Here is a 230,686-nt window from a genome sequence, read left to right as displayed (position 1 = left end):
TGCTCCTGAAACCATTAAGATTGGAGATCTTATTCTCATTCGTCCGGGCGAAAAAGTACCCTTGGATGGAAAAGTAGTGGAAGGTACTTCGGCGATGGACACTTCTGCTTTAACAGGCGAATCCGTTCCAAGGAGCGTAAAGCCAGAAGACTCTATTTTGAGCGGATTTATTAACAAAAACGGCTTGCTAAAAGTAGTTGTAGAAAAGCCCTTTGCAGAGTCGACTGTGAAGAAAATTTTAGATTTGGTCCAAAATGCTAGCGGACGGAAAGCACCTACAGAACAATTCATTACCAAATTTGCTCGCTACTATACTCCTATTGTGGTTATAGCTGCTGCATTATTGGCAATTGTTCCTCCATTGTTAATACCAGGAGCTACATTTAATGAATGGATATACAGGGCAAGTATCTTTTTGGTCATTTCATGCCCTTGTGCTTTAGTCGTTTCGATTCCAGTTGGTTTCTTTGGTGGGATTGGTTCTGCTTCCCGCAAAGGGATTTTAGTAAAAGGTAGCAATTTCCTCGAAGGTCTGAACGATCTTAAATACGTGGTGATGGACAAAACGGGTACATTGACAAAAGGAAAATTTGAATTAACAACTATTGAACCAAAGAATGGAGTCAATTCTGAGCAACTGCTTGAATTAGCGGCTTACGCCGAAGCTCATTCTACTCACCCTATTGCGGATTCCATTAAAGAGCGATATGGAAGAGATATTAAAGAAGAAAGAATTACCGCTTATAACGAAATTTCTGGTCATGGAATTCAAGCCACCATCGGTGGAAAAGAAGTGTTAGCAGGAAATGCCCGTCTAATGGATAAATTTTCTGTTGGTTTTACGGAAGTACAAGAAATTGGAACGGTTGTTTACTTAGCTGTAGATAAGGTTTACACCGGACATTTGCTTATTTCAGACGCGATTAAAGATGACGCAATTGAAAGTATTGCTGAAATGAAGAAATTAGGAATCAAGAACATTATCATGCTAACCGGAGATTCGAAAAAAGTTGGGGAAGCAGTAGCGAATAAATTAGGTATTACAGAAGTTTATAGCGAGTTACTTCCTCAAGATAAAGTAGCAAAATTTGAAGAAATTTTATCTCGGAAAGAAAAAAACGAAAAAGTTGCTTTCGTAGGGGATGGAATTAACGACACGCCTGTGCTAGCACGCTCAGATATTGGGATTGCTATGGGAGGTTTAGGATCAGACGCAGCGATAGAAGCTGCAGATATAGTTCTTATGGATGACAGACCTTCTAAAATTGTCACTGCCATGCAAGTCGCTAAGAACACCCGTCGCATTGTTTGGCAAAATATTTTCTTTGCACTTGGAGTGAAAGGCTTATTCTTAGTCCTAGGAGCCTTTGGAATTGCCACTATGTGGGAAGCTGTATTTGCGGATGTGGGGGTAACAGTAATAGCGGTATTAAATTCAATGAGAATATTAAATAAGTAAGACTTTTAATTCATTCTTATAGTGGCATATATTTTATCAGTTCAAGTTAACAAAAAAGGGTAGGACAAAACCTCCCGGTAATTTAAAAAAGGTAATTGCATTTGTGCAATTACCTTTTTTGTCTATTTCAAATAGTTAAATAGATATTCAAAACACTCGCCTTTATTTTACTATTGAAACAGCAACATATGTCCTAAAATGTTTTCAATCTGAATAAGATACAATTATTTCCAAATATTTGCTTACAAAAAGAGTCCACTTTAAAAAAGTAACTGGGGAGAATGCTCAAGTGTTTTTTTTACACATGAGTATCCACTCCAGCTCATAATAATTATTTGTTCTGTTCCCTTCTGTAGTGACAGATTATTCAGTTGGTTCAGGAACTGTTTCATAATCCGCGATTCCATCATTAGTTTTATCGGCTAACTCAGGAGCATTGGTCTCATACAATGGAACAGTTGATTGTCGTCCGTTTCGAGAATACAAACTCGTTGCTTCTTCGCCGAGCTGTTCGTTAATTTGTTTTAGCTTTTCAAGTTGGTTTTGATAATCATAATCAGCTATGTCATCTTGCAATAATCCTTCAGGAGTATAGAAACGCAATAAATCGCTCTGCAGGATACTGTCAGAAGTGCTTAACTGTTGATTGGCATTGGCTTTTAATTGTTCCACTTCATCTAGTACTTCTTGAGAAGGTTCTAAAATTTGTTCACCGGTTTTTGTATCGTAAATAACTGAACCATTTACAGTATATTTCGGTGATACAATGTCTCCATTTCTAAAAGCAACCGTTTCATCATGTTCTTCTGAGAACAAGTCTGTTCCCATTAAGACATTATCAGTGGTTTCAATGCCTAACAAGTGAAGAAGAGTAGGGAGCATATCTACTTGTCCACCATAGGTATCAAAGACTTCACCATTGCCTGCACCTGGGACATGGAAGATAGCTGGAACTTCTTGCATGACTGCATTGTTGTAGCCGTTCCATTCCTCAGGATCTTCTCCAAGCAAAGGAGCTAAAGATTCATTACGGGCATTAGAAATACCATAATGATCTCCGTATAGGACAATAATCGAATCTTCATATAATCCTGAAGCTTTGAGATAATTAAAGAATTCTTCCACTGCTTGGTCCAAATAATGGGCAGTAACGAAGTAGTTATCAATGGTATTATCACCAGTTGTGGCTGCAGGGAAATCAACATTTGCCTCATCTAAAGGATAAGGGAAGTGATTTGAAACGGTAATGAATTTTGAATAAAACGGTTGTGGCAATTGTTCTAAATATTGAATGGATTCTTGGAAGAAAATTTTATCTTTCATACCATACTCAAGTTTGTTTTCTTCAGTAAACGTGTAATACTCATCATCGAAGAAGTAATCAATACCGAATGATTTGTACGTGTTATCACGGTTCCAGAATGAACCTACATTTCCATGGAACATTGCTGAAGTATATCCAGCTTCGGAACGTAAAATTTGAGAAGCGGATTGGAAAGTATTCGCAGTACCGTATTGGGTGAAGGCTCCACCTTGAGAACTACCAAATAAAGAATTTTCTACTAACATCTCTGAATCAGCTGTTTTTCCTTGTCCGACTTGATTGTAGAAATTTTCAAAACTGTAACTGTCTTGGTTATCGTAAAGGCTGTTGATGAAAGGTGTGACTTCATGAAGTTCGCCATTTTCATCTTCTAACTGATAATCGATTAAAAATTGCTGGAAGCTTTCCAATTGAAGATAAATCACGTTTTTGCCTTCAGCGACACCATAATAATCGGTGTTTGGTTCAGCATGATGATCTTGAACGTAACTCAATACATTTTCCATATCGGATTCATCAGCGCTAGCTTTCATTTGGTTGTTTTGAGCCGTTTGGTAACCGTCAAAGGCAGTAAAAAAGTTGACGCCTAAATATTTCACAATATAATTACGGTCGAAAGTACGTGCCAATAATTGCGGTCGATTGCTTTCCGCTAAAGCCAAGTTGGCTGCAAATAAAGTCATGCCTAAAGTGGTTGCTGCAACTGCATAACGCTTCAACATTGGACGTGGGTCCATTTTGATAGGAGATTTTTTGCTGTATGCCATAAACAACAGTAGAAAGAAATCAGACCAGTAAAGAATATCTTGTGGACGCAATAAAGCAAAAGCACTAGCGCCGATACCGTTTGATACTTTACCGGCACCAAGTATAGTTGAAATTGTTAGAAAGTCACTAAACTCACGGTAGTAAAGTACATTTGAGTAGATGAGCAAACTCGTTAAGAAATAAACAACGAACAATGCTCCATACGCTTTTTTAGACTTCGTAAAGTAAAGAGCGATAGAGAATAAGAATACGGTAGTTGCAATGGGGTTGATAAATAAGATGAACTCTTGGAATAATCCTTCAACACCAAGTTCAAATTCAACTTGATAGACTAAATACGATTTTAACCAAAACAGAATCACTGCAAAGGTAAAAAAGCCAAGTCGTTTAGAAAGAACATGTTTTAGTTGTGACACAGATATTGCCTCCTTTTTGAACACACACAAACTAGTACGTGCCATTTTAAATAAACAGCGATATTGTAAAAATATAGATCTTATTTTGTATATTTTTTGTATGTTTATTGTAATTTTCTACCATATTTCATTTTACAATTAATCAATAGGGTAGTCAATAAAACTAGAGTACAGGAGTCTTCAATGTAGGTACGAAGAATGGATTGAGATTTTTTATTAAACACTTCTTTTAAGAAAAATTTTTCTGCAAGAAGTTAATTCTCTTCATTATTTATGTACGTTATTTATTTTTTGAAAGAAATGAGATAGTGCCGGTTAGATTTATAGGGAGCGTCAATAATTTTGTGTAAATAATTCGTCCTTCTGCAAAATAATGGGTTACTCAGTAAACATTGAAGCTAATGTATCCGTCACTTGTTGGAAGCCTTTATGGCTTCTATTTAAGAATTTTTGATTGTATGTATCAAAGATGGATACTAGGAAACGCTCTAGTGATTCTTCATTTTGAAACTGCTCTTTTCTGCGGCTGTATTTCTTGATTTGTTTATGGAAAGATTCGATTAAATTAGTTGAGTAAATGCTTCGGCGGATACCAGGCGGAAACTCATATAAAGTCAATAAATCTTGGTTTTCTATGAGTGACTGCGTCACTTTAGGATAGGTTTTCTGCCACTTCTCAATCATACTGAATAAGAAGGTATTCGCTTCTTCCTTTGAACTAGCTTGATAAACAGCCTTAAAATCATCACAGATTTCTTTTCGGTCTTTGACGCGTACTTTATGATCAATATTACGGGACACGTGAACGCAGCAATGTTGGTATTTAGCATGGGGATAAATCCGGTGAATCGTATCTTTCATGTCTTTTAAGCCATCCGTAATAAAAAGCAAGACATCTTGAACTCCTCTGGAGTAAATATCCTGTAGCAGCTCATTCCAAACGTAGGTCGATTCACAGTCGGAGCAATCGCATAGCTTAGTACTTCTTTAGTGCCGTCTTCTCGTATACCAATGGCAATATAGATTGCTTCTTTGGAGACGGTTTGACGTTTTAAAGGAATATAAGTAGCATCCATGAAAATAGCGACATACTTATCGTTTAGGGCTCTAACTTTAAATGCATTTACTTCTTCAATCAGCACTTTAGTCATGTTCGATACTGTCTATGGGGTATAATGGTGACCATACATTTTTTCAATCAAATCAGCAATTTCAGACATCGTAACGCCTTTTTCAAACAGATGGATAATCGTAGACTCCAGTGTGTCATTGGTTCGCTTGTAGGCTGGTAATGTTCGTTGTTTGAACTCTCCGTTGCGATTCCTAGGAATCTCCAACGTTAATTCGCCATATTCTGTTTTAATCTTTCGATGATAGCTTCCGTTTCTGGAATTGCCAGAGTTGAATCCAACTCGATCATACTTGTCGTACTCTAAGAAAGCTGTTAATTCAATCCGAAGGAGTGTATTAAGGGCTTTTTCTAAGTGGAACCGAAAGAATTCATTCAAATCGCCTTTGGCGACTAGAGTTTGTAAGATATCTGTAGTAAAATCATTCATAGGGAAGTCCTCTTTTCTGTGAATTGGTTGTCGTAAACTTAATTCTACAGAAGGGACTTCCTTTTTTGTATGGATTTTATTCATTTACACAAAATATTTTACACTCTCGATTTATAGCCAAAAAGAGATTGGGATATAACTTCAAAGTTATGTCCCAATCTCTTTTTGTTTGTAAAGCGGTTGTCAGTAGCTCTTTAAAATTACCTTAAGTAATACGGGAGTATCCTTTTTCGAATTCTTCCTTACTTATAGCTATTTCTATCGTGAGATGTTTTTTTACATCAGATTCATACGCAATCTCAGCTATTTCTTTTTTGATTTTTCGTGCCCTATTTACGTCTGTCGAGTCTATAAGGACACTAACAATAAGAGCATTTTCATCCCCGTCTAATGACCAAATGTGAAGATGGGAGAAATCTTTTACACCGGAAACGTTATTGATGGAATCAGCAAGTTTATTTACGTTTACATTGTTAGGGGAACCATTCAATAAAATTCTCATGGTATTGAAAAATTCCGGCAAGGTTTTATACAGAATGTAGAGCGCAATTAAAATCGATAGAACAGGGTCCAAACGATAAGCCTCGGTAAAATTCATTACAATACTTACAACCAAGACTCCAATCCATCCTAATACATCTTCCAACATATGGAGGTTCAACACACTCTCATTTTTAGAGCTCCCCTTGCTTAGAATCCAAGCCGCATATCCATTTAAAGCAATGGCCACGATAGCCAACCAGAACATGCCATTATAATTCACAGGTTGAGGTTCAATCAGACGTGGAATACTCCGATAAATCATGAAGAATGATCCACCTATCAATACCACTGCTGTTATCAACGCCCCTAACAGGGAAAAGCGCTTATAACCGAAAGTGAACCTTTCATCTTTCTTTTTCTCTGAGTATTCTTGAAAAAACCAAGCAAATCCAATGGAAATGGAGTCTCCCAAATCATGGATAGCATCCGACATAATCGATACACTGTTAAAAAGAAAACCAAATACAAATTCACTTATAGAGAAAATAAAATTAACAAAAAAAGCAATTTTTATATTTTTTTTAGGTTGATTCTGATGAGCGTCGTCATGATTTTTGTCTGTTTTTGACATTCGAAAATCCTCCTTCACTTATACTATGATTACCGCCAGCCATTAATTTTCTTGTTCTTTAATATGAGTTAAAACTTGTTCGAGAAGGCTGAAAACATGGTGATCATCGAGGCTATAGATCATGCTTTTACCTGCTCTTTTTGATTTCACTAAACGTGAATCTTTTAATGTTTTTAGTTGATGAGAAACAGCAGATTGTTCCATATCTAAAGAGAGGGCAATATTTCCTACACTAAGTTCTTCATGATGCAGCAGAAAAAGAATTGAAAGTCGTGTGGGGTCACTGATGATTTTAAAAAGCTTACTTACTTCTTGTGTAGATGCTTTATCTACTTGATATGGTTGTGGGGTGTTCATAAATAATCTCAATCCCTTCATATGATTGTTTGCTCATTCTTTAGGATATCACATACCATATAGAAAGCAAAGATTTTGTTTATGAGACTAAGAAAGTTACCTTCCTGCTTTTTTGGTAGTAAATAGAAATAAGAATAAAGAGAAATACTTTGACAGAGTTCAATTTCTGATATATAATGAGCACACAAACATATGAATGACTACTCATTTATAGTTCGTAATCATTACGATTTTAGAGCAAAGGTAATTATATCTGTTTAGAAAGGTGAGAGAAAATGAAAAATATTCAAAAACAAAAATCCCATGAAAGTCATGATCATAGTCATGAACATGGTCACAATCACGACCATGATCACGGAAAGATGCCCATTATTTTGTACTTTATTGGTTTAGCATTAGCCATAATTGCGTTATTTCTAGATGGAGAAAATAGTTTATTACAAAATAGTTTGTTTTCAATTGCTTCGATTAGTGCGGGCTACCATGTTATTCTTCTTGAAGGAATTGGAGAAACGATTGAGAATACAAAATCTAAAAAGAGATTTACGCCTAACTCCCATATCTTAATGGGATTAGCTGCATTGGGGGCCTCACTGATCGGTAATTTCTGGGAAGGAACATTGCTGATTCTCATTTTCTCTGGGGCGCATTTTTTAGAAGATTATGCTGAAGGTAGAAGCAAACGAGAAATCACAAAATTACTTGAAATGAATCCGACGACTGCAAGATTAATCATGTCTGACGGAAATACAAAGATTGTTGATGTCAATGAACTAAAAGTAGGGGACCAACTCCAGGTACTGAACGGAGATCAAGTACCTATTGACGGAGTCATTTTAACTGGGAATACCTCCATTGACGAATCTTCTATCAATGGAGAAAGTATCCCTAAAGAAAAATCTAAAGGAGACGGGGTTTTTGGGAGTACGATTAATGGAACGGGTAGTTTCACAATGGAAGTCACAAAAGAAAATAAAGATACTGTCTTTTCAAAGATTTTACAATTAGTTAATCAAAATCAAAATAATCAAACGAAAGCTGCCAGTATTATCCAAAAGTTTGAACCGAAATATGTGACAGTTGTTTTAATTGCGATTCCACTCTTCATATTACTCACACCTTTGATGTTAGATTGGACTTGGTCACAAAGTATTTATAGAGGATTAGTTCTTTTAGTCGCAGCTTCTCCATGTGCTTTAGCAGCAGCTACCGTATCTGTAACATTATCAGCAACCTCTAATCTAGCCAAAAGAGGCGTGCTTTCAAAAGGAAGTTCTTATTTGTCGCAATTAGCCGATATTCAAGCCATTGCCTTTGATAAGACGGGAACCTTAACGAAAGGAAAACCAGAAGTAACCAATTATTATTTTGCTGATAGCGTAAACGAAGAAAAGATGATTGATATCGTAGTGGCTCTTGAAAAAGAATCTAATCATCCCTTAGCAGATGCCATTCTAAGAAAATTTGAACAAAAAAATAAATTAGATATGGAAGTAGAAAATCAAATTGGTAAAGGATTGACAGGAGATTACAAAGGTAAAAACTATCGTATAGGTAAGCCAACTTCTTTTTCAAATGTTGCAGATAAATACATTCGCCTAAATGATGAGTGGGCTTCAGAAGGTAAGACAGTCGTATACGTATCAGAAGAGGAAAAAGTTGTAGGACTTATTGCCCTTATGGACATTCCTAGTGAAAATGCAAAAGAAACGATTGAGTACTTCAAAAAACAAGGTATACACACTACCCTAATTACTGGAGACTCAGAAATGACGGGAAAAGCAGTTGCTAAACAATTAGGAATAGATGAAGTAATTGCGAATGTCATGCCGGAAGACAAATCACGTATTATAGACGAGCAAAAAGAAAAATATGGTGTAACAGCAATGGTGGGCGATGGTGTAAACGATGCACCCGCGCTTGTGAATGCTGATGTGGGAATCGCTATGGGTGACGGAACCGACGTTGCGGTAGAGGTATCTGACCTGGTTTTAATGAAAAATGATTTATTAAAATTAGTCCAATCCCATAATATTTCTTCTAAAATGAATCGTGTCATTTGGCAAAACATTATTTTTTCTATGGCTGTTGTCGCCTTTTTAGTTATAGCTAGTTTATTGGGTTTAACCGATATAGCGATTAGTGTCATTATCCACGAAGGAAGTACTTTGGTTGTTATACTAAACGGACTTCGATTGCTACGGTCTACCTAATCAACTGATAGTTAATATTAATGGGTATAAGAAAAAATCGATTAAATAATGAAGGTAGGGGATAAACGTGAAAAGAGTTGTCTTTGTGCGCCATGGTCAAAGCGAATGGAACGCGTTGAATCAATTTACTGGTTGGGTGGACGTTGATCTTACGAAGTTAGGGCTGAAAGAAGCTCACGAAGCGGGACTTAAAATCAAAAGAGCTGGATTAGAGTTTGATTTAGCCTTTACTTCTGTTTTGAAACGAGCCATTAAAACTTGTCACATTATCTTAGAGGATTCCGATCAACTCTGGGTACCTGAAATCAAAACCTGGCGTTTGAACGAGCGCCATTATGGAGCTTTGCAAGGACTCAACAAGGAAGCGACTGCTGAGAAATTTGGTATTCAGCAAGTTCAGATTTGGCGTCGATCCTACGATACGCTGCCTCCACTAGCAAAACCAGAGGATCCTAATTCTGCTTTAAATGATCGACGTTATGCCCATTTACAAAAACGGAGTATCCCAATGGGTGAGAACTTGAAAATTACGTTGGCCAGGGTTATTCCCTTTTGGGAAGATGAAATTGCACCGGCAATTCTAGATCAGAAAACCGTCTTAGTAGTTGCCCATGGTAATTCCATTCGAGCGTTAGCGAAATATATGGAAAATATACCTGAGGATAAAATCATGGAACTAGAGATACCGACAGGACAACCACTTGTTTATGAATTAAATGAGGGATTAGAAGTTATTAGAAAATATTATCTTTAAGTCAGAGAGCTCGTCATAGGAAGAAATTTCTTATGTACGAGTTTTTCGTATATTAATGTAAACTAGAGAGATCCTGTATCTCTCAATTTGCTAGTTAGGAACTATACTTCCTTGGTTCCTGTTGTATATAATAAATAGTGGTTGTATCACTGAAAAGAGAGGTTATTTATGATTTTATATTACCTACTGGCAGCTGTTTTGATTGCCATAGACCAAATGGTCAAATGGAAAATTGTCCAGAATTTTTCCTTATACGATGAGCTGGAAGTTATTCCAGAATTTTTTTCCCTGTACTACATTCAGAATCGTGGAGCCGCTTGGGGAATATTGCCAGGGAGGATGGGTTTTTTTTCATCATCACCATCCTGATAGTAGGGTACCTGATCTACACATTCCATAACTTGCCACAGAAGAGTATTTTATCTGGTATCAGCTTTTCTTTCATCCTGGCGGGTGCTTTAGGCAATTTCATTGATCGTATGCGCTTAGGCTATGTTATAGACATGTTTCGATTCGATTTCATTGATTTTCCGATATTCAATGTAGCAGATGTTTTCCTTACCATCGGAGTGGGTACCCTGATGGTCTACCTCCTCTTTTTCGAAAAAGAGGAGGGCATTGCATCCAAAAAGGGATTAGGGAAATGAGACGAGCGATAGAAAGGGCCAATATAGTATTCGATCCAAAGCAATTAAAAAGAGTCAGGGAGTTTATCTTAGAAGCTGATTCCAGTATTACGCCGGAATTAGCTTTTTCTTCAATTTGAACTTTTGATTACTGCCTTTCTCATAAAAATGTGGAAAAATCATCAACCGCCTAAATAAATAGTTTCCACTAGCTTGTGTTGAAATTCGTTTTATATCTCTTTATTTTTGTTTCGATCTCCGTCAATCTTATATAAGTTAATTTTAGGTAACTAAAGATGATAAAAATATTTCTTGAAAATCAATCATACCCTTTATTCGCTTGTCACTTTTGCAGCGATTTTACTCTCGTAACTAACTAGATTTATGAACAATAATATAATTGTACAGCCAGTATAATCTCTTCTTTAAATGTATAATCTGGCTTCATTTTAATAGAATTTTACTGCTTTATTATTTAAACAAAATTCATTTAACTAATTTTCCATAATTCTCCCTACAGGTTGACTTCTTTTGTACTCAATTCTATAATTCATTATAGGGTATAGGGGTATGCCCTATACCCTATAATGAATTATAGGAGGAATTTTATGGCACACCATCCAGATCATAGCAAAGAGAATATAGTTAAACGTCTTAACCGCATTGAAGGTCAGATTGGTGGGATAAAAAACATGATTATGGACGATCGTCCTTATGATGAGGTTATTGTCCAATTGAACTCTTCAAGATCTGCACTACAAAAAATTAGTCAAATTTTATTGGAAGCTCATGCGGATCATACTTTTATGGATGCTGTTTCAAGTGGTCAAACTGAAAAAGAATTAGAAAGTTTACGTCGTGCTATTAAACAATACAGCAAGATGATTTAGGAAGGTCAATCATTCATGAAAAAATTAAAAGAAAACAAAATTCTTTCTTTAGCCATTCCAGCCACTATTGAAAATATTTTACAGACACTCGTTGGTTTTATCGATACGATGATGATTTCTAGAATTGGATTGCTAGCGGTAACAGCTGTTGGTGTTGCTAACACTATATTAAATGTCTACGTCGCGGTGTTTATCGCACTAGGGGTAGGTGCATCTGCTTTAATTGCTCAATATTTAGGAGCAAATAAAGCAAAAGAATCCCAAAAAATTACAAATCAATCGGTGGTCTTAGCTCTTGTTGTAGGCCTTATTTTCTCTATTGTCTCTCTGTTGTTTGGAAAACCGTTGTTAGCCACTATGGGAGCTTCAGATGAAGTTTTAGTTTATTCGACACAATTCTTCTATATTGTCGGAGGGACATCTGTCTTTATCTCCCTTATGACTGTTTTAGGAAGTATATTAAGGGCAACTGGCGACACAAAAACACCAATGAAAGTTACCGCAATCGTAAACATAGGAAATATCGTGTTAGATTATATATTGATTTTTGGTTTAGGACCTATACCTGCATTAGGCGTTATTGGAACTGCAATTGGTACGGCCGTTTCACGATTAATAGGCACGATTTTATTATTAAATAAAGTTCAAAAATCGACTAGTCCCATAGATTTCTCAACTTTATTTAAAAAATCGAATTATAAGTTCTTAATTAACCTGACTATTCCAGCTACTCTAGAACGTTTAGTCATGCGTTTGGGCCAAGTTCTTTATTTTGGTTTAATCGTCAGTATTGGCGCAAAAACTTTTGCAGCGCACTCTATTGCTGGAAACATTGAAAGCTTCACTTATATGCCTGCATATGGACTAGCTACAGCTTCAGCTACTTTAGTTGGAAATAGTATTGGAGCAAAGGATTTATCCAAAGCTAGCCATTATGCTTACTCGGCAGCTAAATATGGAGTGATATCTATGTCCATATTAGGTGTCATTTTATTTTTCGGATCACCACTATTTGCTACACTATTTACCAATGATTCTGAAGCAATTAACCAAATTGTAACAGCTCTTAGAATCGATTCATTCGCACAACCCGTATTAGCGATTAGTTTGATTACCACTGGTTCATTGCAAGGTATGGGGGATACAAAATCACCTTTGTACAGTACGGCCTTTGGTATGTGGGTGATTCGAGTGGTTGGAGTCATTGTATTATCAAAAATATTTAATCTAGGTATAGCCGGTGTGTGGTTGTCAATTGCTATAGACTTATCTTTGCGTTCTCTCTTTTTAGTCTATAGATTTAAAAAGAATATTAAGACCTTGGATATTGAATATCAAAACTCATAGTCCAAGTTTAAGCTAGCTATTTGTTAAAGAAGTATTTTATGTGAAAATTAAAGAACCTAATTCATTTTGTGAGGTATGATAATAAACTGAGGCATCACAAGTTTATCGACTACCTATCTACGGCCATCTTCTTAGCTCTCAAGTTATGTCGGAGGAGACTCGTTGTCAAACCTTAACGGTTTAAGCGGCTTGCTGTTCTAATCGGAGTGGGTTCACAAAACATTCATGTGGGGCCCTATAATCCCATGTTTTCTGGGACAATCATTCATTCATTGTTGAATTACCACGTTAAAATTAATTTAGAAATGTTTTTCGCCTAAATAAAGGGATATAAATTGAAATTAAGTGCTGATTAGGTTGAGATAATGAGTATCTAGTGAATGATTTAGAAACAAGCGATTTATTTCGTAGGGAAGATGGCTTGTTAAAAAGAATAGATACTACTAGTTCAATTTGTATGTATTAAAGAATAAAAGGAGAAGCTGCTTACAGATGAAAGTAACAGATATACTAAAAATGGGTGATTTAAACTACAGCGAAACTTTTGATCAATCACGAAACGTAAAAGGGATTACTGATAATTCAAATGAAGTCAGCCCTGGCTATATATTCATTGCAATCAAAGGATACAAGGAAGATGGGAACCTCTACATCCAGCAAGCCATTGTCAATGGGGCAATCCTTATTATTGGAGAAAATGATCTCACTGATTTAACAGTTCCTTATTTGAAAGTAAAAAATGCTCGAAAGACATTAGGTCAAGTAGCAAAGGAATTTTACAAAGATCCCTCAAAAAATAAAATTATGATCGGCATTACTGGAACAAATGGCAAAACAACAATTGGTTTCTTTGTTAAACAGCTATTAGAAAAACAGGGTTACAGTGTTTCCTCGATTGGAACCATCTACAATGAAATCAACGGGAAAAGGCTCCAATCGGTCAATACGACGCCAAATGCTAAAATAATCAATCAATTACTAACGGCATCCAACGACCAAGTTGTGGTCATGGAAGTATCTTCTCAAGGGTTAGAACAAGATCGTTTGGAAGGAATCAAGTTTGATTATGCTTTGTTTAATAATTTACAGCATGATCATTTAGATTACCACGGCACAATGGAAGAATACTTTGAATGCAAAGCCTTATTGTTCGAAAAACTTAAACTGGATGGTACAGCTATAATCAATTATGATGACAGCTGGGGCAAAAAACTGAGCGAGCGTTTGACCGCACAAGAAAAAAAAGTCATAATTGTTGGCGAAGAACCGACTAATGAAGTTCAAATTTTAGCTAAAGAGCTAGACAACGTTTCAGTAAGGTATAAAAATAAGGAGTATAACTTGCGCACACCCTTACCTGGAGTGCATAATTTGGACAATTTAACGATGTCTAGTTGTGTTGCTCACGAACTGGGAGTACCTTATGAACAGGTTACACCTTATATGGCGCAGTTTTCTGGCATTGTAGGACGTTTTGAAATTTTCGACTTAGCCAATAAGGTAACGGTCGTCGTTGATTACGCTCATACGCCAGATGCTCTAGCTACTTCAATCAATGCAGCCATCAGCAATGGTGCAAAACGAGTCATAACCGTATTCGGGTTTGCGGGCAACCGTGATAAATCCAAGCGAAAAGCGATGCTAGAAAATGTTTGCCGATTAAGCACGTATGCTATTTTAACGGTAACCGAACTTTTTGGTTCAACAATCGACAACCTATATGCCGATTATGTATCCATCCAAAAAGAGTGTCATGTAGCAGATAAAACGAGTATCATCATGGACCGAACATTGGCTATCCAAAAAGCGATTGGAGAAGCTGAAGCAGGTGACTGGGTGTTGTTATTAGGCAAAGGGCATGAGCAGTACAAAGAAAATTATGCTTTAAAGACCAAAACAGATCAAGAGACGGTACAATATTTGCAAGAACAATTAAATTGATGATGGGCCTTAATGAAAAAGAAAAGAAAATTTTAGAAATCATCCGTGAGAATCCTTTTATACCAAAATAAGAATTGGCGGATGATATTTGATTATCCCGTTAAGCTACAGCAAATCTCATTTCAAGACTTGTCAAAAAAGATTATTTGTTATCTCTGGTGGCTAACTTCACTATATAATCCACCTATTGGAAAAGCGTATTGAAGTTGGCTATTTTTTACCGTGTAAGGTAGCAGTTTATGAAAAAGAAGACGATGTGTATATTGGACTATTAAACCCGACAGTATTAATCGAATCACTCAAAGATGATCATTTGACAATGATTGCTAGAGAAGTTGAATCAACATTAAAAGAAGTAGTGGATGCTGCTAAATAAAGATAAAAAAAGTCTTTGTCAGACAGCGACCCCCAAAGTTAGAGTGAAATCTTAACTTTTGGGGGTTATTTTTTTAAAGAAATATCTTGCTGCTTTTTAATAGTGTCGGTAAAGATATTAAATATTATAGAACCTAATCAGTACTAAAAATGTAAAAACTAGTTGTGAAATTAATTTAGCTCCAGGAATATTCGAACAAACTGTGTCATATTTAGTAGTGCTTTTTATAAAACAACGAAATTAAGTTTACTAAATTTCGAATCTGTGGATGGTTAAGTGTTAAAGATATAGAAAACTGATAAAAAAAAGGCATTATATAGCAAAAATAAAACCAATAAAGGCCTAAACTAAAGTTGCTATATAAAATTTCGTTTGTTAAAAAATATGGAAATAGTTTTGTAATGTTGACTGTTGTTTGTTACACAATTGATATCTTTTAAGAATTTAAGATGTGATATATTTTATAAGTAAATAAAACAGTATTTTACTAAATAAAAACACTATTGAATTTAAAAAGAAGTTTTTCTGGAGGATTGAATTTGAAGAAGAAATTTATTACAGGTTTGCTTGCAGCAACTATGTTCGTCAGCCCTTTTATTGCACCAGTTACAGCTAGCGCTAATAAGTTAGAAGAAATGCAGCAAGAGAAAGAACGCTTAGATAAAGAAAACCAAAACATTAAAGGCAATATAAATGTTAAGGAAGAAAAATTACAATCCTTAGCAGAAGAAAAATCTTCATTAGAAGCAAACGTCGTTCAACTACAAAAAGAAATTGATCAAGTTGTTCGCGAATTGAAAGAACAAGAAGATAAATTAGCCGCAGCAGAAGAAAAAGTCATTCAACTACATAAAGAAATCGAAGCACTTAAAGACTTAATTGAACAACGCAAAGGAAAAATCGAAAATCAAGCAAGAGCCGTTCAAACAGATGGGAACAGTGCGAACTTATTAGATATTGTGATTTCTGCAGAAAATTTGACCGATTTATTAGGGCGTATTAGTCTTGTGAATCAATTAGTAGATGCTAACGAAGAAATTGTTCTAGCACAAATTGAAGATCAAAAGACGTTAGAGAATAAACAAGCAGAAGCAAAAGCTAAAAAAGAAGCTATTGAAACGTTAAAAGCTGAAATCGAGATGAACCGCAATAACTTAGTGGCTCAAAAAGATGAATTGGATAAAACCATTATCGCAGTAGCAACCAACTACGATATGACAGAAGAAGAGAAAAATGCATTTGTAAAAGAGCAAGAAGTGATTGCAGCAAAAACAAGCACTTTATCAGCAGATATGCAAGCTGAACAACAACGCATCATCACTGAACAAAAAGCTAGAGAAGCAGCTGAACAAAAAGAATTAGAAGAAAGAGAACACCAAGCAGCTGAAGCTCAAGTAGCTGCTGAAAAAGAAACGGCTAATCAAAAAGTAGCCGCTACCCAAAGTGCGAACCCAAGTAGTTCTTTAAATAGCGGTTCAAGTTCTGCTCCGTCTTCAAAGAGTAGTTCAAGTTCTACTCCTTCCTCATCTAGCAATTCAGGTTCTACTAAATCAAGTTCAGGTTTCATTCGCCCTTCTGGAGGATATACAACTTCTCCATTCGGCTATCGTGTTCACCCAATTAGTGGTGTGAAGAAATTACATGGTGGAATGGACTTTGGCGGGGGTGGCCCAATCGTTGCTGCACAAGGCGGAACTGTAACAATCGCACAATACCACAGCACATGGGGTTGGTATGTGAAAATTGATCACGGAAACGGCTTGTCTACATTATATGCTCATATGGCACAAGGTAGCTTACGTGTAAGTTCTGGACAACAAGTTTCTCAAGGTCAGCAAATAGGAACAATGGGAACAACCGGTGCTTCAACCGGGGTTCATTTACATTTTGAAGTCTACCAAAATGGTGTTCGTGTAAATCCAGCTTCATATCTTGGAATGTAAAAAATAGCAAAAAAGGTGCGGAACAAAAGTTCGCACCTTTTTTGTGTTGTGCGCCCAGCATGGGCGATAACTTGGTGGTGAAAGTCCACTACAGGCTTGGCAGTAACAACTGTTAGCTGAAGTGAAGGCAAGGGTGTCCACGGTGTGAGGTGGAAGCTGAAAGCAAACCTCACACTGACGAACAGAAAGCTCATATGAAGACTGTATTGGGACGGACGAGCTTGCAACACAAAGCAAAGTCTAATACTGTAAGAATCCCATTCAGTAAATGAGGCAGTTATATTAGTGGAAGGTTATTGCACCTTACCTGGGAAGGTCTGTTTTACTTAAGTCGTTTCTTTTGTCGTTTTTCACGCTCCTCTCGTGCTGTTCTAATTTTTTTACTAGTTCAAGATTCCCCTCTAGATAGGCTATACGGGCATTTGCTTTGTCTAGCGCCTCTTGTAACGATAATTGTTCTCTTGGTCCATAGGGACCATTATTTTTTGAACCACGAGTCTCTTGTAACAATACATCTTCTCCGTGATCTTTATATAATCTTTTCCAACGTGATAGTGATTGATCGGATTTTCCTTTTCCGATTAAATGAGAAGGAAGTCCAGCAAGTTCAAATATCTGAGTGGATTTCATGCCTTGTTTGCTTTGTTTAATGGCCTTTATTTTGAATTCTGATGAATAGGTAATACTTTTCTCTGTCACACTTTTCACATTAGGATTGTTTCTTAAAGCTTGAATCTCAGCTTGGCTATATATCTTTTTACTCATCCTGTCCACTCCCTTCTGTATAACTCAAATAGAGTATACCGAAAATTTTGCATAAAAATAACCCGAAAACTTACAACACTCTTTTTTTGAGTGTTCAGTTTTTGGGTAGAGATTCAGTACTTGTTTACAACAGTTTCTCTTTTTTATTTGTCTAGCTTAATTTTACAATTGGCGCTTGTATTCGTAGGGTACCACGCTTATAAGGATTACCATAAATATAATGAGTTAACAAGAACTATTGAAGATATATTTATGCTACCAGTGTCTGAAGAAATGTTAACAGAGAAAGATAGAGTACAAGGAAAAATGTATTCAACAAAATAATAAAGCTTTTTAAACCTGAATAATTCATACTTTTTATAAACTACCAAATTTTATAATTATCTGTTTAGTTTTATGCTCAATGGTTCTTTTTCTCAAAAATATTTTTCTAAAGGGTTTAATTTATTTTTGCTAACTGATTAAGTTCAAGAAAGACCTCATTTTGGGCGCACTCATCCTATCGGATGGTTAACGAAATTTTTTGAATGGCGCAATAAACGCAACTAACACTGCAGTACCTGAATGTTTTGTAGAATCCGATAAAATAGCTTCTGGTAAACATGTTAACTACTTAATTTCAAGTATTGTCTTCTTCCGGAATGAACTATCTTTCCAGCAATTTTAAAGAGAAATAAGCGAATAGTAGAAACCTGATACCCTTTCGTTTCATTGGTAAAACATAATGTTCGCATGAAGTTCACGATATTGTAAGCCAATAGGCTTACGATCATACGAGCATGATTTTCTATAAAACGTGGGCTATCTGTTTTATCCAAGTAAAAGCCGTTTTTTGCTTCCTTAATGTAATTTTCCATCGTTCCTCTTTTTGAATACGTTTGGAAAACCATTTCTGGAGAGACGTCTTTTGAAAAATTGGTAATGATGAATTCATGTCTAAAAAGCAATTCACTAGCTTCTCTGGTTGATTTTATGCAGATCCTTCTGGATTTTCCCCACGACTTTGCTTGATAAGTGGCGTTATAGTAATGAACTTCTTTCTTACTCCAATCGTGATGATCCTTAATGGTAACGAATTGCTCAGCGATTCTGTACAGATTACGATTGGATTTCAAACGGATAGTATACAAACTATCGTACTCTTCACAAAGTTCATACAAATCAGGCATTGCGAATCCACTATCTGCACGTACCATAATAGTGCTTACTGGTGTCACAGAGTGATAATGCTCAAATAATGGACGAGTAAATGCTGCGACGCCTTTTGAGGTGTAGACATTTCCAGAACGAAGTTCTGCTTTAAGAACGTCTCCGGTAAGACCATCAAAGGCAACGAGTGGATGATAACCGGTTGTCTGGTAATGCGCATTATAATCGGTCATTTCTTGGTTTCCAAAGGTATCACTGTGAGTAGAATCTAAATCAAAAATCATTTCGTTCGTATTTCGAATCGTACGTGCTTTATCAATCAAAATCTGGTTAACCTTTTGTAGCTGGACGATATTTTCTGTTGACATCCGATCCCAAAAGCGAGAAATGGATGACTGTGAAGCCAACCGCTTTTTGCTTAAAACAGCTTGAAAGATAGGATCCGTTACTAATATATTGGCTGAAGAATCTGTAGGATAGCCTGCAATCAACTGCAAGATGATTTGTTCCAGAATAGATTCATTTTCATGAACATGATACAGTCGGTCATCTTGAATCTGGATGTTTTTACATAAGATTTGGCTAAACTCAAATTTGTTCATGAACTCTTTTGCTAATATTAAGCCGGAATCTGAGGACAAATTTCCACCAGAGTGAGATACTGTAACATTTGAATTGAAAAGTAGACGATTTTCGTGTAAAGTTGCCATTGAGAGAACCCCTTTCTTTGGTTAGGTTTAGTCACTTTAACCATAGCAGATTGGGGTTCTTTTTTTACACCCAAAGGGTGCGAATAAACGAAACAAAATAGACTGTTATAACAAGGTTTTTGAAGCGTTTTTGAAAAACTATGAATTATTCAGGTTTCTGTAAAATTATTTAAAAGGACATTAATTTTTGTCAGTTATTCAAAAATTAATACATGAGATTGCTTAGAATCATGTATTGCAAAATAAGAGATTAATTTGACAAACCGTCATAAAAATAAAAACCAGTCAAAACTAATAATAATATAGGTATTCCATAAGCTAAAACTCCTATTAATCGATCTACTAAAAATAAATAAAAAAATTCTTTTCAATTTTTATGGTATGACATAAATAAAGTGAAGTTATTCGTCTAGGTTAATCTTATTAATACTCTTTCTCACTAGTGTTGCATGCAACACTAGTGAGAAAGAGTATTAAATATACTGCAAGGTAAGACATTTGGTAATTGAAGAATAACAAGCAAAAAAATAGCAGTCAGGTCTCTTGACAAAGTATAGTTGCTATTCTTTTTTTAGGCCCTACTTTAATGAAATTTTTGTTTGGAGGGAACGACTTCATTCCTTTGATTATTTCAGTTGAATTTAATAGAGAAGCCTGGCGTCTATTAAGAAATACTTTTCTTGATGAGCGTCAATTTTTTTAACGGAAATCTATCCTATACTAAATTCAGTAAAGGAAAAGGAGGAATCAAAGGAAGCTGTTTTAAACAAACCAAAATTATAGGAGGAATAGATCATGACTGAAAATAAAGCGTCTCAAGAAAGAACACCCCAAGAAAGATTGCAAGAAGAACAAGAACACAAGGAACATGTCCATCATACAAAAATTAATGCAGCGGCCATTTCGGATCATCTTTTAGGGAACATGCATACTTTACATGTGAAATTGCACCAATATCACTGGTATGTAAATGGCGCTAATTTCTTCACCCTGCATGAAAAATTTGAAGAATTGTATAATCAAAACGAAGAATGGTTCGACAAACTAGCAGAACGCTTGATTATTTCCGGTCATAAACCGGCTTCAACCACCGCTGAATTTGAAAAATATTCCATGCTTTCAGAAGATGCCATCAATAAATACGCTAAAGCAGAAGACATGGTTGAAAATATTATCGAAGATTTCAGAAGTACCCGTGAATTAACGATTCGTGCTATTCGTTTAGTACAAGATGAGGGTGACGATGCTTTAGAAGATACACTGATTGCTTTTAAAAATGACTTAGATAAAAACATTTGGATGCTGCAAGCGTTCATTGGCAAAGAGGCATTGGAAGACGACGATGCGTTTGATGAGGATGAAGATTAGGTTTTTCGTAAACATACATTTAAAAATTAAAGATTTTGGGGTTGGGACTCTTTCCAGCTCCTATTTTTTTGCCGTTAAAAAGACTTTTCTTGATGAGCGTCAATTTTTTTGAGGTAGGGGGCCTTTATACTAAATATAGGAAAGTTAAAAAAAGGACAATAAACTGATAAAGGGGAAGAACGAATTGACTCAATACACCCAACCACATGCAGCAGGAGACCACTCAGCTTGTATCCGCTTAGTCCCGATATTCAATCATTTGGAGGAAAGCGCGATGGATCGCATCGCTGGAAAAGCTCACACGAAGCACTATCAAAAAGGGGCGTTTCTGTTTCGCTCGCAAGAAAAAGATGATGCCTTGTATATTGTGAATCGCGGAAAAGTCCGTATCTATCGCTTGTCTGATTCTGGCAAAGAGCAACTAGTTCGTATTTTGAATCCGGGTGACTTTACGGGAGAATGGACGTTGTTCAATCCTGATGCTGTGCACGAGGAATACGCAGAAGCTACTCGAGATACGTCTGTCTGCATGATTCAACAACATGATGTACAAGAGTTTCTAAAAGAGTATCCTGCAATTTCGTTAAAGCTGCTAGGAGAGATGTCGCAGCGGTTAGAAAGCTCCGAACGTCAAACCGCACAAGTAGCCGTGGAGAGTGTCATTACCCGTTTAGTTTTGTTTTTGGCAGAAAATGTGGAACCTGAAATGGGCAACTCTCCCACCATCACCCTGCCGATGGCAAAAAAGGACATTGCTTCCTATTTAGGAACGACACCTGAGACCATCAGTCGCAAATTTGGAGAATTGGAGGACGAGGGATTGATTCAACAGCTGTCTGGGAAAAGGATTAAGATTCAGGATTTAGATGATTTATTGCTTTACAGCGAATAATCGGACACACTTTTTTGTACACGTTGGTGTTCTGTCGCTCTTCATTAACAATGGGACAGTACTCAGTGGGTCGGTTCTTCATTGAAGGTATGCGAACGGACAGTTTATGGATTGGCGAGTGGATCCGCGTTTCGCAAGCCTTGTCTCTGGCCCTGTTTATTGGCGCGATTGTAGTATGGTTTATACGCAGACAAGACTATCCACCAATTTCTTATTATTCTGATGGCAATAAGGGGCAGAAAAAGACTATTAAGATGGTGAATTGAGCAAAAAGATAAAAAGAAGTGCAAAACTTGATATGCGTCAATTTTCGTTTGCTAAAAGTGAGCTATACTACAGTTGTAAAGAGGAAAAGGCAGTGTTCATTAATCTGCTGCCGATAAAATAAAAACACATAAAGGAGATAGGAATTATGGAAAAAGCTATATTGCAATTAGAAACGTTGTCTTGTCCAAGTTGTATGCAAAAAATTGAAGGTGCCTTGAAATCAGTTAACGGTATTGATAAAGACAGCATTAAAGTATTATTCAACTCCAGCAAAGTCAAAACCAATTTTGATTCAGCTGTCACTTCGATTGAAGAGATTCAAAAAGCTATCGAAAACGTAGGCTATCCGGTCCTTAAAACAAAAGTCAAGGCCGCTTAACAGAATATGTTTCTCGATTAAATAAATAATTAAAAAATATGCATAAGGAGAAGATAAATCATGAGTAATACAACTGGGCAATGGTTAGGATGGATTGGAATTCTTGTAGGGATAATCGCTTTCTTTTGGCAACCGGTATGGATGGGAGTAGCTGCAGTCGTTCTAGGAATCATCGGGCTATTTTCCCCACAGAAAGGACTCAACTGGACAGCGATTATTATTGGGGCAATTGCGTTAGTCCTGCCACTTTTATAATCAGAAAATGTAATAACAGCGATAATAGGCAAAGAAGACCTGTTATGATGAAAATTTTTAATAAACTAATTAGTGAAGGATAACTATAAAGAATAAAGACGGCTTTATCGCGGCACTTGATCAAAGCGGTGGTAGTACACCAAAAGCTCTGAATGCTTATGGGGTCAGTGAAGACCAGTATTCAAATGCCGATAAAATAAAAACACATAAAGGAGATAGGAATTATGGAAAAAGCTATATTGCAATTAGAAACGTTGTCTTGTCCAAGTTGTATGCAAAAAATTGAAGGTGCCTTGAAATCAGTTAACGGTATTGATAAAGACAGCATTAAAGTATTATTCAACTCCAGCAAAGTCAAAACCAATTTTGATTCAGCTGTCACTTCGATTGAAGAGATTCAAAAAGCTATCGAAAACGTAGGCTATCCGGTCCTTAAAGCAAAAGTCAAGGCCGCTTAACAGATTAAATGAACTAGGCAATTCTGGAAGAAAAGCTATTTTTTCAGGATTGCTTTTTTGTTGCAATCCGATTCGAGGTGCTTAGAAACGATAAAAGAGAACTTTCTAAACTTGATAGCCGTAAATTTTTATTCGATAAAAAGAGGGTATCGTTATAACTGTAGAGAGGAATAAGTGTCATTGAGGCTGTTTGATCAAAAAATAGTGAAAAGGGACACGTATTTTTTCAAAACTTGATGTCAGTCAATTAATTACTTAGGCAATTATCTTATACTGTGTTTATCAATAAAAGAGAAATTAAATATGGAGGGAAAAAGCATGCAACAATATATATTAAGCAAGAAAAATGTTATCACCGTCATCAGTGGATTGTTAATCGCACTCGGTTTCTTCAGTCACTTTGTTTTAGAAAACGTAGGACTTTCAGAGTGGTCTTTGATCATCGCCTCTGTCTTTGGGATTACGCCAATTGCCATTCAAGCGTTTCAAGCAATGAAAGTCAAAGTCATCAGTATTGATGTCTTAGTCAGTATTGCAGCGATTGGTGCGCTTTTTATTCAAAATTATGAAGAATCGGCTATTGTCACGTTCTTATTCTTATTCGGACACTACTTGGAACAACGAACATTGAACCAAACGCGATCTGCTATCAAAGAATTGACTGAAATGGCACCCGAAAGCGCCTTGAAACAAATGGATAATGGCGAATTTGAAGAAGTAGAAGTGGATGATGTAGATGAAGGGGATATCTTGCTCGTTAAAACGGGTGCGAAAGTTCCAGTGGATGGCACAGTCCTTACGGGTGAAGGGCATATCAATGAAGCTAGCATTACAGGGGAAGCTGTTCCGGTCAACAAGCTAGCTGATGCAGAAGTTTTTGCAGGAACCATTTTAGAAAACGGAACGATTCAAATCAGAGCTGACCGAGTTGGTGAGGACACCACATTTGGAAAAATTATTGAACTCGTGGAAGAAGCACAAGATTCTAAATCCGAAGCGGAACGGTTCATTGATCGCTTTTCTAAATACTACACACCAGCTGTCTTGGTTCTGGCAATTGTTGTATGGGCGTTCAGTCAAAATATTGAGTTAGCAATCACCATCTTGGTTCTAGGTTGCCCAGGCGCATTAGTTATCGGAGTGCCTGTCTCAAACGTTGCCGGTATTGGGAATGGTGCTCGTAACGGTGTTCTTTTAAAAGGGAGTGAAGTCATTCAAGACTTCAGCAATGTGGATACAATTGTATTTGATAAGACAGGTACGTTAACTGTCGGAAACCCAACCGTTGCAGCGACTGAACTGTATGAAAAAGATTCTGCTGAAACGCTTGGCTATCTGGCCAGTGTGGAACGGGAATCAGATCATCCATTAGCAAAAGCTGTCTTACAGCAAATTGGCGAAACAAAATTTTCTCCGGTTGAAGGAACAGAGGTCGTGAAAGGCGGCGGGATCGTTGCGAGTGTAGCTGGACATAGAGTGGCTGTTGGGAATGTAGCCTTGATGGAAAAAGAAAAAGTCACGCTCAGCAAAAAAGCTCAAAAAGATGTCAAACGGTTTGAACAACAAGGAAATTCTCTTGTTTTGACAGCGGTCGACGGCGAATTGAAAGTACTGATGGGCATTCGCGACCAAGTCCGTCCGGGAGTAAAAGCTAATTTGCAAGAATTGAAGGATTTAGGTGTTAAAAACCTGGTCGTTCTTTCAGGAGACAATCAAGGAACCGTCGATGTCGTAGCGAGTGAACTGGGATTGACCGAAGCACACGGACATATGTTGCCGGAAGACAAATCGGCTTACATCGGAAAACTTCAACAACGTGGTCAAATTGTAGCCTTTGTTGGAGATGGCGTTAACGATAGTCCGTCCTTAGCTTTAGCAGACATTGGCATCGCAATGGGAAGCGGAACGGACGTAGCGATTGAAACATCCAATGTCGTTTTAATGAACTCGAACTTCAGCAACTTGCCTCACGCATTAGGATTAGTAAAAGCCACCGCAAATAATATGAAACAAAATATCGTGATTTCAGTTGGAGTAGTGTTGCTCTTGTTGACCAGCGTTTTCTTCAGCGAATGGATGAATATGTCTATCGGAATGTTGGTTCATGAAGGTAGTATCTTGGTGGTAATTTTCAATGCCATGAGATTAATGAAGTATAAGTTGAAAGGTCGAAAAGAACAAAAAGAAGTATCAGCACCTGCAGAGAAAGTAAAAATATCTTAAGAATAAATTAGAAGAGGCTGAGACAATAGTCCATCCTTGAAATGACAAAAGCGGAAACTCAGATTTTTAAATCTGGGATTTTCCGCTTTTTTGAGTTCTTGAAAAAAAAAATAAAAGTATAGAGTATGCTCTTTATAAAATTAATTTTCTGTAAATTTCAAGTTTAAGTTAGCCACTTGATATTAATTAATTCCTTGTGAAATTGTTAGTCGTTTCGCCTAGATAGTGAGGGCTTGATAATGAGCTGAGACATGATAGTCTTTTGACAAGCTGGCCTAGTCCAGCTTTCCAGCATTCAAGTCATGTCGAAGGAGGCTCGTTGTCAAGCCCTCACGGGATAAGCCGCTTGCCGTTCTGACCTTAGCGCATGAACGAAACAGTCATATGGTGTTCTGTAGCCTAGTATTTTTCTTGAATAATCGTTCATCCATTGTTGTATACGTAAGCACTGAACGTCCGCGATTTGGCTGATGGGCTTCCCTTTAGGAATGAACCGTCGAATAAATTTGTGTTGATTCTCACTCGTGCCTCGTTCAAATGAGGCATAGGGGTGACTGAAATAGACATCCAGCGAGTCCTTCAGAGCGTCATGAAGCCCCGCAAACTCTGAACCATTGTCAGACGTTATCGTCTTAAATAAAGTAGAAAAGGCATCACCTGAGCGTGTTTGAAGAGACTGTAACGCCTGATTAACAGACGCTTGATCTTTACCGTTCACCTTCAAAATGATTTCAAAACGTGTCTGTCGTTCAACCAATGTAAGCAACACGGCGTCCGATTTTTCTTTATTTCCTACGACAGTATCGATTTCCCAATGCCCAAAGGTTTGGCGGCTGTCAACCTCAGCTGGGCGCTTATCAATCGACTGGCCAAGAACGCGTTTATGTGATCGTTTAACTTGTGTGGAAACCTTCGATTTGCGAGACAGTTTTTCTAACAAGTCCATATTCTTTGTACGCATGATTCCTCTGTCTATCCAACCATAAAGGGTGGTTGTACAAGGAATAATAGAGGGATCGAACAAGTCATGTTTTTTAGCAAATCCGACAACCACATCCGGTGACCATTTATCGTTTAGCATTTTCTCATCAGCCCAGTCGATAAATGCACTCGTATCCGCCCATTTTGGCCGACGGCCAGAGTTCAATCGGTGTCTATCATACGCTGCTTGTCCGGCATCGGCATCATATCGTTCAATATAGTAATCGTACGTCTTGCCCTTTTGTTTTTGACGCTTAAGTTGAGTGATGGTTCCGCGATGTATTTCATTATTGATTGTTTGAGGAACGCAACCAATCACTTTGGCAATTTGTCTATTGGAGTAGTTTTCTTTCTTCAAAATAGCAATTTGAGCCCGTTCTGAATAAGATAAGTGTTTTCCCTTTCGTCTTAATGTGTTATCGTTAGAGTGCGTCATGTGAATTCATCCTGTCTATTGAGAGTTAGTGGTAACTTCAATATACAGGATGAATTCACATGGCGTTTTTTTATGTTAGCTTAAGTGGCTAACTTTATTATAAAATCCAGTTTTATAAAAAGTATGAATTATTCAGGTAATAAACAGTTATTAGATTTTGTAGTATATCACCGTATTTTAAAAAAGCTTCTCTCTCAAAATAAAAAAGGTTTTTGCTAATTAATGACAAAATAATGAACGTTCTCTAATTTCGGAAAGTGGCTTTAGAATAAGCTTTTGAGACGTAAAAAATACTAACTATCATTTTCATGTAAGATAACATTACATAAATATTGCATATTTTAATTGATTTCTAATCTAAACATCATTATAATTTTAATTTGTACTAGAGGATAGTGCATGAATACTTCAAAATAATGAAATGTTCATATTTTTTTGCAAAAGGAGATGAGGCAACGTTGATTAAACTGCAAAATGTAAATAAATATTTTGGAGACCACCATGTACTGAAAGATATCAATCTAGAGGTGGCGGAAGGGGAGAAAATCGTTATTATCGGGCCTTCGGGTTCTGGTAAAAGTACGACTGTACGATGTATGAACTTCCTTGAGGAACCGACATCAGGAGAAGTTTTTATTGAAGGCAAACAAGTGACTGCAAAAAACAAATTAGAAGTTGTACGCAATTCTTCTGCAATGGTTTTTCAACAGTTCAACCTCTATCCGCATATGACGGTGTTGGAAAATCTGACGATTGGTCCAATAAAGCTGCAAAAAAAATCTAAAAAAGAAGCAGAAGAAACAGCCTATAAGTATTTAGATATCGTAGGGCTGAGAGAGAAAGCCAATGTTTATCCGTCCACTTTATCAGGTGGACAACAGCAAAGGGTCGCTATCGCGAGATCTCTTTGTTCAGAAACGAAAATCATTTTATTCGATGAACCGACATCAGCTTTGGATCCGGAAACGGTGCAAGAAGTACTGGACGTTATGATCCAACTATCGAGTATGAATATTACGATGGTCGTCGTGACACACGAAATGGGCTTTGCAAGGCAAGTAGCAGACCGAGTTATTTTTATGGATGAAGGAACGATTTTGGAAGTAGGGACTCCGGAACATTTCTTCGATAATCCGACTCATGAACGAACGAAAGAATTTTTAAGCAAAATTTTACGATAAAAAGGGATAATTAGGGGGAAAAAGAGATGAAAAAAAGAAATCTATTCGCTGCATTGATGTTGTCCAGTTTATTGTTTTTAGGGGCTTGTTCGTCAGATGAAGGGTCAGCGACTGAGCCGACAAGCGGTGCGGATCAAGTTACTATTGAATCTATCAAAGATGCAGGCGTATTGAAAGTGGGTGTCAAAGAAGATGTTCCGAACTTCGGTTTGAAAAATACCGAGACCGGCGAAATCGAAGGTTTTGAAATCGATATTGCGAAGAAATTAGCCGAAGATATTTTAGGCGACCCAGACGCTATCGAATTGACGCCAGTTACAGCAAAAACACGTGGACCATTATTGGATAACGGCGAAGTTGATATGATCATCGCTACCTTTACCGTAACCGATGAACGAAAAGAAACGTATAACTTTACAGAAGCTTATTATGAAGATGCAGTTGGTTTGCTGGTGAAAAAAGATAAGAATTATGAAGGCTTGAAAGATATGGATGGAGCAACTATCGGAGTATCGCAAAGTTCAACAACAGCCGATGCTATTAAAGCAGAAGCTAAACAATACGACATCACGATGGACTTTTCTGAGTACGCAACTTATCCAGAAATCAAAGCGGCTTTGGATTCTGGTCGTGTAGATGCATTCAGTGTGGACAGATCGATCTTGGCTGGTTATTTGGATGATTCTACAGTGATCTTACCAGATCGTTTTGCGACTCAAGATTATGGAATCGCAACGAAGAAATCTAATACAGAATTAGCAGAGCACGTAAATGAGTTGATCACTACATGGGGAGAAGATGGCACTCTTGATGGATTGGTTTCAGAGTGGGGACTGAATGAATAATGAACAGTACAAATCCGTTCGCTCTTTGGAGATGGGAGGCTCTGTTTCAAAACTTTGACAGTATTGGGACTGGTTTTTTAAGGACACTTCAAATCGCTGTCTTAGCCTTGCTGTTGTCTTTGGTGATAGGGGTATTCATTGGGATTCTCTCCACAGCTCAAAGCTGGCTGCCGCGTTCTATCGCGCGGGTGTACGTGGAGATTTTCCAAAACATCCCGCTGGTCATTCAGATTTTCTTCATGTACAACGGGTTGGCTATGGCTGGTTTAGTGTTAAGTGAATTCACGATTGGGGTAGTCGGTGTTGGGCTGTATCATGGAGCGTATGTCGGAGAAGTCGTGCGTGCCGGGATTTTGTCTATGCCTAAAGGTCAGCACGAGGCCGCTTATTCTCAAGGATTCAACTATGCGCAAACCATGCGCTATATCATCTTGCCGCAAATGGTGAAGAGTATTTTGCCGCCATTAACGAACCAGGCGGTCAATTTGATCAAAAACACATCTGTATTGGCGATCATCGCTGGAGCAGACTTGATGTATGCAGCTGACTCTTACGCTTCTTATTCGTTAAATTACGGACCGGCTTATGTTATAGCGGGGCTGCTGTATTTCTTATTGTGCTTCCCGCTGGCTACTTTCTCGCGGAAATATGAAGAGAAATTGAAGAAAAATGATTCCGTAGTAGTGGATATTCCGGAGGTGATGGAATGATCGAGTCTCTAAAAACCGTTTTTACTCAGCCTAATGTTCTTTTTCTATTGGACGGTCTAAAAACGTCTTTACTGATTTCTTTAGGAGTGGTCATTCTTTCCATCCTATTCGGAACTCTTTTAGGATTAGTGCGGAACTATGAAAGAAAAATCTTCGGCAAATTAGCCGGATTTTATATCGAGTTGTTTCGTAATACACCGTTGCTGTTATGGATGTTGGCATGCGGATTCTTGATTCCAGGAAGTACGATCTTATTGAAAGGGTCGTTTGCTTTATTCCTATATACTGCTGCAGTAGTAGCTGAAATCGTTCGCGGGGGATTAAACGCGATTCCAAAAGGACAATTTGAAGCGGCTCACTCTCAAGGATTCTCATTCTTCCAAACTTTGTGGTACATTATTTTGCCGCAAACGTTCAAAAAAATCATTCCGTCTTTGTTGTCGCAAGTGATTACGACCATCAAAGATACCTCATTCCTTGCAGGGTTGGGAATCATGGAGTTCACTCGAAGCGGACAAGTGATTTTAGGGAAAGTCACTAAAACCTCAGAAGTTTTTATGATCTATGCTTTCTTAGCTGTAGTGTATTTCTTGATTTGTTTTACCTTGTCTGTTTTAGTCAGAACTTGGCATAGCAGAAATTCAGAAAATGTGTGATGGATCTACCATGAATAAAAATAGTGCATATCCTTAGTGAAAAAGGGTATGTGCTGTTTTTTTGTGTGTTTTAATTGAAAAAGAGATTAGATGAGGAAAGTACGTACATAATGATTTGTTTTTATAATATCGTTCGTTAGTTTGGTTAATGAATTATAAGTTTTTTATAAACATTTTATAGTATATACCAATATATAAAAGTGTTTAGTTTATAATTTATAAAGACTATTTATAAAAGGTTTTTTATTAATTTTTATATCGAAATACAAATATATACCATATTTGATGTTAGGTGTTCTGACATGCAAAGTAAGCTTTAGGAAATTATTTTGATAAATTGAATGAAATGTGTTGCAACCTTCGTTATTTGATGTTAGTTTTTATAACATGTTATAAAAATAGCTGGTCAAAAGGAGGAGTTAAAGATGTTTGAAGCAACAGATACACTTTGGGTTTTAGTAGGGACGGTATTGGTATTTTTTATGCAGGCGGGATTCGCAATGGTAGAGACAGGGTTTACTCGGGCAAAAAATGCCGGGAATATCATTATGAAAAACTTATTGGATTTTGTATTGGGGTCTTTGATGTATTGGGTCATTGGATTTGGAATTATGTTTGGACCAAGTATTGCAGGCTTTATCGGAGCTCCTGATTTATTTGTGCAAGGGAATTACGATTCAACGATTCCTGGAAATGTGTTTTTGATGTTTCAAACAGTCTTTGCTGCAACTGCGGCTACGATTGTTTCAGGGGCAATGGCTGAGCGGACAAAGTTCAGTTCTTACTTGATTTATACGTTGATCATTTCAACTATTGTTTACCCCGTATCAGGTCACTGGATCTGGGGCGGAGGATGGTTGTCTGAATTAGGATTTATAGATTTTGCCGGTTCAACGGCAGTTCATATGGTAGGTGGCGTTTCAGCTTTGATTGGAGCTAAAATACTTGGTGCTCGTATTGGAAAATATGACAAAGATGGAAAAGCACGTGCCATTCCTGGTCATAGTTTAACACTGGGAGCTTTGGGAGTGTTCATTCTCTGGTTTGCTTGGTTTGGCTTTAATGGAGCGTCAACGGTATCAGCTACAGGAGATGAAACGTTGACGTTGATCGGAACCATCTTTTTAAATACAAACCTTTCTGCAACAACAGCAACTTTAGTAGCTATGACGATCACTTGGATGAAGTACGGTAAGCCAGACATCTCGATGACGTTAAACGGCTCGCTTGCTGGACTTGTAGGAATCACTGCTGGTTGTACAGTCGTCTCGCCAATTGGAGCAGTTGCAATCGGGGCGCTCTCTTCTATGGCTTTAGTATACGGTCTGGAATTTATAGAACATAAAGCAAAAATCGATGATCCGGTTGGAGCTTTTGGAGTCCATGGAATAGCGGGATCTTTAGGAACGATTTTAGTAGGCGTATTCGCTGTCGATGGCGGAATTTTATATGGCGGAAGCTTTGAATTGCTTAGCGTACAAATACTTGGAGTTGCGGCAGTAGCGTTGTGGGTGGCTGTGACAATGACTGCTACGTTCCTTGTAATTGATAAAACGGTTGGGCTGCGAGTCAGTAAAGAAGAGGAAATTGCCGGAATGGATATCTCAGAACATGGCTTAAAATCAAGTTACGGAGATTTTGTTACTGTACCTTTTGGCCAAGTTCCTGTATTTAGAGGAATCAATAAGCAACCAAATGATGTAGAGCTGGCATTTGCTGGAATGGGCTTGGGGGATGTAGACTTTGATACGGAAGATACGATCCCAGAAACAAAAACGGAATTGCCAAAATTGGGACGGCCCCTTTCAGGAGAAGAAAAAATATCAAAAGTCGACATTATTGCTAACGAAGATCGATTTGAAGAACTAAAAGATGAGCTGAACAAAATCGGTGTTACTGGAATGACAGTAACAAATGTTTACGGTTATGGGATACAAAAGGGACACACCACTTATTACCGTGGAGCAGAAGTGGATGCCAACCTGCTGCCTAAAACACGCATAGAAATCATTGTGAGCAGTGTTCCGGTAGAAAGAGTAGTTGAAGCGGCACGCAAGGTTCTTTATACGGGCCATGTTGGAGATGGGAAGATTTTTGTATATGAGGTGGAAAATGTGATCCGCATCAGTACGGGTGATTCTGGTTCTTCAGCTTTGGATTACTCTGATAGTGCAGAAACGGTTGTTTAATAATTGAAAGATTTTAGAGACAGTACCTTGATTTCGTATAGAGAATACAAGGTACTGTTTTGTTGTGAGAGCGTCTATCTTTTTTAATGCGTACAATTGGAAATTCTCCTTCATAAGCGTTACCATAAAAGTAGATTCAAATAAAGAAGGAGGAAATATTCATGTCAATAAAAGTAGCGATTAATGGATTTGGACGTATCGGACGTTTGGCGTTGCGCCGGATGTTGGAAATGGACACAGAGTTAGAGGTAGTTGCGATCAATGACTTGACGGATAATGACGACTTAGTTTATTTGCTAAAATACGATACTGCTCAAGGACGCTTCCCTTATGAGGTAGAAGTAGGGAACGACGCGATTATTGTGGATGGAAAAGAAATCAAAGCATACGAAGAAAAAGATGCGAGCCAATTGCCTTGGGGCGACTTAGGTATCGACATCGTTCTAGAATGTACTGGTTTCTATACTTCAGCGAAAAAATCCCAAGCTCACTTGGATGCAGGAGCCAAACGTGTATTGATCTCTGCGCCAGTTAAAGCTGCCGGAGCAGAAGTAGACAACACGAAAACCATTGTTTATGGAGTTAACCATGATTCGTTGGATGCAGATGATCAAATCGTTTCTGCAGCGTCTTGTACAACGAACTGCTTGGCACCGATGGCAAATGTGTTGAACAAAAAATACGGTATCAATAGTGCATTGATGTCAACGGTTCATGCCTATACCGCAACACAAGCGCTTCAAGATTCACCAGGCGGACGTAAAAATCGTGCCGGAGCGCAAAATGCGATTCCAGCTTCAACAGGTGCTGCTAAAGCAGTAGGGAAAGTTATCCCTGAATTGGAAGGTAAAATCGACGGTACAGCTGTCCGTATCCCAACCGTTACAGGTTCGATGACAGAATTGTATTCAGTATTGAATACAAAAGTAACCGTAGATGAAGTCAACGCAGCAATGAAAGAAGCTGCAACGGATGCATTCTTATACAATGAAGATGACATCGTATCTTCAGACGTTATCGGAGTGCCGGCTGGTTCTATCTTTGACGCAACTCAAACGAAAGTTATGGATGGCGAAAGCGGCCAATTGGTCAAAACAGTTGCTTGGTACGACAACGAGTACGGTTTTGTAGCCAACATGGTCGGAACATTAGAACACTTTGCAAATATTAAATAAATAGGTTTGATTTAGCGGGGAGCATCAGCTTCCCGCTTTTGTGCGTGTTAAATGATGCAAAAACTCGAGGCTTATAAAATAGCCTCGAGTTTTTGATAGGTTAATATGTTGTTTGAATGAGTATTGTCAAATTTCTGTAATAGAGTTGAATATTTCTGTATAAACTGCTTCTATATTTTCATCTGTTTTTTCGTCATCGTATAAATAAAATTCCCAAGCTGTTGTTGATCTAGTGGCAGTGTCAAAATAGAATCCACTGGCATAACTCGTTCCAGGGGTCCATTCCCAATTTTCCCATGAATCATCGTCAAAATCTAACTCTGCTTCTGTAAATGGAATATGGCTGTTAGCACCTATGAAAAAGAATGGAATAGGAGAATCTGAGTAAATTTTTGCATACGGAATTTCACTGGCTTGCGATAAGTTTTGGGGCATGATAAAAATCGCATCATAGGAATCGAAATCATTATTCATGACATCATCAAAAGTAATCTCCTCAAAACTGACTTGTTCTTCTTTGATCTCTGGAACCTGTCCTACAACAGCGATAGTTAACGGTCTACCTTCGTATTTTACAGACCTTAGATGTAGTAAGTAAACTGATAGTAAAACAATTAAAGCTGAAACTAAAAGCAAGAAAATCCATTTAAGACTTATTTTTCTTTTCATCCTGCATCTCCTCAAATATAACAGTTACGAAGCAATTTAATTGAGCTAAGTGTACCATAACATTTGATTAAATAAATGATGTTTTTAAAAATGTTTCTATTTGTTGCTGTAGCTATGGAAGCTCTTTTTCAGAGAATTGTACTTGTACTTTTAAAGTGCCATAATGGAACTAAGATCTATTCGAAGAAGAGGAGTGTGACTGTATGGCTGAACCGAAAATGAAAGAAAATGATAATAGTGTGATCGACTTTATCGAAAGTGTAGAGAGCGAAAAGAAAAAAGCTGATGCTTATCAGTTGTTGGACATTTTTGAAGAAGTAACGGGTTATAAAGCGAAAATGTGGGGTCCGAGCATTATTGGTTTTGGCAGTTATCACTACTATAAGTATGCTTCAGGACATGAAGGGGACGCGCCTTTAGCCGGATTCTCGCCAAGAAAAGCGAAGATCAGTCTTTATTTAGCTTATGAAAGTGAAGAAATAGAAAAAATGCTGGAAAACTTTGGCAAACATACGACAGGAAAGGCTTGTATCTATGTCAATAAACTAGCGGATATCGACACTCAAGTTTTAAAAAAATTGATCGAACAGTCAGTAGAAACGTATCAAAATCTTTACCCGAATGAATAAAGCTAGTGACTTCAATCTTTCAATACAATAAGACCTCCGCTGAATTCAGCAGAGGTCTTATTTAGTATGATCAAAAAAATCTATCTAATAAACGATTTTACTGATTAAATGCTAAAATCATTTCTTTGTACAAATCAATGAATTTCAAGTAAACATCTTTGTGCACGTACTCATCAATTTTGTGAGCCATTTTAGTTAAGCCGGGTCCAAACATCATTAACGGGAACTCGTCGCCTTTAGAGCGCAGGAAGTTGGATCCGTCAGTTACTCCTGGAGAACCAATCGTTCCAGGTTTTTCACCGAAATACTTCTCGCCTAAATCTTGAGCGATTTCTACCAGTTCAGATTTTCCATCCGTGAACACACTCGGCAGAGCCATTGTGACTTCTACATGAATCTTAGCATCTTTTTGCTTGTTGATTTCTTCAGCAATCTCATTGAATTTGGCAATGACTTCTTCCGTATCGTATTCAGGAATCGTCCGCACGTTGAATTCTGCAGCAGCAACCTCAGGAATCGAGTTGACTTGCTGTCCGCCTTGTACGATCGTGCAGTTCATAATCAATTCGCCCAGCGTTTCATTTGAGCGGCTCGGGTCGCGTACTTCTGAGTTCACTCGAGTGATGAATTCAGCTAGTGGATCGATCGCGTTGTAACCTAAATGCGGCATAGCACTGTGCGCTTCTTGTCCTTTTGAAGTGACTTTGAAGTTCAAGGAACCTTTATGCGAATAAACGATCACGTCTTGAGAGGGTTCTGCGACGATCAAAGCATCGACATCGTCCATGTAGCCTTCTTCATATAATTTCTTCGAGCCAGCTCCGCCGACTTCTTCACCAGTCGTTGCCATGAAGCGGACAGAACCTTTCAATCATAGCGATGGCTAAAGCAGCCAGTCCTGATTTCATGTCGTTAGCGCCGCGTCCATAAAGCTTGCCGTCTTTTTCGGTCAGCACAAATGGGTCTGTCGACCAGTTGGAGACATCCCCCGGTGAGACGACATCCATATGTCCTGAGATCCCAAATACCGGCGATCCTGAACCGATTTCCGCTACCAAATTGACCCTGGTTTCTGTAACGGGAACGATCGTGGAGTCGATACCGTACTCTGCGAACAATTTCTTCAGGTATTCCGCTACTTCGATCTCGTTTTCGTTGACGCTATTAATAGCTACAAGATCTTCTAAAATAGTTAATTTTTGCTGCTCTGTAAAAACACTCATCCTAATTAGCTCCTTCTTGTTTTTATCCTAAAACTTGCCGTACTCTCTACATCAATCTTACATGAAGCAAATGAAAGCTTCAAATAAGGGGCTAAAATGCTAAAAAAGGGTTGTCTCTGAAGAGTGAAAAATGATAGGCTACACTGAGGTACTCATTCAATTGGAGGTATTCTGATGAATATCAAATGGAAAAATAAAACGTTTATAACCTATGGATTGATTTTACTCAGTATGGTGTTATCCATCTTATTTGTACAAAACAACTTTTACCTATACGACAAGCCGATAGCAGAAGTGATAGAAACTACGGTGACGGATGAAGAAGAAACGGCAGATTCGCTGAGCAATACAGATCAAGTATTTGATCAAACGGTGATCGGTGAAATCAAAAACGGCGACCGTAAAGGGCAACGTATTCTAATGAAAAACCAATACTCCGCATCCGGTGCGGCGGACCACGAATATCAAATGGGAGATAAAATCTTCGTGAGTATTCAAAACGATGAGGGAACGCATTTGACAGGAAATATCGAAGGGGCTAAACGAGATACGTTTATTGTAGTTGCTGCTTGGTTGTTTATCGTGACGGTCCTATGGGTTGGGAAAAAGAGCGGTTTGTACTCATTGATCAGTTTAGTCGTCAATGTTTTGGTATTGATGCTGGCGATGAATTACTACACTGAGGGAGAAGACGTAAATTTATTCTGGATCTGCAGCGGACTGGTGCTTTTCTTTACAGTCTTTTCATTGTTGTTGGTGAGCGGAAACAACAAAAAGACCCATGCGGCTATTTTAGCCACTGTGGCAGGGACATTCTCGTCGTTGCTGATTGCTTATGCGGTCATTAAATTGACAGCTGGAGAAGGACTGCGGTACGAAGAGATGGCTTTTATCACCAGAAATCCGCAGTCGGTATTTTTAGCCAGCCTTTTAGTCGGTTCTCTAGGAGCGGCAATGGACATTGCCATCACGATCACTTCCTCGCTGTATGAGCTGACGGAGAAAAATCAGGCGATCGCATTGAAAGACTTGAAGACATCCGGCAGAGAAATCGGCAGAGTCATTATGGGCACCATGTCTAATGTGCTGTTCTTTGCGTATGTAAGCGGCAGTATTCCGATGATCTTGTTGTATTTGAAAAACGGTATGGCAGTGAATTATACATTGTCGATGAATTTGTCGTTAGAGTTGACGAGGGCGCTAGTAGGAAGCATCGGGATCGTCTTAACGATTCCCATCAGCATCTATACAGCGATTTACTTCATTCGTAAGGGGAGGGTGGTCAAATGAATGCATTGATTTGGTTGGCGCTGATTTTATTTTTCCTCATGAAAGTGATTGGCGGTGAAAAAGGAACGCGCTCTTTTCTGGCCTTGTTTTTCAACTTCGGGATCATGCTGATCACTATTATCCTTATGACAGACCAAGCAATCAATCCGATTCTTCTAACGATCATTGCTTGTATATTGATCAGCTGCATTAATTTATTTTACATCAATCAGTTTAATTTTAAGTCTCTTACGGCCTTTGTTTCAACGATTCTTACGTTGATTTTGTTGATTTTCGCTGTTTTTGTATTGGTAGAGAAGTCTAAAATCCAAGGGTTTGGGATAGAAGAAATTGAAGAGCTGCTGTCGTTCTCATTTTATGTCGGGATTGATTTTGGCGACATCATCATCTGTACGATCATCATGGGAACGATCGGAGCAATAACAGATACAGCTATCTCGATTTCTTCTGCGATGAGCGAAATCTACTTTCACAATCCGACTTTAGATCGGTACCAATTATTCAAGTCCGGGATGACAGTTGGAAAAGATATTCTTGGGACAACGACAAACACGTTATTCTTTGCTTTCATCGGCGGTTATCTGGCTCTGATTATTTGGTTTAAGGATTTAGGCTACTCTTTAGGCGAGGTTTTAAATTCGAAAGTGTTCGCGTCTGAAGCCATCTCGATTTTTTATACAGGAACGGGTGCTATTTTGATCATCCCGATTACAGCATGGCTTTCAGCGTATAGTATGGTCAAATACAAAGACAAGGTTCGTTCCGGAGAGGCAGAATAACAGTAGAGAAATATTTGATAGGTCAAAAAATCGTGCAGACTTTCAGCATGATTTTTTTGTGACGTCTTTCAGTGCTGATAGAAGAAAACCAGGTACGTTGAGGCGATTGACAAAAGGATAATTCAAGAGATATACTTCATTCAAATGAAAGTTTGAATGAGAGGTGAAGAAAATGAGTATAGAAGTTTGTAAAGCGAATATCGTACATAAAGAAAAAGTAGAAAATGTAAAAAATAGATTGGACGAAAACGACTTTTCACGTTTACTTGCATTAGGGAGATGCTTTGGAGACATATCTAGGATTAAGATATTTTATGCTTTAGAAACGTATAAGGAAATGTGTGTTTGTGATCTGGCGGCTGTATTAGATGCAAGTATAGCTACAACGTCACACCACTTACGATTTTTAAAAAAGCAGGGAATGACAAAAGCGCGGCAAGATGGAAAAATGGTTTATTATTCTATAGCGAATGAAGAAGTGCATTCGACTATTCGTGCTTTTTTCAAGATGTCAGAAACAAAATGATGAAATTTTAGTTTGGAGGAAACAAGTTTGTTGCAAAGTATTTTTACAGCTATAGCTGTTTATATTTCCACGAGTATTGATTATCTATTTATCCTATTGATTATTTTTTCGCAAAGTTATACCAAAAAAGGTGTCCGTCAAATCTATTGGGGACAATATCTCGGCACAGGAATCTTAGTGGCAGTAAGTTTATTTGCTGCATATGTATTGAACTTTATTCCTCAAGATTGGGTGATCGGGCTTCTGGGGCTGATTCCGATTTATTTAGGGGTGCGAGTTGCCTTAGTGGGTGAGGAGGAAGAAGAAGAAGATGAAGTAGTTGAAAAGCTGGAGTCTCGAGGAACAAGTCGCTTGTTCTGGACTGTTGCCTTAATAACGATTGCATCGGGCGGCGATAATCTAGGTATTTACATTCCTTACTTTACCGCTCTGTCAGCTCTAGAAATTGGAGTAGCTCTAGTTGTATTTGCTATTTCGATTGCACTTCTTTGTTATATCAGTTATCGACTGGCAAAAGTCTCTTTTGTCTCTGAAACGCTTGAAAAGTATGAACGGATCATTGTCCCGGTTGTCTTTATCGGATTGGGACTATATATTATGGCAGAGAGTGGAACTTTTCAAGCACTGCTCAACTTGTTTGCCTGATTCAAAAAATGTGAAACGGCCTCACCAGACAGATCTGGGAGGTCGTTTCTTTATTTTAGGAAAACTATCAAAACTTGATAAGGATCAAGTTTTGATTCAACCAAATTGGCTATACTGCAGATGTAAGGAAGAGAAATCCTCTTCTGCAAATAAAACGATAAAGGAGAAATGCATCATGACAAAAGCTGTTTTGACTTTAGAAACCTTATCTTGTCCAAGCTGCCTGCAAAAAATCGAGAGTGCTGTAAAAGGATTGAAGGGGATCGACAAAGAAAGCGTCAAAGTTCTATTTAATTCCAGTAAAGTAAAAACGGAATTTGACGAACAGATCCTTTCTATCAATGAAATCGAAAAAGCGATTGTAGACTTGGGTTATCCAGTCCTTAAAACAACCGTTAAATCTGCTTAAAACTATTATTCAAGAAAGAAGGAACCTTATTATGACAGCATTTAAGGAAGTCGCAAACAACCATTTTAAACAATTAGATTTGTTCACGTCAGCAATCACTCGTGCACATGGAAAGAACCATCCTGAAGCATTTGAAGTGCGGGAATTGTTTAGTAAGATAAAGGAAAAAACACAAGCAGCAGGGATTGCGAGTCCCAATTTGGATACAGAGTTTTCAAAATTACGCGAGGTCACAAATCAGTACGCTGTTCCTGACGATGTGTGTGAAACGTATGCAGCAGTGTACAACATGCTTTCGGAGATGGATCGAGCTTATCAGGCGTGATCCATCTTGTGGATTCCAGAAAGTTTTCTGGAATCTTTTTTATGCTAAAAGGCAATAAGGTTCTTAAACTTGATGGCAGTCAATTTTTAAGTTGAAGAAGTCTTTTATACTAGGTTTAACCATAAAATAGTAGGGGAAACTCATGCAACAGTATGTATTAAGTAAGAAAAGTAAGATTACTTGGATCAGTGGAATGTTGATCATCATTGGATTCTTCAGCCACTTTGTGTTAAAAAATGTGTGGGTTTCTGAAGGAGCATTGATCGTGGCATCTATTCTAGGAGTTGCGCCGATTGCTATTCAAGCCGTTCAAGCGTTGAAAGTGAAAGTGGTCAGCATAGATGTTTTGGTCACTATTGCGGTCGTTGGTGCTTTCTTGATCCAAAACTATGAAGAATCAGCTATAGTGACCTTTTTATTTTTGTTCGGGCATTTTTTAGAACAGCGAACATTGAATCAAACTCGTTCGGCGATCAAAGAGCTGACGGAAATGGCACCAGAAAGTGCTTTGCGCCAAATGGATGATGGAGCATTTGAAGAAGTAGAGGTAGATGCCGTTGATGAAGGAGATATTCTGCTTGTCAAAACGGGGGCGAAAGTTCCAGTAGATGGCACCGTTTTGTCAGGAGAAGGCCACATCAATGAAGCTAGTATCACAGGCGAATCGGTGCCGGTGAACAAGGTGGCGGATGCTGAAGTGTATGCTGGAACGATTTTAGAGAACGGCACTTTACAAATTCGCGCCGATCGAGTGGGCGAGGATACGACATTTGGGAAAATCATTGAGCTGGTAGAAGAAGCACAAGATTCCAAGTCGGAAGCGGAACGGTTTATCGATCGCTTTTCCAAATACTATACGCCGGCGGTATTGGTGCTCTCTTTTGCAGTGTGGCTGTTCAGCCAAGATATCGAATTGGCGATCACGATCTTGGTACTAGGCTGTCCTGGTGCTTTAGTCATTGGGGTGCCTGTTTCTAACGTTGCAGGCATCGGAAATGGTGCGCGCAATGGAGTGCTTCTCAAAGGAAGTGAAGTCATCCATGATTTCAGCCGAGTGGATACGATTGTATTTGATAAGACCGGGACGTTGACACAAGGGAACCCCGCTGTGGCAGAAATGGAATTTTACGATGGGCAGGCAGATGAAGTTCTTGGGTATTTAGCCAGTGTAGAACGGGAATCCGATCATCCGCTCGCAAAAGCCGTTCTGCAAGAAATAGGAGAAACGACTTTTTCGATAGTAGAAGATACAAGAGTTGTTAAAGGCGGCGGTATCACAGCTCAAGTGAACGGTCACCGAGTAGCGGTTGGGAATGCAGCATTGATGGAACAAGAACACGTGCTGCTGAATCAAAAAGCACAAGCAGATATCAGGCGATTTGAACAAAACGGCAATTCGTTGGTGTTGACAGCGGTCGATGGCGAATTGAAGATTCTGATGGGGATTCGCGATCAAGTTCGCATAGGAGTCAAAAGTGATTTAGAAGAGTTGAAGCAGCTAGGCGTGAAAAATCTAATCGTTCTTTCAGGAGACAACCAAGGAACAGTGGATGTAGTAGCTCGCGAGTTGGAGTTGACCGAAGCGCATGGAAATATGCTGCCGGAAGATAAAGCAGCTTACATTGCGGAATTGCAGCAGCAAGGGCAAATCGTCGCGTTTGTCGGTGACGGGGTCAACGATAGTCCATCTTTAGCTTTAGCCGATATCGGAATTGCGATGGGGAACGGGACAGATGTAGCGATTGAAACGTCGGATGTAGTCTTAATGAACTCTGACTTCAGCCGCTTGCCTCATGCGTTGGGGTTGACGAAAGCTACTGCGCGGAATATGAAACAAAACATCATTATCGCAGTTGGAGTGGTCGCAGTCTTAATGGCCAGCGTCTTTTTCAGTGAATGGATGAATATGTCGATCGGAATGTTGGTGCACGAGGGCAGTATCTTAGTCGTTATCTTTAACGGCATGCGATTGTTGAGATATCAACTGAACGGCAATAGAAGACGGTCTGGTTACACCACTTCCAGCTCAAATGAATTAGTAAAAACCCCTTTGCGTACCCTTTAATGATATTTGACGCTTAAAAAGACACGCAAATTGTGTTTGCGTGTCTTTTTCGGAGTGAACTCACCATTAAGGGAACGTAATTTGAATTTGCGTTCCCTTTTTTCAAATAATCTAGGAAATAGGGAACGCAAAGGAGCGGGCAGAAAACGAAAGTGACCAATAGAAATAAGTTCAATCTTAAGATTAAACAGGAGTCGGTTATTTTAAGATAAAGAAAGTATAATTTTGTAAATATTAAGCACAACAACTATTTTTGAAAACGATTTCTCATATAAGTTTTATGTGCTATATTATTGTAGTAGCTAGAAAAATCAAACCTATAGTAGCAAACTAAACGAATAAAAAGAGTTAGCTGGTTTTTAAGTATGGAAAAATATATGTATTACATTGTGGCTCCAATAAATCTTATCATTCTTCTTTGTTACCCTTATTTCGTTCCTAGATATTTTACTTTAAATAGTTTTTTGATTACTTGGTTGGTTTATGTCGCAGTGTCGTCATTAATCATCAAAGTTGTTTTGAATCATTTGAAGAAACACAAAAATAAAAAGATGTTGTAAAAATACACCTAAAAGTAGAATAATTACTTTTAGGTGTATTTTTACGTTTAAAGAATGATGTATAGGCTGTGAAACGTCTTCCCCTTTGTAAAGAACAGTTATAAAATGTAGGAAAATGACAATGTAAAATTGTTGGTTTTCCTACATTTTTTATATACTCTTCTTATCCCCTATAGAATTGGAGTGGAATAGGAATGAGAAGAGATATCAGAGAAGGAGTGAAAAAACATATGATTGATGGCATAAAGCCCAATTATACTGCGTTAGCGGAACAATACGGATGTGACTATCGTACGGTTAAAGCAGCGTATGAAGAAGCGTTACAAGGTAATAAACCTAAAACAAGGAGGACATATCCGAGTAAATTAGATTCATTCAAACAAATCATAGATATTAAGTTAGAAGATCAATGTACCGCTAAAAGTATCTTCAAATTCATACAAAAGAAAGGGTTCGATGGGAGTTACAGTCTTGTTAGAGACTATTGCCGAGAAGTGAAAAAAGAACGGATACAGAAAGCAACGGTACGCGTCGAATATACGCCTGGTCTTTCAGCACAAATCGATTGGAAAGAAGAAATGCGACTGATAAGCAGTCAGGGAGAAGTCTTCCGCTTTAATATTTTCCTTTATATATTGCCCTACTCAAAGAAGAAATTTATTACGCTTACCTTTGATCGTAAACAAGATACATTGTTTGAGTGCATGAATGATGCCTTTTATCACACCGGTGGTGTTCCAGAAGAAATATGGTTCGATAATATGAAAACTGTCGTCGACCGGTCACGAACTCAATTCTCTCAGGTTCATTTAAACGATCGCTTCTATTCTTTTAGTAAAGATGCAGGGTTCAGAACAATGGTCTGTCGTCCTTTTCGCCCCCAAACAAAAGGCAGCGTAGAAGCTCTCGCCAGAACAATGGACCGGTTACGGGTTTACAATCATGAATTTTATGATTCGACAGACCTCATTCGAATCGTTGACGAACTTTGTGATGAATTAAATTCGGAAGTGTCTCAAGCAACGGACGAGATTCCTGATATACTTTGGAAAATTAATGAAAAAGAGCACCTCCATAAGCTAAAAGATGACTTGTTAAATCCTTATTTTGAAGACTCTATTCGCCGTAAAGTCACAAAGGAAGCAATGGTCATTTTCCGCAAATGTAGGTACTCTGTAGACCCTCGTTATATCGGAAAAGAAGTTGACTTGGATCTTTCCGAAAACGAAGAGTACGTGCACATTTATTATAACGGAGAACAGATTCGTTCGCACCCACTTACCACAAAAAAATTGAACTATAACCAAGAAGATTTGGTTCAGATACTTAAATCAGATGTCATGAGCCACAAAGAAGAAGATGACATCCAAGAACATATTAAACGAAGTTTAAAGCAATATGATTTACTGGAGGTGCCTTCGAATGAGCAGTAACTATCAAAAGCTATTAAATAATCTAGAGGCCTTGAATTTAAAACATATGAGAGAATATGTGCCAAACTATATTGAAATTGCCAATCGGGATGAGCTTTCTTTAACAGAAGCTCTTCTAGAATTAACTAATCAAGAATTAGACTTTCAAACGAATCAGACTGTGGAACGTGTCATCCAGCGCGCACACTTTCCCAAACGGACATCACTTGAAGAATTTGATTTCAACTTTCAACCAAGCGTTAACAAAAAAGAGATTCTAGACTTGAAACATATGGCTTTTATGGAGAAAAAAGAAAACTTAGTTTTCATTGGAAACCCTGGTGTAGGGAAAACACACCTTGTCATTGCATTAGGCATTGAAGCATGTCATCAAGGCTACCGTACGCTGTTTATCAGTTGTCATGAATTACTTTTACGTCTTCGTTCTGCCTTTGAAAAAGGGACCGTCGATCGTGTTCTGAAACGATATGCCAAATATGATCTTTTGATCATTGATGAAATAGGTTATTTACCAATTCAAAAAGTTGAAGCTAACCTCTTCTTTCAACTATTAACGATGCGTTACGAAAAAAAATCAACAATGATTACGACAAATATTATCTTATCTCGATGGGGGGAGCTATTTCAGAATTCTGAAATAGCCGCCGCCATTCTTGATCGTCTGGTTCACCATGTTAAAGTCTTCAAGATTACTGGAAAATCATATCGTATGAAAGGGAAAATATAAATGGACTTCTAAATTAGACTGTCAAAAACCTACATTTTTATTCTGTCATAAACCTACAATTTTATACTGTCCTTGACACCCTTAACCTTCGTGTAAAGACACCATAAAGAAATCCCTGAAAGATTAACACTATCTTTATAGCTTTTTAGATAAGATGAAAAACGTAAAGGAGATGGAAAAATGGCAAGAACATTGTTACATGAGAGATATATTATTTTCTAAAACACGGCAAATAAGTAAGCGTTTTATCATTGATAAGGTTATACTGATAATAGGATAGAAAACTATTCTGCATATCTAAGCAATTAGGCTTTAAAAGGAGGAGACAAATGGGATTTAGAGAAGATTTTTTATGGGGCGGAGCAACCGCTGCGAACCAAACAGAAGGCGGGTATAATGAGGGTGGAAGAGGGTTGGCCAATGTCGATGTCATTCCGCATGGAGAAGATCGTTTTCCTGTGATGAAAGGACATATGAAAATGTTCGATTTCGACGAGGACCATTTTTATCCAGCGAAAGAGGCTATCGACCACTATCACCGTTACGAAGAAGACGTTGCTTTATTTGCGGAGATGGGTTTCAAAACGTACCGCTTATCGATTGCTTGGTCGCGTATTTTTCCAAAAGGCGATGAAGCTGAGCCAAATGAAGAAGGCTTGAAATTCTACGAGAACATTTTTAAAGAATGTAAAAAATACGGCATTGAGCCGCTTGTGACCATTACACATTTTGACATCCCAATGCACTTAGTAAAAGAGTATGGCGGTTGGAGAAATAGAAAAATGATTGGATTTTATGAGAACTTGTGCAACGCTATTTTCCGTCGTTACAAAGGTCTGGTCAAATATTGGCTGACGTTCAATGAAATCAATGTGATCATGCACTTGCCGTTTATGGGAGCGGGGCTTTATTTTGAAGAAGGCGAAAATGAAGAGCAAGTCCAATACCAAGCGATTCACCATGAATTGATAGCCAGTGCAGTGGCTACGAAAATCGCGCATGAGGTGGATCCGGAAAACCAAGTCGGCTGTATGCTTGCAGCTGGGAAGTTTTACCCGTATACGCCAAATCCAAAAGACGTTTTAGCTGCACAACAAGCTGATCGCGAGAATTACTTCTTTATCGACGTTCAATCTCGCGGAGAATATCCAGCGTATGCGTTGAAGAAATTTGAACAAAAAGGAATCGATATTCAAATGGAAGAAGGAGACTTAGAGCTTCTTAAACAATATACAGTCGACTTTATTTCGTTTTCTTATTATTCTTCCAGAGTCGTTGTTACGGATCCGGAAGTCGATGAAGTAGGCGGAAATATTATGTCGTCCGTTAAAAATCCATATTTGGAAGCCAGCGAATGGGGATGGCAAATTGACCCACTAGGACTACGGATCACCATGAACGAAATCTATGATCGCTACCAAAAACCGTTGTTTATTGTAGAAAACGGATTAGGTGCCGTGGATACACCAGATGAGAACGGATATGTAGCAGATGATTACCGTATCGATTATCTGGCACAACACATCCAAGCCATGAAAGATGCAGTAGAGATTGATGGAGTTGATTTACTGGGATATACCACTTGGGGACCAATCGATATCGTCAGCGCAAGTACCGGAGAAATGAAAAAACGTTATGGGTTTATCTATGTAGACCGCGACAACGAAGGAAACGGAACGCTGAAACGTTCCAAGAAAAAATCGTTTGACTGGTACAAAAAAGTCATTGCAACTAATGGAGAAGACCTATCATACTAAGGTCGTTTAGAACAATCCGTTTGCACAAATGGTTGATGAAGTATCGAAACTTAGTTTACGTGCCTATTAATTAAAGATTAGGACAAAACGGAACGCAAATTGGATTTGCATTCCTTTTTTATTTAGAGATGGAGTTTTCATCAGGCAAATAAGGATTGTTTCGGCCATGGTGCTCAAGAAAAAGGATCTCATGGCCGAAAAGAGGGGTTACATAAGCCATGAGTACTGTATTTTGGCTCCTCATGGCTGAATAGTGAAACAAAGACGGCCATGAGAGAGAAAAAATAGTTGCTCATGGCCGAAAATAATAAACTGAGACAAATTTCTCCAAAGTGGACATGAAATTAGGAATACGAATACAAAAAAATGAGAGATTAGTAGAGCTCTTATGGAAGATTTTTTGCTGGCACACCAGCTCGAATCATTAAAGAGATCAACTAATGGAAAAATAAAAAGACACGTGCTATGCTGAACTCAGTTGATTAACTACTGAAAGGGGATTTCAAATGAAAGTATTTGTTGTAGGTGCCAATGGAAAAGTAGCTCGTCATTTTGCGGACTTTGTGAAAGAAGACAGTGCAATTGATGAAACAGCTATGATACGTAAAGCAGAACAAGCAGGTTTCTTCGAAGAAAGAGGAATAGACACAGTTCTTTTGGACTTGGTCAAAAACTCAATAGATGAATTAGCTGAAGCGATGAAAGGTTCCGATGTAGTCATTTTCAGTGCAGGAGCTGGCGGAAGCGGGCTGGATAAAACGATCTTGATTGACCTAGATGGAGCTGTAAAAGCTATGACAGCTGCAGAACAAGCAGGCGTGAAACGCTTTGTTATGGTGAGTACCTTCCGTACAGGTCGCGAAGCCATGTCACAAGAACACGATCTGCAAATTTACACCATTGCAAAAAATTATGCGGATGAATGGTTGAAAAACCGTACGCAATTGGACTGGACGATCGTGCATCCAGGGATGTTAGTCGATACAGATGGTACGGATCAAATCAAAGTAGGCATGGGGCAAGAAATCAATGAAGTTCCTCGTCAAGATGTGGCACGCACGTTGATTTCTGTACTCAAAAATGACAATACCATTCGTAAAGAGTTTGAAGTTCTGGCTGGAGACAAGACGGTTGAAGAAGCAGTCAGCGAATTGTAATCTGAAGTGAATATTTCATCAATCAATGAACTCCTCCAAAAGATCAGTTGATCTTTTGGAGGAGTTTTATGTGTTAAAAGCCAGCAGTCAATCCTCAAGTAAAAGGCCGTTGTCATTCCACTGACCATACTGTTTGTTGTTTCTTGTATTCTCAATGAATTTATCTAACCGTTTGTTGAAAAGTTGCGGATCATGTTTGTAACTTTGGATGGTGTCGATTCGGATTCTTCGATACAATTCTGGAAAAGCCAAAAAGTTCTGATATACATGTTCGTCTTCTTTCAACCGTTTTTCAATCTCTTTATCAATGATGAAAGATTCAATACGCATATCAGGCAAGACTTTCAATCCCTCTTCCGTCATCAAACCCAAACCCTTTTGGAGGTGGAATGCGTTTCAAGCCAGGTTCTCAGTTCTTGTCGCGTTTGTATCTTTACCACGTTTTCCATATCCATTTCTGAGCAGCTCCTTTCTAATCGCGTTTAGATTTTTGAAATGGAGCTCTAAGTTTCCTTTGCAGAGCTTGATAAGCCTTGAGTTGGCGGCGTGATCGCTCGATTCTTTTATACCGTTCAGGATTCTTTTGATAGAACTGCTGATGGTAGTTTTCTGCCGGCCAAAATGCAGTTGCAGGTTCAATAGAGGTAACGATCGGTTTCGTGTATTTGCCTGAATCAGCTAATCGTTGTTTGGAAGCCTCAGCGATTCGACGCTGCTGCTCGTCTTTTACAAAAATGATGGGGTGATACTGATTGCCTCGATCTTGAAACTGACCAGATGCATCAGTCGGATCGGTCAATTGCCAGTAAAGCTCCACTAAATCAGCGTATTGAATGATCCGTGTATCAAATATGATCTCAACAGCTTCTACGTGACCTGTATACTGACCGCTCACTTGGTCATAAGTCGGATGGTCTACCTTTCCGCCAGTGTAGCCGGATAGAACTGAAAGGATTCCATTCCGGTTTTCAAATGGTTCCACCATACACCAAAAACAACCGCCAGCAAATATCGCAGAGTCTTGATAAACTGGATCATCAAGAGAGTGCTTGTTGAAATCAAATGGAGTATCAGAAGTTGGCTGATTTGTAATGTGATGATAAAAATCGGTCACGTCAGGTGTTAAATTATTTCTGAGAGCCAATGGACGCAAGTCAGCTTCCAATTTCGAAAGCTGAGTATCAAAATTCGCACCGTTCTCTAAGGCATTTCTGGCTTCCAAGAGTAAAGACCGCTCCCAGTTTCGAGTTCCAGGATTAAGGATCAGGTTATAAATAGCATTGAGTATTTCGTCTTGCGTTAGCTTCATCTCAAGAACCATCCTTAGGTTTATTTTTTAGGAACTGTTTTTTCTATTATACCGCAGCAGGTAGGGCCAAAGAACTATTGGAACTCAAAAAAAACTTATTAAGATTTTTAGTTATACAAATGATTTGTTATGTTATTATTCAGTATAAGGATAATTTGAAAACGCTTAACAAAAGAGGTGGCAGAATGTTTTATTTCTTAACTTGGGTACCAGTGTTCATGATTTTGATTCATTATGGCTCAGCTATTGTAAATGTGCTGAACAATATTCAAAAATTATTGGAAGATAAAAAGGATGAAGAATAAGTCGAAAGGAGACTGTATGACCAAAACGACAAACTATGAGCTAATGAAACCAATAGACGCCTTTTATTTGAAAAAGAATTTTAGGAAACTTCTTAAGTTGATCGCAATGAATAGTTTAATTGGTGTTGTGGAATATTATCCATCAGAAGGCTTCATTCCAGAAGTTAAAAAAATATGGCTGGAAAGTTGGTAAAAACAGAATACAATAAGAAGTGGCCAGGAACAGTCAGTTCTAAAAAGGCCAAGATTGATTACTACTGGATACCGAAAGATAAAAAAGACATTATTAAACTTTTGGATGACATTCTTAATTATTATGGTGAAAATGATGCCGACGCTACAATAGATTTTTTTATAGAAGAAGATAATGAGATCATTTTGTTTATTACTGCTCACGAAGAAATGATTGAATTACATAGAAAGTTTTATAACGCTTTTGGTAGTAGTTAAGTAAAAAAATTGGTAGAGACATCCATTATATATGGATATTGCTACCAATCTTTCTATTTCTATTAATCTGAAGATAGTGTTATTTTCCTGTGATCTCGCTTATTTTTTCAAGTGTTTTATCGATCAGTTCTTGGTGTGTATCTTGGTAAGTTGAAAGGTAATTTAGGATTGCTTGTCTTTCATCTTCGGACCAACTTGAGTCACTTTCAGCAAGATTACCATTGCGGTCAACGGTTACGTAAAATTGCTTACTGACAGTCTGATCATTTTCGGGTGAAATGCTCACACCGATTTCATTTTCATAAGAAACATCTACTACGAAATCATCTTTTGTAGTGATTACTGAAATATTCTGTTCTGGCAATGGAAAACCAATTGAATCTTCTGCAGTCAGAAGATGACTCTTATAAGTAATATCATTTTCTGCTAATTCGTAAGCATTGCTTTCATCTTTCGATTGAGCAGGAGAAGAAGATTGAATGTTTTCCCACCCGTATTCTTCTAAGTTGCTTCTATAAGTATGTTCATCTAATCGTAACTTTGCATTGTAGCCAAAATATAGCAGAACAATTATGCTCAATGCTATTAAAGCATATTTATATAATTGGCCTCTTTTTAATTTTTTTGTCGTATCTTTCGCCATTTGTTTATCCTCCCTAAGTAATCTGTCTAGAGAGATACCAAATAAATCGCTGATTGCAACAATTGTTTCTAAATCTGGGTAATTCCTAGCTACTTCCCAGCTTGAAACAGTTGAACGAGACACATTTAATAATTGGGCTAGTTGTTCTTGAGTCCACTCCTTTCTTAATCTTTCTTCTTTAATCTTGTCTCCAATTTTCATCGTATCACCTCTGTAATTATTATCAGGATAATTGTAAGAAAACGATAGCCACTATAAGTGTCATTGATCAAATAAAGACGACACGTTTCGTATCATGTTGATATAGCACCTTTCTTGCAAGCTTAATTAAAATAGAAATCGCTTTACTTATTATATCAAAATTCATTATTTGTAATAGACATATCTGAAAACAGCTGATAAAAATATGATATATTGAAAGAAAAGAATCAAAGAAAGGAATACTTATGCTGACAAAAGAAGCTGCCCAACATGTGATTTATGAGATTATGAAACTTTATCCTGATGCTGTTCCAACGATGCGTTACCAGAATCCGTTTCAACTGTTGATGGTTGTCATATTGAGTGCTCAAGCAACCGATGAGTCAGTCGCAAAAGTAACAGATCGATTATTTGAGCGCTATCCAAGTCCACGAGCTGTTATAGAATCTTCGCCTGAAGAAATTGAGTCGTACATCAAAACGGTTGGACTTTTCCGAAATAAAGCTAAATATATTTATAAAAGCAGCCAGGAGCTGCTTGAGAAATTTGACGGAGAAGTTCCACATACGCGCAAAGAACTGCAATCATTAACCGGAATCGGACCTAAATCTGCCAACATTTTATTGAGTGTTGCTTTTGATCAAGAGGCATTTGCGGTGGATACGCACGTCTCACGTGTCTGCAAACACCATAAAATAGTAGAAGAAGATGCTACGCCTAAGCAAATCGAGGAGCGTGTGACAGAAATTATCCCGGCAAAATACTGGGGCAGAGCGCATCAATCTATGATTTCATTTGGAAAAGAGATCTGTACGTCTAGAATAAAAAGATGCCATGAGTTTCCTCAGTTGTATGAGAACATGGAAGAAATCAAAAAATAACGTAAATAAAAACTTCCTTTGTACGGAGCAGTAAAAGCTCAGACAAAGGAAGTTTTTTTAGAATAAGTTCTTTATTTTTTCGATGTTTTTGATCATAACGGATGTGGTACCGTCTGGATTGTTGATGAACTCGACAACTTCAGGATCCTTGTACAAATCGATCGGGATACTGATCTCAATGCCGTTGTCTAAACGAAATTTTTGTTTAGAATACTTAGGTCCGGCAACCGCTACTTCAGCAGGAGCGCGATCTACGTAGCCCATCTCTTGGACTTCTTCAAAGAATTTTTCTTTTTTAGCATAGTTGTCGCCGTAAAGGGTTTCGGCAATCATTTGGTTATCGATGACATTTTCTTCCGTCATACTGTGAACGATGGCGTCTTTCGTATCGGCGAGAACTTGGAATTCTTCCTCGTTAAAAGCTTTACTGGTTTTTTGAACAGCTTTTTTGATGATGGCAATATTTTCTTTCAAGCTAGGTTGAGGCTTGTCTTCTAAAAACATTTCTGTGAAATAAAAGACTTTTTCCCCTAATTCATCGATCAAATGTTTTTTCTCAATCACATGGTATTCCATGTTGTTCAAATTTAAGACCAAACCTTCTTGGATAGCTTGGCGAGCACTAGGCAAGATTGAGCGGTTGATCATCAATTGGTTGCTGAGTTGTTCTGTTTCATAAGACACATAGTGAGTTACACTGTCCGAATAATTTAATTTGAAAAGCCCTAAACAAGGTACTTCGTCCAAAGTGAAATAGACGCACAATAAATCAGCAGGCGGTATCTCTGGATTAAGTTTTGTGATGGAAAAGAACTTTTCCGCTAATGCTTTTGTAGTCTCCACAAAGTTATCTTGAAGAGTAGAAAAAGCGGGGATCAAAGGGGTGTTTTCTGTTAAAACCCCTTTTTTCATGTTGTCTGAATCTTCTACCTTTTCAATCATGGCATGGATGTAGTCCATGGTGAATTTTTCCGAAATATCCAAGCCAGCAAATGAAAAGATAGGCTCGTTGCTGTTCACATCAAAAATATGTAAAATAGCTTCTTTTATATAAATCATGTTGTTCCCTCCATTATCAGTCACGCTTAGTAGTATCTCACAAATTTGAAAGTCGCAAAAGAGATTTCTCGGGAAATGGGGTAAAAGTTTTCCCACAGCTTGTTTATAAGACGAGACTATTTTACACTCTCCCGTTGATACTTCAATTAATAAATGGTATTATAAGTGTATACAAATCTAATTTAACTTGCTCTTCTTTCTTATCGTTAATGTAAGAATGAGAGCCAATTAAATCTGAACAGGCGGTGAACTCTTAGAGGTTCATGCAGCCGGATCACACATGTGTGATAGCAGAGTAGTGCCAAAAAGGCACACCTGTGGGACAGTACTACTGTCCTATAGGTGTGCCTTTTTTATTTTTACTTTTTATTAAGGAGGGAAAATCTAACCACTAACTTAAAAAAAAATTAAAGAAAGGAAGAGGGAAATGTGGAAGTTTTTAAGCAATACGCGTTCAGGACAGTTTTTAGTCATTGGAGTCTTTTTTACAATTATTGGATTTATTTTAAATACGATGGGAGGTTTTTATAGTTCACTTTCTTTTTATGTGGCCATTTTCTTTTTAGGGTTCTTTTCAGCTAAAAAAGCGGTGACAGAAACAATTCATTCTAAAGCTCCAAATGTTGATTTGCTAATGGTTTTAGCCGCATTAGGTGCATGTTTGATTCATTATGAATCAGAAGGAGCTGTATTACTGCTTATTTTTGCTGGCTCAGAAGCTCTAGAATCCTATGCAACCAATAAATCCAAAAGTGCTATTTCTGAGTTGCTATCTCATGTGCCTTCTACAGCGCAATTGCTAAAAGAAAATGATGAAGTGAGTGAAGTACCTACTGAATCGTTAAAAGTTGGTGACATTGTAGTCGTTTCAAAAGGAGCACAGATACCTATTGATGGGTATTCTGACCGAAAAACACAAATCAATGAATCCAGCCTTACTGGAGAATCAATGCCTGTTGAAAAAGAAAAGGGAGCCGAAGTATTTTCTGGGACTTTCAATGAAGGAAATGCCTTTCATCTTGAAGTGAATAAAACGAGTGACCAAACCGTCTTCTCAAATATTATACGAATGGTAGAAGAAGCACAGAAAAGCCCTTCGAAAATTTCTAAAATTATTGACCGTTTTGAAACGAAATACGTACTAGTTGTTTTAATTATGGTCCCATTGTTCATTGCGAGTCTTTATTATTTCAACGAGTATAGCTTTGAGGACGCTTTTTATAGAGGGATGGTTTTATTAACCGTTGCTAGCCCATGTGCTTTGGTTGCTTCTGCTACACCAGCAACATTAAGTGCTATCAGTAATGGAGCAAAAAATGGGGTGTTAGTTAAAGGCGGAGCAGCAATGGAGTCTTTGAATACGATGGATATTTTATATAGTGATAAAACGGGGACACTGACATTTGGTGATTTCAGAGTATTAAATTATGAAGTTCCAGAAGACGTTTTGAATGAAGTGGTTTATATGGAACAACAATCTAACCATCCAATAGCCAATGCTATTGTGGCAGCTTTTGAAAACAGAAACTTTACAGACATTGATACTTCAGAACCTGTGGAGGAAATAGCTGGACAAGGTGTTAGAAAAGGAGCAATTGAAATAGGGAAACCAAGTACATTTAGTGGGTACCCTGATAAAAATTATTATCTTGGTAAAGCAGTTGAAGAAAATACGACGATTTTTGTGGCGAAAAGCAATGAAATTGTTGGGTACATTTCTCTTTCTGATGAAATTCGGGATGAGGCAATCGAAGCAGTAGCTGGTTTTCAAAAAGAAGGTATTCAAGTTGTACTTTTGACTGGAGACAATGAAATGGTAGCTTCGAAAGTTGCTAAGAAAGTCAAAGTAAATGATTATGTAGCCAATTGTCTTCCAGAAGATAAGATTAAACATATCTTGAAAAGTCAGCGAAATAAAAAGGTGGTAGGCATGGTTGGAGATGGAATTAATGATGCACCCGCGTTAGCGAATGCGGATATCGGTATTGCTATGGGGAGCGGGTCATCGGTGGCGATAGAGTCAGCGGATGTGGTGATTGTAAAAAATGATTTAGCTAAATTGCTTTATAGTTATCACTTAAGCAAACGATTGAACCGAATTATTAAACAAAATATTTTCTTCTCTATCAGTGTGATCATCCTATTGATGATTTTAAACCTTTTAGGTTATTTAGATTTGCCGGTAGGAGTTGTCTTCCATGAAGGATCGACGATTTTAGTTATTTTGAATGGATTGCGTTTGTTGCGTTAATAAAAAATATAAAAGTGTGTGAGCCTATTGGGATTTCCGATAGGCTCACACACTTTTATTGGTTTAATCTTTTAGTTTTTTCCTAGCTGTATAAAATTCTTTATACAGCGAGGCTTTTTTTAGTGTTCATTAGGATCATTTTCTGCATCTTCATGAGTTGGGTGAATAGTTCCTTCAACATGATCAGGACCCGCATAAATGGTATATAATCTTAATGGTTTGTCACCAGTATTTTTAATATTGTGCCACATATCTGCTGGAACCAATACGGCTTCATCTTCAGAAACAACTTGTTCAAAATTTAAGTCATCTTCAGAAGGTCCCATTTGGCATAGCCCTTGTCCTTCTTCGATGCGAATAAATTGATCAATTCCATGATGAACTTCTAGGCCAATATCATCGTTTGGTTGAATAGTCATGACGGTTACTTGTAATTTAGCACCTGTCCATATCGTTGTACGGTAGTTATCATTTTGCACTGTAGCATCTTCAATATTTACAACATAAGGTTTTTTGCCATGATCTTTAAAATCAATACTCATTATCCTAATCACTCCATTTCATAATAGTTGTTTAATTGTATTAATTACAATATAACTATAGCAAATTATCATTTGGAAAACAAGTATCAGTGCCTTAAAGTTAGTAAACGTTCACTAAATAATATAGAATCAAGTTATAAAGGAGTGGTTGGATTTGGTGCAAGTATTAACTAAGTTGAAAGATCAAACGAACTTTACAAATACAGAAATGAGGATAGCCGATTATGTTATACAGAATATCACCAAAATTCCGACGATATATATTGAGGATCTGGCAAAACTAACGTACACTTCTCATTCGACGATTATCCGTCTCTGCAAAAAAATGGGTTATGATGGGTTTAGAAGTTTTAAGAATGCCATCTCAGGTGTTGTCTACAGTCAGCTACATTTACCTAATGAAGTGGATGCTAACTTTCCTTTTAAACAAGAAGATTTAACCATGGATATTGCTAAGAATATCGCCAATTTAACAATGGATACCATAAAAAAAACATTGAATCAATTAGATGAAGAGTTGCTGCAATCAGTGGCAGAGATTCTGTTCAAATCTAAGCATATTTTTCTGTTTTCACGTGGTGATTCACAAATACGAGCGAGAAGCTTTCAAAATAAATTAGTAAAAATCAATAAATTTGCAATTATCTCTGAAGAATATGCAGACGAGGCATGGAATGCTTCTAACCTTACTGCAAAGGACTGTGCTCTGTTTTTATCTTATAGTGGAACTAGTCCGCAATATAAGCGTATGTTACAACATTTTTCCAACAAAAATATCCCTACTATTTTAATAACCGGAAATACAGAATCTGATTTGATTCCATTAGCTGCTGAAACAATAGTGATAGTTCAGGAAGAATATGATTTTGTAAAGGTGGGAACTTTCGCCTCACAAGTTGCCTTTCAATATGTATTAGATACTTTATATTCTATTTTATATGCAAAAGAATATAGAAGTAATGTGGAAAATTTAAAAGAAAAACAGTTACTAATTCAAAATGGAATTTTGTCAGAAGAACTATGACGATCCACATATTGAAAAAGTGCCTGTTTTCTACTGTGAAAATTTACCCTAAGGATATACCAGCAGTTTCTAATCCTTTATCTACAATAGACATAACCATTTCGCTGTGATCAAGGTGTTTCATCATAGCTTCAACGTCTGATTCTCTTATGATTCGTTCAAATTCAATGAATTCCTCATACATCCGATGCGTATGCACTTTAAAATCAACGGTTTCACTCTTATTTTGATGGTCTATTACAGTAAATCGGTCGATAGTACTTGTAGGACCTTCAATAATGACAGCTCCTTTATCGCCTTGGATAATGGTTCGTATCGGAGCTGTAGAATCTTTAGCACCTATACAGACTGCTTTTTTATCCCCATAATCAAGACTAAGGATGCCGGAAGTATCAATTCCTTTTTCCACATTTGCCAAGTAACTGACTTTTTGGGGCTCCCCAAAAATACCCGTTACAAAGTGAATGTTGTAAATGTTAATATCCATTAAAGCTCCGCCACCCATTTTAGGATTGAACGCCGGTAAGACATCTCCTTTTTTGAAGGCATCATACCTTGATGAATATTGTGAATAATTACATTCAATAATTTTAATAGCTCCAATAGTACTTATGGCTTCTTTTATCCTTTTATAATTGGTTAAATATTGATTGGTTATAGCTTCTAATAACATGACGTTGTTTGCCAAAGCCAGTTCTCTCAGCTCTTTCATTTCGGCTAAGTTTAAGGTAAAGGGTTTCTCGCAAATCACATTTCTTTTATTCAGTATGGCTTGTTTAGCAAAAGAAAAATGCAGATGATTGGGTAGTGCGATATAAACGGTATCGATACGTTGATCATTTAAACAATCTTCGTAACTAGTGGAGACTTGGCGAATGCCGTATGTGTCTTTTAAAAGCTGCATTTTATCGCTGCTTCTATTCGTTCCTACAATCATCTCTAACTGAATCTCTGGAATATCAAGGGCCATAGTTAAAAAATCATGTACGATCATGCCAGAACCTATAATGGCGAGTTTCATAACAAACCTTCTTTCTTAGTTGAGGGTTCCTTATTTTTTAACTGCATGGATAAGTTAGTATGTGATACTTTGAATGCCTTCTTCGAGTATCTCTAGTTGACGAATCGTTTCTTCATCTTTCACTGTTTTATCTTTTCCATTGATAATAGCCTCATACAATCCTTCATAAACACGACTGTAATCCCCAATTTCTGAAACGACTTTTTCTTCATGGTAAAGGCCATCAGTATCCATATAAGTCACCGTACCGTAATGTTCTGGGGTATCCACACCAAAATCAGCGTGAGTCGGCATATAGAATAATTTTAGGTGTTCTTCCTGTCTATCTTTATCGTGCTTGATAAACATGCCTTTCTTACCATACAGAACAAAGCTTGATCGCTGTTTTATTCTGAAGTAGCTTGATTTAACAGAAACCTTTATTTTTGAATAGTAAAAGTCCAAGTCAAAATAATCATTCATTCGATCAGGACCCAATAATTGTCTTACATCATAATGGATGGAATCTGGATCTCCGAAGTAGGAAAGAACTTGATCGATCGTATGGCACCCATGTCCATATAAATAGCTGGAAGATGCTGAAAATTCGGTGCTGTTTTCTGGAACTTCTGGTCTGAAATAATCATAATGCATTTCGACTTCCAGTAATTCACCTATCACGCCGCTTTCGATGACTTTTTGAGCCGTCAGGAAATCTGAATCGTAGCGTCTATTTTGGTAGCATTGAACGAGTAAATTTTTTGATTTTGCCAACTCAAATAATTCTCTTGCTTCTTCAGCAGTTTCAGTAAACGGTTTTTCAACCAGCGTATGTTTCCCTTTTTCCAGTGATAATTTTGCAAATTCAAAATGCAATGAACCTGGAAGGCAAATCGCAACCAGTTGAATTTCCGGATCATTCCAAATATCTTCTAAATTCGTTGTGTAGTGGACTCCAGGAACTTTATCCCAAGAGCTGTTTTCATGACGAGAATAGATTGTTTTCACTTTAACGTTCTTTGTTTTTAAGGAAAAAGGCAGATGATAGCGATTCGTACTTTTTCCGTTACCGATATAAGCGACTGTTAACATAAAAAAACCTCCTATAATATCTAATAGTTAGATTATATAGGAAAATGCATGAGATAAGCGGCTGCTTATCCATTCAGGTTCTCATGTTCCTTTTTTTAAAAAATAAAGTCATGCCTACTGAACATTATGTTCATACGTTTTTTACAAGGATAGTAGAAAACATCAGAAAAGCCAAACGACGTCGGTGATTCAATCTAGATCAAATGCAAAGAAACCATCAGCTTTGAAGAATAGGAGCGTCGTTTACAGCAGAAAATCGCAGTGTTTCCTTGATCCGATGATTGATTTCAGCAGAAGAATTAGGGTGATTACGTCTGCTGAAAAGGAGATTGTTGCTCATGTCCGTAATTAGGAAACCAAACAGGATAAGCATCGTGACACTAGTAATGTTTCAACTGATGTAGTGTGTTAAAATGAAACCAAATTCAGTAAGAGGAGGAAAAAGAATGACTATTCAAATGAGGGTAGCAGAATTAGCCAATATGATAGACCAGACTTTACTAAAAGCGGATGCACAAAAAGCAGGATTTGAGAAATTATGCCAAGAAGCCGACGAATATGGGTTTAAAATGGTAGCGATCAATTCAGCGCCAGTGGCTCTTTGTAAAGAGTTGTTGAAAGATAGTCCTGTCCATGTTGGTGCAGCTATTGGCTTTCCATTAGGACAAACGTCGATTGCGGTGAAAGTTTTTGAAGTCAAAGATGCCATCGCAAACGGAGCCGATGAAATTGACTATGTCATCAATGTCCGAGAATTAAAAGATGGAAAGCTGGATTACATCGAGAAGGAAATGACTGAAATCGTAGGCGTTTGTCGAGAACATGGTATTTTGAGTAAAGTGATTTTAGAGAATTGCTACCTGACCAATGAAGAAAAAGCCGCTGTGTGTCAAATAGCTAAAAAAGTTCAACCGGATTTCGTAAAAACGTCTACTGGTTTTGGAACGAGCGGCGCCACTGTGGAAGATGTAAAACTTATGAAAGACATTGTCGGTTCTGACGTCAAAGTGAAAGCAGCAGGAGGTATTCGAGACATTGCTGCTGCTAGAGCCATGATAGAAGCTGGTGCGGAACGTTTGGGAACGAGTGCTGGGATACAGATTGTAGAAGAGTATAAGGCAATGAGTAAAGAATTATGATTTTGATATGAGAAGAAAGAGAGAGGATGAAGTCCTCGCTCTTTTAATGCTTTTAGGTCATTTATGTACTCTGAAATGGAATGGAAGTTACTCTAATAGTCAAGTGAAGGTTGGAATTATTGCCACTTGATCAATAGAAGTGATCTATTAATCAAGTGAGGGATTTGGCAGTGGTCACTTGATAAATAGAAGCGATCTATTAATCAAGTGAAGGAGTGAATATTCTCCACTTGACTATTAGAACCAATTTGCTCACCAAACTAGAGTAAAAAAGACTCGGTTAATTATTTTCTGGAGATTCTACTATTAAATGTCCCAGCAAAAAGGTTAAGTATTTATGGGCTTCTTCAAGGGAGATAGGTTGTTTTTTCAAGAAAACAGCCTCTAAGATCAGCATAACAGTGTTGCTGAAGTGATCAACGACTAATTCTAACGGTATATCTTTACTGCTGAAGTCTAAGTATTCATGGAAAATATTTTGGATGACACGTTTTAAGTAACTACTGAAGTGATTGATCAAAGAACTGTTGCTGGGATTGTTCTTTAGAATATCGTTCAATAGTTCATTATGCGAGGATAGTAAATAATACGTCCGATCAAACAATGTACTGAGTATTTTATCGGAAGCAACATTGGATGGTTCGTTAAGATAGATCTGGTTGCTCAATAAGTGCCAACAGTAATTCAATAAATCGTATTTGTCGTCAAAATAATTGTAAAAAGTAGCTCGAGGGAAATTGCTGATCTCGCAGATTTCATTCACGCTGATCGATTCAAAAGACTTTTTAGCTAACAGATTGAACATGGTTTTTGAGAAAGCTTCGAGCGTTCGTTGAGCGCCGCGAGTCGGTTTTTTGGACAAGTCATACTTCATTTTACTACCCCTCTTTTATTTGCAGATTTTTGATTTTGTCTAAATTTAAACACAGGACTTAATCTGTATCTTGCCTTCGTTTCAAATAGAATCTATCATGACTTTATGAGTTTTACAAGTGTCTAAAAATGATCTGTTGAAAATAATTTAGGCATAGGTTAGGACAAAAGAAAGAGGGAAATAGTGTCATGATAAAAAAAGAATGGAAATTTATCGCACAACATAAATTTCTTATCATTGTATTGAGTGTTATAGCCCTGATACCGGCTTTATATAATTTGATTTTCTTGGGTGCTCTATGGGATCCCTATGGACATGTCGATCAGTTACCTGTAGCGGTAGTCAATAAAGATAAGGTAGTAGAGTTTCAAGGAAAAACGTTGGAAATCGGAGATCAGCTGGTAGATAACTTGAAAGAGAGTAAAAGCTTAGATTTTCATTTTGTGTCGGAAAAAGAAGCGAATGAGGGACTCTCTGATGGAGATTACTACTTAAAAATCACTGTTCCAGAGGACTTTTCGCAGAATGCTACCACATTGTTGTCCGACCATCCAAAGCAAATGGTCGTGGATTACCAGACAACACAAGGAAGAAATTTGACAGCTTATAAAATGGCGGCTTCAGCGATCACCGAATTGAAAAACCAAGTCTCCAATCAAGTCACAGAAATGTACACAGCGACTATATTAGAACAATTTGGCAATGTAGGATCAGGGATGGAAGAAGCGTCAGAAGGTAGTCAAAAGCTTAAAAACGGAACGACTCAATTAGCGGACGCCAGCGCGTTGATCCAAACCAATTTGGAAACATTAGCTTCCAGCTCACTGGAATTTGCAGAAGGCAGCCAAACGTTGAGTATCGGATTGAAAGACTACGTGGCCGGCGTCGCTCAAATCGACAATGGAGCGGGTCAATTGTCAACAGGGATCGATGCTTTGTCAGGGAAATTACCTACTTTAACAACGGGTATCAATGAGTTGAACAGTGGTGGGACTACTTTGGCAAATGGAGTCCTGCAATATACAAACGGTGTAGGTTCTTTATCTGCTGGTGTGGCACAGCTGAATAACGGACTTCTTGGGCTTTCAGGACAGCTGCCGATGCTGACAACGGGAATTAGTGATCTGGATACTGGAGCATCCAGTTTAAAAAATGGTATCCAACAATACACATCTGGCGTGAGTGCGGTCAACGAGGGTGCTGAACAGCTGAACGGTGGGTTGACCCAAGTGGTTGATCAGACAAAAAATCTGCCCACACAAGTCCAACAATTAAATGATGGGGCGAACCAGTTAGCCAACAGCTTAACGGGAGTAAATTTAACAGAAGAAAATAAAAACCAATTGCAACGATATTTGACTGGTGTACAATCGTATGTTAAACAAGTTTCACAAGTGTTAGGAGCTTCAAATTCTTCGGTTGATACAGATCCTATCGAAGCGAGTTACGAAGCAGATTTAGCAGTGAATGCTGATGCAGTCATACAAGCTTTAACAGATAGCGGAGTGGATTTGACCGAAGAACAGCAAGCGTTGGTTTTAATAACTATGCAAAAGCAAAATAGCCAAACGTTGACAGCGGCAGAAAATCTGTTGCCCAATAGTCAAGCAGAACAAGATCTGAAAACAGCTACAGAGCAACTAGTGAGAGTGACAGATGCACAAACGCAAGCTTTGACAGCAATCGTAGGTAATGTGTCGGCTCTTTCCCAAAAAGCTGCTCCCGTTGCTCAGAGTATTGCTGCAGCTACGGAACAGTTGAATCAATCATTGCCTGTATTGACTGCTTCCTTGCAACAACTGCAAGAAGGCAGCCAGACGATTTTAGAAGGTACGAATGAACTAACAGAAAAAAATGACACGTTAAACAACGGAGCAGCACAAATTTCTAATGGCTTAACGACTTTGAATGAGAAAACAGGAGCTTTAGTGACAGGTGTGGATCAATTAGTTGAAGGTTCTAGTCAAATCGCTGACGGAGCTGATCAATTGGACCGAAATTCCGCTGGTTTGATAAGCGGAGCAAATGACCTAGCAAATGGGCTTTCGACAGTAGCAGAAAAAATCCCGACATTAAGCAATGGAGTAACGGATTTACAGTCTGGAGCACAAACATTGGCAAATGGGACCTCTCAATTGACAGCTAACAGCAGTAAATTAGTAGAGGGCTCTGACCAACTATCCGATGGGGCTCAACAAATCTCTTCTGGAAGCGGACAATTAGCAGAAGGTGAAGCCAAAGTTGCAGGATCTTTGAAGGAAGTTGATGCCGGCTTAGCAACATTGTCAGATAGTTTGACTGATGGAGCAGCTCAGATCAGAGAAGTGAATACGACAGAATCTGCAGCAGCAGCGGTTTCGGATCCTGTTACGACCCATCATACAGATAAAGATAAGCTAGCCAACAACGGAACATCCATGGCACCGTATATGATGTCTGTGGCATTATTTGTAGGGACTTTGACAGCGAATATGATGTTTGATGCTTACAAACCAAAAATGCAGCCGACTTCTGGGGTCTCTTGGTGGGCCAGTAAAATGTCGATTCTTGGCTTAGTGAGTGTCTTGCAGGCTCTTATTGTCTTTGCCGTGCTGATCTATGTATTGGGGATGGACCCGATCTCTCCAGGAAAAGTTTTAGGTTTCTTGATACTTGAATCAATGGCTTTTATGTCATTGGTGACGTTGTTCAATGTTGTATTAGGCAAAGTAGGTGCTTTCTTGATGCTGATTTTCATGATCTTGCAGTTGGCAAGTTCTGGAGGGACCTATCCCATTATTCTATCAAATGGTTTTTACCAAAGTATTTATCCGTACTTACCGATGACTTATGCGATCGAGGCTTTAAGAAACGCGATCTCGATCGGCGGATCGATGACGACAGCAGTGTGGTTGTTTGCAGCATTATTGCTAGTGAGCAATGGGTTGATGATAATATACTTTGGAATCAAAAAGAAGAGCTACTCATTTGATAACGAAGAAGTGACAGAAAGATAGATCGGTTACCATGTTAAAAATCCCTTACTGCAGACAAGTGCTGCAGTAAGGGATTTTATTGTATTCTAAAGAGCAGAAATAAAGAATCGTCCAGCTGCAGTTATTTTTCCTCTTCTAATAAAGAATAAATTTGCAATAAGTCATTTATAGTATAAGTTGCAGCTGATGACGATAAGATTTGTTCTGGGTCATAAAGAACGCTATCGATCTCGACGTTTTGAGCACCTAAAATATCGGAAGATAAGCTGTCTCCAATCATTAAACAGGACTCTTTATCTGTAATCTGCAACGAATCAAATAGAGTATCAAAAAAACGAGGATCAGGTTTTTCATAACCGATTTCTTCTGAAATAAACAGGTCGTCAAAATAATGCAGCAGACCAGAATCTGTTAATCGTTTTCTTTGAGTAACTCCCATGCCGTTGGTACCCGCATAGATCCGGTAGTTTCGTTTCTTTAGCTTGCTCAAAAGTATCTCGGCATTTTCAACCGTCTTGCAGCCGTCATTCAAAAATCCACGGTATAGTTTTTCTGCTTTTATCCCATCAACATCCAAGTTGTATTCCTTAAAAAACAAGGCAAATCGAGTTTTGAAAATATCTTCTCTAGCGATTGTTCCTTTTTCTAAAGAAGACCATAAGCCTTTATTGATTGATTTGTATGTATCAAAGGATTCTGCAGTTTCTGGAACGTTGAATGTTTTAAATACATTCTTAAGAGCTTGTTCTTCTGTATCATTAAAGTCCAGCAACGTATTGTCTAAATCAAAAATTAAGTGTTTGTACTTTTTCATTTTTTCACCTCTCTACTAATTTACGCTCAAATAAGGGAGATTAAAAGAGTAAATACTACAAATAAACTATTCTTTTTATTAAAGCAGTCAAGGCTTTATTAGTTGTAAAAATAACGATGAGACAGCTGTTCATTTGTTAATCGCTCATCATACCTTTATAATTGAAATAGAAAACACTTGGATAATGAAGTATCAAAAGGTATTCGGAAGGGGAAAATTATGGGATTATTAGTAGATGGAAAGTGGCACGACCAGTGGTATGATACGGAAGGAAACGGAGGGCGTTTTATTCGTACGGAAGCCCAGTACCGTAATTGGATTACTCCAGACGGCAGTCCCGGTCCAACCGGTGAAGGCGGGTTCAAAGCAGAACCGAATCGGTACCATTTATATGTAGCCATGGCTTGTCCATGGGCGAACCGAACTTTGATCATGCGCAAATTAAAAAAATTGGAAGACATGATTTCCGTATCCGTTGTTAATCCATTGATGGCAGAAAACGGGTGGACATTTGAGCCGGCAGTGGGCGTTATCCCGGATCCTGTAATCAACGCGACTTACTTGCATGAATTGTACACTCATGTGGACCCTAATTATAGTGGGCGAGTCACAGTACCGATATTGTATGATTTGAAGCAAAATAAAATCGTAAACAATGAATCTTCTGAGATCATGCGCATGCTGAATACAGCTTTTTATGGTGTAGGAGCCAAGGAAGGCGATTATTACCCGAAAGAGCTGCAGGAAGAAATCGACGCGGTCAACGAACTCGTTTACCATAACGTCAATAATGGTGTGTACAAAGCAGGTTTTGCGACTAATGAAGGAGTCTACCAAGAAGAAGTAGGCAGGTTATTCAAAACGTTGGACCAATTAGAAGCTCGCTTAGAAAATCAGCGCTACTTAGTTGGCGATCAGATCACGGAAGCAGACTGGCGCTTATTTACTACACTGATCCGCTTTGACAGCGTGTATTACAGTCATTTCAAATGTAACATCCGACAAATCCGCGACTATAAAAATCTGTGGCGTTACACGAGAGAATTGTACAATTGGCCTGGAATCGCTGAGACGGTGAACTTCAAGCATATCAAAGAACATTACTATCGCAGTCACAAAAACATCAACCCGACAGGAATCGTCCCAGTCGGACCGATATTGGATTTTAGCTTGGACTAAACAACTTAGAATACGCCCTTATTGGAAACTACCATGGTTTCCAAGAGGGCTTTTTGTAGTATAAGAAGAGCTATTAATCAAGTACGGCTCGAAATATTGTTCACTTGACTAATAGAATAGGTCTATTGATCAAGTGAGACGATAATTGATGTTCATTTGATCAATAGAAAAAATCAACATTTCTAAAACGTATTTTAATGATGAACCTATTGATTACTAAGCAAAAAGGCGGTACAATAACTGTTCGCTATAAAACAGACAGGGGGCAACACAGATGGTCGACACCGAGTTTAAGAAAGAACAAGAGTACCTTCAGTTTGTGTACGAAAGACTTGAGGCAACTGAGCAGACGCTTAGGGATTCGATAGAGCAAAATAAGACAGAGGGCATCGCGGCATTGAAAAATATGTCTGGAGATTCCAGCTTGAATTTTGATAGTACATTGGACAACTTGGATACTTTTTTAGGGCTGGAAATGAAGAGCCGTGAGATTGACCAAATGAACATCAAACTAAAGGCAGCTCTTGTGTTATTGGAAAAAGTGGAACGTTTATTGCAATCGCCTTATTTTGGCAAAGTAACGGTCGATTTCTTGGATGACGAGCCAAATGAAGGATTTTATATCGGTATCAATGGATTTGCGGATGAAGAAGGAGACAACTTGATTTATGACTGGCGTTCGCCGATTGCGGAGTTGTTTTACAACAACACTCTTGGAAACTCCTCGTATGAGGTGAACCAACATACGATAGACGTCGAGATCAAGAGCCGCCGACAATTGATTGTCGAAGCCAATCGTCTGCTGAATTATTTTGATACGACAGTGGCTATCCAAGATGACGTGCTGCTGGAAGCCTTGGAACAAGATACTACTGAGCAAATGAAAGACATCACGGCGACCATTCAAAACGAGCAGAATGTGATTATTCGAGACACTAAGCATCCAATTTTGTTAGTGAATGGAGTTGCTGGAAGCGGGAAAACCTCTACCGTCATGCAGCGTATTGCTTATTTGCTCTATTCTTTACGTAAAGAAATCACTTCGGATAATGTATTGATTTTGTCCCCTAACAATCAATTTATCAATTACATTTCAAATGTACTGCCGTCTTTAGGAGAGAAGAATCCATTGAACATGACGCTGCTGCAATTCGTTGGGCAACAGGTCAACTGGAAAATGGAAACGGAAGAAGAATACTTCTCGCGCATCAGTCAACCAACTGTCGACAAGCAAACGGCAGTATTGAGAAGTCTTGAATTTGTAGATTTCATCAAGCAAGCTAATGAAGTCGTGGCTGCGGAAGGTGATCTGTTCAGAGATTTGATGCACAAAGGGAAAATCATCATTTCAAAAGAAAAAATGATGGATATTTACCAAACGACACCAGAATCCAGTCCCATGATAGACAGAATCCAAGCAACAAAAAGCCGTCTGGCGAGCTATTGGGAAAGACGCTTGATTGCTCAATCGAAGACTCACGCGATACAAGATCAGATCTTGGAAATGTCTGAAAAAATGCAGATGAAGCATTTTGGAGAATTGATCACAGAAGACAACGAAGAGAAAGTGATCGAATATGGGGAGCAGTTGCTGCGGAAGAAATACCGAGGCGTTACGAAAGGGATCGAACAAAATAAATGGGTCGATCTCACACGTATTTTTGATGCTTTGTACCTTCACTATCAAAAAGAATCGTATGTTCATTCCAGAGAAGTGCTAACTGTAGATGAAGCTGTGATCTATTTGCTGATCATGAATACTTTTGTCGAGAGAATCTCGTTTCCGTTGATGCGATTTGTGCTGATCGACGAAGTGCAAGATTACACTCCAGCGCAAATGAGCTTAATGTCTGACCTCTTTACGAAGAGTGACTTTACGATGGTAGGAGATGAAAATCAAGCGATCTTCAATTCTTCGATCACGTTTGCTGAAATCGCCGGAATTATTGAAAATAAACAAAAAACGGTCCAACGTTATGACTTGGTGAACAGCTACCGTTCTAGTGGAGCAATTACGGAAGTCTTCAGCCGTTTGATCTCAGGGCATCAGCAAATCGAAATCATACCAGTACGCCCATATGGAAATGAGCCGGAATGGTTTAAAGTATCGGATAATGTGGATTTGAAAGCTGTTTTTGATCAGCTTTTACTGGAGTTGGATGGAAGAGCTTTGACGGTCATTACGAAAACCGAGGAAGAAGCTAAACAACTGACAGATTACTTGAAAGCAGAATTTCCATTTGCCTACACGATCAATGTGTTGCCAATCAGCTTATCTAAAGGCTTGGAATTCGATAATGTCTTAGTGTACGATGTGTCAGAGTACAACTATGTGGACGAGCGCGACCAGCGTATTCTTTATACCGCTGTCTCTCGTGGGATGCAAAACTTGTTTATGACTTACAAAGGAAATAAAAGCCGTTTTTTAGCTAAATAAAACAGGATGAGCTGGTGCGATTTCAGATAATGACTGAAACCGCACCAGCTCATATTTGTTTAGGTATGTTGTGGATCGAAAAACATACTCATTCCTATGGAGGTGTCTTCGACTACGATATTTTTTGGTGCTCTGATCAATAAAAGTATGTAATAAAAATCACCCACACAAGCACCCGCATGAATGCTAGCCAACGAGATGTACATAAACGGCGTAATCCATTCCAAATAGAACAATAAGGTCAGAAGCAGCGTAAGAAAGACAAAAGGCGCTAATATAATAATGGCGTACTTCATCTTTGAATAATAATTTCCCACACTGGCAGCATACGCCATCCCATTTTTGAATCCAAAGGTCACTTTTCCCTCTGGAGTAAACAATTTGAAAAACAACCCGTGAATCAATTCGTGAACTATGATCAAAATAAAAAATCCGATAGATAAAATAAACATCTCCGCAATCTCTAGTTTACCAGATAACGATAAATCGGGATGACCAAAAGATGCTAGTTGAGCAAATAAAACCCAAAACCCTACGACTAAAACCAACGAAAGTATATTCAACCAAATAATCATTTTTTTATTGTGAAGAATGTCTACCTCTTTATATGCCCGCATAATCTGCTCCTCTCAAAATAAAGATATTCTTAGTATAGCAAAGATGATGAGCAGGTATATAGCTTATTTGGATTTGATAGGGTCTTACAACGATGAAAATCGAGTCTATTAGTCAAGTGAAGACTATCTGACTGTCCACTTGATCAAAAAAGAGCTTTTTCCTTATATAAGTGTATGTGTAAAATAGTTCTCGAGAGCCAATAATTTTACTGGAAAAAAGAAAGAAGGCACTTTATCATAAATGTATGCTTTGCAGGGCAAATACATAAATGAAAGAGGCCTTCTTATGGATAAGATTATATCAAAGGTTTATCAAATAATAAAGGATTCAAGCAACTTAATAGAAACAGAAGAAGCGATTCAAGGCTATATGTATGATGTGTTCGCTCAGTTAATGGGTCAGATTTTGTCGAACTTCAACGAAGTGATCAAAGAGGAAAAACAACGTGAAGGTTGGAAAGTAAAACGAGCAGATTGGAAAACGGTTCAATTTATCTTCGGTCCCGTTCGGTACCGGCGTACGCTAATGGTGGATACTAATAATCAGAACCATTATCCACTAGATGAATGGTTAGGCATTCGAAAATATCAACGCCATAGCCCACTAGTAGAAGTAAAAGTGTCAGAGTTGGTGAGTAAAGCTACTTATCGAGATACCGCAGCTATTCTAAACGAATGGACGGCCATTACGCTGAGTCATCAAACAGTCGGCAGTCTTCTTAAACGCGTTGGAGCAGCACAATCACGTGAGGATGAAGAAAATGTATTGGAACTAGAAGAAGCCACGGAGTTGCCCGAAGGAAAAAAGGTGGACTATTTTTACGCCGAAGCGGATGGGGTTTTTGTACGTGGGACAGAAAAGAAAAAAAGCTTAGAAGTTCGTCATGCCATCCTTTACGAAGGCTGGGAGAAAAACGGAAAGCGCGTTTCTTTAAAAGAACCTAAAGCCATCATGACGACTAAAAAAACCGCTGGTTTTTGGGCAGAAGTTCAAGCCTTTACAGCGAGCCGTTATTCGTTGCAGCAAGCTCAAATCATTACCAATAGTGACGGTGGACAAGGGTATACCGCAGACAAATTCCAAGAAGCTTTTTCTCAATCGAACTATCCTGTTTTAAATCAACTAGACTCTTATCATGTCTTCCAAGGCTTAAACCGCGCGTTTGGATCGCAAACTAACGTTTTTAAACAGCATGTCCGTCAAGCATTAAAAACGTATGATTTAGATGAATTAACTATTTGGTTGGATACGTATGAAAGTACATTAGACGAGACACCGGCAGTGGAAAAATTGAATACGTTCAGAACATACGTATTACGGAATTGGGATCGGATTTTCGACTGGCGTGAAAAAGCAGAACAAGTGCCGAAGGACGCAAGAGGTTTAGGCGCAATGGAGTCGAATCAACGGCATATTTCTTTTCGAATGAAAAAACGTGGGATGCATTGGAGCGCAGAAGGCTGTGAAGCTATGGTAAAAGTAAAACAAGGCATGTTCAATCACACCTTACGCGAAGCCTATCTTCATCAGCAAAATAGAAGTACTCGGCAACAACGCAAGTTGAAACAAACGGTTCGTTTATCGTCGTTATTGCATGAGAAAACACGGCAATCAGTTGGTGCAAAGAATGGGACGATTCCATTATATGCCTCTCATTCATCGGCAATAGGACAATTAATCAAAAGTTTTCGTTAATTCCTGTCTTTTGGGAGAAGGTTCCTGGTTTTAGGAACGTTCTTCCAAAAGATGGGCTAGCAAGCGGCGGAGCCGTGCGGTAGCTGACAAGTGTACAAAAATAGAGTGCCTAAACTAGCGGAGTAATAGGACGCTCGAGAAAAACTTGACACAAACTATATAAGTAAGGAAGTTGTTGCCAAAAGATAAGCATGTTATATTTGATGCAGGCATTTAGAGGAAACTAAGCATGTAACAAGCATCTATTCCTCAGATTTAAATGAAAATTGAACACATAAAAGGAGCTCAACAACATGAAATCACGCGCAGCAGTTGCATTTGGACCAGGTCAACCCCTTGAAATCGTAGAGATCGATGTAGACGGACCTAAAAAAGGGGAAGTATTAGTAAAAATCACAGATACAGCTGTGTGCCATACGGATGCGTATACGTTATCCGGGACAGATCCAGAAGGTGTTTTCCCAGCAATATTGGGACATGAAGGCGGCGGTATCGTTGTCGAAATCGGAGAAGGAGTTACTTCGGTTCAACCAGGCGATCACGTTATTCCTTTGTACACACCAGAATGCGGCAAATGCGAGTATTGTACATCAGGCAAAACGAACTTGTGCCAAGCCATTCGTGAAACACAAGGTAAAGGGTTGATGCCGGACGGAACGACTCGTTTTTCTTACAAAGGAGAGCCGATTTACCACTACATGGGAACTAGTACGTTCAGTGAGTATACAGTGCTTTCTGAAATATCAGTAGCGAAGGTCAATCAAGAAGCTCCTTTAGAAAAGGTTTGTTTACTAGGTTGCGGAGTGACAACAGGAATTGGTGCTGTCAGCAACGCAGCGAAAGTAGCAGAAGGCGACACGATTGCTGTTTTCGGGTTAGGTGCGATTGGATTAGCGGTCATTCAAGGAGCAGTCCAAGCAAAAGCAGGACGCATCATTGCGATCGACACGAATCCTGACAAATTTGCATTGGCGAAAGAAATGGGCGCTACAGATTTCTTAAACCCTAAAGAATACGACCGTCCGATCCAAGAAGTGATCGTCGAGATAACAAATGGCGGAGTAGAGTACAGTTTTGAATGTATTGGAAATGTAGACGTTATGCGTTCAGCTTTAGAATGCTGTCATAAAGGATGGGGAGAAAGCGTCGTTATCGGTGTTGCCGGAGCTGGAGAAGAAATCAGCACACGCCCATTCCAATTGGTTACCGGTCGTGTTTGGCGCGGTTCAGCATTTGGAGGAGTCAAAGGACGTACTGAATTACCAGGTATGGTAGAAAAAGCGATGACTGGCGAGATTCAACTTGACCCGTTCATCACACACACATTGCCATTTGAACAAATCAACGAAGCATTTGACTTGCTGCACGAAGGAAAATCAATTCGTACGGTACTTTCTTACTAATTATTTTCCAATTTAATTTCACATGAGGAGGATATGGATGTCTCAATTAGAATTACTTGAAGAGCACCTTGTTTTTGGCGGTACACAATACAAATACCGTCACGATTCGACCGTTTTAGGTTGTCCGATGACGTTCAGTTTGTTTTTGCCGAATAAAGAAACGTTCTCCAACCCGCCTTTATTTTGGTGGTTGTCTGGACTAACGTGTACTGATGATAACTTTACGCATAAAGCTGGGGCACAAAAAGCAGCTGCTCGTTTAGGAGTGGCTATGATCATGCCGGACACCAGCCCTCGCGGCGAAGAGATAGCCGATTCAGAGGATTGGGATCTAGGCCAAGGAGCCGGATTTTACCTCAACGCGACGGAAAAACCATGGGCACCTCATTATCAAATGTATGATTACATCACTAAAGAGTTATCCGCTATCGCTCATGACCACTTTCAATTGAACGGTCCAGAATTCATATCCGGTCATTCAATGGGTGGACATGGTGCTTTAGTAATCGGATTGCGTAACAGTGATCGATTCCGTTCGATTTCTGCATTTGCGCCGATCGTTAACCCGATCGAAGTGCCTTGGGGAGTAAAAGCCTTCACTGAGTATCTAGGCGATGATCAAGAAACATGGAAAGAATGGGATGCAACGGAATTGCTGAAGCAGCATACTGGCAAAGAAATCCCTGTCCTGATCGACCAAGGAGATGCGGATTCTTTTTATGAAAAGCAATTACAACCCTCTAAAATTGCAACAGTGGCAGATGAGAAAGATTATCCGTTAACCGTTCGTATGCAAAAAGGGCATGACCACAGTTATTACACGATCGCGACATTTATTGAAGAACACTTGGAATTCCATTTGTCTCAATTAAAAAAATAGTCAATAGATCATTTTCCAGTAAACTAGTTAGTGTCAAAAAGTAGCCCGTAAACAATCAAAAGACCACTATTCCACTACAGAAAATCCGTAGTGGAATGGTGGTCTTTTGTTTTCTTTTTATTTAACTGCTGCTTCTAAAGCTACGTTGATCATGTCATTGAAACTTGTTTGACGTTCATCGGCAGTTGTTTGTTCACCTGTCAGTAAGTGGTCGCTAACTGTTAAAATGCTTAAGGCACGTACATGGAATTTAGAAGCTAAGTAGTAAAGACCAGCAGTCTCCATATCCACTCCTAATACATCCATTTTAGCCATATTTTTCATGATGTCTTCGTTGTCATCGTAGAAAGAATCGGAAGAGTAAACATTCCCAACATGAACATTCATATCTTTTTCTTTTCCGATAGTGTAAGAATTGCTGATCAATTCGTAGTTTCCGATTGGCGGGAAGTAAATAGGTGCCATCTCTTTATAGATAAGAGAAGAATCCGTCGCAGCAGCTTGTGCAACGATCACATCGCGAATGTGGACGTCTTGTTGAAGAGCTCCACAAGTTCCTACACGAATCAATGTCTTAACGCCGTAATCATTGATCAACTCATGGATGTATAAAACTGCTGATGGCATACCCATTCCTGTACCTTGTACGGATATTCTTTTGCCCTTATATGTTCCTGTATAGCCTAGCATGTTTCTTACAGTGTTGTAACAAACTGCATCTTCTAAAAATGTTTCAGCAATGTATTTTGCTCGTAAGGGATCTCCTGGTAATAAAACGATGTCAGCAATCTGACCTTTTTCTGCATTAATGTGAAAACTCATGTTCATTTCCTCCTCTATTTGGTGTTAGTACCCATGATAAAGGAGAAAAAACAAAAACGTTATGAAGGCGTTATCATATTTTTAGTAATCATGTTCACAGTAAAGTTGTTAGTTGGTTCATTGTGAGAAAACGCTTTCTTTATTAAGATAAACATAGACATTAGAAGTCTAATAGTTGTTAGCGTAATCTTGCAGCTTCTCTAAGTTGAGAATTTGAATCAACTTGGGTTTCAAAGAAAGAATCTTTTCATCTTGCAGATCTTTGAAAACTTTTGAGACAGATTCACGCGTTACGCCAACCATGCTGGCGATCATACTTTGATTGACATTTGTTATAGTCCATTCAGTTGGATTTTCGACTTTTTTGTCTTCAAGGAATTCGAGCAGCAAACGGCAGACACGTGTGTGTGCACTATAGAAAGTTAAATTTCGGATAGATTCATTCAACGTTTCAAAACGATGATGATGAATACGAAAAATGTTTTCTAAGATCGTCTTATTTTCATAGATCAACGCAATAAAATCTGATTGGGAAAGGTGATAAATCTCAGCATCTTTAATGACTTCTACAGAAGAGAGAGCAGGACTTTTAGAAAACAGCTCTACTTCACCCAGTACTTCATACTCTTTAACTAGATCAAGAATAATTTCTTTATCTTCATAAGTACGATAGATTTTTAAGATCCCGGTTTTTACGATGTAGACTCTATCAATGGGATCATCTTCAAAAATCAAGATATGATTTTTTTTATATTTCTTAGATGGGACGGTAGACAAGATGTTTGTAACTTGTTCATCTGACAAACCATCGAATAATTGAACACTTCTACTCATGCTTTCACCTCGTTAAAAATTTAAGAACAATACCATTATAGCATCAAATAGGAGGAAATGGACTATGAACTGTAATCGGATACACATGATTGTTTTAGATTCAGTCGGAATTGGAGAGGCAGCTGATGCTGCAGCGTTTAATGACACAGGAGCTCACACGCTGGGACATATTGCGGAAGGAATGGAATTAAAATTACCGAATTTGGAAAAAATGGGTCTAGGAAATATCGCAGACATCAAAGGCATTAAAAAAGTAGAGACCAGCCAAGCTTACTGGACAAAATTAGCTGAAAAAAGTGTTGGAAAAGATACTATGACAGGCCATTGGGAAATAGCTGGCTTACAAGTGGATACGCCGTTCAGAGTTTTTCCAGAAGGTTTTCCAGCAGAACTGCTGGATAAAATTTCAGCTTATTCTGGCAGAAAGATCATTGGAAACAAACCCGCTTCAGGAACAGGTATTCTAGATGAACTAGGTGAAGAACAAATGGAAACAGGAGCTTTGATTGTTTATACTTCTGCAGACCCTGTTCTTCAAATTGCAGCACACGAAGAAATCATTCCTTTAGAAGAATTGTATGACATTTGCGAATATGTCCGAGACATCACTAAAGACGATCCTTATATGATCGGACGCATTATTGCACGTCCTTATGTAGGACAACCAGGAGCGTTCAAGAGAACAGCTAACCGACACGATTATGCTTTGAGTCCATTCGGGCCAACGGTATTGGACAAATTAAAGGAACACGAAAAAGACGTGATCGCAGTAGGGAAAATCAGCGATATCTTTAACGGCCACGGTATCACACAAGCGGTTCGAACAAAAAGTAATATGGACGGTGTAGATCAGTTATTGAAAGTGATGGAAAAACCTTTTGAAGGACTTTCCTTTACAAACCTGGTAGATTTCGATGCTTTATACGGACACAGAAGAGATACGGTAGGATACGGAAATGCATTGATGGCATTTGATGAACGACTACCAGAGATTATTGAATTATTGGAAGAAGATGATATGCTGATCATTACGGCAGATCATGGAAATGATCCGACAGCTCCAGGAACGGATCACACTCGTGAATATGTGCCTTTACTGGTCTTCTCAAAACAATTCCAACAAGCAGGAGAACTGAAGACAGCTCAACACTTTGCAGATATCAGCGCAACAATAGCAGATAACTTCAACATACCGAAAATGGAAAACGGATCAAGTTTCTTAGCGGAATTAAACTAACCTATAAAAATACAGGAGTGATAAAAAATGAAACATACAACTATCAAAACTATCGGAGCGGCTTTACTTTCAATGACATTGCTGTCAGCTTGCGGAGGCGGAAATGAGGCTTCAAGTGCTGGTGAAAGTGATTTTAACATCGGAATGGTCACAGACTTAGGAAGCGTGAACGATAAATCTTTCAACCAAAGTGCGTGGGAAGGATTGCAACAACTGCAAGAAGATGAAGGATACAAAGTGAAATACTTAGAACCGACAGCAGATTCAGAAGTGGAGCCGAGTTTGCTTCAATTTGTCAACAGCAATACAGATCTGACTTGGGCAACAGCTGCTACATTAGCAGATGCCGTTACAACGATTGCCAACAACAATCCTAAAGCACAATTGGGGATTGTAGATGCTGAAATCGAAGGAATCGAAAACATTGTTTCTGTGTCATTCAAAGAAAATGAAGGCGCCTTCTTAGCAGGTGTAGTTGCAGCAAGCATGAGTGAAACAGATAAGGTTGGATTCATCGGCGGGATGGAAATTCCAGTTATCCAACGTTTCCATGCTGGATTTGAAGCAGGAGTTCTGGCTGTCAATCCAGATGCGACAGTAGTAGCCAACTACACAGGGGTCTTCAACCGTGTAGATATGGGTAAATCAGCAGCAGGCACAATGTATAACGATGGAGTAGACATTATTTTCCATGCTGCAGGAGGTACAGGAAACGGAGTCTTCAACGAAGCGCAAGAGCGTTTCAATAATGGAGAAAAAGTATGGGTTATCGGAGTAGATAAAGATCAGTCATTAGAATTCGGGGATGACATCACATTAACTTCTATGATGAAAAATGTTGATAAAGCTGTTTATGACATTTCATTAGAGACAGCAAATGGAAACTTCCCAGGTGGAGAAGTGGTTCGTTTAGGATTGGCGGAAGATGCGGTTGGACTAGCAGATACTTCTGAGAAAAACGTGCCGCAAGAAGTGTTAGACACTGTAGAACAATACAAAGAACAGATTATTTCTGGAGAAATCACCGTTCCTGATAAACCATAAGGGAGAGAAAAAGGATGAAACAAACACGAGTCGAAAAAGTGTTAGAGTTGAAAAATATTACAAAAAAATTCGGCGATTTTGTTGCTAATGATGATATTTCGCTAACCATAAGACGTGGAGAAATCCACGCCTTACTGGGCGAAAATGGCGCAGGAAAATCAACGTTAATGAATGTCGTATTTGGTATGTACCAGCCTGAGGGCGGCAGTATTTCGGTTTACGAAAACGAAACAAAAATCGAAAACCCCAACCATGCTATTCACTTAGGAATCGGAATGGTTCATCAACATTTTAAATTGATCGATAATTTTACGGTCACTGAAAATATCATTATCGGTATGGAACCAAAAAACGGCATGCGTTTAAATATGAAAGCAGCTGTAAAAGAAGTCCGCAACATTTCTGAAAAGTACGGGTTGAAAGTAGATCCGAACAGCAAAATAGAAGACTTGCCTGTTGGAATGCAGCAAAAAGTTGAGATCTTAAAATGTTTGTACCGCGGGGCTAACCTGCTGATTTTTGACGAGCCGACAGCGGTATTGACGCCGGATGAGATCAACGAACTACTTGAAGTCATGCAGCTGTTGGTTGCTGAAGGCAAATCGATCATTTTGATCACCCACAAATTGAATGAAATCATGAAAGTAGCGGATAAATGTACGGTCATTCGCAAGGGGAAATACATTTCTACTGTAGATATTGAAGAGACCAACAAAGAAGAGCTGGCTGAAATGATGATCGGAAAGAATATTTCGCGTGAAATCATGAAAGAAGCTTACAATCCAAAACAAAACGTATTGGAAATCAAAAACCTGACAATGTTCGGTCCGAACAAAAAGAAAGTGTTGAACAACATCAATTTATCGGTGGCTGCAGGAGAAGTTGTAGGGATTGCCGGAGTGGATGGCAACGGACAAACAGAGTTATCAGAAGCCATCGTCAAAATGCGTGCATTTGATGAAGGAGATATTCTCATCAACGGAGTTTCTCAAAAAGAGAAAACGACTCGTGAGATTTATGAGTCAGGTGTGAGTTATGTACCGGCCGACAGACACAAACATGGATTGGTACTGGACAACAATATTGCTGAGAACTTGATTTTGATTGAGTATTACAAAGGAAAATACAATCAAGGGATCAAATTAAACAAAGCATTGATGTATGAGGAAGCAAAAGAAGCTATGCGCAATTACGATATTCGTGCTGAAAATGAAAATACGATCGTACGCGGAATGTCTGGTGGGAACCAGCAAAAAATCATTCTCTCCAGAGAGATTAACCGAAACCCTGATCTGTTGATCATTGTGCAACCGACAAGAGGGTTAGACGTTGGTGCGATCGACTTCATCCATCGTCAGATTATTCGTTTGCGCGATCAGGGGGTAGCCATATTATTGGTTTCCTTTGAGCTGGAAGAAATTCTGACCTTATCAGATAGAATAGACGTTATCTTTGATGGACAAATCATCGGTCAAACCAATCCTAAAGAAACAAACGATAGAGAACTAGGATTGATGATGGCTGGTAAAGGATCGGGTGAGGGGTGAGGACATGGAAAAAATAAGACAAAATACTAAAAATAATTTCGTGATGATTCCAATAATTGCCATTTTTATCGCGCTTTTTATCGGAGCAGCAGTCATGCTGATCGGCGGATACAGCCCATTAGTGGCGTATGAATCATTGATTTTTAAAGTTGTCGGCTCAGTGTACGATATGGGTGAAACGATCCGTGCGATCATTCCTCTGATTTTAAGTGGATTTGCCGTCGCCGTAGCCAGTAAAGCGGGTATTTTCAACATCGGGGTCGATGGACAGATCATCATCGGAAGCGTCAGTTCTCTTTTAGTGGGAACGCTTGTGGATCTGCCTCCAATCATTCACGGAATCGTGGCAATCATGGCCGGTGTCGTTGCTGGTGGAGTATGGGGCGTATTGATTGCTAGCTTTAAAACGAAATTTGGCATCAATGAAGTTATCAGTTCTATTATGTTGAATTATATCGCTTTATACTTAAGCCATATTTTGATCAAAGCTTTTGCAGCACAAGAGGGAACACAACGTTCTGCCATGATCAAAGAATCGGCAGGAATCAACTTCCCATCATTGAATGAGATGTTCAATGGCGCTCGTATCCATTGGGGATTCATCATTGTACCATTCATTATTTTTGGATTTTACTACTATTTTGAAAAAACACGTTGGGGTTACGAAACAAAAACAGTTGGATTGAATGCCAATGCTTCTGACTATTCCGGGATGAAAGTGAATAACATCTTAACTCGTACCATGTTTATTTCAGGTGCATTAGGCGGATTGATTGGTGCATTGGATACTTTAGGAGTTTACGGATATGTAGCGATCGTTTCTTCTACCAGCGGTATCGGGTTTGATGGAGTAGCTATTGCATTATTAGGAGGCAATTCTACGTTAGGAACGACTTTATCCGGAATTTTGATCGGAGCATTGAATTATGGATCTCAAGGGATGCAATTTGGAGCAGGTGTACCAAGCGAAATCATCGGAATCGTTGTTTCGTTGATCATCTTCTTTGTAGCAGCTCCTGGAATCGTGAAAGCCATACTGCCTAAAAAAGCATTACTGAAAAAGGAGGTAAAATAAATGACAGCCAATATTATAAGCGGAAGTTTGATTTTTGCCACAGCATTGTTGTTTGGTGCTTTGGGCGGGATGCTTAGTGAGAAAGCTGGAGTCATCAACCTAGGGGTAGAAGGGTTTATGGTTTCCGGTGCGTTCTTTTCTGCCGTAGGAGCTTACTTTGCTGAAACAGCTGGTATGGGCAAGTTCAGTCCTTTCATTGGTTTATTAGCAGCGTTTGTCTTTACTTCGATATTTTCAGGTATGCATGCTTTAGCCACATTGAAATACAAAGCGAACCACGTTATCAGCGGGGTAGTCATCAATTTGCTGGCTTCAAACGTGACATTCTTTCTCGTCAAATTGTTATTTGATGGAGTAGCTGAAACGCCGCGTTTGAAAAATATGTTTTTGAAAGCATCTATTCCTGTATTGTCTGATATTCCGGTTATTGGGAAAGCGTTATTCCAATCTTATCCAACAACCTATCTGGCATTTGCTGTCGTATTGCTTTTAACTTACCTTTTCTTCCGCACATCTTTAGGATTGCGTTTAAGAGGTGTTGGGGAAAACCCTGGGGCTATCGATACAGCAGGGATCAATGTTATGAAGATCAAGTTTTGGGCGGTTATGTTGAGCGGATCAATCGCTTCTCTAGGGGGCGCTACGATCGTATTGACGACTAACGGAAACTTCTCATTCAACACGATTGCAGGACAAGGGTATATCGCAATTGCTGCCGTTATTTTAGGACGCTGGAACCCAGGCGGCGTTTTATTAGGAGCATTATTATTCGGATTTGCACAATCCATCAAAGACCAGATCCAGATTCTAGACTTTGCAAATGCGATCCCTACAGAAGTATTCTACATGCTGCCGTACTTAGTAACTTTACTGGCACTAATCTTTACTGGAAGAAAAACACGTGGACCGAAAGCTTTGGGAACCCACTATGATGCGAGTGTGAGATGATGACTGGGATTCAACAATTTTTTCAGATACAAGAAAAAGGAAGTAATCTAAAAACAGAGATCGAAGCAAGCGTCACCTCTTTTGTCTCTGTCGTGTATATCGTTGCTGTAAATGCGCTGATTTTATCTCAAACCGGCATGAGTTACAATTCCGTGATGATCGCTACGATCTTAACGACTGCTTTAAGCAACATGTTGATGGGATTATATGCCAAATCGCCATTGATCTTAGCGCCAGGTATGAGTGATAATGCCTTCTTTACGTACATTTTAGTGGGTGCCTTTGCCTTTACATGGCAAGAAAGCTTATCGATCGTCTTGATCGTCGGAATATTGTTTTTTTTATTGACGTACTTTAATATCACCGGCAAATTGCTGTTGGCTATACCGGGGACCATGATCAAAGGAATGAGTGCCGGAGTAGGGTTTTTCTTGATTTTTCTAGGATTGAAAAACAGTGAAATCATTGTATCTTCTCCAGAAACGATCGTAGCCTTGAACAATATCTTCCAGCCGGTTCCATTGACGATGTTATTGACCTTATTGATCGGGTTAGTGTTGTTTATCCGAAATGTCAGAGGGAATTTCTTGCTGACGATTATTTTCGGAGTGATCATTTCAATCGTTTTAGGTGTAACAGACATTGGTTCATTCTCTTATTCATTGATTGACACAAACTCACTTGAACCGTTCTTGTTCCAGTTCGATTTTTCAAATGTGTTTACCGTCAATTACTGGATAGCAGTCTTCTCACTGTTGATATTAGTGGTCTTTCAAAATCTTGGAACGCAAATCAGTTTCTTGAACTCTGAGGATCCAACAATATTGAAAAAAACATTGGAATCCAATGCTTTATCTGTTGTATTAGCTAGTGTACTGGGCTGCAGCTCTACCTGTACAAGTGCTGAAGGAGCGACAGGAATCACAGTCGGAGGGAAAAGCGGATTAACATCCTTTTTAGTAGGAATCTACTTCTTATTCACGATCTTGTTGATTCCGTTTATTGCGTTGATTCCATTGGCGGTCATTTCTGCACTGCTTGTCATTGTCGGTGCTTTACTGATTGCAGGCAACTTAAAAGATATCGATTTTACAGACTTTACCGAGTATTTCCCAGCTGTAATCATGGTCTTGATGATGGTCTTGACGTTCAACATTGCAGATGGAATCGGATGGGGGTTTACGTTTTACACATTCCTTAAAGTGTGTTCAGGAAAACATGCTGCTGTTTCTAAAATCATGTATGTTTTATCCGGCGTTTTTGTAGCGTATTTTGTATTGAAATTTATTTAACAAAGAAACCTGTCTGTGTGTTCTGCGGACAGGTTTTTTCGGTTATAATGAGTAAAGATCCTTTAAAATAAGTTAAGGAGCAAATTAAATGATCAGAAAATTGCAACCAGATGAAGCGCCACCTATGGATTTATTGCTGCTGGCAGATCCTTCACGAAAAATCATTGAAGCTTATTTAACAAGAGCGGAGTGCTTTGTGATGGAAAACCAGAATCAACTCATTGGAGCCTACATATTATTGCCGACACGACCTGAAACGATTGAGCTGGTCAATATAGCCGTACAAGAAAATTTTCAAAACAAAGGCATTGGCAAACAACTGATCAGACATGCTTTGGAACGAGCAAAAGAAGAAGGGTTTCAAACGATAGAAGTTGGAACTGGAAACTCCAGTATTGCACAGTTGGCGTTTTATCAAAAATGCGGTTTTAGAATAACTGGTGTGGACAAAGACTTTTTCATTGAACATTATGAAGAAGAGCTGATGGAAAATGGGATACCGTGCCGCGACATGATCAGGCTGTCAAAATCACTAAGATAAGAACGCATTATTTTTAAGAAAAATTATAGAGGAGGAATAAAGTGGATTATCCATTATTACCAAAACAAATGCCTGAGCGAATCAAAAAAGTGTGGAAAAAAAGCAATTTGGTAGGAACAGGAATTTTTCTAATTATCGGAATCGGAGTGACTGCTTTTTTAAATTGGTTGGATGTATTAGACGGAATATGGGTTTGGAGCATGGGGATTTATTTTGCTATTGTTCTTATCTGGTCTGTGATTGCAATGTTGTTGATTCCATATCGCTACCAATTCCATCGGTACGAGATAACCCCAGAAGATTTATCTTTTCAAGATGGTTATATTTTTAGAAGCATTACTCATGTACCTATTAATCGAATCCAACACATCGAAACAGAGCAAGGACCCTTTTTACGCAAAGAAAAATTAATGGAAATCGTCATACATACAGCAGCGTCGAGTCACAATATATCTGGATTAGATGTAGAAGAAGCCGTCCAATTGCGCCAGCAGATCATTAAATTGGTAAAGGTGGCGAAAGAGGATGTCTGAACGAAAAAGATTTCATCCCCTGGCGGTGTTCATTTATTTATTTAAGGGATTGAAGAGTTGGTCATTTGCAGTTCTTTTATTAGTTTTCAATGGAGAATTGATGACCCTTTTTGGATTGATCGCTTTGTCTGCGATAGTTTTATTGTCGCTGATTCAAGCTCTGTGGAAATATTTTTCTCAAACTTACCAGATTTCTTCTGAAAAAATCATCCTCTACCGAGGTGTTTTTCGCAAGAGAGAAACTGACATTCCTTATGAACGCATCCAAACAATTAAGCAACGCCAATGGTTTTTCTTCAAACCATTTGGTGTGATCCAACTCTTGATCGAAACTGCCGGGGGAGAAAGCACGCAAGCAGAAGCCTCTATGCCTGCAGTAAACATTGAGGTATGGGAATGGATTGAAAAGTATCGCCAAGGAGACCAGCCGGAAAGTGAAATTCATTCAGCAGGTCTGGAGATGCAAAAAGAATCAAGCTCTGCAGACTACACAGTCACCAACAGTCAGATTGTCTTATTTGCCCTGACAGATTTGAGTATCATTGCCACATTGATCGCTGTTATTATCTTCATTTCTGAATTTATTCCGGAAAATTGGATAACTACCACTACCTCAATGGCAGAAAGCTTGCTGCGAGCAGGATGGTTGGCGTCATTATCGATTTTATTCGTTAGTTTGGTTTTCGTGATGCTGTTATCTCTTCTAAGGACATTTATCCAGTACTATAACTTTCAAGTCAATCGTACAAATCAGACGTTAACAATTGAAAGTGGATTGTTCGAACGCAAAATCCAAAAGATTCCTGTAGAAAAAATCCAAGGTCTGAAGATCAGGCAGCAACCGGTTCGAAAATTACTAGGGATCTCTACTGTTGAGTTGCTTTTGGCAGGCGGGCAAGAAGCAGAAGGGGAAAGCGGAATCGTCAAAAAGCTTTATATCTTGCCGATCATTTCTGACCATCAGCTCTATGAGACATTGTCGGAATTACTGCCGGAATGGAACTTCACTCGTCCTGAAATAAAGTTCGTATCCCGTAAAAAATTGTGGTACTTCTGGAGATGGAAATTGCTCTTTATTCCGATCGCTGCAGGATTGGCATTTCTGAATTATTGGCTGGCATTAGCGGCTGTAGCAGTGATGTTCATATTGCTGCTGAATTCTTGGCTTGAAGAACAACACCAAGGTTATCAGATTCAGACCGCTCATCGAATATGTATCCAAAACATAGAATGGTTCTCAAAAGTTCAAACCTTTGTCGAACGTCAAAAAGTCCAATCCTTTTCTGAACAAACAACGAGATGGCTGTTCCCTAAACAAATTGGACACATCAATCTGTTTATAAAAACTGGTGATGATCTGGAGACGCTTGGCTTAAATTTCATAGACGAAACCGACATTTATAAACTAAGCAGGTTCTATCGGAATAAAAATTAAAAAATACTATTTGCTTAAATATATTCGCTGCTCAATAAGTGTATAGAAAGTAAGACTACGTTAGAAAAAAACTTCCAGTCCATAAAAAAGTCGCATCAGTCCTATGAGCTGATGCGACTTTTTTTAGTATCAAGATAATGGTTGACCGCAGTTTGGGCAAAAATTGGACTGTTGCAGATTTGGATGTCCGCAATTGGGGCATTTTGAAGTATAGGCTCCTTGTGACAACATTTGCGTCAAATCGCTTTCCTCGATATGCACCGATTGGTTCTTCTGGATTGCTTTGCCTGTTTGCTTGTCTAACTCGTACCAAGAATTACAGCAAGTCGTATGAACTAAGTATTTTTTCCCAAAAGTGAATAGTGGAATGAAAAACAACCGGAATCTACTGCCTGTGACAAAAACTTCGTAACGACCGAAATGACCGCAATGAGGGCAAGTCATAGGTTGATTGAAATCCAGTTGCTGATTGAATGAACGGATATCAAACATAATGAACATGTAAGCTGCTCCTTTCGTAATGAATGCTACTATTAGGCCTAAAAAGATGAGATAAGACAGTTCTCATTGTAAATCAATTCGTCAAAAAAATCATTTTTTAGAGCAACAAGAAATTGATTATTTATGTTGCAAATGCAACATAAATAATTTACTATAAAACTAATAAACGAAGCAGAATGGAGAAAACAAATGACGGAGATTTTAAGAGATATCGGAATGATTGCCAGAGCACTAGATTCCATTGCAAATATTGAATTTAAGGAGTACGATCTGACTCGCGGACAGTATCTCTATTTGGTACGCATCTATGAACAACCCGGCATCATCCAAGAAAAGCTGGCTGAAATGATCAAAGTAGATCGAACAACAGCAGCTAGAGCCGTCAAGAAGTTGGAAGATAATGGCTTTATCGAACGGAAAGATGATGAAGAGAATAAAAAAATCAAACGGCTGTTTCCAATCAATAAAGGGAAAGAAGTAGCTCCATACATTTTAGCTGAAAATACTTATTCTAATGCAGTTGCATTGAACGGATTATCAAAAGAAGAAGCTGAAGTCCTTTCTGATTTGCTGGAAAAAGTGAGAGAGAATATAGAAGTTGACTGGAATGCCGTAAAGAAAGGGCAGAAAAGGAATTATTAACAGAAAAAGGAGAATGGATAATGTCGATTGAAGTCAAAAAATGTACTGTAGAGTTTGTGTCAAGTTTTTCTCGAGCGTCCTATTACTCCGCTAGTTTAGGCACTCTATTTTTGTACACTTGTCAGCTACCGCACGGCTCCACCGTTTGCTGGCCCATCTTATGGAAGAACGTTCCTAAAACCAGGAACCTTCTCCCATAAGACAGGAATTAACGAAAACTTTTAATTAATTGTCCTATTGGTGATGAACGAGAGGCATATAATGGAATCGTCCCATTCTTTGCACCAACTGATTGCCGTGTTTTCTCATGCAATAACGACGATAAACGAACCGTTTGTTTCAACTTGCGTTGTTGCCGAGTACTTCTATTTTGCTGATGAAGATAGGCTTCGCGTAAGGTGTGATTGAACATGCCTTGTTTTACTTTTACCATAGCTTCACAGCCTTCTGCGCTCCAATGCATCCCACGTTTTTTCATTCGAAAAGAAATATGCCGTTGATTCGACTCCATTGCGCCTAAACCTCTTGCGTCCTTCGGCACTTGTTCTGCTTTTTCACGCCAGTCGAAAATCCGATCCCAATTCCGTAATACGTATGTTCTGAACGTATTCAATTTTTCCACTGCCGGTGTCTCGTCTAATGTACTTTCATACGTATCCAACCAAATAGTTAATTCATCTAAATCATGCGTTTTTAATGCTTGACGGACATGCTGTTTAAAAACGTTAGTTTGCGATCCAAACGCGCGGTTTAAGCCTTGGAAGACATGATAAGAGTCTAGTTGATTTAAAACAGGATAGTTCGATTGAGAAAAAGCTTCTTGGAATTTGTCTGCGGTATACCCTTGTCCACCGTCACTATTGGTAATGATTTGAGCTTGCTGCAACGAATAACGGCTCGCTGTAAAGGCTTGAACTTCTGCCCAAAAACCAGCGGTTTTTTTAGTCGTCATGATGGCTTTGGGTTCTTTTAAAGAGACGCGCTTTCCGTTTTTCTCCCAGCCTTCGTAAAGGATGGCATGACGAACTTCTAAGCTTTTTTTCTTTTCTGTCCCACGTACAAAAACCCCATCCGCTTCGGCGTAAAAATAGTCCACCTTTTTTCCTTCGGGCAACTCCGTGGCTTCTTCTAGTTCCAATACATTTTCTTCATCCTCACGTGATTGTGCTGCTCCAACGCGTTTAAGAAGACTGCCGACTGTTTGATGACTCAGCGTAATGGCCGTCCATTCGTTTAGAATAGCTGCGGTATCTCGATAAGTAGCTTTACTCACCAACTCTGCCACTTTTACTTCTACTAGTGGGCTATGGCGTTGATATTTTCGAATGCCTAACCATTCATCTAGTGGATAATGGTTCTGATTTTTAGTATCCACCATTAGCGTACGCCGGTACCGAACGGGACCGAAGATAAATTGAACCGTTTTCCAATCGTCTCGTTTCACTTTCCAGCCTTCCTGTTGTTTTTCCTCTTTGATCACTTGATTAATGTTGGTGAAAATCTGACTCATTAATTGAGCGAACACATCATACATGTAGACTTGAATAGCTTCCTCTGTATCTATTAAATTGCTTGAATCCTTTATTATTTGATAAACCTTTGATATAATCTTATCCATAAGAAGGCCTCTTTCATTTATGTATTTGCCGTGCAAAGCATACATTTATGATAAAGTGCCTTCTTTCTTTTTTCCAGTAAAATTATTGGCTCTCGAGAACTATTTTACACATACACTGTAGAAGATTTGCAGATATTGCAAAAAGTGAGTGTCGAGACGTTTCGAGATACTTTTCAAGATCAAAATACCGAAGAAGATTTGTACAACTACTTAGAAAAAGCCTATAATACAGAACAACTTACATCGGAATTACTGAATCAACAGTCAGAATTCTATTTTGTATTCAATGGTAACGATTTGGCAGGATACTTAAAAATCAATATCAATGAAGCCCAATCGGAAACAAACGGCGAAGAGGCCTTAGAAATAGAACGGATCTATGTTCTGCCTGAGTTCAAAGGGAAAGGGTTAGGCAAAATACTGATTCAACAAGCTGTAGAACGGGCGCAGTTTCATCAAAAAACAAACATTTGGCTAGGCGTTTGGGAACATAACCAGGCTGCTTTGGCTTTTTATAAAAAATTAGGATTCGTTCAAACTGGTGCCCATTCGTTTTTCATGGGTGAAGACGAGCAGACAGATTTGATCTTAACGAAAAAACTAACGAAAGAGTAGGAGTGAAAGGGATGAAACAGTTTAGAGTTGAAGAGGCTTTTTGGGAGTTGTTCCCTGAAGCACAGCTTCATCTAGTAGTAGTGAAAGGAATCAATAATCAAAAATTACAAGATGAGCGTTATTTGATCGACTTATTGAAAGATGGGAAAGAAGCCGCCAAAGGATACTTAACAGAAGAAGTTTTCAGCCAAAACAGCGTCATTAAAGAGTGGAGAGAAGCCTTCAGCACCTTTAAAACCAAAAAAGGAGCCCGTTCTTCTATTGAAGCACTGTTAAAACGTGTTGATCAGGACAGAGATTTTCAACCAATCAATCCGTTGGTAGATATTTATAACAGTATTTCTTTAACATATGCTTTGCCATGCGGAGGAGAAGACCTCCAGTCTATTGAAGGTGATTTGTATCTTGGTATAGCAGCGGGAGGAGAGAGCTTTTTACCTTTAGGGACGGAGTCAGATGCACCGGCCTTACCTGGAGAGATTATTTATGGAGATGAAAAGGGAGCTGTTTGTCGTTGCTGGAACTGGCGGGAAGCACAGCGAACGATGCTGACGGAAGAAACTACCGATGCCGTATTGGTTATCGAATCCATCAACCCAGAACAACATCAGCGCGCAGATAAAGCTGTAAAAGAACTGAAACGATTGGTAGATGTTTATTTTGATACGAAAAGCCATATAGAAAAGATAGCCCAACCTAGCACTAGTGTCTCACTATAACAACGAAAAAACTGATGAGTACTCAGAACAATCTCGAATACTCATCAGTTTATTTTTTTACCAAACGGTTGAAGCCGGATCTGTTTTGTCAGTTTCTATGAATAATTCAGGAATATTCCTTTGTTGGAATTGATTGATGCGTTCATCAATGATTTTGCCTTTATCGATAATCAAGGCATCTTTTAAGATGGGGTTTGTGCTTCCTTCAATCAAATCATCTATATATTTAGCTGTTTCAGTTGAGATAGCACTTGAAGAAGTGCGGTAAAAAAGAGTAGGGGTAGTATGATCAACTGCATAGTGGATCACGTGGTCGATCTCATAAATAGGATCACTTAAAGTAGTCGGTACCGTAGTTTCAATAGCGCCGTTCTCATCGCAACTCACATCGATGATCATAGTGCCTGGTTTTAGTCGTTTTAAATCTGTTTTATAGACTAAATGATCTGTACGAGCAGTATCCCATAAGACTGCATTGACGATCACATCAAATTCGGACATTTCTTTTCGGAACAGCTTTTCTTGGTGACGGTTATAAACACGAATCTCAGCCCCTAAGCTGGTCAAAATACGCTGTGCACCCCGAGCTGTATTTCCGCGGCCTAAGATAGCTACTTTTGTTTCATAAGGCATCGATCCATTTAGTTGATAAGCATGCATCACAGCTGCTTCACCCGCCAGCTCATTATTGCGCCAATAAGAATGACGATTGTCTTCATACATATCTTCCCAAGCATAGGCAGATAATTCATTAGCGACTAAGATATCTGTCACCTCTTTACTCTGGACGGCGTGGACCCAGCCAAACAAGGTCTGTCCTAATTGCAGCTCAGTTAAATAATCTGCATCACCGATCTTAGGATCGCAAATGATATCTTGTGCTAAAGCCACTTCTTTCGATACGATTTGGCAGCCTAGATCCGTATACTCTGTATCCGAAATGTTTAAATTAGCTCCATAACCTTCTTCAAAAAATAAGTTTTCTCTATGCTCTATTTGGACGATATCCTTAGGCAGCAAGGCTATCCTTTTTTCTCCCATTTTAGAACTGTTGACAAATCCAACAGTTTTTAATTGTTCTAAATTCATTGTCCTGACCCCCTAATGTATAGTTATCAACTTATGAAAGTCGATTATCTTCATTATCTCACTACAAGGAAGCGTTTTCAAATATAGATAGGTTTAATAGAGCAGAATAAGAAATTAATGACTGAATGAAGACAAAAGAATCACTTGTCTTGTAGTAAACAAATGATTCTTAGGTAAAACTAGTTTAATAAAAATGATGCAGAATCTAGCAGAACTCTGCGTAAGAATCAGCGATCCAAGCATCAAAATCTTCTTGTTTTTCATATTGCATTACGTCATACATCTCTGGAGAAACAACTTGGAACTGTTTTTTAAATACAGCTAAATCAAGCTCTTCCATTTGTGTATCACGTTTTACACGGTTGAAAATTTTCGCGTAAGCTTTCTTAGTATAGCCTATTTTTTTTCTTGGTGTTGGCAATTGCTCGCCTTTTTCAGTAACGCCCATAAAACGAGCGGCATAAAAAGCAGCTTCTTTAACAGCGAAAACGCGGTCGCTAGTAGCCAGTTTAGTTAAGATGTATCTAGATTTTTGACAGTCATACTTAGCTAATTCTTTTACAGCTTCCATTCTGACTTTCCAATCATCTTTTGTGTTGGCTTTGATTTTCAATTCTTCTATATTAGCGGGTTCTTCTTTAATGATCTTCATGTATTATTGGCCTCTTCCTCTTTTTGGTCTCATCGTTCATACTATAGAGTTCAAACCAGTTTTACAAGAAAATTTTAACCATACCGTAAATCAGCAAAAGAAATGTTGTAATATATGTCATAAGCAATAATAAAGATAGTGAAGAATTTGTGCTTAAAAATATAATTATAAAACAAAAATAGTTGACATAGATACCAGTGGTATGTATTATATAATTACATACCACTGGTATTCAAAGAGAGGTGATTTCATGGCAAGGAATAAGTATCCAGAGGAAACTAGGAAAAAAATTCTGGAAGTAGCAGAAAAGTTATTCTTAGAAAAAGGATACGATGGAACCTCGATACAAGATATTGTTGATGGTTTAGGAAACATGACTAAAGGGGTTATTTATCACCATTTTAAATCGAAGTTTGCTATTTTAGAGACGCTGATGGACGAAACAGGCGAACAGCCTATGTTGAATGATTTAAAAGGGGATAATGGTTTTGAAAAATTGCAAAATACACTCAGAGACGCTTTTCATGCTTACCGGCAACAATCAATCGGTTATTCGGCTGCTGTAACTTTACGAAGTCCACGAATATTGGGAGAGCAGTATTTGCAAGTCTTTGAAGAATTGGTTCCAGAAGTAGAGAAAATCGTTCAAGAGGGTATTGATGATGGATCGATTCAAACGGAATATCCAAAGGAAATTTCTGAATTGCTGATGTTGACATTGAATTTGTGGATTGGCTTTCAAATCAGTGTATTGTCATTGGAAGAATTAAAACGGAAAACTAAGTTTATCCAGAAGATGTTTGAGGGGTTAGGCGTTCCACTATTGTCAGACGAATTAGTCGAAGATGCTTTCCATTTATTTTCGATGCTAAAAAAAGAATAGCTTTCAAACAGCTATTTTTTTTAAATTGAAACATACCAGTGGTATCTATGTTGAAATGAACAGCTACTCCTATAAAAGAGAGGAAGATAGAAATGATGAATGTAGTGGAAGTGCAAAATGTAGAGAAGAATTACGGAGCAAAAGAAGTATTGAAAAACTTTAGTTTGACCGTCCAAAAAGGCGAAATTTACGTGCTGCTTGGACGGAATGGTGCTGGCAAGTCTACGTTGTTCAAATTGTTAACAGGATTATCAAAAGCAACAAATGGAGAAGTTCGTATTTTCAATGAAACGAAAGATATTGAAAAAGTGAAAACCAAAATCGGCTCCAATATAAATGAACCAGTTTTTTATGAACATTTGAGTGCTATAGAAAATCTATCCATCCACTGCGATTACATGAAAGCTTCTAAAAATAGAATTCAAGAATGGCTGGAAGTCGTAGGCTTGAGTGTCGATAATGATCGACCGGTCAAGGAATACTCTTTAGGAATGCGCCAACGGTTAGTTTTAGCTCGTTGTTTAGTTCATGACCCCGAACTGCTGGTGATTGATGAACCATTGAATGGTTTAGATCCTAGAGGAATCAAACTATTTAGAGAGCTGCTGGAAGAAATTTCTTTATTAGGAAAAACGATCATCATGTCGAGTCACATTTTGACAGAAGTTGAATTGGTCGCGACCCGCATTGGAGTGATAGATGACGGACATCTGGTGCTGAATGACCAAAAAACGGCACTCGTGGCTGCCCATCAGAACCAGTTGGAAGACTTTTTGATCAGCAAAATGGAAGGGGAGTATTAACATGAATTTAATCAAACTAGAAATGAAAAAAATAGCCCTCAGCCCTTATTTCTTAGCAGCCGTCGTTATTCCGGTAGCAGCTTTAGCAATGGTAGAACTGATGGCCTATGCTCCTAAAATAGATCCGAGTTTCTCCGCAGCCGACTCTGAAATGATGACGTATGAGTTTTTATATTTCACATCTTTCATTGTCAATGTAGCTGGGTTTGCATGTTTAGGGACCGCACTGCTAGGAAAAGTGATCATGGAGTCGTACAACGACAACTATATTTATCTGACATTGAGTTATCCAGTGTCCAGAAAGAAAATCTTATTCGCTAAAATCATTTTTTGCGTCGTGTTCTCGGGACTAGGTGTTTTTATCGGGCTCTTTCTAACCAATGGATTGTTCTTTATTTCTGAATCTATTTTTCCGTTGGTTCAAGATACGTTGTCCTTTAGCCAACTCATCAGCCAATTGCCGCTCCTAGTGATCGCTGGAGTTTTGGTCAGCAGCGTAAGCTTGATTTCCTTAACGATCGGCTGGTGGAAAAAGTCATTGCCTTTAGCTATCGTAGCCGCAGTTGTATTGTGCAGTATCCTCAGCAACTTAGTGATGGCTGGCGGACAAGGTATTGTGATAGTAACCTCGCTGTTTTTATTGGTCATCAGTCTTTTAGTGACAGTCACTATGACAAGAAAAGTTGCGCGATTAGAAGCTTAATCGATAAAAACCAAGTATCAGACGGATTCAGTCTGATGCTTGGTTTTTTGCTTATACTCTAAAACTGGATTTTTTTCTGGATGACTTGGAATAACTGCAAATAAATAAAAAGTGATGCCGGCCGTTAGAATCGTCAATCCTACTTTTACTGGGAGTAAAGGTGCGAAATAAATAGAAAAGCTCATCATCAAATAAATGTTGAACAAAATCTTCCATTTGCGCTTTGTAGGGATCATCCGATTTTCCATATAGTCGGCAATATAGATTCGATAAAGTTTAGTTTGCTTAAGCCAAATGTCAAATCGTTTTGAGCTTCTAGCAAAACAATAAGCACTCAACAACAAAAAGGGTGTTGTAGGCAAAACTGGAAGAAGTACCCCGATTGAGCCAAATCCAAAAGATATCAAACCTATCGCTAATAATAGCATTCGCTTCATTCCATCTGCTCCTTCCAAATCAACTTTGAAAAAATTATCCGAGTATAAGCTATGTATGATAGAGGGGCCTTAATGCTCAGTTTTGAGCTTAAAGATAGACAAAGAAAGGATTTTTTAAGGATAAAACAGTTCTTTATCTCTCTAATACAATGATATCTTAACACATAATTGATTGTGAATAAAGAAACTTGTGTACAGGTAAGGTCTTTTTTTAAAAAATGTCATATAACTTTCATAAAATGAATTAAAGGATTAATCCTTTGAAAATGATTTGAATGAACCGTTAACAATGAGAAGAAAAGAGGTAATTGCTTTAAATGAAGGAATTAGCCTTGAAAAAATTCGTGAAGTAGCTGACAATAGAAGAAGTATTGAAATGTTACTAGCTGGTTTTGGAGAAATGATTTCGTTGCTAATGACATTTTACAAACAGCTGTCAGTAAAACAGATACGTTTTGTTTACCGGTTTCTAAAAGATTGGTTGATGTTGATCTGCTATCTAATCAACACGATCCTTTTGAGCTGAATAACAATAGACAGCATTGAAAAAAACGAAAGTAGGAGAATATATGTTTAAATTTATGAATAGGATTCCAGCAGGAACGTTTTTAGTTCCCATGTTGCTAAGTGCGGTATTTTACACGATATGGCCGAATTTATTTAGCGGAATTGGCGGAATCACAAATGCTTTACTAGGAGGAAGCGGAACAAGTTTCATTATCGGTCTGATTTGTTTTTGTTCTGGAATAGGTATTAATGTCAAAACGTTAGGCAAGTTGTTCAAACGTCATGGTGTATTATTAGTGGTAAAATTGGTCTTAACGGTTGGATTTGGTTTACTGTTTATTTCTTTATTTGGGCAAGAAGGCATATTTGGTATCAGTGCCTTGGCTTTTGTAGTGGCTATGTGCAGTATGAACCCTGCTTTGTATGTTTCATTAGCTAACGATTTTGGTGATGATGTAGACAAAGCTGCTATTGGGTTAGTAGGATTGTTCGGGATCCCAGCTGTGCCGATGTTTATTTATGCGATATCTGGTCAAGGCGAGATTGATTGGATGCCAATCATCTCGACGATTCTTCCTCTTATTTTGGGTATGATATTAGGGAATCTAGATAAAGATTTCTCGAAAATCTTTGGAACTGGGATCACAGTACTTCTTCCGTTATTAGGATGGAATATTGGTCAAGGCATGAACTTAATTGAAGGCTTGCAATCAGGAGTCTACGGTATCGTTCTTGTGCTTGTTTTTTACTTGTTAATGAGCCCGATTGTTTTAGTCGATCAAAAATTGCTTAAAAACGATGGGGTAGCAGCTATGTCAATGAATGCCGTGGCAGGTGTGTCCGCATCGTTTCCTGCGATCATTGCTCAAGTGAATCCTGGAGTAGCAACTTATGTGACAAGTGCAACAACTCAAATCGTTACTTTAGCCATCATTACGATTGTCGTAACACCTATATTGGTTCGGAAATTGTATGGAAAAACGCATCCAATAGAAACGAAATAAAACAATAAACAGGAGGGCCGATACGTGATCGGTCCTCCTGTTTTGCTGTATATTATTCAAATTCTTCTTTTAAAATGTCCATTCGGTCTTCAAAGCTGACTTCACGATGAATTTCATGCAGCATCCAGACGTATCCAAAAGGATCTAAAAATTGTGCATTTGAAATACCGAATTCTTCCATACGCGTGATGCCTTGAATTTCTGTACAACCATTCTCCATGGCTGATTGATACGTTTTCTCAATGTCATTTACCATAACATTGAACCAAAAAGATTGCGGATGTCCTTTTACAGGAGCGACCAAGTAATATTCCGGATTTTCATCCAACATGTGGAAACGGGTGCCATAAATGTTGAAGACTGCTTCATTTGCTCCAGTCTTAAAATCGGTCACTTCCACACGTTGAACGGGGAAAATCTTCTCATACAGCTCCAACGCTTGTAAACTATCTTTTACCACAAAATCAAATTCTACTGCTTCCATTGTATACCACCTCTTTTTATTTTTAGTATAACAGAAATCCAGAAGACATCGATATTATTGGATGCAACTGGTGTGAATCTAGTACCAAGATATGCAGTAGAGGTGTTCTACTTGATAAGTTGAGGCAAATCTAGAGTCAATATGTGAAGTAGAAGTGTTCTACTTGATAAGTTGAAGCAAATCTAGTGCCAAGATATGAAGTAGAGGTGTTCTACTTGATAAGTTGAGGCAAATCTAGTGTCAAGATGTGAAGTAGAAGGGTTCTACTTGATAAGTTGAGGCAAATCTAGTGCCAAGATGTGAAGTAGAAGGGTTCTATTTGATAAGTTGAGGCAAATCTAGTGCCAAGATGTGAAGTAGAAGTGTTCTACTTGATAAGTTGAGGCAAATCTGGTGCCAAGATATGTAGTAGAAGTGTTCTACTTGATAAGTTGAGGTGAATCTGGTGTCAAGGTATGAAGTAGAAGGGTTCTATTTGATAAGTTGAGGCAAATCTGGTGCTAAGGTATGAAGTAGAAGAGTTCTACTAAACAAGCCAAGGCAAATATAACAACAAATTGTCGTATAGAACCAACACAAAATCCAACTAGACAAAAAAGCACATTGAGTCCACGCTCAATGTGCTTTTTGCTAATGTTCTTCTCAATTGGGTTATCCTTCTTTTGTATACGCCAACGTTTTGTTCAGGAAAAACGGCGTGTAGAAAGCCACTGTATCGCTCAAAGGCAACACGTCATCAGACAACTCTATCTTGATGACATTCTTGATGTAGTTTCGTCTCGTTTCGATTCGGTTCCATACGTCAGGGTAGCTTTCTTTCAATTCGGCTTGCAAAGCTTCATCTGCAATAGCAACAGGTTCTTCACAACTTGCGCCTGAATAGCCTGGAACGCTCGGGATGATGTCGACTTGGAACATTTGCCCGCTTTTCACCACAGCGTTAGAGCCTTTGAAGAATGGTGATGACATCCATTCGTCGTCTCCGGTGTAGTGGCCTGGATTCAGTGTCCACCCGTAAACATCAGACGGAAAGACTTCTTGGATCATAGAATAAAATTCATCTCCCACAGTACCGACTTTGATGTTTTCCAACCAAGCCGTGTAAGCAGTAAAGTAAGGAATACCGACTTTTTCCAAATAGTCCGATTGATTTTCAGGCAGATCATCTTTAGAAGCTGCCACGAATCCAGCTCGACTGCTCAATCCGCCTTTGTAGCCGACGGTCATAGAATAATTGTCGCCTAACGAAGCTTTATTGTCTCTTGGATACAGAGTCGCGTGTGTAAAGCGCTGACCGGCTGCACTGATAGTGGTTACAGTATTTGGCTGACCTTCTTGAGCAAGAAAAGCTCCGATTTCTTTTTCTGTTTTGCCGACTTCTGCAGCTTGGATGGCTTCGAACATCCCTTTTCCAGCCAAGGTAGCTCCGTACTCAAAATGAGCGATTTCATTGGCATTATGCGTCGTACGCAAACCGCCTTCTGGAGAAATCAAAGCTGAAGCAAAGTTTTGCAATTGTTTGCGATCTGAAACATATTGAATCAAACTGTCTACAACGTAGAACGGCAAATCGAATAATCCGCCGTTATCATAGTGAGAAGAAGTGAACAGTTTCCAGCCGATAACGCCTATAGTTGCATCAGGAGAAATGTGACACTCTTTGAAATGATCTGCAAGAGTTTTTTCGCCAGTCATCGGTTGATTCGGCAAAGAAAAGTAAGGAACGTGAACAGCTTTTGCCGGAATGCGAGAGTGTGCAGCTAATTTTAAGTTTTCGTTTCCAAGCATCAAATAGCTGTCTCCATTGGAATGGATGACTAAACAAGCTTCTTCAAAACGGGGGATAAACCCGGTAAGGTATTCAAAATTGGCGCCATGTTCGCGATCGGCATAAATGATTGCCGTATCAATAGATTGTTGTTTCATTTTCGCTAAAAAGTTTTCTTTTCGAGCAGTCATTGTTTCATTTGATAAAATGACGGATTCAAGATTCGTGTGGATAGTAGGTAAAGCGACTTCATTTAAGTTGATGGTCATGATTAGTTTCCCCCTGTTTGGTTGATAAAATAGTGGTTAAAGATTCTAGTTCTTTAAAAGTTTGTTGTTGCGGTTCTAAATCCGTTACGATCAAATCAAAATCTTCCGCATTGCCGATTTTATAAAAATAAGAAAGATCGAATTTCTTATGATCTGCGACTAAGATTGTTTTCTTCGATTGATCCATTACAGCCTTTTTCGTAAAAGCATCTTCTTCATTCAAAAGAGTGATGCCATCTTCTGCACTGATTCCTTCGGCGCCGAGAAAAGCGATATCGAAGTTGAATTGTCTGATGAAATCAGCTGTTTCCAACCCTAAAAAACCTTTAGACAATTCACGGTACTTTCCAGGGACGGCGTGCAAATCGATCCCTTCATACTGAGACAAAGAATTCAGGACCAATAGCGAATTGGTATAGAATCGGCATCCTTCAATGTTGAAAATCTCTCTGGCTACAGCTAAAGCCGTTGTACCTGTTTCAATAAAAACGGTACTTCCAGGCTTGACCAAGTTTCTGCAAAACTTGCCGATTTGTCTTTTCTCTTGGACACTGACTTCTTCTTTGATAGAAATAGGATTTTCGACAACTTGCTCACCTCGATAAACAGCTCCGCCATGAACGAGTTGAACATTTCCCCATGTGGAGATTTCTTTTAAATCACGGTTGATCGTCATCGTTGAGACGCTTAGTTCAGCGGCCAATTCAGTTGAAGATACTTCACCATTTACTTTCAGCAAATCAAAGATCATTTCTTGCCTCTTTAACTGATTCAATAAAACACCCCCAAGAACTTTCTTCTGCATTTATCTTACCATCTTGTTAAAATAAAGCAACACAAAACAACATTTTACCAAAATTTAGTTACTTCGTGTTAAATAACTGACTTTAAATAAAAAAATATCTTCTTTACAAAACATACCATATGGGGTATTATGTAAATACGGCAGGGGGTATAAAATGAAAAAAGTAATTTTAACAGGAATTAAGGGTTATCAAAAAGGAATTTCTCCTTTATTTTCACCTAGTTGCCGCTACTATCCTACTTGTTCTCATTATGCGGTTGAAGCGATTGAAATTCATGGAGCAGTTAAAGGATCTTTGATGGCGACGTCACGTATTTTAAGGTGTCATCCCTTTGTAAAAGGCGGTTATGATCCAGTACCCAAAGTATTTTCATTAAAAAGAACAATCACTCAAAAAGAAAAATAGAGAGGAAAGATAATATGACAGTAAAAGTAACAGATTCAACTTTAGCTTCAGAGGTGCAGCAAGGTATCACTTTAGTAGATTTTTGGGCTCCTTGGTGCGGTCCTTGTAAAATGTTGGGACCAGTACTAGAAGAATTAGAAGAAGAATTTTCACCTGAAATCAAAATTGCGAAATTAAACATAGATGAAAACAATGAGGTTGCTGGTCAATTAGGGATCATGAGTATTCCTACAATGGTTTTATACAAAGACGGCCAACCAATTGAAAAAATCGTCGGTTATCAACCAAAGGAAGTTTTACAAGAGTATTTAGCAGAAAAAATAACGTCATATTAAATAAGAATAAGGAGGAAAAAAATGTTTTTCAAAAAAATGCCCACTATTTCAACAACTGATTTGGAAAATAAATTAGTTGAGAAACCACAAATCATAGATGTAAGAGAACCACATGAATTTAAAAACGGACATATTCCCGGTGCTAAAAATGTTCCTCTAGGAAAAGTCGCTCAATATACCCCGTCAGGTAAAACATATGTGATTTGCCAATCGGGAATGAGAAGCAAACAAGCGACTAAACTCTTATTCAAACAAGGTCATGATGTCGTCAATGTGCGTGGAGGAATGATGTCGTGGACAGGTACTAAAAAGGGAGGGAAAAATTAATGAGAATTGTCATCATTGGTGGTGTAGCAGGCGGGATGTCTGCGGCAACGCGTTTAAGACGTTTAAATGAAAAGGCTGAAATCATTGTATTAGAAAAAGGACCTTATGTGTCATTTGCGAATTGTGGTCTGCCTTATTATGTGGCAGGCGAGATTGAAGAACGCAGTGACTTATTGGTACAAACTCCGGAGTCCTTGCAGACACGCTTTAGATTAGATGTGCGACCAAATAGTGAAGCTACAGCTATAAATGCTGTCCAAAAAGAAGTGACCGTCCGGACTGCAGAAAAAGAATACACACTGGCTTATGATAAGTTGATCCTTTCTCCTGGAGCAAAACCGTTTGTTCCTCCTACAAAAGGGTTAGAAGAAGCGGAGAATATCTTTACATTGCGTTCTGTTCCTGACGTAGATGCTATTTCAGCATTCATTGAGAAAGAACAGCCTAAAAAAGCTGTCGTCATCGGTGCTGGATTTATTGGGTTGGAGATGGCTGAAAGTCTTGTTCATCGCGGATTGGAAGTAACGATCATCGAAAAAGCACCACATGTCTTGCCGCCTTTAGATGAAGAAATGGCAGCTTATGTCACTAAAGAATTGACAGCAAACGGAGTCAAGCTGTATACAGGATTGGCAGCCGAGTCATTTGAAGAAAAAGGAAAAGTAGTGGTACTGGAAAATGGCGAGCGGCTGGAAAGCGACATCACATTGATGTCTGTCGGCGTTAAACCTGAGACTTCATTAGCACAAACTGCCTCTATTAAAACCGGCATACGCGGTGGTATACTGGTCAATGAACAATATGAAACCAGCCAAAAAGATATTTATGCTGTTGGGGATGCGATTGTGGTTAAACAGCAAATCAATGGAGAAGATACGATGATTGCTTTGGCGTCGCCTGCTAATCGTCAAGGACGTCAAGTAGCTGATGTGATCAGCGGAATAGACCGCAAGAATAAAGGCAGCATTGGGACAGCGATCGTACGAGTGTTTAACCTTGCTGCTGCATCAACAGGATTGAGCGAACGGCAGCTGCAACAAGCAAACGAAACCTATGAAAGCATTCATATCCAAGGGAAAAGCCACGCAGGCTATTACCCAGATGCAAAAACGATCGTATTGAAATTGTTGTTTCATCCAACAACAGGTAAAATCTATGGTGCTCAAGCTGTGGGAGAAGATGGTGTCGACAAGCGTATCGATATCCTTGCAACAGCGATCAAAGCTGGGATGACCGTGGAAGATCTGCCTGAATTAGAATTTACGTATGCTCCTCCATTCGGCTCTGCAAAAGATCCGGTTAATATGGCTGGCTATGCAGCATTGAATATTATTGAAGGCATCAGTGAGTCGGTCCAATGGTATGAATTGGAAGATAAACAAGCTGCGGGGCACCAATTATTGGATGTTCGCAACGCAACAGAATTGGAAACGAACGGGCGCTTAAAGGGGGCGGTAAATATTCCTTTAGACAATTTGCGAGACCGCATGGAAGAATTACCTAAAGACCAGCCTCTTATTGTGAGTTGTCACAGCGGGTTGCGCAGTTATATAGCAGAACGGATCTTAAAACAAAGTGGTTACCAAGTGAAAAATTTAGATGGAGCGTTTGCTCTATACTCAACAGTAAAACCAGAAAAGGTGGAAAAATAATGTATAACTCAATATCAATGCCGGAATTTGAACAAAAGTGGAAAAAAGAAAAGCTTCCTTTAGTAGACGTTAGAGAAATGAACGAATGGGAAAATGGTCATTTGGATGGAGCTGTTCATATACCTTTAAGCGACCTTTCAGCGGCAAAAGAAAAATTGGATAAAAACCAAGAATATTATGTCATGTGTCACTCAGGAGCTCGTTCTTCAATGGCGTGTCAAGAGTTGTCAAAAGAGGGCTACAAAGTAACCAATGTCATGGGTGGAATTTCTGCTTGGAGAGGAGAAGTTGTTTAATGGAATACAATGCCAAGATCGTCAACCGATTGAAACGTTCTGATGGTCAATTGCATGGAGTATTGAACATGATAGAAGAAGGGAAAGAATGTTCAGATATCGTGACACAATTGTCAGCTGTTCGTTCCAGTATTGATCGTGCGATCAGCTTGATCGTGGCTGAAAACTTGGTTGAATGTGTGCAAGAAAACATCAAAGAAGGCAGCACGGGAGAAGAAAGTATCCAACAAGCGATCCAGTTATTGATGAAGAGCAGATAGGAAACTTGCTTGTTATTGACTAAACAGAAACTGCCATCCAGAAATATCTGGATTCAATAGACTCTCTATAAGCTTCCATTATTTTGTTTTAGACAAGATAATGGAAGCTTTTTTGAATAGTGAATTTAATATAGGAGAGATATAATTTTGATCTCTTTAGACCAAAAGTTCCTTTAATAACGTTGAAATGCTACCGATATATGAACAAAAAATGATATTTCCTTGAGGCTGTTGAACGAAGTATTAGAATAGTTTACACTAGGTAAGACAGAGTTTAGAATGAATGAAATTCTAAAGGAGGCTTACAATGCAAGATTATAAAGAACAAACGAAAGAAGAGCTCCTGGTAAAAATAGAAGCTTTAAATCGCTTGAATAGAGAGTTATTGAAAACCTTCCAAGAAACAGAACGGCTTGAGTTTGGGTGGTCAGGAAATTTAGGTCAATGGTTTTGGGATTTCACAACTAATGAAGTGACGTTTAATCCCTTAAAAGCTGAAGCTATTGGGTATATGAAAGAAGACTTGCCAGAAAAAGTACCGTATGAATTTTTTACAGATAAAGTTCACCCTGACGATAAAGATATGGTCATGAATTCGATGATGGATCATCTTTATGGAAAAATTCCTGTATGGGAAGTGAAATACCGTATCCAAGCAAAAGACGGGTCATGGAAAGTCTACAAGGATCGCGGAAAGGTTACAGAACGTACTGAAGATGGAAAACCACTATTTCTTAAAGGAATCGTTTTTGATGTTACGGAAGAGGAAAAAGAACGTGAAGATTTGATGGTCAAAAACAAAACGTTGAAAAATCAAATGAAACAAGATGTGATCACTTCTTTATACAACCGTTCGGCTATTTTATTGGAATTTGCCAAGTACGCCAACAGAGCTAAAAAACAGGATCAACCGTTGTCTATGATCGTTATGAACATTGACAAGTATCCATTATTGGAGGAAGAGTACGGGATAATCCTCAGCGAGGAAGTCTTGAAAGAAACTGGTAAAATCATTAAAACAGCTATCCAAGATAAATACTCTGCAGGACGATACAGAGAAGCTGTATTCTTGATATTATTAGAAAATACAGATACAGAAGAAGCTTACGATCTTGCTGAAACGATCAGACAAATGGTCTCAGATACATTTTTTGCCATTCCAAGACGAATCAGTGTAAGTTCCGGAGTTTCTTTATACAAATCAACTGAAACTGTCAGTGAATTTATTCAAAAAACGACTCAAAAATTGTATGCTGCTCAAACAAATGGCGGGAACCAAACCATTTTATAAAGTGTAATGTACATAAAAAATCTGCTAAAGACCAATCCAGCGATTGTCTTCAGCAGATTTTTTTTATTTGGTTACAATAAATTGGGCACTGTAGAAGTTGTAGTGGTGAACAGAGAAAGAATATTCAAAAGCTCGTCCGTTATCTATTAGTGTACTGAACTCTATGGATATCATACACTAATGAATCAATATCTGAATCAGCATGGATGATATTAAACTTCAAATTTTAGTCCAGTCTTGTAAATTGACAGTGAAACAAAGCCAGAGTAAAGTATTTGGTGAAGCATCGTTTATTCCTTCGATAATCAACTCCTCTGATAAAAAATTCCGTGTGATGTATTCAGTTGTACACTCTCGTTGTCTATGAAGTTATCCTCTTGATTCTGCCAAGCGAAGCAGCAAAAAATCTTATTATACTGCAAATGCAAATAGTGCAACTAATAATGATGTTGAACTAAGGAGAGATTTGTATGATGACGACTAAGGCTGAAAAACAAGGGAATGCCATGATTATTACCCTTCCAGAGTTTTTAGAGGTTAAAGATGGAGAAGAGTTCTTTATTGTCAAAAAAGAAAATGGAATCATTGTATTGGTTCCTAAACTTGAAGATCCTTTTGAATACGCTGAAAATGGGAAGCTTTATATTTCCAATGAGAGCATGGATCATTTTCCAGTTGCCCATAAATTTGATTAGCTTCATATCATTAAAATCTACTAATTGAACAAAAATGAGAAACCTTGCTGGAAGAACATTCCGGTGAGGTTTTTTCTTAGGAACAAATATTTAAAACTGAAAGATTTTGGAAGAAATTTCTTGAATATAGAGTAGTTATTTTTAGTTTGAAATATTCTGTTTTCTAAATTGTGAAGGGGATATAGTAAACTATTAAGAAAATCCAATAATTCATTCTATCAACCAATTCTAGATGTTATAATAGAAATAATGATTTTATCAAGGAATGAGAGAAACCATGGCGACTAAAAAGTATACTACAACATTAAACACCCGCCCTTTTATGTATAACGAAACAAAAGAAATAGCTGGATTGGTAAGACAAGGAATAGCACCGGAAGACATCAAAAAAATGGTTCTCCAACAGAATATCTTTCAACTAGCTAGCAATGACAGAGCAGTAAGTTTTTTTAATGAAATTCTTAGACGACTGAAAGAATTGGATTCTTTTTTAATGGAGCAGTTTATTGAGTCAGATACTTCTACCAGTAAAGCCATCTTGCTTTATGCACTTTTGAAAAAGGACCAATTATTCTATGAATGGGTGCGTGAAGTAGTTTGGGATAAGTTAATTATTATGGAATGGCATCTTACCCCAAAGGAAACGATGTCTTTTTTTGAAACAAAGAGAGAACAGAATGAGGCTATAAGAGGATGGGGCGAAAATACCAAAAAGCGCTTAGTGAGTGCATATCATAAAACACTTGTTGATGCTGAACTGGCAGTATTTACTAATGAGGGTTTGCAATTGCAGCCACTTATTATCAGCTCAGACGTTCGAAATTATTTGAAAGAAAACAAAGAAAAAAATACCGTAGAAATTTTGTTAGGAGAGTCTTTAGGATGAGACCAATAAATGTACGACTGGACGAACTAAAAGATAAACTTGTGGATCCGAAGTTATTGAGTAATAAGGGCCTAGGAAATGAAGTTGGATTTTACGTTTTTGATTACGAACCAGAGCAAGAGTTAGTTGTACGAGAAGCGATACCAGATATCAAAAAGTATATCGAACGGGAAAATTCAGAAGCTAAGATACAAGTATTTGACTTGTATGATATTGTATTGGAATTTTTTGAACAAAAAGGTTACATGGAAAAGAATTTTAAAATGGAAGATAAAAAAGGCAGCGAATTTTTATTTGATAAGATGAAAAAAGCTATGCGAATTGCTACTGAAAGAGATTGGATTGTCCAATATATTACGGAGCACTTGGATGAAGAAGCCATGATATTTATTACAGGAGTCGGAAAAGCTTTCCCATTGATTCGTTCGCATACCGTATTGAACAATCTGCAAACGGTCGTAGAGAAAAAACCATTGATTTTGTTTTATCCTGGGAAATATGAAGATGGAAGCCTGAAGTTGTTTTCTCGGTTTTTAGATGATCATTATTACCGAGCATTCAAACTTGTTGAAAACTAATTATAAGAGAGTAATGGAGGGAATAGAATGAAAATCCAAGAGTTATTTAAAAAAGATATCAACCGTGAGATTCAAGGGGTTATCAAAATTGGACAAAAAGAAAAAGAAAACATTCGTCAAGAATTAGAAGAATATGTTGTAACGGATGAATTAGCCAACCATTTTGAAACATTCTTCAATGCATACATGCGATCGTATAATAAACCGACGGATAAAGTAGGGGTCTGGATTTCCGGATTCTTTGGTTCTGGTAAATCGCACTTCTTAAAAATACTATCTTACTTATTAAACTCTAACGTAGAGTTAGACGGTAAAAAAGCTGTTTCTTATTTTGAAGATAAAATACATAATCCAACTGTTTTAGAAAATATGAAACGCGTGTCTGAATCGCCTAGTGAAGTTGTGTTATTCAATATTGATTCAAAAGCAGAATCAGATACCAAACAAAATAAAACAGCTATCGTAAAAGTTTTTAATAAAGTTTTTGACGAAATGCGTGGATTTTCAGCAAGTATTCCTTGGTTAGCACAATTGGAAGAAACGTTAGAAAAAAATGGAACGTACGCAGACTTCCAACGTCACTTTGAAGAAGAAACGGGGTTCACTTGGTCTGAAGGACGAGATGAGCTGTACTATAACATGGATGAGACTATCACAGCTTTATCTAAAGCTACCAATATGTCAGAGGAAAGTGCTCGAAGCTGGATTGAAAATGGTGAAAATAACTATTCCATTTCAGTAGACAGTTTTGCGCAAAGATTGAAAGAATACGTTGATACAAAAGAAGATGATTTCCGATTGATCTTTGCTGCAGACGAAGTGGGTCAATTTATTTCGGGAAGTACACAATTGATGTTAAATCTGCAAACTGTAGTAGAAGATCTAGGGAAATATTGCCACGGAAAAGTTTGGGTATTAGTCACTTCACAACAAGATATCGATAGTTTGAGAGAAGACTTATCGTCCACTGATTTTTCTAAAATCCAAGGTCGTTTTAACACGCGTGTCAGTTTAAGTAGTGCCAATGCGGATGAAGTCATCAAGATTCGTTTGCTGGACAAAAGAGAAGCTGCATTTGATTCTCTAACTCTAACGTATGATGAACATGAAGCGGCGCTAAAAAACAAAATGGAGTTTGAAAATACTGCTACTATGCGTTTCTACAAAGATAGGGAAGATTTCGCGCGAGTTTATCCATTTGTACCTTACCAATTTAATTTGCTGCAAAAAGTCTTTACAGGTATTCGTGAACACGGGTCGGCTGGAAAACACTTGTCTGATGGAGAGAGAAACTTGTTGGAGTCTGTTCAACAAGCTACTATCCAATACCAAGAAGAGAACATCGGAAAATTGATTCCATTTTATACTTTTTATGAAAATATTGATCAGGCGCTGGAACATTCTGTGCGTTCAACTATTATTAAAGCGAATCAAAATGAATCGTTGGAAAGCTTTGATGTGAATGTATTAAAATTACTTTTCTTAATCCGGTATGTAGATGAAATGCCTGGAACCATCAAAAACCTGACAACTTTAATGATTTCGGAATTGGAAGAAGACACACTAGAACTAGGAAAACGTATCAATAAGTCATTGAATTTATTGGAAAGAGAATTTTTAATTCAACGAATTGGAAACAAATACCTCTTCTTGACTAATGAGGAACAAGACGTGAATCGAGAAATCAGTCGAATTCAGATTCCTACTTCTGAATTAGTCAATGATGCGGGGAAAATGTTGGTAGATGAAATATTGAACCTTAAACGATACACATATAAACCGTTCCAAGATCGCCCTAATATTCAATATTTGATGGAGGTTTCTCAGTGGATTGATGACCGTGCGTTACGTAACCCATCAATTGATTTGGGAATTCGTTTTGTGACTATTCATTCAGAATATATAGAAGAACCTGAAGTGGTCGCTTTATCTCAACGCGAAACCAAAGTAGTTATCCAGTTGCCGCAAGATGAGAACTTTAAAGATTTAGAGTATTACTTAAAAATTAATCAATATTTACGGAATCAATCCGCAAAAACGAAAACGCCTATTGTTCAAGAAATTAATACTCGCAAAGCCAATGAACGTGGGCAAATTCAACAAGTATTCAAATCGAAATTGCAGTCGGCGGTAGAAGAAGCAGCTATTTATGTCAATGGATACAAAGTAGAAACCACAGGGTCACCAATGAAACGTGTGGAAGAAGGACTTCGTGTCTTGGTGGAGTCTACTTATCCGAAAATGAATTATATGGAAAAAGCTTACACCAAAGAAATGATTGAGAAATTAATTGAAGACCGTGAAATGGGCTTGCTGGACGATCAATATGATGACGAAAACAGCATGGCTACTCAAGAAATGGAGCGTTATTTGGATATTCAAAAAGACCGCAATATGGTTATTACTTTGCGTGAATTGATGGTACGCTACCAAAATGAACCTTATGGATGGAACGACATGGATATCTATGCCAGCTTGGTTCGATTAATACGGGAAGAAAAAGTCGTTTTCACTTTAAATAGTCGAAAAATGGATATTCAAGAGCCAGACTTTTTAAAGCAAATTCAAAAGAAAGATACCCAAGAGCGAATTGTGGTCACAAAAAGAAAAGTATTGGATTCACGAATTGTTGACAAAGTAAAACGTCTCATAAAAGACTTGTTCAGTATTACCTCTATCGGTGAAAAAGAAGAAGACATGTATGCCTCTATTACGAAACGTTTCAGCAAGGAACAAAAAGATCTGGACCTTTTAAAAGAACGGTACCGTTATAATGCGTTTCCTGATCAAAGATTAGTGGAACGAGGTTTGAAAGAAATCAGTACGATTTTAAACATTAAAGATTCTAGTGAATTCTTAACCTATTTAGCAGATCATGATCAAGATATACTGGATACGTTTGATGACTTGCACGATGTGAAAGACTTTTTCAATACCAATAAAAAAGACATCTTTATTAAGGCTAAAGAGAAATATATGCTGTATGAAGAAGACCGTAATTATTTGAATAACGAAGAAATTGATCACATTATGAAACAAGTGAACGATATTCTTAAAATGGCACGACCGTATGGCAAAATACGACAGTTAAATGATCTAATTGATCAGTTTAATAATGAATTGAGTCAGCATTTGGAAAATGTAGCTGCTCCTATTCAAGAAGTGATCGAGCAAGATCAACAAGACATTGAACGGGAATTAACTCAATTAAACGGTTTTGCAGAATACGATAAAATTCAACGCAACTACCAATTCAAATTAGATGATTTACACCAAAAGGTAACCAATGCCAATACGGTTGGAAAATTGCGTTCTTATAAAGGCGAAAGCAAAGAAATTAAATTGATAATTATGCGTCAAATTGAGGATGCTAAACAAGCCATTGCTACAAGACAAGAAGTAGAGCGCCAAAAAAGAGAAGCAGCAGAAAGAAAAGCTAGAGAGAATGAACGAACAGGTAATGAACATTCTGGAACGCAACCGGAGATTAAAATCATTGATCCTATTCCTCCAGTACAAGAGAAAGTGATCAAACAAGAAAAAGCCTTGGTGATGGGAAAAGAAGAAATATTGCCGCGCCGAATGGTTGAGTTGCGCACGGAAGAAGACATTGAACACTATCTTAAAGCCGTTAAACAAAGCTTAGTGGAACAGCTTGGTGAAGTAGATGTTATCAAGTTAACATAAAGGGGATCAACATGGACAAAACAGCATTACGAAAATTTGCAGTACAGTCAAGGAAGAAACTAGTGGATGCCGTTAAGCAGAAGGCTTATACATTCGGCATAACTGAAAAAGGAACAACTTCTATTCAAGAACTTCAAGATGGCTTGATTATCAATGGAACTGTTTTAGGGGAGACAGAACTGAAACAATATACACATTTAAAAAACCGTATTGTTTCAGAAGGCTACAATGCTGTGATGGAGGAAGCTGCTTACACTTGGTTCAACCGTTTTGTGGCGCTTCGGTATATGGAAGTGAATGACTTCTTACCGATCCATATGCGTATCCTATCTTCAGAACAACCTGGTAAAACGGAACCGGATGCACTGACCAATGTTCTTGAGTTGGCAGAGGAATTAAATTTAGACCGTGAACGCATTTATCAACTGCAAGATGACAATAAAACCAATAATTTATACCAATATTTGCTGGTCAAGCAAAGCAATAAATTAGGGGAAATCATCCCTAATGTATTCGAGCCGATTTCAGATGATATAGCCCTTCTTTTACCCGACTATTTATTAAATGAAAATAGTATTATCCGAGATATTGTGACGATGATTGATGAAGAAGATTGGAAAAACGTTGAAATTGTAGGATGGCTGTATCAATTTTATATTTCGGAGCAAAAAGATGAAGTCTTCTCCAACTTGAAAAAGAACAAAAAAATCGGTAAAGAAGATATCGGCCCAGCTACTCAATTATTCACTCCGCGTTGGATAGTGGAATATATGGTGGACAATTCTTTAGGACGTTTGTGGTTGGAATCTCATCCAGATGAAGACTTACAAGCATCCCTTGAGTATTATTTGGAAGATGCAGAACAAACAGAAGAAGTGAAAGCAGAATTAGACCGCTTAAAAGATCCCAATTTAGATGTAGAAGCCATCAAATTTTTAGATCCAAGTTGTGGTTCTGGTCATATTCTGGTGTATGCTTTTGATTTGTTCTACAAGTTGTATCTATCAAGAGGGTATTTGGAACGCGAGATTCCTCAATTGATTTTAGAAAACAACTTGTATGGATTGGATATTGATAAAAGAGCTGCTCAATTGGCCACATTCGCTGTGGTCATGAAAGCTCGTGAATATGATCGCCGCTTATTTAGTCGAGAGTATACGGTCCATGTTCATAGTATTGAAGAAAGCAACAGCATCACTCAAGAAGACATTCATTTATTTGCTAGAGAAAATGAAGAGATTAAAGAAGCAGCCGGAATCTTAATTGAGACTTTCGATGATGCCAAGCTATATGGGTCTATTATTCAAGTTCCAGAAATAAATGTAGACAGCATTGAAAAACAAATGGCTTTTATTCGTAATGAAGCAGACCTAGATATCTTTACGACTGAATTGGTGGAATATACTTTCCCTTTGTTGGAAGATTTAATTCATCAATATAGAATACTTGCTAGCCAATATGAGGTAGTGGTGACAAACCCACCTTATATGGGACAAAAAGGAATGGATCCGAAGCTTTCTAAGTATGTGAAAAAGTTCTATCCAGAAGAAAAAAGCGATTTATTTGCGGTGTTTATGGAAGTAACAAGAAATCTTACAAAAGAAAATCATTTTACTGCGACTATTAACCAACATGCATGGATGTTTATATCATCTTTTGAAAAAGTAAGAATTAAATTGTTTGAATCGATGACTATAATAAACATGCTGCATTTAGGTACTCGTACATTTGAAGAAATTGGAGGAGAAGTTGTTCAAAATACGTCTTTTGTAGTAAGAAATATTCCATTACTAAATTACAACGCCTTATATATGAGAATGACAGATATTAAGAATGCTGAAAAGAAAAAAAATGCATTTCATCAAGTTACTCTACGTTATAAAGCGAGGCAAGGAAATTTCAGTAAGATTCCTGGAAGTCCAATTGCGTATTGGGCAAGTGAAAAAGTAGTAGAAGCTTTTTCTAAGGAGAACAAAATAGAAAATGTTGGAAGTGCACGAGTTGGACTGCAAACAGGAGATAATGATAAGTTTTTGCGCTTTTGGCATGAGGTTTCGTATCATAATATAGCTCAAACTTCTTTAGAAAATGAAGTTAATAAAAAAGAAAATTACTCATACAAATGGTATCCCTACAAAAAAGGTGGAAGTTTTCGAAAGTGGTATGGAAATGACGAATATATTGTAAACTGGGAAGACGGTGGTATAGAAATACGTAACTTTAAAGATAGTAAAGGAAAGTTAAGGTCTCGTCCTCAAAACATTGGGTACTATTTTAGAGAACATCTAGCATGGTCTGATGTTACGAGTGGAAAATTTAGTGCTAGGTATACTCCACCGGGATACATTTTTGACTCATCAGGCCCTGGATTATTTTTTGAACAAAAATATAAATGGCAACTAACTGCATATATTAATAGCAATGTTTTTGATTATTTTAGTAATTTCACAATGAGTACAATACATTTTAATAGTGGAGTTGTATCAAAACAACCCTTTATTTATGCTGATATTTTAGATGAATCATTACCAAAAGAAAATATTGAAATATCCAAAAGTGAATGGGATGATTTTGAAAACTCTTGGAATTTTGAATACCATCCTTTTATAGCTTATAAAGATAAAAAATTCTGTATTAGTGAGAGCTATAGTAATTGGGAAAAACTTTCTAATAATAGATTCTACCGACTGAAAGCAAATGAAGAAGAATTGAACCGTATCTTTATTAATATATATGGTCTTCAAGACGAATTAACACCAGAAATAGAAGACAGAGACATAACAGTTCGTAAAGCAGACAAACAACGTGATATAAAGAGTTTCTTATCCTACTTAGTAGGTTTAATGTTTGGACGTTACTCTCTAGATAAAAAAGGATTAGCTTATGCTGGCGGAGAATGGGATAGTTCTGTTTATACTCAGTATCAACCAGATGCAGATAATATTCTGACAGTTACGGAAGAGTCTATCTTTGAAGATGATATTGTTAGAAAAGTAGAAGAATTGGTTGCTTTAATTTATAGTGAAGAAACTTTGGAAGAAAACTTATTGTTTATTGCGGAAGCTTTGAATAAGAAAGATAATGAAAGTTCAAGAGAACGGATTCGTCGTTATTTCCGTAAAGAATTCTATAAAGATCACTTGCAAATTTACCAAAAACGACCGATTTATTGGCAATTCTCAAGCGGCAAACGTGGAGCTTTCCAAGGATTGATGTATTTGCATCGCTATAATCGAGACACAATAGCGCGTTTGCGGACGGATTATGTATTGAAAGAAAGCAAAGTCATCGATAATCTCATTACTTTAGAGCAGCATGTCATGGATGACGAGTCCAGTTCTAAATCTCAAAAAGCACAAGCGCAAAAAGCGGTTGAAAACTATTTGAAAGATAAAGAAGAAATTGTTCAATATGCAGAATTATTAGATCACGTCGCTAAGCAACGGATTGAATTGGATCTAGATGACGGTGTGAAAGTAAATTATGAGAAATTCCAAAATATTGAAGCTGTTCAAGATAAAACGGGTAAAGTAGTGAAACGGAATATTTTTGAAAAACTGAAATAGAAAGGAGGGCGTATCTGATGTCAAAAGATATTGAACAACGGATCAAGAGTTATTTCCAATCTCCTCTAAAAGAAGGAGAACAGCGGAAGATTCTTTATCTATTTGATGAAGAACAGACTTATTTGGAGACGATCAATGAATTGAGTAGAGAAACGGATCTATTCAAAGTGTTAGAAGTCTATCCAACGAATTATTTTTATGTCCAATATCAAGTTGAGCGAAAATTGACGGATGATCATCTCTTTTTATATTACTCAATGGCAGAACCTACTATCCAAGAAAATCCTTTGCTGGACATTTTATTGTATAGCGAAGAATTAAAAGTGGACCAGGAAAGCCAACTTTATTTAACAATCGGCATCAATCCAGACGAAGCTGAGCTGAAAGAAGTAGTCGAAGCTTATCCTGTATTCTTTCGTTCAAAAGAAAGAATTCAGCGGTTTAAGCGTATCTTTCATTTAACTCCGTTTCGGACAAAAGAAACAGTAGAATACAGTATATTGGCAGCTTTAGTGAGAGCTGGTGCGCCTGATTGGATGGCTGTTCTGATCGAGTTGTTTGAGGAAGAAGTCAATAGTAAAGAGACCAAGTGGGATGCTGTAGTGAAATTTGGGAATGAAGAGCGTTTCTGGGAGTTAGTCGAGAGTCTTGTTGGTTACAGCCAAGAAACGAGCGCCTCAGGTCGTCGGTCTATTAAAGAGTTGATGCACCAAGTGTTTTTGACTCATTTAGATATAGAGTTAGAAGGAGACAGCCCTAGTGCTGTGAAAAAATACTTGCTGCCGAAAGCTAATCCCGTCATGGTATTTTTAAACCAATGGATGAATGCGCGTGATAAGGAAGAGTCTTACGTAAAAGTGGCTAACGCGATCCAAGATAATTTTGTGATGGAAGAATTATTTGAAGGAACACCTAGTACTGTATTGGCTCAACCAGAAACGTTTCAATGGTTTGACCAAGCGTTTATTCGTCAAATGATTTCTTCTGTCAGCAGTGGCGTGATGGATACCGAACGACAATCTCAATTGCTGTCAAAAAGGCGAAATACTTTTTGGTATCCGCGTTTTAGAGAAATGTATCATTTCTTACATTGGGCAATTCGATTGGTACATTATATAGAGCAGTTTACAGAATCTTTTACCCGATTAACTCAAGTAGAAGAAGTATGGAATCAATACTACCAGCAAATGTACCACATTGACCAAGCTTACAGGAAACTGTATACCTATTACGATCAGTTAGATAACGAGTGGAAAGAAGCCGCGTCTGATTTACATTCGCAAATGGAACGATTGTATACCCAACAATTTCTGGCTGTCTTTTCTGAAAAATGGGATCGGCTGTACACAAATAGCCAGTCTTTTGCCGATCAAAAATTACAAAACAATTTCTTCTCGGCAGAAGTACAAGCATTTGTAGAAAATGATCGAAGAGTCTTTGTGATTATTTCAGACGGTCTAAGATATGAAGCTGGGAAAGAACTCTTTTTGAATTTGACAAAAGAAAAACGATTCAATGGAGAAATCGATTGGATGCAGACGGAGCTGCCTTCTATTACAGCAGTCGGAATGGCCAGCTTGTTACCGCACAAGAAAGTTCAGTTAATGGAAAATGGGGAAGTTTTGGTGGACGGCAGATCGACTAGCGGAATAGCAAACAGAGAAGCTATTCTTAAAGAAAACGGACATCCAGACTCTATTGCCGTTCAAGCAGACCAATTAAACCAAATGAACCAAGCAGAATTGAGAAATCTAGTAGCAGGAAAAAAGGTTATGTATATTTACCATAACCGAGTGGATGCTATCGGAGATCACCGACCAACTGAACATGGAGTTTTTCAAGCGACTGAAGAATCCATTGAACAAATCAAGCGTCTCATGAGTCGATTGACAGTTGAAGTCAGTGCTAGCCAATTTTTAGTAACAGCAGATCATGGGTATTTGTATACGCGAAGTTCAGTGCAACCGACTGAAAAAGTAGTCGTAGAAAAAGACATAGATGCTTGGATAAAAAATAAACGATTTATCTTATCTGAAAAATCTGTAGAAGAATACAGCAGTTTGAGCTTTCAGTTGTCTGAACGATTAGAAACGGAAGGATATGTAACAGTTCCTAGAGGTATGAATCGATTTGCGTTACAAGGCGGCGGCTACCAGTATGTTCACGGAGGTCATTTGCCGCAAGAAATGATGGTTCCCTTGTTGCGGATCAAGACGGAACGAGGACGGAATGAAATTCCAGAAGTTGGAGTAGCGTTAGTAAGCCAAACGCGTACTATTACCAATTCAGTGGTTTGGTTGAACTTTTTACAATTAGAACCAATCAGTGAAGCAAAAAAAGAAAAACGATTAAATCTGTACTTTGAAGACAGTAAAGGAAGGAAAATTTCCAATGAAGTCACACTGATCGCTGACAGCGAAAACGGGTCAAGTGAGGATCGGGTATTTAACGAAAAATTTGTGCTGCTAAGCAACCATTATCAAGCTGCTCAAAACTATTATTTTGTTATGGAAAATGCAAATGATAAAACAGAGATCACTAAAGAGACATTCAAAATTGATATTGTATAACAGCAGAAAAGGCACGGTCTCCTAATTTATTGGGAGGCCGTGCCTTTTGAAGCGATTTTATTATTTAGTTAGTTGATGAGGGCTTTTATCTACAAAAGTAAGTTCTAAATTTAAGGAGTTTGCAATTTTAACTACTGTTTCAATCGAAGGAGTATGGGCTAGTGTTTCAGCTTTAGCGATTTGTACTTGAGAAAGTTGAGCTTTTTCAGCTACGTCTTGTTGAGTCATATGTTTAGATTTACGTATGCTTGCTAGTGAAGCCATTAGTTCTATCACATTTTTTTCATCTTCAGAGATGCTCTGGATATCCTTTTTTACTTCTGTCCATCTCATTTCACTCATTCCTTTTCCTTTTTATCCAATCATCGTATTCACGTAAGAAATAAACTTCCATACCAAAAGTTGAGAGAGTACCAAAATAACACCACTACTGTTTAATTTAAATTGCATATTCCTTCATACCAAAAGTTGAGAGAGTACCAAAATTTCATTCATCTTGTCTCTTAATTTAGTGAATTCCTTCATACCAAAAGTTGAGAGAGTACCAAAATTAGCTCCTTGCTTCATGAACCCGTCTGTGGATTCCTTCATACCAAAATTTGCGAGGCGTGCCGTACTTACAATGAAGTATTCCTTCATACCAAAAGTTGAGAGAGTACCAAAATTGTAGTCACTGAATCGGAATTAAAAACCGATTCCTTCATACCAAAAGTTGAGAGAGTACCAAAATACTTCGTTATACCATCCAGCCACTTCATAATTCCTTCATACCAAAAGTTGAGAGAGTACCAAAATAATACCATATATCTCTTTTGACGGATCTAAGTTCCTTCATACCAAAAGTTGAGAGAGTACCAAAATGAGGTAGCGGGATGGTTTAACGAGGTACAAGTTCCTTCATACCAAAAGTTGAGAGAGTACCAAAATTATATGGCGAATTTATTTTTAGAGTAGACGGTTCCTTCATACCAAAAGTTGAGAGAGTACCAAAATTCTCTCCTGGTACTGAAGTCAAAGTTAGTAGTTCCTTCATACCAAAAGTTGAGAGAGTACCAAAATTATTGAATAGTATTCGAGCAACAGCAAGTTGTTCCTTCATACCAAAAGTTGAGAGAGTACCAAAATTTGGTTTTTGGTTGGTGGCACTGAACAATGTTCCTTCATACCAAAAGTTGAGAGAGTACCAAAATTTTGTACGTTTGCTTAGCGATAGATAATTGGTTCCTTCATACCAAAAGTTGAGAGAGTACCAAAATTATAGGTATGCTGCATAGTGTTCGTCAGCAGTTCCTTCATACCAAAAGTTGAGAGAGTACCAAAATGCCAATTTCATTATACCTTATCAGCTAGTAAGGTATCAAAGTAATTGATAAAAGATGTTGGAACACCTGTCAAATCAACAATTACAGGAGTGTCAGTTAATAAAAATAATGAATAAACATAAATAAATTGTTCTAAGTTATCCACAGTTTGAAGACTCAGAACAACCGTTTTTTCTTGGATGTTATCCACAAGATTGATATACCAATTACAAGCTTGAGAGAAGAGGCGATCTTCCCAATGAATAGGAAGAATATCTTGTAGTTTATCTTTTTGGAGTACACAAGAATGTATATTTATAATTCTATTTTTATAAAGAATGTTTTGAGCAGCATTAAAATGATAGTTTGATAAAATAAAATATTGAGAACTACTGGAAGTTAATTGTAAATAATCGTCTAACTGTTGTAATTCAGTAATGGTCAGCTGATTTTCAGGATAAATTAAACAAAAAATCGTTCGTTTAGTTACTCGTTCCATCACTTTTAGTTTTACTAACAATTGATCGAGAGCAGATAAATTGGCCTGTTTCGCACTGTCTAAAGATAAAGACTTTTTAACTATATCATTACTGAAAGATTGCAAACTAAAAGGCAAAGGAGAAAATGTAAGGTCGTTACTTATTAATTGAACTTCTTCCGCTAATTCCTCCCAACTATCCACTAGTTGTTTGTAAAAAGGGGATAGTTGCAACAACCCAAAGAATTCTGTTTGGATTTGAGTAATGACTTTTTCAAAATCCTTAGAAACAATCTGTTGACTAAAAGAGAGAAGATAGAATTGATAATCTTGTTTTGGAAGCAGTGTTTGATTTTCTTTTACTTCTATTTTTGAAGACTTATTACTAAAATAGATAGACAAAGTTTCGATAATATTTTCCCAATTCTCCAAGTTTCCTTTTAATGAAGTTATTTTATCTACTAAAAGTGTATCTGTTTGGTTGGAAGTAATAATATGCCATTCTTTCATAAAATCACCATAGGATTGTCAGTTAACGTTTCTTCTACAAGTGTTTTATTTCCAACTAATAAAAACATATTATTGTATTGTTTTTCAGTCACAGCCATGGCACGAACTGAGCCATGTGCAGGTAAGTTATTCCGCAGACTCATCATATATGTATCTAAGCTTGAGCGATTTGGAAAAATTTTAGCGTATACAGAAAATTGAACCATAGTAAAGCCGTTGTTGATCAAATATTTTCTGAAACGAGCATACGTTCTTCTTTCGGGTTTAGTATTCATTGGCAAGTCAAAAAATAACATTAAACGCATAAATTTATAAGGCGATGCCATTGGCGGGGTAAACCAACAGATCTGGATTTTCTTCATTCATGCTTTTAATAAAGCTTTGAACAAGAATGTCAATTGCATTAAGAATAGTTTGTTTTTGATTGCCAATCAAAATTTTATTGGTGCTAATAAGGTGAACCAATTTATGTTTAGTTTTTCTATCAAGGTAATCTTCCTTATTCATTAAGATATAAATCCATAAATCAACTATTGGACGAAACGATTCAATAATATCATCTGCTAAATTAAACGCATTATACTGATTGTGATGTCCGATCCCAAATGCTGGATGAAGTCCATGTGCTACTATGCTTCGTGCAACGGTAGATCGAAGAACAATATATCCGTAATTTAATCCAGAATTGATGCCATCCCAGCTTTCTCTTTCCCGAATAAAATCTGTTCCAAACAAAGTTTTAAAATAAAGTTTAGCAGCATGTCCTTCCCTGTTGGTTTTGTCTCCTTCTGTAACTTCTTCAGCCAAAGCATATAAAGTATGTATAATTGCAGGATCTTTTTTGAAGTGGGCTAGAACAGAAGCTTGATTATAAATTTTTATTTGGATAAATCGCTGCCACATAACAGCTTTAGCTGCTGCTGACCAATTAACCTGACGATTTAAAACAAGAGAAGACTGATGATGACTATGAGGGGCAAGAGAGTAAATGTTAGGGAGATGTTTTTCATCACAGAAAATCAATAAAATATGGTAATCGGCCAACTTGTTTATCAAACGGCCAGTCACTACTGTTTGTTGATTGTCCACAATAATAGTATGTATATCAGAAAGAGGAATCAAGATTTCGGCATCTTCACGCACAACTTTTAAATTGTCTAAGTAAACTTTTAAATAATCAGATTGTTCAATATAAACAATACGCCAACTCATGTTCTCACCTCATTTTAGGATAGTTAGATATAAAAAAAGCCCCAATAAAGGGGCGATTTCGGCATAAAGCCTTTTTTTGGTAGGTTCTCTCAAACCTTTGGTATGAAGGTGTCTTCCGTCGAAGACAATTATAGTATAACGCCTATTTCATCTTTTGTAAAGCACTTTCATGGCCTAAAGTAATAGAATCCAATCCTTCTTTAAAAGGTTCAGAGAAGATAGAATATTCATTTCCTAGGACGTCAACGTTATATTTCACAATATTTTGAAGAGGACCGATTCCTTGCATTTGTTGTTTTTTACTCTTGAAAGAGATGTCTTCAACTTCGATTCTATTTTCGCGTGGACTACTGTCTCCTCTAAATAATTTATTGTAATGAAATATTTGTTTCATCTTTTCGCCAGTCTCAGGATCTTCAATCTTTTCTTGTTTATCATAAGAGATACGATCATTTTTATATAGGCTAAATTGGAAACGATAACTATCATCAATTTGTTTATAGGGAGCTTGACGGCCATCTGAACCATTATATTTTTTCATATCTAATACATACTGATCGCCTTGTTTTTTTAACCAGTTATATGGAACTCCAAGATATTTATATTTTCCATCCTCATTCTTGTAGATATCTACGCGGATACTTTTACGACTAAGGAGAACAACATCTTTTTTAGCTCCAGGGTATTTATTAGTAATGTCTACATGTATCCCTAATTTACTATCCAAGTATTTCAAGCTTTTTACAGGTACTTTTCCATCTTTTAAAATATACCCATGTTCTTTGTAAAAGTCTTGGAATGGGTTATCTGCATGAGCATGTTCTTCCATCACTTTTAAAACTAATTCCCACGTTTTTGGATCATGTTGAGCCATAAGAAAAGCATCAGGATTCTTATCAATTTTTTTCTTTAGGCCTTCAAAACCTTTTTTATCTAGTTCATAAATATTTTTTACTTTTCCGACAGTGTATGTTTCGCCGTCTTTTTCACGTGTCGAATAAAGTGTTTGGTTGGTCATAGTTCGATTTGGCTTGCGATCTACTTTATGAGAATATTTGATTCTACTTTCATAGTTGCGCAGTCCACTTAAAAACTTGATTGTTGGACTATTAAACAGTTCGCCTTCTTCAAGAATTTCTCCAGTTTCTTTATCTACTACGATACCTTCTTGATTCATTTCAATACTTTTGAATTGTTCTAATAAAGGCATTCTGCCGATAGCCGCTACGATCAAAGCATCCAATGCATGATGAGCATGACCTGCATCGCGATCTTTGTTTAATTTAGCGCGTCTTCTCAAAGCGGCTGTAAAGCTGCCTCGGATGGATAACACTTTAGTAGGGATGTCATTGTTTTTGTAAAAAGTACGTAATGAAGAAGAGAAACTACGCATAGCGTACTGTGTATCTACCAGATTACGATTAATAAAATTCTTTTGAATTTCTTCGTCATGTTGAATGTCACGTTGCTCTAGTAAATAACCCAATTTTTTCTTACTGATTTTTCTGGATTGGAACAAGCTTAAGCAAGCAACCCTGAATTCATCGAAAGTCCGCTTAGCTTTTCCGCTTTGGAAGTATTGGAAAGGTGTTAATTGTCCTTTATCCTGATTTTCCATTCGATAACACAAAACCTTGTTTTGTTGGCTGTCATCAAATGAATAAGAAAGAGGGATAATGTGATCAATCTCAAACTTCGTATGGTCATGTACAATATCCGTGATTGCAATTCCTTTACCAGTGTAAATACATTTTCCATCTTGAGCATCCCATAGTTTTAAGGCTAAATGTTGTTTACTATTTAGGTATAGATCTTTTAGGTTATCCACTTCAAGCAATTCAGCCATTCTTTTTTCGAATTTGCCTTGGTTTTTCTGCATATCATTGTAATTTTTCTTTTGCTCATCGCTATTTTTTTCGCGAGCCATTTCTACGACTACATAAGCTAATTCGCCATATCTTTCGCGCACCGCATTCGTGATTTTAATAGCCTCTCGATGAGCCCTTTTCGCTACAGTGCTTAAAATAGCTTCATCATCGAATTGGATTTTGGTTCCAGATTGAAGTCTTTCGAGACGACTTTTACCAAGACCGTGTTCAGTAAACAGCTGCATTTGATTTTTGTTGGTTTCCCATAGTTCAGGCAGAATTAAGTTAATCGCTTTTTTAGATAAAGAATGGTATTCCTTGAAAGAAGTATCCTGGATCAAGCGAGAGGTTACTTCTTGTAATGGATCTTTATAATAGGTGGCAAACAAATGATTCAATTGTTCTTCACGTCGGGTTAAACTTTTTTCAGCCGTTAAAATCTCAGCAACCTCATCTAACAAGTCTCTATTTTCTAAGAAATCTTCAGGAAGAGGAGTATCTGCCAAAAGTTTTTTCAATTTATTGTAACCAGTAAATTCTGTAAATAAAGGCTTATCTGTTTTTAAATCTAAACGTGCTCCTTTGATTTCTTCTTCGTTGGGAATACTTTTAAGTTTAGCAATATTTTTCAACGTGATTTTTTTGCCTTTTTTGGCATAGGTTTCTATCAAATATTGTTTGTCTTCAGGAGTTAATGATTCCATCTTGCCAGTTTCGTCGCTTGGGAACTTAAGATTATTTAAATCATTCAATAAGTTAAATAAGTCTGTGGTATATGCTCCTTTAGGAATTCGAAGCTGATCAGGAAAGTAAGTATCTCTACCACGCATTTTATTGATCATAGTCTCATGTTGAAGTTTACCTTTTTCATCAATGAACCATTGACCATATGGAGTAGGCGATTTAGCAGATCCTGGTCCATCATAATATTCTCGACGATTATTGATCAATTCAATATATTGTTCAATGAAGTCATTAGTAATTTCTGTATGGAATGCTTTTTGGTAGTCTAAAAGAGCACGCGCTTCTTTTTCATAATCAGAAGTTTTAAATCGGTTTGTGTGGTTACGAACAACTTCTTTGCGTTGTAATTTTTCATATTGGATATCAATTATGTACTTTTCTTTTAATTTTTCAGCGTTTCTTTTCAGTTGTTCTTTAGTAGATAATTCACTTCCACTAGTTTTTTCATCTTCTTCAGGCGTGTCTATAGTGGTACCTCTGCGTTTGACCAGGTGGTAAAGAGCTGCTGCTAATTCTTCTTTAGATAACGCTTCTCTAAGTCCTTTGTATCGAGCTTCATAAGGATCTGATTCTTGAATAGTGCCGCAAGGAATATTATAAGATTCAAGAAATTCTTTAGTCCGTTCTAATCTATGTTTACGTCTTCGTTTTAATCGACGTGCACCACGAAAAGAACGACGATCTTCATTTGCATTTCGTGTGGCTTCTTCAAATAAACGGACACCTGCATCTACAACTTCCCCTGTAGTCTCATCGATAATTCCCCATCCAACACTTGAAATACCGATATCTAATCCTAAAACTAAATTTGACATAATAATCCTCCTCTGTGACTGGTCATTGGTATAACACAATTTTAACATGAAAGGGAATTCAAAATATAGAGCAAAAAGAAAATAACCTTGAGATTGCAGTAAAAGAATCGTATTTTGATAGAAAGTCTCAGATTAACATGCTTGGTTGAAAATTTAGAGTCTGATTATACGATTGAGAATGGTATAGATTCTATTAGGGTGGAAATCAGATAAAGAAACCGTTGTACTTACTCCACTGATTACTGCATAATATAAGAAAAGTCTCGTTAGGTGAGGAGGATTACATTGCGTTATTTAAAAGCTGTGACTTTTCCAGATCAAGAAGTGGAGTTTGATTTCTTTATGGCTATCAAGCGGACGGTGTATGATACATACTATCCTTTTCAAATTTTGAGCAAGAAACAGGTAGAACAGTTGGATTTTGAACCGATCACGATTTTGTATGGCGGAAACGGTTCTGGAAAAACGACTGTGCTCAATATTATTGCCGAAAAGCTCGAACTGGAAAGAGATTCACTGTTCAATAAATCTAATTTTTTCACAGATTATTTATGGTACTGCGGAGTTGAATTGGAGCAGACAGTTCCTTCTCATAGCCGAATCATTACGAGTGACGATGTATTTGATTACATTTTGAATGTCCGAACGCTCAATGAAGGAATCGATTTGAAACGGGAAGAGTTGTTTGAAGAATACTTAGATGCTAAGTATTCTCAATTCCAAATGAAATCCTTAGAAGATTACGAACAATTGAAAAAAGTTACGGATGCAAGAAGGAAGACGCAGTCTCGGTATGTCAGACAAGAATTGATGGACAATGTGATAGAGCAGTCGAATGGCGAGAGTGCTTTTCGCTATTTCACGGAGAAAATTGAAGAGAATGGGTTGTATTTGTTGGATGAGCCAGAGAATAGTCTTTCACCTAAACGCCAACTGGAATTGATGAAATTTATAGAAGATTCTGCCCGTTTTTTTGGATGTCAGTTTATTATTTCTACGCATTCCCCTTTTTTATTATCGTTGAAAGAAGCTAAAATTTACGATTTGGACAGCGAACCAGTAAAAGTAAAAAAATGGACACAGCTGGAAAATGTCCGCACTTTTTATGATTTTTTCAAGCAACATGAAGATAAATTCTAGTAAGTTGCAGGAGGGTTAAGGATGGATGAAGTAGTAAAAGCAGTCATAGATGCAGTCAATAACGCAGAAAGAAGGCTCGTTATAGCCATTTCTGGACATGGAGCAGCTGGGAAAACAACTTTTTCGAATCAGCTCCTCAAAGCTTTTGGAAAAGAAAACGTTTCTTACCTCAATACAGATGCGTATATTATTTCATCAGCTTTACGTAAATACACCACCATAGAATATGCATATGAAAATACGATCCACCGGTCTAAATTGACCGCCTGTCATCCATCCGCGCATCATGTTCTTTCTTTGGAACGAGATATCAAAATGCTGCGAGAAGGGATGGAATTATATACAATCGATATGCCGTATGCCAAAAGTGAATTACTTACCCCTAAACCGATCACGATCGTCGAGGGAATGAGCGCAGCTTTTGCAGACCCTGCTTTGTTTGATTTGAGCATTTATTTTTATACGGATGATGAGACTGAACTGGTCAGAAGATACGGTCGGGACATCACAGAAAGAGGAGCAGACAGAAATTATCTGCGCCGTTCACACGAAGAGCGGAGAATCCAATACCGATTGTTCATGCATTCTTACAGCTGCAACTTTGATATTGTCGTCAAAAGTACAAATGAAGCCGTAAAAATAGAAAAGAATACTCTGACAGAGATGGCCGTAACCAAAATCCAGGATGAAATTGGCCCAGTTGACTAAAAAAATACTAAAACAGAAACTGCTTCCGTTCAAGAATAAGGTCTACATATTTTGTACAAAAATAGCGAAAATACAAGGATTTCTTTCTTGTTATACTTTCAATTAGTAAGTAATGGGAGTATAATAGATACCTAAACTAAAGAAAAAGGTAGGGAATGTATACATGGCCAAGAAATCAAAAATTGCTAAGTTCAAAAAACAACAACAACTTGTCGAACAATATGCAGAAGTCCGTCGCGAATTAAAAGCAGCAGGAGACTACGAAGCATTAGCCGCCTTGCCAAAAGATTCCAATCCTGTCCGTTTAAACAACCGCGATCTTACTGATGGTCGTCCTAGAGGTTACATGCGCAAATTTGGGATGTCCCGTATCCATTTTAGAGAATTGGCACACAAAGGAGAAATTCCTGGAGTGAAAAAAGCCAGCTGGTAAAACAAAATTTATTGGAAAACAAAATATAACATAAAAGACACTCTCTTTTTTTAGAGGGTGTCTTTTTTCGGTATACGCCTGTTTGTTAAAAAGAAGTGGACTCCAACTTAGAGTCCACTTCTTTATTTTTATATAGTAGTTTAGTCGCTGTAACTTGTTTTTCCATTATTCAACCAAGAGTAATTCAATCCCATGATCAATCCGCCGCCGACATAGTTGCCTAGTGTTGCCAGAACGATATTGATGACCACTGCAGCTATTGTCATTCCAGGAACGTTTCCGCCGCTGGCAAAGTAAGCTAGAGAGAAAGAAGAGAAGTTGGCAATAACGTGTTCAAAACCAAGAAAAGCAAAAATGAAGATCAGAAACACGATGGAAATGACTTTTCCAGCATCATCTTTCATGCGCATAGTCACGAAGAAAGCGATGTTGACGACCATGTTGGCAAAAATAGCTTCTACAAATATTTGTAATGGAGCTTTCGCTAATTTCCCGGCTACTGCTGTCACTAAAAAGTGGTCCGCAGCTACATCATGAAAAGCGCCCGTATAAGATAAAAGCCAGCTGATCACGAAAGCACCAATAGCATTAAAAAGAATACACGTCATTAAAATGGCCAAAGCTTTTTTCCAAGATAAAATTTTCCGATGAACAGCTGTTGTCATGTACATCATATTCGATGTACCCAATTCAGCGTTCAAATAAATAATCATAACTAAAGACCAAGTGAACATGAAAGCATAACCGAATTTGCCCCAGCCTGGAGCTAAGTGTTCCAACGAGTTACCTGTTCCGACAGCAATCGCTGTTCCTAAAGTCAAATAAAAACAGGCTAACATAGCACGCATAATGTAACGCCCAATACTATTATCAAATAAGTCCGCTTTTTTTAAGATACTTTTTTCAATATTTCCCATCATTCCTGTTGAGAAACCTTCTACCATATTTTTACCATTACCAGCAATCGTTTTATTCAGCTTTTGCGGCACTTTTTTCATCTCCATTTATCAAATGATTTACTTCACAAAATATATACTACATCATTTAAAATGAAAAAGGAATTGTTTACTTTCAGAAAATTTACTGAAAAAAAAATTGTCACAAAACTGCCTAAGATGATGAGATAGCCGGAAAAAGTGAATCTTAAAAGGTTAGACTTATTTACAAATCAGCTGGCTGTTTTCTGGATTGTTTTTTAATGCACATATTCATTGTATACTGTATAAAAATAAAGATTTATAACTATAAAATGAATATTTTGTGAGAATAAGGGTTGACTTCCTCATGTAACTTTCGTACAATACTCACAACTTATAAAACCGAATACAGAAAAAATCAAGGATGAAGAGAGTAGATCAGAAATTTTTCTTACAGCGAGTTGGGATAGAGTGTAAGCCCATTAGAAAAAATCAGATTGAAGCGCACTTCATCGATGAAGAGGTGAACAATTAGTAGCTTCTTCCGCAGATCATGCGTTATTAAATTGAGGTGGATATGCCTATGAGCATGTCAACTAGAGTGGTACCGCGGATTAATGAACTTTGACCCGTCTCTTGCATATATGCAAGGGACGGTTTTTTTGTGCTTATTTCTCAAAAAATTCCCTTGCAACAAACAAAAAAACTGATTGGAAAAGGGGAAATATCAAATGACAAAAGAAAAAATCGTATTAGCTTATTCAGGCGGACTAGACACCTCAATCACAATTCCATGGTTAAAAGAAAATTACGATAGTGAGATCATTGCTGTTTGTGTAGATGTTGGACAAGTAGAAGATTGGGAAGAAGTAGAGAAAAAAGCGCTGCTTTCAGGAGCAAGCAAGTTTTATTGTCCTCATGCAGCAGATGAATTTGCCAAAGAGTACATTTTCCCAGCTGTTTCAGCTCATGCGAAATACCAAGGAACTTATTTATTGGGAACGGCTCTTGCTCGGCCATTGATTGCGAAAAAATTGATCGAGATCGCTCACTTAGAAAATGCGGTAGCGATTTGTCATGGGTGTACGGGAAAAGGCAATGACCAAGTGCGTTTTGAAATGGGGATCGCGGCTTTTGATTCTGAAATCAAGGTCATTGCTCCATGGCGCCAGTGGGACATCAAATCGCGGGAAGACGCTATTGATTATGCAATCCAAAAAGGCATTCCCATCACTTCTACAAAAGAAAAAATCTATTCTGAAGATGAAAACTTGATGCATATCAGCCATGAAGGCGGCGATATCGAAAGTCCAGCCAATTTCGTCAACTACGAATCAATTCTTAAAATCACGAACGCGTTGGAAAACACTCCCGATGAAGCTGAATTTGTATCGATCACATTTGAAAAAGGGCTGGCTGTTGCTGTGGATGGATTGAAGATGGAGCCATCTGAAGTGTTGAGTACGCTGAATCATTTGAGCGGAAAACATGGAATCGGGGTATTGGACTGGATCGAAGACCGGGCAATTGGGATGAAATCGCGTGGAATCTACGAAACGCCGGGCGGAGCTCTGCTGATGGAAGCTCATGCGCGTCTAGAAAGTTTGACACTGACGAAAGAAACGATCAAATTGAAACAGATGATTAGTACGGAATATGCAGAATTGGTTTACAACGGGCAATGGTATTCACAAGCTAATCTGGCTATTAAAGCTTTTATGGATAAAACGCAAGAATGTGTCAACGGAGAAGTCCAACTGAAACTCTATAAAGGAAACATGCTTCCTTACAGCGTTACCAGCCCGAATCAATTGTTTGATGAAGATGTTTCTGGATTTGGAGAAGATGACTTGTTCAGTCACCATGACGCACGAGGTTATATCAATGTCATGACGCTGCCGACGAAAATCCAACAAAGAAAAGGAATGATTTAAATGGGAACATTATGGGGAGGCCGTTTTCAAGAAGAGGCTTCAGAATTGATGCAGTCGTTTAACGAATCGTTTTCGTTGGATAAGCGTCTATGGTATGAAGACATCACCGCCAGCATCGCACATATAACAATGTTAGGAGATTGCGAGATCATCTCGAAAGAAGAAAGTGAACTGCTGCAGCAAGAGCTGACCAAATTGTGTGAGGCTATTGGGCAAGACCCAAGTCTGTTGACCGGAAACTACGAAGATATCCATAGTTTTGTAGAAGCTAAAATGATTGAAGCTTGTGGAGATGCCGGGAAGAAAATGCATACTGCCAGAAGCCGAAATGACCAAGTAGCCGTGGATATGAAGTTGTATGTAAAGAAAAGCCTGACAGAATTGAGCGAATTGGCGCAGCAAATGATTAAGGTGTTTGGTGCAAAAGGGGAAGAAATGGCAGATGTGTTGATGCCGGCTTACACTCATTTGCAGCGGGCACAGATCGTTCCGTTCTCTTATGTGCTGGATGCTTATGCAGCGATGTTCAAGCGCGATGTGAAAAAAATCGACCAAGCGATCGAGTTGATGGATGAAAGTCCTTTAGGCGCGGGAGCTTTAGCGGGGACGACTTATGAAATCAATCGTCAGCAAACAGCGATTCTATTGGGATTTGCTGGAGTGCAGCAGAATACATTGGATAGTGTCAGCAATCGAGATTTTATCATTGATGCATTGCATTGCTGTTCTAGTTTGATGATGCATATGAGTCGGTTTGCAGAAGATTTCATTATCTATTCAAGCCAAGAGTTTAATTTTGTAGAGTTATCCGACCACTTTTCCACAGGAAGCAGCATGATGCCGCAGAAGAAAAATCCAGATGCATTGGAATTGATTCGCGGTAAGGCTGCTAAAGTGATCAGCTTACTAAATGCAATGTACGGAACGATGAAAGGTTTGCCGTTGAGTTACAACAAAGACATGCAAGAAGATAAAGCCATTTACTTTGAAGCGCTCGATACTACGACAGCTTGCGTCAAAATATTGACTGCAGTGACGGTAGAATTGAAGGTCAACGAAGACCGATTGAAAGAAACGATTCACGAAGGATTTTTGAATGCGACCGAATTAGCAGATTACCTTGTCCGCAAAGGATTGCCGTTTAGAGAAGCACATGAAATAGTAGGAGAAATGGTTGTCTACGCGTTGGATAAAAAAACACAACTCCACGAATTGAAGCTGGAAGAGATGAAGCAGTTTTCAGCGGCTATTCAAGAAGACGTTTATACAGCCCTGCATCCAGATACGATTTTGCAGCAAGGGATCAAAAAAGATATGCTTCATTCTCATGTGAAATCTGTATAAACAGATCACACTTTTAAAGTCAAATAAGGTATGATTTTTGTAGAAGAACTTATTTTTCTTTGAAGGAGAGGAATGCAAGAGATGACCGATCAACTAGTTATTCGCCCAGTTGAACGAAGCGATTTGTTTCGATTGTGGGAATTGAGTTTTAAAGAAGAGTCACCGGAGTGGAAAAAATGGGATGCCCCTTATTTCCCTCATCGAGCTATGGATTATGAAACTTTTTTGCCCAAAGGAGAAAAATGGATCCACCAAGACGATTTTTGGGTCGTTGAAATGGAAGGTGAAGTCATTGGAATCGTTTCTTACTACTGGGAAGATAAAACGTCGCTGTGGTTGGAGATGGGGATTGTCTTGTATTCAGGAGATCGTTGGGGCAAAGGAATAGGGACAGATGTCTTAAGAGCTTGGATGAACCACCTGTTCACAACGATGCCGCTGGTCCGTGTCGGATTTACCACATGGTCCGGAAATAAACGCATGATCCGAGTAGGAGAAAAATTAGGGATGCAACTGGAAGCCCGCATTCGAAAAGTCCGCTACTATAACGGAGAATACTACGATTCCATCCGAATGGGTATTTTGCGTGAAGAATGGGAAGAATTCACGAATAAAGCGTAAAGACTGCTCCTTGAGCAGTCTTTTTTGTGTAGGTTTTAATAGAGTCATGGGATTTTAAGGTTTTTCTGCCATGAGCGGTGTAAATTCGAGGCTCATGGCCGAATCAGAGAGGGTGCTCGGCCATGAAGCGATAGATTTCTACGCTCATGGATTTTTCAAGTTCTAATTTGGCCATGACAATGATAATTAGTGTACTCATGGCTGATATGAGAAAAGACTAAGCCGATTTTACAAAGCCAGCAACAGGACTATGACAAAAAAGAACAAAAACAAAGATAAATATTTGCCTGATGTAGCTCCTAAATCATTTTTGAACTTATACCCTAGGATCATAGCTGGTATGTAGAAAACAATAGAATAAATGATTGTATAATGGATGCCCGTACTACCGCTTGACCATGGATCCAGACCTATAAAGTTTAATATAGTATCTCCAATAGCCGCTCGATTATCAAATGAAAAAGAGAATAATACACCAGCTAAGACCAGCGCTAAAGAAAGTGAACCAATCCCAATTTGTTTATATCTTTTGACCAAATGACTTCCTCCTTAATGAAGAATTGTTCTACAAATAAATAACGCGTTATTTATTTGTAGTTTAACACATTTATTTTGCTGAATTGACATCGTGAAAAAATAAATTCGGCCATGAGTGGTGTAAATTCGAGGCTCATGGCCGAATCAGAGAGGGTGCTCGGCCATGAAGCGATAGATTTCTTTGCTCATGGCTTTTTTGAACTCCTGATCCGGCCATGACGATGACAAATCCCCGGCTCATGGCCGAAAATCCCCCAAGAAACTAAATTCATAGTAAGCAAGATTCATTTGTAAAGACCTTTACTCAACTTTCACAGGGAGTTTGCAGGAAATATACATTCATTGTATAAAATGAATGCATAAGCCCAACTGATGGGGGCTTAATGGAATTTTAGTTTGGGAGGAAAGATAATGACGACAAATAGAAAGTACAAAAAGTTTTCTACGCCAAAAATCGCTGCAATGGTGTTGTTGGCACCAATGGTATTGTTTGGATGCGAGGCAAACTCAGGTTCAGAAGCCGACGAAGCGACTGCAACTGCCCAAGAGTCAACTGCATCAAATATGGAGTTGCTGGACACAAAACCAGAAGTAGCTGAGGTGGAAGTAAACAATGTACCCAATAGGATCATTACCACGATCAATGGAGATACCCAAACTCAAATGGGGTTCAATTGGTACACAACCAACCAATTTGATGACGCAAAAGTATGGGTCAGTACTGCTGAAGACCTGAGTGATGCACTCATTTTTGAAGCAGAAAATACAGAAGTGACGAACCGATACGCTGAAAGAACTGAAGACGGATTTTATATTTATGCAGACGTGGAAAAAGATGAAGACGGAAATGGCGAACCTGTTGTGAACGGCTATTATACGGATGAGAATCAAAGCGGACCTGAATGGACAAGCGGAGATGCAGTGGGGTCGCTTGACCTGATCGATGTGACGGAATATTCCTATAAAGCTTTAGCAACGGAATTGGAACCCAATACGACTTATTATTATCAAGTAGGGAGTGAAACTGGCGAAAAGAGTGAAATTGGAACTTTCAACACAGCTGGAGAAGCTGGGGATGAGTTTACTTTCATCCAATACACTGATACTCAAAACGCTTATTGGAACGAGAACGTACAAAATGAAGCCGCTTATGGAGCTGACACTCTGGAGCAAGCCTTAGAAGTGTCAGAAGCAGATTTTGTTCTACATACAGGTGATGTGGTTGAAACAGCTGAAGTGGAAGACGAATGGGTGGATATTTTTTCTCAATCGCAAGAATCATGGATGCAGCAGCCGCTAGCAGTAGCTCCAGGAAATCATGACGAGTATGCGTTGGAATATGGCGATCCTCAATTGACAGAGAAATTCAATGAACACATTAATGTCCCTGTAACCAATGATCAAGTAAACGGCGGTTCGTATTACTCATTTGACTACAACGGGGTTCACTTTGTAGTTGCCAATACCAATGACAATAAAGAATCCGAGGACAATCCAGAAGGAAAAGCAATTGGAGAAGAACAGTTGGCTTGGATTGAAGAAGATATCAAACAAGCTCGTGAAGACGGGGCGAAATGGGTCATCTTAACGTATCACAAGCCGTTGTACTCTAAATCGTACCATTCTTTACAAGATGAAGATGTTCAAAAAGTCAGAGAAGAATTTATGCAAATGATTGATGAATTAGATGTCGACTTGGCGTTACAAGGACATGACCACGTCGTGTCTCGAACGAAATCATTGAATTTTGTGGCTACGGAAGAAAACTTCTCGAATGCAACGATCGATCAAGCAGAAGTGGTGTTGGATGAGAATAACGTAGAATACTATAAAAATCCTTCAGGGACAGTGTTCGTCTTGCCGAATACGGGTGGAACAAAAGCTTATGACGATATTTACAATAAACCATTAGAACACATCCATGAAGTCAGACCAGATCTAAATTGGATGACACAAGAAAACGTCGATTACTACAACAATTTATTTGCTTATGGAAATCAACCTCAAAAAGAAGGGGTATTTGCAAATTCCCATTCCAACAACCGGGATTCTACTATCCAAAACTTTGCGGTTTACAATGTAGAAGAAAATGAATTGAAAGTCGAAATCTATCAAGTATTTGGCGACTTGGAAGAAGATGAAGAACGCGCAATCGAAAAAGTGCATGAATTTGGGATCATGAAAGAATAAAATAGAAAAGGTTTTAAAAAAACAAGATAGTGTATATCTATCTTGTTTTTTTTTTGCTCAAAAGTGAGGTTTAATAAATAGTTCTCACCTGTTGTCTGTGCAAATAAATGGTATACTGACATTAGACAATTCTAAGAGAAGAGTGAGGATATGGCGGCTAAAAAGTACTTAACCACGTTGAATACACGATCATTTTTATATGAAGAGACCAAACAAGTAGCTTCCCTTTTGCATCAAGGGAAAAGACATGATGAAATAGCTGAAATCATTTGGGAAAAGAACCTTTTTCAATTAACCAGTGAAGATAGAGCGAACCGATTTTACAGTGAGATCCAGAAACGATTGGAAGGATTGGACATTTACTTATTTAATCAATTTTTAGCAACAGATATACCAACCAGCAAAGCGATTTTGTTTTATGCCTTACTGAAAAAAGATCAACTGTTTTACGAATGGATGCGTGAAGTGGTGTGGGTCAAATTTTTAGTGCTGGATTGGCAAATCAATAGAGAAGAAACGGAAGCTTTTTTTGAATTGAAAGCGATGCAAAATAAAACCGTAGCTAGTTGGACTCCAGAAACTAAAAGTCTTCTGATCGATTCTTACCATCGTGTGCTGCATGAAGTCGACATGGCAAATGTAATGGATGATGTTCTTCAATTGCAGCGATTGGCAATCAACGAAGACATCCGTACTTATTTGATTGAGAGAAAAGAAATCGAAATAGTAGAAGTGATGCTGGGAGAACTGATAGGATAGGACTCGAACAGTAAGGAGGGGAAACATGGCAATATCTGAAGAAAACAGAACAGAAGTAGATGACTACATTCAGACATTCCCTGAGGATGTGCAGAAAATTCTGTACCACATCCGTTCGATCATAAAAGAGGAAGCTCCAGAAGCGCAAGAAAAGATGAGTTACAGTATGGTCACTTATATTTTGAATGGGTTTATATTAGTTCATTTTGCAGGCTTTAAACATCATGTTGGCTTTTATCCGACACCTACGACAATTACACATTTTAAAGACAAAATCCAAGGGTACAAATACAGCAAAAACACGATTCAATTTCCTTTCCAACAGCCGATCCCTTACGACTTGATTCGGGAGATCGTCAGATACCGCGTCGAACAAAATGCAAAAAGTACAGAAGGAGAAGAAATGGAGTGAAATTTCTTTTTCAATAGACAAAAACGGACTGTTATATGACAGTCCGTTTTTGTCTATTCATTCAGTCGTTACTGTTCAGGTCTCCACAACACAACTTCTCCCGTTTCAATCGATTCCGGAACAGCGATGATTCGTTGATTGGAACTGCCGCGAAAAGCCAGCGTCAAATCTTTTAGTCCCAATTCAAAGCGGCCATCGACGACTACATCTAAATACTGCAGCAATTCTTTTTTATCTGCTGTGCCTTCCATCAATTCGTCCCATGTATAACCGGTCCAACTCCAAATGTCTTTTTGATGTTGAAATTCTTCTCGAACTCTGCGGCATAAAGATAGAGTGACCTCGGTATTTAAAAAGGGTTCCCCACCTAATAAGGTCAAACCTTGGCAATATTCAGCACGCAAGTCTTCAATGATTTGATCTTCCAGTTCCTTTGTATACGGTCTTCCGTAAGTAAACGACTGGGCTACTTTGTTATAGCAACCTTTGCAAGCAAATAAGCACCCGCTGACGTATAAGCTGCAACGTACTCCTTCACCATCGACAAAATTGTATGGTTTATAGTCGGCAATGAAGTTCCGGCTGTAAGCAGCAGACGTCCATTCGATCGGGTTAGGCATTTTCGTCACGACCTTTCAAGTGTTTGACCCGTGACCGGATTTCTTTATGGCGTCCTGCTACCATAGGACGTTGTTGCGGATTACCCAGGTAACCGCATGTCCGTTTGACGACATCGCATTCAGCCGGATCGTGATTGCCACAAACAGGGCATTTAAAGCCAACTTCTGTAGGTTCAAATTCGCCTTTGAAATCACATTTGTAGCAATGATCAATCGGAGTGTTGGTGCCAAGGTAGCCTACTCGATCATAGGCATAATCCCATACTGCTTCCAGAGCTTTTGGATTGGTATCCAGTTTCGGGTATTCGCAGTAATGGATAAAGCCTCCAGAACAAAACTGCGGATAGTCTTTTTCAAAATCCAGCTTTTCAAAAGGAGTAGGATTTTTCCGGACGTCATAATGGAAACTATTCGTATAATAACCTTTAGCGGTAATGTCTGGGACCTCACCGAATTTTTCGGTATCCAGACGACAAAAACGATCCGTCAAACTTTCACTAGGAGTAGAATATACACTGAAGTGATAGCCGTATTCGTCACCCCATTGATCAGCAGCATTTTTCAATTGTTTAACGATCTCCAGAGTAAATTCTTTTGCTTCAAGGTTCGCTTCCCAATCATTCCCGTAAAAAGAAGCTGCAACTTCATATAATCCGATATAACCGAGTGAAACAGTTGCTCGTTTGTGAGCAAATAAAGACGCTACAGATTCTCCGGGAGCGAGCCGCTGTCCAAATGCTCCATGTTGGTAAAGGATCGGCGCATTTTCAGGAAGAGCCTCTTCTACCCGCTTAGCTTTATAAACGAGTGCTTCTTTGGCTACAGCCAATCGAGAACGGAAAATGGTCCAAAAAAGAGAGAAGTCTCCATTTGCTTCTAAAGCCATTCGAGGCAAGTTCAGTGTCACTACGCCCAAATTCATACGGCCAGCTGTAATGTCTTGTCCTTGTTCATTCTTCCATCCTTGTAAGAATGATCGGCAACCCATAGGCGCTTTGAAGCTTCCAGTCAACTCCACAATTTTGTCGTAACTCAAAACATCCGGATACATTCGTTGAGTAGAACATTCTATGGCTAACTGTTTGATATCATAATTAGGGTCGCTCGGGCTTAAGTTCAATCCGCGTTTTAACGTAAAGATCAGTTTTGGGAAAATGGCTGTCCGCTTTTCTTTCCCTAAGCCTTGGATTCGAATCTGGAGAATAGCTTTTTGGATTTCTCTTTCAAACAAATTCGTTCCTAAACCAAAACCAATACTAGTAAAAGGTGTTTGACCTTGGGAAGTATAAAGCGTATTGATTTCATATTCTAAACTTTGCATCGCGTCATAAATGTCTTTTTGAGTTCGTTCTGTTACGTAAGCTTGTTTCTTTTCAGGATCTGAGATCCATTTTTCAGCTTCTGATTGATGCTTTTGATGATTGAGTTGTGCATAGGGAGCCAACACTTCATCGATCCGGTCAAAGCTGCAGCCGCCGTATTGACTGGAAGCCACATTTGCAATGATCTGAGCCGTTTGGGCAGCTGCTGTTTGGATAGAACGAGGACTTTCTACTTCAGCATTCCCTATTTTGAACCCTTGAGCGAACATATTCTCAAAGTCGATCAAGCAGCAGTTGCTTAAAGGAGAGTAGGGTGTGTAATCCAAATCATGATAATGGATGTCGCCTTTTTCGTGGGCATTGGCAACCGATTTAGGCAATAAACGTATACCAATCGTTTTTGCCACTATTCCGGCGGTCAAATCGCGCTGGGTGTTGAATACATTGCTGTCTTTATTGGCGTTTTCGTTGACTACTGTCTTATCTTTTGCCAACAATTTAGTAATCATATAATCGATATCTCGGTTTTGATGGCGGGAACGTTGCTTACTCGATTGGAATTCTTGGTAGTGTTCTAAAGTTGCTTGATACCCTTTTAATGATAGAACTTTTTTCACAAGACTATCTAAATAAAGTGTTGAAACAACTTCCTCTTCTTCAAAATAAAGAGAATTTTCTATTTCATTAAGCAAATCGAGAGCATTAAAATCGGATAACTCTGTAGTGTCCGCCAAACGGGCAGCTTTTAAAAGCGAACGTTTCAATTTAGAAGATTGATACGGTTCTAAATGACCGTCATTTTTTTGGACAGTTAAAGGGTTATGTAAGACTGCATTTTTTTGATGTGGTGACATATGACTTCCTGCTTTCTATATGATCTATTCTTTATTTTACCGCTAAAAAAATAAATAACAACTAAAAAAACACCATATGTATAACTTTTTTAATTACTTAAATACTACATGTTGTGTTTTAGTAAGTATCTGTTGGTTGCCACATTCCGCTCCACAGGAATGAGTTGATTTCTAAAAAACCGTGTGTTAGGGTTAAGAAAATTAAACAGAATAGTCGATATAAGATAGAGGTCGCGGTTGTAAAGAGTAGCTTGTCGAAAGGTGCAGTCGCCGAAATGCTAGAAAGCATTGGGATCATATTAAATAAGTATGGTACTGTCAACTTTGAGATGCCCATCTCAAATGCGAAGAACTGCTTATATTGAGGGCAGAAGGAGAAAATCATGGGTGCCTTTTGCTCATGATTTTTTGTTTATTTTCATGAACAATTATTCAATAAGGGATTTGGAAAGGGGAAACACGATGGCGATCAAAATTGGTATTGTAGGGTATGGTAATTTAGGAAAAGGGGTAGAGACGGAGTTGGCCTTGAACCCGGATATGGAACTAACAGGTGTCTTCACACGAAGAGATCCTGCACAAGTGCCGAGTAATGCAGCAGTTTATCAGTTGGACGAAATCACTGATTTTAAAGATAAGATCGATGTCTTGATTCTATGTGGAGGATCGAAGTCGGATATTCCTGTCCAAGCTCCTGTACTGCAACAGAATTTCCACACAGTAAACAGCTACGACAATCATGCTGAAATACCGGCTCACTTTGACAGTATCAATGAAACAGCACTAACCAATCAGACAGTAGGAGTGATTGCGACTGGATGGGATCCTGGTTTGTTTTCATTGAATCGATTGGTAGCGGAATCTGTATTGCCCAAAGGAGAAACATATACGTTCTGGGGCAAAGGGGTCAGCCAAGGGCACAGTGACGCTATCAGACGAGTAGCGGGTGTTAAATTAGGGGTACAATATACTCTTCCTAATGACGATTTGATCACGGAAATCAAAGAAGGGAAAGAAGTTTCTTACACAAAAACCTCTTCTCATAAACGAGTGTGCTATATTGTGCCTGAAGAAGGTGCAGATAAAGAAGGCATCACAAAAGACATCCAAACGATGAAAGATTATTTTGCAGAATACGAATCAGAAGTTCATTTTATAAATGAAGCAGAGTTCTACCAGCAGCATACAGGGATGCCGCATGGCGGACGTGTGATTCGTCGAGGGTATACTGATGAAGCGAATATGGCTGTTTATGAATTCAGCTTAGATTTGGACAGCAATCCTCAATTCACTGCAGCTGCAGCTATTGCTTATGCTCGAGCAGCCTATCGTTTAGCACAAGAAAAACAATACGGCGCCAAAACGGTTTTTGATATCGCACCAGCGTATCTTTCTCCAAAATCAGGAGCAGAGTTGCGGAAAGAACTGCTTTAAGGAGGGCTTAAATGACGTTGCTGTATGAAATCTTCTACTGATTATTAAGAAAAAATAAAATCAGAGGAGAAAACAACATGACAATTATCTTTAAAGAAAACCAACATCTGCCGGAAAAAGCTGTTCATGCTTTATACGATTCAGTGGGGTGGTCCGCTTATACGAAAGACATGGAAAAACTGTTAAGAGGCATCCGAAATTCTTTTATAATCACTGCGTATAAAGAACAGGAATTGATTGGATTAGTTAGGTATATTACTGATAAAGAGACGATTTTATTTGTACAAGATCTATTGGTGAAACCCGATTTTCAACACCAAGGAATTGGCGGCGAGCTGCTTGATCGAGTACTCAACAAGTATCCTAAGGTCAATCAAAATCTGCTGTTAACGGATCGAACAGAAAGTACTATTTCTTTCTACAAACGCCAAGGATTTAAAATGGCAGAGGATCTAGAAGCAGCCGCTTTCGTGAAAGACCGAAGATACGATGGAATGTGAGCGTTAGTTACAGTAGTTAAAAAGCAATCTCTTGTAGTGACCAAAGAGATTGCTTTTTTTCATTTCATCAACCATTTATATTTGTTGGTATGGAGTAAACTCCATAGTTTATAATACTAGTTAGTATGAATGTTTAGGAGGTTGAAAGATGAACATTAAAAGTGCAGCAAAGATGTTTGAGTTATCGATAGATACGTTAAGGTATTATGAAAGAGTCGGTGTCATTCCGCCTGTCAAAAGGGATAAAAATGGGTATCGGAATTATACGACAATGGATTTGAATTGGATTTTTTTAGCAAAAAGTTTACGTAAAGCAGGGTTATCTATCGAATCGATGATTGAATTTGCAACATTAGCTCAATCTACCGAAGACGTTTCAAAAGCGCAGAAAGAAATTCTTTCTAATCAACTCCAACAGATAGAAGCTCGTATTGTTGAGATGGAACAGGCACGGGATTTGCTGATCCATAAGATTGCTACTTATGATGAGCATGTAGCGCAATTTCAAGCTGGTTCTGTAGAAGAGAAAGACATCGAACAGTTATGGGAAATGGCTCATGTTAAAGAAATGGAATAAAAATAGAAATGAAGAGAAGAAAGTACTTGCTATGGAGTACACTCTATAGTTTACAGTAGAAATAGATGGTATCTACATTTAAATGTAAGCGAAATCAATTTTAGTAAAGAAAGGAAAGTGCTGTATGCAAACAATAAAATTAAACAATGGAGTAAAGGTTCCTATTTTAGGATTCGGAACTTTTCAAATCACAGATCCGCAAGAAGCAGAAGAGTCAGTTATAAATGCCATAAAAGCAGGATATCGACATATCGATACAGCTCAAAGCTATTTGAATGAAGAAGCTGTTGGGAGAGGAATCAAAAAATCGGGTGTTTCAAGAGAAGAGTTGTTCATTACTACAAAAATTTGGATCAGTAATACGACTTATGATGGTGTATTGGAGTCATTCAAACGTTCTTTAGACAGATTGAATTTGGAGTATGTTGATTTACTGCTTTTGCACCAACCATATAATGACACATATGGTGCTTGGCGAGCAATGGAAAAGTTACAGGAAGAGGGTAAAATTCGGGCTATTGGAGTCAGTAATTTTTCAGTTGCTAAAGCTGTCGACTTATCCCAATTCAATAAAACAACTCCCGCAGTAAATCAGATTGAAATCAATCCTTATCATCAGCAAAGTGAAACGCTCGAATTGTTAAGAGCTGAGGGAATCGTTTCAGAAGCATGGGCACCATTTGCTGAAGGGAAAAACAACTTATTCCAAAATCCCGTTTTAGCAGCTATTGGGGCTAAATATAACAAAACGGTGGCTCAAGTGATTATTCGATGGCTGGTCGAGCAGGATGTTATTGTATTAGCGAAGACTGTAAAACCAGAACGGATGGAAGAGAATTTATCTATCTTCGATTTTGCTTTAACTGAAGAAGACAAAGAAGCCATTAAAACATTAGATAAAAGCGAGAGCCAATTCTTCTCTCATGATGATCCTGAAATGATTAAAGCTTTAGCTGGTCGAATATTAGACGTTTAGATTTGTAAGATGCTTTCTGCAAAAGGAAGCATCTTTTTCATTACCAACTAAAATAATGAAATCTTCTTCTTTTCTTCTTATTTATTTCTTTAGTATTTAGAAAAGTTCTTATACAATAGGAATAAGAACTTTCAGGAGGAGAAACGCATGAAGAAAAATGAACAGTTTCCTAAAGAAGCTATGCGAGTTTTGAAGGAAACAAGCCGAACTTTTTATATTCCGATCACCTTTTTGAAAAGCGATTTAAAACATTCAGTGGCCTCTGCGTATTTAGTGATGCGCGCGATCGATGAGATCGAAGACCATGAACTGATTTCAGACGATACGAAATATGAGTTGTTGATGCAAGTGAGCGAACTCTTTAAGCGACCATTTACTGAAGAAGCGTATCTCCGCATTATCGAACCTGTAAAGGAGCAATTGCCTGAAGTTTCTTTGCGCTTGTACGATTGGGTGCAAGCCTGTCCCGAAGGCTCTCGCCCCATGATGATGGAGATAAGCAGTGAAATGGCATTTGGTATGGCCAAATGGGCGAAGAAAAATTGGCAAGTGCAGACTAAAGAAGATCTAGATGACTATACGTATTACGTAGCTGGTGTTGTAGGAGTTTACTTGTCTAAGTTATGGCATTGGTCTTATGGCCAAGAAACGGACCTGGATCTGGCGATCGGATTCGGACGAGGACTTCAAGCAGTTAATATTTTACGCAATCAAAAAGAAGACAGCGAAGAACGGGGCGTCAGTTTTGTTCCAGACGGCTGGTCAAGAGATGATCTATTTGCTTACGCAGAAGACAATTTGAAAAAAGCAGATGCTTATATCGCCACTTTATCGGAAAAAAGTACGGTGATGTTTTGTCGTTTGCCGTTAGAATTTGCGCATAAAAGCTTGAAGGCGATGAAAAAAGGACAAGAAAAAATGTCTCGAGCAGAAGTGGAACAAACGGTAAATGAAGTGAAAATGGAAGTTGATTCTAAATAAAACGAAATACAAAACACCCGGACATCTCTTTTATAACGTGTATGCGTTATAGAAGAGGTGTTTCTTTGCATTGAGTGGAATTAAAGGGCTTTCAGTTCAGCTTATAGGTTCTATAATTTTCCATAAGTAGACGGTTTCAATAAAAGTGAGGTAAAGTATGCGTGTAAGCGGTTTACAAAAAGTGTAAAAGTGTAATGTAAAAAAACCAATACTATTAAAGCCAACTCGATGTTCGGAGCTTTATTTGTTACAGAAGATCAAAAAGAAGGAATGACAGCTTTTACAGAAAAAAGAAAAGCTGCTTTCAAACGAAAATAAGTATTTGCCAACAGCTCTTTATAAATGAAGTGGGGGAACCATTATGACAATTACTGACTACAAAAAACTATACGAAGAAAAATTAACGACTCCTGAAAAAGCTGTACAATTAGTAGAACCTGGGGAAGAGATCATTTTCCCGATCAACCCAGGTGAACCACCTGCATTATTGGAAGCGTTACCCGAAAACAAGAATTTAGAAGGAAACTACTTACACCGTATGCTGCCAAGTTCTGGTCCATTAGACTTGCCGCCAAGCAAATTGAAACAAGTATCGATTTTCTTATCCGGTGCTGACCGTAAGTATTACCAAAAAGGGTTTGTTGACTTCTTACCAAACCATTTTTCAGACATCCCTTCATTATTGCTGCAACGTTCTGCTCATCCAGTGATTATGGCGACTGTTTCGCCAATGGACGAAAACGGAAACTTCTCACTAGGAACGAGTCCTTCTTATGTGGCACCATTGATTGAACATGCAAAAACAATCATTTTAGAAGTGAATGAAAATATGCCTCGTACTTTTGGTGCTAAAAACAACATCCATATCAGTCAAGTAGCAGCATTAGTAGAAAATACAGTTGATTTACCGGAATTGCCGACACCCCATTTGAAAGAAAAAGACTTGGCTATCGGAAAAATCATCGCAGATACAGTAAAAGACGGCGATACTGTTCAGATCGGTTTCGGATCTATGCCGAATGCGGTTATGGAATACTTGATGGATAAGAAAGATTTAGGCGTATACAGCGAAATGCTTCCAGATAAAATCGTTGATTTGTATGAAAAAGGGGTTGTCACTAACAAAAACAATCCAGCTTATCCAAACAAAACTGTTTCTACATTTGCAATTGGATCTAAAAAATTGTATGAATTCATGAACAATAACGAAGACATTTTGATGTTGCCGTGTGACGAAACAAATGGTTTATTGAACATTGCAAAAGTGGACAACTTAGTTTCGATCAACTCATCTGTTGAAGTTGATTTTTATGGACAGTGTAACTCTGAATCGGTTCAAGGGAAATTATATTCTTCTACTGGGGGACAAGCTGATTTCACTAAAGGTGTGCGCTTGACGAAAGATGGACGAGGAATCATTTGCTTGTATTCTACAGCGAAAAATGACGAAATCTCTACTATCGTACCAGAATTAGCTCATGGGTCGATTGTCTCAACATCGAAAAATGATGTCGATACTGTAGTAACAGAGTATGGAAAAGCTGAGTTGATCGGGAAAACCTTTGGTGAACGAGCAGAGGCGTTGATCAATATCGCTCATCCAAAATTCCGTGATGAACTACGTCGAAGAGCGATTGAAAAGAACTTGATAGTAGAAGACGAGAAAGAACCTGTTTTACAATAAATACAGATGAAAAACTTCCAGCTCCCTATTGCTGGAAGTTTTTTATGGATTCTTCATTAAGTATAGGTGATGAGAAATTTTAAAATTTTCACGTTCTAGCGTACGCAAACTATTTCCTCCGGAATATGGGATGACTTACGAAGAGCCATGGGACCGCCTTAAGGCAAAGAACGTCTCAAGGCTGACAAGCTTCAAACTTAGTGTAACGGCTAAAGCCTAACACTAAGTAATTTGCCAAGATTGTTGTTGCTTCAGCAACTTACAAGCATGGTATGCGTAGCGCAGCGTAGAACAATTGCCTCCTTCTTCATGGCTACAAGCCATCCCATATTCCTACAGAAATAGTCAGATTTGACTGATTTAAAAAGCGAGGCTTCAAAAACAATTTTTTCATTTCAACTTCTAATAAGTACAAATTTTTATATTATACAAAAACAGAGGTGATGAATTTTTTATCAACCACACTACCATAGAACTATACTTTTTATATGTATGACGTGCTGGTAAAAAATCAGCAACACCTTTATCCCTAAAATTGTGGTATGATATTTTCTTGTAAGCTTATTAAGGAAGTGTTTGTTTCTAGAAGGAAGGTATTTATGCAACAATATAAAAAAGAATGGTTTGGAAATATTAGGGGAGATATTCTAGCGGGGATCGTTGTCTGTTTAGCTTTATTCCCTGAGGTTGTTGGTTTTATGATTGTAGCAGGTGTAGAGCCGATTGTTGGAATCTATGCTACATTTTTCATTACAGCAGCAGCAGCTTTTTTTGGAGCACGTACAGGATTGATCTCCGCTGCAGCCGGATCGGTAGCATTAGTGCTAGCCAATTTGGTCGCGGAACATGGAGTGAATTACTTATTTGCCGCTACTATTTTAGCCGGAGTGATCCAAGTTGTATTGGGAGCTGCTAAAGTAGGTAAGGTAATGCGTTATATTCCTCAACCTGTTATGTTGGGTTTTGTGAACGGATTAGGTATCATGATGTTTTTATCTCAAGTAAATCATTTTAAAGGAAATCCTCTATTGCTGGTGCTTGGAGCACTCGGTATTGCCATTATTTTCTTGATGCCTAAAGTAACGAAAAAAATTCCTGCTCCTATTATTTCTATTATCGTGATTACGATGATTGTACTAGGCTTGGATTTAAACGTACAAATGTTGGGAGATTTAGGTAAGATATCTAGCGATTTGCCCTCCTTTAGTATTCCAAAAGTCCCTATGAATGTCGAAACGTTGAGAATTATTTTTCCGACAGCTCTTTCTGTAGCGATTGTTGGATTGTTGGAATCTTTATTGACCGCACAATTAGTGGATGAGTCGACTAATACGCCAAGTAATAAAAACCAGGAATCCATCAGTCAAGGTATCGGAAATATGCTTTCTGGATTCTTTGGCGGAATCGCCGGTTGCGGAATGATTGGCCAAACGGTCATCAACATTAGTTACGGCGGTATTGGTCGATTAGCTACATTTCTGTCTGGCTTTTTCATGTTGACATCAGTGGTGCTGTTAAATGGAATAGTGGTACAAATTCCCATTATTGCTTTAGCGGCTGTTATGGTCGTCGTTTCTTATGAAACAATCGATTGGGGCTCTATCAGACAATTGACGTCTATGCCTAAAAAAGACAGTGTGGTCATGTTATTGACCGTTGCGATTGTTGTATTCACACATAATTTAGCTTATGGAGTGGTGGCAGGGACTTTGGTGAGTATAGCACTGACCAACATTCAATCGATTTCTATGTATGGAAAAGAAAATATAAATTAATTTTTTACGAAATGAATAGAAGAAAAGGCAGTGTAACTTTCGATATAGAAAGTCACACTGCTTTTTGTGCTGTATTAAAGCAAAGCGGAGTGGCAGTATGCTTTAATACAAATTCCAAATAGCTGCATGTTATACTAATAGAAGATAAAAATATCCGAACAACAGGTCTGGTTTTTTTTGGAATTTAGGAACAGCTGGGAATGGAGGACATTCTTATGAATCAGTTAAATAAAAGAAGAACGGATAGAGTTTCGAAAGAAATCGCTGCTTCTCCAAGCACTATTTATCAAGCGATTTTAAATCCTAACGCTTTAGTTTCTTGGTTGCCGCCCGAGGGGATGAGGGGAGAAATAGAAATATATGAACCGTGGGAAAGCGGGAAATTTCAAATTTCCCTAACGTATTTAGACCCAGAATACTCTCAAGCTGGAAAAACAGAAGGCAATAAAGATGTTAGCAAAGGCATTTTTACGAAGTTGATAAAAGATAAACAAGTGGTCACTGAAGCAGCTTTTGAATCGGATGATCCAACGTTGAGAGAAACGATGAGAATGACGTGGAATTTAGAAACGGTTCCTTCCGGTAACGAAAGTAGAAATTGTTGCTGAGAATGTGCCATCTTCTATTGATGAGAAGGCTCATATTGAAGGATTGAGTTCTTCATTAACCAATCTAGCTGCTTATATTTCAAGAAACCAGTAAACAATATATATAGAAAAGGTGAATAGTTTGAATCAATCAGTCAATCAAGTTGCACAATGGATACAAGAAGCAGAAAGAATCGTTGCATTTACCGGAGCAGGAATCAGTACGGAAAGCGGTATTCCAGATTTCCGTTCAGCAGGTGGTTTTTTTGATCAGCTGTCTGGGAAACGATACAGCGGTGAAGAAGCGTTAAGCGTGCCTTTTTTCAACCGTTATCCTGAGCTGTTTTTTGAGAACTATCGCACGACACTAGACTTTCCAGATGCTAAACCAAATTTCGGACATCAGTTCTTCCGTTTATTGGAAGAAAAAGGTAAGCAAGTCAGTATCGTCACTCAAAATATTGATCATTTGCATGAAGCAGCAGGCAGCTCGATTGTCTATCCTTTGCATGGTGATGCTACAAAATGGAAGTCAGTCAAAACCAATAAACCTGTCCCCGCTCATGAGGTTCAATGGGACGAAAATGGTATAGCAATAGATAGTAAAGGAGACAAGCTCCGCCCAGATATCGTTTTGTATGGGGATCAATTGGATGAGCAAGTTGTCGATGGCGCAATCAATGCTTTACAACAAGCAGATATGCTGATCGTCATTGGAACGAGTCTAAATGTGATGCCGGCAGCTTATTTTATTGAAGAATTTCGCGGTCGACATTCAATATTGATCAACCGAACAGAATTAGCTCAAATGGATCAATTTGATTTGGCGATCAAAGAGAAAAGCGGAGAATTTTTAAATAAAGTATGGCAAGAACTAAAATAAGCTTTTTTTATAGGAAACTGCGAAAAAACTTTCTTTTCTTAATGAGAAGATAGTTTTTTATGTTCAGTGTATTGTATTAAGGAATATAAACGTTAATATTTTTTCTTCGGATGACGGTCGACAGGTTCTGGATATTTAGCCAACAGTTCTTTTCCGGCAGGAGTGATCTCAAAACCTCTGATAGAAAAGTGGGGACTGATTTGTTCTTCCATCAATTCTGATTTAGCAAATTCCATGAGACCTTCCTTGTTTAGTTTAGAATGTCAAGCGAAAGTTAAAATGTCCTAAAACCAAGGCTCACATTAATGCAAGCTTTTACTTCGCAAAAGCTTGCATTAATGTGACCGAATTTGTTAAAATTAGTCTTAAGCTGTTTGTTCAGCTTCGTACTCTTCGAGTGTTTTTCCGACACTGCGAAGATATCTTTTGAAAGATTCTAGTTTCCACGGGTGAGATTGTGGGGGAATATACTGGCGTCTTTCTTTTTTTTGCTCTGGAATCGGATCAAACTCTTGTGAGTAGTAGTCATGTTCTTTCAGTCTCCTTGTTGTGTATATTTTTTCAGCTATATTTACATAGATATCTCCGTTAAACGCTTCGATAACCAACACCTTTGATCTTCGCGTGAAGTAGTGCTCTTCACTGCCTTCCGTAGGCAGGTAGTAGTTGTTTTGATACCGAATATGATGCCCACTATCCACTTTTCTATTCGCTACTCGTGCTAATAATAAATTGATTTCTGATTTAGTTGGTGCGTTTTCATAGATGGATTCCTTCGTTTTATTGCCAAACTTCTTATTGAAAGTCCTAATCCATTTCGTTAAAAAGTGATTGGCTTCCTCCATAGATTGTATTCCAGCTAAGTCTAAATCTACAGGAAGTCGTGATTGAACAGTCCCGTTTAAGCGCTCTACGCGGCCTTTAGCTTGTGGAATAGAGGAGGTTTTAATCTCAATACCGAGTTGATGACAGGCAAAACCAAACTGGGTAAAGGTATCTTCTTCGACCGCTTTCATGGCTTTTGATGTGTATTCGAAAACCGTTCGTTTATCTGTTAAAAAAGCTAAAGGGATGCCTTGTTTCGTTAGGATCTGATTGAGCACATGATAATAGCCATTGAGTGTTTCTTGCATATCGAAATAAGCCCCGACGATATTACCAGAAGCGTCATCAATAGCTAAATGGAGATGTGTCACCTCTTTACCAAACCAGTTATAGGAGCTGGCATCCATTTGAATAAGCTCCCCCTGATATTTCTTTCTAGGACGGCTAGGGTGACTTTTTTCGGGTAACTCCATTTGATCTTCGGCTCTTGGAACCAGTGGGTTATAAGACCCTTTTTTACCTTTCATTGATTTAGCTTTGATTCGAGCATTTATTTTCTTACGTGTTTTTCTTTGAGCCTTAGGTGATAGAATATCAGCATGATATAAAATATGACGAATGGTCGTATCGGTGTAACAGATAGCATGATCCTCCTTCAAAATTTCAGTAAAATGCTTCACGTTAGGCTTTATCTTAAAACTTTGATAGAGCTCGATCACTTGTCTTTTTATTTCCTCTGGCACGGCGTGCCTAGCTGTTTTTCCTCTGTTGCCGTGTGAAAAAACAGCTTTTCCTCCTTCTTGATAGTCTTGAATCAATCTGTTGACTTGCCTCATCGAGAGCCCAAGTTCAACACAAGCTCTCTTTTTTTCCTTTCTTTTTTCTGCCACAGCTTTTATTACTTTATATTTCTTATCTTCATTCATCGTTAGTATTATCCTTTTCATGATTTTATTTTATCATTTTGGGACATTTTATGCTTCGACCTACTTAGGACATTATCACGTTCGAACGATAATGAGACCTTCCTTGTTTAGTTTAGAATAGCCTTTCAAGCCGAATTGTATTAATATGGATTTTAATTGAGCTGCATTCAAATAAGGCAAGGAATCCAGTGCTGACAATTGTTTCGCATATCCTTTATCGATCAATTCTTTTAAAGCTTGGTCCGCATTGATTCCATAATCGTATTCGAAATACTTTGGATAACCGCTGATGGTAGTGAATGTGCCGAAATTAATGCGCCACAACAAAATCAAATGACCAGGAAGCACATCTTCTTCAAATCGAATCATATTTCGCTTTGGAACCAAACTTTCTGATCCGATATTGACCAGATTAACCCATTCATGCAAATTACGTTGCGGTGAAATGTAAGGAACTTCCGCGTGATTTTCATATAATGCAAAGACATTTTTTACATCAGGATCAGTCAAGTCTAGATGACTATTTTGCTTTTCAATATTATTGGTATTCATTGCAAAGACTCCTTTGATAACTGTATTTACCTTCGTTACTATTTTGGAAGATAGAAGAAGAGAAGTCAAAGGATATCTAGAGAATGGACTTATCAAACAAATTTAAGACTAAGGCATAATAAAAAGATGCAGGACCTTTTAAACAAAGGACTGCATCTTTTTATGTTCTTTACGAAGGTCTAACCGGTTTACTTCACGCTCTCTAAAAACGCGTTGCGCAAGGCAACTCGCCTATCACTTTCCAAAAATGAAATTTAGGGGAAAAGCGCCCTAAGTTTCATTTTCGTGAAGTGTACGTCGAGCTAAGCGCCTTGCTCCACGCTCTAAACGCAGGTAGCTAGGGTTTCTTTGATGGATTGGATGACGTCGTGTTCTTTGATGCCTAATACGGACATGGTATCTGCAGGGTCTAGGTACAGATCTTCTGTTTGGAGTTTAGAACTGACTACCATATGCATTCCGTGTTCTAATCCTTTTTCAGCTGCTTTTCTGTCGATGTCTTCATAAACAGATTTCATTTGGTCGTATTCTACTACAGGAACTTGAGTGGTTTCTGTTTGACCCAATGCATCTACCATCATTTGGAAGAAGTCTTGGAATTTCATATTTAATGCTGAAATCGCATAAGTATGACGGTGTTTTCCATTCTCCATTGCTCCAACAGCCGCTTCAGCAACTTGTTCTACAGTTACCATAGCTGTTCCACCTTTTAGTACAGGGTAAACTGGTCTTCCTTTTAGTTGATCTGTGTACATTTTCCATAAAGGAGCTCTGCCTGGCATTGTTCCAAAAATGTATGGCAAACGGAGAGAAGTAACCGTCATGCTGCCTTCTCCTTCAGCAAATGCAACTTGTTCTTGTAATAGTCGGGTGTTTGGATAAGCTTGGGTTCTTAAGTTGTATTCCGGAAGACGTTCAGCAAACTCAGCAAAGTAAGAGCCGAAAACGACAAATTTCTTCACACCGGCTTCTTTAGCTAAACGAGCTAAGCGTTGAGTAGGGAGAACATTTGCTTCGTAAAAGAATTTCATTGCAGGTTTTTGTGGAACGATACGTTCGTCAGCTCCTGCTGCATAAATAAAACCTTCACAATCGCTTAATAAGTCACGAATTTCGTCATCAGAAAGCTCATTGATGTTTCCAAGGCTGCATTCTACCTCAGCTGGCAATAGATCTTCTGTTGGCATTGGAGGCAAAGCCATTGTTTTGACTTCATAACCTTTTGACAACAATTCTCTAACTGTGTAATAGCCTAAAAAACCTGTTCCGCCTAAAATAAATACTTTTGACATTGGAATCTCTCCTTTTGTTTTATATTTCACAAGTAGTATAATCTATTCTAGGTTAAAATAATCAGCAAAAAAAGACTATTCACTCACTTTATAGTAAAATCATTTGTAAGGAGGGGAAAGTGATGACAGAGAATTTTCCATACACTAGCGTCGATTATTTTTCGCAAAAGTTCAAACCTGCAGATCTAAGCATACGAAAAGAAACTATCGCTAAATCAGAAACGAAACATTACCGAAATGAGATCGAGTTTTTGATCATTCTTTCAGGTGCAGCAGCTATTGAGATCAATAATACTTCTTTTTCAATAAATGAAGGCGATATTATCCAATTGATGCCTTATCATGTCAACAGACTACTGATATCAGGAAAACAATCTCTTGAACTATACCGCATTCGTTTTTCAATTGGACTGTTGTTATTGATCAGTACCGATAAAACGAGGTATTTGAATGCTATCAAGAATTTAGACCGCTCTATCCCAATCACTTCTGTAGATGAGAACACTAGAAAACAAATCGAATTCTTATGCGAAACGGTATATGTCGAAAAGCAGACGAATCTAGGAAATATGGAAGCATTACATATTTCTTTAGTAGCTTACCTGTCTTATTTCTCTCATAAAACACAATCCAGGAAGTTTCAGGAAAAAGAATTCCAACGAAATCCTTCTTGGAAAATAGTTGAATACATACAAATCCATCATCAAGAAAATTTGTCTCCCTCATTCGTCAGCAAAGAATTGGCTATCGAAGAGGCAATGATAGGACCAAGTTTATTCGAACTCACAGGAAAGAGTTTTTACCAGCTGCTCAATCAAGTACGTATACGAAACGCCGCAGCTTTATTTCAATATGACGATTTATCGATCAACCAAATCGGAAAGATCTGCGGGTATCGATCGGAAGCTTATTTCTATAAAATGTTTAAGGAAATAATGCAAATGACTCCTTTAGAATACAGAAAAGGATTGTCTAATCCTTCAACTTCCGGAAATTCATACGATGCTTGGGAGATCGCTATGTATCTTTTAGAGAATTGTCGCAAAGAACTTTCTATCGTTGAAGCTGCTGCCGGTATGAATTTGTCGCAGAAAAAAATCAATCATTTATTAAGTGAAACATTCAATACGACCTTTAAAGATATGCTCAATCAATTTCGAGTACAGATTGGAAGAACCTTTTTAGTGTCACTTGATTTACCTGTTCAAGAGACAGCTTTGTTAGTAGGGTTCTCAGATTCAACCTCGTTTATCAGAAACTTTAAGGCTTTTTATGGACTCACCCCTAAACAGCTGGTCAAAAAGGAAAAGGGCGAAACGACTGATCCTTAAACAGATCAGTCGTTTTTCACGTGCTTTATGAGCAGAACTTCATTTGATAGGAGCATAGGGATATGGTAATATGAGAAATTGTGATTATTTATAAATGAGGTGAATCCAGAAAAAGTGGGAGGTAACCAAAGAACGAGCAGCCGAGTTATAAAGTTCATCTACAAGTAAGTAATGGAAATGGAGAACTAAAGCAATGGAAAAAGTTATAACAGTTTTTGGAATTATTATTTTATTGGGTATTTTATATCTGATGTCGGACAATAAAAAAGCCATCAATAAAAAGACTGTGGCAGTTGCTGTAGCAGCACAGTTGGTACTATCATTATTCTTAATAAAAATACCTGTCGGCAGTTGGATCATCAGACAATTGGCTGCAGGAGTTACCAAATTATTTAGTTTTGCAAACGAAGGGTTGACCTTTGTATTTGGAGATTTATTTGGAAATGGGTACTTCTTTATTGATGTATTAGGAGTCATCATTTTCTTATCTGGATTGACGGGTATTTTGGGATACCTTGGTGTAGTAGGTTGGGTCGTTAAGATCGTCGGTGGAGCTGTCGGGAAATTGATGGGCACTGAAAAAGCTGAATCATTTGTAGCGGTAGCTAACATGCTTTTAGGACAAACAGAGTCGCCTTTTTTAGTCGCTAAATACTTACCGGACATGACTCGTTCAGAGTTGATGACTGTATTGGTTGCAGGGATGGGATCTATGTCAGCATCTATTTTAGTAGGGTATAACTTGTTGGGTATCCCTATGGAATGGTTATTGGTCACTTCAGCAATGGTGCCGTTTGGTTCTATTTTAGTGGCTAAGATATTGACTCCTGAAACGGAAGAAAGCCGAGTAACAGATGTAACGCTTGATCGAAAAGGAGATAATACCTCTGTATTTTCTGCTTTGGCTGAAGGAATCAATAATGGATTGCAAATGGTGTTAGGAATTGGAGCTAGTTTGATTGCCGGTATTTCCATTGTAGCGTTGTTGAACAGCCTGTTAGGATTGGTAGGAACTAGTTTTACGGAGTTATTAGGCTACTTATTCATGCCACTAGGCTGGTTGATGGGACTGACAGGATCAGAATCTATCATCGCTGGGCAAGTTCTAGGGACCAAATTGTCAATCAATGAGTTTGTTGCTTATGCAGAACTGGCACCTCAATTAGGAGAATTGTCAGATAGAGCCGTAGCTATGTTGTCTATTGCAGTAGGAAGTTTTGGTGCATTCTCAAGTATTGCTATCTGTGTTACTGGATTAGCAGTATTTGCGCCTGATAGAAAAAATGATCTATCTAGTTTAGCTTTTAGAGGAATGTTGGGCGGATTTATCGTTCCAGTTCTTTCAGCTATGTTTATTGGGTTGTTTTTATAAAAATAAATAAGTAGACAGCTAAAGCCAGATGGAGATTTTTTATCTCCATCTGGCTTTTTTAAATTGCAGGACGAACTTTCATCTATATAGAACGTGAGTATGTCTTATATTTTTTTTACCACTTTAAATGTGCTAACCTAAAAGAGAAGTAAGGAGGGTGATCATTCAAATGATAAAAACGATACTTACTAAAGAACTGATTCAACTAGCGCAACAAAGAGCTGCGGGATTTCCTGTAGAGGGATTTTTACGCGGAGAGGGTCCGGAACAGCCAAAAGCTCTGTTGATTGGAGAGGCGCCTGGCGAAGTAGAGGTAACAATAGATGTAGACACTCCATTTGCTGGACGAGCAGGTGTTGAACTGACGAAGTTTATGGAGACAGCTGGATTAACGAGGGAAAATGCGTATATTACAAGCGTCTTTCATAGTCGTCCTTTTAAAGACCGTCTAAAACTCAATAAGCGTACAGGTGAGGAAGAAATGAGACGCTACAATCGTAAACCGACCCGAAAAGAAGTGTTGGCACATGCGCCTTTGACGGATTACGAAATCAGTCATATTGATGCTCCGCTGATCATTCTTTTAGGTACGTCAGCCATTGAGCGAGTACTCGGAAAGAAAGCAGCAGTAAAAGAGCTTCATGGAAAAGTACTGACGACACCTGTTCAATATTTAGCGGACCTTGAAGACACTGCTTATCAATGGACGGATAAAAAATACTCTGTTTTATGTACTTACCACCCTGCCAGTGTATTTTACAATCGACAGTTGGCATCTGATATACATGAAGATATGCTTGCAGCAAAGAGATGGTTGGAAGAAAACAGCAAATAAAAATAAGACAATAATAAAGGATAATTTGCTGCCTACATAAAATTTGCTAAATGTAGTGAAAGATTCGCTAAAATCAAACTTTTATGTGGTCGATGGATTTTAACTTGTCTGGCCTAAACAATATTCACTCAGAAAATCATCATTTAGTCTGATGTTCTGCTAGATTCTGTCCTCTATAATAAGTAATGTAAACATCAGAATAACAACGATTAAAGAGGAGAAGAATTATGAAACTATTAGGGAATATTGTGTGGTTTATATTGGGCGGATTTATCAGCTTTCTATCGTGGGGGATTCTAGGAATATTGTGGTCAATAACAATTATCGGAATCCCAATCGGCAGACAGTGTTTTAAATTTGCTAAAATGTCCGCAGCTCCTTTTGGAAAAGAGATTCGTTACAGTGATAGTGGTTCATCGCTCTTGGTCAATATCATCTGGCTGTTTCTTGGTGGATTTGCAATCGTCATAGAAGAAGTGGCGCTGGGTATTGTTTTCTGTTTGACGATTGTAGGGATTCCTTTTGGAATGCAGCATTTCAAGCATGCCAAATTAGCTTTGTTGCCAGTTGGATCAGAAATATACCGCACGTAATATTTTATATAATGAAAAAGGCAGTCCGCAAATGGAATAATCCGTTTGCAGGCTGCCTTTTTGATAGTTATTCTACGAAGTCAAAATGTTCTCCCAAACCTTTTTCAAGAGCGCGTTTTTGAACTTCTCCAGCAATGGCTACATCCATTGCGCCCGTTCCGATAGGGATACAAATGGTAATATCATTCGATAAATCACCTGCATCTGATTGGCCTGCTGCCAATTCTCCTAAAGTAGTAAAAATGTTTTTTTCCGTTACTTTGCCTTCTTTGTTTAAATGTTTCAAAGCCCCGCGATGCAAAGCTTGCTCCACATGGTCCACGATAATTTTGTCCGCTTTTAAAATCAATTCGTCTTCAATTTCTTGGAAAGAACCAAGAGGGAAAATAATCGTACCAGGTTGGATCCAATCGGCTTTGATAATCGGTTCTTGTGCAGGGGTGACGGTTATGAGAACATCTGCTTGACTGGCTTCTTTAGCATCTTCAACGACGCGTATCGTTCCTTTCACCAAATCTTTCATATCCTCAGCAAATTTTTCAGCTGTAGAACGACGATGATTCCAGATAATCAGCTCTGAGATGTCGAATAAATCTGAAATAGCGAGGATATTCGTGCTGGCTTGCATACCAGCTCCATACATACCGATAGAAATAGAAGGTTTTTTCACCAAATAACGCAAGGCGTTGGCTGTTTGAGATCCCGTACGCATATTTGTGATATATGCACCGTCTAGTGCGGCTGTAAAAGTCCCTAAGTGAGGGTTAAGTAGTAAAATCATAGCGGTGATATAAGGAAGTCCAGCTTCTTTTCTTTCGCCAAGAAAACCGCCGACCCATTTCAAACCAGCAATATCTTGCCAACCAATGTAAGCGGGCATGGCATTCATGAATCCCTCGTATGGTGGATAGCCTCCTGTTTCTCCTAAATCCAACGTTAATTTAGTAGGATTGATGACTGTTCCTTCTCCCATTCCGATGAATGTTTTATGGACGATCTCATTGATATCTTTTATACCCATCAATTCTTTTATGGTTTTTTGATTAATGAGCAGTGTGTTTTTCTCCTCCAGAATAATCCCTCCTTTTTTCTATCAAACAAAAATGAGCTCTTGCCACTGTAACGGCTGATTGTTTCATAACATAATCAGCAATATGGTTGTGTTCCACAACAGCACTCAAAATTTATTATACCATTGCATATGCAGGAAGATATAATTTTTTTCGAACTCAAAAAGTGAATTTTTATTTATCCTATAGAAAATCGTCATTTTTTTCCATTGTTTTGTCTTGGAAAAAGCTTGTTGCACATGGAAATAGGCGGAAATTTTCGACTGAAATAATAGGTTTGTTTATACTTAAGGTATATAAGAGAGGAGAATCTATCAATGGCGAAATATTTTACGATTCAAGAAAACAAACCCTTTCCCAACAGCACTTTAACTGTTATATACTATCCAGAAAGTATTGCAGACAAACTGAATAGAGAAGACACTTCGCAAAAAGTGTTGTCATTCTTTGAACAGAATGGATACACCAACGGATGGGTCGGCAGTATTTATACCTATCACCACTTCCACTCAAACACTCATGAAGTGTTGGCATGTATTTCAGGAGATGCAGAAGTGCAACTTGGCGGACCAAATGCAGAAATCTATTCATTTAAAGCAGGTGATGTCGTGCTCCTTCCGGCAGGAGTTGCGCATAAATTGATAACAGCTTCAAAAGATTTTCAAATCATAGGAGCTTATCCTGATGGCAAAGAACCCGATATGCAAAGAGGCGATCTAGAGCACTACTCAGAGATTAAGGAAAGAATCCGACAAGTGAGTAAACCGAAATATGATCCAGTGAAACATCTAGAAGGCGGAGTAATAAAGAATTGGAAAGAATAAAGTATTCATCAGGAGGAAATAATAATGGGGAAACTTCAAGAATTGATATCAGGAACGACTTGGACATTAGAATCCTTTCAGTCACAAGGCAAAAATGGAGAAATCGTTTATCCATTAGGAAAAGAAGCTGAAGGATTCATCACTTTTACTCCAGAAAACATGATTTCAGTCCATATTATGACAGTTGAAGACCAGTCTAGTGATAAAGGAAACTTTTTAACAGATGCAGAAGAGAAAATGGCTGAATTGGGTTATCACGCTTACGCTGGGGAATTTCAAATCGACGAAATAGCACAGACGCTTACCACTCATGTAGCCGTCAGTTTGCTTTCTTCGTATGTAGGAACGAATCAAGTTCGTTCTGTAAAATTGGCAAATGGGAAATTGCACTTATCTAATGTGCAGCATCCAGAAAGAAAATTGGTATGGAAAAGAGTAGAGTGAGAATTACTTCTAGAGAATGAGAATATTGACTATTTCTTCTATATTTGAATAAAAAATAAAAAACTAATGACACTGGAAAAAATTGGTTTGATACTTGCACAACCGATAGCTATAATGAGAACAAAATAACAGCAGGAAAAAGTTAGCAAGATATTGTTGAGGCTGCGTCTAAAGGAGAAGTGGGAAAAACCATGAGTCATAAACAGAGTTCTATGAGTGTGTCTATCCAGGATTTTGTCAAACGAAGATTTAATATTGTAGAGGAAGAGAGTACGATCAAAACGGAACTCTTAGCGGGAATGACTAGTTTCATCTCAGTTTCGTATATCATTGCGGTCAATGCTTCTGTCTTAAGTACTACAGGAATGAATTATGCTGCAGTCACGGTAGCTACAGTATTGAGTTCAGTGATCGGCTGTTTGCTGATGGCTTTTTTAGCCAACTCGCCTTTGATTATTACTCCGGGAATGGGTGACAATGCTTTTTTTGCTTTTACATTAGTAGGAGCGTTTGGGCTCACAAGTCCTCAAGCCTTGACCGTAGTACTAGTAGTAGGAATCTTATTTACTATTATTGCAGCATCAAAAATCGCTCCTAAACTAGCTTCGGCCATACCAGGAACTTTAGTATCTGGTATGAGTGTAGCCATTGGTTTTTTTATTATGTTTTTAGGCTTAAAAGACGGCGGGATTATTGTCGGAAACGAAGGAACCTTAGTTGCGTTAGGAAATTTAAATGATCCTTTGCCTCTGACAACTATAGTGTCGCTGATTATCGCGTTGATTTTATTTGAGCGGAAAGTACCAGCCAACTTTCTATTGAGTATTGTAGCAGGAACTTTGGTCGGGATCGCAACAGGTATTGTCAACCTTTCTGAGATCAGTTCGTTTTCCTTATCCTTAAAACCTTTTGCAAATGGAATAGCACAATTTGATTTCAGCCAAATGTCAAATCCTAGTTTTTGGATAGCCGTGTTCGCTTTGTTAATGATGGTACTCTTTCAAAACCTGGGTTCTCAACTGAGCATGCTGCCGGATCGTACTAAATTGCCAAAAGCGTATTTAGCAAATGGTATTTCTGTCTTAGCTGCTTCAGTGATGAGCTGTAATTCGACTTGTACTTCAGCTGAAGGTGCTACAGGAGTAGCGGCTGGAGGAAAAACTGGACTGACTTCCTTAACAGCTGGTCTATTATTTATTCCGGCACTGTTTATTTTGCCAATTCTAAGTTTGATTCCTATGAGTGCAGTCGCGCCCATTTTGATTATCGTTGGAGTCAGTATGGTTCAAGGAAACATCAAAAAAATCCCATTTGATCATTTTTCAGATGCCTTTCCAGCGATGTTTACAGTGATTATGACGGTGTTAACATTCAACATTGCAGATGGAATAGCATTTGGCTTCATTTCTTACACACTTTTGAAAATCGTGAAAAATGAGACAAAAGAACTAACTGGAATGACTATACTGCTGTCGATAGTATTTGTGATTTATTTTGTACTAAATTATCTTGTATAGAAAAAAAACTAAGAGCCTGATTGCAGAAAAACTGTAATCAGGCTCTTTCATTTATTTAAGAAAGGTATAATAAAATGAAATTCAATAATTATTTATTGATAAACGATAAATAATTTGGTAAACTCATGTCAAATGTTAGTAGGAGGAAGTTGAGAATGAAACAAAAATCAACATGGTTATTGAAGTTGGCTGTTGTGTTGATGGCGACACCGCCTTTAGCCTTAACAGGATTACTATGGTTTGAAATAGGAAAGACAGCTTATAAAGAAGCGACAGATGGAGCGACTTTAGGGTATATTATCCTGGGAATCTTATTTCTCGTAACGATTTCTTTGATTCCTTATCTTGCAGCTCTATCCCAGTCATTTAAGTTGCTGCATTATATAGATGTAAGTAAAGCGTTCTCTGAACTTTCAGTTGCAGCCTTAAAGAAAATAAAAAAAAGTGCTTTAGTCATCAGCGGGATTTATGTCTTGGCTCTTCCATTAGTAGCAATGGTGGCAGAATGGGATGATGCTCCTGGGTTGATCATCATAGGAATGCTGCCGATTTTTGCTGCAGTTGTCATTAGTATCTTTGCGGCTGTACTAGAGCGGCTATTGAAAGAAGCTATCGAAATAAAAACAGAGAATGAATTAACAGTCTGAGGTGAAATTATGGCGATTCGAATCAATCTTGATGTCATGTTGGCAAAAAGAAAAATGAGTGTGACGGAACTTTCTGAAAAAGTAGGTATCACTATGGCGAATATATCGATTTTAAAAAATGGGAAAGCAAAAGCTATTCGATTTTCTACATTAGAGTCTATATGTAAAGTATTAGACTGTCAGCCAGGGGATATTTTAGAGTATGAAGAGTAATGAAAAACAGCAGGTGTCTATAACCAGGGACGCCTGCTGCTTTTTAGTTTTCATTGTCTTTAGCAGGAGTAAAACTTTTATCGAAATAGATCAATCCAACCCCAATAAAATAAATCAGCATTAAAAATAAAAACCAAAATACTTTACTGTTGAAAATGACCAGCACTAATCCAAATAATAAAAAAAGGTAAGCCAAATTTTTCTGTTGTGTTTGTAAACCTGATAGAAGCTGAACCATAAAATAAACAGCAATGTGATTCCTAGAAGAATAAAAAAGAACAGTCCAGAATTATCTGTAACGCCTTCTATTAAACCAAAATTTAAACGGAACAAACCGTAAAGTGCGAACAAAATAAAGGTAGAAATCAAAGTGTTAAACATGAACAAAATGGTCAATCCAAATAAACGCATAGTTTTACACCACCTAAAGAATTCATCTAATAGGAAAGACTTTAAAGAAAAAGGGAGTTGAAAAACAGAAAAACTTTTCTCTGCTTCTCAACTCCTTTTAAATACAATTCTTTTTTATTCCACTGCAAAAGTAACTTTTTCTGCACGGTCTGCATCGTCTAAATTAACATCTGTCTGTCCAACTTCTAAGCGGTCATCTGCTACAAAGTAATAAACTTGGTTTTCAGAAAGTCCGCCTTCCATAGTGTACTCAAAATCCAAAGTGTCAGTTAAAGGAATTTCTTCCATAACTTCTCCATCTTGAACTAAAAAGAGTTTATCCCCACCTTCAATATAACCAGTCACAGCGTAACTTCCGTCTTCAGAAAGCAAAGCGGTATAACCTTCATCTGTCCATTCTACGCCTGTGTTGAAATCAAGAGATACTGATGGACGCTCATCTTCAGAGCTGCTTTCAGTAATTTGATTCATGATTTCATCTGGACTTGCAACGGTAGACTCGGTACTTTCAGCTGTTTCTTCATTTGGACTGTCTGCTTCTTCATTTCCGCAAGCAAAAAGAGAAAGTGAAATAACAGCTAATGGACCGATCAATCTTTTTAACATTTAATAATTCCCCCTTAAAATAGTAACAAAAACAGTATAGCATAAGCATTATTTACAATAAAATAAAAAATGATATATATCTATGTTTTTTTACATCTTATACTAATGGAAACCACATTTTTTGAAACTAAGAAAACAGCGATTTCAATATTGATAGATGAATAATGAATAAATAATCATAAAAGACTTCATCATGAGAATCAAAAGGAATAGAGAGAAAGAAGTTTAAGGAAAGTGAGATAGGGGTTAAAACAACTGTTTGGTGAGTTTCTTCTGTAATATAACCAGAAAAAGAATGTGTTTTGGAAAAAAAGATATTCAATATAAATTGAAAAAAGTATAAAAATACAGTTGATGTTTTTTTAAAACGATGATAATATATAGAAGTTGTCAGAGAAACACAGCAACACGAAGCAAAAATAAAAATAAATTTCGAAAAAAGTTGTTGACTTCCAGTCAAACAGCTGATATTATTAAGTAGTTGTCAAAACGACAACGAAACACGAAATTAGACCTTTGAAAACTAAACAAAGTAAGACGAACCAAACGTGTAAGGAGTTTCGGCAAGTGCTGAAACAACAACATTAGTGAATAATTATTCGCTAGCAATCAATTAATGAGCTTCAAGCATCATTAAGCAGTCACCTTCGGGTGACGACTTTATATGAGAGTTTGATCCTGGCTCAGGACGAACGCTGGCGGCGTGCCTAATACATGCAAGTCGAACGCTTCCTGCCGGTGCTTGCACCGGGAAAGAAGAGTGGCGGACGGGTGAGTAACACGTGGGTAACCTACCTACAAGCGGGGGATAACATTCGGAAACGGATGCTAATACCGCATAGATCTTTTTGTCTCCTGGCAGAAAGAAGAAAGACGGTTTCGGCTGTCACTTGTAGATGGACCCGCGGCGCATTAGTTAGTTGGTGAGGTAATGGCTCACCAAGACGATGATGCGTAGCCGACCTGAGAGGGTGATCGGCCACACTGGGACTGAGACACGGCCCAGACTCCTACGGGAGGCAGCAGTAGGGAATCTTCCGCAATGGACGAAAGTCTGACGGAGCAACGCCGCGTGAGTGAAGAAGGTTTTCGGATCGTAAAACTCTGTTGTTAGAGAAGAACAAGGATGAGAGTAACTGCTCGTCCCTTGACGGTATCTAACCAGAAAGCCATGGCTAACTACGTGCCAGCAGCCGCGGTAATACGTAGATGGCAAGCGTTGTCCGGATTTATTGGGCGTAAAGCGAGCGCAGGCGGTTCTTTAAGTCTGATGTGAAAGCCCCTGGCTCAACCAGGGAGGGTCATTGGAAACTGGAGAACTTGAGTGCAGAAGAGGAAAGTGGAATTCCATGTGTAGCGGTGAAATGCGTAGATATATGGAGGAACACCAGTGGCGAAGGCGACTTTCTGGTCTGTAACTGACGCTGAGGCTCGAAAGCATGGGGAGCAAACAGGATTAGATACCCTGGTAGTCCATGCCGTAAACGATGAGTGCTAAGTGTTGGAGGGTTTCCGCCCTTCAGTGCTGCAGCTAACGCATTAAGCACTCCGCCTGGGGAGTACGACCGCAAGGTTGAAACTCAAAGGAATTGACGGGGGCCCGCACAAGCGGTGGAGCATGTGGTTTAATTCGAAGCAACGCGAAGAACCTTACCAGGTCTTGACATCCTTTGACCACTCTAGAGATAGAGCTTTCCCTTCGGGGACAAAGTGACAGGTGGTGCATGGTTGTCGTCAGCTCGTGTCGTGAGATGTTGGGTTAAGTCCCGCAACGAGCGCAACCCTTATTATTAGTTGCCAGCATTCAGTTGGGCACTCTAGTGAGACTGCCGGTGATAAACCGGAGGAAGGTGGGGATGACGTCAAATCATCATGCCCCTTATGACCTGGGCTACACACGTGCTACAATGGATGGTACAACGAGTCGCAAAACCGCGAGGTTAAGCTAATCTCTTAAAGCCATTCTCAGTTCGGATTGTAGGCTGCAATTCGCCTACATGAAGCCGGAATCGCTAGTAATCGCGGATCAGAACGCCGCGGTGAATACGTTCCCGGGCCTTGTACACACCGCCCGTCACACCACGAGAGTTTGTAACACCCAAAGTCGGTGAGGTAACCTTCGGGAGCCAGCCGCCTAAGGTGGGACAGATAATTGGGGTGAAGTCGTAACAAGGTAGCCGTATCGGAAGGTGCGGCTGGATCACCTCCTTTCTAAGGATATAACGGAACTTTACACGGTTCGCTTTTACTTTGTTTAGTTTTGAGAGGTTTAGTCTCTCAGAACTTTGTTCTTTGAAAACTGGATATTGTCTAATAGAAACATTTAAGTAAGAAAACCGAGAAAACACCGCGTTTTAAATGAGTTTTTTTAATGTTCTTATCGTAAGATAAAACAAGTAATACCAATTTAGTAATGATAGGTTAAGTTACTAAGGGCGCACGGTGGATGCCTTGGCACTAGAAGCCGATGAAGGACGGGACGAACTCCGATATGCTTTGGGGAGCTGTAAGTAAGCTTTGATCCAGAGATTTCCGAATGGGGGAACCCAGCATCTTTAATAGGATGTTACTGCTGACTGAATACATAGGTCAGTAGAGGTAGACGCAGAGAACTGAAACATCTAAGTACCTGCAGGAAGAGAAAGAAAATTCGATTCCCTGAGTAGCGGCGAGCGAAACGGGAAGAGCCCAAACCAGAAAGCTTGCTTTCTGGGGTTGTAGGACTGAACACATAGAGTCATAAATGAACGTCGTAGAAGAAGCGTCCTGGAAAGGACTGCCGAAGAAGGTAAAAGCCCTGTATTCGAAACGACTTTCACTCTGATCAGTATCCTGAGTACGGCGGAACACGAGAAATTCCGTCGGAATCCGGGAGGACCATCTCCCAAGGCTAAATACTCTCTAGTGACCGATAGTGAACCAGTACCGTGAGGGAAAGGTGAAAAGAACCCCGGAAGGGGAGTGAAATAGCACCTGAAACCGTGTGCTTACAAATAGTTAGAGCCCGTTAATGGGTGATAGCGTGCCTTTTGTAGAATGAACCGGCGAGTTACGATTACATGCGAGGTTAAGTTGAATAGACGGAGCCGTAGCGAAAGCGAGTCTGAATAGGGCGAATGAGTATGTGGTCGTAGACCCGAAACCAAGTGATCTACCCATGTCCAGGTTGAAGGTGTGGTAAAACGCACTGGAGGACCGAACCCACGTACGTTGAAAAGTGCGGGGATGAGGTGTGGGTAGCGGAGAAATTCCAATCGAACTTGGAGATAGCTGGTTCTCTCCGAAATAGCTTTAGGGCTAGCCTCGGAATGTAGAATCATGGAGGTAGAGCAACTGTTTGAACTAGGGCCCCTTATCGGGGTACCGAATTCTGATAAACTCCGAATGCCATTGATTCATGTCCGGGAGTCAGACTGCGAGTGATAAGATCCGTAGTCGAAAGGGAAACAGCCCAGACCACCAGTTAAGGTCCCAAAGTTTATGTTAAGTGGAAAAGGATGTGGGGTTGCTTAGACAACTAGGATGTTGGCTTAGAAGCAGCCATCATTTAAAGAGTGCGTAATAGCTCACTAGTCGAGTGACCCTGCGCCGAAAATTTACCGGGGCTAAACATAACACCGAAACTGTGGATAGAACCATTGGTTCTATGGTAGGAGAGCGTTCTAAGGGCGTTGAAGCTAGATCGTGAGGACTAGTGGAGCGCTTAGAAGTGAGAATGCCGGTATGAGTAGCGAAAGACGGGTGAGAATCCCGTCCACCGAATGACTAAGGTTTCCTGGGGAAGGCTCGTCCTCCCAGGGTTAGTCGGGACCTAAGCTGAGGCCGAATGGCGTAGGCGATGGCCAACAGGTTGATATTCCTGTACCTGTTTGTTTTGTTTGAGCAATGGAGGGACACAGGAGGCTAAGAAATGCGTGCTGCTGGATATGCACGTCCAAGCAATGAGTCTTGAAGTGAGTGAAATGCTTGCTTCTCTAAGGATGAGTTGTGATGGGGAGGGAAATTAAGTACCGAAGTTTCTGATGTCACACTGTCAAGAAAAGCTTCTAGTGAGAAACAAACAGCCCGTACCGCAAACCGACACAGGTAGTCGAGGAGAGAATCCTAAGGTGTGCGAGAGAACTCTCGTTAAGGAACTCGGCAAAATGACCCCGTAACTTCGGGAGAAGGGGTGCTGACCATTGGTCAGCCGCAGTGAATAGGCCCAAGCGACTGTTTATCAAAAACACAGGTCTCTGCTAAATCGAAAGATGACGTATAGGGGCTGACGCCTGCCCGGTGCTGGAAGGTTAAGAGGATGGGTTAGCTTCGGCGAAGCTCAGAATTGAAGCCCCAGTAAACGGCGGCCGTAACTATAACGGTCCTAAGGTAGCGAAATTCCTTGTCGGGTAAGTTCCGACCCGCACGAAAGGCGTAACGATTTGGGCACTGTCTCAACGAGAGACTCGGTGAAATTATAGTACCTGTGAAGATGCAGGTTACCCGCGACAGGACGGAAAGACCCCATGGAGCTTTACTGCAGTTTGATATTGAGTGTCTGTACAGCTTGTACAGGATAGGTAGGAGCTATTGAAGCCAGGACGCCAGTCTTGGTGGAGGCATTGGTGGGATACTACCCTTGCTGTATGGCCACTCTAACCCTCGACCATGATCTGGTCGGGAGACAGTGTCAGACGGGCAGTTTGACTGGGGCGGTCGCCTCCTAAAATGTAACGGAGGCGCCCAAAGGTTCCCTCAGAATGGTTGGAAATCATTCGTAGAGTGTAAAGGCAGAAGGGAGCTTGACTGCGAGACCTACAAGTCGAGCAGGGACGAAAGTCGGGCTTAGTGATCCGGTGGTTCCGCATGGAAGGGCCATCGCTCAACGGATAAAAGCTACCCTGGGGATAACAGGCTTATCTCCCCCAAGAGTCCACATCGACGGGGAGGTTTGGCACCTCGATGTCGGCTCATCGCATCCTGGGGCTGTAGTCGGTCCCAAGGGTTGGGCTGTTCGCCCATTAAAGCGGTACGCGAGCTGGGTTCAGAACGTCGTGAGACAGTTCGGTCCCTATCCGTCGCGGGCGTAGGAAATTTGAGAGGAGCTGTCCTTAGTACGAGAGGACCGGGATGGACACACCGCTGGTGTACCAGTTGTTCTGCCAAGAGCATCGCTGGGTAGCTATGTGTGGAAGGGATAAACGCTGAAAGCATCTAAGCGTGAAGCCCCCCTCAAGATGAGATTTCCCATCACGTAAGTGAGTAAGACCCCTGAGAGATGATCAGGTAGATAGGTTGGAAGTGGAAGTCTAGTGATAGGCGGAGCGGACCAATACTAATCGGTCGAGGACTTAACCAAGATTTTAGGTGGATTCAACGGATCCGAACGAATGCGATATTAGACAAATCCAGTTTTGAGAGCGCAAGGTTCTCAATATGTGTGGTGATGATGGCAAGAAGGTCACACCTGTTCCCATGCCGAACACAGAAGTTAAGCTTCTTAGCGCCGAAGGTAGTGAGGGGTTTCCCCTTGTGAGACTAGGACGTTGCCACGCATAGTTTTTATTCCGCAATAGCTCAGTTGGTAGTAGCGCGTGACTGTTAATCACGATGTCGCAGGTTCGAGTCCTGCTTGCGGAGTCTTGATTAAGTATATCGTTAATCTAGAAAACTGCACTAATCATTAATGAATTAGTGATTAGTTATTTGTTGTGTTTTCATTATGGAGGTTTAGCTCAGTTGGGAGAGCATCTGCCTTACAAGCAGAGGGTCAGCGGTTCGAGCCCGTTAACCTCCACCATGAGTCATTAGCTCAGTTGGTAGAGCATCTGACTTTTAATCAGAGGGTCGCAGGTTCGAATCCTGCATGACTCATAAGTAGGTTAATTACTTACTTATGTTATTACATAAGCCGGCTTAGCTCAGTTGGTAGAGCATCTGATTTGTAATCAGAGGGTCGAGGGTTCAAATCCTTTAGCCGGCACCATTTGCGGAAATAGCTCAGTGGTAGAGCACCACCTTGCCAAGGTGGGGGTCGCGGGTTCGAACCCCGTTTTCCGCTTTCTAGTTTTGCTAGAAACAATAACTTGTTCATTAAAGCCGGGGTGGCGGAACAGGTAGACGCACAGGACTTAAAATCCTGCGGGTAGTGATATCCGTGCCGGTTCGATTCCGGCCCTCGGCACCATTTATTTTGTACCCATAGCTCAATTGGATAGAGTACTTGACTACGAATCAAGCGGTTGCAGGTTCGACTCCTGCTGGGTACATCTCTTTTATAGAGTGTTACAGAGTATACGGGAATTAGCTCAGCTTGGTAGAGCACTTGGTTTGGGACCAAGGGGTCGCAGGTTCGAATCCTGTATTCCCGATTTCTTTCTAGGGGCCTTAGCTCAGCTGGGAGAGCGCCTGCCTTGCACGCAGGAGGTCAGCGGTTCGATCCCGCTAGGCTCCATTGTAACAACCTTTCTTAATTTAATTATGGCGGTGTAGCTCAGATGGCTAGAGCGTCCGGTTCATACCCGGGAGGTCGTGGGTTCGATCCCCTCCGCCGCTACTTTTAATACTTACCTAAGTCATGGAGGATTACCCAAGTCCGGCTGAAGGGAACGGTCTTGAAAACCGTCAGGTGTGTAAAAGCACGCAAGGGTTCGAATCCCTTATCCTCCTTAACTCACTTTTTGTGGGTAGAAACATTTATATTATCGCGGGGTGGAGCAGTTGGCAGCTCGTCGGGCTCATAACCCGAAGGTCACAGGTTCAAGTCCTGTCCCCGCAATATATTGCTCTATAAGCAATAGAAAATAGCAACAAAGGTCTCGTGGTGTAGGGGTTAACATGTCTGCCTGTCACGCAGAAGATCGCGGGTTCGATTCCCGTCGAGACCGTTTATGCGGGTGTAGTTTAGTGGTAAAACCTCAGCCTTCCAAGCTGATGATGGGAGTTCGATTCTCCTCACCCGCTTTTTTTATGGGCCTATAGCTCAGCTGGTTAGAGCGCACGCCTGATAAGCGTGAGGTCGATGGTTCGAGTCCATTTAGGCCCATTGCATAAACATAAATTTAAGTAAACTTTTTCGTTGATTGGGGAAGTACTCAAGTGGCTGAAGAGGCGCCCCTGCTAAGGGTGTAGGTCGCTAACGCGGCGCGAGGGTTCAAATCCCTCCTTCTCCGTTTTATGTTCATTGTAATTTATTTATCATACTGGCCCGTTGGTCAAGCGGTTAAGACACCGCCCTTTCACGGCGGTAACACGGGTTCGAATCCCGTACGGGTCATTTATTTGCAACAACCTTATCTTTGGAGGTTTAGCTCAGTTGGGAGAGCATCTGCCTTACAAGCAGAGGGTCAGCGGTTCGAGCCCGTTAACCTCCATTGGTTCCAGAATACATAAACGAAAACTTCTAAGTTGGCTCGGTAGCTCAGTTGGTAGAGCACTTGATTGAAGCTCAAGGTGTCGGCGGTTCGATTCCGTCCCGAGCCATTGTTGGAGGGGTAGCGAAGTGGCTAAACGCGGCGGACTGTAAATCCGCTCCTTCGGGTTCGGCAGTTCGAATCTGCCCCCCTCCATTTTTTATTTTATTATGGCGATTGTGGTGAAGTGGTTAACACACCGGCTTGTGGCGCCGGCATTCGTGGGTTCGATCCCCATCAGTCGCCCCTTTAATGGGCTATAGCCAAGCGGTAAGGCAAGGGACTTTGACTCCCTCATGCGCTGGTTCGAATCCAGCTAGCCCAGTTTTTTAATATATTTTGGCGGTATAGCCAAGTGGTAAGGCAGAGGTCTGCAAAACCTTCATCACCGGTTCAAATCCGGTTACCGCCTTGTTTTATAAGTGATAAAATTTGTAGGCAAAACACATGCCGGCGTGGCGGAATTGGTAGACGCGCTGGACTCAAAATCCAGTGCCCGTTGAGGGCGTGCCGGTTCGATTCCGGCCGCCGGTATTAAACACAACGATAGACTTTAATACGTACTTCAAACTAACAACTTGTTCAGTTTGAAGTACGTATTTTTTTTACCTAAAATTAAATAAGTCTCCCCATAGAAAAAGAGGTTCTATAATAAATACGGTTGATGGATAATTTTTCCACCAACCGTATTTTTTCGTATGTAATGAAAAAAGAACGTATCTCCGATATAATTTAATCGCCAAACCAAATTAAAGGAGATACGTCCATATGCAACAGTTTATCGCAAATACACTGCAATTAAAAGACAAAAATATTTATTTTGATGGAGAAACCGTTGAAGAAAAGATGTATAAAGGTCGACGCTCGTTGTTTTATCATGCTCAGTTATCCTATATTCCAGAAAGATGTCCTGAATGTGGGACTAAAAACGAGCACTATTCTATTGTAAAAAATGGCACTAGAACATCGCGTCTAACGCTAATGCATGTGTCTGGCCTACCGGCCTACTTAATGTTAAAGAAACAACGTTTCTTCTGTAAAAAATGCCTCTCTGCTTTTACTGCTCAAACAGCTATTGTCGATCAAGACTGCTTTGTCTCTACTCGTGTCAAACAACACATCGCCGATCAAGCAACGAAAATAAAATCTGTGAAAATGATTGCTGAAGAACATTCGGTATCTTGGAATACGGTGCATCGCGTCATCATTCAAACGGCTGAAAAACTAAAAATTCGACCGGTTTCTTCTTTGCCGGATCACCTCAGTTTTGATGAATTTAAAAGTGTCAACTCGGTTAAATTTTCGATGAGTTTTATTTATTGTGATGCGCTGACCCATAGGGTTGTAGATGTTGTAGCGAATAGACAAAAAGGTGAGTTATTGCGTTATTTCCAACGGTTCTCATTACCTGTCCGAAAAAAAGTAAAGACGGTAACGATTGATATGTACGAACCTTACATCCAATTAATTCCGGCTCTCTTTCCCAATGCAGCGATTATTTTTGATCGCTTTCATATCGTTCAGGCTTTAAACAGAGAGCTAAATAAATGCAGAGTAACCGTCATGAATGAATACCGCTATAAAGATGGCCGTCTTTATAATAAATATAAAAGATACTGGAAACTGCCTTTAAAATCTGAAACCCTGTTAACTTCTTCCAAGTATGCTAAGTTTAAGCTTTTCGATTACTTAACTAATACGCAATCTATTGTGGATTACTTAATGTCGTTCAATGAAACTTTAAAAGAAACATATACTGTGATTCAAAATCTGCGTTACGCTTTAACAAATAATCAGTGGGAACACTTTACATATGTTCTCAACCAAGCAAAAATCAAACCCATTTCAAGAGGATTGCAACGGGTACTCAGAACGTTGAGAAAACACCTCAAACTTGTCCAGAATACGTTTAAATACCCCCATTTAACAAATGGTCCTATCGAAGGAATCAATAATAAAATTAAAGTCCTAAAACGAACGGCGTTCGGTTACCGAAATTACACCAACTTCCGTAATCGGATTTTATTAATGACGCGCTTATATTTACCGGAGAAAGAAAAACAGACTAAGCAAGTTGCCTAGTCTGTGTAAAATTTTCTCATCAACCCTATTTGACGAAGAACCGAAAAAGAAAACGTAGCGGTTTGGGTAGGGGAGTAAGCGGAAGAAAAGATATACGAATAGTTGAGCTGTGTGTTTCAAAATAGAGCCATCTCTAGTAAAATAAAAGAAAACCAACAGGTAACAGAACAGTCATCCAAAAGTATGATGCTGTAGAAGGAGCACACTCATGAATCCATTTTTTAAATTTGTTCTCAAATTGATGTCTTCTCCAAAAATCAATATGCAAGAAGATTATCAGTTTGTCCGCAAGATGCAGCAGCTTTTTTCAAAAGGACCGAAAAAAGGATACATTATTTTGGATCACAAAATTTATTCTAAAAATCACTCGCATGACATACCCGTAAGAGTTTTTCATCCGAAAGAAAAGCGTCATGAAGATGTACTGGTTTTTGTTCATGGCGGAGGTTGGGTAACGGGGAATATTGATACCTACACGACCACTTGCATCAATATGGCTGAATTGACTGGCAGGGTAGTTTACTCAGTCAATTATCGTCTGGCTCCGGAACATCCTTACCCAGCAGGGCTGGAAGATTGTTACCAAGTCATAGATGTCTTATTGAACCATTTGGAATTAACACGGTTAGCGGATGCTTCCAAATTAACGTTGATAGGAGATTCAGCTGGTGCCAATCTCATTGCGGCAGTTTCTTTGAAATTGCGTGATGAAGGAAAAATCGTACCTGCCAAACAGATTTTATTGTATCCCGTCACTTATTGGGATCATACAGAAAATTCGCCTTTCGAGTCTATACGAACAAATGGGTATGATTATGGATTAACTGCTAAAAAAATGCAAGAATATATGGAACTCTATTCACCTGATTTGGAAATCAGACAAAGTGCATATATCTCTCCTTTGATGGCATTTGATTTAAGCCGTCAGCCGGATACACTGATCATTACGGCTGAGTTTGACCCTTTACGAGATGAAGGGGAAGCCTATGGTGAGAAGCTTCAAAGCGCAGGGAATCATGTGGTTATCCATCGGATCAAAGAAATAGTCCACGGGTTCATCACGTATCCTACATTTGTTGAACCGGTAGTGGAAGCTTATGAAGTGATCAATGCATTTTTGGATAGAGAATAGGAATACCGCTTAATGGGGGTGAAACAGGTGAAACAAAAGGAACAACCGAAACAAAAAGAATGGGTACGCTTAGATAATGCATCGAATATTTTTTTGGCTGCGATGTCGACGACCGATACCAAAGTATTCCGTTTGAGTGCGGAAATGCAGGATAAAATAGATCCAATCAGTTTGCAGAAAGCCTTAGAGCAGACCTATGCGCAGTATAAGTTGTACCACAGTGTGTTGCGAAGAGGGATTTTTTGGTATTATTTGCAGCATACAGAAATCATCCCCAAAGTGGCACTGGAAGTTTTAGCACCATGTTCGCAATTGTATCACTTTGACCAAAAAGAGTTGTTGTTTCGAGTGATTTATAATCAAAACCGGGTCCACTTAGAAGTATTTCATGTATTGAGCGATGGAACAGGGGCTTTATGGTTTTTTGAAGACTTGATCAAGGAATATATTTTATTGCGTTATCCTGAATCGTTGGATGTAATAAAGAAAGAGCAAATAGAAGCTAAAGTTCATCATTTGGAAGACAGTTTCGTAACGTACTTCCGTCACAATGGACAACAAACCTTTACGGAGTCTGCACAGTCTGCGCTGCGCAATTTTGCCAGGACCAGCAAAAGAGCAGCTTTTAAATATGGGGAAAAATTCGGTCGTGCTTTACTGAAAGATCGAACTGTCCCTACAAAAAAACGACGAGTTTACCGTATCAAAGGAGAAAAAACAGCTGATAACCGGACAAAGGTGATCGAACTGGAAATGCCGGTAAAAAAAATATTGCATTTAGCGCATCAAGAAGAAGCTACCTTGACCATTTACTTGATTGCCCTATTTTTTGAATCCATTCGAAAATCCAAGTCAGATTTTCAGATAAGAGACACTATAGCTATTTCTGTGCCGGTCAATCTGCGGCAATTTTACCCATCCAATTCAGCCCGCAACTTTTTTAGTACCGTAAAATTAGAATACACGTACACCCAAGAACGTGATCCCCAACTAAAAGAAATTTGTGTATCGTTGGCCAAGCAAATGAGCCAGCAGTTAAGCAAGGAAAGCTTAGAGAGAAGACTGAGTCGATTGATTTCGTATGAATACAATCCAATAAATCGCGTGATACCGAGACCGATAAAAGATGGGGTATTAAAGATCATCAATTACTCCAATAACCGAAACTTGACTGTAGCGATGTCCAACTTAGGCAGAGTGGCATTTCCTCAATCGATTGATGGATATGTCAACAGACTTTATTTTCATACCTCTGCTGTCAGACCTCAGTTTTCGGTTATTAGCCATGGGGATCAGTTGACCATTTCATTTACTTCCCCATTCATTGATACGGATATCCAACAACAATTTGTCAGAGAACTGACCTCTGCCGGGGTAGAAGTAACGCTGGCTGCAAATAAAACACAAGCGGATGAATTAAGGGGGGACTTTTGATGAAGCGTTGTACGCATTGTCAAGTGAGCGTCAAAGGAGATTGGGATCGATGTCCTTTATGCCATCAAGAACTGGAAGCAGACAGCAAAGTGGATTCTATGAGTCCTTATCCGGACGTCCTTTTACGATTTGATAAGAAGAAAGTCATTCAACGATTGATGCTGCTGTCATTACTGATTATTCTAGTGGTATTCACACTGGGGCTGTTCTTTCCTAGTCCGTTAGGTCCGCTGCGAATTTCTTTGTTTGGCATCATGAGTCTGTGGCTCGTTGCATTGATCATCATTCGCAAACGGCGAAATATTGCTAAAGGAATTGTTTACTTGATCGTTTCGACGTCTCTCTTGTGTGTGTATTTAGATTACATGGCAGGTTGGAGTGCGTGGTCAACAACGTATGCAATCCCGATCATTTGTATCAGTGCTTTCATAGCGATGTTCATAGCGGTCAGGATTGTTCACTTAAAAGTCGGGGACTATATCTTGTATCTTTTAACGGCTACGCTGCTCGGATTTCTGCCGGCAACTTTCTTGTTTTTCAATTGGACTACATGGGCTTTTCCCGCACAACTGTCTCTATTGATGAGTATGTTGATGTTTGCTTGGATTATATGGAGACACGGAAAAGATATCTTAACAGAATTGCAAAAACGCGCGCAAATTTAAAAGCCGACTGCAAAAGAATACCGCTGACGACTGTCAGCGGTATTTTTTCATGGTGTCAACCAAGCGTTGCAAGGCTTCCATCAAGACATTGGTGGGAACGGCAAGGTTTAACCGTTCGAACCCATTGCCTTCCGCCCCAAAAATGTACCCTTCATCTCCAAAGACTAGAGCTTCTTCATGCATAATGCGCTCCAATTCTGCTGCTGAAAGGCCGAAAGCATTAAAATCCAGCCATTGTAAAAAGGTGCCTTCTAAGTCGAAAACAGTTACTTCAGGTAATTCTTGATGTAAAAAGGCTTTTAATTTTTGATGATTCGTCCAGATCAATTCTTTAAACTCAATCAACCAAGGCTCTCCTACAGTATAGGCTAGTTCAGTGGCTTTCAAACCGACGACATTAGTGCCGCTGTCTAGACCGACCATTTCCATATCTTCCAAGAATCGTTTTCTTAACTGCTCATCTGAAATGATGATGTTAGAATTTTTCAATCCTGCGAGATTAAAGGATTTGCTGACAGCTGTGGCAGTAATACAGATAGAAGCTGCTTCTTTTGTGACCGTCGCCATAGGAACAAAAGTGTGTCCAGGCATAGCTAAGTCATGATGAATTTCATCAGCTAAGATGATCACATCGTTCGCTTTACAGATTTCTATTACTTTTGCTAATTCTTCTGTTGTCCATACTCTGCCTACAGGATTGTGCGGATTGGAAAACAACAGCAACTTATTTTTAGGATCTTTCGATTTTTCTTCCAAGTCAGAAAAATCAATTTCATAACGAGTTCCTTTTTGAATCAATGAACTTTTAACGATCGTACGTTTTGTTTTTTCGATGGAAGAATAAAAAGGGTAGTATACAGGTGATAAGACTAATACACCATCTTGAGGAGCTGTATAAGCTCTAATAGCAGAATAAAAAGAAGTCACGACCCCAGGAATAGTGATGATCCAGTCTTTTTTGATGGACCATCCGTGCTGTTTTTTCATCCAGTTGATCACTGCGCTATAATATTCTTCGGTAGGCAAATCGTACCCTAAAACAGCAGTATCGAGATAATTTTTTAGCCCTTGAATGATTTCCGGAGCCAACTTCATGTCGACATCCGCAACAGATAATGGATAGATCGTGTCATCCAGAGAAGGATTCCAATGGTTCATCTGGATCCATTTTGCAGAACCAGTTTGTTTTCGATTGATCGGTGTTGTAAAATCATACGTCATTAACAATACCCTCCTAAAACTCCAAATTATCTTCTTCATGCTCATTCTAACATACAAACTAAATTCCTAAGAATAGAAACCCGGCTCTCTCAATCGTATAAGAAAATGAAGAAAGACAGCTTATTTTTTCGATAGAAAGGAGACAAGTTTTCCGGTAAATGTTAAAATGGAATGAAAGATTAGTGAAAGCAAACTTATTTTATTGAACAGGGAGAGATTGGATGACTGAAAAGGGATTACAAGAACGATCTTTAGTACCAGAAGCTTTAACGTGGGATGTATCTGCGATTTACAGTTCACGGGCTGAATTTGATGCAGCAGTGGAAGAGATAAAAGCAGCTGTAGAAAAATTTGCGGAGAAGTTTGAGGGGAAACTATCAACCGCAGAAACCATTAAAGAAGCAATCAAAGAGTATGAAGCCATTTTACAAGTAGAGATGTGGTTGAATTATTACGCTTACTTACCTGTTTCTGCGGATATCTCCGATCCTAAGAATATGGAATTGTACCGATGGATCGGAAACTTGATCGCTGAATGGAGCGGGACATTGAGCTTCTTCCATTCTGAATTGGTCGAAAGTGAAGCGGAGATATTGGACCAAGTAGCAAATGAGGAACCTGATTATGCTGTTTTCATTCAAAAAATCAAAGATGAAAAAGCAATCCACTTAGATTCAGCCGTTGAAAAAGCTTTAGCGCAGCTAGATCCTGTTTTAAGTGCTCCGCAATCGATCTTCGAGCAGATCCGCTCTTCAGATATGGATTTCGGAACATTTACGGCAGAGGGAAAAGAATATCCGCTTAGTTTCGTATTGTATGAAGAATATTACATGTACCATCCGGATACGGCTGTTCGCCGGGCTGCATTTGACAAATTCTCCACAGTATTGGGACAATACCAAAACGTGATGGCTGAAACGTACTACACTCAATTGCAAAAAGAAAAAACGATAGCGACAATGCGCGGGTTTGACTCGATTTTTGACTACTTATTATACAATCAACAAGTCGAACGTGAAATGTATGATCGTCAAATAGATGTGATCATGAAAGACTTAGCACCCGTGATGCAGAAATACATCACTCATGTCAAAGAGGAAAATGGATTAGATAAAATGACGTATGCAGATATCAAGATCGATTTAGATCATGAATTTGCGCCTACCGTTTCCGTTGAAGAATCAAAAGATCTTGTACAAAAGGCTCTTTCGACTTTAGGAACGGATTATGTAGATATGATCATGAGAGCTTATCCAGAACGCTGGGTCGATTTTGCTCAAAATAAAGGGAAGCGCTCAGGCGCGTTTTGCGCAACGGTTTACGGTAAGCATCCATATATCTTGATGTCTTGGACCGATCAACTGACAGATGTGTACACGCTGCTTCATGAACTTGGGCATGCCGGTCAAGGTGTGTTGTCAGGCGCGAACAACTCTATTTTATCGGCTCGGATGTCGTTGTACATGATTGAAGCTCCATCGACTTTCAATGAATTGTTGTTGACGGACTCATTAAAAGAAAGCAGCACAGACCCAAGAATGGAACGTTTCGCATTGACTCGAATGATTTCTAAAACGTATTTCCACAATTACATCACTCATTTATTGGAGGCAGCTTATCAACGAGAAGTCTATAAGCTGATAGATGCTGGACAAGGATTTGATGCTGGCAAATTAAGCGAATTGAAACGTGCCGTTTTAGAAGAGTTCTGGGGCGAAGCAGTAGAAATTAATGACGGTGCCGAGTTGACATGGATGCGTCAAATCCATTATTATATGGGACTGTACTCGTATACTTATTCTGCCGGTTTGACGATTGCTACTCAAGCATTCTTGCGAGTAAAAGAAGAAGGCCAATCCGCAGTAGACGATTGGTTGAAATTCTTAGCTTTAGGCGGTCAATTGAAACCAGCCGAGGCAACTAAAGTAGCAGGAGTAGATATTACTACTACAAAAGCGTTGGATGACACGATCCGCTATTTAAATGAAAGTGTCGATCGGATCATTGCGTTGACAAATGAAATGAATTAAGTTCGGAGGATGACAGGTGATTGACTTAAACAAGTTGGTTGCAGGAAAGCAGCTTACTGAGTTAGACGAGAAGATACTGCATTATGTGATCGATAATATGGATACGGTTTTGCAAATGGGTGTCAGAGAAATTGCACGGGTGAACTTTACTTCCCCGGCATCTATTATTCGGCTGTCGAAAAAATTGGGTTACACAGGCTTTGTAGATATGTATTATCATTTGCTGCCTAAAGTGTCTCATACACAGCAGCCATCAGAAAAAAGTCCCGAAGACATTTTCAAATTCGATTTGGATGATATTTTTCAATACAACTCGAGAGAAAGTGTAGACCGTTTTATTCAGAAAGTCTTAAATCTCAAACAACAATATATTTTTATTTATGCAACAGGTTTTTCTGCGATCGCAGGAGAGTATTTGTATAAGAAATTATTGGTATTGGGCAAGAAAACGATTTTTGCTTCCGGGACGGATTCAATAGGGGTATTTGAAAACAACTTGGAAGACATTGGTGCTTTTGTAGTCATTTCCAAATCAGGAGAGACTCAGCAAGTCATCGACAAGTTAACATCTGCTAAGGAACAGGGCATCTGCACAGTCTCCTTTACGAAAAATGAACCTAATCGAGTAGCAGAATTGTCTGATATCCATTTCAAAATTTATGACCGAAATGAATTGGATGATCGAAACATGCTGCCTAATACATTTTTCCCTAGTTTACTGATGATGTTTGAATATTTGTTTAAAGCTTATTTAGATGAAAAAAACACCGTGCAAGATAAATAAAAGCGAAACGTGTTTCTGTTTTAGGAAACACGTTTTTTTGTGGTCGTTTTACCTGTACAAGAAAGGGGTTTCATCATAAGATAAGGACAGCAAGAAAAGAGATAAGGAGGAAGAAGAGACATGAAAGAAAAAATGATGGATGGGCTGCAGCGATTTTCCAAAGCTATGTTTATTCCTGTACTGATATTACCGATCGCAGGGATTTTGATCGCTTTAGGAAACGTGTTTACCAATCAGCGGTTAATTGAAACCGTTCCCTTTATGGATAATCCAATCACCACAGGTTTTGGCACTATTTTATCTGGATCATTAGTATCCATTTTAAGCAACTTAGGATTGATTTTCTGTGTGGGGTTAACGGTTGGTTTAGCGAAGAAAAAGAAAGCTGAAGCAGGGTTTACAGCTGTCTTAGGTTATTTAGTATTTATCAATGCAATGAATAAATTTATGGAATTATCTGGATTATTGATTGAAGCAGAATCTTTGCAAGGAACGGGGCAAGCATCTGTTCTAGGCGTTCAAGTCTTAGATATGGGTGTATTCTTGGGAATCTTGTTGGGTGTCGTCACAGCAATGGTCCACAATAAATACGTAGACAAAGAATTCAATAATGCATTTCAAATTTACGGCGGATCACGTTTTGTATTTATTGTTTTGATCCCAGTCGTTGTGTTATTAGCCATTGCCTTTACTTATATTTGGCCATTTTTCCAAATGGGTATCAACAACTTGGGAGTCTTGATCAATCAAAGCGGCAATTTTGGATTATTCTTATATGGTATGTTGGAAAGATTATTAATTCCTACTGGATTACACCATTTAGTGTACACACCGTTCTTATACTCTTCATTAGGAGGAGTTCAAGAAGTTGGGGGCCAAATTTTCGAAGGAGCTAGAAACATTTACTTTGCTGAAATAGCGGATCCGAATGTAGCCGTTCTTTCTCCAAGTGTTATCTGGGATGCACGTGGAATCTCTAAAATGTTCGGTTTGATCGGTGCATGTTTGGCAATGTACCAAACAGCAAGTCCAGAGAAAAAACAACAAGCGAAAGCTATCTTGATTCCAGCAGCGGTAACATCTTTTATCGCCGGAGTTACAGAACCAATTGAATTTTCGTTCATGTTCATTGCGCCGATTTTGTTCGTTGTGCATTCAGTATTGAGCGGATTGAGTATGGTCGTCTTAAACTTATTCAACGTTCGAGCAATCGGACCAAATGGTTTTATTGACTTTATTTTATACAACATTCCTCTTGGACAAGAAAAAACCAACTGGATCATGTATATTGTTGTCGGATTAATGTTCTTTGCGATTTACTACTTTACATTCCGTCTATTGATCACCAAATTGAATTTGAAAACCATTGGACGTGAAGATGATGGTCAAGAAACAAAATTGTATTCAAAACAAGATTACAAAGAAAGCAAAGGATCAAAAGATGTTGCAACACAAACAGGAACAAAAGATACTGGCTTAGCCAGCACGATCGTCGGAGCGTTAGGCGGAGCAGATAATATTCAATCAGTCACAAACTGCTATACACGATTAAGATTAGTCTTAGAAGAACCTGATAAAGTTGATGAGTCTGTTTTGAAAAATGAAACAGGTGCTAATGGAATCATCGTCAAAGGACAAAATGTTCATGTAGTGTACGGATTGCAAGTAGAAAGTGTTCGAAAAGCAGTAGACAAGTATCTAGGTATTGCTGAAGAAGAATAAAACAAACAGAAGGAGTTTTTTAAATGAAGAAGTTTTCAATTGTTATTGCCGGTGGAGGAAGTACTTTTACTCCAGGAATCGTAATGATGTTATTAGACAATATGGACCGTTTCCCGATTAGAGAATTGAAACTCTACGATAATGATGGAGAGAGACAAGGGATTTTAGGAGATGCATTAGAAATTCTCTTGAAAGAACAAGCTCCAGAAGTGAAGTTTTCACACACCACAGACCCAGAAACTGCTTTTACAGACGTAGACTTTGTTATGGCGCACATTCGTGTTGGAAAATACGCTATGCGTGAACAAGATGAAAAAATTCCTTTAAAATATGGAGTCGTTGGTCAAGAAACTTGCGGACCAGGTGGAATTGCCTATGGAATGCGCAGCATTACAGGAATGATGGAGATTATCGACTACATGGAGAAATACTCTCCGGATGCTTGGATGTTGAACTACTCAAATCCAGCAGCTATTGTAGCAGAAGCGTGCCGCGTGATGCGTCCGAATTCAAAAGTCTTAAACATTTGCGATATGCCTGTAGGAACACTAAGAAGAATGTCTCAAATCGTAGGAAAAACTCCAGACGAATTAGAAGTTCGCTACTTTGGTTTAAACCACTTTGGATGGTGGACAAGCGTAAAAGACAAAGAAACTGGCCACGAATATTTAGATGAAATCAAAGAGTACGTTGCTGAAAACGGCTATTTAACACAAGTAGAAGTAGATACGCAACATATGGACGAGAGCTGGCAAGCAACGCATAAAAAAGCCAAAGATCTATTAGCAATCGAACCGCGTTTCTTACCAAATACGTATTTGAAATACTACTTCTACCCAGATTACGAAGTATCTCAGTCCAATCCTGAATTTACTCGTGCCAACGAAGTTATGGCTGGTCGTGAAAAAGAAGTCTTTACAGCAGCTAGAGGCATTATCGAAAAAGGAACAGCTGAAAACAGCGGCTTCCACATTGATAGTCACGCATCATTTATCGTTGACTTAGCTCGTGCGATTGCGTTCAACACACATGAACGGATGTTGCTGATCGTTGAAAACAATGGAGCTATCGCCAACTTTGATGACGATGCAATGGTAGAAGTACCGTGTATCGTGGGCAGTGATGGTCCAGAACCATTAGCTCAAGGAAAAATTCCTAATTTTGAAAGAGCGTTGATGCTGCAACAAGTTACAGCAGAAAAAATGGTTGTTGAAGCGTATATCGAAGGAAGCTACCAAAAATTATGGCAAGCATTAAGTCTATCTAAGATCGTTCCAAATGCCGAAGTGGCTAAGAACTTGTTAGATGATTTGATTGAAGCCAACAAAGGATACTGGCCAGAATTAAGCTAAGCAAAAATAATGAAAGCGGCGAGAAAAGTTTAGTTCCTTTTCTCGTTCTTTTTGTTTAAAATAAAAAAGAAAACCTTTAGGAGTGAACAGCAGAATGGAAATCGGTTTGATCGGATTAGGTAAAATGGGTCATCAATTAGCATTAAATTTGTTGGATAAAGGTCATAAAGTTACAGGGTACGACGTTATGGAACCAGCAAGAGAGGCAGCAGTTGGTGCTGGAATTGAAGTAGCAGAAAGTGTTGAAGGATTAGTCTCTGGTTTTACTGGACGAAGAGTCATTTGGATGATGGTCCCGGCAGGAGAGCCGTTAGAAACATTATTGCATGAGTTATTAGGATTGCTAGATGAAGGAGATATCATGATTGATGGCGGCAACTCTAACTACAAAGATTCTATCCATCATGCGGAGCTTGCGGCAGAAAAAGGTCTTTATTTCATGGACTTAGGGACGTCTGGCGGGACAAGCGGAGCTAGAGAAGGCGCTTGTATGATGATTGGTGGAAACGAAGAAGCGTTTCGTTACATTGAGCCTGTCATAGAAGAAATTTGTGTCAAAGACGGGTACTTATATACTGGCAAATCAGGCAGCGGACACTTTTTGAAAATGGTCCATAATGGTGTAGAATATGGTATGATGCAAGCAATGGGCGAGGGATTTGAACTCGTTGAAAAAAGCGGTTTTGATTATGATAATGCTGAGGTTGCAAAAGTATGGAACAACGGTTCTGTAATCCGCAGCTGGTTAATGGAATTAGCTGAACAAGCTTTCCAAAAAGATGGACATTTAGATGAAATGACCGGGATGATGCAATCTTCAGGAGAAGGTCAATGGACTGTTGAAACCGGTTTAGAATTAAAAGTTCCGACGCCTGTTATTTCGATGTCTTTGATGATGAGATACCGTTCTTTACAAGAAGATACATATGCTGGAAAAGTTGTTTCAGCACTACGAAATGAATTTGGCGGACATGGGGTAATCAAAAAGTAAGAAGGAAGTGTAGCAGTGAGTCAATATGTTATTGGGGTAGATATTGGGACAACGAGTACAAAAGCGGTTCTTTTTCAAACAGATGGCACCGTTATGAGTTCAGCTTACGATTACTATCCTTTGATCAAAGAAAAACCAGCATTTGCTGAACAAGAACTAACGGATATCTATCAAGCCGTAGTAAAAACCATCAAAACAGTGGTGACTCAAACAAGCACGCTTGCAGAAGAAATTGCAGCGGTTAGTTTTTCGAGTGCTATGCACAGTCTGATTTTGATAGATCAGGAAGACCAGCCGTTGACAAGGAGCATTACATGGGCGGACAATCGTGCTCACCAATGCGCGGAACGGATAAAAGCTACCACCGGGACAGAAATCTATCAACGTACCGGAACACCGATCCATCCGATGTCGCCTTTGTGCAAGATCAGCTGGTTCAAAGAAGAAGAACCGGAACTGTTCCGTCAAACGAAAAAATTCATTGGTGTAAAAGAGTATGTTTTCCATCAATTATTCGGTGAATATGCTGTCGATTATTCAGTAGCTTCAAGTACTGGTTTATTCAACATCCATACTTTAAATTGGGATGAATTGGCTCTTCAAGAAGCCGGTATAACGATCAATCAATTGCCAATTGCCTACAGTCCGACAAAGCAGTTGAGCGGATTGAAAATGGACGTTGCCGCAGAGTTGGGCTTGCTTCCAACGACTCCATTTGTTTTAGGCGGAAGTGACGGGTGTTTATCTAATTTAGGAGTAGGCGCTGTCGATTCAAAAAGCGTCGCTATTACAATCGGGACCAGTGCAGCAGTGCGGATGGTGACGAACAAACCTTATTTGGATGAGGATCAGAGAACATTTTGTTATGTACTAGATGAAAACCATTACGTCGTTGGTGGAGCCATTAATAATGGCGGTGTCATCATGGACTGGGCAAAAAAACAATTTTTCCATGCGGAGAGCGCATTTGGAAAACTAGAAGAATACAGCAAAATGATGGAATTGATCAACACGGTTCCTACTGGTTCAGAAGGATTGCTGTTCCATCCGTATTTAAACGGCGAACGGGCTCCTTTGTGGCAAGGAGAGGCAAGAGGTTCGTTCTTCGGGCTGCATTTGATGCACGAAAACAAGCATATGCTGAGAGCTGTTTTGGAAGGAATCTGTTTAAACATTTATGATGTGCTGTGCGAGATCATCGAGCAGGCAGGAAAACCAGATAAGATTATTGCAACCGGGGGATTTTCTCAATCTGAAGTGTGGCGCCAATTATTAACGGACGTGGTCCAACAAGAAATGTACGTTCCGGAAAGTTTTGAAAGTTCATGTTTAGGAGCAAGCGTGATCGCACTGAAGAGTGTAGGCTTGGTTGACGACATCCATGCCATCAAAGAGATGATCGGTGCAGAACACAGACACTATCCAAATCCTCAAAATAGTGCTGTGTACCAAGAAATATTCCCGTTTTACCGAAAATTGAGCAGACAATTCTCAGGGAACTTTGATGAATTGAGCCAACTGCAACAAAAGATCACTCCAAAAAATAGGGTCTTAAAATAAAAAAGATTAAGCTTCTTGAGCAGCAGTTGAATGCTTGAGAAGCTTAATTTGTTTTATCTTATTTAATTTAAACTGTAGTAAAGGGGAAAGATGAACATGGATGTTACCGAGTATCTAGATAAAAATATTCCTGGGCTTCAATTGATACCTTCTATCTATAAACAATGGCCTATAGGTATACACTTTCTACTTGGTGAAGGCATTTATCAATTTGATGAGAAAGGTAAGCTTCGTTTAAAACGATTTGAAAAAGCCTATCAGCAAGCGTGGACAATTTTCAACGAGCTGTTTGATCAAGAGGATGACTTAATCCTTGTCACGAATGTTTATCTTCAAAAACAACAACAAATTCAGAAAGTAAAAGTTTATCAACCAAATTTGAGAGACAAAAATAACTTGAACAAATTGAATGTTGAAACGCATCCTTATCCTTTTGATCCAGATGAAAAGGAAGGTTATGAGATGCAACGCTTTTCCTTGCATTGCCAAGTAAAGGACGTGCGGGTAGAGCATATACTTAAAGCTGCGATTAATGAAGATTTTCCTCCGTTGAAACCTAGGTTCGCAAGGAATGGGGCTGATTACCCAGATGTTTTCTTTGTAAATGCAACGAGAGATATTATTTTGTTTATATATGATGACAGAGGGTGCGAAGTGATAGCGAATAAAGCTGATAAATTACAGCCTCTTTATCAAAAATATGCTCATTGGGTAGATGATTTCGAAAAAGAGCAAATAGCTAAAAATTTAGGGTTACCCCCAGATAATGATTTTTCCAAAAGCTAATATACCAATGTCCTATGCAACGTAGTAACAGTTAGAGATTTAAAACTGCTTTTCGTTGATTACTTTATGCTTGGATAGCAGGATTACACTGATGACATTTAAAGCAATGGTTACGATAACCAGTATTGCTGATATCTGGGCTACAGTACTGGTCGTGTCCATAAGTGCAGTCCAATCTTGCAATGTAACTAAGTGATTGATATAGGAAATCTGAAACCACAGGGCAATAGAACAAGCTGTTATACTTAACAGCAATTTTGTAATTGAAAATTTAGTCGTTTCTTTTTTGAATTGGACTATAGCGAGAGCAGGAATGAACCAAGCTGCTAATCCAAAAATCAAACTGCCTATATTAAGCCAACCGTAATCAAATAGACCAAACATATTATTCTCCTTCCAGGAGCCGTTTTTATGAAATCATATCTTTAAAATGATTATACTATTCCTTTTTTCGTAATAGGGTTAAGTTTGTATTAGGATTTTGATAAGATATTAGAAAATACGGGTATTCGGATTTTATGGTGGAAAAGGGCTTATAAATCACCCTTCTCCAAATTCTTAATAAGTGTGGAAAAATCGACACCAAAGTTGTCTGTAATGTTATGATCATTCACTTCATACCAATTGAAATTATCGTGTAACATAGCTTTATTGAAAGCACTTGAATTAAATCGTGGCTTACGCCTTTTATGGAGCTTCTCATTGAAAAGGATTTTGGCTCGTAAGGCATCAAACGAGTAACCTCTACCCGTTCGCTCTACCTGCCTAATAATGCTGTTAATTGACTCCGTATAAGCGTTAGTGAGCCTTTTATCAAAGTAGTTGAATATTTCGACATGCCAGTTGTCTACGGCTCTCACGAGGTCTTTATATGCATCTTTAGAGTTACTGGACATACAACGGTGTCTCCACTGACTATAACGAAGACGACCTTCATCTGAATCAGGAGTATCCCATATCCAGTAAAACTCTTCTTTGAGTTCATAGGCTTCTTTTAAGGCAGGAAGATTACCTAACCAAGTCTCTAAGAGGAATGATTCACGTTCATTTAGATCGTGTTTACGCTTTAGAAGGATAAACCTTTCACGCATAAGGGTACGTCTTTCTTTTTGGCTCATATGAGCTTTCAAAGACTTTCTGACGTTATCTAAGGCTTGATTAGCCATTCTAACTACATGAAACTTATCTACGACCACTTTAGCGTGTGGAAGGATAGTGTTCACTGCGTCTTTGTAGGGCTTCCACATATCCATTGTGACGTACTCAATATAAGTCCTGTCACTGATTTCTGAAAGACGTTGGATGACTGTTTCCTTGTTACGGTTAGGCTTGATGTCATAAATAGTCCTGCGTTCAATATTAGTCAATACAAGCCGAGGTCTTCGGATAATATGTATCTCGTCTATCCCAAGCCACTTAGGAGTTTCAAACTGGTATTCACGTTCTTTGAGTGCCACATAGTCCTTAAAAACGTTCCTAATAGTTTTCTCGTCAACGCCAACGCTTTCTGCGACTTCTACAAAGGTCTTAGACATGGATTGCTCTTGAATAGACTTTAAAAGCCTTTTGGTCATACTACGCTTTTCATCTACAGATACTAGGCGTTCCCAGAAGGTAGATCCGCATTCACGACACTTGTATCGTCTACGGTTCAATTGTAAGCCCACTCGCTTTAAACGAATGGGCAAATCCATAATTAGTTGATTTCTTGAACTGTGTTTGTACAACTTGTCAAAACCACATTCAGGACAACGTTCAGGTGGTCCGACTGCTTCAACTTTAAACATCATATCGGTTTCATTTTCTTGTGGTGATTCTATTGTTTTAATGTCTGGTAGGGATAATAAGTCTGACATATTGTTCATCCTTTATTACTCTGCGGTGTTAAGGTATCAAATATAGATTTGATGTCGAAATCATCAGTGTTAAATTATTTTCGTGACCACAAATGCACTTAGAAAATCCCTTAAAGCATTTATATAATGGGTGATCGCAAAATAGTGTATGAAATCCTTTTGTAGACTTTGCTAAACTACTGCACACTTTAGTACAGTATTAGCTGGTTCACTTGAATAGGGAATTGTAAAAAAAGTTCCCTTAGCCTGCACAACAAGATAATTTCGAAACATCCTTATCAAAGGTAAGAGCAGCTAATTTTAATCCTTCTGCCATTGTTAAATATGGTGCAAGGCTGTCTTTTAAATCCTCGACTGTTAATCCAAACTTAACGGCTAATGTCGCCGCATATATCACATCTCCTGCATTTTCAGATACGATATGAACCCCTAGTAATTTTGAAGTTTTTGCATCGGCAACAAGCTTAAAAACGCCTGTTGTTTCACGATTTACTATTGCTCTTGGAACTGCATCTAAAGGCAATACAGATTTTTTTACTTCATAGCCTTTTTCTTTTGCTTGTTCTTCTGTTAAACCAACCGTTGCAATCGAAGGATTTGTAAAAATTACGCCAGGAACAACGGATAAATCTAATTTTTTATTTAATCCGCCAATCGCATTATCGGCAACAATTCCACCTTCATATGCTGCTACATAAACGAATTGAGGTCCTAATGTTACATCGCCTGCAGCATAAATCTTTTCATTACTTGTCCTAGCGTAGTCATTTATCAGGATTTCTTTTCGTTTTCCAACTTCAACCCCTGCGGCACTTAATTTCAAAGCATCTGTATTTGGTTTTCTTCCTGTTGCAACAAGTAACTGCTCAGATTCCACCACTTTTTTCTTACCATCTACTGTTACATGAACCTTTTTGATTTGCCCCTCTTGTTCTACACGCTCAAAAGTTGCCCCTTTTACAAGGTTAATACCTTGTTCAATTAACGCTTTTTCTACGGCTTCTGAAATTTCTTGATCATATTCTTTTAAAAGTCGCTCACGTCTTTGCATAAGCGTGACTTCTGAACCTAAATTATGAAACAATTGCCCAAGTTCCATTCCGATATATCCTGAACCAATAACCGTTAATCGTTTTGGTACCGTTTTTAATTCAAGTAATGTTGTACTTGTTAGATAATCCATTTTTTCAAGTCCTGAAATCGGCGGTAAGGAAGGAGAAACGCCCGTTGCAATTAAGAAACGCTTTGCAGAAAGTTTCTTCCCGTTAACTTCAACTGTATTTTCATCAACAAATATTGCTTCACCTTCAATTAACTCAAAGCCATATTCATCAATTAAATTGACATATTTTTGATTCCGAAGTTCGCTTACTAACTCATCTTTATGCTTTACTAAAGGAGCTAATTCCACTTTTCCAGCAGATGTTTGTAAACCTATAAATGGGTTGACTTTTGCCAAATGATTGATTTCCCCAGCTCTAAGAAGTGTTTTTGATGGCACACAACCAATATTCACACAGGTTCCCCCAACGGTTCCACGCTCAATCATAGCTACTTTTGCCCCATATTCAACCGATTTAATCGCAGCCGAAAAAGCAGCCCCGCCAGAACCAATGATAAGTAAGTCATAGTCTCCCTCATCACCTAAAACTATTTTTTCTTCAGATTGTACTTCTTCTATTTCTCCAGGCTGGTATTTTGCTTCATCAATTGCCTTTTTTGCACTTTCCACCCCAATATCATCGGGTAATTCAAATACTGCTTCACCACGACGAAAACTAGACTCAATATTTTTAGCACCTATCTTTTCAAGTGCTGATTCAACGTGTTTTTCACAACCCGCACAGGTCATTCCTTGAATGTTTACCTTAAATTTATTCATAATAAAGCCCCTTTCGTTAATCTCTCATGTTAATGTTTCTATTATTGGACACGAATGTAATTGCTTTTCATCTGGACATCGTTGTTTTAAGTCGTCTAACATAGTTTCAATTCGTTTTAAATCCTCTATTTGTTTTTGAACTTCCTTTTGTTTTTTAGAAACAAATTCGAACATATCTTGACAACGAACTTCATCTTTATCTACAACACCAAGTAATTTATAAATCTCGTTTAAAGAAAATCCAAGTTCCTGTATTCGTTTAATAAACCCAACACGCTTAACGTCATCATATGAATATATCCGATAACCAGCTTCCGTTCGGTGAGGTTCTTGTAGTAAATTTTTTCGCTCGTAATATCTAATCGTTTCTTTATTAACGCCACATTTTTCTGCAAACTCACTAATGCGATAAATCATCTTATTTCACCCCATGAATATTATAAACCGTGTACCATAGTACGCGGTCAAGTAAATTGGACTATTTTATTTTTCCCCAACGTATCACTCGTATGTGATTGATACTTTTATATAATACTATTGATTGTCCTAACATCCCACCAGAAAATCCGATTTAAACACCAGTTGTTTTTAAACTATTAAGAAAGTAATTCCACTATATATTCCGAAGACCCGAAAATACTAGCAGCAGATCTGTATATAACTGATTTGCTGCTAGAATTTGTTTTTGAGTTAGTATCCACAAAAAGTCTCAAGGCATTTTTCTATATGCTCTTTATAGACGCGTTGCGTAAGGCTGACTTCACTCTCTTTATGAACGCCTTACTCCACGCTCTTTTTAGACGCGTTGCGTAAGGCAGCTCACACAAATATAAGCCGAATTCGGCCTGTTAGGAAATACACCTAACTGGTCGAATCCTTCTTATATTTGGCAAGCTGAACGCCTTACTCCACGCTCTTTTTTTCGGTTCCGTCTAAGTCGATGATGTTTTGGATGGGTTGGACGTATTCCAAGGTACCCATGTAAGTGCCGTCGTCGTCTCTGACGGCTGTATAAGTGACCATAACGAACTCACCGCGGGCATGGAACCAAAGTGTTTCGGACTCTTTTTCTCCTGATTTGAAGTCTGCGATCAATTTTTTGACTATCGGCTGACTTTTAGGCGGATGACAATTTTCAACTTGTCGTCCAATAGCGTTTTTAGTCCGTGGGAACAGTTTTCTGCCTGTCCCTACATTAAAATATTTCACAGTATCATTCGCATCGACAAAAGACAATTCAAGGGGTAATAAGTTCAGCATCTTTTCCAATTCATTAGGTGTTAAATGCCCAACCTTAAAGTGGATATTGGCATCTTGTTCAGCAGGTTCCGTTTCTGGAATTGAAACATCTTCAAATGAAGTCCGCTCCGGTATCCATTTGGCCTCTGGTTTGACGATACAATAGCCGATTTCATCCGATTCTTCGTCAATTTTGAGCCAATCATCTTCATTGAAAATGTCACTCACCATCGGAATCAAGATTTCTTCTTCTTTAACGATCATTTCTTCTAATTCATATTTCAAAGTAGCGAACTCTTCTTTTAATTGGTCCAACTGATTGGTTTCCACAGATAGAACGACTTGTTTGAATAAGGCGCGGATATCATCGTCCACACCCCACATGACTTTAGGAGGAGCTGTGATACCATAACGTTCCATAATAGGAAACATGGAGTTTTCCTTACGTGCATAATGGTTATCGAATTGCCAAAGAATCGTCAACTGTTTCAATAATCCATCTTTGATTTCAGGCTCCGGCTCCAAGAGATACACTTCTATCAATCGTTGTATACGGTCTAAGCTGCTTTCAATCGCCAAGTTTTCTTGTTTAAGCACGTGGATCGGATGACCAGGCTTCTTAAACTCATCGGATTGATTTTCAGGGTCACTAATAGTGCCTAAAAACATAGAAGCATGGATATTGCACAATTTTTGAATATCTTCTACATTAATGCCTTCTCCTAACAATCTTCTTTCCATTACCGAGATCTCAAACGCACTGATGCCCGAAAAGTGTTCTTCAAAATCTTGTTTTACTAAATCTTTGTCTTCGCCTGCATGCAGCCGCAGCAGCAGATCTTTTAAGATAGATTGTCGTTGCTCTAATTCTAGCGCACGTTTTCCTTTATGTTGAGTTTCAGTCATTAGGCATTCTCCTCAATCGTAAAACCTTGACCTTCCAACTTAGCGATCAATTCAGGAATATCTAATCCAATTTGTTCAGCGCCTTTTTTCAATGGCATCATTCGACCGACAGAATTCAATAAGTGATCATTTTGTAAGGGGGTAAAACCCATATGAACCAGAATATTCTTTAACTCAGGGTATTGTTGGATCAATTGATAAACAGTTTCGTTCAGATTGATTTTTTTCATAGTGCTCAACCTTTCAAATTCAATTCGATTGAATGTTTGTGATATTTTTCTCAAATGGTGACTGACTCTATTGTAAAGGAGAAAAAAATGCTTTTCAATAAATAGCAGATAGAATTATTTTAAGAAATCTATGGTTTCACAAATTAGTCAACTTTGTAGACGCAACGCACTAAGTCCCTATTTGAATCACCTCATAAGCGATTCAAATAGGTGCTGTTGATAAATTTGTTCAAATGTCTGATGATGGCAATGGTTTTACAGACGGACCTTCAAACACTTCGCCTTTGTAAGAAAATCGAGAGCCATGACAAGCGCAGTCCCAAGAACGCTCGGCATCATTCCAATCTAAACTGCAGCCTAAATGGGTACAGACCGGAATGACTTTATGCAAATGTCCTTGTTCATCTCGATAAGCGCCTACTTTTTTTCCCTGGACACTGACTAAGCCGCCTTCATCCAATGCAAGATCGGACAACTTCTTATCAGGACGTTTTAATTTACCGACCACAAGTCTTTTCCCACCGATGTATTTTTCCATAAAAAAGTTTTGGTATCGACTAATTTCAATTTCTTTCGAGTAGGATCAAATAGAGAGGCATAACGATTCTTCTGACCTAAAATAGTGTCTGTTAATAACTTGGCAGCAACAGCTCCAGCAGACATGCCCCATTTATTGAATCCTGTAGCAACGAAAATCGTATCGTTTTGTTTGGTCATTTGTCCGATGTAAGGGACTTTATCTAAGGTTTGGAGATCTTGACTGGACCACATGTGAAGAGGAGATTGTCCGCCAAAGTATTTCTTGCCGAATTCTTCCAAGTCTTGATAATGAAAAATGGTTTTTTGAGAACTTTTGCCCGTTTGGTGACCTTCTCCGCCGACCAATAAGAGCGGTTCACCATCTTTTCCTTGGACAGAACGGATAGATCGAGCAGGCTGTTCGACGTTGATATACATGCCTTCAGGAATTTTGCCAGTTGCTCGAGTCACCATGGCATAAGAACGGTGGATGGAAAGGCGTGTGAAATACAATCCGTCCGCATCATTTATAGGATAATGAGTAGCCATAATAATTTTTTCACATAAAATAAGAGAGTTATTCTCTGTCAAAATCAAAGGTGTTGTTTCTTTAAGGATTTCCATTGCACGAGTGTGTTCAAAGATTGTTCCGCCTAAACGAATAATCTCGCGAACGAGTGCAGTTAGAAAAAGTACCGGATCAAATTGTGCTTGATCGTACATCACTAAAGCTTCTTTGATAGGAAAAGGCAAGTCAGAGTTTTCTTTTGTTAATTCACCATTGATCCCCAGAGTTTGGTAAGCAGCTGCCTCTCTTTCTAGTTTTCGTTTTCCATAGTGGGACTCAGCGTAAATGAAGGGGTCTTTCGTTTCGTAAGCACATTCGATACTCAACTCTTTGATCAGTTGCCGGATAAATTCCAGTCCATCTATGTTCGCGTCATAATACTGCTTGGCTTTATCTTCACCAAGCGTTTTTATGAGCTGGTCATAAATCAAACTGTGTTGAGCGGTGATTTTTGCCGTCGTATGACCGGTAACTCCGTTGATCAGTCGGCCGGCTTCGATCAATGTGACTTTTTTGCCCGCTTTTGCCAACAAATAAGCACTGATGATGCCAACAATGCCACCGCCGACAATACCGATTTCAGTTGTATGGTTTTCTTTTAAGACTGGAAACTCAGGAGTGGTTTGTTAGGCTGTCCAGAACGATTTTGGAAAAGGCAGAGAAGTTTTTATGTCATGGGAATTCATTGAATAGACCTCCTTAATAAATGGATGAAAGTAAAAAGGCAAGCAATCAATCAATACATAAAATAGTGAGGGGAAACGAGTGAAAAACAATATGTACAAGCAGATTGTAGCACTAGTCCGATCAAAATGTAATAGATAACCCTTTAAAAATATATCTGTAAAATTTAATGGAAAAGGGTTTTACTTCTAATAGTAAGTGGTATACTAGGAACCATAAATGAAAAATTTCTCATTTTATGAGAAAGCAAAGAGGGAGCAAACCACATGACACAAGAAGAACTAAAAAATCGTGCAGATGTCCCAGAGGAATTGACGTGGGACCTTACAGCTTTATATGAAACAAAAGAGGATTTTGAAGCAGCTGTTGAAGAGTTGAAAAAAACTGTAGACCAGTTTATTGCAGACTATGAAGGAAAGTTGACTGAAACGTCTATTATAGTTGAAGCCTTAAAAACCTATGAAGAGATTCAAGAAACAATGGTTTATACATACGATTATGCTTTTCTCCCAGCCACAACTGATCTGACGAATCCGGAATATGTACAGTTGTCTCGCTCAACAGATAATTTATTTGCTGAATTGGGAGCAAAGTTAGCCTTTTTTGATTCAGAATTAAAAGGAGCATCTTTAGAAACGCTGGATGAAGTAGCAACAACAGCACCACAATTTGCATCCTTTATTCGCCACATCAAGGAAGATAAAAAAATTCAGTTAGACCCAGCTGTTGAAAAAGCACTGGCACAATTGTCTCCAACACTAAATGCTCCAAGCGAAATCTATGAACAAGCTAGACTTGCCGATATGGATTTTGGCACGTTTACGGCAGATGGCAAGGAATATCCATTAAGCTTTGTGCTGTATGAAGAGTACTATATGTACCATGACGATACAGTCGTTCGCCGGGCTGCATTTGATAAGTTCTCGCAAGTTTTGAGCCAATACCAAAATACCGTTGCAGCAGCATACTACACTCAAGTACAAAAAGAAAAAACATTGGCTACCATGCACGGGTTCGAATCTGTGATCGATTATCTATTGTATGATCAAGAAGTTGACCGTGACTTATACAATCGCCAAATCGACACGATTATGACTGACCTTGCACCAGTGATGCAAAAATACATGACACATGTTAAAGAAGTGCGTGGATTGGATAAAGTAACTTATGCAGATTTGAAAATCGATTTGGATCCAGAGTATGCAGTTGAAGTATCGATTGAAAAATCAAAAGAATTGGTGGAAGATTCGATCACTGTCTTAGGAGAAGATTACGTGAACAGAATCATGAAATCTTATCCAGAACGTTGGATGGACTTTGCTCAAAACAAAGGGAAATCAACTGGAGGATTCTGTTCGTCTCCTTACAAAAAACACCCTTATATCTTGATGTCATGGACAAATCAATTGTCTGACGTTTATACCTTGATCCATGAGTTGGGTCATGCTGGGCAAGGGATATTATCTGCTGAAAACAACTCTGTTTTAGGCGCATCTCATTCATTATACTTGATTGAAGCACCTTCAACTTTCAATGAATTGCTGTTGACAGAATCCTTGCAACGTAAGAGCACTGAGGACCGCATGGACCGCTTTGTGTTGACTAAGATGTTGACGAATACGTACTTCCACAACTTCATCACTCATTTACTAGAAGCTGCGTATCAGCGAGAAGTATATGAATTGATTGATGCAGGAAAGAGTTTTGATGCAGCTAAATTAAGCGACATCAAGCGTTCAGTCTTGCAAAAGTTCTGGGGTGAGGCAGTAGAAATCAATCCAGGAGCAGAATTGACATGGATGCGTCAAAGTCATTACTACATGGGACTGTATTCTTACACGTATTCAGCAGGATTAACGATCGCTACTCAAGCATTCTTACGTGTCAAAGAAGAAGGACAGCCAGCAGTAGAAGATTGGTTGAAATTCTTAGCTCTAGGCGACCAATTGGTGCCGGCTGAAGCTGCAGCAGTGGCTGGGGTGGATATTACCACTTCAAAACCTTTAGATGATACGATTCATTATTTGGATGAAACGGTTGATCGCATTATTGCGTTGAGCTCAAACTTAAAATAAGCAGGAAATCGTTGGAGGATATGGAATGAATAGAAGAAAAAGAGGTACCTCTCCAGTAGGTTTTCTAATGGTACAGCTATTAGTCGGTGTTCTTTTATTGACACCGATAGAAGCGAAAAACAGCATAGCAATAGTTGCATTAGGTATCAGCTTTTTAGGATTATTTTTAGTAGTTTTTTCAGCATCCAAATCACCCGAGGCTAAGAATAAGAAGATGCTGGCAGGTACTTTTATTCTATCATTGTTAACAATCATTGGGATCACTTTAACAGGATTTGCCCAACTGGTAACGACAAGTATGCCGTAAAGAAAAAATTCTGTACAATAAGCTCAAATTCAAAGAAGTAACTTTGCAAAAATAAATTGCTTAGTTGCTTCTTTTTACTTTACCTGTCGTAGTAATTTTGTTATACTTTAATTACTACGACAGATGAAGTAAATGAGGTGATGAGTTGGTTACAAGTGATGTCATGAGAGGTTTCAATAGTTTGATCATTCTGTCTATTTTGATGAAGCAAGATTCTTACGGCTATCAGATTTCAAACTTGATCAAAGAAAAAACACATGGCGCATATATTATGAAAGAGACGACACTGTATTCGGCATTCAATCGGTTAGAGAAAAATGCATTGATTCAGTCTTATTCCAAACCAGAAACAAGAGGTAAAACGCGAACGTATTATAAAATAACCCCTCTTGGTATAGAGGCTTATTTTGAAAAGTTGATTGAATGGGAAGAAACGCAACAAATTATTCATCAGTTCGTTAAGGGGGAGAAAGAATAATGGATACTATCCGAAATTATGTAGAATCAGTCTTTGTCAATTTGCCAAGAACACCTGAGATGCAGCAGCTGAAAGAAGAGATGCTGCGCAATATGGAAGAAAAATACTTCGAATTATTAGATGCAGGAAAAAGCGATAATGAAGCGATTGGCGCCGTATTAGCAGATTTTGGGAACATCGATGAGATCATGGAAGCTTATGATTTAGAGTCGCAAGAAGAACAAGACGACGAGCAGATTTATTTCTCTCAAGAAGAAGCAGACGAATTTATGCAGCATCGAACTAAGTTTGCTATGGGGATAGCCGCAGGAGTATTTTTATGTATCACAGCGCCCGCCGTATTGTTGCTGATCCAAGGATTGTACCAGTTGTTTCCAGCATGGCAAAGCGTGTCATCAGATACGATCGATATCTTTTCTGTTGTTCCTTTATTATTGATGATTGCTGTGGCGGTCGGAATTTTCGTCAATTTAGGAATGAAAGAAGACGCGTATAAATTAGATTATCGGGCTATTAAATTGGAAAATGCTACGAGATCCTATTTGCAAAGAGAAAAGCAGGAATTCCAACCGCGATTTGCTAAAGCTATTACGCTAGGAGTCGTCATGTGTATCTTGGCACCGGCTGTTCTATTGTTTTCGATGTTGTTTCTAGGGGAAGAAAATGAATTATCAGTAGTGTTTCTGCTGAGTTTTGTAGCAGTAGGTGTTTTCCTTTTCGTCTTTTATGGAATCCTCTACTCCACTTACGAAAGATTATTAGCTCAAGGAGACTACACGCCGGAAAAATTGAAAGCTGAAAAAGTGTCTGAGAATGTATCAGGGGTTGTATTTCCGATTGCTGCAGGAATCTATGTTTTGTCTGGATTCTTGTTTGATACTTGGAGCACTGCTTGGATCATTTTCCCGATCGTCGGGATACTATTTGCCATCTTTACAGCTGCATACAGCAGTTACCTGACAATGAAACAAAGAGGAAAAAAATAAACGAAAGGCCGTCTCAAATGTGAGACGGCCTTTTTGCAGATCAATTTATTTTACAGCCATGATCCAGTAAATTGGTGAATGGCATAGGTGTTTTTTGTGTCATCAACTTCTCTTGTGTAATAATCTTTTGGTGAAAAATATTCTCTAGGGAATAATGTAACGTCTTCAAATGTTTGTTTTGTGTTGTCCATTTTGAAGCCTTTTTCTTCCATGATCTCTGTAATACGGATCACGTTGGTTTTACGATCATGCGTACCATCTTCTTTGATGAATGTGCGGTCTGCGTAGTCTTGGTACCATTCTTCAATGAATGGATGATGAGGTTCTGCACCGATGATTCCGGTAGAGATTTCTGTTTCAATCTCAAAGCCGAAGAAAGCAGGCAATTTTAAGAAATCATCTAAAGGTTTGATGACTTCCATATCGGTATCCATATATATACCGCCATATTCTTTCAGGACATACAAACGAGCTACATCGGAAACGAAAGCCCACTGTTTTTCGTCATAAGCCTGCTGAGCATAGATTCCAGCCGCCTCTAAATCAAAGTTATCTTCGTTCCACAATTTGATTTCGTAGTCTGGACAATATTTCTTCCAGCTGGCAATACATTTTTCTTCTACTTCTCCAAAAGGCTTGCCTCCAAACCACACATAATGAATAATTTTTGGTATCATAACAAGCTCTCCTTCATAGTCATTTTTTTGCAACGCTCTAACATAAGCATAAAAATAAACAGGATAAAAATCCACTAAAATGTCTTGAGACAAAAAACAACCAGACTGTCTATCAGTTATCTGGTTGTTTTATAGAGAAGGCTTTTTTTTATTTGGAAGAGTAAGTCAAATGATTCTCAAGTAACCTCGCTTCAAATTTAAAAAAAAATACTTTACAATCAGAACTAACAAATCTTTGAGATTAAAAAAAGGAGAACGATAAGTTGAATTATAAAACAGCATCAATAGAGGAAATTGCCGACGAACTAAAGACAGACATTCAAAATGGATTATCTGAGAAGCAAGTAGAAGAAAATCTTAATAAATATGGAGAAAATAAATTTGAAGAAGCGGAAGAAAAAGGGTTGTTTTCTCGTATTTTGGAACAATTTAAGGATGTGATGAACCTCATTCTGCTGTTTGCTGGATTTTTATCCTTATACATTTCCTATTCAGATCCCTCTCACGGATATTCTGAACCTATTGTGATTTTTTTAATTATTATTATCAATATGTCAATCGCTATTTACCAAGAAGGCAGAGCAGAAAATGCTCTAAATTCCTTGAAAAGTCTAACCTCTCCTGTATCGAAAGTTATTCGAGATGGAAGCGAAAAAGAGATAGATGCCTCAAAAGTAGTGCAAGGAGATGTTTTATTGCTAGGCGCGGGGGACAAAGTTGATGCAGATATTAGATTGATTGAAGCCAATAACCTTCAAATTGACGAAGCAGCTTTAACTGGAGAGAGCGTCCCAATGGATAAAGATCCGGAAGCTGAGGTCGAAGAAGATGCCTCTACAGGAGATATATTAAACACAGCATTTTCTGGAACTGTAGTAACAAATGGAAATGGTAAAGGAATCGTGATAGGCGTCGGAATGGACAGTGCTATGGGAAGCATTGCTGGTCTTTTAAGCGACACTGCTAAAACTAAAACGCCATTGCAGCAACGAATAGACAAATTAGCTAAAAAGTTAGCGGTTGTGGCCTTCATAGCTGGAGCTGTTATTTTTGGACTGAATGTTTTCACTACAGATATTTCCCTACTAGATAACTTAATGACAGCTGTTTCACTGTCTATTGCTGCTGTACCGGAAACATTACCGGTTATTGTTACACTTTCTTTAGCTTTTGGAGTTCAAAATATGGTAGACAGGAATGCAATCATTCGAAATATTCCAGCAGTAGAAACATTGGGAAGCGCCTCTGTGATTGCATCCGATAAAACGGGAACCTTAACTAAAAACCAAATGACTATTCAGAAGATATGGGCTGTTTCCAAGGAACCGAAATCTGCGGAAGAATCATTCAATGAGGAAGAAGAATGGTTGATCAAAATGATGGGGTTATCTTCAAACGCTCAGGTAAAAGACGATGATGAAAATGGCGTGTCTGGAGACCCTACAGAAGCTGCTATTGTACAGTTGCTATTAGATAAAGGTGTAACTAAAGAACAACTAGAGGAAGAATATAAGAGAGTATATGAAATTCCATTTGATTCAAATCAAAAAAGGATGACGACGGTACATGAGTATGAGGGAAGGTATATAGCGATTACTAAAGGGGCTTTTGACCGCATTCCTCTAGACGAAGACAACATTGAGAAAGAGTATCAAAAAAATGCTGTTGAAATTCATGATGCTTTTGCAGAAGAAGCACTTCGAATCATAGGGGTAGCCTATAAATATATGGATAACCCACCTAATGACCCCACAATAGATGAATTAGAAGAAGGAATGACTTTTGCCGGAATTGTTGGGATGATTGATCCGCCTCGCGATGAAAGCAAACAAGCGGTTCAAAAAGCGCGTGAAGCTGGTATTCGACCAATCATGATCACAGGGGATCATGCTGTTACGGCGACTGCCATCGCGAAGGAAATCGATATTTTCCGTGAAGGGGATAAAACAATTACAGGTAAGGAGATGCAAGACCTTTCCGATGAAGACTTTAAAGATCAAATTGAAGAGTTTTCTGTATATGCACGAGTATCTCCTGAAGACAAGATCCGAATCGTTGAAGCGTGGCAAGACAAAGGAAGAGTAGTCGCAATGACAGGAGATGGAGTAAATGATGCTCCATCACTGCAAGCTGCTGACGTTGGAACTGCAATGGGAGAAAATGGAACCGAAGTAGCTAAAAATGCCTCAGACATGATTTTGACAGATGATAACTTTGCTACGATCGTTCATGCAGTTGAAGAAGGGCGACGGGTATACGACAATATTAAAAAAACCGTCTATTATTTGCTCTCTGCCAATATTGCGGAAATCTTGATCATGCTGATTGCTGTATTAATTGGGTGGGGATCGCCTTTGACATCAATTCAATTGTTGTTTATTAATGTTATTGCTGATGGAATTCCTGGATTTGGATTGAGTCGTGAAAAAGCAGAACCAAATGTTATGAAGCGAGATCCTGTCAGTAAAAATGAAAGTATTTTTGCTAAAGGAGGTTATCGCAGAATTATTGTAGCAGCTTTGACTTTTACGATTATTTCATTAATTGGATTTTATGTGGGGGAAAATATTGCGTTTAATGCATCTGTTGAACCTTCTACAGAAGTAGCTCAAACATTGACTTTTTTGATTTTAGGATGGTCATCAGTAATTCATATATTTGTGGCTAGAACTAACGAATCCATTTTCAAAGTAGGCATTACGGAGAATAAAACGATTTTTTGGACAACACTATTTTCATTTATTGCTACAACTGTTGTAGCTGCTGTTCCTTTCTTGGCAAATATTTTTAATTTAGTGAACTTGAGTTGGGAATATTGGTTATTTGCGTTTGGTTTGTCTATTATGATTATTATAGCAGTAGAAATAGAAAAATTAGTATTGAAAAAAAATGGTAAACGATTTTTAGAATAAAATGACGACTACAGCAATTTATGTAATACTGTCAGTTTAAAATAAAGGAGCTAGAAAAATATGGATATTTCAAAATATAGAATTGTCCCTGGTAAAGATGTTGATTTAACGAAGTTAGCGGAAAACGAAGGACATGATTATACAGAAGAAGAGATCAAAGAAAAGCTGGTTCCGAAAAGTGTAGAACAATTGCGGGAATGGCAATTGAAATTGCATGCAGAAGAGAAAAAAGGGATTTTAGTGGTGCTGCAAGCCATAGATGCAGCTGGGAAAGATGAAATCATCACCTTTATTTTTTCTCATTTGATGCCTCAAGGTTTGGAAGTCAATCCAGTGAAAAAGCCGACTGAAGAAGAATTGAAACACGATTTCTTATGGCGAATCCATAAAGGAATGCCCGAAAGAGGACAAATTGCTATTTTGAATCGTTCTTACTATGAGGACTTGATTGCGCCGATTGTGTATGGAGAAGATCAGACAATCCCTATGCCTTCGAATGAACAAAATGACGATCCATGGGAAATCAGATGCCGTCAGATCAATGATTTTGAAAAATACATGAAAGAAAGCGGCTTTCCTGTCGTAAAATTCTTTTTGAATGTTTCCAGTGAGAAACAAAAGGAACGATTACTAGAACGAATGAAAAATCCGGATAAAAACTGGGAATTTTCTTTCAGTGATGTTGAGGACAGAGAAAAATGGGGAGAATTTCAAAAAGCGTACGAAAGAATTTTGAATCATACCTCTACAGAGCATGCTCCATGGTATGTATTGCCGGCAGATGATGCTTGGTACACTCGTTATGCAGCAGCAGAAATCATGATTCATGTATTAAAAGAGTTGAACCCTGAATTACCGGTAATGACTGATGAAGAAAAAGAAAAACTGGATGAAGAGATCGAGAAACTGGAAAAAGAATAGGATTATTTTATTAAGGTATTTGACAAATAAATAGCAATAAAAAAGAGAAATCTAGGATGAGGTAAAACTCGTGCCTAGATTTTTTTTGTGAAAAATCACGATAGATTAAAAAAGAAGATTAGACTGCATTAAGCTGTCGGCTCAACGAATCGCTTCTAGTAAAGCTTTTTCAGTGGAAAGTTCTTTTAAAAAAATGTCTTGACCTCAGATTCTAATTAAATTATAATCATTCTATTATTATATAAGAGAATTTTAATCTTTCTTAATTTTAATATAAAAGGGTATAAGAGGGGGAAACTTAATGATAAAGAATAAACGTTTAAGTTTATTAGTGACCGGATTTGCTTCAATGATGGTTCTTGCAGCTTGTGGAGGAGCGAATTCAGATGGAGCTGCGGAAGACGTAGCTGCTGACGAGACTGCTGGAGGAGTCTTGAATGTTCAAGTAGATGTTGAAGTCGCAACAATGGATCCTCAAATGGCAACTGATGGGACGTCATTTGAAGTTATCGCGAACACTATTGAAGGACTTTATACATTAGACGAAAGTGGAGTAGCGGTACCATCGTTGGCAGAGAAAACAGATGTCAGTGAAGACGGATTGACTTACACATTTACTCTGAAAGATGCGACTTGGTCAAATGGTACACCTGTTACAGCGGATGATTTCGTATACGCTTGGCAACGTTTGGCTGATCCAGATACTGCTAGTGAGTATTATTACATCATGGGAATCGCTGGTGTAGTGAATGCAGATGAAATTTCTGCCGGAGAAAAAGATCCTGAAGAATTAGGTGTAACAGCAATTGATGAAAAAACATTAGAAGTGAAATTAAACCACCCCGTTCCATTCTTCGAAAGTTTAATGGCCTTCCCTTCATTCTTCCCAATGAATCAAGCATTCTTTGAAGAAGCAGGAGAAAATTACGGAACATCAGCTGATACATTGATCGCTAATGGTGCGTTTGAAATCACATCTTACGAGCCGGCAGCAACAACTATCGAATTGGAAAAAAATCCAGATTACTTCGATGCAGAAAACGTAAGTTTGGACGGTATCAAGTACCAAGTCATCAAAGATACTCAACAAGCTATGTTGTCTTATCAAAATGGAGACTTGGATGTTGTAACTTTAGCTGGGGAGCAAGTTGATTTGTTTAAAGATGATCCTGAATTCCAAACGATCCAAGCTGGATATCTATGGTACATCTCTCCAAATACAAAAGTGCCTGGTCTAGAAAATGCTAACTTGAGAAAAGCACTAGGACAAGCTTTTGATAAAGAGTATATCGCAGAGACAGTTCTAAAAGACGGTTCTAATGCTGCTGATTACATGATTCCAGAAGGCCTAGCAGTGGATCCTGAAGGAGTAGATTTCCGTGAAACAACAGGAACTTACTTGGAATTCGATCCGGCTGCAGCTCAAGAAGCATTAGCATTAGCTAAAGAGGAACTAGGAAAAGACAGCTTCACATTTACAATGATCATTGAAGATACTGAAAGCTCAATCAACGTAGCTCAAGTATTGAAATCACAAATTGAAGAAAATTTAGACGGTGTGACGATCGAAATCGAACAAATGCCTAAGAAAACAAGATTAGATCGCATGAATGTCGGAGACTACGAATTAGCATTAACTCGTTGGGGTCCAGACTACGCTGACCCAATGACATACGCAGATATGTTCTTAACAGATTCTGGAAACAACAAAGGATTCTGGTCAAATGCCAAATACGATGAATTAGTTAATTCATCTCTAGATGGTGAGTTGTCACTTGATCCAGAAGCGCGTTGGACAGCCTTGCAAGAAGCTGAAAGCATTATTCTTGAAGATGCTGGTATTCTTCCAGTTTACCAAAAAGGAAATGCGGTTATGGTTAAGAGCAATGTTACAGGTGTTGATTTCCATACAGTTGGAGTATCACGTATCGTAAAAAATGCTGTAAAAGAATAATCATTTCTGAATCTTGATGAAAAAGGCGTACAAAAGAATAACAATCGGTTGCTGCAACTGTTTTGGATTATTCAACGTACGCCTTTTTTAGTTCTAATAGAAAGTGAATGAGAACTTCTAGGTTAGTAGAAAGGGAAATCACCATGAAAAAATATATTGCACGAAGAGTCTTAATATCTTTTTTGACTTTATTAGTTATCATTCTGATTTTGTTTATTTTGATGCAGTTGCTTCCTGGCTCACCGTTTAATGATGAACGTTTAACTGTAGAACAGCAGACTATGATCATGAACAAGTACGGATTGAACGATCCATTGCCAGTCCAGTTTTTCCGCTATCTGCAAAACATGTTAGTGGGAGATTTTGGAAAATCTTATACCATTTCTAAAGATACTGATGTAGCGATTTTGCTGCAAAACAGATTGCCGATTTCATTAGCATTGGGTGGAATTTCTATTGTGTTAGGGGCTGCTATCGGATTGTTTCTTGGAGTATTTTCAGCGTTAAAACACAATACCGTATGGGATTCAGTATCGACTTTTATCACTGTCCTAGGGGTGTCGATTCCTTCTTATGTATTTGCCTTAGGATTGTCTTATTATTTCGGGTTCCAATTGAAACTGTTCCCTATGCTGTTTAGTCCGGCTGACGGGACGAATGCCTATTTATTGCCGGCGGTTGCGTTGAGTATGACCGTTATGGCTACAGTAGGCCGATTTACTCGGACAGAAATGTTGGATGTCTTGAATTCCGATTACATCCAATTAGTAGAAAGTAAAGGTGTTTCAGGTCCGCGATTAGTGGTAACTCATGCGATGCGGAATGCATCGATTTCGATTTTAACGGTTCTGGGGCCTTTAGTCGTCAGTTTGATGACGGGGAGTCTAGTCGTTGAAAAAATATTTTCGATTCCAGGTATCGGACAATTAATGGTACAAGCAATCCAATCAAACGACTACAACATTATAATCTCACTTGCATTTGTGTATAGTGCTCTCTATATCGGAGTAATGTTGGTAGTGGATATCTTGTATGGTGTCTTAGATCCTCGAATACGTTTAGCAAAGGGTGGTTCAAATGGATAAACCAATCGAATTCTTACCGAATGATTTTGAATTTGTAAAAGATGCTGATGGCGCAATGATCGATGAAGTCTATTCAGGCGAATCATTCTGGAAAAATATTCTTCGTCGAATTGTGAAAAACAAAGGAGCCGTTGTCGGTTTTTTCAGTATTATGATCATTTTGATCTTAGCTTTGATCGGTCCAGAAATCTCAGGATACACTTACGATCAGCAGATATCAGGTCATGAAAGTATGGCTCCAAGAATTCCGGGACTTGAAAAACTAGGGATTTTTGATGGGACAGAAACATTGAAAACATCGACCGGCGAAATAGAAGTTAATAAATACGAGCAAATCTCAGGCGGAGAAGATGTTTATCATTGGTTTGGTACGGACGTTCTAGGAAGAGATCTCTTTACTCGTACTTGGGAAGGAACTCGTATTTCATTGTACATTGCTTTAGTAGCTGTTGTTGTTGATGTATTGATCGGAATGAGTTACGGAATGATCTCTGGTTTCTATGGCGGTAAAGTGGATATGATCATGCAGCGGGTAATGGAGATTTTAAACGGAATTCCTAGTTTGGTAGTCGTTACGCTGTTGATCATTGTCTTGAAGCCCGGTTTGTTGAGTATTACGATCGCAATCGCGTTGACAGGATGGATCGGAATGAGCCGAATCGCTCGAGCTTCGATGTTGAAGTTGAAACAAAGTGAATATGTACTGGCTGCTCGTACAATGGGAGCAAAAGATTTCCCAATCATGTATAAAGAAATCTTGCCGAATATTTTCTCTCAACTATTGATCATGTCAATGTTCTCTATTCCAAGTGCGATTTTTACAGAAGCCTTTTTAGCATTTGTAGGTATCGGGATTCCGGTTCCTATGGCGTCATTAGGTTCATTGATTTCAGAAAACTTTAAATCCTTAACGACTCATTTTTATATGATCGTGCCGCCAGTAATTGTCTTAGCTGTTTTGATGTTGAGTTTCAACATGTTGGCTGATGGACTACGTGACGCATTGGATCCAACATTGAAAGAGGTGTAAAGCATGACAAAAGAAAAAGTACTTTCTATTCGTGATCTATCGATCGCGTTTAAAACGTCCTCTGGACTAGTCAATGCTGTTCGAGGAGTAAATTTAGATTTGTATAAAGGTGAAACGTTGGCAATCGTAGGGGAATCCGGAAGTGGGAAATCTGTTACGGTCAAAGCGATCATGGGGATTTTAAGCAATAATGGAAAAATCAAAAGTGGAACAATAGAGTATACCTATGAAGAAAATGGGGAAAAAGTCACTAAAAATCTTTTGGATTTTTCCAAAAAAGAGATGCGGAAAAATATCAATGGAAAACACATTGCGATGGTTTTCCAAGATCCGATGACTTCTTTAGACCCGACGATGAATATTGGGAACCAGATCATGGAAGGCATGCGCATTCATTACAAGACACCCAAAAAAGAAGCGTATGCTAAAGCAGTAGAATTATTGGAATTAGTAGGGATAACAGATGCGGAATCCAGAATGAGCAACTACCCTCATCAGCTTTCAGGCGGGATGCGACAAAGGATCGTCATCGCTATTGCATTGGCGAGTGATCCGGATGTATTGATCTGTGATGAACCTACAACGGCATTAGATGTAACGATCCAAGCTAAAATATTGGAACTGATCCAATCGATTCAACGAAAAACAGGTATTTCAGTTATTTATATCACTCATGATTTGGGAGTAGTGGCTAAAGTAGCGAATGATGTGAATGTGATGTATGCTGGTCGAATTATTGAAACCGGAACAGTCAACGAAGTATTCTATGAACCGAGACATCCTTATACTTGGGGATTGTTATTGGCTATGCCGGATTTGGAAACAAAAGCAGACAAGTTGGAGTCTATTCCAGGAAATCCTCCAAACATGGAACATGAGGTCGTAGGAGACCCGTTTGCACCTCGTAATCCATATGCATTGAATATTGACTTACGCTTAGAGCCGCCGATGTTCAAAATCAGTGAGACTCATTATGCAGCTACTTGGTTGTTGGCAGAAGATGCACCAGATTGTCCTCTTCCAAAAGAACTGCAAGAACGCATCGAGCGAATGAAGAGAGAGGATGAACGCTATGTCGGAACCGATGAAACCTATACTTTCAGTGAAGAACTTAAAGCAGCACTTTAAAGTCAATCGTAAATTTACTGTGAAAGCAGTAGATGGAGTATCTTTTGACATCCACCCAGGTGAAACTTACGGACTGGTTGGAGAATCCGGCAGCGGGAAATCGACTATCGGAAGATCAGTAATTCGTCTATACGATATAACAGATGGTGAAATGACGTTCAATGGACAAGATATTTCTGGAAAAATGACGAAAGAAACAAATGAGATGATGCGGACAAAAATGCAGATGATCTTTCAAGATCCGATGGCTAGTTTGAATCCTCGTAAAACCGTCATGGACATTATTGCTCAAGGATTGGATATCCATGGAAAAGCTGGTTCAAAAGAAGAACGAGAACAGCAAGTCATTGAGATTTTAGAACGTGTAGGGTTGTCGCGTGAGTTCGCAAACCGTTATCCAAACCAATTTTCTGGTGGACAACGTCAACGTATCGGAATTGCTCGAGCGCTAATCATGAACCCTGACTTGATTATTGCAGATGAGGCCATTAGTGCTTTGGATGTTTCGATCCAAGCTCAAATCGTCAATTTGATGAAAGATATCCAAAAAGAAACCAATGTAGCTTACTTGTTCATTGCTCATGACTTATCGATGGTTCGTTACATTTCAGATCGTATCGGTGTCTTGCATTTAGGTCATTTGCTGGAGACAGGGACTACAGAAGAAATTTTTACCAATCCGTTACATCCTTATACAAAATCACTGATTTCTGCTATCCCTCATCCGAATCCGATTTTAGAGAAGAAGCGAACTTCTTTAACGTACGATTATGCGGCGAGCGGATTGAATTACAGCGAAGGAACTTTGCACACTGTGGAAGGAACACACAAAGTTCTGGGCACAGACTTAGAAGTCGAGAGATGGCTTCAAAAAGACAATCAATCCGAAGTTATTGGTGTAAGCTAAAAAAGCACTCTGTCACTAAAGACAGGGTGCTTTTCGCTATGGATAAAAAACATTTCGAAATAAGAATCCCAATTGTAGACAAAATTTAAACAACTTCTCATTTTTCAGTATCGAAAAACCGGAAATCAGATGCAGTGTGTCAAAATTGATGATACACTAGGAGCGATATAAGGAATATAAGGGTTTTTGTGTGTTTCTGAGGAGGAATAACATGAAAAGAAAAGATAAAGTATTAGCTTACGTATTGGAAAAAACCAGTACTCTCAAAGATAAAGATATTGAAATTGGCGGCGGAGTCACAGCTTCTGAAGTGGCCGAATCACTAGAGATCCTTAGAAGCAACGCATCAAAAGATTTAAATCTGCTGACTAGGGAAGGTCATTTGGAGAAAACAGAGTCCAGACCGGTTCGGTACTACGACGCCAAAATCGATCACTATAGACCGTTGGAGAAAAAAGTAAAGAGTTTCAAGGATTTTTCTATTGAACCCTCAGCTCCAGTTGCAGTGACTAGTTTATCCGCTCCCACAACAGACTTGTTTCACCGCATGATAGGGGCGAACGGCAGCTTGACGAGTCAAATCAGTCAAGCAAAAGCAGCAATTTTTTACCCCCCTAAAGGATTGAATACACTGATCATTGGGCCAACCGGATCAGGGAAAACGTACTTTGCAAATGCTATGTACCAATATGCTCAAGACAACAAATTGATTGCGAAAAACAAAACGATGGTTGTATTGAACTGTGCGGATTATGCGCATAACCCTCAGTTGTTGATGTCCCACTTATTTGGACATGTTAAAGGAGCTTATACGGGTGCTGTCAGCAGCAGTGAAGGATTGCTGGAGAAAGCAGATCACAATATGCTGTTCTTAGACGAGATCCACCGTTTGCCTCCTGAAGGGCAAGAGATGCTGTTTTATTTCATGGATACCGGAACGTTTTCACCTATGGGAGATACCGGAGAAAAGAAAAAAGCAGACGTCCGTATCGTGTGTGCAACAACTGAAGATCCTAATTCAGCTTTATTAGCTACTTTCAATAGACGGATTCCGATTGTTATCACGTTGCCGTCATTTCAAAATCGACCGGCTATTGAGCAGATTAATTTGCTGAAATACTTGATGAGTATTGAAGCAAAAAGAATTCAAAAGAGTATCCAGATCGAAGATAAAGTTATGCAGGCTATTTTAGGAAGTGTAACATATGGAAACGTTGGACAGTTGAAATCTGTTATCCAAATGGTTTGTGCTCGCGGTTTCTTAGAAAGTGTTAACAATAAATCTGAGATTACTTTGAAGTATGAAACACTGTCCAGTATTTTGGCAGATGGGTATGAGTCAATGTCTTTAAATCAGAAATTGAGACATGAAATCGTTCATTTCGTTGAACCGTGGACAACAATCACGCCCATAGATGACATCATGGTTTTTGAATCCGATACGTATGAGTTGCCGTACAATTTGTATGAGATCATCGGAGACAAGGTAGCGATGCTGAAAGAAACTGACGTCTCTAATCAAGAAATCAATCGCTTTATTACAACCGATATCGATCTGCATTTGAAATCATTTTATAAAAACACAATTTTTTCTACTAAAGAAGACGGATTGAAAGATATCGTAGACGTGAAAATCATTGAGTTGACGAAACGAATCCAAGAAACAGTGGAAGGTATTCTTCAATTTAAATTTTCTAGAAAATTCTTGTATGCGATGAGCTTGCACATCAGTTCTTTCGTCAAACGCATTCAAGAAGGTATTTTTGTCAACAATGACAATATCCATTTGAAAGAGTTTGTCTTGAATCATCCAGAAGAAAACCAAGCGGCTAAAGCGGTCAAAAAAGAGATTGAACAAAATTACCAAATCGTCGTTCCGACCGTAGAAGTGAATTATTTAACGATGCTGCTGGTTTCGTTGCGCACGGAAGAACAGCAAGGACAAGTTGGGATCGTCGTAGCTGCTCATGGCGCTTCAACCGCCTCTTCTATGAAAGAAGTCGTAGCCACACTCTTAAATTCCAGCAACTTGTACGCAGTTGATATGCCTCTGGAAATGAAGCCAAGTGAAGCATTTGTTAAAGTGAAAGCAGCGATTGAAGAAGCGGACAATGGAGCAGGTGTATTGTATTTGACGGACATGGGCTCTTTAGTGACTTTTGGGCAAAAGATCATGAATGAGACGGGAATTCGCATCGAGACTCAAGATATGATCACGACTCCGCTGTTATTAGAGGCTGCTCGAAAGACCCAGTTCTCCAATCAAGATTTGATGTCAATGTCGCAAGAATTGAAACGATTCAAAGGTTATACCACTCAAAAAAATGCTTTTGAAAGTGGTGCTGAACAAGATCAGCAGCAACTTCAGAAAGAAGATAAAGAGCAGATCATTGTGACGATATGTGCAACTGGAGAAGGAACAGCAATCCAGCTGCAACGGGTAATAGAAGATATCTTAGCTGATTATCTAGAAAGTGATATCAGCATTATCCCCATCTCTATTTTGAATTATCAAGAGAAATTAAAAGAATTGCAGCAAGAATATGCTATTGTCGCTACATGCGGCTCTATTGACCCGCATATCAGTGCTCCATTTATTCCAATAGATGCTTTATTGGGCGGAAGCGGAAAACAACGACTGCACAATATTATCGAAGGGTTAGAGTCAGACTCTCAAAAAAAATTATTTCCACGTTTGTCTAAAGAAATGTGTGTGGAACATATGAATCAGTATGTGACTTACATCAATCCCGTTAAAATCATCACTCCTATTTGGGACTTTTGTTATGAAATGGAAAAGAAATTGGATCGAACATTCAACAATGGTTTTAATTTGGGGATGATGCTTCATTTATGTGGAATGATTGAGAGAATGGTCATCAAAGAAGAAATCAGTTCAGGTAAAGATGTAGACGAAGTAGATCCTGAATTAGCTGCTTTTGTAGAAGAAACGATTTCTCCTGTTTTGCATGACCTCAACTTAGAGACCTCTTCTAATGAATTGAAATTCATTGGAGCGATGTATCAAAACAAATTGCAAGAAGCTTCTTCTTAAAAAAATGAACTTTGGATCATCAGAGGAAAGGTGCTTTCCTCTAATGAGTTCTAAAGGTCAGCAGAGAGGACCAAAGGAAATGAGTATGGATATTCGTTTAGTTCGTATAGATGATCGGTTGATTCATGGACAAGTCTCTACAGTGTGGACCAAAATCACCAGAGTGAATCGTATATTGGTAGTAAGCGACAGCGTAGCAAAAAATGATATGCACAAGACATTATTAAAACAAGCGGCACCTCCAGGAGTGATCGTCAGTGTAATTACTGTAAGAAAAATGGTAGCGATTGCAAACGATTCGAAGTTTGACAGTTTTAAAGCGATGCTGCTGTTCACAAATCCGCATGATGTAGTAACGGTTGTTAAGCATGGTGCAAGAATCAAATCTATTAACATAGGCGGCATGAGCTATTCAGAAGGAAAAAAAATGATCACCAATGCGGTAGCCGTAAATAAAGAAGACGTTAGGGCTTTTCAATACCTGCACCAGCAGGGAATCGAGTTGGAAATTCGAAAAGTATCTTCAGATAGTAAAGTGAACATGATGAATTTGCTGAAAAAAGAAGGCATGTTAGAATAGCCCGAAAGAAAACCAAGTGTAAAAATTTTCCTTCATCTTATGATATTTAAAATCATTTTTTTCTTGGTACTTATTGATGGGTATGCTACTTCTTACTGTTCTATCTTATATTTTCTTTTACAAAAAAGGGCTTTGAAACTATGTTCAGATTTTGTATAGGTATGATTATTGGTTCTCAAGATTAAGCCTCTTTTTCCAACATCCCGCTTTCTTTCATTTGCTGGAAAAAATCGTTATAGTAGAATAAAGCATTCTGAAAAATAGGATTTTACAGGTTAAAATTGAGAAAGTGTGGGATACGATAATAAAAATAAATAACAGTCAATCAACGATCAACATCCTGGCGTATGAAGCTCTTGTCAATGAAACAACGAGCCAAGCGGACTTTTTTGATGAAATCAAAACAGCCGGTATTACTAAAATAGAAGTACGAAGAGAATACATTCAAGACGCTGCCGATTTAGTCGCTATTCAACAAGCAGCTGCCGGCCTGGAGATTGAATTGTTTTACGCGGTCCCTGAGATTTTATATGCGGACAAATTACTGCCGTTGGAAGATCTAGAAACATACTTCAATGAAGCTCATCTCTTAGGTGCCAAACAAATTAAATTTACAGCCGGTTATGCAGAGGTAACTCAAGAGGAAGCAGATGAGTTGAATCGTTTATTGAACAAATTCGGCATAGAGAATCTGACACTGGAAAATGGACAGGATCCTGCTTTCGCTAAAGCAGAGACGCTGTATGAGTTCATCCAAGAACTGAAAGCTAAAAAACTTCCGGTAAGCGTGACGTTCGATACGGGAAACTGCTTATATGTAGATGAAGATCCGTTGGAAAGTTTTCGCCTATTGACAGAAGAAATCCGTTATATCCATTTGAAAGATGTTTCCAAAGAAACGTTATCTCCAACATTGAATGGCGAAGGAGATGTGCCGGTAAAAGAAATTTTGGCACAAGTTCCGGTAACGGTCAATGTGGCTATCGAATATCCGCTCGGTACTCATCCTACAGCGACCTTAGCAAAAGAAATCGCTAAAATCAGCTAAACAAAAAAGCCTTTATCCACAAACGTTGTGGATAAAGGCTTTTTTAAGCTTCTTTTTTAGAGGCAATATATTGTTTCACTAAGCGATCGTACTCACGCATAATAGTTGAAACCACCGGATTTTTTGTCGACTCTAATGTGATGGAATCGATGGAAGCTATAGGCAATACATCGTTACCTGTTCCTGAAATAAAAGCTCCGTCGATGGTATTTAATTCAGTCACAGGAATATTTTGTTCAATGATATCAATTTGCTGCTGTTGGCAAATGGCCACAACTTTAGAACGGACAATACCTAAAAGAACCGTTTTGGCTGGAGAAGTATAGAGCTTATCACCTTTTACAATAAACAAATTTGAACGGCTGCCTTCTGTGACGTTATCTTCTTGGTCGACCAACAGCACTTCATAGGAACCTGTTTTTTCTCGTTCCGCTAGTACAATTTTTTGATACTCTTCACGCTGGATCTTGATATTGGGATCTTCTCTTTCCAACTTCAACAAAGTTGTTTTCATTCCAGTTTGATAATAGCTCGCAGGCGGATAAGGGCTTTTAGTGAAGAAAGCCAGTAAACCTATGTCTTTATTCCATATCAATTTGATATTTTGATCAGAGACACCATTTTTAGCAACAAGTTGGTATAAACGATTGATTAAAATATCATCTGAATCTGTTAAAGGAATGCCGACAGATAAAGCAGATGCTCTGAATCGGCGCAAATGATCTTCTAAAAATAAAGGGATGCCTTCTCTAACACGAATCACTTCATACACATTTTTTCCTGTTAACTGTTCAAACGGCTGCAGGTTGTCTGTGGATTGTTCTTGATCATTATGATAGTAAAACTTTTGTTCAACGTATTCCATATTTTTCATCCTCTTTTATTTGATAATGGTGATTAATTTGATCAGGAGAGTAGTAGGTATCTATTCTAGGTTAGTGTATCACTTTTCCTAAATGAAGACAGCAGTGTTTTTTTAGAATTGGAGAGATACGACTCGTTTTATAGTGTATAGTGTGGTATTTTATACAAAATACATAGTGAGAGAAGGTTTTTTTGATGACAAAAAATGAACGAAAATGGCATAAGATTTACATAGGGTTGATGGTGTTTATTTATCTGATCTATATTCCCGTATCGGTCATAGAATGGTTATCCACAGATAGCGGCTTTCCAATCGTAGCTTTAGTGGTAGGAATCGCCTTGCCGTTTATGAGAAAAAATCATATGGCACAACTAAAAGAGGAACAAAAATAAAGAAGGTTCGTAAACGTAAGTGAAGTCTTAACTTTTTACTCCTAGAAAAAAAGATGATAAACTGCTTTCAAAAGCTGAAACTATCACTTTTACAAAAAGGAGAGATTTTATGCGCGCAGTAACATGGCAAGGAAATGAAAAAATGGAAGTCAAAACAGTCCCGGATCCAACGATTGAAGAACCAACCGATATGATCGTTCGCATTACAGCAACAGCTATTTGCGGTTCTGACTTGCATTTATACCATAACGGGAAACCGGTCATGGAAGAAGACTATGTAGTAGGGCATGAGCCTATGGGAATTGTAGAAGAAGTTGGTTCTGCAGTGACGAAAGTGAAAAAAGGCGACCGAGTCGTTATCCCTTTCAACATTGGTTGTGGAGAGTGCCATTTCTGTGCTCATCATATGGAAAGTCAATGTGATAATTCCAACCCTAATCCAATGTTTGATCAAGGCGGATTATTCGGTTTTGGTAAAATGAACGGGAATTATCCTGGAGGACAAGCTGAATACTTACGTGTCCCATTTGCGGATTTCACATCTTTTGTGGTCCCAGAAAGCAATCTGCCAGATGAAAAAGTTCTCTTTTTATCTGATATTTTACCTACAGCTTATTGGAGTGTAGAACACAGTGGGATGAAAGCTGGAGATACAGTAATCGTTTTAGGTTCAGGACCCGTTGGTTTGTTCGTTCAACAATTTGCGAAGATGAAAGGGGCAGCACGAGTGATTGCTGTGGATAACGTCGACCATCGATTGCAGCATGCAAAAAAAATGAATGGCGTGGAAACCGTCAACTTCTCAAATGTTTCTGAAGTGGGCGACCAACTGTATGAAATGACAAAAGGCGGCGCTGAAATTGTTATTGATTGCGTAGGGATGGATGGCGTCAAACCGTTAAAAGAAAAAGCGAAAGATTTTGTTTCTCTACAAAGCGGATCTTATTCACCAATACAAACAGCTAGTGAAGCGGTGAAGAAATTTGGAACGATTATGGTGACTGGAGTTTATATGACACCAGCTGCCAACTTCCCATTCCACAACATCTTCACTCGAAATGTGGATATCAAATCAGGACAAGCACCTGTAATTCATTTGATGCCAAAAATTTACGACATGATCGAAAAAGATATGTTTGATCCAACAAGTATTATCACGCATACGATGCCGTTGGAACGTGCAGCTGAAGCTTATGATATATTCGATAAAAAAGCTGACGACAACATCAAAGTAGTATTGAAACCAGGTATGTCTTAAGATTAAAATAGTCTCTTTGAAAGTGATTTTTCAAAGAGACTATTTTTCGTTGTGAACTCATAAAAGAAAGGAACTTTTACATGATTCAACAAGTCGGGAAAATCATGTTGTATGTAGAGGATCAGGAAAAATCCAAAGAGTTCTAGGTGGAAAAACTTGGGTTTAGTGTTGTGGAAGATCAAACACAAGATAGCATTCGCTGGATAGAAATCACCCCGACCCAAGAGGCGCAGACACATTTTGTCCTCCACAATAAAACGATCATCGCTGAACTTGAACCTGAACTAATCTTGGGCACTCCCTCTCTACTGTTTTTTACTCAAAATATAGAAGAATTGTATACTGAGTTTAAGGAAAAAGGAATAACGGTCGGCGAATTGGTCAGCACACCTACAGGCAGAGGGTTTAATTTTTCAGACCCTGAAGATCAATACTTTGCTGTAGTGGAAGAACAGACCTAAAAATAGAGCACTGTAGATTCACGTACTGGTTTTAACAAGTAGTCAGCAAAAATGTCACGTAATTGCTTTTTGCGTGACACTTTTCAACTTTATATACAGAAAAGGAACGTAAAAATAATTTACGTTCCTTTTTTGGTTATTCTTTTCTGAAAAAGTTACGTAAGCACACTAAGAATCCTTTCCTGTTGACTAAACTCGAGCTACGCCTGTTTCCACAGCTGTTTTTTTCACCGCTTCGCAGACAGCAGCAGCCACTCTTTTGTCGAGGGCATCCGGGATGATGTAATCTGGTGCCAATTCTTCCGCACCAATCAAATCAGCAATAGCATGAGAAGCGGCCATTTTCATTTCGTCATTGATATCACGGGCTCTTACGGATAAAGCCCCTTTAAAGACACCCGGAAAAGCTAAGACATTGTTAACTTGGTTGGGGAAATCGCTGCGTCCAGTGCCTATTACAACGACTCCTGCTGCTTTTGCGTCATCCGGCATGATCTCGGGCGTCGGATTGGCCATGGCAAAAACAATGGAGTCTGAAGCCATTTTACTTACCATTTCAGAGGTCAAAATATTAGGTGCAGATACTCCGATGAAAACGTCAGCGTTCATCAGAGCTGTGGATAGATCACCAGTTTGATTTTCTAGATTAGTCGCAGTCAACATTTTTTTCTGTTCACTATTTAGTTCAGGATAAGCAGAAGACAAGATTCCTTTTTTATCTGCTAAAATCAAATTTTGAACGCCAAAACTCAACAAGTGTTTTGCGATGGCTATACCGGCAGAACCAGCTCCGTTCACTACGACTTTAATATCTGAAAAAGATTTGTGTACTAATTTTAAAGCGTTGATTAAACCGGCAGCGACGACGATGGCTGTCCCATGCTGGTCATCATGGAAAACAGGAATATCTAAAGACGCTTTAAGTCTCCGTTCGATGTCAAAACATTCCGGAGCTGCAATGTCTTCTAAGTTGATTCCTCCAAAACTATTGGCTAGTTGTTCGATCGTTTGTACAACTGTCTCTACATCGGTAGCTTCAATACAAATAGGAAAAGCATCCACATCAGCAAATTCTTTGAACAGCACACATTTGCCTTCCATGACAGGCATCGATGCACTGGGACCAATATTACCTAACCCTAAGACTGCTGTCCCATTGGTAATGACGCCGACCAAATTGTTTCTCCTAGTGAGCTGATAAGCTTTTTCGGGGTCATCTGCTATAGCTAAACAAGCTTCTGCAACTCCAGGAGTATAAGCTAAAGCTAAATCTTCGCGACTCGTGATTTTTGCTCTGCTGATGACTTCGATTTTTCCATTCCATTCAAAATGTTTATCTAAGGCTTTTTTTCTTACATCCATCAGTGTCACCTCAATCTTCAAATGGGAAACGGAAGTCGACCAATCCAGCATCGTCACGGATAGAAATCAATTCTTTTTGTACCGATTCATTTACAGGCAAGCCGGTTTTTTCTCGTTCTTGCCAAATCAAGTATTCTTTTTCTCCAGCAGTATAAATACGTTCAGCTCCAGGTGCTTTTTGTGAAGAACGCAACTCGCGCATAATATCTCCAGCTGTTTTCTTGAAACTGTCTAGACCCATAAATGCTTCCGTATCGATAGCGATAAAGAAGTGACCTAAATGGAATTTTGTTTTTTCACCGTTTTCTCCAATTCCTGTTAACATGCTTAAAAAGCTCCCTTGTTGTAAAGCAGCTGATAAAACTTCTACGATCGTTGCATAGCCGTAACCTTTGTAGCCAGATAATTCTTCACCGATACCTCCTAAAGGAGCCAACGCGGCTTCACCGGTTTGAAGATCATGAAGAATTTGATTGGAATCGGTCAGAGCAGAACCATCGCGTCCGATAACTGTTCCGGCAGGAGTGTCTTTTCCTTCGCGGGCATACAATTCAATTTTCCCTCTTTGGATGATAGAAGTCGCACAATCTAATGAAAAATGGAAAGGTTCGTCAGTAGGAAAACTGACTGTCAAAGGATTAGTTCCTAATTTGTTTTCTACTCCAAAAGTAGGTGCGATGGATGGACGGGCATTTGTCCCTGACATACCAATACAACCTGCATCCGCAGCCATATCAGTATGGTAACCAGCAATCCCGTAATGAGTAGAGTTGCGAACGGCCACCATGCCCATACCGTATTTTTTTGCTTTTTCGATAGCCATTTTCATTGAATGATGGGCAATTACTTGTCCCATTCCATCATGACCATCTACTACAGCAGTAGTAGGGGTTTCGCGAATGATTTCGAAGTCGGTAACAGGATTTTGCACGCCATCTTTGATACGGTCTATATAAATCGGCTTGAAACGATTTACCCCATGACTCTCGATTCCTTTTTTATCCGATTGCAATAAGACATCCGCACAAATTTTGGCATCATCTTCAGGCACCCCATAAGCAGCAAAAGCCTTTTCGACAAAATCAGTCAAAAAGTCCCATTCTAAATAATTTGACATGACAATTCCTCCTTTTTGCATTTGTGAATCGATGATCAAATAACGATAGATAGAAAACGCTTACATAACTACGATTATAGTTTAACATAAGTCAAAATCCCCCTCAATCAAAACTTAAAAGAAATAAAGAATTGTTTTACAAAGAATAAAATCCCGACACTTTAAAAACACGAACGATTTTTAATTTGTAAATTAAAATATTTCGTAATTAAGCTTTACTTTTTGGTTATATCCTAATATAATGATTTTACAACTTTAATAAACGAACTATTCAATGATTAAGTGGTAAAGCGTTCGTTATAAAACAGGAGGGTTAATGTGGAAGAGAAAATGCAGCATCCAGTAGTTGGTAGTAGAAGAGTGGATCACTTGAAAGAACAAGATGATAGTCTAACGTTGAATTACGGAATTGAAGACACACCCGATTTTGTCACCACCGTTGTTTTAGGGTTTCAAAATGTACTAACGGCTTTTGGAGGACTCGTAGCGGTCCCTTTGGTTATTGCAGGTATCGCCGGTTTTGGCGTTACAGATACAGCTTACATGATCAGTGCTGCATTATTGGTTTCTGGAATCGTCTCGATCATCCAATCAAAAGGATTTGGACCAAAAAAATTTAGAGTAGGGGCAGGTATCCCAACTATCATGGGAACTGATTTTGGTTTCGTAGGACCGGCAAATGCAGTCATCAATACGATGGGTGGAGGTATTGCAGGTTACTTAGGCGGAACGATGATGGGGGCGTTACTTGAAATCGGGCTCAGCTTTTTTGTCAAACCGCTAATGAAATTTTTCCCTCCTGTAGTTACTGGATCAGTTATTGCGCTGATGGGAATGACTTTGATGCCAGTTGCTTTTGAATGGGTCGGAGGCGGAGTTGGAGCTGCCAACTTTGGAGATCCATTCAACTTGATTATTGCGAGTTTTGTTTTCTTGATCGTTCTTGGAATCAACCATTACGGCAGCAAGAGAATTGCTCCAGCTGCTGTGTTATTAGGGATCGTCATTGGTTATCTTGTCTGTATTCCTCTAGGCATGGTCGATTTTTCTCAAGTGGCTCAAGCGCAATGGTTCGCTTTTCCACAACTGTTCAAGTTTGGAATCAACTTTGATTTGAAATTTGCGATCCCATTTGTAGCAGGATACTTAGTGACCATTATTGAAACGGTGGGAGTTATGCAAACCATCGGCGAAGTCACACAAACGAAATTATCTGATGAAGATATAGCCAATGGTGTGCGGGCAGACGGTGTTGGTTCTTTCATTGGACCAGCTTTAGGATCTGGTCCAGTAGCAACGTTCAGTCAAAATGCTGGCTTGATTCCGTTGACTCGAAACGCTTCACGTTCAGTAGCTATAGCTGCGGGAGTCATTTTGATGTTAATGAGTTTTTTCCCTAAGTTTGCTACTTTGGTATCAATTATGCCCATGCCGGTTCTAGGTGGAGCTGGGATCTTGATGTTCGGCACAGTTGCTGGTGCCGGAATCAAATCCCTTTCACGTGTTAAAATGAACAACCGCAATTTACTGATCGTCTCTTCTGCAATTGGAGTCGGGTTAGGGGTAGCTTTTAGACCGGAAGTAGTAGCTGGTCTACCGGGAATTTTAGGCGGATTGTTTTCTTCCGGTATTTCAGCCGGTACGATCGTGGCTTTAGTCTTAAATATTTTATTGAAAGAAGAAAAATAACTAATTATTTTAAGACCTGACTTTTATGCAAATAAAAGTTGGGCTTTTTTATGCTTTTCGGTAACTATTTGGTTGTGTAAGGTGAAGAGTCGCTTATATCGGCCATGAGCGAGTAAAAAAGATGCCTTATGGCACAAAAAAAATTCCAAACGGCCATGAGAGTGGAAAAAATATTCCTCATGGCTGATATGAACGATTTACAAGCCATGAGCATAGACAAATTAAGATTTATGGCGCAAAATGCCAATCCAGCCATCCTAAACTAGTAATCAGTCTGTAACCTGTTCGGGGAGATAATTTGGTATACTAAAGTATCTAGTAAAACACCTTTGTTCATAAGAAAGGAAGTAAAGATGACCAAATTTTTTGGATTTATATTGACCATTTTAGTCTCTGTTGTGTTTGGTTTTTGGCTGGCTGCAACGAATATTTTAGATGGGACTCGCGCAGGAGATGTATTGTATGAAATAGTCGATATAATACCTATGCCAAATGAAAGTTCAACAGCTTTGCAAGTTGATATCCCTAAAGAAGAAACCAGCGCATCAACGGTGCAATCGTCTGAAGAAGGTACTCCCGAAAATACTGCAACAAATCAAAATGGAATAGATTATCAGGTTATCGAAAATCATATTTTTGAATTGCTTAATGAGCTGAGAGCTGAAGTAGGTGTCTCAACACTCAAAAAAAATGATCAGTTAAAAGTGGCTGCAGATAAACGAGCTGTAGAAACGGAAGAATTGTTTGAACATACTCGTCCAGATGGAAGTGATCCTTTTACGGTTTTAGAAGAAGGAGAAACTCCCTATCGTTATCGGTGGGCTGGGGAAAACTTAGCTATGGCAACTTATTATTTAGATGAAATCGGTATGGCAGAAGTTATTTTTGAAGGCTGGAAAAATAGTGAAGGACACTACAAAAATATGATCAAACCTGAATTTAAAGAAGTGGGTATCGGAATCCATTATGATGGAGAGATTCTATACGCAACTCAAATTTTTGGGACGCCGCTGTAAAATAAAATAAAAACATTCTCCGCATCAATGAAAATCATTGTTGATACGGAGAATGTTTTTTTATAGTTAAATTTTTTGAGTATGTTTAATTCGTATACTCGTCCAAAATAATTCTGAATGAGGATTTAAATTGTTCACGGTCTTCTTTAGTAAAGGCTTTTGGTCCTTTAGTTCGCTGGCCGCTCTTACGTGCCATAGCGCTTAAATAACGCGACTGCAATAATTGATCTATATTATCTGCAGTGTATCTAAAGCCGGTATGGTGCAACACGATACAGCCCTTTGCTAAACATAATGAAGCTAGACCATAGTCTTGAGTGATCAAGACATCTCCTTTTTTTACCAGCTGCATAATACGATAATCGGCCGCTTCAGCGCCAGTATCTACATAAACAGTGTTTACATTTTGCGGATATTCCTTTGTGGAATAATGAGAAATACTCGTCACTAAAGTAACCGGTAATCCTCGTTTCACGCCTTCTTCAATCACAGTGTCTTTTACAGGACTTGCATCTGCATCAATAAAAATATGCACCTTCATCACCTAAACTTTCTCTTTTGTTCCTTCAATTGATTTTAGTATACAAGAAACCCGATGATTTACAAATTGCAAATTAGAAGATTAAATTTAATACAAAAAGTTTTACACAGATATAGGTAATAATGTGACAAACTATTCACATTATTGCCTATTAATTTGTTAGTTTTTCTCCCGATATAATCAACAGTCAATATAATCTTTTTTACAAATTTTAAAGAGGAGGGAAATTTGTAAGGAATAGTAGTTGTTGTATCGTGTACATAATGAAAAGTGAGGGAAAAATTAATGGAAACAACAAATAAATTAACAGAGACACCTTTAGAAAAAGCAACATCGCGTTCGTTTAATTTCAAAGATAAATTTAATGCAAAGAGTATCAAAGGGAAAATGCTATCAAATTTTGGTGTAATTATATTATTAGTATTAATTAGTAACGGGATTAATTTGTTCAGTATTTCTCGTCAAAATGATGCTGTGACAAGTGTATTAGAAGAAGACATGGAATTACTGATTTTAGATGAAAGGTTAGCCAGTAACATGGCAGAGCGTATGAATTTATTACAAGCTTATGTCATCTCAGAAGATACAGATTATTTAAACACTTTTAATGACAGAATTGACGAAAGTATTGCTTTAGAGAACGAATTTTTAAGCAGCTCCAATTCAAGCGAAGCTCAAAACTTGGTGGACCAAAAAATTGAATGGGGAACGTTTACCGACGAAGTGATTGCAGCGATGGAAGAAGACGATACTGCTCTAGCCGGAATGACTATGCTTAATGAAGTTATTCCTAGAGGAGATGAATTGATTCAATCCTTTAATGAATTATCAACTAATCGGGAAGAAGAAATCCAAAAGACAGCTCAAGAAGTTAAAGAGGCTGGTGCAGGAATGGCGATGAATTTAATCATCGTTGCAGGACTTACGATTGTTCTTGGTATAGGTATTGCTCTATTTGTTTCTAACAGTATTTCTAAACCCATCAAACAATTGAAAGAACGCATGCAAATTATGGCTGCAGGTGATTTAAGTACTGAACCTTTAGAAGCAACATCACAAGATGAAATTGGAGAACTAATGACAGCGGCTAATGAAATGAGCTATAGAACAGCTGAAGTCTTGAAAGAAGCAAGTACGATCGCTCAAACGACTTCTCATTACAGTGAGGAATTGACGCAAGCTACTTTTGAAGTGAAAAGTGGAGCGGAACAAATCGCAACAACTATGCAAGAAATGGCATCCGGTTCAGAGACACAAGCAGGAAATGCTTCAGAATTGGCTGTAGTAATGGATTCATTTGTAAAAATCATTGAAGATGCTAATACAACAAGTACTACTGCAAAAAATCAATCGGCTAATATTCTAGAAATGTCTGCGGATGGACAAGATTTGATGAATACGTCAACACAACAAATGACTAAAATCGATAGTGTAGTCAGCCAAGCCGTTGAAAAAATGTTTGGTTTGAATACTCAAACAAACGAAATTTCAAAATTGGTAGAAGTTATCAAAGATGTAGCAGACCAAACGAACTTATTAGCTTTGAATGCAGCTATTGAAGCGGCTCGTGCAGGAGAACACGGGAAAGGATTTGCTGTAGTTGCTGATGAAGTTCGTAAATTAGCGGAACAAACATCTAACTCAGTTAAAGACATCACCAACTTTGTGGAAACAATCCAAAATGAGTCATTCAACGTGATGGACTCATTAAGTAACGGATACAGAGAAGTTACAGAAGGTACAGCGCAAATCAAACAAACAGGAGCGATGTTGAGCTCCATCAATAATGAAATTTCTAATATCTCTACTGGAGTTAATAAAATTACGGCTAACTTAGAAGATATTCTAGCGTACAGTAAAGAAATGGATATTTCTATAGGCGACATTGCTTCTGTATCAGAAGAGTCAGCTGCAGGTGTAGAAGAAACGTCTGCTGCTTCACAAGAAATTTCCGGATCAATGGATGAAGTATCAGCAAGCGCGGTACAAGTATCAGAATTAGCCGATAAATTAAACGATTTAGTACAACATTTCAAACTTTCAGCAGAAGCATAATCGGCGGAAAGAAAATAACAGCTTAAAAGAAGATAAAAGATGAAGATGAGGTTTTACACTCATCTTCACATACATATTTGCTTTAGGTAAGGATTGAAGGAGAGTTTTTAGATGTAGAGAATTTACAGTTGAAGGAGACACAATGATGGCAGACAAGTTCAAAGATATAGTGAAAACGGTAATTGAGAAAGCAAAGGATATTCGATGGAAAAAGCGAGATGTCTCGAAAACGAACCGAAAAAAAAGTATTAAATACCCTATTATTCTGTTAATCGTACTATTAGTAGCAGCTCCTGTCGTAGTCGCATTAACATTATCTGCAGATAATTCAACGAAGCTATTAGCTGACCGTATTGAAACCAGCGAAAAAGATATGACCACTATCCTGGCAAATCAATTGCAAGATACGGCTAGATCCATGGAAAACAGCTTGGATTTGTTAGCTAAAGAAGAAGCTTTTTGGCAAATTGCAGAAGATGATTCAGTGCGTTCAGAGATCTGGAACAATCTGAATATTTTACAGACGACCAGCAGCAATATTGGAACAGCTTTATATGCTCCAATAGAAAAAGAAATTATTGCTACTACAACTGGAGTATATGAAAATTATGACCCTACAAATAGAGAATGGTATACAGGCGCATTAGGTGCGAAAGGGAAAGTATATTGGAGCACTCCTTATACAAATACAGTTGACTCTGAACAAATCATCACAGCTTCAAAAGCCGTTTATCAAGGTGGAGAATTGGTAGGTGTTCTGGCTTTTGACTTGTTATTGAGTAACATCAATAACATGGTCAATGATCTGAATATTGGAAATACCGGCTATTTCTTTATTGCTGATAAAAATGGAACAGTCTTTATGTCACAAAAAGCATCAGAAGTCGATTCATCAATTGTAAACGATCCTATGTTTACAACTGCTTACGAAGAAAACGGATTTGTGGACAATGAGCGCAACGAAAAAGTTGACGCTTATTATCAAAAAGTACCTGCTTTAGGGTTGACGATTTATACGATCGCTGAAAAAGCAGAAATGGCACCAGAACTAGCGATGAACAATAAAGTTATTGTATTCATAGTAGTTGTTGGTACTCTGATAGCTGTTTTATTAGCCTTATTTGTTTCAGGATATCTTACTCGAATCACGGCATCATTTGTTCAGGCATTTGATAAGTTAAAAAATGGAGACTTGTCCACTCGGATGACTTCAGATGACTTAGCGTTTAAATTTGAGAGTAAATGGTTGAAAAAGAAAAAAACGATTCAATCTACGTCAGTGAGTGAAGACGGAAATGAATTTGGGCAGCTTGCACACCACTTTAATGAAATGGCACGTCGCTTCAATGAGACAGTAGGAAGAATGAAAGAAGAGAGCATCCAACTGGCAGACATGACAGAAACCATGACAGAGATCGCAAGACAAACGACTTCAGCAACAGAAGAAGTTTCTGAAACGATCATGGGAGTTGCAGAAGCAACAGGAACTCAAACTCAAGACACAACTCATACGGCTGAACAAATGGGCGAATTGGTAGATGTATTCAATCAAATAGAAGCGAGTTTAGGTCAAATGCAAACGAACACTGAAGTTACCGCTGAAGCTAATATGAACAGCAGTGAAAAATTGTTCTTTGTGTATGAGAATTGGCAAGCTACAGTAGAAATGTTGAAAACATTGCAAAAAAATATCAACGGCGTGAACATGGAAATTCAAAATGTGGATAAGATTGTGCAATCTATTCAAGAAATTTCAAAACAAACCAATCTATTGGCATTGAATGCAGCTATTGAGGCTGCTCGAGCAGGGGAAGCCGGAAGAGGTTTTGCGGTCGTTGCAGATGAAGTCCGTAAATTGGCCGAAAAAAGTGCATCATCCTCTAAAGAGATCAGTCAAATCATTTCCACCATTCAGAAGAAATCGAATGATATGGTGACAAAAGTTCAAGACACGAACGATGGCAGTGAAAAGCAAACAGCGTTCATTGATCAAGCCATTGATGCAGCCAATACAGTTACAGATAAAATGGACCTATTGATGCAAGACATCAGCAGTGTAGCGGGACTAAATGAAGTTATTGTGGTCAAAAAAGAAACGGTTGTGTCTTCTATTGAGAACATAGCGGCTTCTGCTGAGGAAAATTCCGCAGCTACAGAAGAAGTTTCTGCTAATGCAGAAGAAATATTGGCGACTATGCAAGAATTCAGTTCGCACATTACGGATCTAGAGAGAGTAGCAAGTGAATTGAGCGATTCAGCTAACCAATTCCAATTGTATGATGAGGAAACAGATCATGCAGATGAAGACGATGAAGTTTATCCAGATGTGGAAAACTTATCTCTTGGAGAAATTTAGTGTAATACGCTTAAGAAAGCAGGTGTAAAAGTGAAAAAGCACATTATCTTTATGTGTAACAATCAAAAAACAGCCGTTGATATTGATGTTACAGAACGAATCTTGTTGTTGGAAGATATCACCTTGATTCCAGATACTTCGAATTATATTAAAGGTGTGATCGATTATAGCGAAGAAGTCCTTCCAGTGATTGATTTAAACGAGCGATTATTCCATCAAACGTATCAAAAAACGGAGCAGACGAAAGTGATCGTAACTTTGTGGAAAAACAAAAAAATCGGATTGATCGTGGATGATGTTACTGCAGTTCAAGACTTTAGTGATCAAGAACTGCAATCTGATACGAATGAAAATAAAGGCAGAAGCATCAGAGCGATTGTCAGAACTCCTGAAAGTATTATTACCGTTATAGATGTGGACAACCTATTTTCAGCTGATGGAGAAGCTGAATTGTTATCTATCATAGAAACCTTTGCAAAAGAAAAAGAAGGCTCTTCTGAAAAAGAGTAAACCCAACCTTTTGCGTATGAAAAAGTGGTGAATAGTGAATGTCAGAAGAATTAAAAGTAAGAATATCCGATTATAAAATTGCGACACCCCCAGATTCATTGATCACTATCGCTCTTGGTTCTTGCGTAGGGATCGCTGTCTATGATCCTAAAACTAAAGTGGGCGGTCTGAGCCATATCATGCTGCCAGACAGTAAATTATTTAAACCACCTTATAAAGTTGAAAAATTTGCTGACTTAGCTATTCCCCAAATGGTGAAAGAGATCAAACAGTTGGCTCGTACCGAAAAACTCGTAGCGAAAATCGCTGGGGGAGCCAGTATGTTTCAATTCTCCAGTCAATCAGATGGAGAGTCCATCGGGGATCGGAATATCAAAGCTGTCATTGATTGTTTGAACGAACTGAATATTCCTTTATTGGGTCAGCAAACAGGTGGAAATACAGGTAGAACGATGATGGTAGACTTGGAAGAATTTAAGGTAACTGTCCGTAGTGCGAATCGTGATATTAGTGTTTTATGAAAGGTAAAGGAATGGAAAAATGAGTATAAAAATATTTCTAGTCGACGATTCGCCATTTATGCGAAAAGTTTTTTCGGATATCATTTCCGACATAGTTGGTTTGGAAGTTATTGGAACTTCCAGAAGCGGTAGAGATACCATACGCAGGTCGGAGCAATTAAAACCTGATTTGATTTTGATGGATGTCAACATGCCTGGATTGAACGGATTAGAAACATTGAAACTCATTAAAGAGATGAGTTCGGTTCGTATCGTGATGATGAGCTCTCAAGGTGGGGAAGATATGACTATCGAAGCACTGGAAAGCGGTGCGGACGATTTTATAGGAAAACCTGAAAATTTAAGAGCCAATAGCGACGAGTTCAAAAAAGAACTGGAAGTTCGCATTAAAGCACTGTTCAAGACCGCAGAGGCAAAAGCCCGAACGGCTATTAAAAGTACACCGGTGAAGAGAAAAAGACCAGTCTTAAACAGTATTTTTCCAGAACAGACTGTTCCAGAAAAAGTAAAAGCGATTGCTATCGGAGCTTCTACGGGAGGACCTAGAGCATTGATGCAAGTAGTTTCGAAGTTTCCAGCGAACTTATCGATCCCCGTTTTTATCGTTCAGCACATGCCGGCTGGTTTTACGGCTTCATTTGCTCAACGAATGAATACTGAATCAAATGTTACAGTGGTTGAAGCTGTGGATGGCTTACCTGTGGAAAAAGGAATAGTGTATGTAGCTCCTGGCAATTACCATATGGTTGTGGAAAACCAAACGATTCGGTTGTTATCCACTCCTAAGATCCACGGTGTTCGTCCAGCTGTTGATATTTTGTTTGAGTCGATCAAAGATGAATACAAACAAAATATCATAGGAGTCGTCCTGACTGGAATGGGTTACGATGGAACTAAAGGATTATATGATATTAAATCTGTTGGGGGATATACCTTAGCGCAAAACGAAGAAACATCAGTCGTTTACGGGATGCCTAAGAACGCTGTGGAAAACGGCGTAGTAGATCAATGTATAGGATTGAAAGAAATTTCGGATATCCTAAATCAAATTATAAAGGTGAGCTAATGGAACTTAACTATGATTTCTTTTATCAATGGACAACAAAAAATCTTAAATTGAACTTAGATGGGTATAAAGAGACTCAATTGCAACGACGTATCGCAACGAGTATGAAAAATGCTGGTGCAGAATCATTAGAAGAATATGCAGTAGTCATTGAAAAGAATCCTGAAGCGAAACAAAAATTCTTGGACTATATCACCATCAATGTAACGGATTTTTTCCGTAACAAAGATATTTTTGAAGAATTCGAAGATCAGCTGGTCAATGAACTGCTGCCAAAGTTTCCTTCTTTAAAAATCTGGAGTGCTGCTTGTTCAACAGGCGCAGAAGCTTATTCTATAGCGATGATTTTAGCTAAACACAATGTTAAGCTGCAAAATAAAATCCTTGCTACAGATATTGATGAAACGATTCTGCAAAAAGGACGAGACGGGATCTATAATGAGTATGAGTTGAAGAATTTAGAATACAACTTGCGAGACAAGTATTTTCAAGAGACAAAAGGCAAGTACCACGTAAACAACTCTATCAAACGTACCGTTGAATTTAAAAGACATGACCTGATATCGGATGCTTATCCAAAAAATTATCACGTCATCGTTTGCCGAAACGTCATGATTTATTTCAAGAATGACGTTAAGAATGAAATCTATCGCAAGATCAGTGAAGCTCTAGTACCAGGAGGACTCTACTTCGCAGGAGCCACTGAAACCATCTACGACCCAGCACAATACAACCTAAAAAAACTCACACCCTTTATATATCAAAAGGATGCGTAGGTCGCTGGTTTGACTTGAAGGGAAAATCTATTCTCTTTTTAGAGGATGCTCTTTATCCTCAAAAAAGAGAATGATTTTTTCCGAAAGTCAAGCGAACGCAGCTCAACTAAAAAAGGATGCGTAGGTCGCTTGATAGACACGACAAGAAAATAGGGAATTCAAATGAGGATGCTCTTTATCCTAAATTGAATTTGTCATTTTCTCGAGTGTCTAGCGACTGAACTCAACTAAAAGGATGCGTAGGTCGCTGGTTTGACAGACTTAAAGCGAAATATCCAAAGCGATCAGATTTAAAGGAGGGAATGCAATGGATGATAACAGTAAATACCTGGAGTTGTTTTTCGAAGAGTCTGATGAACACATTCAAAGTTTGAATGACTGTGTATTAGACCTTGAGAGTGATCCAGAAAACCAAGAAATTATTGATGATATGTTTCGTTCAGCTCATACATTAAAAGGTATGGCCGGCACGATGGGATATGATTCATTAGCGCAATTAACACATAAAATGGAAAACGTATTTGATCTATTAAAGAAAAAAACAATTAAAGCTGATTCACGTTCTATCGAACTGATCTTTAGTTGTTTGGATTCTATTTCTGCCATCGTAGAAGATTTAAGACAAGGCGGAGAAGGTGTTTTAGATGTGGCAGATTTAGTCGTTCGATTAAATGCTGTCTCTGAAGGAGAACAAGACGCTTCTGTGGAAGAAAAAACAGTTGTGGATAGTGATGATAATTTCAATTCGCAATTGCATTTTATTGACGAATCAGACGTAGCCGTAATCGAAAGCGCAGCTGCAGATGGTTACCAAGCATATACTGTTACGATTAAAATTGAAGAAACAAGCGGTATGAAAAATGCCCGTGTCTTTCTTGTGATGAGCAAATTAGATCAACAAGGAGAAGTGCTTCATTCTGAACCGAATGCAGAGGTATTAGAAAAAGAAGATTTTGGCTCCGTATTTAAAGTTGTTTTATTGACTCAAGCAGACGAAGAAACGATTAAAGAAGCTGCATTGAACAACAGTGAAATTGAAGATGTGTTAGTAAAAGCATTTGACAAAAATGATGTAGTATCTGAAAAAGAGGTCGAAGAAAAAGTTGTCCTTGAGTCAAAAGCTGCTCCTGTAGAAGAAGCTAAAAAAGAAACCGTCAAAAAAACAGCTTCTAAAGCGACACAGGGCAACCAAACTGTTCGAGTAGACATCACGAAATTAGATGATTTTTTGAATGCTGTTTCTGAGTTGCTGATTTATCGAACACGTTTAGAAAGTATCAGTCAAGACAATGAAATCAAAGAGATGAATGAGCCGTTGGAACAATTTGCGCGGATCACGACTGAATTGCAAGACTTGGTATTGAAGATTCGTCTTCAACCAGTCAGCACAGTAATGACGAATTTTCCTCGTATGATTCGTGATCTTGGAAATGATTTAGGTAAGAAATACAATTTAGTGATCGAGGGCGGAGAAACCGAATTAGACCGGACAGTTGTTTCAGAACTAGGAGAACCTCTCATTCATTTGATTCGTAATGCTGCAGACCATGGAATCGAGATGCCTGAAGATCGTCAGAAAATCGGGAAAGATCCAGCAGGATTGATTCATATTTCAGCTTACCAAGAAGGCAACCGAGTCGTACTAACAGTGCGTGATGACGGGAAAGGGTTGAACCCTCAAGCTATCAAAGAGAGTGCTGAAAGAAAAGGTATTGTGACAACTGGATTGTCAGATATTGAATTGCAGCATTTGATTTTCCATCCAGGGTTTTCTACAGCTAAAGAAGTGACTGGAATTTCCGGTCGTGGAGTTGGGATGGATGCTGTTCAACAGAAAATCCATTCATTAGGCGGAACAGTGGAAATCATCAGTGCAGTAAACCAAGGAACAACCTTTAAAATCAATTTGCCATTAACGTTGTCTATCATTGATTCATTGCTGATTAAAGTAGGAAACAGTACTTTTGCGATTCCACGAGGAATTATTGAAAAAGTTGTCAGTCCAGGTCCCGGTGAAATCATTCAAACATATGAAAATGAAATCTACACCACAGGCGGAGCTACACCGGTTATTCGCTTAACTGAAGTATTAGGAATGGAAGACACAAATAATCCAGAACCTTATTTGATCATTGTGAAACTTGGCGAAAATCGTTTTGCATTGAAAATTGATGATATCATCAAGCAACAAGAGATCGTTATCAAAGATCTAGGAAAAGAGTTGTCTCAAGTAAACTGTTACTCAGGAGCCACAATTTTGGGAAATGGAGAAATCGTCTTGATCTTAGATGTCACAGCCATTGCCAACGAAAGTCAAGGTGTTCAAAATGCCATCAGAGTTTAGTACAGTCCAACTAGACGCTTTAAAAGAAGTGATCAATATTGGTGGAGGAAATGCTGCAACCAGTTTATCTCAACTCATCAACAAACCGGTGCATATGACAGTGCCAACCATTGAGGTCATGGCATATGAAGATATGTTCGAACAAGTGATGTCAGAAGATACGATGATTGATGCGGTTCTGACAAAAATGTTTGGACAAGCAGAAGGAGTCTTCTTATTGGTAGGTTTAGAAGAAGATATGAAGCATTTAGCTTCTATTATGTTGCCGGAAAACAGTGAAACAAATCCAGAGATGATTGACTCAGCTTTGAAAGAGTTAGCGAATATTTTAGTAAACTCATTTTTGAACGCTGTAACAAAACTGTTGGATATTAACTTATTGACATCCATTCCGTTGTTGACACGGGACATGTTTGGCGCCATAGTAAGTAGTGTCTATATGGAAAGTGGACAATATGATGATACGATCTTGATTTTAAAAAATGAATTTTATTACATGGGTGAGCGAATGGAAGCAGCGTTATACTTCGTTCCAACACCAGGCGTATTAGATAAATTATTTAGTGTATTAGGAGTTTGAAAGGGGAAATAACAAATGACAAAACGTGTACTTATTGTAGATGACGCAGCATTCATGCGTATGAAATTAAAGGATATTTTAGAGAAAAACGGCTATTCAGTTGTAGCAGAAGCAGAGAACGGGGCAGACGCTATTGAAAAATACAAAGCAGAAAACCCTGATATCGTCACTATGGACATTACGATGCCGGAAATGGATGGCGTAGAAGCATTAAAAGGAATCAAAGCTTTTGATCCAAGTGCTAAAGTAGTTATGTGCAGCGCAATGGGCCAACAATCTATGGTAATGGACGCGATTCGTGCCGGAGCAATGGACTTTATTGTAAAACCATTTGATACAGGCCGTGTTATCCAAGCGTTAGATAAAGTCACTCAATAATTGGAGTTGAACAAAAATGCAGATTGTGATGTTTACGATAAAAGATAACTATTATGCGATAGAATCAAAAAATGTGGAAGAAATCACGCAACAGTTAGCTTGGACGCCTGTTCCAAATGCCCCAAAGTGGGTACAAGGATTGATCAATTTAAGAGGTGAAGTGCTAACTTTGATAAATTTCCAACAATTATTGTATCCCGATGGCGAAGAAAAAGATTTGTGCTACAATAGGAGCATCATTTTATCAACCGACAAAGGAAAAGTCGCCTTAATGGTTGATAATGTGGAGGAAGTTACCCAAGTAGAACCATCAGCTATTGAACTTGCGGATAAAAATGCGCAAGAAAAAGTGGCGGGCGTCATTTCGATAAAAGAGAAACTCGTCAGCATGCTCAACTTGGATGCTTTACTACCTAAAAGTGAGGGAGAATAGTGAAACAAGTCTTATCACAACAAGAGATAGACTCCTTATTGGCAGCCGTACAAAGTGGAGAAATCGATTCAGAAGAATTAGAAGAAGCTGAAAAACCGAAAATAAAAGCCTATGATTTCAGACGTCCAGTTCGTTTGTCAAAAGAATACATCAGTACTTTGACGATGATCTTCGAAGAGTTTGCTAAGATTGCCGGCAACTCGCTGTCTAATCAAGTCCGTAACAATGTTGATCTTCAATTGGCTTCAATTGAACAGGTCAGTTTTGAAGAGTTCACAAATTCTGTGCCTCGTTTTACATGGATGAATATTTTCCACTCCAATCCTTTGGAAGGTGTTCAAGTAGTAGAAGTGAATCCTCAGTTTACGTTGCAGATGATTGAATTGCTGTGCGGAAGTTCAGATATCATCACTACGACTGAACTCCAAGGAAAAGAAGATTTTACAGAAATCGAATTGGCTATTTTGGAAGAAGTTTCTGCTAGTTTCCAAAGAGCTTTCAAAGCTGCTTGGACTGATATCATGGAGCTGGATACAGTATTAGATTCCATGGCGACGAACCCGCAAATGCTTCAAAGCATGTCCCCCAATGAACCAGTTGTTTTAACAACATTCACTGTGACCTTGTTGGGAAATCAATCCTTTATGAACTTGTGTATCCCTTATATTTTCTTTGAAAAGATTTTAGATAAGCTGAGTTTTAAAAATTGGTTCCATACAGAAAAAGAAAATAGTCATTTGGACAGTGATCAATTAGAGCAAACTTTGCAAGCTGTTCATGTAAATACGGAAGTCTTATTAGGAAAAACAAAGATGACTTTAGACAACTTTTTACAATTAGAAGTGGGAGACATCATTCAACTGGACGGAAAAACGTCTCAACCTTTAGTCATGTCGGTTGAAAACTTACCTTCTTACCTTGTGAAGCCTGGATTGAAAGGGAAACACTTGGCAGTTGAAGTACTAGAAAATATTGGAGGAGAAACAAGCTAATGAGCGAAGCATTATCACAAGAAGAAATCGATATGTTGTTGAATGGGAATTCCTCGGCTCCAGCAGAGGAAATAATTGAATCGCTGACGAAAGATCAAGAAGATATCATTGGTGAAGTCGGGAATATATCCATGTCTCAAGCAGCGACGACGTTGTCCAAAAACTTGAACCATCAAGTGAAAATCACTACTCCACGTGTTTCTACAACGACATTCAAAAAAATCATTGAAGAGTCTGTTACTCCAAAAGTAGCGACGACTGTGGAATTCAAAGAAGGTCTTGTAGGAACGAATTTATTGATGATGGATGTGAACGATTCTGCTGTGATCGCCGATTTAATGATGGGCGGAACTGGAGACGTTCAAACAGAAGAATTGACGGAGTTGGAATTGAGCGCGGTCAAAGAAGCGATGAATCAAATGATTGGATCAGCTTCTACGGCTATGGCAACAATGTTGGGAAGAATGATCGACATCTTGCCGCCAGACGTGTTGGTGTTAAATGAAAACAATTTAGATGCTCATCAAGACATGATCAACAACTCAGGAACCGTTTGTCAAATTGCGTTTGATTTAGATGTAGAAGGTATTTTACATAGTGAAATTATGCAAGTCTTTACGTTGGATACCGTCAAATTGATTGAAAGTATCGTGATGAATGATACGGCTGAAGTATTGGAAGGACGTACAGCAGAAACAGAAGAAGCTGTTTCTGCACCTGCACCAGAGCCGGTCGTTGAAGAAACACCTGCTCCAGCTGCTGAAAAAGTGTCGTTCTCAAAACCTCAATTCTTGGAGCTGAACGCAAAAGACTCTGAGAAAGCAACGAAAAACTTAGACTTGATCATGGATGTTCCCTTAGATTTCAGTGTCGTTTTAGGTGAAAGTCGCAAAACGATCAAGGACATTTTGTCATTAGGCACAGGTTCTGTTGTGGAACTGGATAAAATGACAGATGAGCCATTAGAGATCTATGTGAACGGAAAATTGATCGCTGAAGGCGAAGTCGTTGTCATCAACGAAAGTTTCGGTATCCGTATCACGAATATTTTAAGCAAAGAACAACGGATCAGACATTTGAGATAACAGTAGAGATTCGAAGAAAAGGTTAAGACAATTGTCTTAGCCTTTTTTGCTGTCTATTTTCAAAGAATGGTTTGTGTTCCTTTTTATCCTGAATAAACCTGAAATCGGCACGCAAAATATATTTACGTTCCGATTTTAGTAGATACCAACAAAAACTGGCACGCAAATATATTTTGCGTGCCGTTATGAAGAAAACAGCTTTAAAAATGGAACGCAACTAGAAACAGAGAGTAGAAATGTGTCTTTATTATCCAGAATGAAGCGATTCATTTTTAATTCACAAAAGATTTCATTTATAAATATTAGAAAGTGGGTTAATATTTAAAGGAACTGTCCGATATAGTCTTTGAAAGTCATAAAAGACACGAATCGACTAAATAAATTAACTTAATGGACAAGATAGAAAGGAGCTGGAGACATGAAAATCAATAATGGATACAACCAATATGTGAATAATTCTCTCCGCTACAATAAAGAAACGACTGAAAATAAAAACATCAAACCTCAAGCAACCGTAAGTGAAGAGGCTGTAAAAGTAGAAATCTCAGATGCTGCTAAACAAGTTGCTAAAGTCAATAATAATGCCGCATTCAGCGAAAGAGTACAAGCAATCAAGCAAGCTGTAATGAATGGAACATATGAAGTTTCACCTGAAAAAATCGCTGACAAAATGGTAGATGAAATGAGTCAACAACGTGAGGGCATAGAATAATGAGTCAAGAAAATAAAATCTTACCTCTGTTGTCCGATTTTATTGAATTGCTAAAAAGTGAAAAAAAAGCTTTGATTGAAAATGATGCAGAAAAAGTGGTAGAAATCGTTTCTGAAAAACAAGTCTTTTTAGAACAACTAGAAACGTTATCTCCAGACTCATTTGCTGATGAAGCTTTAAGAGCTCCTTTAGCGGAGATCAAACATTTGCAAGAAACGAATCTAATGTTGACGAAAACAGCTCTTCAATTTCAAGAAACGATCTTGAAAGCCATTACGACTACGGTAAAGAGTTCTGGAAATACGTATTCGAAAAAAGGCTATTATAAGGGTAATGAACAAGCAACATTGATCAATCAATCGTTATAAGAAATGAAGAG

204 protein-coding genes, 24 tRNA genes, 3 rRNA genes, 4 pseudogenes, 1 CRISPR repeat array, 2 riboswitches and 1 other annotated feature (1 of these 239 running past the window's edge) are annotated in these 230,686 nt (G+C 38.6%); of the genes and pseudogenes, 176 read left to right on the top strand and 59 right to left on the bottom strand.

All coding sequences use genetic code 11. The features are described 5' to 3' along the window. A protein-coding gene (locus LMF32_RS04225) for a heavy metal translocating P-type ATPase (RefSeq protein ID WP_278046260.1) crosses the window boundary here: on the top strand, positions 1–1,459 show its 3' portion. The gene continues 1,031 nt to the left of window position 1, outside the view; only the last 1,459 of its 2,490 coding nucleotides appear in the window; its start codon lies beyond the left edge, outside the window; its stop codon occupies positions 1,457–1,459. 363 nt (positions 1,460–1,822) lie between these two features. Here the strand turns inward: LMF32_RS04225 and LMF32_RS04220 are convergent, their stop codons facing one another. From LMF32_RS04220 to LMF32_RS04205, 4 genes and pseudogenes are all read right to left on the bottom strand, one after another. Beyond that, complete coding sequence (locus LMF32_RS04220; protein ID WP_230523971.1) at positions 1,823–3,967, bottom strand: LTA synthase family protein; 2,145 nt, start codon at positions 3,965–3,967, stop codon at positions 1,823–1,825. Between the two features lie 378 nt (positions 3,968–4,345). Continuing rightward, positions 4,346–5,526 (bottom strand): annotated as a pseudogene (locus tag LMF32_RS04215) (IS256 family transposase). Positions 5,527–5,731: 205 nt separating this feature from the next. Continuing rightward, positions 5,732–6,640 (bottom strand): cation diffusion facilitator family transporter, encoded by a 909-nt coding sequence (locus tag LMF32_RS04210; protein WP_188204683.1) that lies wholly within the window; start codon positions 6,638–6,640, stop codon positions 5,732–5,734. Positions 6,641–6,682: 42 nt separating this feature from the next. Continuing rightward, positions 6,683–6,997, bottom strand: coding sequence for a metalloregulator ArsR/SmtB family transcription factor (locus tag LMF32_RS04205; RefSeq protein ID WP_072696138.1), 315 nt, complete (start codon positions 6,995–6,997; stop codon positions 6,683–6,685). Between the two features lie 275 nt (positions 6,998–7,272). On the opposite strand from LMF32_RS04205, the gene LMF32_RS04200 reads away from it, so the two are divergent. From LMF32_RS04200 to LMF32_RS04165, 8 genes and pseudogenes are all read left to right on the top strand, one after another. Further along, complete coding sequence (locus LMF32_RS04200; protein WP_188204682.1) at positions 7,273–9,210, top strand: heavy metal translocating P-type ATPase; 1,938 nt, start codon at positions 7,273–7,275, stop codon at positions 9,208–9,210. A 67-nt stretch (positions 9,211–9,277) separates the two neighbouring features. Next, positions 9,278–9,964: a 2,3-diphosphoglycerate-dependent phosphoglycerate mutase gene (gpmA, locus tag LMF32_RS04195; RefSeq protein ID WP_087059228.1), complete on the top strand. Its 687-nt coding sequence runs from the start codon at positions 9,278–9,280 to the stop codon at positions 9,962–9,964. A 168-nt stretch (positions 9,965–10,132) separates the two neighbouring features. Continuing rightward, positions 10,133–10,611: pseudogene (gene lspA / locus LMF32_RS04190) on the top strand (signal peptidase II). A gap of 587 nt (positions 10,612–11,198) precedes the next feature. Further along, positions 11,199–11,480 (top strand): metal-sensitive transcriptional regulator, encoded by a 282-nt coding sequence (locus LMF32_RS04185; RefSeq protein WP_072695122.1) that lies wholly within the window; start codon positions 11,199–11,201, stop codon positions 11,478–11,480. 15 nt (positions 11,481–11,495) lie between these two features. Continuing rightward, on the top strand, positions 11,496–12,827 hold the full coding sequence (locus LMF32_RS04180) for an MATE family efflux transporter (protein WP_188204681.1): 1,332 nt from the start codon (positions 11,496–11,498) through the stop codon (positions 12,825–12,827). A gap of 492 nt (positions 12,828–13,319) precedes the next feature. Further along, entirely contained in the window at positions 13,320–14,768 is a 1,449-nt protein-coding gene (locus LMF32_RS04175) for a UDP-N-acetylmuramoyl-L-alanyl-D-glutamate--2,6-diaminopimelate ligase (protein WP_188204680.1), read from the top strand. 187 nt (positions 14,769–14,955) lie between these two features. Next, positions 14,956–15,144, top strand: coding sequence for a DUF302 domain-containing protein (locus tag LMF32_RS04170; protein ID WP_230523970.1), 189 nt, complete (start codon positions 14,956–14,958; stop codon positions 15,142–15,144). 539 nt (positions 15,145–15,683) lie between these two features. Then, entirely contained in the window at positions 15,684–17,087 is a 1,404-nt protein-coding gene (locus tag LMF32_RS04165; RefSeq protein ID WP_230523969.1) for a M23 family metallopeptidase, read from the top strand. Between the two features lie 303 nt (positions 17,088–17,390). Here the strand turns inward: LMF32_RS04165 and LMF32_RS04160 are convergent, their stop codons facing one another. Next, positions 17,391–17,852 (bottom strand): hypothetical protein, encoded by a 462-nt coding sequence (locus LMF32_RS04160; RefSeq protein WP_230523968.1) that lies wholly within the window; start codon positions 17,850–17,852, stop codon positions 17,391–17,393. A gap of 605 nt (positions 17,853–18,457) precedes the next feature. Next, complete coding sequence (locus LMF32_RS04155; protein WP_230523967.1) at positions 18,458–19,711, bottom strand: IS1380 family transposase; 1,254 nt, start codon at positions 19,709–19,711, stop codon at positions 18,458–18,460. Positions 19,712–20,506: 795 nt separating this feature from the next. Here LMF32_RS04155 and LMF32_RS04150 point away from each other — a divergent pair. The 8 genes and pseudogenes from LMF32_RS04150 to LMF32_RS04115 all read left to right on the top strand — a co-directional run bounded on the left by LMF32_RS04150 (position 20,507) and on the right by LMF32_RS04115 (position 25,553). Beyond that, positions 20,507–21,079 (top strand): DNA starvation/stationary phase protection protein, encoded by a 573-nt coding sequence (locus LMF32_RS04150; RefSeq protein WP_014125711.1) that lies wholly within the window; start codon positions 20,507–20,509, stop codon positions 21,077–21,079. 184 nt (positions 21,080–21,263) lie between these two features. Beyond that, positions 21,264–21,971, top strand: a complete 708-nt coding sequence (locus LMF32_RS04145) for a Crp/Fnr family transcriptional regulator (RefSeq protein ID WP_230523966.1) — start codon at positions 21,264–21,266, stop codon at positions 21,969–21,971. A gap of 59 nt (positions 21,972–22,030) precedes the next feature. Further along, positions 22,031–22,237: pseudogene (locus LMF32_RS04140) on the top strand (prolipoprotein diacylglyceryl transferase family protein); the annotation flags it as partial. A gap of 146 nt (positions 22,238–22,383) precedes the next feature. Next, the gene (locus tag LMF32_RS04135; RefSeq protein ID WP_230523965.1) at positions 22,384–22,617 is read left to right on the top strand and encodes a heavy-metal-associated domain-containing protein; all 234 of its coding nucleotides are present in this window, start codon (positions 22,384–22,386) and stop codon (positions 22,615–22,617) included. Between the two features lie 60 nt (positions 22,618–22,677). After that, the gene (locus LMF32_RS04130; RefSeq protein ID WP_072695715.1) at positions 22,678–22,872 is read left to right on the top strand and encodes a DUF308 domain-containing protein; all 195 of its coding nucleotides are present in this window, start codon (positions 22,678–22,680) and stop codon (positions 22,870–22,872) included. A 79-nt stretch (positions 22,873–22,951) separates the two neighbouring features. Then, positions 22,952–23,071: pseudogene (locus LMF32_RS04125) on the top strand (class I fructose-bisphosphate aldolase); the annotation flags it as partial. Between the two features lie 25 nt (positions 23,072–23,096). After that, complete coding sequence (locus LMF32_RS04120; protein WP_003125439.1) at positions 23,097–23,330, top strand: heavy-metal-associated domain-containing protein; 234 nt, start codon at positions 23,097–23,099, stop codon at positions 23,328–23,330. A gap of 318 nt (positions 23,331–23,648) precedes the next feature. Continuing rightward, complete coding sequence (locus LMF32_RS04115; protein WP_230523964.1) at positions 23,649–25,553, top strand: heavy metal translocating P-type ATPase; 1,905 nt, start codon at positions 23,649–23,651, stop codon at positions 25,551–25,553. Positions 25,554–25,875: 322 nt separating this feature from the next. Here LMF32_RS04115 and LMF32_RS04110 read toward each other — a convergent pair whose 3' ends face one another. Further along, positions 25,876–26,970 (bottom strand): IS30 family transposase, encoded by a 1,095-nt coding sequence (locus tag LMF32_RS04110; protein WP_230523963.1) that lies wholly within the window; start codon positions 26,968–26,970, stop codon positions 25,876–25,878. 458 nt (positions 26,971–27,428) lie between these two features. On the opposite strand from LMF32_RS04110, the gene LMF32_RS04105 reads away from it, so the two are divergent. From LMF32_RS04105 to gap, 6 genes are all read left to right on the top strand, one after another. Continuing rightward, positions 27,429–28,151 carry an amino acid ABC transporter ATP-binding protein gene (locus tag LMF32_RS04105; RefSeq protein ID WP_092480811.1) on the top strand — a complete coding sequence of 241 codons (723 nt, stop codon included), beginning with the start codon at positions 27,429–27,431 and terminating at the stop codon, positions 28,149–28,151. A gap of 26 nt (positions 28,152–28,177) precedes the next feature. Beyond that, a complete protein-coding gene (locus tag LMF32_RS04100; protein WP_230523962.1) occupies positions 28,178–28,996 on the top strand; it encodes a transporter substrate-binding domain-containing protein in 819 nt (272 codons plus the stop codon). Then, positions 28,996–29,706, top strand: a complete 711-nt coding sequence (locus LMF32_RS04095; RefSeq protein WP_230523961.1) for an amino acid ABC transporter permease — start codon at positions 28,996–28,998, stop codon at positions 29,704–29,706. The genes LMF32_RS04100 and LMF32_RS04095 overlap by 1 nt, the downstream gene beginning before the upstream one ends. Continuing rightward, positions 29,703–30,362, top strand: coding sequence for an amino acid ABC transporter permease (locus LMF32_RS04090; RefSeq protein ID WP_230523960.1), 660 nt, complete (start codon positions 29,703–29,705; stop codon positions 30,360–30,362). The genes LMF32_RS04095 and LMF32_RS04090 overlap by 4 nt, the downstream gene beginning before the upstream one ends. 425 nt (positions 30,363–30,787) lie before the next feature. Beyond that, complete coding sequence (locus tag LMF32_RS13565; protein ID WP_278046258.1) at positions 30,788–32,551, top strand: ammonium transporter; 1,764 nt, start codon at positions 30,788–30,790, stop codon at positions 32,549–32,551. A gap of 161 nt (positions 32,552–32,712) precedes the next feature. Next, a complete protein-coding gene (gene gap / locus LMF32_RS04075; RefSeq protein ID WP_230523959.1) occupies positions 32,713–33,726 on the top strand; it encodes a type I glyceraldehyde-3-phosphate dehydrogenase in 1,014 nt (337 codons plus the stop codon). Between the two features lie 126 nt (positions 33,727–33,852). Here the strand turns inward: gap and LMF32_RS04070 are convergent, their stop codons facing one another. Next, a complete protein-coding gene (locus LMF32_RS04070; protein WP_230523958.1) occupies positions 33,853–34,395 on the bottom strand; it encodes a hypothetical protein in 543 nt (180 codons plus the stop codon). A 203-nt stretch (positions 34,396–34,598) separates the two neighbouring features. On the opposite strand from LMF32_RS04070, the gene LMF32_RS04065 reads away from it, so the two are divergent. Continuing rightward, a complete protein-coding gene (locus LMF32_RS04065) occupies positions 34,599–35,024 on the top strand; it encodes a DUF1801 domain-containing protein (RefSeq protein ID WP_230523957.1) in 426 nt (141 codons plus the stop codon). Positions 35,025–35,121: 97 nt separating this feature from the next. On the opposite strand, the gene LMF32_RS04060 is transcribed toward LMF32_RS04065, so the two are convergent. Continuing rightward, a complete protein-coding gene (locus LMF32_RS04060; protein ID WP_347401900.1) occupies positions 35,122–35,874 on the bottom strand; it encodes a M20/M25/M40 family metallo-hydrolase in 753 nt (250 codons plus the stop codon). Then, positions 35,858–36,247, bottom strand: a complete 390-nt coding sequence (locus tag LMF32_RS13685; RefSeq protein WP_347401899.1) for a M20/M25/M40 family metallo-hydrolase — start codon at positions 36,245–36,247, stop codon at positions 35,858–35,860. The genes LMF32_RS04060 and LMF32_RS13685 overlap by 17 nt, the downstream gene beginning before the upstream one ends. Positions 36,248–36,421: 174 nt before the next feature. Here LMF32_RS13685 and LMF32_RS04055 point away from each other — a divergent pair, with 174 nt between their 5' ends. From LMF32_RS04055 to LMF32_RS04005, 11 genes are all read left to right on the top strand, one after another. Further along, positions 36,422–37,537, top strand: coding sequence for a YibE/F family protein (locus LMF32_RS04055; RefSeq protein ID WP_230523956.1), 1,116 nt, complete (start codon positions 36,422–36,424; stop codon positions 37,535–37,537). Then, positions 37,534–38,316 (top strand): YibE/F family protein, encoded by a 783-nt coding sequence (locus LMF32_RS04050; protein WP_230523955.1) that lies wholly within the window; start codon positions 37,534–37,536, stop codon positions 38,314–38,316. The genes LMF32_RS04055 and LMF32_RS04050 overlap by 4 nt, the downstream gene beginning before the upstream one ends. Before the next feature lie 172 nt (positions 38,317–38,488). Beyond that, a complete protein-coding gene (locus LMF32_RS04045; protein WP_092480802.1) occupies positions 38,489–38,842 on the top strand; it encodes a metalloregulator ArsR/SmtB family transcription factor in 354 nt (117 codons plus the stop codon). A 27-nt stretch (positions 38,843–38,869) separates the two neighbouring features. Next, entirely contained in the window at positions 38,870–39,487 is a 618-nt protein-coding gene (locus LMF32_RS04040) for a CadD family cadmium resistance transporter (protein ID WP_230523954.1), read from the top strand. A 175-nt stretch (positions 39,488–39,662) separates the two neighbouring features. Further along, positions 39,663–39,896, top strand: a complete 234-nt coding sequence (locus LMF32_RS04035) for a heavy-metal-associated domain-containing protein (protein WP_092480800.1) — start codon at positions 39,663–39,665, stop codon at positions 39,894–39,896. Positions 39,897–39,927: 31 nt separating this feature from the next. Next, the gene (locus LMF32_RS04030; RefSeq protein ID WP_230523953.1) at positions 39,928–40,221 is read left to right on the top strand and encodes an iron-sulfur cluster repair di-iron protein, ric; all 294 of its coding nucleotides are present in this window, start codon (positions 39,928–39,930) and stop codon (positions 40,219–40,221) included. A 142-nt stretch (positions 40,222–40,363) separates the two neighbouring features. Further along, positions 40,364–42,286 (top strand): heavy metal translocating P-type ATPase, encoded by a 1,923-nt coding sequence (locus LMF32_RS04025; protein ID WP_230523952.1) that lies wholly within the window; start codon positions 40,364–40,366, stop codon positions 42,284–42,286. 754 nt (positions 42,287–43,040) lie between these two features. Further along, positions 43,041–44,279, top strand: a complete 1,239-nt coding sequence (gene istA, locus LMF32_RS04020; protein WP_230523951.1) for an IS21 family transposase — start codon at positions 43,041–43,043, stop codon at positions 44,277–44,279. Further along, entirely contained in the window at positions 44,269–45,006 is a 738-nt protein-coding gene (gene istB / locus LMF32_RS04015) for an IS21-like element helper ATPase IstB (RefSeq protein ID WP_047927680.1), read from the top strand. Before istA ends, istB begins: the two co-directional genes overlap by 11 nt. 329 nt (positions 45,007–45,335) lie before the next feature. After that, entirely contained in the window at positions 45,336–46,763 is a 1,428-nt protein-coding gene (locus tag LMF32_RS04010; RefSeq protein ID WP_230523950.1) for a 6-phospho-beta-glucosidase, read from the top strand. 506 nt (positions 46,764–47,269) lie between these two features. After that, positions 47,270–47,920, top strand: coding sequence for an SDR family oxidoreductase (locus LMF32_RS04005; RefSeq protein ID WP_230523949.1), 651 nt, complete (start codon positions 47,270–47,272; stop codon positions 47,918–47,920). 87 nt (positions 47,921–48,007) lie between these two features. Here the strand turns inward: LMF32_RS04005 and LMF32_RS04000 are convergent, their stop codons facing one another. Both LMF32_RS04000 and msrA read right to left on the bottom strand, forming a co-directional pair. Further along, positions 48,008–48,283, bottom strand: coding sequence for a YdeI/OmpD-associated family protein (locus LMF32_RS04000; RefSeq protein WP_230525072.1), 276 nt, complete (start codon positions 48,281–48,283; stop codon positions 48,008–48,010). A 109-nt stretch (positions 48,284–48,392) separates the two neighbouring features. After that, positions 48,393–49,229 (bottom strand): peptide-methionine (S)-S-oxide reductase MsrA, encoded by an 837-nt coding sequence (msrA, locus tag LMF32_RS03995; protein ID WP_230523948.1) that lies wholly within the window; start codon positions 49,227–49,229, stop codon positions 48,393–48,395. 321 nt (positions 49,230–49,550) lie between these two features. On the opposite strand from msrA, the gene LMF32_RS03990 reads away from it, so the two are divergent. Both LMF32_RS03990 and LMF32_RS03985 read left to right on the top strand, forming a co-directional pair. After that, on the top strand, positions 49,551–49,727 hold the full coding sequence (locus LMF32_RS03990; RefSeq protein ID WP_230523947.1) for a hypothetical protein: 177 nt from the start codon (positions 49,551–49,553) through the stop codon (positions 49,725–49,727). Further along, complete coding sequence (locus LMF32_RS03985; RefSeq protein ID WP_230523946.1) at positions 49,709–49,984, top strand: hypothetical protein; 276 nt, start codon at positions 49,709–49,711, stop codon at positions 49,982–49,984. Before LMF32_RS03990 ends, LMF32_RS03985 begins: the two co-directional genes overlap by 19 nt. Positions 49,985–50,063: 79 nt before the next feature. Here the strand turns inward: LMF32_RS03985 and LMF32_RS03980 are convergent, their stop codons facing one another. Continuing rightward, positions 50,064–50,828, bottom strand: coding sequence for a helix-turn-helix transcriptional regulator (locus LMF32_RS03980; RefSeq protein ID WP_092480790.1), 765 nt, complete (start codon positions 50,826–50,828; stop codon positions 50,064–50,066). A 245-nt stretch (positions 50,829–51,073) separates the two neighbouring features. Between LMF32_RS03980 and nth the strand changes: the two genes are divergently transcribed. Beyond that, positions 51,074–51,709, top strand: a complete 636-nt coding sequence (gene nth / locus LMF32_RS03975; protein WP_230523945.1) for an endonuclease III — start codon at positions 51,074–51,076, stop codon at positions 51,707–51,709. 57 nt (positions 51,710–51,766) lie between these two features. On the opposite strand, the gene LMF32_RS03970 is transcribed toward nth, so the two are convergent. After that, the gene (locus LMF32_RS03970) at positions 51,767–52,768 is read right to left on the bottom strand and encodes a nucleoid-associated protein (protein WP_230523944.1); all 1,002 of its coding nucleotides are present in this window, start codon (positions 52,766–52,768) and stop codon (positions 51,767–51,769) included. A gap of 224 nt (positions 52,769–52,992) precedes the next feature. After that, a riboswitch (NiCo riboswitch) is annotated at positions 52,993–53,096 on the top strand. 99 nt (positions 53,097–53,195) lie between these two features. Here LMF32_RS03970 and LMF32_RS03965 point away from each other — a divergent pair. After that, a complete protein-coding gene (locus LMF32_RS03965; protein ID WP_230523943.1) occupies positions 53,196–55,019 on the top strand; it encodes a heavy metal translocating P-type ATPase in 1,824 nt (607 codons plus the stop codon). A 119-nt stretch (positions 55,020–55,138) separates the two neighbouring features. Here the strand turns inward: LMF32_RS03965 and LMF32_RS03960 are convergent, their stop codons facing one another. Further along, on the bottom strand, positions 55,139–55,561 hold the full coding sequence (locus tag LMF32_RS03960) for a cupin domain-containing protein (RefSeq protein WP_188205019.1): 423 nt from the start codon (positions 55,559–55,561) through the stop codon (positions 55,139–55,141). A 157-nt stretch (positions 55,562–55,718) separates the two neighbouring features. On the opposite strand from LMF32_RS03960, the gene LMF32_RS03955 reads away from it, so the two are divergent. Next, entirely contained in the window at positions 55,719–56,585 is an 867-nt protein-coding gene (locus LMF32_RS03955) for a MurR/RpiR family transcriptional regulator (protein ID WP_230525071.1), read from the top strand. 43 nt (positions 56,586–56,628) lie between these two features. On the opposite strand, the gene LMF32_RS03950 is transcribed toward LMF32_RS03955, so the two are convergent. Both LMF32_RS03950 and LMF32_RS03945 read right to left on the bottom strand, forming a co-directional pair. Beyond that, positions 56,629–57,606, bottom strand: coding sequence for a Gfo/Idh/MocA family oxidoreductase (locus LMF32_RS03950; protein WP_230523942.1), 978 nt, complete (start codon positions 57,604–57,606; stop codon positions 56,629–56,631). Positions 57,607–57,660: 54 nt separating this feature from the next. Beyond that, positions 57,661–58,677 (bottom strand): Gfo/Idh/MocA family oxidoreductase, encoded by a 1,017-nt coding sequence (locus LMF32_RS03945; RefSeq protein ID WP_230523941.1) that lies wholly within the window; start codon positions 58,675–58,677, stop codon positions 57,661–57,663. A gap of 446 nt (positions 58,678–59,123) precedes the next feature. On the opposite strand from LMF32_RS03945, the gene deoC reads away from it, so the two are divergent. Continuing rightward, positions 59,124–59,816: a deoxyribose-phosphate aldolase gene (gene deoC / locus LMF32_RS03940; protein ID WP_230523940.1), complete on the top strand. Its 693-nt coding sequence runs from the start codon at positions 59,124–59,126 to the stop codon at positions 59,814–59,816. A gap of 280 nt (positions 59,817–60,096) precedes the next feature. On the opposite strand, the gene LMF32_RS03935 is transcribed toward deoC, so the two are convergent. Then, entirely contained in the window at positions 60,097–60,690 is a 594-nt protein-coding gene (locus LMF32_RS03935) for a TetR/AcrR family transcriptional regulator (protein WP_230523939.1), read from the bottom strand. 188 nt (positions 60,691–60,878) lie between these two features. Between LMF32_RS03935 and LMF32_RS03930 the strand changes: the two genes are divergently transcribed. After that, on the top strand, positions 60,879–63,686 hold the full coding sequence (locus tag LMF32_RS03930) for a YhgE/Pip domain-containing protein (protein ID WP_230523938.1): 2,808 nt from the start codon (positions 60,879–60,881) through the stop codon (positions 63,684–63,686). A 100-nt stretch (positions 63,687–63,786) separates the two neighbouring features. Here LMF32_RS03930 and LMF32_RS03925 read toward each other — a convergent pair whose 3' ends face one another. Then, complete coding sequence (locus tag LMF32_RS03925) at positions 63,787–64,479, bottom strand: YjjG family noncanonical pyrimidine nucleotidase (RefSeq protein ID WP_230523937.1); 693 nt, start codon at positions 64,477–64,479, stop codon at positions 63,787–63,789. Positions 64,480–64,698: 219 nt separating this feature from the next. Between LMF32_RS03925 and LMF32_RS03920 the strand changes: the two genes are divergently transcribed. Beyond that, positions 64,699–65,658 (top strand): glutathione S-transferase family protein, encoded by a 960-nt coding sequence (locus LMF32_RS03920; RefSeq protein WP_092480781.1) that lies wholly within the window; start codon positions 64,699–64,701, stop codon positions 65,656–65,658. Between the two features lie 274 nt (positions 65,659–65,932). Continuing rightward, positions 65,933–68,095: an RNA polymerase recycling motor HelD gene (gene helD / locus LMF32_RS03915; RefSeq protein ID WP_230523936.1), complete on the top strand. Its 2,163-nt coding sequence runs from the start codon at positions 65,933–65,935 to the stop codon at positions 68,093–68,095. A 59-nt stretch (positions 68,096–68,154) separates the two neighbouring features. On the opposite strand, the gene LMF32_RS03910 is transcribed toward helD, so the two are convergent. Beyond that, on the bottom strand, positions 68,155–68,712 hold the full coding sequence (locus LMF32_RS03910; RefSeq protein WP_230523935.1) for a DUF3267 domain-containing protein: 558 nt from the start codon (positions 68,710–68,712) through the stop codon (positions 68,155–68,157). A gap of 286 nt (positions 68,713–68,998) precedes the next feature. On the opposite strand from LMF32_RS03910, the gene LMF32_RS03905 reads away from it, so the two are divergent. The 3 genes from LMF32_RS03905 (at position 68,999) to fghA (ending at position 72,691) form a co-directional block, all read left to right on the top strand. Beyond that, positions 68,999–70,408, top strand: coding sequence for an ISLre2 family transposase (locus LMF32_RS03905; RefSeq protein WP_230523934.1), 1,410 nt, complete (start codon positions 68,999–69,001; stop codon positions 70,406–70,408). Positions 70,409–70,701: 293 nt separating this feature from the next. After that, positions 70,702–71,811, top strand: a complete 1,110-nt coding sequence (locus LMF32_RS03900) for an S-(hydroxymethyl)glutathione dehydrogenase/class III alcohol dehydrogenase (protein WP_230523933.1) — start codon at positions 70,702–70,704, stop codon at positions 71,809–71,811. Positions 71,812–71,848: 37 nt separating this feature from the next. Further along, positions 71,849–72,691, top strand: coding sequence for an S-formylglutathione hydrolase (gene fghA / locus LMF32_RS03895; protein WP_230523932.1), 843 nt, complete (start codon positions 71,849–71,851; stop codon positions 72,689–72,691). A 117-nt stretch (positions 72,692–72,808) separates the two neighbouring features. Here the strand turns inward: fghA and deoD are convergent, their stop codons facing one another. Together deoD and LMF32_RS03885 are read right to left on the bottom strand one after the other, a co-directional pair. Next, the gene (gene deoD / locus LMF32_RS03890) at positions 72,809–73,513 is read right to left on the bottom strand and encodes a purine-nucleoside phosphorylase (RefSeq protein ID WP_188205357.1); all 705 of its coding nucleotides are present in this window, start codon (positions 73,511–73,513) and stop codon (positions 72,809–72,811) included. Between the two features lie 168 nt (positions 73,514–73,681). Next, positions 73,682–74,347 (bottom strand): Crp/Fnr family transcriptional regulator, encoded by a 666-nt coding sequence (locus LMF32_RS03885; RefSeq protein ID WP_188205358.1) that lies wholly within the window; start codon positions 74,345–74,347, stop codon positions 73,682–73,684. 64 nt (positions 74,348–74,411) lie between these two features. Here LMF32_RS03885 and deoB point away from each other — a divergent pair, with 64 nt between their 5' ends. From deoB to LMF32_RS03835, 10 genes are all read left to right on the top strand, one after another. Continuing rightward, positions 74,412–75,584 (top strand): phosphopentomutase, encoded by a 1,173-nt coding sequence (deoB, locus tag LMF32_RS03880; RefSeq protein WP_188205359.1) that lies wholly within the window; start codon positions 74,412–74,414, stop codon positions 75,582–75,584. 27 nt (positions 75,585–75,611) lie between these two features. Next, entirely contained in the window at positions 75,612–76,628 is a 1,017-nt protein-coding gene (locus LMF32_RS03875) for a BMP family protein (RefSeq protein WP_188205360.1), read from the top strand. 14 nt (positions 76,629–76,642) lie between these two features. Then, the gene (locus tag LMF32_RS03870; RefSeq protein ID WP_230523931.1) at positions 76,643–78,175 is read left to right on the top strand and encodes an ABC transporter ATP-binding protein; all 1,533 of its coding nucleotides are present in this window, start codon (positions 76,643–76,645) and stop codon (positions 78,173–78,175) included. A gap of 4 nt (positions 78,176–78,179) precedes the next feature. Next, a complete protein-coding gene (locus LMF32_RS03865) occupies positions 78,180–79,250 on the top strand; it encodes an ABC transporter permease (protein ID WP_230523930.1) in 1,071 nt (356 codons plus the stop codon). Continuing rightward, a complete protein-coding gene (locus LMF32_RS03860; RefSeq protein WP_230523929.1) occupies positions 79,251–80,198 on the top strand; it encodes an ABC transporter permease in 948 nt (315 codons plus the stop codon). Continuing rightward, positions 80,198–81,490, top strand: a complete 1,293-nt coding sequence (locus tag LMF32_RS03855; protein WP_230523928.1) for an NCS2 family permease — start codon at positions 80,198–80,200, stop codon at positions 81,488–81,490. The genes LMF32_RS03860 and LMF32_RS03855 overlap by 1 nt, the downstream gene beginning before the upstream one ends. An 88-nt stretch (positions 81,491–81,578) precedes the next feature. Then, the gene (locus tag LMF32_RS03850; RefSeq protein ID WP_230523927.1) at positions 81,579–82,031 is read left to right on the top strand and encodes a GNAT family N-acetyltransferase; all 453 of its coding nucleotides are present in this window, start codon (positions 81,579–81,581) and stop codon (positions 82,029–82,031) included. A 41-nt stretch (positions 82,032–82,072) separates the two neighbouring features. Further along, a complete protein-coding gene (locus tag LMF32_RS03845; protein WP_230523926.1) occupies positions 82,073–82,564 on the top strand; it encodes a PH domain-containing protein in 492 nt (163 codons plus the stop codon). Further along, positions 82,557–83,999 carry a PH domain-containing protein gene (locus LMF32_RS03840; protein ID WP_230523925.1) on the top strand — a complete coding sequence of 481 codons (1,443 nt, stop codon included), beginning with the start codon at positions 82,557–82,559 and terminating at the stop codon, positions 83,997–83,999. The genes LMF32_RS03845 and LMF32_RS03840 overlap by 8 nt, the downstream gene beginning before the upstream one ends. A gap of 690 nt (positions 84,000–84,689) precedes the next feature. Then, positions 84,690–85,142 (top strand): MarR family transcriptional regulator, encoded by a 453-nt coding sequence (locus tag LMF32_RS03835; protein ID WP_230523924.1) that lies wholly within the window; start codon positions 84,690–84,692, stop codon positions 85,140–85,142. A gap of 208 nt (positions 85,143–85,350) precedes the next feature. Here the strand turns inward: LMF32_RS03835 and LMF32_RS03830 are convergent, their stop codons facing one another. Then, entirely contained in the window at positions 85,351–86,760 is a 1,410-nt protein-coding gene (locus LMF32_RS03830) for an ISLre2 family transposase (RefSeq protein WP_230523923.1), read from the bottom strand. A gap of 135 nt (positions 86,761–86,895) precedes the next feature. On the opposite strand from LMF32_RS03830, the gene LMF32_RS03825 reads away from it, so the two are divergent. Both LMF32_RS03825 and LMF32_RS03820 read left to right on the top strand, forming a co-directional pair. Beyond that, positions 86,896–87,375 carry a GNAT family N-acetyltransferase gene (locus LMF32_RS03825; protein ID WP_278046256.1) on the top strand — a complete coding sequence of 160 codons (480 nt, stop codon included), beginning with the start codon at positions 86,896–86,898 and terminating at the stop codon, positions 87,373–87,375. Positions 87,376–87,386: 11 nt separating this feature from the next. Next, positions 87,387–88,094, top strand: a complete 708-nt coding sequence (locus tag LMF32_RS03820) for a phenylalanine--tRNA ligase beta subunit-related protein (RefSeq protein ID WP_230523922.1) — start codon at positions 87,387–87,389, stop codon at positions 88,092–88,094. A gap of 57 nt (positions 88,095–88,151) precedes the next feature. On the opposite strand, the gene LMF32_RS03815 is transcribed toward LMF32_RS03820, so the two are convergent. Together LMF32_RS03815 and LMF32_RS03810 are read right to left on the bottom strand one after the other, a co-directional pair. Continuing rightward, on the bottom strand, positions 88,152–89,183 hold the full coding sequence (locus tag LMF32_RS03815) for a N(5)-(carboxyethyl)ornithine synthase (RefSeq protein WP_230523921.1): 1,032 nt from the start codon (positions 89,181–89,183) through the stop codon (positions 88,152–88,154). Between the two features lie 205 nt (positions 89,184–89,388). Next, complete coding sequence (locus LMF32_RS03810; RefSeq protein ID WP_092480759.1) at positions 89,389–89,835, bottom strand: HEAT repeat domain-containing protein; 447 nt, start codon at positions 89,833–89,835, stop codon at positions 89,389–89,391. A 250-nt stretch (positions 89,836–90,085) separates the two neighbouring features. Here LMF32_RS03810 and LMF32_RS03805 point away from each other — a divergent pair, with 250 nt between their 5' ends. From LMF32_RS03805 to LMF32_RS03795, 3 genes are all read left to right on the top strand, one after another. Then, positions 90,086–90,718 (top strand): TetR/AcrR family transcriptional regulator, encoded by a 633-nt coding sequence (locus tag LMF32_RS03805; protein WP_188205374.1) that lies wholly within the window; start codon positions 90,086–90,088, stop codon positions 90,716–90,718. Between the two features lie 92 nt (positions 90,719–90,810). Next, a complete protein-coding gene (locus tag LMF32_RS03800) occupies positions 90,811–91,521 on the top strand; it encodes an ATP-binding cassette domain-containing protein (protein WP_230523920.1) in 711 nt (236 codons plus the stop codon). 1 nt (position 91,522) lies between these two features. Beyond that, complete coding sequence (locus tag LMF32_RS03795) at positions 91,523–92,224, top strand: ABC transporter permease (RefSeq protein ID WP_230523919.1); 702 nt, start codon at positions 91,523–91,525, stop codon at positions 92,222–92,224. Between the two features lie 17 nt (positions 92,225–92,241). Here LMF32_RS03795 and LMF32_RS03790 read toward each other — a convergent pair whose 3' ends face one another. Further along, positions 92,242–92,661, bottom strand: a complete 420-nt coding sequence (locus tag LMF32_RS03790) for a YbaN family protein (RefSeq protein WP_230523918.1) — start codon at positions 92,659–92,661, stop codon at positions 92,242–92,244. Between the two features lie 289 nt (positions 92,662–92,950). Here LMF32_RS03790 and LMF32_RS03785 point away from each other — a divergent pair, with 289 nt between their 5' ends. After that, positions 92,951–93,187: a hypothetical protein gene (locus LMF32_RS03785; protein ID WP_230523917.1), complete on the top strand. Its 237-nt coding sequence runs from the start codon at positions 92,951–92,953 to the stop codon at positions 93,185–93,187. 43 nt (positions 93,188–93,230) lie between these two features. Further along, on the top strand, positions 93,231–94,172 hold the full coding sequence (locus LMF32_RS03780) for a 2-keto-3-deoxygluconate permease (protein WP_230523916.1): 942 nt from the start codon (positions 93,231–93,233) through the stop codon (positions 94,170–94,172). 52 nt (positions 94,173–94,224) lie between these two features. Here the strand turns inward: LMF32_RS03780 and LMF32_RS03775 are convergent, their stop codons facing one another. The 3 genes from LMF32_RS03775 to LMF32_RS03765 form a co-directional block, all read right to left on the bottom strand. Further along, positions 94,225–94,656, bottom strand: a complete 432-nt coding sequence (locus LMF32_RS03775; protein WP_230523915.1) for a VOC family protein — start codon at positions 94,654–94,656, stop codon at positions 94,225–94,227. A 651-nt stretch (positions 94,657–95,307) separates the two neighbouring features. Then, positions 95,308–96,693, bottom strand: a complete 1,386-nt coding sequence (locus LMF32_RS03770; RefSeq protein ID WP_230523914.1) for an aminopeptidase P family N-terminal domain-containing protein — start codon at positions 96,691–96,693, stop codon at positions 95,308–95,310. Further along, positions 96,674–97,498 carry a DeoR/GlpR family DNA-binding transcription regulator gene (locus tag LMF32_RS03765; protein ID WP_223156041.1) on the bottom strand — a complete coding sequence of 275 codons (825 nt, stop codon included), beginning with the start codon at positions 97,496–97,498 and terminating at the stop codon, positions 96,674–96,676. Before LMF32_RS03765 ends, LMF32_RS03770 begins: the two co-directional genes overlap by 20 nt. 154 nt (positions 97,499–97,652) lie before the next feature. Here LMF32_RS03765 and yidD point away from each other — a divergent pair, with 154 nt between their 5' ends. From yidD to pglZ, 13 genes are all read left to right on the top strand, one after another. Then, a complete protein-coding gene (yidD, locus tag LMF32_RS03760; protein WP_230523913.1) occupies positions 97,653–97,904 on the top strand; it encodes a membrane protein insertion efficiency factor YidD in 252 nt (83 codons plus the stop codon). Positions 97,905–97,918: 14 nt separating this feature from the next. Beyond that, positions 97,919–98,239: a thioredoxin gene (gene trxA / locus LMF32_RS03755; RefSeq protein ID WP_230523912.1), complete on the top strand. Its 321-nt coding sequence runs from the start codon at positions 97,919–97,921 to the stop codon at positions 98,237–98,239. 21 nt (positions 98,240–98,260) lie between these two features. Further along, positions 98,261–98,566, top strand: a complete 306-nt coding sequence (locus LMF32_RS03750) for a rhodanese-like domain-containing protein (protein ID WP_230523911.1) — start codon at positions 98,261–98,263, stop codon at positions 98,564–98,566. Beyond that, complete coding sequence (locus tag LMF32_RS03745; protein ID WP_230523910.1) at positions 98,566–100,218, top strand: FAD-dependent oxidoreductase; 1,653 nt, start codon at positions 98,566–98,568, stop codon at positions 100,216–100,218. The genes LMF32_RS03750 and LMF32_RS03745 overlap by 1 nt, the downstream gene beginning before the upstream one ends. Next, on the top strand, positions 100,218–100,514 hold the full coding sequence (locus tag LMF32_RS03740) for a rhodanese-like domain-containing protein (protein WP_092480746.1): 297 nt from the start codon (positions 100,218–100,220) through the stop codon (positions 100,512–100,514). Before LMF32_RS03745 ends, LMF32_RS03740 begins: the two co-directional genes overlap by 1 nt. Then, entirely contained in the window at positions 100,514–100,774 is a 261-nt protein-coding gene (locus LMF32_RS03735) for a metal-sensitive transcriptional regulator (protein ID WP_092480745.1), read from the top strand. Before LMF32_RS03740 ends, LMF32_RS03735 begins: the two co-directional genes overlap by 1 nt. Positions 100,775–101,081: 307 nt before the next feature. After that, entirely contained in the window at positions 101,082–102,065 is a 984-nt protein-coding gene (locus LMF32_RS03730; RefSeq protein ID WP_230523909.1) for a sensor domain-containing diguanylate cyclase, read from the top strand. Positions 102,066–102,535: 470 nt separating this feature from the next. Then, on the top strand, positions 102,536–102,760 hold the full coding sequence (locus tag LMF32_RS03725; RefSeq protein WP_092480737.1) for a hypothetical protein: 225 nt from the start codon (positions 102,536–102,538) through the stop codon (positions 102,758–102,760). A 277-nt stretch (positions 102,761–103,037) separates the two neighbouring features. Continuing rightward, positions 103,038–103,646 carry a DUF1819 family protein gene (locus tag LMF32_RS03720; protein ID WP_230523908.1) on the top strand — a complete coding sequence of 203 codons (609 nt, stop codon included), beginning with the start codon at positions 103,038–103,040 and terminating at the stop codon, positions 103,644–103,646. Continuing rightward, entirely contained in the window at positions 103,643–104,224 is a 582-nt protein-coding gene (locus tag LMF32_RS03715) for a DUF1788 domain-containing protein (protein WP_230523907.1), read from the top strand. The genes LMF32_RS03720 and LMF32_RS03715 overlap by 4 nt, the downstream gene beginning before the upstream one ends. A gap of 27 nt (positions 104,225–104,251) precedes the next feature. Continuing rightward, a complete protein-coding gene (gene brxC / locus LMF32_RS03710; protein WP_230523906.1) occupies positions 104,252–107,911 on the top strand; it encodes a BREX system P-loop protein BrxC in 3,660 nt (1,219 codons plus the stop codon). Positions 107,912–107,922: 11 nt separating this feature from the next. Beyond that, complete coding sequence (gene pglX, locus LMF32_RS03705) at positions 107,923–111,477, top strand: BREX-1 system adenine-specific DNA-methyltransferase PglX (protein WP_230523905.1); 3,555 nt, start codon at positions 107,923–107,925, stop codon at positions 111,475–111,477. Between the two features lie 17 nt (positions 111,478–111,494). After that, positions 111,495–114,047: a BREX-1 system phosphatase PglZ type A gene (gene pglZ, locus LMF32_RS03700; protein WP_230523904.1), complete on the top strand. Its 2,553-nt coding sequence runs from the start codon at positions 111,495–111,497 to the stop codon at positions 114,045–114,047. A 60-nt stretch (positions 114,048–114,107) separates the two neighbouring features. Here pglZ and LMF32_RS03695 read toward each other — a convergent pair whose 3' ends face one another. The 5 genes from LMF32_RS03695 to cas9 form a co-directional block, all read right to left on the bottom strand. Continuing rightward, positions 114,108–114,389 (bottom strand): helix-turn-helix transcriptional regulator, encoded by a 282-nt coding sequence (locus LMF32_RS03695; protein ID WP_230523903.1) that lies wholly within the window; start codon positions 114,387–114,389, stop codon positions 114,108–114,110. 288 nt (positions 114,390–114,677) lie between these two features. Beyond that, a CRISPR array of direct repeats spans positions 114,678–115,369; the repeat unit is 35 nt; unit sequence TTCCTTCATACCAAAAGTTGAGAGAGTACCAAAAT. Between the two features lie 10 nt (positions 115,370–115,379). After that, positions 115,380–116,336, bottom strand: coding sequence for a hypothetical protein (locus LMF32_RS03690; protein ID WP_230523902.1), 957 nt, complete (start codon positions 116,334–116,336; stop codon positions 115,380–115,382). Next, positions 116,333–116,662: a CRISPR-associated endonuclease Cas2 gene (gene cas2 / locus LMF32_RS03685; RefSeq protein WP_223156040.1), complete on the bottom strand. Its 330-nt coding sequence runs from the start codon at positions 116,660–116,662 to the stop codon at positions 116,333–116,335. The genes LMF32_RS03690 and cas2 overlap by 4 nt, the downstream gene beginning before the upstream one ends. Then, positions 116,646–117,548 carry a type II CRISPR-associated endonuclease Cas1 gene (cas1, locus tag LMF32_RS03680; RefSeq protein ID WP_230523901.1) on the bottom strand — a complete coding sequence of 301 codons (903 nt, stop codon included), beginning with the start codon at positions 117,546–117,548 and terminating at the stop codon, positions 116,646–116,648. The genes cas2 and cas1 overlap by 17 nt, the downstream gene beginning before the upstream one ends. Before the next feature lie 142 nt (positions 117,549–117,690). Further along, a complete protein-coding gene (gene cas9, locus LMF32_RS03675; protein WP_347401897.1) occupies positions 117,691–121,023 on the bottom strand; it encodes a type II CRISPR RNA-guided endonuclease Cas9 in 3,333 nt (1,110 codons plus the stop codon). Between the two features lie 237 nt (positions 121,024–121,260). Here cas9 and LMF32_RS03670 point away from each other — a divergent pair, with 237 nt between their 5' ends. The 3 genes from LMF32_RS03670 to rpsN all read left to right on the top strand — a co-directional run bounded on the left by LMF32_RS03670 (position 121,261) and on the right by rpsN (position 123,256). Continuing rightward, on the top strand, positions 121,261–122,115 hold the full coding sequence (locus LMF32_RS03670) for an AAA family ATPase (protein WP_230523899.1): 855 nt from the start codon (positions 121,261–121,263) through the stop codon (positions 122,113–122,115). Between the two features lie 21 nt (positions 122,116–122,136). Continuing rightward, on the top strand, positions 122,137–122,823 hold the full coding sequence (locus LMF32_RS03665; protein ID WP_230523898.1) for a phosphoribulokinase: 687 nt from the start codon (positions 122,137–122,139) through the stop codon (positions 122,821–122,823). Between the two features lie 163 nt (positions 122,824–122,986). Continuing rightward, positions 122,987–123,256 carry a 30S ribosomal protein S14 gene (gene rpsN, locus LMF32_RS03660; RefSeq protein WP_092480734.1) on the top strand — a complete coding sequence of 90 codons (270 nt, stop codon included), beginning with the start codon at positions 122,987–122,989 and terminating at the stop codon, positions 123,254–123,256. 140 nt (positions 123,257–123,396) lie between these two features. Here the strand turns inward: rpsN and LMF32_RS03655 are convergent, their stop codons facing one another. Continuing rightward, positions 123,397–124,200, bottom strand: a complete 804-nt coding sequence (locus LMF32_RS03655) for a formate/nitrite transporter family protein (protein ID WP_230525069.1) — start codon at positions 124,198–124,200, stop codon at positions 123,397–123,399. Positions 124,201–124,585: 385 nt separating this feature from the next. Next, positions 124,586–124,813: a binding site (T-box leader), on the top strand. A gap of 91 nt (positions 124,814–124,904) precedes the next feature. Here LMF32_RS03655 and LMF32_RS03650 point away from each other — a divergent pair. The 3 genes from LMF32_RS03650 (at position 124,905) to LMF32_RS03640 (ending at position 128,072) form a co-directional block, all read left to right on the top strand. Beyond that, the gene (locus LMF32_RS03650) at positions 124,905–126,107 is read left to right on the top strand and encodes an argininosuccinate synthase (protein ID WP_230523897.1); all 1,203 of its coding nucleotides are present in this window, start codon (positions 124,905–124,907) and stop codon (positions 126,105–126,107) included. Next, positions 126,108–127,451 carry an argininosuccinate lyase gene (gene argH, locus LMF32_RS03645; RefSeq protein WP_230523896.1) on the top strand — a complete coding sequence of 448 codons (1,344 nt, stop codon included), beginning with the start codon at positions 126,108–126,110 and terminating at the stop codon, positions 127,449–127,451. Between the two features lie 72 nt (positions 127,452–127,523). Further along, positions 127,524–128,072 (top strand): GNAT family protein, encoded by a 549-nt coding sequence (locus LMF32_RS03640; protein WP_230523895.1) that lies wholly within the window; start codon positions 127,524–127,526, stop codon positions 128,070–128,072. A 228-nt stretch (positions 128,073–128,300) separates the two neighbouring features. Here LMF32_RS03640 and LMF32_RS03635 read toward each other — a convergent pair whose 3' ends face one another. Then, entirely contained in the window at positions 128,301–128,609 is a 309-nt protein-coding gene (locus tag LMF32_RS03635) for a hypothetical protein (RefSeq protein ID WP_230523894.1), read from the bottom strand. 411 nt (positions 128,610–129,020) lie between these two features. Between LMF32_RS03635 and LMF32_RS03630 the strand changes: the two genes are divergently transcribed. From LMF32_RS03630 to LMF32_RS03620, 3 genes are all read left to right on the top strand, one after another. Then, on the top strand, positions 129,021–130,799 hold the full coding sequence (locus LMF32_RS03630) for a metallophosphoesterase family protein (protein ID WP_230523893.1): 1,779 nt from the start codon (positions 129,021–129,023) through the stop codon (positions 130,797–130,799). A gap of 150 nt (positions 130,800–130,949) precedes the next feature. Next, positions 130,950–131,558: a DUF1819 family protein gene (locus tag LMF32_RS03625; protein ID WP_230523892.1), complete on the top strand. Its 609-nt coding sequence runs from the start codon at positions 130,950–130,952 to the stop codon at positions 131,556–131,558. A 25-nt stretch (positions 131,559–131,583) separates the two neighbouring features. Then, positions 131,584–131,970 (top strand): DUF1801 domain-containing protein, encoded by a 387-nt coding sequence (locus LMF32_RS03620; protein WP_230523891.1) that lies wholly within the window; start codon positions 131,584–131,586, stop codon positions 131,968–131,970. 68 nt (positions 131,971–132,038) lie between these two features. Here the strand turns inward: LMF32_RS03620 and nrdG are convergent, their stop codons facing one another. Next, entirely contained in the window at positions 132,039–132,590 is a 552-nt protein-coding gene (nrdG, locus tag LMF32_RS03615) for an anaerobic ribonucleoside-triphosphate reductase activating protein (RefSeq protein ID WP_230523890.1), read from the bottom strand. Next, positions 132,583–134,766, bottom strand: coding sequence for an anaerobic ribonucleoside-triphosphate reductase (nrdD, locus tag LMF32_RS03610; RefSeq protein WP_230523889.1), 2,184 nt, complete (start codon positions 134,764–134,766; stop codon positions 132,583–132,585). Before nrdD ends, nrdG begins: the two co-directional genes overlap by 8 nt. Before the next feature lie 217 nt (positions 134,767–134,983). Then, a riboswitch (Lysine riboswitch) is annotated at positions 134,984–135,129 on the top strand. Between the two features lie 99 nt (positions 135,130–135,228). Between nrdD and LMF32_RS03605 the strand changes: the two genes are divergently transcribed. The 9 genes from LMF32_RS03605 (at position 135,229) to LMF32_RS03565 (ending at position 144,163) form a co-directional block, all read left to right on the top strand. Continuing rightward, entirely contained in the window at positions 135,229–136,200 is a 972-nt protein-coding gene (locus tag LMF32_RS03605; RefSeq protein ID WP_230523888.1) for a diaminopimelate dehydrogenase, read from the top strand. 77 nt (positions 136,201–136,277) lie between these two features. Continuing rightward, the gene (locus LMF32_RS03600; protein ID WP_230523887.1) at positions 136,278–136,700 is read left to right on the top strand and encodes a GNAT family N-acetyltransferase; all 423 of its coding nucleotides are present in this window, start codon (positions 136,278–136,280) and stop codon (positions 136,698–136,700) included. A 148-nt stretch (positions 136,701–136,848) separates the two neighbouring features. Further along, complete coding sequence (locus LMF32_RS03595) at positions 136,849–137,277, top strand: MerR family transcriptional regulator (RefSeq protein ID WP_230523886.1); 429 nt, start codon at positions 136,849–136,851, stop codon at positions 137,275–137,277. Positions 137,278–137,401: 124 nt separating this feature from the next. Then, positions 137,402–138,253 carry an aldo/keto reductase gene (locus LMF32_RS03590; protein WP_230523885.1) on the top strand — a complete coding sequence of 284 codons (852 nt, stop codon included), beginning with the start codon at positions 137,402–137,404 and terminating at the stop codon, positions 138,251–138,253. Between the two features lie 147 nt (positions 138,254–138,400). Next, complete coding sequence (locus tag LMF32_RS03585) at positions 138,401–139,234, top strand: squalene/phytoene synthase family protein (RefSeq protein ID WP_230523884.1); 834 nt, start codon at positions 138,401–138,403, stop codon at positions 139,232–139,234. 361 nt (positions 139,235–139,595) lie between these two features. Beyond that, positions 139,596–140,918 carry an acetyl-CoA hydrolase/transferase C-terminal domain-containing protein gene (locus LMF32_RS03580; RefSeq protein WP_092480713.1) on the top strand — a complete coding sequence of 441 codons (1,323 nt, stop codon included), beginning with the start codon at positions 139,596–139,598 and terminating at the stop codon, positions 140,916–140,918. A gap of 599 nt (positions 140,919–141,517) precedes the next feature. Next, positions 141,518–142,693, top strand: coding sequence for a SulP family inorganic anion transporter (locus tag LMF32_RS03575; RefSeq protein WP_230523883.1), 1,176 nt, complete (start codon positions 141,518–141,520; stop codon positions 142,691–142,693). A 215-nt stretch (positions 142,694–142,908) separates the two neighbouring features. Next, entirely contained in the window at positions 142,909–143,301 is a 393-nt protein-coding gene (locus tag LMF32_RS03570; RefSeq protein ID WP_230523882.1) for an SRPBCC domain-containing protein, read from the top strand. 121 nt (positions 143,302–143,422) lie between these two features. Next, positions 143,423–144,163, top strand: a complete 741-nt coding sequence (locus LMF32_RS03565; protein ID WP_230523881.1) for an NAD-dependent protein deacylase — start codon at positions 143,423–143,425, stop codon at positions 144,161–144,163. 92 nt (positions 144,164–144,255) lie between these two features. Here LMF32_RS03565 and LMF32_RS03560 read toward each other — a convergent pair whose 3' ends face one another. The 4 genes from LMF32_RS03560 to LMF32_RS03545 form a co-directional block, all read right to left on the bottom strand. Beyond that, on the bottom strand, positions 144,256–144,399 hold the full coding sequence (locus LMF32_RS03560) for a hypothetical protein (protein WP_230523880.1): 144 nt from the start codon (positions 144,397–144,399) through the stop codon (positions 144,256–144,258). A gap of 129 nt (positions 144,400–144,528) precedes the next feature. Beyond that, positions 144,529–145,914, bottom strand: coding sequence for an ISNCY family transposase (locus tag LMF32_RS03555; protein ID WP_230523879.1), 1,386 nt, complete (start codon positions 145,912–145,914; stop codon positions 144,529–144,531). A 75-nt stretch (positions 145,915–145,989) separates the two neighbouring features. Continuing rightward, entirely contained in the window at positions 145,990–146,466 is a 477-nt protein-coding gene (locus LMF32_RS03550) for a hypothetical protein (RefSeq protein WP_230523878.1), read from the bottom strand. A gap of 323 nt (positions 146,467–146,789) precedes the next feature. Then, the gene (locus tag LMF32_RS03545) at positions 146,790–147,758 is read right to left on the bottom strand and encodes an NAD-dependent epimerase/dehydratase family protein (RefSeq protein WP_230523877.1); all 969 of its coding nucleotides are present in this window, start codon (positions 147,756–147,758) and stop codon (positions 146,790–146,792) included. A gap of 122 nt (positions 147,759–147,880) precedes the next feature. On the opposite strand from LMF32_RS03545, the gene LMF32_RS03540 reads away from it, so the two are divergent. The 4 genes from LMF32_RS03540 to LMF32_RS03525 all read left to right on the top strand — a co-directional run bounded on the left by LMF32_RS03540 (position 147,881) and on the right by LMF32_RS03525 (position 151,889). Next, complete coding sequence (locus LMF32_RS03540) at positions 147,881–149,089, top strand: helix-turn-helix domain-containing protein (RefSeq protein WP_230523876.1); 1,209 nt, start codon at positions 147,881–147,883, stop codon at positions 149,087–149,089. Positions 149,090–149,282: 193 nt separating this feature from the next. Further along, the gene (locus LMF32_RS03535) at positions 149,283–150,461 is read left to right on the top strand and encodes a nucleoside transporter C-terminal domain-containing protein (protein WP_230523875.1); all 1,179 of its coding nucleotides are present in this window, start codon (positions 149,283–149,285) and stop codon (positions 150,459–150,461) included. Between the two features lie 169 nt (positions 150,462–150,630). Continuing rightward, positions 150,631–151,296, top strand: coding sequence for a uracil-DNA glycosylase (locus LMF32_RS03530; RefSeq protein ID WP_230523874.1), 666 nt, complete (start codon positions 150,631–150,633; stop codon positions 151,294–151,296). Positions 151,297–151,523: 227 nt separating this feature from the next. Beyond that, a complete protein-coding gene (locus LMF32_RS03525; RefSeq protein WP_230523873.1) occupies positions 151,524–151,889 on the top strand; it encodes a YccF domain-containing protein in 366 nt (121 codons plus the stop codon). A gap of 67 nt (positions 151,890–151,956) precedes the next feature. Here LMF32_RS03525 and LMF32_RS03520 read toward each other — a convergent pair whose 3' ends face one another. After that, on the bottom strand, positions 151,957–152,937 hold the full coding sequence (locus tag LMF32_RS03520) for an ornithine cyclodeaminase family protein (protein ID WP_347401927.1): 981 nt from the start codon (positions 152,935–152,937) through the stop codon (positions 151,957–151,959). 339 nt (positions 152,938–153,276) lie between these two features. Here LMF32_RS03520 and LMF32_RS03515 point away from each other — a divergent pair, with 339 nt between their 5' ends. The 5 genes from LMF32_RS03515 to LMF32_RS03495 all read left to right on the top strand — a co-directional run bounded on the left by LMF32_RS03515 (position 153,277) and on the right by LMF32_RS03495 (position 156,604). Next, positions 153,277–153,783, top strand: coding sequence for a cupin domain-containing protein (locus LMF32_RS03515; protein WP_092480703.1), 507 nt, complete (start codon positions 153,277–153,279; stop codon positions 153,781–153,783). Between the two features lie 24 nt (positions 153,784–153,807). Next, a complete protein-coding gene (locus LMF32_RS03510; RefSeq protein WP_092480702.1) occupies positions 153,808–154,227 on the top strand; it encodes a lipocalin-like domain-containing protein in 420 nt (139 codons plus the stop codon). Between the two features lie 191 nt (positions 154,228–154,418). Continuing rightward, positions 154,419–155,744, top strand: coding sequence for an NCS2 family permease (locus LMF32_RS03505; protein ID WP_230523871.1), 1,326 nt, complete (start codon positions 154,419–154,421; stop codon positions 155,742–155,744). A gap of 155 nt (positions 155,745–155,899) precedes the next feature. Next, on the top strand, positions 155,900–156,391 hold the full coding sequence (locus LMF32_RS03500) for a DUF2975 domain-containing protein (protein WP_230523870.1): 492 nt from the start codon (positions 155,900–155,902) through the stop codon (positions 156,389–156,391). Positions 156,392–156,400: 9 nt separating this feature from the next. After that, positions 156,401–156,604, top strand: a complete 204-nt coding sequence (locus tag LMF32_RS03495) for a helix-turn-helix transcriptional regulator (protein ID WP_092480700.1) — start codon at positions 156,401–156,403, stop codon at positions 156,602–156,604. Positions 156,605–156,769: 165 nt separating this feature from the next. On the opposite strand, the gene LMF32_RS03490 is transcribed toward LMF32_RS03495, so the two are convergent. Both LMF32_RS03490 and LMF32_RS03485 read right to left on the bottom strand, forming a co-directional pair. Beyond that, the gene (locus LMF32_RS03490) at positions 156,770–157,015 is read right to left on the bottom strand and encodes a hypothetical protein (protein ID WP_230523869.1); all 246 of its coding nucleotides are present in this window, start codon (positions 157,013–157,015) and stop codon (positions 156,770–156,772) included. 114 nt (positions 157,016–157,129) lie between these two features. Then, the gene (locus tag LMF32_RS03485) at positions 157,130–157,621 is read right to left on the bottom strand and encodes a hypothetical protein (protein ID WP_230523868.1); all 492 of its coding nucleotides are present in this window, start codon (positions 157,619–157,621) and stop codon (positions 157,130–157,132) included. A 660-nt stretch (positions 157,622–158,281) separates the two neighbouring features. Here LMF32_RS03485 and LMF32_RS03480 point away from each other — a divergent pair. The 31 genes from LMF32_RS03480 (at position 158,282) to LMF32_RS03330 (ending at position 170,325) form a co-directional block, all read left to right on the top strand. Beyond that, positions 158,282–159,832, top strand: a 16S ribosomal RNA gene (locus LMF32_RS03480). A gap of 208 nt (positions 159,833–160,040) precedes the next feature. Next, positions 160,041–162,959, top strand: a 23S ribosomal RNA gene (locus LMF32_RS03475). Between the two features lie 80 nt (positions 162,960–163,039). Further along, positions 163,040–163,155: ribosomal RNA gene (gene rrf / locus LMF32_RS03470) — 5S ribosomal RNA — on the top strand. Together the 16S, 23S and 5S rRNA genes with 24 tRNA genes alongside form the textbook arrangement of a ribosomal RNA operon. Positions 163,156–163,166: 11 nt before the next feature. Then, positions 163,167–163,240, top strand: a tRNA-Asn gene (locus LMF32_RS03465). A gap of 84 nt (positions 163,241–163,324) precedes the next feature. Beyond that, positions 163,325–163,400, top strand: a tRNA-Val gene (locus LMF32_RS03460). A 1-nt stretch (position 163,401) separates the two neighbouring features. Further along, a tRNA-Lys gene (locus LMF32_RS03455) sits at positions 163,402–163,474 on the top strand. A gap of 36 nt (positions 163,475–163,510) precedes the next feature. Next, positions 163,511–163,586: transfer RNA gene (locus LMF32_RS03450), tRNA-Thr, on the top strand. A gap of 3 nt (positions 163,587–163,589) precedes the next feature. After that, positions 163,590–163,661 (top strand) — tRNA-Gly (locus tag LMF32_RS03445). A gap of 37 nt (positions 163,662–163,698) precedes the next feature. Next, positions 163,699–163,787: transfer RNA gene (locus tag LMF32_RS03440), tRNA-Leu, on the top strand. A gap of 8 nt (positions 163,788–163,795) precedes the next feature. Continuing rightward, a tRNA-Arg gene (locus LMF32_RS03435) sits at positions 163,796–163,869 on the top strand. A gap of 28 nt (positions 163,870–163,897) precedes the next feature. Next, positions 163,898–163,971, top strand: a tRNA-Pro gene (locus LMF32_RS03430). A 10-nt stretch (positions 163,972–163,981) separates the two neighbouring features. Beyond that, positions 163,982–164,054 (top strand) — tRNA-Ala (locus LMF32_RS03425). A 28-nt stretch (positions 164,055–164,082) separates the two neighbouring features. Continuing rightward, positions 164,083–164,156 (top strand) — tRNA-Met (locus LMF32_RS03420). A gap of 23 nt (positions 164,157–164,179) precedes the next feature. Beyond that, a tRNA-Ser gene (locus LMF32_RS03415) sits at positions 164,180–164,269 on the top strand. Positions 164,270–164,305: 36 nt separating this feature from the next. Beyond that, positions 164,306–164,378: transfer RNA gene (locus LMF32_RS03410), tRNA-Met, on the top strand. 36 nt (positions 164,379–164,414) lie between these two features. Next, positions 164,415–164,487 (top strand) — tRNA-Asp (locus LMF32_RS03405). 5 nt (positions 164,488–164,492) lie between these two features. After that, positions 164,493–164,563 (top strand) — tRNA-Gly (locus LMF32_RS03400). A gap of 8 nt (positions 164,564–164,571) precedes the next feature. After that, positions 164,572–164,645, top strand: a tRNA-Ile gene (locus LMF32_RS03395). Positions 164,646–164,684: 39 nt separating this feature from the next. Next, a tRNA-Ser gene (locus LMF32_RS03390) sits at positions 164,685–164,772 on the top strand. 32 nt (positions 164,773–164,804) lie between these two features. Further along, a tRNA-Glu gene (locus tag LMF32_RS03385) sits at positions 164,805–164,876 on the top strand. 24 nt (positions 164,877–164,900) lie between these two features. Continuing rightward, positions 164,901–164,973: transfer RNA gene (locus tag LMF32_RS03380), tRNA-Val, on the top strand. 36 nt (positions 164,974–165,009) lie between these two features. After that, positions 165,010–165,082, top strand: a tRNA-Phe gene (locus LMF32_RS03375). 5 nt (positions 165,083–165,087) lie between these two features. After that, positions 165,088–165,168: transfer RNA gene (locus LMF32_RS03370), tRNA-Tyr, on the top strand. Between the two features lie 17 nt (positions 165,169–165,185). Next, a tRNA-His gene (locus tag LMF32_RS03365) sits at positions 165,186–165,258 on the top strand. 7 nt (positions 165,259–165,265) lie between these two features. Beyond that, positions 165,266–165,337: transfer RNA gene (locus LMF32_RS03360), tRNA-Gln, on the top strand. A 16-nt stretch (positions 165,338–165,353) separates the two neighbouring features. Beyond that, positions 165,354–165,424, top strand: a tRNA-Cys gene (locus LMF32_RS03355). A 37-nt stretch (positions 165,425–165,461) separates the two neighbouring features. Further along, positions 165,462–165,546: transfer RNA gene (locus LMF32_RS03350), tRNA-Leu, on the top strand. A 234-nt stretch (positions 165,547–165,780) separates the two neighbouring features. After that, the gene (locus LMF32_RS03345; RefSeq protein WP_230523867.1) at positions 165,781–167,094 is read left to right on the top strand and encodes an ISL3 family transposase; all 1,314 of its coding nucleotides are present in this window, start codon (positions 165,781–165,783) and stop codon (positions 167,092–167,094) included. Positions 167,095–167,302: 208 nt separating this feature from the next. Then, positions 167,303–168,226, top strand: a complete 924-nt coding sequence (locus LMF32_RS03340) for an alpha/beta hydrolase (protein ID WP_230523866.1) — start codon at positions 167,303–167,305, stop codon at positions 168,224–168,226. A gap of 27 nt (positions 168,227–168,253) precedes the next feature. After that, positions 168,254–169,660: an alcohol acetyltransferase gene (locus tag LMF32_RS03335; protein WP_230523865.1), complete on the top strand. Its 1,407-nt coding sequence runs from the start codon at positions 168,254–168,256 to the stop codon at positions 169,658–169,660. After that, complete coding sequence (locus LMF32_RS03330) at positions 169,660–170,325, top strand: DUF6320 domain-containing protein (RefSeq protein ID WP_230523864.1); 666 nt, start codon at positions 169,660–169,662, stop codon at positions 170,323–170,325. The genes LMF32_RS03335 and LMF32_RS03330 overlap by 1 nt, the downstream gene beginning before the upstream one ends. A gap of 33 nt (positions 170,326–170,358) precedes the next feature. On the opposite strand, the gene LMF32_RS03325 is transcribed toward LMF32_RS03330, so the two are convergent. Then, positions 170,359–171,546: a MalY/PatB family protein gene (locus tag LMF32_RS03325; RefSeq protein WP_230523863.1), complete on the bottom strand. Its 1,188-nt coding sequence runs from the start codon at positions 171,544–171,546 to the stop codon at positions 170,359–170,361. Positions 171,547–171,767: 221 nt separating this feature from the next. Between LMF32_RS03325 and pepF (LMF32_RS03320) the strand changes: the two genes are divergently transcribed. The 7 genes from pepF (LMF32_RS03320) to LMF32_RS03290 all read left to right on the top strand — a co-directional run bounded on the left by pepF (LMF32_RS03320) (position 171,768) and on the right by LMF32_RS03290 (position 180,771). Continuing rightward, the gene (pepF, locus tag LMF32_RS03320) at positions 171,768–173,576 is read left to right on the top strand and encodes an oligoendopeptidase F (protein ID WP_230523862.1); all 1,809 of its coding nucleotides are present in this window, start codon (positions 171,768–171,770) and stop codon (positions 173,574–173,576) included. 16 nt (positions 173,577–173,592) lie between these two features. Next, complete coding sequence (locus LMF32_RS03315) at positions 173,593–174,360, top strand: MurR/RpiR family transcriptional regulator (protein ID WP_230523861.1); 768 nt, start codon at positions 173,593–173,595, stop codon at positions 174,358–174,360. Between the two features lie 120 nt (positions 174,361–174,480). Further along, positions 174,481–176,082 (top strand): PTS transporter subunit EIIC, encoded by a 1,602-nt coding sequence (locus LMF32_RS03310; protein ID WP_230523860.1) that lies wholly within the window; start codon positions 174,481–174,483, stop codon positions 176,080–176,082. Between the two features lie 23 nt (positions 176,083–176,105). After that, the gene (locus LMF32_RS03305; RefSeq protein WP_230523859.1) at positions 176,106–177,434 is read left to right on the top strand and encodes a 6-phospho-alpha-glucosidase; all 1,329 of its coding nucleotides are present in this window, start codon (positions 176,106–176,108) and stop codon (positions 177,432–177,434) included. A gap of 94 nt (positions 177,435–177,528) precedes the next feature. Further along, positions 177,529–178,425, top strand: coding sequence for a phosphogluconate dehydrogenase (NAD(+)-dependent, decarboxylating) (gene gnd / locus LMF32_RS03300; protein ID WP_230523858.1), 897 nt, complete (start codon positions 177,529–177,531; stop codon positions 178,423–178,425). A gap of 15 nt (positions 178,426–178,440) precedes the next feature. Next, positions 178,441–179,985 (top strand): FGGY family carbohydrate kinase, encoded by a 1,545-nt coding sequence (locus tag LMF32_RS13560; protein WP_230523857.1) that lies wholly within the window; start codon positions 178,441–178,443, stop codon positions 179,983–179,985. A gap of 96 nt (positions 179,986–180,081) precedes the next feature. Next, the gene (locus LMF32_RS03290; protein ID WP_230523856.1) at positions 180,082–180,771 is read left to right on the top strand and encodes a DUF3885 domain-containing protein; all 690 of its coding nucleotides are present in this window, start codon (positions 180,082–180,084) and stop codon (positions 180,769–180,771) included. Positions 180,772–180,810: 39 nt separating this feature from the next. Here LMF32_RS03290 and LMF32_RS03285 read toward each other — a convergent pair whose 3' ends face one another. From LMF32_RS03285 to LMF32_RS03250, 8 genes are all read right to left on the bottom strand, one after another. Next, positions 180,811–181,155, bottom strand: coding sequence for a hypothetical protein (locus LMF32_RS03285; protein WP_230523855.1), 345 nt, complete (start codon positions 181,153–181,155; stop codon positions 180,811–180,813). A 149-nt stretch (positions 181,156–181,304) separates the two neighbouring features. Then, the gene (locus tag LMF32_RS03280) at positions 181,305–182,627 is read right to left on the bottom strand and encodes an ISL3 family transposase (RefSeq protein ID WP_091482164.1); all 1,323 of its coding nucleotides are present in this window, start codon (positions 182,625–182,627) and stop codon (positions 181,305–181,307) included. 241 nt (positions 182,628–182,868) lie between these two features. Continuing rightward, the gene (gene merA / locus LMF32_RS03275) at positions 182,869–184,509 is read right to left on the bottom strand and encodes a mercury(II) reductase (RefSeq protein ID WP_230523854.1); all 1,641 of its coding nucleotides are present in this window, start codon (positions 184,507–184,509) and stop codon (positions 182,869–182,871) included. Between the two features lie 24 nt (positions 184,510–184,533). Next, complete coding sequence (merR, locus tag LMF32_RS03270) at positions 184,534–184,926, bottom strand: Hg(II)-responsive transcriptional regulator (protein ID WP_017186745.1); 393 nt, start codon at positions 184,924–184,926, stop codon at positions 184,534–184,536. Between the two features lie 486 nt (positions 184,927–185,412). Further along, positions 185,413–186,654: a DUF438 domain-containing protein gene (locus tag LMF32_RS03265; protein ID WP_230523853.1), complete on the bottom strand. Its 1,242-nt coding sequence runs from the start codon at positions 186,652–186,654 to the stop codon at positions 185,413–185,415. Next, a complete protein-coding gene (locus LMF32_RS03260) occupies positions 186,654–186,884 on the bottom strand; it encodes a DUF1858 domain-containing protein (protein ID WP_092478991.1) in 231 nt (76 codons plus the stop codon). The genes LMF32_RS03265 and LMF32_RS03260 overlap by 1 nt, the downstream gene beginning before the upstream one ends. 229 nt (positions 186,885–187,113) lie before the next feature. After that, positions 187,114–187,392 (bottom strand): Rieske 2Fe-2S domain-containing protein, encoded by a 279-nt coding sequence (locus tag LMF32_RS03255; protein WP_230523852.1) that lies wholly within the window; start codon positions 187,390–187,392, stop codon positions 187,114–187,116. Beyond that, complete coding sequence (locus tag LMF32_RS03250; RefSeq protein WP_347401926.1) at positions 187,377–188,543, bottom strand: FAD-binding oxidoreductase; 1,167 nt, start codon at positions 188,541–188,543, stop codon at positions 187,377–187,379. Before LMF32_RS03250 ends, LMF32_RS03255 begins: the two co-directional genes overlap by 16 nt. 378 nt (positions 188,544–188,921) lie before the next feature. Between LMF32_RS03250 and pepF (LMF32_RS03245) the strand changes: the two genes are divergently transcribed. The 4 genes from pepF (LMF32_RS03245) (at position 188,922) to LMF32_RS03230 (ending at position 192,501) form a co-directional block, all read left to right on the top strand. Then, entirely contained in the window at positions 188,922–190,730 is a 1,809-nt protein-coding gene (gene pepF, locus LMF32_RS03245) for an oligoendopeptidase F (RefSeq protein ID WP_230523850.1), read from the top strand. Positions 190,731–190,755: 25 nt separating this feature from the next. Continuing rightward, complete coding sequence (locus LMF32_RS03240) at positions 190,756–191,037, top strand: hypothetical protein (RefSeq protein WP_230523849.1); 282 nt, start codon at positions 190,756–190,758, stop codon at positions 191,035–191,037. 145 nt (positions 191,038–191,182) lie between these two features. Beyond that, positions 191,183–191,515: a PadR family transcriptional regulator gene (locus LMF32_RS03235; protein ID WP_230523848.1), complete on the top strand. Its 333-nt coding sequence runs from the start codon at positions 191,183–191,185 to the stop codon at positions 191,513–191,515. Then, positions 191,515–192,501: a permease prefix domain 1-containing protein gene (locus LMF32_RS03230; protein WP_230523847.1), complete on the top strand. Its 987-nt coding sequence runs from the start codon at positions 191,515–191,517 to the stop codon at positions 192,499–192,501. Before LMF32_RS03235 ends, LMF32_RS03230 begins: the two co-directional genes overlap by 1 nt. Before the next feature lie 50 nt (positions 192,502–192,551). On the opposite strand, the gene LMF32_RS03225 is transcribed toward LMF32_RS03230, so the two are convergent. Continuing rightward, complete coding sequence (locus LMF32_RS03225) at positions 192,552–193,178, bottom strand: glycosyltransferase (protein ID WP_092479004.1); 627 nt, start codon at positions 193,176–193,178, stop codon at positions 192,552–192,554. 263 nt (positions 193,179–193,441) lie between these two features. Between LMF32_RS03225 and LMF32_RS03220 the strand changes: the two genes are divergently transcribed. The 10 genes from LMF32_RS03220 to LMF32_RS03175 all read left to right on the top strand — a co-directional run bounded on the left by LMF32_RS03220 (position 193,442) and on the right by LMF32_RS03175 (position 207,798). After that, positions 193,442–196,090 carry a calcium-translocating P-type ATPase, PMCA-type gene (locus tag LMF32_RS03220; RefSeq protein WP_230523846.1) on the top strand — a complete coding sequence of 883 codons (2,649 nt, stop codon included), beginning with the start codon at positions 193,442–193,444 and terminating at the stop codon, positions 196,088–196,090. Between the two features lie 60 nt (positions 196,091–196,150). Next, positions 196,151–197,011 carry a PPK2 family polyphosphate kinase gene (locus LMF32_RS03215; protein WP_230523845.1) on the top strand — a complete coding sequence of 287 codons (861 nt, stop codon included), beginning with the start codon at positions 196,151–196,153 and terminating at the stop codon, positions 197,009–197,011. Between the two features lie 301 nt (positions 197,012–197,312). Then, the gene (locus tag LMF32_RS03210) at positions 197,313–198,965 is read left to right on the top strand and encodes a peptide ABC transporter substrate-binding protein (RefSeq protein WP_230523844.1); all 1,653 of its coding nucleotides are present in this window, start codon (positions 197,313–197,315) and stop codon (positions 198,963–198,965) included. A gap of 143 nt (positions 198,966–199,108) precedes the next feature. Further along, positions 199,109–200,050, top strand: coding sequence for an ABC transporter permease (locus LMF32_RS03205; RefSeq protein ID WP_230523843.1), 942 nt, complete (start codon positions 199,109–199,111; stop codon positions 200,048–200,050). Beyond that, the gene (locus tag LMF32_RS03200) at positions 200,043–201,080 is read left to right on the top strand and encodes an ABC transporter permease (RefSeq protein ID WP_230523842.1); all 1,038 of its coding nucleotides are present in this window, start codon (positions 200,043–200,045) and stop codon (positions 201,078–201,080) included. The genes LMF32_RS03205 and LMF32_RS03200 overlap by 8 nt, the downstream gene beginning before the upstream one ends. 3 nt (positions 201,081–201,083) lie before the next feature. After that, positions 201,084–202,208: an ABC transporter ATP-binding protein gene (locus LMF32_RS03195; protein WP_092479013.1), complete on the top strand. Its 1,125-nt coding sequence runs from the start codon at positions 201,084–201,086 to the stop codon at positions 202,206–202,208. Further along, positions 202,153–203,115 carry an ATP-binding cassette domain-containing protein gene (locus LMF32_RS03190; protein WP_278046254.1) on the top strand — a complete coding sequence of 321 codons (963 nt, stop codon included), beginning with the start codon at positions 202,153–202,155 and terminating at the stop codon, positions 203,113–203,115. The genes LMF32_RS03195 and LMF32_RS03190 overlap by 56 nt, the downstream gene beginning before the upstream one ends. A 211-nt stretch (positions 203,116–203,326) precedes the next feature. Continuing rightward, complete coding sequence (locus LMF32_RS03185; RefSeq protein WP_230523841.1) at positions 203,327–206,170, top strand: sigma-54-dependent transcriptional regulator; 2,844 nt, start codon at positions 203,327–203,329, stop codon at positions 206,168–206,170. 79 nt (positions 206,171–206,249) lie between these two features. Then, a complete protein-coding gene (locus tag LMF32_RS03180; RefSeq protein ID WP_230525068.1) occupies positions 206,250–206,750 on the top strand; it encodes a mannose/fructose/sorbose PTS transporter subunit IIB in 501 nt (166 codons plus the stop codon). A 289-nt stretch (positions 206,751–207,039) separates the two neighbouring features. After that, a complete protein-coding gene (locus LMF32_RS03175; protein ID WP_230523840.1) occupies positions 207,040–207,798 on the top strand; it encodes a TIM barrel protein in 759 nt (252 codons plus the stop codon). Positions 207,799–207,841: 43 nt separating this feature from the next. Here LMF32_RS03175 and LMF32_RS03170 read toward each other — a convergent pair whose 3' ends face one another. Beyond that, positions 207,842–208,663 carry an aminotransferase class IV gene (locus LMF32_RS03170; RefSeq protein WP_092479020.1) on the bottom strand — a complete coding sequence of 274 codons (822 nt, stop codon included), beginning with the start codon at positions 208,661–208,663 and terminating at the stop codon, positions 207,842–207,844. 194 nt (positions 208,664–208,857) lie between these two features. Here LMF32_RS03170 and LMF32_RS03165 point away from each other — a divergent pair, with 194 nt between their 5' ends. From LMF32_RS03165 to LMF32_RS03155, 3 genes are all read left to right on the top strand, one after another. After that, positions 208,858–209,055, top strand: coding sequence for a hypothetical protein (locus LMF32_RS03165; RefSeq protein WP_230523839.1), 198 nt, complete (start codon positions 208,858–208,860; stop codon positions 209,053–209,055). A gap of 109 nt (positions 209,056–209,164) precedes the next feature. Then, positions 209,165–210,313, top strand: coding sequence for a zinc-dependent alcohol dehydrogenase (locus LMF32_RS03160; RefSeq protein ID WP_230523838.1), 1,149 nt, complete (start codon positions 209,165–209,167; stop codon positions 210,311–210,313). Positions 210,314–210,459: 146 nt separating this feature from the next. Then, the gene (locus tag LMF32_RS03155; protein WP_230523837.1) at positions 210,460–210,774 is read left to right on the top strand and encodes a VOC family protein; all 315 of its coding nucleotides are present in this window, start codon (positions 210,460–210,462) and stop codon (positions 210,772–210,774) included. Between the two features lie 189 nt (positions 210,775–210,963). Here the strand turns inward: LMF32_RS03155 and LMF32_RS03150 are convergent, their stop codons facing one another. Together LMF32_RS03150 and LMF32_RS03145 are read right to left on the bottom strand one after the other, a co-directional pair. After that, the gene (locus LMF32_RS03150) at positions 210,964–212,136 is read right to left on the bottom strand and encodes a malic enzyme-like NAD(P)-binding protein (protein WP_230523836.1); all 1,173 of its coding nucleotides are present in this window, start codon (positions 212,134–212,136) and stop codon (positions 210,964–210,966) included. A 10-nt stretch (positions 212,137–212,146) separates the two neighbouring features. Next, positions 212,147–213,253 (bottom strand): Ldh family oxidoreductase, encoded by a 1,107-nt coding sequence (locus LMF32_RS03145; RefSeq protein WP_230523835.1) that lies wholly within the window; start codon positions 213,251–213,253, stop codon positions 212,147–212,149. 318 nt (positions 213,254–213,571) lie between these two features. Here LMF32_RS03145 and LMF32_RS03140 point away from each other — a divergent pair, with 318 nt between their 5' ends. The 3 genes from LMF32_RS03140 to LMF32_RS03130 all read left to right on the top strand — a co-directional run bounded on the left by LMF32_RS03140 (position 213,572) and on the right by LMF32_RS03130 (position 215,958). Further along, entirely contained in the window at positions 213,572–214,942 is a 1,371-nt protein-coding gene (locus LMF32_RS03140) for a nucleobase:cation symporter-2 family protein (RefSeq protein ID WP_230523834.1), read from the top strand. 128 nt (positions 214,943–215,070) lie between these two features. Continuing rightward, positions 215,071–215,208 (top strand): hypothetical protein, encoded by a 138-nt coding sequence (locus LMF32_RS03135; protein WP_177192451.1) that lies wholly within the window; start codon positions 215,071–215,073, stop codon positions 215,206–215,208. Between the two features lie 87 nt (positions 215,209–215,295). Next, on the top strand, positions 215,296–215,958 hold the full coding sequence (locus LMF32_RS03130) for a CAP domain-containing protein (protein WP_230523833.1): 663 nt from the start codon (positions 215,296–215,298) through the stop codon (positions 215,956–215,958). A gap of 85 nt (positions 215,959–216,043) precedes the next feature. Here LMF32_RS03130 and LMF32_RS03125 read toward each other — a convergent pair whose 3' ends face one another. Continuing rightward, positions 216,044–216,493, bottom strand: a complete 450-nt coding sequence (locus LMF32_RS03125) for a YaiI/YqxD family protein (RefSeq protein ID WP_230525067.1) — start codon at positions 216,491–216,493, stop codon at positions 216,044–216,046. A gap of 291 nt (positions 216,494–216,784) precedes the next feature. Here LMF32_RS03125 and LMF32_RS03120 point away from each other — a divergent pair, with 291 nt between their 5' ends. The 14 genes from LMF32_RS03120 to LMF32_RS03055 all read left to right on the top strand — a co-directional run bounded on the left by LMF32_RS03120 (position 216,785) and on the right by LMF32_RS03055 (position 230,675). Beyond that, entirely contained in the window at positions 216,785–218,554 is a 1,770-nt protein-coding gene (locus tag LMF32_RS03120; protein WP_230523832.1) for a methyl-accepting chemotaxis protein, read from the top strand. A gap of 145 nt (positions 218,555–218,699) precedes the next feature. Then, the gene (locus LMF32_RS03115; RefSeq protein ID WP_230523831.1) at positions 218,700–220,910 is read left to right on the top strand and encodes a methyl-accepting chemotaxis protein; all 2,211 of its coding nucleotides are present in this window, start codon (positions 218,700–218,702) and stop codon (positions 220,908–220,910) included. A gap of 30 nt (positions 220,911–220,940) precedes the next feature. Continuing rightward, entirely contained in the window at positions 220,941–221,420 is a 480-nt protein-coding gene (locus tag LMF32_RS03110; RefSeq protein ID WP_092479034.1) for a chemotaxis protein CheW, read from the top strand. 38 nt (positions 221,421–221,458) lie between these two features. Continuing rightward, positions 221,459–221,941 carry a chemotaxis protein CheD gene (locus LMF32_RS03105; protein ID WP_092479036.1) on the top strand — a complete coding sequence of 161 codons (483 nt, stop codon included), beginning with the start codon at positions 221,459–221,461 and terminating at the stop codon, positions 221,939–221,941. 19 nt (positions 221,942–221,960) lie between these two features. Continuing rightward, positions 221,961–223,007 (top strand): chemotaxis response regulator protein-glutamate methylesterase, encoded by a 1,047-nt coding sequence (locus LMF32_RS03100; RefSeq protein ID WP_230523830.1) that lies wholly within the window; start codon positions 221,961–221,963, stop codon positions 223,005–223,007. After that, positions 223,007–223,783, top strand: a complete 777-nt coding sequence (locus LMF32_RS03095) for a protein-glutamate O-methyltransferase CheR (RefSeq protein WP_230523829.1) — start codon at positions 223,007–223,009, stop codon at positions 223,781–223,783. Before LMF32_RS03100 ends, LMF32_RS03095 begins: the two co-directional genes overlap by 1 nt. Before the next feature lie 307 nt (positions 223,784–224,090). Next, positions 224,091–226,127 (top strand): chemotaxis protein CheA, encoded by a 2,037-nt coding sequence (locus tag LMF32_RS03090; RefSeq protein ID WP_230523828.1) that lies wholly within the window; start codon positions 224,091–224,093, stop codon positions 226,125–226,127. After that, complete coding sequence (locus LMF32_RS03085; protein ID WP_230523827.1) at positions 226,111–226,707, top strand: chemotaxis protein CheC; 597 nt, start codon at positions 226,111–226,113, stop codon at positions 226,705–226,707. The genes LMF32_RS03090 and LMF32_RS03085 overlap by 17 nt, the downstream gene beginning before the upstream one ends. A 15-nt stretch (positions 226,708–226,722) precedes the next feature. Further along, positions 226,723–227,085 carry a response regulator gene (locus tag LMF32_RS03080; protein ID WP_230523826.1) on the top strand — a complete coding sequence of 121 codons (363 nt, stop codon included), beginning with the start codon at positions 226,723–226,725 and terminating at the stop codon, positions 227,083–227,085. A gap of 16 nt (positions 227,086–227,101) precedes the next feature. Continuing rightward, positions 227,102–227,518, top strand: coding sequence for a chemotaxis protein CheW (locus tag LMF32_RS03075; protein ID WP_230523825.1), 417 nt, complete (start codon positions 227,102–227,104; stop codon positions 227,516–227,518). Beyond that, entirely contained in the window at positions 227,518–228,510 is a 993-nt protein-coding gene (gene fliM / locus LMF32_RS03070; RefSeq protein ID WP_230523824.1) for a flagellar motor switch protein FliM, read from the top strand. The genes LMF32_RS03075 and fliM overlap by 1 nt, the downstream gene beginning before the upstream one ends. Continuing rightward, positions 228,510–229,595, top strand: coding sequence for a flagellar motor switch phosphatase FliY (gene fliY / locus LMF32_RS03065; protein WP_230523823.1), 1,086 nt, complete (start codon positions 228,510–228,512; stop codon positions 229,593–229,595). Before fliM ends, fliY begins: the two co-directional genes overlap by 1 nt. A gap of 418 nt (positions 229,596–230,013) precedes the next feature. Beyond that, a complete protein-coding gene (gene flgM / locus LMF32_RS03060) occupies positions 230,014–230,307 on the top strand; it encodes a flagellar biosynthesis anti-sigma factor FlgM (protein ID WP_230523822.1) in 294 nt (97 codons plus the stop codon). Then, positions 230,307–230,675, top strand: a complete 369-nt coding sequence (locus LMF32_RS03055) for a flagellar protein FlgN (RefSeq protein WP_230523821.1) — start codon at positions 230,307–230,309, stop codon at positions 230,673–230,675. Before flgM ends, LMF32_RS03055 begins: the two co-directional genes overlap by 1 nt. Positions 230,676–230,686: the final 11 nt, after the last annotated feature.

This window comes from Desemzia sp. C1 (assembly GCF_020882875.1).
GTDB lineage: Bacteria > Bacillota > Bacilli > Lactobacillales > Carnobacteriaceae > Desemzia > Desemzia incerta.
The sequence above is the reverse complement of the archived record's forward strand: the minus strand, read 5'-3'. Positions and strand labels throughout refer to the sequence as shown.

Bases quoted from the DNA above. Each gene is read 5' to 3' on its own strand.
- LMF32_RS03190 (WP_278046254.1), top strand. From the start codon at position 202,153: ATGTCGGAACCGATGAAACCTATACTTTCAGTGAAGAACTTAAAGCAG.
- LMF32_RS03600 (WP_230523887.1), top strand. From the start codon at position 136,278: ATGACAATTATCTTTAAAGAAAACCAACATCTGCCGGAAAAAGCTGTT.
- LMF32_RS04110 (WP_230523963.1), bottom strand. From the start codon at position 26,970: ATGACGCACTCTAACGATAACACATTAAGACGAAAGGGAAAACACTTA.
- LMF32_RS03770 (WP_230523914.1), bottom strand. From the start codon at position 96,693: ATGACCATCAACTTAAATGAAGTCGCTTTACCTACTATCCACACGAAT.
- LMF32_RS04060 (WP_347401900.1), bottom strand. From the start codon at position 35,874: ATGGCAACGACTGGTGAAGAAGTCGGCGGAGCTGGCTCGAAGAAATTA.
- LMF32_RS03085 (WP_230523827.1), top strand. From the start codon at position 226,111: ATGCCATCAGAGTTTAGTACAGTCCAACTAGACGCTTTAAAAGAAGTG.
- LMF32_RS04210 (WP_188204683.1), bottom strand. From the start codon at position 6,640: ATGTCAAAAACAGACAAAAATCATGACGACGCTCATCAGAATCAACCT.
- istA (WP_230523951.1), top strand. From the start codon at position 43,041: ATGAGAAGAGATATCAGAGAAGGAGTGAAAAAACATATGATTGATGGC.
- nrdD (WP_230523889.1), bottom strand. From the start codon at position 134,766: ATGTCACCACATCAAAAAAATGCAGTCTTACATAACCCTTTAACTGTC.
- pepF (WP_230523862.1), top strand. From the start codon at position 171,768: ATGACTGAAAAGGGATTACAAGAACGATCTTTAGTACCAGAAGCTTTA.
- cas9 (WP_347401897.1), bottom strand. From the start codon at position 121,023: ATGTTAAAATTGTGTTATACCAATGACCAGTCACAGAGGAGGATTATT.
- LMF32_RS03225 (WP_092479004.1), bottom strand. From the start codon at position 193,178: ATGATACCAAAAATTATTCATTATGTGTGGTTTGGAGGCAAGCCTTTT.
- LMF32_RS03740 (WP_092480746.1), top strand. From the start codon at position 100,218: ATGTATAACTCAATATCAATGCCGGAATTTGAACAAAAGTGGAAAAAA.
- LMF32_RS03925 (WP_230523937.1), bottom strand. From the start codon at position 64,479: ATGAAAAAGTACAAACACTTAATTTTTGATTTAGACAATACGTTGCTG.
- LMF32_RS04115 (WP_230523964.1), top strand. From the start codon at position 23,649: ATGCAACAATATATATTAAGCAAGAAAAATGTTATCACCGTCATCAGT.
- LMF32_RS03695 (WP_230523903.1), bottom strand. From the start codon at position 114,389: ATGAGTGAAATGAGATGGACAGAAGTAAAAAAGGATATCCAGAGCATC.
- LMF32_RS03855 (WP_230523928.1), top strand. From the start codon at position 80,198: ATGACTGGGATTCAACAATTTTTTCAGATACAAGAAAAAGGAAGTAAT.
- merR (WP_017186745.1), bottom strand. From the start codon at position 184,926: ATGATTTATCGCATTAGTGAGTTTGCAGAAAAATGTGGCGTTAATAAA.
- LMF32_RS03215 (WP_230523845.1), top strand. From the start codon at position 196,151: ATGGATATTTCAAAATATAGAATTGTCCCTGGTAAAGATGTTGATTTA.
- LMF32_RS03145 (WP_230523835.1), bottom strand. From the start codon at position 213,253: ATGTCAAATTATTTAGAATGGGACTTTTTGACTGATTTTGTCGAAAAG.
- pglX (WP_230523905.1), top strand. From the start codon at position 107,923: ATGGACAAAACAGCATTACGAAAATTTGCAGTACAGTCAAGGAAGAAA.
- fliY (WP_230523823.1), top strand. From the start codon at position 228,510: ATGAGCGAAGCATTATCACAAGAAGAAATCGATATGTTGTTGAATGGG.
- LMF32_RS03650 (WP_230523897.1), top strand. From the start codon at position 124,905: ATGACAAAAGAAAAAATCGTATTAGCTTATTCAGGCGGACTAGACACC.
- LMF32_RS03585 (WP_230523884.1), top strand. From the start codon at position 138,401: ATGAAGAAAAATGAACAGTTTCCTAAAGAAGCTATGCGAGTTTTGAAG.
- LMF32_RS04035 (WP_092480800.1), top strand. From the start codon at position 39,663: ATGACAAAAGCTGTTTTGACTTTAGAAACCTTATCTTGTCCAAGCTGC.
- LMF32_RS03970 (WP_230523944.1), bottom strand. From the start codon at position 52,768: ATGATTTATATAAAAGAAGCTATTTTACATATTTTTGATGTGAACAGC.
- LMF32_RS03775 (WP_230523915.1), bottom strand. From the start codon at position 94,656: ATGGAAGCAGTAGAATTTGATTTTGTGGTAAAAGATAGTTTACAAGCG.
- flgM (WP_230523822.1), top strand. From the start codon at position 230,014: ATGAAAATCAATAATGGATACAACCAATATGTGAATAATTCTCTCCGC.
- LMF32_RS04130 (WP_072695715.1), top strand. From the start codon at position 22,678: ATGAGTAATACAACTGGGCAATGGTTAGGATGGATTGGAATTCTTGTA.
- LMF32_RS03945 (WP_230523941.1), bottom strand. From the start codon at position 58,677: ATGTTAACAGTCGCTTATATCGGTAACGGAAAAAGTACGAATCGCTAT.
- LMF32_RS03205 (WP_230523843.1), top strand. From the start codon at position 199,109: ATGAAAAAATATATTGCACGAAGAGTCTTAATATCTTTTTTGACTTTA.
- LMF32_RS03330 (WP_230523864.1), top strand. From the start codon at position 169,660: ATGAAGCGTTGTACGCATTGTCAAGTGAGCGTCAAAGGAGATTGGGAT.
- LMF32_RS04100 (WP_230523962.1), top strand. From the start codon at position 28,178: ATGAAAAAAAGAAATCTATTCGCTGCATTGATGTTGTCCAGTTTATTG.
- LMF32_RS04120 (WP_003125439.1), top strand. From the start codon at position 23,097: ATGGAAAAAGCTATATTGCAATTAGAAACGTTGTCTTGTCCAAGTTGT.
- LMF32_RS03820 (WP_230523922.1), top strand. From the start codon at position 87,387: ATGAAACAGTTTAGAGTTGAAGAGGCTTTTTGGGAGTTGTTCCCTGAA.
- LMF32_RS03490 (WP_230523869.1), bottom strand. From the start codon at position 157,015: ATGCGTTTATTTGGATTGACCATTTTGTTCATGTTTAACACTTTGATT.
- LMF32_RS03095 (WP_230523829.1), top strand. From the start codon at position 223,007: ATGGAACTTAACTATGATTTCTTTTATCAATGGACAACAAAAAATCTT.
- LMF32_RS03080 (WP_230523826.1), top strand. From the start codon at position 226,723: ATGACAAAACGTGTACTTATTGTAGATGACGCAGCATTCATGCGTATG.
- LMF32_RS03510 (WP_092480702.1), top strand. From the start codon at position 153,808: ATGGGGAAACTTCAAGAATTGATATCAGGAACGACTTGGACATTAGAA.
- LMF32_RS03870 (WP_230523931.1), top strand. From the start codon at position 76,643: ATGAAACAAACACGAGTCGAAAAAGTGTTAGAGTTGAAAAATATTACA.
- LMF32_RS04045 (WP_092480802.1), top strand. From the start codon at position 38,489: ATGAGTATAGAAGTTTGTAAAGCGAATATCGTACATAAAGAAAAAGTA.
- LMF32_RS03505 (WP_230523871.1), top strand. From the start codon at position 154,419: ATGAGTCATAAACAGAGTTCTATGAGTGTGTCTATCCAGGATTTTGTC.
- LMF32_RS04005 (WP_230523949.1), top strand. From the start codon at position 47,270: ATGAAAGTATTTGTTGTAGGTGCCAATGGAAAAGTAGCTCGTCATTTT.
- LMF32_RS04095 (WP_230523961.1), top strand. From the start codon at position 28,996: ATGAACAGTACAAATCCGTTCGCTCTTTGGAGATGGGAGGCTCTGTTT.
- LMF32_RS03545 (WP_230523877.1), bottom strand. From the start codon at position 147,758: ATGTCAAAAGTATTTATTTTAGGCGGAACAGGTTTTTTAGGCTATTAC.
- LMF32_RS03325 (WP_230523863.1), bottom strand. From the start codon at position 171,546: ATGACGTATGATTTTACAACACCGATCAATCGAAAACAAACTGGTTCT.
- LMF32_RS03590 (WP_230523885.1), top strand. From the start codon at position 137,402: ATGCAAACAATAAAATTAAACAATGGAGTAAAGGTTCCTATTTTAGGA.
- LMF32_RS03815 (WP_230523921.1), bottom strand. From the start codon at position 89,183: ATGAATTTAGAACAATTAAAAACTGTTGGATTTGTCAACAGTTCTAAA.
- LMF32_RS03485 (WP_230523868.1), bottom strand. From the start codon at position 157,621: ATGTTAAAAAGATTGATCGGTCCATTAGCTGTTATTTCACTTTCTCTT.
- LMF32_RS03885 (WP_188205358.1), bottom strand. From the start codon at position 74,347: ATGAGTAGAAGTGTTCAATTATTCGATGGTTTGTCAGATGAACAAGTT.
- LMF32_RS13685 (WP_347401899.1), bottom strand. From the start codon at position 36,247: ATGAGTGTTTTTACAGAGCAGCAAAAATTAACTATTTTAGAAGATCTT.
- LMF32_RS03930 (WP_230523938.1), top strand. From the start codon at position 60,879: ATGATAAAAAAAGAATGGAAATTTATCGCACAACATAAATTTCTTATC.
- LMF32_RS04030 (WP_230523953.1), top strand. From the start codon at position 39,928: ATGACAGCATTTAAGGAAGTCGCAAACAACCATTTTAAACAATTAGAT.
- trxA (WP_230523912.1), top strand. From the start codon at position 97,919: ATGACAGTAAAAGTAACAGATTCAACTTTAGCTTCAGAGGTGCAGCAA.
- helD (WP_230523936.1), top strand. From the start codon at position 65,933: ATGGTCGACACCGAGTTTAAGAAAGAACAAGAGTACCTTCAGTTTGTG.
- LMF32_RS03240 (WP_230523849.1), top strand. From the start codon at position 190,756: ATGAATAGAAGAAAAAGAGGTACCTCTCCAGTAGGTTTTCTAATGGTA.
- LMF32_RS03535 (WP_230523875.1), top strand. From the start codon at position 149,283: ATGGAAAAAGTTATAACAGTTTTTGGAATTATTATTTTATTGGGTATT.
- LMF32_RS03620 (WP_230523891.1), top strand. From the start codon at position 131,584: ATGGCAATATCTGAAGAAAACAGAACAGAAGTAGATGACTACATTCAG.
- LMF32_RS04055 (WP_230523956.1), top strand. From the start codon at position 36,422: ATGAATATCAAATGGAAAAATAAAACGTTTATAACCTATGGATTGATT.
- LMF32_RS03850 (WP_230523927.1), top strand. From the start codon at position 81,579: ATGATCAGAAAATTGCAACCAGATGAAGCGCCACCTATGGATTTATTG.
- LMF32_RS03555 (WP_230523879.1), bottom strand. From the start codon at position 145,914: ATGAATGAAGATAAGAAATATAAAGTAATAAAAGCTGTGGCAGAAAAA.
- LMF32_RS03785 (WP_230523917.1), top strand. From the start codon at position 92,951: ATGAGAAGAAAAGAGGTAATTGCTTTAAATGAAGGAATTAGCCTTGAA.
- LMF32_RS03130 (WP_230523833.1), top strand. From the start codon at position 215,296: ATGACCAAATTTTTTGGATTTATATTGACCATTTTAGTCTCTGTTGTG.
- LMF32_RS03595 (WP_230523886.1), top strand. From the start codon at position 136,849: ATGAACATTAAAAGTGCAGCAAAGATGTTTGAGTTATCGATAGATACG.
- LMF32_RS03605 (WP_230523888.1), top strand. From the start codon at position 135,229: ATGGCGATCAAAATTGGTATTGTAGGGTATGGTAATTTAGGAAAAGGG.
- LMF32_RS04160 (WP_230523968.1), bottom strand. From the start codon at position 17,852: ATGAGTAAAAAGATATATAGCCAAGCTGAGATTCAAGCTTTAAGAAAC.
- LMF32_RS03805 (WP_188205374.1), top strand. From the start codon at position 90,086: ATGGCAAGGAATAAGTATCCAGAGGAAACTAGGAAAAAAATTCTGGAA.
- LMF32_RS04185 (WP_072695122.1), top strand. From the start codon at position 11,199: ATGGCACACCATCCAGATCATAGCAAAGAGAATATAGTTAAACGTCTT.
- deoB (WP_188205359.1), top strand. From the start codon at position 74,412: ATGAACTGTAATCGGATACACATGATTGTTTTAGATTCAGTCGGAATT.
- LMF32_RS04180 (WP_188204681.1), top strand. From the start codon at position 11,496: ATGAAAAAATTAAAAGAAAACAAAATTCTTTCTTTAGCCATTCCAGCC.
- LMF32_RS03765 (WP_223156041.1), bottom strand. From the start codon at position 97,498: ATGCAGAAGAAAGTTCTTGGGGGTGTTTTATTGAATCAGTTAAAGAGG.
- LMF32_RS03575 (WP_230523883.1), top strand. From the start codon at position 141,518: ATGCAACAATATAAAAAAGAATGGTTTGGAAATATTAGGGGAGATATT.
- LMF32_RS03185 (WP_230523841.1), top strand. From the start codon at position 203,327: ATGAAAAGAAAAGATAAAGTATTAGCTTACGTATTGGAAAAAACCAGT.
- LMF32_RS03720 (WP_230523908.1), top strand. From the start codon at position 103,038: ATGGCGACTAAAAAGTATACTACAACATTAAACACCCGCCCTTTTATG.
- LMF32_RS03150 (WP_230523836.1), bottom strand. From the start codon at position 212,136: ATGGATGTAAGAAAAAAAGCCTTAGATAAACATTTTGAATGGAATGGA.
- LMF32_RS03540 (WP_230523876.1), top strand. From the start codon at position 147,881: ATGACAGAGAATTTTCCATACACTAGCGTCGATTATTTTTCGCAAAAG.
- LMF32_RS03665 (WP_230523898.1), top strand. From the start codon at position 122,137: ATGGATGAAGTAGTAAAAGCAGTCATAGATGCAGTCAATAACGCAGAA.
- msrA (WP_230523948.1), bottom strand. From the start codon at position 49,229: ATGAAGCTAACGCAAGACGAAATACTCAATGCTATTTATAACCTGATC.
- LMF32_RS03115 (WP_230523831.1), top strand. From the start codon at position 218,700: ATGGCAGACAAGTTCAAAGATATAGTGAAAACGGTAATTGAGAAAGCA.
- yidD (WP_230523913.1), top strand. From the start codon at position 97,653: ATGAAAAAAGTAATTTTAACAGGAATTAAGGGTTATCAAAAAGGAATT.
- gnd (WP_230523858.1), top strand. From the start codon at position 177,529: ATGGAAATCGGTTTGATCGGATTAGGTAAAATGGGTCATCAATTAGCA.
- cas1 (WP_230523901.1), bottom strand. From the start codon at position 117,548: ATGAGTTGGCGTATTGTTTATATTGAACAATCTGATTATTTAAAAGTT.
- LMF32_RS03630 (WP_230523893.1), top strand. From the start codon at position 129,021: ATGACGACAAATAGAAAGTACAAAAAGTTTTCTACGCCAAAAATCGCT.
- fghA (WP_230523932.1), top strand. From the start codon at position 71,849: ATGTCTCAATTAGAATTACTTGAAGAGCACCTTGTTTTTGGCGGTACA.
- deoC (WP_230523940.1), top strand. From the start codon at position 59,124: ATGACTATTCAAATGAGGGTAGCAGAATTAGCCAATATGATAGACCAG.
- LMF32_RS03530 (WP_230523874.1), top strand. From the start codon at position 150,631: ATGATAAAAACGATACTTACTAAAGAACTGATTCAACTAGCGCAACAA.
- LMF32_RS03105 (WP_092479036.1), top strand. From the start codon at position 221,459: ATGTCAGAAGAATTAAAAGTAAGAATATCCGATTATAAAATTGCGACA.
- LMF32_RS03580 (WP_092480713.1), top strand. From the start codon at position 139,596: ATGACAATTACTGACTACAAAAAACTATACGAAGAAAAATTAACGACT.
- LMF32_RS03715 (WP_230523907.1), top strand. From the start codon at position 103,643: ATGAGACCAATAAATGTACGACTGGACGAACTAAAAGATAAACTTGTG.
- LMF32_RS03935 (WP_230523939.1), bottom strand. From the start codon at position 60,690: ATGAAGTATGACTTGTCCAAAAAACCGACTCGCGGCGCTCAACGAACG.
- LMF32_RS03980 (WP_092480790.1), bottom strand. From the start codon at position 50,828: ATGAAAATTGGAGACAAGATTAAAGAAGAAAGATTAAGAAAGGAGTGG.
- LMF32_RS03860 (WP_230523929.1), top strand. From the start codon at position 79,251: ATGACAGCCAATATTATAAGCGGAAGTTTGATTTTTGCCACAGCATTG.
- LMF32_RS04135 (WP_230523965.1), top strand. From the start codon at position 22,384: ATGGAAAAAGCTATATTGCAATTAGAAACGTTGTCTTGTCCAAGTTGT.
- LMF32_RS03170 (WP_092479020.1), bottom strand. From the start codon at position 208,663: ATGGAATACGTTGAACAAAAGTTTTACTATCATAATGATCAAGAACAA.
- argH (WP_230523896.1), top strand. From the start codon at position 126,108: ATGGGAACATTATGGGGAGGCCGTTTTCAAGAAGAGGCTTCAGAATTG.
- LMF32_RS03210 (WP_230523844.1), top strand. From the start codon at position 197,313: ATGATAAAGAATAAACGTTTAAGTTTATTAGTGACCGGATTTGCTTCA.
- LMF32_RS03195 (WP_092479013.1), top strand. From the start codon at position 201,084: ATGACAAAAGAAAAAGTACTTTCTATTCGTGATCTATCGATCGCGTTT.
- LMF32_RS03260 (WP_092478991.1), bottom strand. From the start codon at position 186,884: ATGAAAAAAATCAATCTGAACGAAACTGTTTATCAATTGATCCAACAA.
- LMF32_RS03560 (WP_230523880.1), bottom strand. From the start codon at position 144,399: ATGGAATTTGCTAAATCAGAATTGATGGAAGAACAAATCAGTCCCCAC.
- nth (WP_230523945.1), top strand. From the start codon at position 51,074: ATGCTGACAAAAGAAGCTGCCCAACATGTGATTTATGAGATTATGAAA.
- LMF32_RS03835 (WP_230523924.1), top strand. From the start codon at position 84,690: ATGACGGAGATTTTAAGAGATATCGGAATGATTGCCAGAGCACTAGAT.
- LMF32_RS03875 (WP_188205360.1), top strand. From the start codon at position 75,612: ATGAAACATACAACTATCAAAACTATCGGAGCGGCTTTACTTTCAATG.
- LMF32_RS04010 (WP_230523950.1), top strand. From the start codon at position 45,336: ATGGGATTTAGAGAAGATTTTTTATGGGGCGGAGCAACCGCTGCGAAC.
- LMF32_RS03865 (WP_230523930.1), top strand. From the start codon at position 78,180: ATGGAAAAAATAAGACAAAATACTAAAAATAATTTCGTGATGATTCCA.
- LMF32_RS13565 (WP_278046258.1), top strand. From the start codon at position 30,788: ATGTTTGAAGCAACAGATACACTTTGGGTTTTAGTAGGGACGGTATTG.
- LMF32_RS03810 (WP_092480759.1), bottom strand. From the start codon at position 89,835: ATGAAGATCATTAAAGAAGAACCCGCTAATATAGAAGAATTGAAAATC.
- LMF32_RS03120 (WP_230523832.1), top strand. From the start codon at position 216,785: ATGGAAACAACAAATAAATTAACAGAGACACCTTTAGAAAAAGCAACA.
- LMF32_RS03515 (WP_092480703.1), top strand. From the start codon at position 153,277: ATGGCGAAATATTTTACGATTCAAGAAAACAAACCCTTTCCCAACAGC.
- LMF32_RS03265 (WP_230523853.1), bottom strand. From the start codon at position 186,654: ATGACTGAAACTCAACATAAAGGAAAACGTGCGCTAGAATTAGAGCAA.
- LMF32_RS03305 (WP_230523859.1), top strand. From the start codon at position 176,106: ATGAAGAAGTTTTCAATTGTTATTGCCGGTGGAGGAAGTACTTTTACT.
- merA (WP_230523854.1), bottom strand. From the start codon at position 184,509: ATGAATAAATTTAAGGTAAACATTCAAGGAATGACCTGTGCGGGTTGT.
- LMF32_RS04050 (WP_230523955.1), top strand. From the start codon at position 37,534: ATGAATGCATTGATTTGGTTGGCGCTGATTTTATTTTTCCTCATGAAA.
- pepF (WP_230523850.1), top strand. From the start codon at position 188,922: ATGACACAAGAAGAACTAAAAAATCGTGCAGATGTCCCAGAGGAATTG.
- LMF32_RS04025 (WP_230523952.1), top strand. From the start codon at position 40,364: ATGCAACAGTATGTATTAAGTAAGAAAAGTAAGATTACTTGGATCAGT.
- LMF32_RS03290 (WP_230523856.1), top strand. From the start codon at position 180,082: ATGGATGTTACCGAGTATCTAGATAAAAATATTCCTGGGCTTCAATTG.
- LMF32_RS03500 (WP_230523870.1), top strand. From the start codon at position 155,900: ATGAAACAAAAATCAACATGGTTATTGAAGTTGGCTGTTGTGTTGATG.
- LMF32_RS03280 (WP_091482164.1), bottom strand. From the start codon at position 182,627: ATGTCAGACTTATTATCCCTACCAGACATTAAAACAATAGAATCACCA.
- LMF32_RS03830 (WP_230523923.1), bottom strand. From the start codon at position 86,760: ATGGATAAGATTATATCAAAGGTTTATCAAATAATAAAGGATTCAAGC.
- LMF32_RS03655 (WP_230525069.1), bottom strand. From the start codon at position 124,200: ATGGTAGAAGGTTTCTCAACAGGAATGATGGGAAATATTGAAAAAAGT.
- LMF32_RS03200 (WP_230523842.1), top strand. From the start codon at position 200,043: ATGGATAAACCAATCGAATTCTTACCGAATGATTTTGAATTTGTAAAA.
- LMF32_RS03100 (WP_230523830.1), top strand. From the start codon at position 221,961: ATGAGTATAAAAATATTTCTAGTCGACGATTCGCCATTTATGCGAAAA.
- LMF32_RS03745 (WP_230523910.1), top strand. From the start codon at position 98,566: ATGAGAATTGTCATCATTGGTGGTGTAGCAGGCGGGATGTCTGCGGCA.
- LMF32_RS04200 (WP_188204682.1), top strand. From the start codon at position 7,273: ATGAAAAATATTCAAAAACAAAAATCCCATGAAAGTCATGATCATAGT.
- LMF32_RS03180 (WP_230525068.1), top strand. From the start codon at position 206,250: ATGAGTATGGATATTCGTTTAGTTCGTATAGATGATCGGTTGATTCAT.
- LMF32_RS04090 (WP_230523960.1), top strand. From the start codon at position 29,703: ATGATCGAGTCTCTAAAAACCGTTTTTACTCAGCCTAATGTTCTTTTT.
- nrdG (WP_230523890.1), bottom strand. From the start codon at position 132,590: ATGCCTAACCCGATCGAATGGACGTCTGCTGCTTACAGCCGGAACTTC.
- LMF32_RS03340 (WP_230523866.1), top strand. From the start codon at position 167,303: ATGAATCCATTTTTTAAATTTGTTCTCAAATTGATGTCTTCTCCAAAA.
- LMF32_RS03790 (WP_230523918.1), bottom strand. From the start codon at position 92,661: ATGAAGCGAATGCTATTATTAGCGATAGGTTTGATATCTTTTGGATTT.
- LMF32_RS03285 (WP_230523855.1), bottom strand. From the start codon at position 181,155: ATGTTTGGTCTATTTGATTACGGTTGGCTTAATATAGGCAGTTTGATT.
- istB (WP_047927680.1), top strand. From the start codon at position 44,269: ATGAGCAGTAACTATCAAAAGCTATTAAATAATCTAGAGGCCTTGAAT.
- LMF32_RS03840 (WP_230523925.1), top strand. From the start codon at position 82,557: ATGTCTGAACGAAAAAGATTTCATCCCCTGGCGGTGTTCATTTATTTA.
- LMF32_RS03345 (WP_230523867.1), top strand. From the start codon at position 165,781: ATGCAACAGTTTATCGCAAATACACTGCAATTAAAAGACAAAAATATT.
- LMF32_RS03735 (WP_092480745.1), top strand. From the start codon at position 100,514: ATGGAATACAATGCCAAGATCGTCAACCGATTGAAACGTTCTGATGGT.
- gap (WP_230523959.1), top strand. From the start codon at position 32,713: ATGTCAATAAAAGTAGCGATTAATGGATTTGGACGTATCGGACGTTTG.
- cas2 (WP_223156040.1), bottom strand. From the start codon at position 116,662: ATGGCATCGCCTTATAAATTTATGCGTTTAATGTTATTTTTTGACTTG.
- LMF32_RS04070 (WP_230523958.1), bottom strand. From the start codon at position 34,395: ATGAAAAGAAAAATAAGTCTTAAATGGATTTTCTTGCTTTTAGTTTCA.
- LMF32_RS03160 (WP_230523838.1), top strand. From the start codon at position 209,165: ATGCGCGCAGTAACATGGCAAGGAAATGAAAAAATGGAAGTCAAAACA.
- LMF32_RS03690 (WP_230523902.1), bottom strand. From the start codon at position 116,336: ATGAAAGAATGGCATATTATTACTTCCAACCAAACAGATACACTTTTA.
- LMF32_RS03950 (WP_230523942.1), bottom strand. From the start codon at position 57,606: ATGAAACTCGCCATTATAGGTTCTGGCATGATCGTACATGATTTTTTA.
- LMF32_RS03165 (WP_230523839.1), top strand. From the start codon at position 208,858: ATGACAAAAAATGAACGAAAATGGCATAAGATTTACATAGGGTTGATG.
- brxC (WP_230523906.1), top strand. From the start codon at position 104,252: ATGAAAATCCAAGAGTTATTTAAAAAAGATATCAACCGTGAGATTCAA.
- LMF32_RS03900 (WP_230523933.1), top strand. From the start codon at position 70,702: ATGAAATCACGCGCAGCAGTTGCATTTGGACCAGGTCAACCCCTTGAA.
- LMF32_RS03055 (WP_230523821.1), top strand. From the start codon at position 230,307: ATGAGTCAAGAAAATAAAATCTTACCTCTGTTGTCCGATTTTATTGAA.
- LMF32_RS03800 (WP_230523920.1), top strand. From the start codon at position 90,811: ATGATGAATGTAGTGGAAGTGCAAAATGTAGAGAAGAATTACGGAGCA.
- LMF32_RS03135 (WP_177192451.1), top strand. From the start codon at position 215,071: ATGGCACAAAAAAAATTCCAAACGGCCATGAGAGTGGAAAAAATATTC.
- LMF32_RS03905 (WP_230523934.1), top strand. From the start codon at position 68,999: ATGGATAAGATTATATCAAAGGTTTATCAAATAATAAAGGATTCAAGC.
- LMF32_RS03525 (WP_230523873.1), top strand. From the start codon at position 151,524: ATGAAACTATTAGGGAATATTGTGTGGTTTATATTGGGCGGATTTATC.
- LMF32_RS03920 (WP_092480781.1), top strand. From the start codon at position 64,699: ATGGGATTATTAGTAGATGGAAAGTGGCACGACCAGTGGTATGATACG.
- LMF32_RS03640 (WP_230523895.1), top strand. From the start codon at position 127,524: ATGCAAGAGATGACCGATCAACTAGTTATTCGCCCAGTTGAACGAAGC.
- LMF32_RS03910 (WP_230523935.1), bottom strand. From the start codon at position 68,712: ATGCGGGCATATAAAGAGGTAGACATTCTTCACAATAAAAAAATGATT.
- LMF32_RS04000 (WP_230525072.1), bottom strand. From the start codon at position 48,283: ATGACGGAAGAGGGATTGAAAGTCTTGCCTGATATGCGTATTGAATCT.
- LMF32_RS04155 (WP_230523967.1), bottom strand. From the start codon at position 19,711: ATGGCAACTTTACACGAAAATCGTCTACTTTTCAATTCAAATGTTACA.
- LMF32_RS03780 (WP_230523916.1), top strand. From the start codon at position 93,231: ATGTTTAAATTTATGAATAGGATTCCAGCAGGAACGTTTTTAGTTCCC.
- LMF32_RS03795 (WP_230523919.1), top strand. From the start codon at position 91,523: ATGAATTTAATCAAACTAGAAATGAAAAAAATAGCCCTCAGCCCTTAT.
- LMF32_RS03310 (WP_230523860.1), top strand. From the start codon at position 174,481: ATGAAAGAAAAAATGATGGATGGGCTGCAGCGATTTTCCAAAGCTATG.
- LMF32_RS04065 (WP_230523957.1), top strand. From the start codon at position 34,599: ATGGCTGAACCGAAAATGAAAGAAAATGATAATAGTGTGATCGACTTT.
- LMF32_RS03495 (WP_092480700.1), top strand. From the start codon at position 156,401: ATGGCGATTCGAATCAATCTTGATGTCATGTTGGCAAAAAGAAAAATG.
- LMF32_RS03550 (WP_230523878.1), bottom strand. From the start codon at position 146,466: ATGAATACCAATAATATTGAAAAGCAAAATAGTCATCTAGACTTGACT.
- deoD (WP_188205357.1), bottom strand. From the start codon at position 73,513: ATGAGTTTTCACATTAATGCAGAAAAAGGTCAGATTGCTGACATCGTT.
- pglZ (WP_230523904.1), top strand. From the start codon at position 111,495: ATGTCAAAAGATATTGAACAACGGATCAAGAGTTATTTCCAATCTCCT.
- LMF32_RS03730 (WP_230523909.1), top strand. From the start codon at position 101,082: ATGCAAGATTATAAAGAACAAACGAAAGAAGAGCTCCTGGTAAAAATA.
- LMF32_RS03090 (WP_230523828.1), top strand. From the start codon at position 224,091: ATGGATGATAACAGTAAATACCTGGAGTTGTTTTTCGAAGAGTCTGAT.
- LMF32_RS03750 (WP_230523911.1), top strand. From the start codon at position 98,261: ATGTTTTTCAAAAAAATGCCCACTATTTCAACAACTGATTTGGAAAAT.
- LMF32_RS03625 (WP_230523892.1), top strand. From the start codon at position 130,950: ATGGCGGCTAAAAAGTACTTAACCACGTTGAATACACGATCATTTTTA.
- LMF32_RS03725 (WP_092480737.1), top strand. From the start codon at position 102,536: ATGATGACGACTAAGGCTGAAAAACAAGGGAATGCCATGATTATTACC.
- LMF32_RS04205 (WP_072696138.1), bottom strand. From the start codon at position 6,997: ATGAACACCCCACAACCATATCAAGTAGATAAAGCATCTACACAAGAA.
- LMF32_RS03230 (WP_230523847.1), top strand. From the start codon at position 191,515: ATGGATACTATCCGAAATTATGTAGAATCAGTCTTTGTCAATTTGCCA.
- LMF32_RS03570 (WP_230523882.1), top strand. From the start codon at position 142,909: ATGAATCAGTTAAATAAAAGAAGAACGGATAGAGTTTCGAAAGAAATC.
- LMF32_RS03990 (WP_230523947.1), top strand. From the start codon at position 49,551: ATGACCAAAACGACAAACTATGAGCTAATGAAACCAATAGACGCCTTT.
- LMF32_RS03960 (WP_188205019.1), bottom strand. From the start codon at position 55,561: ATGAGTATTGATTTTAAAGATCATGGCAAAAAACCTTATGTTGTAAAT.
- LMF32_RS03965 (WP_230523943.1), top strand. From the start codon at position 53,196: ATGTGGAAGTTTTTAAGCAATACGCGTTCAGGACAGTTTTTAGTCATT.
- rpsN (WP_092480734.1), top strand. From the start codon at position 122,987: ATGGCCAAGAAATCAAAAATTGCTAAGTTCAAAAAACAACAACAACTT.
- LMF32_RS03985 (WP_230523946.1), top strand. From the start codon at position 49,709: ATGGCTGGAAAGTTGGTAAAAACAGAATACAATAAGAAGTGGCCAGGA.
- LMF32_RS03075 (WP_230523825.1), top strand. From the start codon at position 227,102: ATGCAGATTGTGATGTTTACGATAAAAGATAACTATTATGCGATAGAA.
- LMF32_RS04150 (WP_014125711.1), top strand. From the start codon at position 20,507: ATGACTGAAAATAAAGCGTCTCAAGAAAGAACACCCCAAGAAAGATTG.
- LMF32_RS04175 (WP_188204680.1), top strand. From the start codon at position 13,320: ATGAAAGTAACAGATATACTAAAAATGGGTGATTTAAACTACAGCGAA.